Annotated in this window: 205 protein-coding genes, 2 tRNA genes and 3 pseudogenes; 97 read left to right on the top strand and 113 right to left on the bottom strand. The window is 73.1% G+C overall.

Features of this window, described 5'->3' with window-relative positions; all coding sequences use genetic code 11:
- The first annotated feature begins 99 nt into the window (after positions 1-99).
- Positions 100-3,186 carry a helix-turn-helix transcriptional regulator gene (locus OG715_RS12835; RefSeq protein ID WP_266268815.1) on the top strand — a complete coding sequence of 1,029 codons (3,087 nt, stop codon included), beginning with the start codon at positions 100-102 and terminating at the stop codon, positions 3,184-3,186.
- A gap of 110 nt (positions 3,187-3,296) precedes the next feature.
- On the opposite strand, the gene OG715_RS12830 is transcribed toward OG715_RS12835, so the two are convergent.
- From OG715_RS12830 to OG715_RS12820, 3 genes are all read right to left on the bottom strand, one after another.
- A complete protein-coding gene (locus tag OG715_RS12830) occupies positions 3,297-3,641 on the bottom strand; it encodes a hypothetical protein (RefSeq protein ID WP_266268814.1) in 345 nt (114 codons plus the stop codon).
- 340 nt (positions 3,642-3,981) lie between these two features.
- Complete coding sequence (locus OG715_RS12825; protein ID WP_266268813.1) at positions 3,982-5,625, bottom strand: VWA domain-containing protein; 1,644 nt, start codon at positions 5,623-5,625, stop codon at positions 3,982-3,984.
- Positions 5,626-5,654: 29 nt separating this feature from the next.
- A complete protein-coding gene (locus OG715_RS12820) occupies positions 5,655-6,782 on the bottom strand; it encodes a substrate-binding domain-containing protein (protein ID WP_266268812.1) in 1,128 nt (375 codons plus the stop codon).
- Between the two features lie 274 nt (positions 6,783-7,056).
- Here OG715_RS12820 and pyk point away from each other — a divergent pair, with 274 nt between their 5' ends.
- Together pyk and OG715_RS12810 are read left to right on the top strand one after the other, a co-directional pair.
- Positions 7,057-8,487: a pyruvate kinase gene (pyk, locus tag OG715_RS12815; protein WP_266268811.1), complete on the top strand. Its 1,431-nt coding sequence runs from the start codon at positions 7,057-7,059 to the stop codon at positions 8,485-8,487.
- 150 nt (positions 8,488-8,637) lie between these two features.
- Complete coding sequence (locus OG715_RS12810) at positions 8,638-8,937, top strand: helix-turn-helix domain-containing protein (RefSeq protein ID WP_266268810.1); 300 nt, start codon at positions 8,638-8,640, stop codon at positions 8,935-8,937.
- A 102-nt stretch (positions 8,938-9,039) separates the two neighbouring features.
- Here the strand turns inward: OG715_RS12810 and OG715_RS12805 are convergent.
- Positions 9,040-9,112 (bottom strand) — tRNA-Leu (locus OG715_RS12805).
- 100 nt (positions 9,113-9,212) lie between these two features.
- Between OG715_RS12805 and OG715_RS12800 the strand changes: the two genes are divergently transcribed.
- On the top strand, positions 9,213-9,890 hold the full coding sequence (locus OG715_RS12800; RefSeq protein WP_266268809.1) for an ANTAR domain-containing response regulator: 678 nt from the start codon (positions 9,213-9,215) through the stop codon (positions 9,888-9,890).
- 79 nt (positions 9,891-9,969) lie between these two features.
- On the opposite strand, the gene OG715_RS12795 is transcribed toward OG715_RS12800, so the two are convergent.
- The 6 genes from OG715_RS12795 to OG715_RS12770 all read right to left on the bottom strand — a co-directional run bounded on the left by OG715_RS12795 (position 9,970) and on the right by OG715_RS12770 (position 16,735).
- Entirely contained in the window at positions 9,970-10,686 is a 717-nt protein-coding gene (locus OG715_RS12795) for an ABC transporter ATP-binding protein (RefSeq protein ID WP_266268808.1), read from the bottom strand.
- Positions 10,683-11,528 (bottom strand): ABC transporter ATP-binding protein, encoded by an 846-nt coding sequence (locus OG715_RS12790; RefSeq protein WP_266271655.1) that lies wholly within the window; start codon positions 11,526-11,528, stop codon positions 10,683-10,685. Before OG715_RS12790 ends, OG715_RS12795 begins: the two co-directional genes overlap by 4 nt.
- Before the next feature lie 8 nt (positions 11,529-11,536).
- The gene (locus OG715_RS12785; RefSeq protein ID WP_266271654.1) at positions 11,537-13,474 is read right to left on the bottom strand and encodes a branched-chain amino acid ABC transporter permease; all 1,938 of its coding nucleotides are present in this window, start codon (positions 13,472-13,474) and stop codon (positions 11,537-11,539) included.
- A 5-nt stretch (positions 13,475-13,479) separates the two neighbouring features.
- Positions 13,480-14,409 (bottom strand): branched-chain amino acid ABC transporter permease, encoded by a 930-nt coding sequence (locus OG715_RS12780; RefSeq protein WP_266268807.1) that lies wholly within the window; start codon positions 14,407-14,409, stop codon positions 13,480-13,482.
- A 132-nt stretch (positions 14,410-14,541) separates the two neighbouring features.
- Positions 14,542-15,774, bottom strand: coding sequence for a branched-chain amino acid ABC transporter substrate-binding protein (locus OG715_RS12775; RefSeq protein ID WP_266268806.1), 1,233 nt, complete (start codon positions 15,772-15,774; stop codon positions 14,542-14,544).
- A 547-nt stretch (positions 15,775-16,321) separates the two neighbouring features.
- Positions 16,322-16,735 (bottom strand): PaaI family thioesterase, encoded by a 414-nt coding sequence (locus OG715_RS12770; RefSeq protein ID WP_045940274.1) that lies wholly within the window; start codon positions 16,733-16,735, stop codon positions 16,322-16,324.
- A gap of 389 nt (positions 16,736-17,124) precedes the next feature.
- Here OG715_RS12770 and polA point away from each other — a divergent pair, with 389 nt between their 5' ends.
- From polA to OG715_RS12750, 4 genes are all read left to right on the top strand, one after another.
- On the top strand, positions 17,125-19,806 hold the full coding sequence (polA, locus tag OG715_RS12765; RefSeq protein WP_266271653.1) for a DNA polymerase I: 2,682 nt from the start codon (positions 17,125-17,127) through the stop codon (positions 19,804-19,806).
- Positions 19,807-19,903: 97 nt separating this feature from the next.
- A complete protein-coding gene (locus tag OG715_RS12760; protein ID WP_266268805.1) occupies positions 19,904-20,593 on the top strand; it encodes a hypothetical protein in 690 nt (229 codons plus the stop codon).
- Positions 20,594-20,865: 272 nt separating this feature from the next.
- Positions 20,866-22,011 (top strand): DUF3103 family protein, encoded by a 1,146-nt coding sequence (locus OG715_RS12755; RefSeq protein WP_266268804.1) that lies wholly within the window; start codon positions 20,866-20,868, stop codon positions 22,009-22,011.
- A gap of 109 nt (positions 22,012-22,120) precedes the next feature.
- On the top strand, positions 22,121-22,882 hold the full coding sequence (locus OG715_RS12750) for a GNAT family N-acetyltransferase (protein WP_266268803.1): 762 nt from the start codon (positions 22,121-22,123) through the stop codon (positions 22,880-22,882).
- A 72-nt stretch (positions 22,883-22,954) separates the two neighbouring features.
- Here OG715_RS12750 and tgmC read toward each other — a convergent pair whose 3' ends face one another.
- The 6 genes from tgmC to OG715_RS12720 form a co-directional block, all read right to left on the bottom strand.
- Positions 22,955-24,097 carry an ATP-grasp peptide maturase system methyltransferase gene (gene tgmC, locus OG715_RS12745; protein WP_266268802.1) on the bottom strand — a complete coding sequence of 381 codons (1,143 nt, stop codon included), beginning with the start codon at positions 24,095-24,097 and terminating at the stop codon, positions 22,955-22,957.
- Positions 24,094-25,059, bottom strand: coding sequence for an ATP-grasp ribosomal peptide maturase (gene tgmB / locus OG715_RS12740; protein WP_266268800.1), 966 nt, complete (start codon positions 25,057-25,059; stop codon positions 24,094-24,096). Before tgmB ends, tgmC begins: the two co-directional genes overlap by 4 nt.
- Positions 25,059-25,331: a putative ATP-grasp-modified RiPP gene (gene tgmA / locus OG715_RS12735; RefSeq protein ID WP_043472305.1), complete on the bottom strand. Its 273-nt coding sequence runs from the start codon at positions 25,329-25,331 to the stop codon at positions 25,059-25,061. The genes tgmB and tgmA overlap by 1 nt, the downstream gene beginning before the upstream one ends.
- Positions 25,332-25,453: 122 nt before the next feature.
- Positions 25,454-26,302 (bottom strand): helix-turn-helix domain-containing protein, encoded by an 849-nt coding sequence (locus tag OG715_RS12730; protein ID WP_266268799.1) that lies wholly within the window; start codon positions 26,300-26,302, stop codon positions 25,454-25,456.
- A gap of 25 nt (positions 26,303-26,327) precedes the next feature.
- Entirely contained in the window at positions 26,328-26,852 is a 525-nt protein-coding gene (locus OG715_RS12725) for a DUF6879 family protein (RefSeq protein ID WP_266268798.1), read from the bottom strand.
- Positions 26,776-27,087: a hypothetical protein gene (locus OG715_RS12720; protein WP_266268797.1), complete on the bottom strand. Its 312-nt coding sequence runs from the start codon at positions 27,085-27,087 to the stop codon at positions 26,776-26,778. Before OG715_RS12720 ends, OG715_RS12725 begins: the two co-directional genes overlap by 77 nt.
- Positions 27,088-27,415: 328 nt before the next feature.
- Between OG715_RS12720 and OG715_RS12715 the strand changes: the two genes are divergently transcribed.
- Entirely contained in the window at positions 27,416-27,619 is a 204-nt protein-coding gene (locus OG715_RS12715) for a DUF397 domain-containing protein (protein WP_266268796.1), read from the top strand.
- Between the two features lie 28 nt (positions 27,620-27,647).
- A complete protein-coding gene (locus OG715_RS12710; protein WP_266268795.1) occupies positions 27,648-28,115 on the top strand; it encodes an NUDIX domain-containing protein in 468 nt (155 codons plus the stop codon).
- Positions 28,116-28,140: 25 nt separating this feature from the next.
- Here OG715_RS12710 and OG715_RS12705 read toward each other — a convergent pair whose 3' ends face one another.
- Genes OG715_RS12705 through OG715_RS12695 form a run of 3 tightly spaced genes read right to left on the bottom strand, consistent with a single transcriptional unit; the run spans position 28,141 to position 32,031 of the window.
- Complete coding sequence (locus OG715_RS12705) at positions 28,141-28,617, bottom strand: DUF7919 family protein (protein ID WP_266268794.1); 477 nt, start codon at positions 28,615-28,617, stop codon at positions 28,141-28,143.
- A 39-nt stretch (positions 28,618-28,656) separates the two neighbouring features.
- Complete coding sequence (gene hrpB, locus OG715_RS12700; RefSeq protein WP_266268792.1) at positions 28,657-31,170, bottom strand: ATP-dependent helicase HrpB; 2,514 nt, start codon at positions 31,168-31,170, stop codon at positions 28,657-28,659.
- Between the two features lie 6 nt (positions 31,171-31,176).
- Positions 31,177-32,031 (bottom strand): class I SAM-dependent methyltransferase, encoded by an 855-nt coding sequence (locus OG715_RS12695; protein WP_266268791.1) that lies wholly within the window; start codon positions 32,029-32,031, stop codon positions 31,177-31,179.
- A gap of 415 nt (positions 32,032-32,446) precedes the next feature.
- On the opposite strand from OG715_RS12695, the gene rpsA reads away from it, so the two are divergent.
- Together rpsA and OG715_RS12685 are read left to right on the top strand one after the other, a co-directional pair.
- Positions 32,447-33,937, top strand: coding sequence for a 30S ribosomal protein S1 (gene rpsA / locus OG715_RS12690; RefSeq protein WP_266268790.1), 1,491 nt, complete (start codon positions 32,447-32,449; stop codon positions 33,935-33,937).
- Between the two features lie 251 nt (positions 33,938-34,188).
- Positions 34,189-36,420 carry an MMPL family transporter gene (locus OG715_RS12685; protein WP_266268789.1) on the top strand — a complete coding sequence of 744 codons (2,232 nt, stop codon included), beginning with the start codon at positions 34,189-34,191 and terminating at the stop codon, positions 36,418-36,420.
- A gap of 36 nt (positions 36,421-36,456) precedes the next feature.
- On the opposite strand, the gene OG715_RS12680 is transcribed toward OG715_RS12685, so the two are convergent.
- The gene (locus OG715_RS12680; protein ID WP_266268788.1) at positions 36,457-36,882 is read right to left on the bottom strand and encodes a MarR family winged helix-turn-helix transcriptional regulator; all 426 of its coding nucleotides are present in this window, start codon (positions 36,880-36,882) and stop codon (positions 36,457-36,459) included.
- A 61-nt stretch (positions 36,883-36,943) separates the two neighbouring features.
- Here OG715_RS12680 and OG715_RS12675 point away from each other — a divergent pair, with 61 nt between their 5' ends.
- Both OG715_RS12675 and coaE read left to right on the top strand, forming a co-directional pair.
- Complete coding sequence (locus tag OG715_RS12675; RefSeq protein WP_266268787.1) at positions 36,944-37,582, top strand: MBL fold metallo-hydrolase; 639 nt, start codon at positions 36,944-36,946, stop codon at positions 37,580-37,582.
- 59 nt (positions 37,583-37,641) lie between these two features.
- Positions 37,642-38,235 (top strand): dephospho-CoA kinase, encoded by a 594-nt coding sequence (coaE, locus tag OG715_RS12670; RefSeq protein ID WP_266268786.1) that lies wholly within the window; start codon positions 37,642-37,644, stop codon positions 38,233-38,235.
- A gap of 68 nt (positions 38,236-38,303) precedes the next feature.
- Here coaE and OG715_RS12665 read toward each other — a convergent pair whose 3' ends face one another.
- Complete coding sequence (locus OG715_RS12665; protein ID WP_266268785.1) at positions 38,304-39,047, bottom strand: CTP synthase C-terminal region-related (seleno)protein; 744 nt, start codon at positions 39,045-39,047, stop codon at positions 38,304-38,306.
- Between the two features lie 77 nt (positions 39,048-39,124).
- Between OG715_RS12665 and OG715_RS12660 the strand changes: the two genes are divergently transcribed.
- Complete coding sequence (locus OG715_RS12660; protein WP_266268784.1) at positions 39,125-40,039, top strand: LysR family transcriptional regulator; 915 nt, start codon at positions 39,125-39,127, stop codon at positions 40,037-40,039.
- 13 nt (positions 40,040-40,052) lie between these two features.
- On the opposite strand, the gene OG715_RS12655 is transcribed toward OG715_RS12660, so the two are convergent.
- Together OG715_RS12655 and OG715_RS12650 are read right to left on the bottom strand one after the other, a co-directional pair.
- Positions 40,053-40,460 carry a hypothetical protein gene (locus OG715_RS12655; RefSeq protein WP_266268783.1) on the bottom strand — a complete coding sequence of 136 codons (408 nt, stop codon included), beginning with the start codon at positions 40,458-40,460 and terminating at the stop codon, positions 40,053-40,055.
- Positions 40,461-40,539: 79 nt separating this feature from the next.
- A complete protein-coding gene (locus OG715_RS12650; RefSeq protein ID WP_266268782.1) occupies positions 40,540-42,162 on the bottom strand; it encodes an alpha/beta hydrolase in 1,623 nt (540 codons plus the stop codon).
- 389 nt (positions 42,163-42,551) lie between these two features.
- Here OG715_RS12650 and OG715_RS12645 point away from each other — a divergent pair, with 389 nt between their 5' ends.
- Complete coding sequence (locus OG715_RS12645; protein WP_266268781.1) at positions 42,552-43,022, top strand: SsgA family sporulation/cell division regulator; 471 nt, start codon at positions 42,552-42,554, stop codon at positions 43,020-43,022.
- Between the two features lie 32 nt (positions 43,023-43,054).
- Here OG715_RS12645 and OG715_RS12640 read toward each other — a convergent pair whose 3' ends face one another.
- From OG715_RS12640 to OG715_RS12625, 4 genes are all read right to left on the bottom strand, one after another.
- The gene (locus OG715_RS12640) at positions 43,055-43,387 is read right to left on the bottom strand and encodes a hypothetical protein (RefSeq protein WP_266268780.1); all 333 of its coding nucleotides are present in this window, start codon (positions 43,385-43,387) and stop codon (positions 43,055-43,057) included.
- A gap of 58 nt (positions 43,388-43,445) precedes the next feature.
- Positions 43,446-44,462: a prenyltransferase/squalene oxidase repeat-containing protein gene (locus tag OG715_RS12635; RefSeq protein ID WP_266268778.1), complete on the bottom strand. Its 1,017-nt coding sequence runs from the start codon at positions 44,460-44,462 to the stop codon at positions 43,446-43,448.
- A gap of 14 nt (positions 44,463-44,476) precedes the next feature.
- Entirely contained in the window at positions 44,477-44,806 is a 330-nt protein-coding gene (locus OG715_RS12630) for a hypothetical protein (RefSeq protein ID WP_266268777.1), read from the bottom strand.
- A gap of 77 nt (positions 44,807-44,883) precedes the next feature.
- A complete protein-coding gene (locus OG715_RS12625; RefSeq protein ID WP_266268776.1) occupies positions 44,884-45,279 on the bottom strand; it encodes a MerR family transcriptional regulator in 396 nt (131 codons plus the stop codon).
- A 63-nt stretch (positions 45,280-45,342) separates the two neighbouring features.
- Between OG715_RS12625 and OG715_RS12620 the strand changes: the two genes are divergently transcribed.
- A complete protein-coding gene (locus tag OG715_RS12620) occupies positions 45,343-46,677 on the top strand; it encodes an MFS transporter (RefSeq protein ID WP_266268775.1) in 1,335 nt (444 codons plus the stop codon).
- A gap of 10 nt (positions 46,678-46,687) precedes the next feature.
- The gene (locus tag OG715_RS12615) at positions 46,688-47,290 is read left to right on the top strand and encodes an AAA family ATPase (RefSeq protein ID WP_266268774.1); all 603 of its coding nucleotides are present in this window, start codon (positions 46,688-46,690) and stop codon (positions 47,288-47,290) included.
- On the opposite strand, the gene OG715_RS12610 is transcribed toward OG715_RS12615, so the two are convergent.
- Positions 47,274-48,359 (bottom strand): DNA alkylation repair protein, encoded by a 1,086-nt coding sequence (locus OG715_RS12610; protein ID WP_266268773.1) that lies wholly within the window; start codon positions 48,357-48,359, stop codon positions 47,274-47,276. The two genes, OG715_RS12615 and OG715_RS12610, sit on opposite strands and share 17 nt — an antisense overlap.
- 396 nt (positions 48,360-48,755) lie before the next feature.
- Here OG715_RS12610 and OG715_RS12605 point away from each other — a divergent pair, with 396 nt between their 5' ends.
- Positions 48,756-49,214, top strand: a complete 459-nt coding sequence (locus OG715_RS12605) for an RICIN domain-containing protein (protein WP_266268772.1) — start codon at positions 48,756-48,758, stop codon at positions 49,212-49,214.
- 377 nt (positions 49,215-49,591) lie between these two features.
- Positions 49,592-50,491, top strand: a complete 900-nt coding sequence (locus OG715_RS12600; RefSeq protein ID WP_266268771.1) for a YwqG family protein — start codon at positions 49,592-49,594, stop codon at positions 50,489-50,491.
- Positions 50,492-50,639: 148 nt separating this feature from the next.
- Here the strand turns inward: OG715_RS12600 and OG715_RS12595 are convergent, their stop codons facing one another.
- Positions 50,640-50,843, bottom strand: a complete 204-nt coding sequence (locus tag OG715_RS12595; protein ID WP_266268770.1) for a DUF397 domain-containing protein — start codon at positions 50,841-50,843, stop codon at positions 50,640-50,642.
- Entirely contained in the window at positions 50,833-51,693 is an 861-nt protein-coding gene (locus OG715_RS12590; RefSeq protein WP_266268769.1) for a helix-turn-helix domain-containing protein, read from the bottom strand. The genes OG715_RS12595 and OG715_RS12590 overlap by 11 nt, the downstream gene beginning before the upstream one ends.
- 225 nt (positions 51,694-51,918) lie before the next feature.
- Between OG715_RS12590 and OG715_RS12585 the strand changes: the two genes are divergently transcribed.
- Both OG715_RS12585 and OG715_RS12580 read left to right on the top strand, forming a co-directional pair.
- Positions 51,919-52,335 (top strand): ATP-binding protein, encoded by a 417-nt coding sequence (locus OG715_RS12585; RefSeq protein WP_266268768.1) that lies wholly within the window; start codon positions 51,919-51,921, stop codon positions 52,333-52,335.
- A 263-nt stretch (positions 52,336-52,598) separates the two neighbouring features.
- Positions 52,599-52,937, top strand: a complete 339-nt coding sequence (locus OG715_RS12580; RefSeq protein ID WP_266268766.1) for a hypothetical protein — start codon at positions 52,599-52,601, stop codon at positions 52,935-52,937.
- A gap of 66 nt (positions 52,938-53,003) precedes the next feature.
- Here the strand turns inward: OG715_RS12580 and OG715_RS12575 are convergent, their stop codons facing one another.
- A complete protein-coding gene (locus OG715_RS12575; RefSeq protein WP_266268765.1) occupies positions 53,004-53,672 on the bottom strand; it encodes a helix-turn-helix domain-containing protein in 669 nt (222 codons plus the stop codon).
- Between the two features lie 67 nt (positions 53,673-53,739).
- Here OG715_RS12575 and OG715_RS12570 point away from each other — a divergent pair, with 67 nt between their 5' ends.
- The gene (locus tag OG715_RS12570; protein WP_266268764.1) at positions 53,740-54,591 is read left to right on the top strand and encodes an oxidoreductase; all 852 of its coding nucleotides are present in this window, start codon (positions 53,740-53,742) and stop codon (positions 54,589-54,591) included.
- 14 nt (positions 54,592-54,605) lie between these two features.
- Here the strand turns inward: OG715_RS12570 and OG715_RS12565 are convergent, their stop codons facing one another.
- From OG715_RS12565 to soxR, 3 genes are all read right to left on the bottom strand, one after another.
- Entirely contained in the window at positions 54,606-55,343 is a 738-nt protein-coding gene (locus OG715_RS12565) for an AAA family ATPase (RefSeq protein ID WP_266268763.1), read from the bottom strand.
- 61 nt (positions 55,344-55,404) lie between these two features.
- Positions 55,405-55,899: a cupredoxin domain-containing protein gene (locus OG715_RS12560; protein WP_266268762.1), complete on the bottom strand. Its 495-nt coding sequence runs from the start codon at positions 55,897-55,899 to the stop codon at positions 55,405-55,407.
- Between the two features lie 126 nt (positions 55,900-56,025).
- Positions 56,026-56,535 (bottom strand): redox-sensitive transcriptional activator SoxR, encoded by a 510-nt coding sequence (soxR, locus tag OG715_RS12555; RefSeq protein WP_266268761.1) that lies wholly within the window; start codon positions 56,533-56,535, stop codon positions 56,026-56,028.
- Positions 56,536-56,590: 55 nt separating this feature from the next.
- On the opposite strand from soxR, the gene OG715_RS12550 reads away from it, so the two are divergent.
- Entirely contained in the window at positions 56,591-57,295 is a 705-nt protein-coding gene (locus OG715_RS12550) for a thiamine pyrophosphate-dependent enzyme (RefSeq protein WP_266268760.1), read from the top strand.
- Between the two features lie 21 nt (positions 57,296-57,316).
- Positions 57,317-58,210: a transketolase family protein gene (locus OG715_RS12545; RefSeq protein WP_266268759.1), complete on the top strand. Its 894-nt coding sequence runs from the start codon at positions 57,317-57,319 to the stop codon at positions 58,208-58,210.
- Positions 58,211-58,278: 68 nt separating this feature from the next.
- On the opposite strand, the gene treZ is transcribed toward OG715_RS12545, so the two are convergent.
- The 4 genes from treZ to glgX all read right to left on the bottom strand — a co-directional run bounded on the left by treZ (position 58,279) and on the right by glgX (position 65,727).
- A complete protein-coding gene (gene treZ / locus OG715_RS12540; protein ID WP_266268758.1) occupies positions 58,279-59,997 on the bottom strand; it encodes a malto-oligosyltrehalose trehalohydrolase in 1,719 nt (572 codons plus the stop codon).
- Complete coding sequence (locus OG715_RS12535; protein WP_266268756.1) at positions 59,994-62,570, bottom strand: malto-oligosyltrehalose synthase; 2,577 nt, start codon at positions 62,568-62,570, stop codon at positions 59,994-59,996. Before OG715_RS12535 ends, treZ begins: the two co-directional genes overlap by 4 nt.
- Positions 62,571-62,675: 105 nt before the next feature.
- Positions 62,676-63,431, bottom strand: a complete 756-nt coding sequence (locus OG715_RS12530; protein ID WP_266268755.1) for a hypothetical protein — start codon at positions 63,429-63,431, stop codon at positions 62,676-62,678.
- Positions 63,432-63,579: 148 nt separating this feature from the next.
- Entirely contained in the window at positions 63,580-65,727 is a 2,148-nt protein-coding gene (gene glgX / locus OG715_RS12525) for a glycogen debranching protein GlgX (RefSeq protein WP_266268754.1), read from the bottom strand.
- A 598-nt stretch (positions 65,728-66,325) separates the two neighbouring features.
- Here glgX and OG715_RS12520 point away from each other — a divergent pair.
- The 3 genes from OG715_RS12520 to OG715_RS12510 all read left to right on the top strand — a co-directional run bounded on the left by OG715_RS12520 (position 66,326) and on the right by OG715_RS12510 (position 69,814).
- On the top strand, positions 66,326-67,606 hold the full coding sequence (locus tag OG715_RS12520) for an SAV2148 family HEPN domain-containing protein (RefSeq protein ID WP_266268753.1): 1,281 nt from the start codon (positions 66,326-66,328) through the stop codon (positions 67,604-67,606).
- Positions 67,607-67,746: 140 nt separating this feature from the next.
- A complete protein-coding gene (locus OG715_RS12515; RefSeq protein ID WP_266268752.1) occupies positions 67,747-69,000 on the top strand; it encodes a Dyp-type peroxidase in 1,254 nt (417 codons plus the stop codon).
- A 112-nt stretch (positions 69,001-69,112) separates the two neighbouring features.
- Complete coding sequence (locus OG715_RS12510) at positions 69,113-69,814, top strand: exonuclease domain-containing protein (protein ID WP_266268750.1); 702 nt, start codon at positions 69,113-69,115, stop codon at positions 69,812-69,814.
- On the opposite strand, the gene OG715_RS12505 is transcribed toward OG715_RS12510, so the two are convergent.
- From OG715_RS12505 to OG715_RS12495, 3 genes are all read right to left on the bottom strand, one after another.
- Positions 69,786-70,658 (bottom strand): DUF3592 domain-containing protein, encoded by an 873-nt coding sequence (locus tag OG715_RS12505; protein WP_266268749.1) that lies wholly within the window; start codon positions 70,656-70,658, stop codon positions 69,786-69,788. The genes OG715_RS12510 and OG715_RS12505 overlap by 29 nt on opposite strands.
- A gap of 121 nt (positions 70,659-70,779) precedes the next feature.
- A complete protein-coding gene (locus OG715_RS12500) occupies positions 70,780-71,673 on the bottom strand; it encodes a phosphotransferase enzyme family protein (RefSeq protein ID WP_266268748.1) in 894 nt (297 codons plus the stop codon).
- Positions 71,674-71,804: 131 nt separating this feature from the next.
- A complete protein-coding gene (locus OG715_RS12495; protein ID WP_266271652.1) occupies positions 71,805-74,078 on the bottom strand; it encodes an MMPL family transporter in 2,274 nt (757 codons plus the stop codon).
- Positions 74,079-74,679: 601 nt separating this feature from the next.
- On the opposite strand from OG715_RS12495, the gene OG715_RS12490 reads away from it, so the two are divergent.
- The 8 genes from OG715_RS12490 (at position 74,680) to OG715_RS12455 (ending at position 82,987) form a co-directional block, all read left to right on the top strand.
- The gene (locus OG715_RS12490; protein WP_323182117.1) at positions 74,680-76,821 is read left to right on the top strand and encodes an MMPL family transporter; all 2,142 of its coding nucleotides are present in this window, start codon (positions 74,680-74,682) and stop codon (positions 76,819-76,821) included.
- A 299-nt stretch (positions 76,822-77,120) separates the two neighbouring features.
- A complete protein-coding gene (locus OG715_RS12485; RefSeq protein ID WP_030391310.1) occupies positions 77,121-77,327 on the top strand; it encodes a cold-shock protein in 207 nt (68 codons plus the stop codon).
- Positions 77,328-77,484: 157 nt separating this feature from the next.
- Positions 77,485-79,161, top strand: a complete 1,677-nt coding sequence (locus OG715_RS12480) for a DEAD/DEAH box helicase (RefSeq protein WP_266268746.1) — start codon at positions 77,485-77,487, stop codon at positions 79,159-79,161.
- Between the two features lie 211 nt (positions 79,162-79,372).
- The gene (locus tag OG715_RS12475) at positions 79,373-79,897 is read left to right on the top strand and encodes an RICIN domain-containing protein (RefSeq protein ID WP_266268745.1); all 525 of its coding nucleotides are present in this window, start codon (positions 79,373-79,375) and stop codon (positions 79,895-79,897) included.
- Positions 79,898-80,227: 330 nt separating this feature from the next.
- Positions 80,228-80,953, top strand: coding sequence for a ricin-type beta-trefoil lectin domain protein (locus OG715_RS42395; protein WP_407660969.1), 726 nt, complete (start codon positions 80,228-80,230; stop codon positions 80,951-80,953).
- Positions 80,954-80,998: 45 nt separating this feature from the next.
- Positions 80,999-81,763: a ricin-type beta-trefoil lectin domain protein gene (locus OG715_RS12465; RefSeq protein ID WP_266268744.1), complete on the top strand. Its 765-nt coding sequence runs from the start codon at positions 80,999-81,001 to the stop codon at positions 81,761-81,763.
- 42 nt (positions 81,764-81,805) lie between these two features.
- On the top strand, positions 81,806-82,567 hold the full coding sequence (locus OG715_RS12460) for a ricin-type beta-trefoil lectin domain protein (protein ID WP_266268743.1): 762 nt from the start codon (positions 81,806-81,808) through the stop codon (positions 82,565-82,567).
- A gap of 42 nt (positions 82,568-82,609) precedes the next feature.
- Positions 82,610-82,987, top strand: coding sequence for a hypothetical protein (locus OG715_RS12455; RefSeq protein ID WP_266268741.1), 378 nt, complete (start codon positions 82,610-82,612; stop codon positions 82,985-82,987).
- Positions 82,988-83,070: 83 nt separating this feature from the next.
- Here the strand turns inward: OG715_RS12455 and OG715_RS12450 are convergent, their stop codons facing one another.
- The gene (locus OG715_RS12450; RefSeq protein ID WP_266268740.1) at positions 83,071-83,685 is read right to left on the bottom strand and encodes a TetR/AcrR family transcriptional regulator; all 615 of its coding nucleotides are present in this window, start codon (positions 83,683-83,685) and stop codon (positions 83,071-83,073) included.
- 144 nt (positions 83,686-83,829) lie between these two features.
- Here OG715_RS12450 and OG715_RS12445 point away from each other — a divergent pair, with 144 nt between their 5' ends.
- From OG715_RS12445 to OG715_RS12430, 4 genes are all read left to right on the top strand, one after another.
- Complete coding sequence (locus OG715_RS12445) at positions 83,830-84,498, top strand: FMN-dependent NADH-azoreductase (RefSeq protein WP_266268739.1); 669 nt, start codon at positions 83,830-83,832, stop codon at positions 84,496-84,498.
- A gap of 5 nt (positions 84,499-84,503) precedes the next feature.
- Complete coding sequence (locus OG715_RS12440; protein WP_266268738.1) at positions 84,504-84,824, top strand: DMT family transporter; 321 nt, start codon at positions 84,504-84,506, stop codon at positions 84,822-84,824.
- A 72-nt stretch (positions 84,825-84,896) separates the two neighbouring features.
- Positions 84,897-85,118, top strand: a complete 222-nt coding sequence (locus OG715_RS12435; RefSeq protein WP_266268737.1) for a type II toxin-antitoxin system VapB family antitoxin — start codon at positions 84,897-84,899, stop codon at positions 85,116-85,118.
- Positions 85,115-85,525, top strand: coding sequence for a PIN domain-containing protein (locus OG715_RS12430; protein ID WP_266268735.1), 411 nt, complete (start codon positions 85,115-85,117; stop codon positions 85,523-85,525). The genes OG715_RS12435 and OG715_RS12430 overlap by 4 nt, the downstream gene beginning before the upstream one ends.
- A gap of 7 nt (positions 85,526-85,532) precedes the next feature.
- Here the strand turns inward: OG715_RS12430 and OG715_RS12425 are convergent, their stop codons facing one another.
- From OG715_RS12425 to OG715_RS12370, 12 genes are all read right to left on the bottom strand, one after another.
- Complete coding sequence (locus tag OG715_RS12425; RefSeq protein WP_266268734.1) at positions 85,533-85,760, bottom strand: hypothetical protein; 228 nt, start codon at positions 85,758-85,760, stop codon at positions 85,533-85,535.
- 41 nt (positions 85,761-85,801) lie between these two features.
- On the bottom strand, positions 85,802-86,602 hold the full coding sequence (locus tag OG715_RS12420) for a sirohydrochlorin chelatase (RefSeq protein WP_266268733.1): 801 nt from the start codon (positions 86,600-86,602) through the stop codon (positions 85,802-85,804).
- A gap of 11 nt (positions 86,603-86,613) precedes the next feature.
- Complete coding sequence (locus tag OG715_RS12415; protein WP_266268732.1) at positions 86,614-87,525, bottom strand: ABC transporter permease; 912 nt, start codon at positions 87,523-87,525, stop codon at positions 86,614-86,616.
- A complete protein-coding gene (locus tag OG715_RS12410; RefSeq protein ID WP_266268731.1) occupies positions 87,512-88,315 on the bottom strand; it encodes an ABC transporter ATP-binding protein in 804 nt (267 codons plus the stop codon). The genes OG715_RS12415 and OG715_RS12410 overlap by 14 nt, the downstream gene beginning before the upstream one ends.
- A 162-nt stretch (positions 88,316-88,477) precedes the next feature.
- Positions 88,478-89,659 carry an aliphatic sulfonate ABC transporter substrate-binding protein gene (locus OG715_RS12405; RefSeq protein WP_266268730.1) on the bottom strand — a complete coding sequence of 394 codons (1,182 nt, stop codon included), beginning with the start codon at positions 89,657-89,659 and terminating at the stop codon, positions 88,478-88,480.
- Positions 89,660-89,914: 255 nt separating this feature from the next.
- On the bottom strand, positions 89,915-91,252 hold the full coding sequence (locus tag OG715_RS12400) for a sulfate adenylyltransferase subunit 1 (RefSeq protein WP_266268728.1): 1,338 nt from the start codon (positions 91,250-91,252) through the stop codon (positions 89,915-89,917).
- Complete coding sequence (cysD, locus tag OG715_RS12395; RefSeq protein ID WP_266268727.1) at positions 91,252-92,208, bottom strand: sulfate adenylyltransferase subunit CysD; 957 nt, start codon at positions 92,206-92,208, stop codon at positions 91,252-91,254. The genes OG715_RS12400 and cysD overlap by 1 nt, the downstream gene beginning before the upstream one ends.
- The gene (cysC, locus tag OG715_RS12390) at positions 92,205-92,804 is read right to left on the bottom strand and encodes an adenylyl-sulfate kinase (RefSeq protein WP_266268726.1); all 600 of its coding nucleotides are present in this window, start codon (positions 92,802-92,804) and stop codon (positions 92,205-92,207) included. The genes cysD and cysC overlap by 4 nt, the downstream gene beginning before the upstream one ends.
- Before the next feature lie 62 nt (positions 92,805-92,866).
- A complete protein-coding gene (locus OG715_RS12385; protein WP_266268724.1) occupies positions 92,867-93,568 on the bottom strand; it encodes a phosphoadenylyl-sulfate reductase in 702 nt (233 codons plus the stop codon).
- Entirely contained in the window at positions 93,549-93,728 is a 180-nt protein-coding gene (locus OG715_RS12380; RefSeq protein WP_030391290.1) for an eL43 family ribosomal protein, read from the bottom strand. The genes OG715_RS12385 and OG715_RS12380 overlap by 20 nt, the downstream gene beginning before the upstream one ends.
- A 73-nt stretch (positions 93,729-93,801) precedes the next feature.
- Positions 93,802-95,526: a nitrite/sulfite reductase gene (locus tag OG715_RS12375; protein ID WP_323182116.1), complete on the bottom strand. Its 1,725-nt coding sequence runs from the start codon at positions 95,524-95,526 to the stop codon at positions 93,802-93,804.
- Between the two features lie 198 nt (positions 95,527-95,724).
- Positions 95,725-95,808 (bottom strand): putative leader peptide, encoded by an 84-nt coding sequence (locus OG715_RS12370; RefSeq protein ID WP_310593185.1) that lies wholly within the window; start codon positions 95,806-95,808, stop codon positions 95,725-95,727.
- 232 nt (positions 95,809-96,040) lie between these two features.
- Here OG715_RS12370 and OG715_RS12365 point away from each other — a divergent pair, with 232 nt between their 5' ends.
- Both OG715_RS12365 and rsgA read left to right on the top strand, forming a co-directional pair.
- The gene (locus OG715_RS12365) at positions 96,041-97,336 is read left to right on the top strand and encodes a YihY/virulence factor BrkB family protein (protein ID WP_266268723.1); all 1,296 of its coding nucleotides are present in this window, start codon (positions 96,041-96,043) and stop codon (positions 97,334-97,336) included.
- A 305-nt stretch (positions 97,337-97,641) separates the two neighbouring features.
- On the top strand, positions 97,642-98,802 hold the full coding sequence (gene rsgA, locus OG715_RS12360; protein WP_407660968.1) for a ribosome small subunit-dependent GTPase A: 1,161 nt from the start codon (positions 97,642-97,644) through the stop codon (positions 98,800-98,802).
- 93 nt (positions 98,803-98,895) lie between these two features.
- On the opposite strand, the gene OG715_RS12355 is transcribed toward rsgA, so the two are convergent.
- Complete coding sequence (locus tag OG715_RS12355; RefSeq protein WP_266271649.1) at positions 98,896-99,303, bottom strand: ASCH domain-containing protein; 408 nt, start codon at positions 99,301-99,303, stop codon at positions 98,896-98,898.
- A 228-nt stretch (positions 99,304-99,531) separates the two neighbouring features.
- Between OG715_RS12355 and OG715_RS12350 the strand changes: the two genes are divergently transcribed.
- Both OG715_RS12350 and OG715_RS12345 read left to right on the top strand, forming a co-directional pair.
- Positions 99,532-101,103 carry a DNA-3-methyladenine glycosylase 2 family protein gene (locus OG715_RS12350; RefSeq protein WP_266268721.1) on the top strand — a complete coding sequence of 524 codons (1,572 nt, stop codon included), beginning with the start codon at positions 99,532-99,534 and terminating at the stop codon, positions 101,101-101,103.
- Positions 101,100-101,612 carry a methylated-DNA--[protein]-cysteine S-methyltransferase gene (locus tag OG715_RS12345; protein ID WP_266268719.1) on the top strand — a complete coding sequence of 171 codons (513 nt, stop codon included), beginning with the start codon at positions 101,100-101,102 and terminating at the stop codon, positions 101,610-101,612. The genes OG715_RS12350 and OG715_RS12345 overlap by 4 nt, the downstream gene beginning before the upstream one ends.
- Positions 101,613-101,645: 33 nt before the next feature.
- On the opposite strand, the gene OG715_RS12340 is transcribed toward OG715_RS12345, so the two are convergent.
- Both OG715_RS12340 and OG715_RS12335 read right to left on the bottom strand, forming a co-directional pair.
- The gene (locus OG715_RS12340) at positions 101,646-102,191 is read right to left on the bottom strand and encodes a GNAT family N-acetyltransferase (protein ID WP_266268717.1); all 546 of its coding nucleotides are present in this window, start codon (positions 102,189-102,191) and stop codon (positions 101,646-101,648) included.
- An 88-nt stretch (positions 102,192-102,279) separates the two neighbouring features.
- Entirely contained in the window at positions 102,280-102,795 is a 516-nt protein-coding gene (locus tag OG715_RS12335) for a MarR family winged helix-turn-helix transcriptional regulator (RefSeq protein WP_266268715.1), read from the bottom strand.
- A 142-nt stretch (positions 102,796-102,937) separates the two neighbouring features.
- On the opposite strand from OG715_RS12335, the gene OG715_RS12330 reads away from it, so the two are divergent.
- Positions 102,938-104,416: an MFS transporter gene (locus tag OG715_RS12330; protein WP_266268714.1), complete on the top strand. Its 1,479-nt coding sequence runs from the start codon at positions 102,938-102,940 to the stop codon at positions 104,414-104,416.
- A gap of 134 nt (positions 104,417-104,550) precedes the next feature.
- On the opposite strand, the gene OG715_RS12325 is transcribed toward OG715_RS12330, so the two are convergent.
- The 3 genes from OG715_RS12325 to OG715_RS12315 form a co-directional block, all read right to left on the bottom strand.
- Positions 104,551-105,198, bottom strand: a complete 648-nt coding sequence (locus tag OG715_RS12325; RefSeq protein ID WP_407661104.1) for a DUF305 domain-containing protein — start codon at positions 105,196-105,198, stop codon at positions 104,551-104,553.
- Positions 105,199-105,311: 113 nt separating this feature from the next.
- Entirely contained in the window at positions 105,312-105,992 is a 681-nt protein-coding gene (locus OG715_RS12320) for a DUF3105 domain-containing protein (protein ID WP_266268713.1), read from the bottom strand.
- A 134-nt stretch (positions 105,993-106,126) separates the two neighbouring features.
- Positions 106,127-106,675: a hypothetical protein gene (locus OG715_RS12315; protein ID WP_266268712.1), complete on the bottom strand. Its 549-nt coding sequence runs from the start codon at positions 106,673-106,675 to the stop codon at positions 106,127-106,129.
- 303 nt (positions 106,676-106,978) lie between these two features.
- Here OG715_RS12315 and OG715_RS12310 point away from each other — a divergent pair, with 303 nt between their 5' ends.
- Positions 106,979-108,619 carry a protein phosphatase 2C domain-containing protein gene (locus tag OG715_RS12310; RefSeq protein ID WP_266268710.1) on the top strand — a complete coding sequence of 547 codons (1,641 nt, stop codon included), beginning with the start codon at positions 106,979-106,981 and terminating at the stop codon, positions 108,617-108,619.
- 32 nt (positions 108,620-108,651) lie between these two features.
- On the opposite strand, the gene OG715_RS12305 is transcribed toward OG715_RS12310, so the two are convergent.
- Positions 108,652-109,260: a TetR/AcrR family transcriptional regulator gene (locus OG715_RS12305; protein ID WP_266268709.1), complete on the bottom strand. Its 609-nt coding sequence runs from the start codon at positions 109,258-109,260 to the stop codon at positions 108,652-108,654.
- A 144-nt stretch (positions 109,261-109,404) separates the two neighbouring features.
- Between OG715_RS12305 and OG715_RS12300 the strand changes: the two genes are divergently transcribed.
- Entirely contained in the window at positions 109,405-109,629 is a 225-nt protein-coding gene (locus OG715_RS12300; protein WP_266268708.1) for a hypothetical protein, read from the top strand.
- Between the two features lie 20 nt (positions 109,630-109,649).
- Here OG715_RS12300 and OG715_RS12295 read toward each other — a convergent pair whose 3' ends face one another.
- From OG715_RS12295 to ureA, 3 genes are all read right to left on the bottom strand, one after another.
- Positions 109,650-110,693: an agmatine deiminase family protein gene (locus OG715_RS12295; protein WP_266268707.1), complete on the bottom strand. Its 1,044-nt coding sequence runs from the start codon at positions 110,691-110,693 to the stop codon at positions 109,650-109,652.
- A 94-nt stretch (positions 110,694-110,787) separates the two neighbouring features.
- Positions 110,788-112,491, bottom strand: a complete 1,704-nt coding sequence (locus tag OG715_RS12290; RefSeq protein WP_266268706.1) for an urease subunit alpha — start codon at positions 112,489-112,491, stop codon at positions 110,788-110,790.
- Positions 112,488-113,198, bottom strand: coding sequence for an urease subunit gamma (gene ureA, locus OG715_RS12285; RefSeq protein WP_266268705.1), 711 nt, complete (start codon positions 113,196-113,198; stop codon positions 112,488-112,490). Before ureA ends, OG715_RS12290 begins: the two co-directional genes overlap by 4 nt.
- Before the next feature lie 523 nt (positions 113,199-113,721).
- On the opposite strand from ureA, the gene OG715_RS12280 reads away from it, so the two are divergent.
- A complete protein-coding gene (locus OG715_RS12280) occupies positions 113,722-114,165 on the top strand; it encodes an ATP-binding protein (RefSeq protein WP_266268704.1) in 444 nt (147 codons plus the stop codon).
- 295 nt (positions 114,166-114,460) lie between these two features.
- The gene (locus OG715_RS12275; RefSeq protein WP_266268703.1) at positions 114,461-116,710 is read left to right on the top strand and encodes an ATP-binding SpoIIE family protein phosphatase; all 2,250 of its coding nucleotides are present in this window, start codon (positions 114,461-114,463) and stop codon (positions 116,708-116,710) included.
- Between the two features lie 115 nt (positions 116,711-116,825).
- Here OG715_RS12275 and OG715_RS12270 read toward each other — a convergent pair whose 3' ends face one another.
- The 5 genes from OG715_RS12270 to OG715_RS12250 form a co-directional block, all read right to left on the bottom strand.
- Positions 116,826-117,893: a DUF2637 domain-containing protein gene (locus tag OG715_RS12270; RefSeq protein WP_266268702.1), complete on the bottom strand. Its 1,068-nt coding sequence runs from the start codon at positions 117,891-117,893 to the stop codon at positions 116,826-116,828.
- A gap of 213 nt (positions 117,894-118,106) precedes the next feature.
- On the bottom strand, positions 118,107-119,132 hold the full coding sequence (locus OG715_RS12265; protein WP_266268701.1) for a (2Fe-2S)-binding protein: 1,026 nt from the start codon (positions 119,130-119,132) through the stop codon (positions 118,107-118,109).
- A 214-nt stretch (positions 119,133-119,346) separates the two neighbouring features.
- Positions 119,347-120,189 (bottom strand): hypothetical protein, encoded by an 843-nt coding sequence (locus OG715_RS12260; protein ID WP_407660967.1) that lies wholly within the window; start codon positions 120,187-120,189, stop codon positions 119,347-119,349.
- 198 nt (positions 120,190-120,387) lie between these two features.
- On the bottom strand, positions 120,388-121,260 hold the full coding sequence (locus OG715_RS12255) for a hypothetical protein (protein WP_266268700.1): 873 nt from the start codon (positions 121,258-121,260) through the stop codon (positions 120,388-120,390).
- Positions 121,261-121,540: 280 nt separating this feature from the next.
- Positions 121,541-122,140: a nucleotidyltransferase family protein gene (locus OG715_RS12250; RefSeq protein WP_266268699.1), complete on the bottom strand. Its 600-nt coding sequence runs from the start codon at positions 122,138-122,140 to the stop codon at positions 121,541-121,543.
- A 145-nt stretch (positions 122,141-122,285) separates the two neighbouring features.
- Between OG715_RS12250 and moaA the strand changes: the two genes are divergently transcribed.
- Positions 122,286-123,386, top strand: coding sequence for a GTP 3',8-cyclase MoaA (moaA, locus tag OG715_RS12245; protein ID WP_266268698.1), 1,101 nt, complete (start codon positions 122,286-122,288; stop codon positions 123,384-123,386).
- 25 nt (positions 123,387-123,411) lie between these two features.
- Here moaA and OG715_RS12240 read toward each other — a convergent pair whose 3' ends face one another.
- Positions 123,412-124,464 carry a GlxA family transcriptional regulator gene (locus tag OG715_RS12240; RefSeq protein WP_266268697.1) on the bottom strand — a complete coding sequence of 351 codons (1,053 nt, stop codon included), beginning with the start codon at positions 124,462-124,464 and terminating at the stop codon, positions 123,412-123,414.
- Between the two features lie 122 nt (positions 124,465-124,586).
- On the opposite strand from OG715_RS12240, the gene OG715_RS12235 reads away from it, so the two are divergent.
- The 4 genes from OG715_RS12235 (at position 124,587) to OG715_RS12220 (ending at position 129,766) form a co-directional block, all read left to right on the top strand.
- A complete protein-coding gene (locus OG715_RS12235; protein WP_266268695.1) occupies positions 124,587-125,501 on the top strand; it encodes an NAD-dependent epimerase/dehydratase family protein in 915 nt (304 codons plus the stop codon).
- A 142-nt stretch (positions 125,502-125,643) separates the two neighbouring features.
- On the top strand, positions 125,644-126,405 hold the full coding sequence (locus OG715_RS12230; protein ID WP_407660966.1) for an HNH endonuclease family protein: 762 nt from the start codon (positions 125,644-125,646) through the stop codon (positions 126,403-126,405).
- Between the two features lie 70 nt (positions 126,406-126,475).
- Complete coding sequence (locus OG715_RS12225) at positions 126,476-128,119, top strand: alpha/beta hydrolase (protein WP_266268694.1); 1,644 nt, start codon at positions 126,476-126,478, stop codon at positions 128,117-128,119.
- A gap of 72 nt (positions 128,120-128,191) precedes the next feature.
- Complete coding sequence (locus OG715_RS12220) at positions 128,192-129,766, top strand: alpha/beta hydrolase (RefSeq protein ID WP_266268693.1); 1,575 nt, start codon at positions 128,192-128,194, stop codon at positions 129,764-129,766.
- 68 nt (positions 129,767-129,834) lie between these two features.
- Here the strand turns inward: OG715_RS12220 and OG715_RS12215 are convergent, their stop codons facing one another.
- Positions 129,835-132,348, bottom strand: a complete 2,514-nt coding sequence (locus OG715_RS12215) for an ArnT family glycosyltransferase (protein WP_266268692.1) — start codon at positions 132,346-132,348, stop codon at positions 129,835-129,837.
- 136 nt (positions 132,349-132,484) lie between these two features.
- Entirely contained in the window at positions 132,485-133,609 is a 1,125-nt protein-coding gene (locus OG715_RS12210) for an alpha/beta hydrolase (RefSeq protein WP_266268691.1), read from the bottom strand.
- 150 nt (positions 133,610-133,759) lie between these two features.
- On the opposite strand from OG715_RS12210, the gene OG715_RS12205 reads away from it, so the two are divergent.
- The 3 genes from OG715_RS12205 to OG715_RS12195 all read left to right on the top strand — a co-directional run bounded on the left by OG715_RS12205 (position 133,760) and on the right by OG715_RS12195 (position 137,208).
- Complete coding sequence (locus OG715_RS12205; RefSeq protein ID WP_266268690.1) at positions 133,760-134,764, top strand: hypothetical protein; 1,005 nt, start codon at positions 133,760-133,762, stop codon at positions 134,762-134,764.
- Between the two features lie 190 nt (positions 134,765-134,954).
- Entirely contained in the window at positions 134,955-136,226 is a 1,272-nt protein-coding gene (locus tag OG715_RS12200; RefSeq protein WP_266268689.1) for a serine hydrolase domain-containing protein, read from the top strand.
- Positions 136,227-136,398: 172 nt separating this feature from the next.
- Positions 136,399-137,208 carry a hypothetical protein gene (locus tag OG715_RS12195; RefSeq protein ID WP_266268688.1) on the top strand — a complete coding sequence of 270 codons (810 nt, stop codon included), beginning with the start codon at positions 136,399-136,401 and terminating at the stop codon, positions 137,206-137,208.
- Positions 137,209-137,259: 51 nt separating this feature from the next.
- Here OG715_RS12195 and OG715_RS12190 read toward each other — a convergent pair whose 3' ends face one another.
- A complete protein-coding gene (locus OG715_RS12190; protein ID WP_266268687.1) occupies positions 137,260-137,826 on the bottom strand; it encodes a Uma2 family endonuclease in 567 nt (188 codons plus the stop codon).
- A gap of 312 nt (positions 137,827-138,138) precedes the next feature.
- Between OG715_RS12190 and OG715_RS12185 the strand changes: the two genes are divergently transcribed.
- Entirely contained in the window at positions 138,139-139,689 is a 1,551-nt protein-coding gene (locus OG715_RS12185) for a putative Ig domain-containing protein (protein ID WP_323182114.1), read from the top strand.
- Between the two features lie 90 nt (positions 139,690-139,779).
- Here the strand turns inward: OG715_RS12185 and OG715_RS12180 are convergent, their stop codons facing one another.
- The 4 genes from OG715_RS12180 to OG715_RS12165 all read right to left on the bottom strand — a co-directional run bounded on the left by OG715_RS12180 (position 139,780) and on the right by OG715_RS12165 (position 142,551).
- Entirely contained in the window at positions 139,780-140,655 is an 876-nt protein-coding gene (locus OG715_RS12180; RefSeq protein WP_266268686.1) for a ribosome-inactivating family protein, read from the bottom strand.
- A gap of 42 nt (positions 140,656-140,697) precedes the next feature.
- Positions 140,698-141,615 carry an aegerolysin family protein gene (locus OG715_RS12175; protein WP_266268684.1) on the bottom strand — a complete coding sequence of 306 codons (918 nt, stop codon included), beginning with the start codon at positions 141,613-141,615 and terminating at the stop codon, positions 140,698-140,700.
- A gap of 113 nt (positions 141,616-141,728) precedes the next feature.
- Positions 141,729-141,971, bottom strand: coding sequence for a hypothetical protein (locus OG715_RS12170; RefSeq protein ID WP_266268683.1), 243 nt, complete (start codon positions 141,969-141,971; stop codon positions 141,729-141,731).
- A gap of 214 nt (positions 141,972-142,185) precedes the next feature.
- Complete coding sequence (locus tag OG715_RS12165; RefSeq protein ID WP_266268682.1) at positions 142,186-142,551, bottom strand: hypothetical protein; 366 nt, start codon at positions 142,549-142,551, stop codon at positions 142,186-142,188.
- Positions 142,552-142,714: 163 nt separating this feature from the next.
- Between OG715_RS12165 and OG715_RS12160 the strand changes: the two genes are divergently transcribed.
- From OG715_RS12160 to OG715_RS12150, 3 genes are all read left to right on the top strand, one after another.
- Positions 142,715-144,073, top strand: a complete 1,359-nt coding sequence (locus OG715_RS12160) for a helix-turn-helix transcriptional regulator (RefSeq protein WP_266268680.1) — start codon at positions 142,715-142,717, stop codon at positions 144,071-144,073.
- A 538-nt stretch (positions 144,074-144,611) separates the two neighbouring features.
- A complete protein-coding gene (locus OG715_RS12155; RefSeq protein ID WP_266268679.1) occupies positions 144,612-146,249 on the top strand; it encodes a serine/threonine-protein kinase in 1,638 nt (545 codons plus the stop codon).
- Between the two features lie 29 nt (positions 146,250-146,278).
- On the top strand, positions 146,279-147,925 hold the full coding sequence (locus OG715_RS12150) for a serine/threonine-protein kinase (RefSeq protein ID WP_266268678.1): 1,647 nt from the start codon (positions 146,279-146,281) through the stop codon (positions 147,923-147,925).
- A gap of 24 nt (positions 147,926-147,949) precedes the next feature.
- Here the strand turns inward: OG715_RS12150 and OG715_RS12145 are convergent, their stop codons facing one another.
- Complete coding sequence (locus tag OG715_RS12145; RefSeq protein WP_266268677.1) at positions 147,950-148,828, bottom strand: helix-turn-helix transcriptional regulator; 879 nt, start codon at positions 148,826-148,828, stop codon at positions 147,950-147,952.
- 160 nt (positions 148,829-148,988) lie between these two features.
- On the opposite strand from OG715_RS12145, the gene OG715_RS12140 reads away from it, so the two are divergent.
- Positions 148,989-149,738: a dienelactone hydrolase family protein gene (locus tag OG715_RS12140; protein WP_266268676.1), complete on the top strand. Its 750-nt coding sequence runs from the start codon at positions 148,989-148,991 to the stop codon at positions 149,736-149,738.
- Positions 149,739-150,362: 624 nt separating this feature from the next.
- On the opposite strand, the gene OG715_RS12135 is transcribed toward OG715_RS12140, so the two are convergent.
- Positions 150,363-150,480: transfer RNA gene (locus OG715_RS12135), tRNA-Arg, on the bottom strand.
- 497 nt (positions 150,481-150,977) lie between these two features.
- Between OG715_RS12135 and OG715_RS12130 the strand changes: the two genes are divergently transcribed.
- Complete coding sequence (locus OG715_RS12130) at positions 150,978-151,586, top strand: hypothetical protein (RefSeq protein WP_266268675.1); 609 nt, start codon at positions 150,978-150,980, stop codon at positions 151,584-151,586.
- 379 nt (positions 151,587-151,965) lie between these two features.
- On the opposite strand, the gene OG715_RS12125 is transcribed toward OG715_RS12130, so the two are convergent.
- A complete protein-coding gene (locus OG715_RS12125; RefSeq protein WP_266268674.1) occupies positions 151,966-152,994 on the bottom strand; it encodes a helix-turn-helix domain-containing protein in 1,029 nt (342 codons plus the stop codon).
- 587 nt (positions 152,995-153,581) lie between these two features.
- On the opposite strand from OG715_RS12125, the gene OG715_RS12120 reads away from it, so the two are divergent.
- Both OG715_RS12120 and OG715_RS12115 read left to right on the top strand, forming a co-directional pair.
- A complete protein-coding gene (locus OG715_RS12120) occupies positions 153,582-155,006 on the top strand; it encodes an NF041680 family putative transposase (protein ID WP_266268673.1) in 1,425 nt (474 codons plus the stop codon).
- 67 nt (positions 155,007-155,073) lie between these two features.
- Positions 155,074-156,504 carry a transposase gene (locus OG715_RS12115; protein WP_327063443.1) on the top strand — a complete coding sequence of 477 codons (1,431 nt, stop codon included), beginning with the start codon at positions 155,074-155,076 and terminating at the stop codon, positions 156,502-156,504.
- Positions 156,505-156,730: 226 nt separating this feature from the next.
- Here the strand turns inward: OG715_RS12115 and OG715_RS12110 are convergent, their stop codons facing one another.
- The 5 genes from OG715_RS12110 to OG715_RS12090 form a co-directional block, all read right to left on the bottom strand.
- On the bottom strand, positions 156,731-157,837 hold the full coding sequence (locus OG715_RS12110) for a hypothetical protein (protein WP_266268671.1): 1,107 nt from the start codon (positions 157,835-157,837) through the stop codon (positions 156,731-156,733).
- 230 nt (positions 157,838-158,067) lie between these two features.
- The gene (locus OG715_RS12105) at positions 158,068-158,895 is read right to left on the bottom strand and encodes a class I SAM-dependent methyltransferase (protein WP_266268670.1); all 828 of its coding nucleotides are present in this window, start codon (positions 158,893-158,895) and stop codon (positions 158,068-158,070) included.
- Positions 158,896-158,963: 68 nt separating this feature from the next.
- Positions 158,964-159,188, bottom strand: coding sequence for a DUF397 domain-containing protein (locus OG715_RS12100; protein WP_266268669.1), 225 nt, complete (start codon positions 159,186-159,188; stop codon positions 158,964-158,966).
- A 76-nt stretch (positions 159,189-159,264) separates the two neighbouring features.
- Positions 159,265-159,489: a DUF397 domain-containing protein gene (locus OG715_RS12095; RefSeq protein WP_266268667.1), complete on the bottom strand. Its 225-nt coding sequence runs from the start codon at positions 159,487-159,489 to the stop codon at positions 159,265-159,267.
- A complete protein-coding gene (locus tag OG715_RS12090) occupies positions 159,486-160,349 on the bottom strand; it encodes a helix-turn-helix domain-containing protein (protein ID WP_266268665.1) in 864 nt (287 codons plus the stop codon). Before OG715_RS12090 ends, OG715_RS12095 begins: the two co-directional genes overlap by 4 nt.
- A gap of 297 nt (positions 160,350-160,646) precedes the next feature.
- Between OG715_RS12090 and OG715_RS12085 the strand changes: the two genes are divergently transcribed.
- From OG715_RS12085 to OG715_RS12060, 6 genes and pseudogenes are all read left to right on the top strand, one after another.
- Complete coding sequence (locus tag OG715_RS12085) at positions 160,647-161,021, top strand: ATP-binding protein (RefSeq protein WP_266268664.1); 375 nt, start codon at positions 160,647-160,649, stop codon at positions 161,019-161,021.
- Positions 161,018-161,251, top strand: coding sequence for a hypothetical protein (locus tag OG715_RS12080; RefSeq protein ID WP_266268662.1), 234 nt, complete (start codon positions 161,018-161,020; stop codon positions 161,249-161,251). The genes OG715_RS12085 and OG715_RS12080 overlap by 4 nt, the downstream gene beginning before the upstream one ends.
- Positions 161,248-161,382: a hypothetical protein gene (locus tag OG715_RS12075; protein WP_266268661.1), complete on the top strand. Its 135-nt coding sequence runs from the start codon at positions 161,248-161,250 to the stop codon at positions 161,380-161,382. Before OG715_RS12080 ends, OG715_RS12075 begins: the two co-directional genes overlap by 4 nt.
- A gap of 650 nt (positions 161,383-162,032) precedes the next feature.
- Positions 162,033-162,557, top strand: coding sequence for a SigE family RNA polymerase sigma factor (locus tag OG715_RS12070; RefSeq protein WP_266268659.1), 525 nt, complete (start codon positions 162,033-162,035; stop codon positions 162,555-162,557).
- On the top strand, positions 162,547-163,812 hold the full coding sequence (locus OG715_RS12065) for a hypothetical protein (RefSeq protein WP_266268658.1): 1,266 nt from the start codon (positions 162,547-162,549) through the stop codon (positions 163,810-163,812). The genes OG715_RS12070 and OG715_RS12065 overlap by 11 nt, the downstream gene beginning before the upstream one ends.
- 95 nt (positions 163,813-163,907) lie before the next feature.
- Positions 163,908-164,354: pseudogene (locus OG715_RS12060) on the top strand (aminoglycoside phosphotransferase family protein); the annotation flags it as partial.
- Between the two features lie 15 nt (positions 164,355-164,369).
- Here OG715_RS12060 and OG715_RS12055 read toward each other — a convergent pair.
- Together OG715_RS12055 and OG715_RS12050 are read right to left on the bottom strand one after the other, a co-directional pair.
- Entirely contained in the window at positions 164,370-166,277 is a 1,908-nt protein-coding gene (locus OG715_RS12055; RefSeq protein ID WP_266268657.1) for a CocE/NonD family hydrolase, read from the bottom strand.
- Positions 166,278-166,432: 155 nt separating this feature from the next.
- On the bottom strand, positions 166,433-167,365 hold the full coding sequence (locus OG715_RS12050) for a motility-associated ABC transporter substrate-binding family protein (protein ID WP_323182113.1): 933 nt from the start codon (positions 167,363-167,365) through the stop codon (positions 166,433-166,435).
- Between the two features lie 286 nt (positions 167,366-167,651).
- Between OG715_RS12050 and nicT the strand changes: the two genes are divergently transcribed.
- A complete protein-coding gene (nicT, locus tag OG715_RS12045; protein WP_266268656.1) occupies positions 167,652-168,755 on the top strand; it encodes a Nickel transporter NicT in 1,104 nt (367 codons plus the stop codon).
- Positions 168,756-169,109: 354 nt separating this feature from the next.
- Here nicT and OG715_RS12040 read toward each other — a convergent pair whose 3' ends face one another.
- Positions 169,110-169,382 carry a hypothetical protein gene (locus OG715_RS12040; RefSeq protein WP_266268654.1) on the bottom strand — a complete coding sequence of 91 codons (273 nt, stop codon included), beginning with the start codon at positions 169,380-169,382 and terminating at the stop codon, positions 169,110-169,112.
- Positions 169,383-169,389: 7 nt separating this feature from the next.
- Positions 169,390-169,614 carry a hypothetical protein gene (locus OG715_RS12035; protein ID WP_266268653.1) on the bottom strand — a complete coding sequence of 75 codons (225 nt, stop codon included), beginning with the start codon at positions 169,612-169,614 and terminating at the stop codon, positions 169,390-169,392.
- 412 nt (positions 169,615-170,026) lie between these two features.
- Here OG715_RS12035 and OG715_RS12030 point away from each other — a divergent pair, with 412 nt between their 5' ends.
- Together OG715_RS12030 and OG715_RS12025 are read left to right on the top strand one after the other, a co-directional pair.
- Positions 170,027-171,016 carry a helix-turn-helix transcriptional regulator gene (locus tag OG715_RS12030; RefSeq protein WP_266268651.1) on the top strand — a complete coding sequence of 330 codons (990 nt, stop codon included), beginning with the start codon at positions 170,027-170,029 and terminating at the stop codon, positions 171,014-171,016.
- A 361-nt stretch (positions 171,017-171,377) separates the two neighbouring features.
- Positions 171,378-173,801 carry an endonuclease/exonuclease/phosphatase family protein gene (locus OG715_RS12025; protein WP_266271644.1) on the top strand — a complete coding sequence of 808 codons (2,424 nt, stop codon included), beginning with the start codon at positions 171,378-171,380 and terminating at the stop codon, positions 173,799-173,801.
- A gap of 81 nt (positions 173,802-173,882) precedes the next feature.
- Here the strand turns inward: OG715_RS12025 and OG715_RS12020 are convergent, their stop codons facing one another.
- Complete coding sequence (locus OG715_RS12020) at positions 173,883-174,800, bottom strand: SGNH/GDSL hydrolase family protein (protein ID WP_266268650.1); 918 nt, start codon at positions 174,798-174,800, stop codon at positions 173,883-173,885.
- Between the two features lie 278 nt (positions 174,801-175,078).
- Complete coding sequence (locus tag OG715_RS12015) at positions 175,079-175,495, bottom strand: DUF3592 domain-containing protein (protein ID WP_266268649.1); 417 nt, start codon at positions 175,493-175,495, stop codon at positions 175,079-175,081.
- 252 nt (positions 175,496-175,747) lie between these two features.
- Here OG715_RS12015 and OG715_RS12010 point away from each other — a divergent pair, with 252 nt between their 5' ends.
- The 4 genes from OG715_RS12010 to OG715_RS11995 all read left to right on the top strand — a co-directional run bounded on the left by OG715_RS12010 (position 175,748) and on the right by OG715_RS11995 (position 180,682).
- Positions 175,748-176,185 (top strand): (2Fe-2S) ferredoxin domain-containing protein, encoded by a 438-nt coding sequence (locus OG715_RS12010; RefSeq protein WP_266268647.1) that lies wholly within the window; start codon positions 175,748-175,750, stop codon positions 176,183-176,185.
- Positions 176,186-176,286: 101 nt separating this feature from the next.
- A complete protein-coding gene (locus tag OG715_RS12005; RefSeq protein ID WP_030391225.1) occupies positions 176,287-176,538 on the top strand; it encodes a hypothetical protein in 252 nt (83 codons plus the stop codon).
- A 123-nt stretch (positions 176,539-176,661) separates the two neighbouring features.
- On the top strand, positions 176,662-178,764 hold the full coding sequence (locus OG715_RS12000) for a choice-of-anchor A family protein (protein ID WP_266268646.1): 2,103 nt from the start codon (positions 176,662-176,664) through the stop codon (positions 178,762-178,764).
- Between the two features lie 253 nt (positions 178,765-179,017).
- The gene (locus OG715_RS11995) at positions 179,018-180,682 is read left to right on the top strand and encodes a purple acid phosphatase family protein (protein WP_266268645.1); all 1,665 of its coding nucleotides are present in this window, start codon (positions 179,018-179,020) and stop codon (positions 180,680-180,682) included.
- 48 nt (positions 180,683-180,730) lie between these two features.
- Here OG715_RS11995 and OG715_RS11990 read toward each other — a convergent pair whose 3' ends face one another.
- Positions 180,731-181,063 (bottom strand): YnfA family protein, encoded by a 333-nt coding sequence (locus OG715_RS11990; protein ID WP_030391222.1) that lies wholly within the window; start codon positions 181,061-181,063, stop codon positions 180,731-180,733.
- Between the two features lie 91 nt (positions 181,064-181,154).
- Positions 181,155-182,369, bottom strand: a complete 1,215-nt coding sequence (locus OG715_RS11985) for a pyridoxal phosphate-dependent aminotransferase (protein WP_266268644.1) — start codon at positions 182,367-182,369, stop codon at positions 181,155-181,157.
- Between the two features lie 97 nt (positions 182,370-182,466).
- Between OG715_RS11985 and OG715_RS11980 the strand changes: the two are divergent.
- Positions 182,467-182,817: pseudogene (locus OG715_RS11980) on the top strand (winged helix-turn-helix transcriptional regulator); the annotation flags it as partial.
- Positions 182,818-183,213: 396 nt separating this feature from the next.
- Complete coding sequence (locus OG715_RS11975) at positions 183,214-184,035, top strand: SGNH/GDSL hydrolase family protein (protein WP_266268643.1); 822 nt, start codon at positions 183,214-183,216, stop codon at positions 184,033-184,035.
- Between the two features lie 48 nt (positions 184,036-184,083).
- On the opposite strand, the gene OG715_RS11970 is transcribed toward OG715_RS11975, so the two are convergent.
- Positions 184,084-185,751: a DUF2079 domain-containing protein gene (locus tag OG715_RS11970; protein ID WP_266268641.1), complete on the bottom strand. Its 1,668-nt coding sequence runs from the start codon at positions 185,749-185,751 to the stop codon at positions 184,084-184,086.
- A gap of 154 nt (positions 185,752-185,905) precedes the next feature.
- On the opposite strand from OG715_RS11970, the pseudogene OG715_RS11965 reads away from it, so the two are divergent.
- Positions 185,906-186,709: pseudogene (locus tag OG715_RS11965) on the top strand (pentapeptide repeat-containing protein); the annotation flags it as partial.
- Between the two features lie 227 nt (positions 186,710-186,936).
- On the opposite strand, the gene OG715_RS11960 reads toward OG715_RS11965, so the two are convergent.
- From OG715_RS11960 to OG715_RS11940, 5 genes are all read right to left on the bottom strand, one after another.
- Positions 186,937-187,515 carry a hypothetical protein gene (locus OG715_RS11960; protein WP_266268639.1) on the bottom strand — a complete coding sequence of 193 codons (579 nt, stop codon included), beginning with the start codon at positions 187,513-187,515 and terminating at the stop codon, positions 186,937-186,939.
- A gap of 23 nt (positions 187,516-187,538) precedes the next feature.
- Positions 187,539-188,840: a DUF7224 domain-containing protein gene (locus OG715_RS11955; RefSeq protein ID WP_266268637.1), complete on the bottom strand. Its 1,302-nt coding sequence runs from the start codon at positions 188,838-188,840 to the stop codon at positions 187,539-187,541.
- A 1-nt stretch (position 188,841) separates the two neighbouring features.
- Positions 188,842-189,630 (bottom strand): ATP-binding cassette domain-containing protein, encoded by a 789-nt coding sequence (locus OG715_RS11950; protein ID WP_266268636.1) that lies wholly within the window; start codon positions 189,628-189,630, stop codon positions 188,842-188,844.
- 144 nt (positions 189,631-189,774) lie between these two features.
- Positions 189,775-190,182 carry a hypothetical protein gene (locus OG715_RS11945; RefSeq protein ID WP_266268634.1) on the bottom strand — a complete coding sequence of 136 codons (408 nt, stop codon included), beginning with the start codon at positions 190,180-190,182 and terminating at the stop codon, positions 189,775-189,777.
- Positions 190,183-190,532: 350 nt separating this feature from the next.
- Positions 190,533-191,285 (bottom strand): tyrosine-protein phosphatase, encoded by a 753-nt coding sequence (locus OG715_RS11940; protein WP_266268633.1) that lies wholly within the window; start codon positions 191,283-191,285, stop codon positions 190,533-190,535.
- Between the two features lie 260 nt (positions 191,286-191,545).
- On the opposite strand from OG715_RS11940, the gene OG715_RS11935 reads away from it, so the two are divergent.
- From OG715_RS11935 to OG715_RS11920, 4 genes are all read left to right on the top strand, one after another.
- The gene (locus OG715_RS11935) at positions 191,546-192,022 is read left to right on the top strand and encodes a hypothetical protein (RefSeq protein WP_266268632.1); all 477 of its coding nucleotides are present in this window, start codon (positions 191,546-191,548) and stop codon (positions 192,020-192,022) included.
- A gap of 10 nt (positions 192,023-192,032) precedes the next feature.
- Entirely contained in the window at positions 192,033-192,230 is a 198-nt protein-coding gene (locus OG715_RS11930; RefSeq protein ID WP_266268630.1) for a hypothetical protein, read from the top strand.
- 83 nt (positions 192,231-192,313) lie between these two features.
- A complete protein-coding gene (locus OG715_RS11925) occupies positions 192,314-192,796 on the top strand; it encodes a hypothetical protein (RefSeq protein WP_266268629.1) in 483 nt (160 codons plus the stop codon).
- Positions 192,797-192,914: 118 nt separating this feature from the next.
- Positions 192,915-194,078, top strand: a complete 1,164-nt coding sequence (locus OG715_RS11920) for an FHA domain-containing protein (protein ID WP_266268628.1) — start codon at positions 192,915-192,917, stop codon at positions 194,076-194,078.
- A 24-nt stretch (positions 194,079-194,102) separates the two neighbouring features.
- Here the strand turns inward: OG715_RS11920 and OG715_RS11915 are convergent, their stop codons facing one another.
- Positions 194,103-195,044: an aminoglycoside phosphotransferase family protein gene (locus OG715_RS11915; protein ID WP_266268626.1), complete on the bottom strand. Its 942-nt coding sequence runs from the start codon at positions 195,042-195,044 to the stop codon at positions 194,103-194,105.
- Between the two features lie 318 nt (positions 195,045-195,362).
- On the opposite strand from OG715_RS11915, the gene OG715_RS11910 reads away from it, so the two are divergent.
- Positions 195,363-197,861 (top strand): Tex family protein, encoded by a 2,499-nt coding sequence (locus OG715_RS11910; RefSeq protein ID WP_266274804.1) that lies wholly within the window; start codon positions 195,363-195,365, stop codon positions 197,859-197,861.
- 74 nt (positions 197,862-197,935) lie between these two features.
- Here OG715_RS11910 and OG715_RS11905 read toward each other — a convergent pair whose 3' ends face one another.
- From OG715_RS11905 to OG715_RS11890, 4 genes are all read right to left on the bottom strand, one after another.
- Positions 197,936-198,358, bottom strand: coding sequence for an SHOCT domain-containing protein (locus OG715_RS11905; RefSeq protein WP_030391202.1), 423 nt, complete (start codon positions 198,356-198,358; stop codon positions 197,936-197,938).
- Between the two features lie 137 nt (positions 198,359-198,495).
- Positions 198,496-199,191: an NUDIX hydrolase gene (locus tag OG715_RS11900; RefSeq protein WP_266274806.1), complete on the bottom strand. Its 696-nt coding sequence runs from the start codon at positions 199,189-199,191 to the stop codon at positions 198,496-198,498.
- Positions 199,188-200,348 carry a type III polyketide synthase gene (locus OG715_RS11895; RefSeq protein WP_266274808.1) on the bottom strand — a complete coding sequence of 387 codons (1,161 nt, stop codon included), beginning with the start codon at positions 200,346-200,348 and terminating at the stop codon, positions 199,188-199,190. The genes OG715_RS11900 and OG715_RS11895 overlap by 4 nt, the downstream gene beginning before the upstream one ends.
- An 87-nt stretch (positions 200,349-200,435) precedes the next feature.
- Positions 200,436-201,656: a cytochrome P450 gene (locus OG715_RS11890; RefSeq protein WP_407661103.1), complete on the bottom strand. Its 1,221-nt coding sequence runs from the start codon at positions 201,654-201,656 to the stop codon at positions 200,436-200,438.
- Between the two features lie 318 nt (positions 201,657-201,974).
- On the opposite strand from OG715_RS11890, the gene OG715_RS11885 reads away from it, so the two are divergent.
- Positions 201,975-202,562 (top strand): hypothetical protein, encoded by a 588-nt coding sequence (locus tag OG715_RS11885; RefSeq protein WP_266274812.1) that lies wholly within the window; start codon positions 201,975-201,977, stop codon positions 202,560-202,562.
- Positions 202,563-202,619: 57 nt separating this feature from the next.
- On the opposite strand, the gene OG715_RS11880 is transcribed toward OG715_RS11885, so the two are convergent.
- A complete protein-coding gene (locus OG715_RS11880; RefSeq protein ID WP_266274814.1) occupies positions 202,620-203,282 on the bottom strand; it encodes a TetR/AcrR family transcriptional regulator in 663 nt (220 codons plus the stop codon).
- A gap of 151 nt (positions 203,283-203,433) precedes the next feature.
- Here OG715_RS11880 and OG715_RS11875 point away from each other — a divergent pair, with 151 nt between their 5' ends.
- The 3 genes from OG715_RS11875 (at position 203,434) to OG715_RS11865 (ending at position 206,212) form a co-directional block, all read left to right on the top strand.
- The gene (locus OG715_RS11875; RefSeq protein WP_266274816.1) at positions 203,434-204,264 is read left to right on the top strand and encodes an SDR family NAD(P)-dependent oxidoreductase; all 831 of its coding nucleotides are present in this window, start codon (positions 203,434-203,436) and stop codon (positions 204,262-204,264) included.
- Positions 204,265-204,372: 108 nt separating this feature from the next.
- Positions 204,373-204,699, top strand: coding sequence for a hypothetical protein (locus tag OG715_RS11870; protein WP_266274818.1), 327 nt, complete (start codon positions 204,373-204,375; stop codon positions 204,697-204,699).
- Between the two features lie 283 nt (positions 204,700-204,982).
- The gene (locus tag OG715_RS11865; protein WP_266274820.1) at positions 204,983-206,212 is read left to right on the top strand and encodes a GNAT family N-acetyltransferase; all 1,230 of its coding nucleotides are present in this window, start codon (positions 204,983-204,985) and stop codon (positions 206,210-206,212) included.
- Positions 206,213-206,266: 54 nt separating this feature from the next.
- Here the strand turns inward: OG715_RS11865 and cutA are convergent, their stop codons facing one another.
- Positions 206,267-206,599, bottom strand: coding sequence for a divalent-cation tolerance protein CutA (gene cutA, locus OG715_RS11860; RefSeq protein WP_266274823.1), 333 nt, complete (start codon positions 206,597-206,599; stop codon positions 206,267-206,269).
- A 116-nt stretch (positions 206,600-206,715) separates the two neighbouring features.
- Here cutA and OG715_RS11855 point away from each other — a divergent pair, with 116 nt between their 5' ends.
- The 4 genes from OG715_RS11855 to OG715_RS11840 all read left to right on the top strand — a co-directional run bounded on the left by OG715_RS11855 (position 206,716) and on the right by OG715_RS11840 (position 209,931).
- Positions 206,716-207,162 (top strand): nitroreductase family deazaflavin-dependent oxidoreductase, encoded by a 447-nt coding sequence (locus OG715_RS11855; protein WP_266274825.1) that lies wholly within the window; start codon positions 206,716-206,718, stop codon positions 207,160-207,162.
- A gap of 643 nt (positions 207,163-207,805) precedes the next feature.
- On the top strand, positions 207,806-208,909 hold the full coding sequence (locus OG715_RS11850) for a restriction endonuclease (protein ID WP_266274827.1): 1,104 nt from the start codon (positions 207,806-207,808) through the stop codon (positions 208,907-208,909).
- A 105-nt stretch (positions 208,910-209,014) separates the two neighbouring features.
- A complete protein-coding gene (locus OG715_RS11845; protein ID WP_266274829.1) occupies positions 209,015-209,338 on the top strand; it encodes a DUF6191 domain-containing protein in 324 nt (107 codons plus the stop codon).
- Between the two features lie 179 nt (positions 209,339-209,517).
- Positions 209,518-209,931, top strand: coding sequence for a hypothetical protein (locus OG715_RS11840; protein ID WP_266274831.1), 414 nt, complete (start codon positions 209,518-209,520; stop codon positions 209,929-209,931).
- Between the two features lie 16 nt (positions 209,932-209,947).
- On the opposite strand, the gene OG715_RS11835 is transcribed toward OG715_RS11840, so the two are convergent.
- Both OG715_RS11835 and OG715_RS11830 read right to left on the bottom strand, forming a co-directional pair.
- On the bottom strand, positions 209,948-211,384 hold the full coding sequence (locus OG715_RS11835) for an SDR family NAD(P)-dependent oxidoreductase (protein ID WP_266274833.1): 1,437 nt from the start codon (positions 211,382-211,384) through the stop codon (positions 209,948-209,950).
- A gap of 168 nt (positions 211,385-211,552) precedes the next feature.
- The gene (locus tag OG715_RS11830) at positions 211,553-213,076 is read right to left on the bottom strand and encodes a carbohydrate binding domain-containing protein (RefSeq protein ID WP_266274835.1); all 1,524 of its coding nucleotides are present in this window, start codon (positions 213,074-213,076) and stop codon (positions 211,553-211,555) included.
- Positions 213,077-213,344: 268 nt separating this feature from the next.
- Here OG715_RS11830 and OG715_RS11825 point away from each other — a divergent pair, with 268 nt between their 5' ends.
- A complete protein-coding gene (locus tag OG715_RS11825) occupies positions 213,345-213,896 on the top strand; it encodes a uridine kinase family protein (RefSeq protein WP_266274837.1) in 552 nt (183 codons plus the stop codon).
- Between the two features lie 305 nt (positions 213,897-214,201).
- Positions 214,202-215,158: an aldo/keto reductase gene (locus tag OG715_RS11820; RefSeq protein ID WP_266274839.1), complete on the top strand. Its 957-nt coding sequence runs from the start codon at positions 214,202-214,204 to the stop codon at positions 215,156-215,158.
- A gap of 21 nt (positions 215,159-215,179) precedes the next feature.
- Here OG715_RS11820 and OG715_RS11815 read toward each other — a convergent pair whose 3' ends face one another.
- From OG715_RS11815 to OG715_RS11800, 4 genes are all read right to left on the bottom strand, one after another.
- Positions 215,180-215,875, bottom strand: coding sequence for a GNAT family N-acetyltransferase (locus OG715_RS11815; protein WP_266274841.1), 696 nt, complete (start codon positions 215,873-215,875; stop codon positions 215,180-215,182).
- Positions 215,876-215,949: 74 nt separating this feature from the next.
- The gene (locus OG715_RS11810; RefSeq protein WP_266274843.1) at positions 215,950-216,639 is read right to left on the bottom strand and encodes a nitroreductase family protein; all 690 of its coding nucleotides are present in this window, start codon (positions 216,637-216,639) and stop codon (positions 215,950-215,952) included.
- 82 nt (positions 216,640-216,721) lie between these two features.
- Entirely contained in the window at positions 216,722-218,359 is a 1,638-nt protein-coding gene (locus OG715_RS11805; RefSeq protein WP_266274844.1) for an ABC-F family ATP-binding cassette domain-containing protein, read from the bottom strand.
- A 170-nt stretch (positions 218,360-218,529) separates the two neighbouring features.
- A complete protein-coding gene (locus OG715_RS11800) occupies positions 218,530-219,813 on the bottom strand; it encodes a hypothetical protein (RefSeq protein WP_266274846.1) in 1,284 nt (427 codons plus the stop codon).
- A 526-nt stretch (positions 219,814-220,339) separates the two neighbouring features.
- Here OG715_RS11800 and OG715_RS11795 point away from each other — a divergent pair.
- Positions 220,340-221,947 (top strand): ABC-F family ATP-binding cassette domain-containing protein, encoded by a 1,608-nt coding sequence (locus OG715_RS11795; RefSeq protein ID WP_266274848.1) that lies wholly within the window; start codon positions 220,340-220,342, stop codon positions 221,945-221,947.
- 3 nt (positions 221,948-221,950) lie between these two features.
- Here the strand turns inward: OG715_RS11795 and OG715_RS11790 are convergent, their stop codons facing one another.
- On the bottom strand, positions 221,951-223,531 hold the full coding sequence (locus OG715_RS11790; RefSeq protein ID WP_266274850.1) for a S41 family peptidase: 1,581 nt from the start codon (positions 223,529-223,531) through the stop codon (positions 221,951-221,953).
- Positions 223,532-223,674: the final 143 nt, after the last annotated feature.

The raw sequence follows: 223,674 nt of genomic DNA, 5'->3' as shown, positions 1-223,674 counted from the left end.
CGCGTGGTTAGGACGTCAAGCCGTTTTCCCGGTAGAACGACAGGCAGTGCCCGTTCGGACACCGACGAAGATCCGGGAAGGGCAAAGAGGAGCACCTGAATGAGCACCGCCACGTCCACCCGGCTCGTGGACCGCGAACCGCACCTGCGGCTGATCGCCGACCGGGCCGCCGGAGCCCGCCGCGGCACCGGCCACGTCCTGCTGCTCACCGGCGCCGTCGGCACCGGCCGCACCGCGCTCCTCGCCGAGGCCGCCCGCCGCGCCGCCGCCGACGGCACCACCGTGCTGCGCGCCCGCTGCTCCGCCGAGGAGGCCGCCACCCCCTACGCGGCCGCCCGCCAGCTCTTCGACACCGGCCCGACCCCCGCCGGACCCTACGTCCACACCGCCTGGGCCCCCCGGACGGCCTCCGCCGGCCCCGCCGAGGCCGCCGCCGGCCTGGAGCCCGACACCGCCGAGTCCACCCTCTGGTCCCTGCTGCGGCTGCACGGCACCCACCACCCGCTGCTGCTCGCGATCGACGACATCCACCTCGCCGACGAGCCCTCCCGCCGCTGGCTGCGCCAGGTCGCCCGCCGCATCGACCGCCTTCCCGCCCTGCTGATAGCCACCGAACGCCGCCAGGCCACCCTCACCGGCGGGACCGACCGCTTCGCCCGCGACCTGCCGCCCGAACTCGCCACCACCCTGCGGCTCGCCCCGCTCGGCACCCCGGCGGCCGTCCTGCTCACCGGACAGCGGCTCGGACCCGGCACACCCCCCGGCCTGGCCGCCGACTGCGCCCGCGCCACCGGGGGCAACCCGCTGCTGCTCACCGCGCTGCTCGCCGACCTCGCGGCGGCGGACGGCGGGCACGGCGGGGACTGCGGGGACGGCACGAGCGGCGGGAGCGTCGCCGCCGCGCCCGACGGGACCCCGGCCGGAACGCTCCCGCCGACCCTCCCCGAGCAGTGCGGCGCCCTCCCCGGCGGCGCCTTCGCCGAAGCCGTCGAGACCTGGCTGCACGGCGCCGGCGAACGCGCCGTCACCGCCGCCCGGGTCCTCGCCCGGATGCGCGAGCACCCCGCCGCCGACACCGCCCCCGCCCCCGGCACCCCGCCGCTGGACCCCGTCCCCCTGCTCGCCCACCTCGCCGCCGCCGACCCCGGCCGCCTCACCGGCTGGCTCGCCGACCTCACCGCCCACCACCACCTCCACACCCCCGACGCCGGCCACTGGCCCCGCTTCGCCCACCCCCTGCTCGCCGACGCCGTCCTCACCGGCCACGCCCCCGGCCACCGCGCCGACGTCCACCTCGCCGCCGCCGAGCACCTCCACCACGCCGGCGCCCCCGACGAACTCGTCGCCGGCCACCTCCTGCTCACCCCCGCCCCCGCCCCCCACTGGGCCGCCGACACCCTGCGCCGCGCCGCCCGCGGGGCCGCCGACACCGACCGCCCCGCCGACGCCGTCGCCCTGCTGCGCCGCGTCCTCGCCGAACCCCTCAGCGACCGCCGACGCGGACTCCTGCTCTCCGAACTCGGCAGCCTCGAAGTCACCCTCGGCCCCGCCGAACGCACCATCGGCCTGCGCCACCTCGCCGAGGCCGTCCACCTCCAGCAGACCGACGAAGGCGTCTTCCGCGCCGCCGGAACCCTCGGCGCCGTCCTCGCCACCCGCGGCGACACCGCCGCCGCCATCGAACTCATGGACGAGCTGGCACACCGCTTCGCCGACCAGGAGGACGTCCTGCACGCCGTCCAGGCCGCCACCGCCCAGATCGCCGCCCACGACGGCCGCAGCTGGCTCCAGGTCGTCGAAGGACTCCAGCGCCTCGCCACCCGCACCCCGCACCGGCTCGCACCGCCCGCCTACGCGCTGCTCACCGAGTTCGACGCCACCAGCGGCCTGCTCGCCGCGACCGAGGTCGGCGAACGCGTCCGCGAACTCGAATCCGCCCCCGTCGACCCGCTCTGCCGCTCCTACCTGCTGATCTCCCTCGCCACCCTCTGCCAGTGGGCCGACCGGCTCGACGAGGCCGACGAACTGGCCGTCCGCGGCCTCACCTCCTTCCGCGGCGGCCCCCTCGACCCCGGCTACCAGTGCCTGCTCAGCGTCCGCGCCGAGGCCAGGATCATGCGCGGCGAGTACCAGGCCCTGCTGGAGGACTACGCCCTCACCGCCCCCGGCTCCCCCGCCGGCACCGCGCCGCCCGGCCGGACCCCCGCCCTCCCGCCCACCCCCTGGGGCCCGCCGGGACTTCCCCGACCCTCCAGCTGGAGCACCGCCGCCGCCCCCGGCACCGCCCCGGAAGCCCGCCCCGCCGCCGAGGACACCGGCCCCGGCCGCTACGCCGAACTCCTCGGCCAGCAGAACGCCCACCTCGTCGCCCAGGCCGTCATCGCCCTCGTCGAGACCGGCCGGCTCTGGCAGGCCCACGGCCTCGCCCGCGCCGTCGCCGCCGACCGCGCCCGCGACTCCTGGGAATGGAACGAGTACCTCTTCTCCCGGGGCCTGCTCCGGCTCGCCTCCGGCGAACCCGCCGAAGCCCTCGCCGACCTCCTGGAATGCGGCCGCCGCCAGAGCGAACGCCAGGTCCACAGCCCCATCGTCACCCCCTGGCGCTCCGCCGCCGCCGAATGCCACCTCCAACTCGGCGAACCCGGCCCCGCCGTCGCCCTCGCCGAGGAGGAACTCCGCCTCGCCCGGATCTGGGGCACCCCGCGCACCGTCGGCCGAGCCCTGCGCGCCCTCGCCGCCGCCACCGGCGGCCGGCACGGCCTCGACCTCGCCGCCGAGGCCGTCCAGCTGCTGCGCACCGCCGAGATCGACACCGAACTCGTCCCCGCCCTCATCACCTACGGCCGGCTGCTCGGCGACGGCGGACGGCGCGGCGCCGCCCGACGGGCCCTGCGCGAGGCCGCCGGGCGCGCCGAACGCCTCGGCGCCGTCCGCCAGCGGGCCGCCGCGCTGGAGGCACTGCGGGTCTCCGGCGCACGCATCGGCCGCGGCGACCACGCCGGGGCCGAGGCCCTCACCGACAGCGAGCTGCGGATCTGCCGGCTCGCCGCCGCCGGGCACTCCAACGCCGAGATCGCCGCCATGCTGCACCTCGCGGTCCGGACGGTCGAGACCCACCTCACCAACAGCTTCCGCAAACTGGGGGTGCGCCGCCGCCTCGAACTGCCCGGCGTGCTGGAGGCCTGACGGGACGAACCGGACGGGGCCGGGCTGTGGACGGGGCCGGCGCGCGCCGGGCAGGCGAACGGCCCCGGTCCGCAGGGGACCGGGGCCGTACAACTCCTACCCCGACGGCGTCAGGAAGCCGGCACCAGGGCCGCCATCTCGTCCACCGCCCGGGCCAGTTCGGCCGCCGGATCGGCCCCGTCCACCGCCCACGGCTGCCAGGTCAGCGCCCGCAGATAGCCGTCCACCGCCAGCGGCAGCCGCCGCCGGACGATCGGCTCCGTGGTCGGCCCCGGCCCGGCCGTACGCAGCCGCTCCAGCAACCCCGGCACATTCGCCGACGGCGGCAACGGCGCCGAGCCGACGAACGCCGCCAACTCCTCCAACTGCGGCCAGAGCACCGACGGAACCGGAGCGACCCGGGGCACCGACCGGGGCACGGACCCGGCCGCCGCCGCCGCCCGCTGCGCACGCAACGAGACACCCAGCGGCGACTTCCGCTCGGCCGGCTTCGGACCGGGCCCCGCCTCCGACTCCGACTCCGGTGCCGCGGGGCTCGGCGGCGCGGGCGGACCCTCCCCGCCCGACGGACCGTCCGGCCCCTCCGGAGGCGGAGGCGGGGGCGGGGGCGGCCACAGGGCCACCGTCGCGACGTACGGCCCCGCCACCAGCAACGCCGAGAGCACCACCGGACTCTGCAACCCGACCGCCGCCCCCGCCCCCGCCACCGCCGCCCCGGCCGCCACAAAATGCCGGACAGAGGTCAGATACACCCAGAACCGGCCACCCAGTCCGCCGGGACCGTTCCCGCCACCGTTACTGGTAGCCACGAATCTCCTCGAACGCCCCGTCCAGCGAACCCGTCCCGTCGAACAGCTTCCCGCCCGTCAGCTCGGCGATCCCCTGCAACTGGTCCTTCGCCGCATCACCGAACAGGATCGGGAACACCGGCGTCGCCTTCTGCACCGAGGACAACCCCCCGTAGAACGTCCGGAAGTCCTTGTCCGACGCCCCCTCGTTGCTCTCCCCGTCCGTCATCAGCACGATCGAGGTGAACCGGTCGTCCCCGGCCGCCGACTGCTGCCGCTGGATCACCCGGTACGCCTCCTGCAACGAGGAGTACACCGCCGTCCCACCGTCCGCCGACAACGCCTGCACATCCCCGTTGATCGACGCCAACTCCTGCTGCGCCCCCGCACCGGTCGGCACCGAATGCGTCTTCGTCGACTTCACCTTCGAGGCGAACGAGATCAACGTGACCTCCTCCCGGTCCCGGAACCGCCGCACCCCCCGAGTGTCGTCCGCACCCGTCAGCCGACCCATCGCCGACTTCAGCGAGGACAGCCGCTGCCCGGCCATCGAGCCCGAGGTGTCCAGCACGTACACCGTGCGCGACGGCCGCCGCAGCTCGTTCTGGTACGAGGACAGCAGCCCGTCCGCCACCGCCCGGGTACCGGGGAACGGCAGCTCGTGCCGCCGGTCCGTCGGCAGCCCCGCAGCCGGGGCCACCCCCGCCGTCACCGGACGGCGCAGCGTCAGCTCCGAGATCCGCTTCTGCACATCCTCCTTCAGCAGATAGGAGGTGAGCCGCTGGAACGACTCCCGCTCCCGCTGCGCCGAGGAACTCAGCAGCGTCAGCGGGTAGTTCGCCGATATGACGCCGTCGATCGGACGGACCACGGTGAGCTGCTGGTCGGCGGCCAGCGTCTTGTTCATCGACAGCAGCACCGACTCGTAGTTCACCAGCGCGCCGATCGAACCCTTCTCCGCCCGGCCGTACGCCTGCGCCAGCCACCCGGACGAGCCGGAGGTCAGCTTCTGGCCGGTGAAGAACTGCTTCAGCTGCGGCGTCGCCTTCTGCACATCCGCGTCGGTCAGCGCCGCGTTCGCGCCCGAGAAGGCCGAGGCCACCGACACCAGCGCCGAGAAGCCGGAGTTCGACCGCGACGGGTCCGCCATACCGTAGGACAACTTGCCGCCGGACGCGGCCTCCGCCAGATTGCCCCAGGTCACCTTGGAGCCGTCACCCCAGCCCAGGTCGCCCAGCACCGCCGAGCGGATGCCGAACGCCACCGGCGAGGCCATGATCGGCGTCTCCGAGAGCAGCTTCGACTTGCTCCCGTCGTCCAGGTGCAGGTACTGGTTCGACGGGAACCAGATCGCGTCGTACTTGCCGTCGGTCCGGCCCGCGGACACCGCGTCCGCGCCGTCCAGCGAACCGGTCCAGGCGAACTGCACCGTCACCCCGGTGGCCTTCTGGGCCTCCTCCAGCACCGGCGCCAGGTCCTGGAGTTCACTGCCGGCCAGCACCCGCAGCACCCCCGGCTGCGCGCTGGCCGCCGGCGGATCGCTGGGCCCGGTCTTCGGCGGCGGCGCGGGCGACGACGTGCACGCCGCCACCGACGTCGCCACCAGCAGCGCCAGACCGGCCATCAGGCCCCGAACACCACTCCTGCGCATCGTGCCCACTCCTGTCCTCATGTCCCCCATCACTTGGCCTTCGCGGCGTCGACCAGCTGCTTCATGACCGCCGGCGTCGGCACCGTGGCCTGCGAGACCTTCGCGACACCCAGGTCGGGTGCGAACGCGAACCGCGCTTCCGGGTTGCCGTTCTGCGCTTCCTGGACCTTGGCGGCGAACGCCGTCGCTCCCGCCGCGCCCGACGGCCGGAAGCCGTACTTGATCTCCAGTTCGCGCAGCGCCGGGTCGTCGGCCAGCGCGTCGGCCAGCCGCTGGCCCTTGTCGTTGAAGGCGACGATCGTGTGGTCGGAGACCACGGTGGTGTCCGGGTAGAGCATCACCATGTCCGTCGGGGCCTTCTTCTTCAGGACCAGTTCGAGCGCCTGGGACTCGTACGCCAGCACCAGCGGGCGGCCGTTGCCGGACACGAAGTCCATGAACGGTTCCTCGGTGGAGTTCTTCATGACCCCCTGCGGGGAGATGACCGCCTGCAGTTTGTCGCCGATCTGCGGCGTCACGCCCGCCGGTGCCGGGATCACCTGGTTGGCGTTCAGCAGGTAGGACACCATGGCCAGGTACAGGGCACCCGAGGAGGACGTCTCGGGGTTGGTGGTGGTCAGGAAGATGGATCCGACGAGGTCGCCCGGCTTCTCGTTCGCGGGCGGATTCGGGAGCTTCTGCCAGGTCGTCTTGTTCTCGACGCCGTCGAGGAAGCCCTTCATCGAGAACTTCCAGACGTGGCTCGTCTCGTCCTGGGACGCCAGGTTGTTCTGCCGCAGCACCTCGGCGGTCGACTTGTACGTGACGATCACCAGCGGTGAGTAGAACGGCCGGGTCGGGGTGCTCTTCAGATTGTGGTCCGCCTTGATCGCCTCGGCGGGCTGCTGGCTCGCCGGGAAGACGAAGTCCAGGTTGTCGTTCTTGAGATCGCCCATCTGCCAGGAGCCGGCGCTCTGGGTGTTCACCACCAGCCCTCGGGCCTTCAAGGCGTCCTTGACCTGCTGGTCGTCGAAGAACGCGCCCTTCTCCGAGCCGACCATGCCGGTGAGGGTGACGTCGTCCGAACCGGGCTTGGGGTCCGGCTTTCTGTTCACCACCGCGAACACCAGCCCCCCGAGCACCAGAAGTACCGTCAGTACTCCGATCACGCGCTTCATGCCGGAAGCTTCCCCCCTCGTCACAACGTTCTCTCCCCACCCGGGTGACGAGCGTCCCGCCAGGCCGGGAGCGGGGGCGGAAGTCCTGGTGAACCGGGGGTGAACAGCCCTTCACGGAATCGCATCGGGGATCGAGTGCGGACGGACTTCCGGGAACCTCTCGCACTCCGGTCCGACGTTGTGTCAGATTGTTCAACTCTCCTTACGGCAACGGCCATCCCGTTGTCCGGACCGGCATCGACGTTACGCGCCGGTAATGCCTACTCTCAGCACTATGCGCCGAGCAAAAATCGTCTGTACCCTCGGGCCCGCCACCGACACCTACGACCAGATCAAGTCCCTGGTCGACGCCGGGATGGACATCGCCCGATTCAACCTGAGCCACGGCTCCCACATCGAGCACGAGGAGCGGTACCGCCGGGTCCGCAAGGCCGCCGACGAGAGCGGCCGCAGTATCGGCGTGCTCGCCGACCTTCAAGGCCCGAAGATCCGCCTCGGAACCTTCGCCGAGGGCCCGGTACTTCTCGAACGCGGCGACGAGTTCACGATCTCCACCGACAAGGGCGTCGAAGGGGACCAGAACGGCTGCGGCACCACCTACCCCGGCCTGGCGGAGGACGTCACCGCCGGCGAGCGGATCCTCGTCGACGACGGGCGGGTCACCCTGGAGGTCGTCGAGGTCGACGGGCCCCGGGTCCGCTGCCTCGTCGTCGAGGGCGGCCTCGTCTCCGACCACAAGGGCCTCAACCTCCCCGGGATCGCCGTCTCGGTGCCCGCGCTCAGCGACAAGGACGTCGCCGACCTGCGCTGGGCCCTGCGGACCGGGGCCGACCTGATCGCGCTCTCCTTCGTCCGCAGCGGCCGCGACGTCGAGGACGTCCACCGGGTGATGGACGAGGAGGGCCGCCGGGTCCCGGTCATCGCCAAGATCGAGAAGCCGCAGGCGGTGCAGAACCTCGACTCCATCGTCGACCGCTTCGACGGCATCATGGTCGCCCGCGGCGACCTGGGCGTGGAGATGCCGCTGGAACTGGTGCCGATGGTGCAGAAGCGGGCGGTCAAGCTCGCCCGGCGGAACGCCAAGCCGGTCATCGTCGCGACCCAGATGCTCGACTCGATGATCAACTCCTCGCGGCCGACCCGCGCCGAGGCCTCCGACGTCGCCAACGCCGTCCTCGACGGCACGGACGCGGTGATGCTCTCCGGCGAGACCTCGGTCGGCAAGTACCCGTCCGAGACGGTCCGCACCATGGGCCGGATCATCGAGGCCGCCGAACAGGACGTCCTCGCCGACGGCCTGCCCGTCCTCACCCCGAGCAACAAGCCCCGCACCCAGGGCGGCGCGGTCGCCCGGGCGGCCGCCGAGATCGGCGACTTCCTGCACGCCAAGTACCTGATCGCCTTCACCCAGTCCGGCGACACCGCCCGCCGGCTGACCCGCTACCGCTCGCCGATCCCGGTCCTGGCCTTCACCTACGAACCCGCCGTCCGCAGCCAGTTGGCACTCACCTGGGGCGTGGAGACCTTCCTCGGCCCGTTCGCGCCCACCACCGACGAGATGGTCGAACAGGTCGACGCCGCGCTGCTCTCCCTGGGCCGCTGCGATAAGGGCGACATCGTCGTCATCACCGCCGGCTCCCCGCCCGGCCTCGCCGGCTCCACCAACCTCGTCCGCGTCCACCACGTGGGCGCCCTGGACAACTGACCGGCCCGGGAGCGTTCGTGCGAGGGCGGCATCCCCCTTTCGGGGAATGCCGCCCTCCTCGCGCCCCGGACGGCGCGGCGGACCGCTGGCGCCTTCAGTGCTGGCGCGCTGTGTGGCGGAGCAGCACTCCGTCGAGGAGGAGTGATCGGAATGAGTGACCGGACGTCCTGGCGTGCCGTGCGTGAGGAGATCCTGGGCCGACCGGGTGCGGGTGCGGCCCACGGAGCGGCTTGTATCCGGTTCGAGCTCGGCGAGGCCGTCCGGCTCCGTCGGGAGGCGCTCGGAATGACACAGGCCAAGCTCGCGGCGGCGTGCGGCATGCAGCAGTCGGCCGTTGCCCGATTCGAGACCGGTGGCACGATGCCCACCATTGTTGTTCTTGAGCGGCTCGTCTCGGCTCTCGGTATGCGTCTCACCGTGGAGCCGGAACCTTTGGACCGGGCGGGCTGACCGCTCGCGGTGGTGGTCCGGGATTGGGCGGGTCTTCATTCGGAATGCTGAAGACCGCCCGCCGCGGGCCCGCTTCGACCGGTTTTGGAATCGAAGGAAAAGTACCCCGGGTGGGATTCGAACCCACGCTGGATGGTGTTTGAGACCATTGCCTCTACCGCTGGGCTACCGGGGCGAGTGCGGATTCGAAGGCTGGCCCCCGACCCTGCTGAGTTCAAACATACCGTGTCTAGGTACCCTCGTGCATGCAGTACCCCGCCGGAACGAGGAGCCCCGTGAGCACCGCCGACGAGCAGGCAGAGCCGCTTGAGACCGATTCGCCCCAGATCACCAGGATTGTGATCGCCGAGGACGAGGCGCTGATCCGCCTCGATCTGAAGGAGATGCTGGAGGAGGAGGGGTACACCGTCGTCGGCGAGGCCGGGGACGGGGCCACGGCGGTCCGGTTGGTCCAGGAGCTGAAGCCGGACCTGGCGATCCTGGACGTGAAGATGCCGGTGCTGGACGGGCTGTCCGCGGCCGAGCAGATCCACGAGGCGCACCTGGCGCCGGTGCTGATGCTGACCGCGTTCTCGCAGCGCGAGCTGGTGGACCGGGCGCGGGACGCGGGGGCGATGGCGTACATCGTCAAGCCGTTCTCCAAGAGCGACCTGGTGCCGGCGATCGAGATGGCGGTGTCCCGGTACACGGAGATGCGGACGCTGGAGGAGGAGATCGCGGATCTCACCCAGCGGCTGGAGACCCGGAAGCTGGTGGACCGGGCGAAGAGCGTGCTGCAGACCAAGTTCGGTCTGAACGAGCCGGCCGCGTTCCGGTGGATCCAGAAGACCTCGATGGACCGCCGGATGACGATGGCGGCGGTGGCCGAGGCGGTCATCGAGGAGGGCGCCGCGCAGGACCGGAAGAAGGCCGAGGAGCCCCCGGTCGCCCCGGACGCGGGTGCCGCGGAGTAGCGGCGGCAGGACACGGACACGGAGGAGGGCCCGGCGCGTGACGCGCCGGGCCCTCCTCCGTGTCCGTGCTGCGGTGAGGTCAGTCCTCGCCGAGGTAGGCCTTGCGGACCGACTCGTCGTGCAGGAGGTCGGCGCCGGTGCCCTGGAGGACGATGCTGCCGGTCTCCATGACGTAGCCCCGGTCGGAGAGCGAGAGCGCCGCCTGGGCGTTCTGCTCGACCAGCAGGATGGTCGTGCCGTCGGCCTTGAGTTCGACGATGGTCGCCATGATCTTCTGCATCATCAGCGGCGAGAGGCCCATGGACGGCTCGTCGAGCATCAGCAGCTTGGGCCGGGACATCAGGGCGCGTCCCATGGCGAGCATCTGCTGCTCGCCGCCGGAGAGCGTGCCGGCGGCCTGCTTGCGGCGGTCGCCGAGGATGGGGAAGAGGCCGTAGGCCCGTTCGACGTCCTTGGTGATGCCGTCGGTGTCGTTGCGCAGGAAGGCGCCGAGGAGGAGGTTCTCCTCGATGGTCATGCGCGGGAAGATGTGCCGGCCCTCGGGGGAGTGGGCCAGGCCCAGGGCGACGATCTTGTGGGCGGGGACGGTGGTGAGGGGCTGGCCGTCGAAGGTGATGGTGCCGGCGGTGGGCTTGAGCAGGCCGGACAGGGTGCGCAGGGTGGTGGTCTTGCCGGCGCCGTTGGTGCCGATCAGGGTGGTGACCTCGCCCTGGTTGACGGTGAAGCTGATGCCCTTGACGGCTTCGATCTTCCCGTAGGAGACGCGGAGGTCCTGGACTTCGAGGAGTGCGGTCACTGGTCGGTCTCCGTAACGGGGGCGGTGCCTTCGAGCGGGGCGCCGAGGTAGGCGGTGATGACGCGTTCGTCGTTCTGGACCGTCTCGCGGTCGCCCTCGACGATCTTCTGGCCCTGGACCAGCACGGCGGTGCGGTCGCAGAGGTTGAAGATGAAGCGCATGTCGTGCTCGATGACGAGGACGGAGACGCCCCGGTCGCGGATGGCGAAGACGAGTTCCTCGGCGGCTCGGGTCTCCTGCGGGTTCATGCCGGCGGTGGGCTCGTCGAGGAGCAGCAGGCCGGGGTCGGAGGCGAGGGCGCGGGCGATCTCGAGCTTGCGCTGCTCGCCGTAGGGGAGGTTGCGGGCGAGGTGGTCGGCCTTGCCGGCGAGGCCGGTGAACTCGAGGAGTTCCATGGCCTTCTCGCGGCTCTCCTGTTCGGAGCGGCGGTAGCCGGGGCCGCGCAGGACGGCGGAGAGCAGTCCTTGGTGCATCCGGCTGTGCCGGCCGACCTGGACGTTCTCCAGGACGGTCATGTTGGCGAAGAGCCGGATGTTCTGGAAGGTGCGGGCGATGCCGGCCTGGGTGACGAGGTGGGGCTTGGGGGGCAGGACCGTGCCCTGGTAGGTGACGGTGCCCTCGGTGGGGACGTAGAGGCCGGTGAGGCAGTTGAAGAAGGTGGTCTTGCCGGCGCCGTTGGGGCCGATGAGACCGATGATCTCGCCGCGGCCGACGGTGAGCGAGACGTTGTTGACGGCGGTGAGGCCGCCGAACCGCATGGTCACGCCGGAGACGTCGAGCAGGGTCTCGGCGGGGGCCGGTGCCGGTGCCGGGGTGGGGGCGGGGGCGTCGGTGGTGGTCATCTGGAGGGTCACGCCCCTGCCTTGGAGAGGGCGACGGTGTCGCCGGTGGCCTGCGCCGGGATGTCGGCGTCGGCCTCGTGGAATTCGAGCTGGCGGCGCCGGTTGGGGATGAGGCCCTCGGGGCGCACCCGCATGAGGACGATGAGGGCGATGCCGAAGGCGAGCAGCTGGTAGTCGGCGAGGAATTCGAGCTTCTTCGGGATGAGGAAGAGCAGGGTGGCGCCGGCCAGCGGGCCGCTGATGGTGCCCATGCCGCCGAGGATGACGGCGGCGAGCAGGAAGGCGGAGTTGGGCGGGAGGGCTTCGGCGAAGGTGTACTGGTCGGGGGTGACGGTGTAGCTGACGTGGGCCTGGACGGTGCCGGCGAGGCCGGCGAGGCAGGCGCCGAGGGCGAAGGCGAGGAGCTTGAGGCGGAAGCCGTTGATGCCCATGGCCTCGGCGGCGGTCTCGTCCTCGCGGATGGCGACCCAGGCGCGGCCGATGCGGGAGTTGCCGACGCGGGCGAAGACCAGGACGACGAGGGCGGTGACGAGGAGCATCAGCAGGTAGTAGTTGGAGAACCGGCCGAGTTCGAAGCCGAAGATCGTGGTGGGCTTGCCGAGGTTCCAGCCGAGGATCTCCAGGTCGGGGATCCGGGGGATGCCGTTGGAGCCGTTGGTGATCTTCGGGCCGGTGGTGCCGTTGAGGTTGAGCATGGTGATGCGGAAGATCTCGCCGAAGCCGAGGGTGACGATGGCGAGGTAGTCGCCGCGCAGTCGCAGGGTCGGGGCGCCGATGACGACGCCGAAGACCATGGAGACCGCGGCGCCGGTGAGCATGGCGCCCCAGAACGGGAACTGGACGTGGATCGGCGAGGCGGGGGAGCCGGAGACCAGGGCGGCGCTGTAGGCGCCGACGCCGAGGAAGGCGACGTAGCCGAGGTCGAGCAGTCCGGCGAGGCCGACGACGATGTTCAGGCCGAGGGCGACGGTGGCGAAGATCAGGATGTTGGTGGCGACCGAGGTGTACTGGTCGCTGGTCTGGGTGAAGGGGAAGCTGGCGGCGGCGGCGAAGGCGGCGCCGGTGGTGACGGTCTGGTACTTGACGGTCAGGGAGCGCAGCCGGGGCAGCAGGCCGGAGCGGCCGAGCGAGGCGACCACGGAGGCGGCGAGCAGCAGGTAGCCGGTGAAGAGTTCGCCGTACTCGGTGTCGATGCCGAAGGTGATGGCGAACAGGCCGATGGCGAAGGCGACCGCGATCAGTGCGACCTCGACCCAGGAGGGCAGGGTGCGGGGTGCGGGGAGCGGCCGGTGGACGGTGCCGAGGCGCAGCCAGCTGTTGGCGGCGTGGCCGAGCTGGACGAGCAGGACGGCGCCGGTGGCGATCGCGAGGCCGCCGGCGAGGGCGGTGAGCACGGGGGCGACCGGCTTGTCCTCGGGGACGGCGTGGGTGGCGAACCAGACCGCGGGGGCGATCGGGACGAGCAGGAACAGCCGGCGGTCGAGGATCCGCAGCGGGACGGCGGTGCGCCGGTCGAGCGGGAGGCCGAGCGAGCCGGCGAGGGCGAGCAGGGAGCCGGCGGCGAGGACCCAGCCGCCGGGTTCGAGGTTGGCGAGGCCGCCGAGGTCGGTGGAGATGGAGACGACGGAGAACCAGCCGACGGCGACGGCGCCGGCGGCGGCGATCACGACGGCGTTGTTGCTGCGGCGGGGGGCGGCCCAGCGCAGGCCGGGGACGCCCTGGGTGGCGAGGAGGAGGAGGAGGGTGACCAGTCCGGCGGTGAGGGCGAGCCACTGGAGGCCGGCGGGGGAGCCGTAGAAGGTGAGGTCGCCGGGGTACTCGGAGGTCCAGGTCCAGGGCATCAGGGCGGAGCCGGCGGTGGCGGCGGCGCCGAGGCCGGCGAGGAGGGCGGCGGTGCGGCCGGGGAGGGTGATGACCGGGGTGGTCTCGGTGCTGCTGTTGGTCATGGTGGTCACGCCCTGTCCGCGACGCGCTGGCCCAGCAGCCCCTGGGGCCGCACGAGCAGGACGACGATGAGGAGTACGAAGGCCCAGACGTCCTTCCAGGCGCCGCCTCCGAAGAGGTGCATGCCGGGCAGGTGCTGGATGTAGCCGGTGGCGAGGGCTTCGGCGAGGCCGAGGGTGATGCCGCCGAGCATGGCGCCGTAGATGTTGCCGATGCCGCCGAGGACGGCGGCGGTGAAGGCCTTGAGGCCGAGCAGGAAGCCCATCCGGAAGTCGACCTGGCCGCTGCGCAGGCCGTAGGCGACGGCGGCGACGGCGGCGAAGGCGGCGCCGATGGCGAAGGCCATCACGATGATCCGGTCGGTGTCGATGCCCATCAGCTTGGCGGTGTCGGGGTCCTGGCTGGTGGCCTGCATGGCGCGGCCGGAGCGGGTGCGGGTGACGAACCAGCCGAGGGCGAGCATGCAGAGCGGGGCGGCGGCGATCAGGAAGATGTCGCTGCGCTGGATGGCGACGGAGCCGAGCTCGAAGGGGTCGCCGGGGATCTTCGGGAAGACCCGGGCCTTCTTGGCGTCCGGGTAGAAGGCGAAGACCAGCTGCTGCAGGGCGATGGACAGGCCGATCGCGGTGATGAGCGGGGCGAGCCGGGGGGCGGAGCGCAGCGGCCGGTAGGCGAAGCGCTCGGCGGCGACGGCGGTGAGGGTGGAGACCAGGATGCCGGCGATCAGCATCAGCGGTAGGGCCAGCCACAGGGTGGTGCCGCCGGGGAGGGCGAGGTAGGCGGTCAGGGCGCCGAAGCCGCCGACCATGACGATCTCGCCGTGGGCGAAGTTGATGAGCTGGACGATGCCGTAGACCATCGTGTAGCCGATCGCGACGAGGCCGTAGAGGGCGCCGAGGATCAGGCCGTTGGCCAGCTGCTGCGGTAGGTCGTGCACCGCTGGGCCTCCGTTGTGCGTGTGGGGTGTCCGCGTGGGTGGTGGATGTGGGTGCGCGCGGGGGCACTCGTGGCGCCCCCGCGCGGTAACTCCGACGTGCTGCGGTGCTCCTGACTCGGGGTCAGGTGCGGGTCAGCCGCTGAAGGTGCCGGACTTCTCCACGGCCCACTTGCCGTCCTTGACGGCGTAGACGGTGAGCTGCTTGTTGGTGGTGTCGCCGAACTCGTCGAAGGAGACCTTGCCGGTCACGCCTTCGAAGGAGACCTTCTGGACGGCCTCGACGACCTTGGCGCGGGGGCTGTCGGGCAGCTTGCCGTTGTTGGCGGCGACGACGGCCTTGACGCCCTGGATGATGGCCCAGGCGCTGTCGTAGGAGTAGCCGCCGTAGGTCTCGTAGGCGTCCTTGTAGCCGGCCGCCTTGTAGTCGGCGATGAACTTGGCGGCGGTCGGGAGCTGCTCCACGGGCAGGCCGACGGCGGTGGCGAGGTCGCCCTGGCCCTTGGGGTTGAGCTTGATGAAGTCGCCGCTCTGGATGCCGTCGCCGCCCATCAGCGGGATGTTGACGCCGGCGTCCTTGAGCTGGAGCGAGAGCGGGCCGGCGGCGGGGTACTCGCCGCCGTAGTAGACGGCCTCGGCGCCGGAGGACTTGACCTTGGTGACGACGGCGGCGAAGTCGCGGTCGTCGGGGTTGACGTGCTCCTCGCCCATGATCTGGCCGCCGTTCTTGACGAACTGGCCCTTGAAGGTGGCGGCGAGGCCGGCCCCGTAGGTCTTCTGGTCGTCGATGAGGAAGACCTTGGTCTTCTTGGCGTCCTTGACCAGGTAGTCCGCGGCGAACGGGCCCTGGACGGCGTCGGTGGTGGCGGTGCGGAAGTAGCTCTTGAAGGGGCGGGCCTTGACGCCGCTGGCCCACTTCTCGCCCTGGCTGAGGGCGACGCCGGTGTTGGCGGGGGAGATCTGGACGAGGTTGGCGTCGTTGAAGATCTGCTGCATCGACTGGGCGACGCTGGAGTTCAGCGGGCCGACGACGCCGATGACGTCCTTGTCGCCGACCAGCTGGGTGGCGTTCTGCTGGCCGGGGGCGGGCTTGCCGGTGTCGTCGAGGCCCTTGATCTGGAACTTGACGCCGGGGACCTCGTTCTTCTCGTTGGCCTGCTTGACCGCGAGCTCGACGGAGTTGCGGATGCCGAGGCCGAGGGCGGAGAGGTCGCCGGTGAGGGGCGCGTCGACGCCGATGGTGACGGTGGTGGAGCCGCCGCCCTGGCCGCTGTCCCCGGACTTCTTGTCGTCGCGGGAGCCGCACGCGGTGAGGCTCAGGGCGCCGATGACGGCAATGCTCACGACAACTGCTGAACGATGACGCACGGGGGGTCCCCTTCGGTTCAGGAGGGCGCCGCGCCTGAACGGCGGGAGCCTGGATGCGCGGTGGGCCTGGCCCATTCCGGTGGCGCGGTGACTGGCCGTGACTCTAGATGCCGGTCGGCGGCTCTGGCAGTGCTCCGGCGAGGCTGTGATTCTCTTGTTATGAGCACACGGAGAAGTTGTCTCGGCATGTGGTCGTTCCGGCTCGACCGGTCTGCTCCGGCCCCAGTATTTCCATGCCATTGCGCGCCATGTAAGGCGTAGAACGGCAGGTGACTCCTGAACTCACCGACTATCGGACAAGAGCGTCCGCGCTGTTGGAGTCGGGCGTATGCGTCCGAATATCGGACGTCAGGCGCCGCCGCGTGCTGTTTTCGAGCGGATTCGACCCCCCGGGGCCCGCGATTGCTCGGATTTCCTAGTTGTTACGCACGGTTACATTGCTGCGGACGGCCGGACATGCCACCGCCCCCTTGTCCAGACCAACGACTTCCCAGCATGGTCGAAGGTCAAACAAGGGGGCGGGCAAGGGATTTGACGGAGAATCGGCTCAGAGGTCGCGCAGCATGCAGGTGAGGCGGCAGCTGGTGACCCGCTTGCCGGTGTCGTCGGTGATCGCGATCTCGTAGGTGGCGGCGGTGCGGCCCTTGAACACCGCGGTCGCCACGCCGGTGACCAGGCCGGAGGTCGCCGAGCGGTGGTGGGTCGCGTTCAGGTCCACGCCCACCGCGTACCGGCCCGGACCGGCGTGCAGCATCGCCCCGACCGAGCCGAGGGTCTCCGCCAGCGCCGCCGAGGCGCCGCCGTGCAGCAGCCCGTAAGGCTGCTGGTTGCCGTCCACCGGCATGGTGCCGACCACCCGGTCGCCCGAGGCCTCCACGATCCTGATGCCCAGCTTGTCGCCCAGCCGGCCGCCGGAGAAGGTGGCCGGGTCCACACCGAGCTTGGCGAAGTGGTCCAGCATCTCCTGCGGGACGTCGATCAGGGGGGAGGCGGCGGTGGCGCCGGGGGCCTTGTCGGGGGCGGGGCCGGGGCCGGCGTCGGTGGCGGTGTCGGGGGCCGGATCGGTCATGGGGGAGCTCCTGCCGCTCGGGGGTCGCGTCGTCGTGCTGCCTGTGATCGTACGACCGTCCTACTCGGCGGTAGGGGCGGTGGCGGAAGAAAACCGGAGTGGTGCCCGGGGCGCGAGCGCACCCGAGGGGCGCCCGCCCCCGGCGTGCCCCTTTTGTCAGTGGCGGGCCCTAGGATCGGTGGCCGGTAGTGGAATCGGCAGGAACGGACGTTGACGTGGCTACGCAGAGTACGGACAAGGGCGCGGCGGGTGGTGGCGGAGCCGGATCCCGGCCCCGCCTGATGCTGCTCGACGGGCACTCCATGGCCTACCGGGCGTTCTACGCGCTGCCCGTGGAGAACTTCAACACCTCCACCGGCCAGCCGACCAACGCGGTGTACGGCTTCGCCTCGATGCTCGCCAACACCGTCCGGGACGAGGCGCCCACCCACCTCGCGGTCGCCTTCGACCTCTCCCGCCAGACCTTCCGCTCGGTCGAGTTCCCCGACTACAAGGCCAACCGGGCCAAGACCCCGGACGAGTTCCGCAGCCAGATCGGGCTGATCGGCGAGCTGCTCGACGCGATGCACGTGCCGCGGCTGACCGCCGAGGGCTTCGAGGCGGACGACATCATCGCCACCCTGGCCACCGCCGCCGAGGCGGCCGGCTTCGACGTCGACATCGTCACCGGCGACCGGGACTCGCTCCAGCTCGTCACCGAGCACATCACCGTGCTCTACCCGACCAAGGGCGTCTCCGAGCTGACCCGCTACACCCCGGAGAAGGTCGCCGAGAAGTACGGCGTCACCCCCCGCCAGTACCCCGACCTCGCCGCCCTGCGCGGCGACCCGTCCGACAACCTGCCCGGCATCCCCGGCGTCGGCGAGAAGACCGCCGCCAAGTGGGTCAACCAGTTCGGCTCCTTCGACGAGTTGGTCGCCCGGGCCGACGAGGTCAAGGGCAAGATCGGCGAGAAGCTGCGCGAGCACCTCGACTCGGTCAAGCGCAACCGCGTCCTGACCGAGCTGGTCCGGGACGTCGAACTCCCGCTGGGCGTGGCCGACCTGGCCCGCGCGCCGTTCGACAGCCCGGCCGTCACCGCGCTCATGGAGACGCTGGAGTTCCGCAACGCCAACTTCCGCGACCGCGTCCACGGCATCGACCCGGCCGCCGTCGAGCCCGAGGCCGCCGAACTCGCCCCCGGCGTCGAGGTCGACGGCGAGCTCCTCACCGACCCGGGCACCCTCGCCGGCTGGCTGCGCGAGCACGCCGCCGACAAGACCCCGGTCGCGCTGGCCGCCGTCTACCGCTGGGCGCTCGGCGCCGGCGAGGTCTCCGAGGTCGCGCTGGCCGCCGGAGAAACGGCCGCCTGGTTCGACCCGGCGCTGCTCGCCGAGGAGGACGAGCGCGCCTTCGCCGCCTGGCTGGCCGACCCGGCCGCCCCCAAGGCCCTGCACATCGCCAAGCAGGTCATGCGGGCCTTCGCCGAGCGCGGCTGGAGCATCGAGGGCGTCGTCGCCGACACCGCCCTCGCCGCCTACCTGGAGAAGCCCGGCCGCCGCACCTTCACCCTGGAGGTGCTCGCCGAGGAGTACCTGGCCCGCTCGCTCACCCCGGCCCCGGCCGCCGAGTCGGGCCAGCTCGCCTTCGACGCCCCGGAGGAGGACCCGACCGCCGGCGCCCAGGCGCTGATGCTCCAGGCCCGCGCCGTACTCGATCTCGCCGCGCTGTTCGACACCCGCCTCGCCGAGGTCGGCGCCACCGGGCTGCTGCGCGACATGGAGCTGCCGATCGCCGCCCTGCTCGCCCGGATGGAGCGCACCGGCATCGCCGCCGACCGCGACTGGCTCACCGGTCTGGAGGCGCAGTTCGCCGCCGAGATCCAGCGCGTGGTCGAGGAGGCGCACGCCGCCGCCGGCCACGAGTTCAACCTCGGCTCGCCCAAGCAGCTCCAGGAGATCCTCTTCGGCGAGCTGGCGCTGCCCAAGACCAAGAAGATCAAGACCGGGTACACCACCGACGCCGACGCGCTCACCTGGCTCGCCACCCAGACCGACAACGAGCTGCCGGTGATCCTGCTGCGCCACCGCGACCAGGCCAAGCTGCGCACCACCGTCGAGGGCCTGCTCAAGACGGTCTCCCCGGCCGGGCGGATCCACACCACCTTCAACCAGATGGTCGCCGCCACCGGCCGGCTCTCCTCGCAGGACCCGAACCTGCAGAACATCCCGGTCCGCACCGAGGAGGGCCGGATGATCCGCCGGGCCTTCGTCGTCGGCGAGGGCTACGAGTCGCTGCTCACCGCCGACTACTCGCAGATCGAGCTGCGGATCATGGCCCACCTCTCCGAGGACGAGGCGCTGATCGAGGCCTTCGCCACCGGCGAGGACCTCCACACCACCGTCGCCTCCCAGGTCTTCGAGGTCCCCGGCGGCTCCGTCGACGCCGAGATGCGCCGCAAGATCAAGGCGATGTCCTACGGCCTCGCCTACGGTCTGTCCGCCTACGGGCTCTCCCAGCAGCTCGGCATCAAGCCCGCCGAGGCGCAGGGCCTGATGGACACCTACTTCGAGCGCTTCGGCGGCGTGCGCGACTACCTGCACCGGGTGGTCGAGGAGGCCCGCGCCACCGGCTACACCGAGACCCTGCTCGGCCGCCGCCGCTACCTGCCGGACCTCAACAGCGACAACCGCCAGCGCCGGGAGATGGCCGAGCGGATGGCCCTCAACGCCCCGATCCAGGGCTCGGCCGCCGACATCGTCAAGATCGCCATGCTGCGGGTGGACGAGGCGCTGCGCACGGCGGGGCTGACCTCCCGGATGCTGCTCCAGGTGCACGACGAAATCGTGCTGGAGCTGGCCCCGGGCGAGCGCGAGCCCGTCGAGGCGGTCGTCCGCGAGCAGATGGCCGGCGCCTACCCGCTGCGGGCCCCGCTGGACGTCTCGGTCGGCGTCGGCGTCAACTGGGAGGTCGCGGCGCACTGACGCACCGTCAACAGGCCCCGGGTGCGGCTTCTTCGAGTTCTTGGAGGCGGCGTCCGGGGCCTTTCCGACGCCGGGGAGCGGTCCTACCCTGACGGGTATGCCTGCCGATGAGGTGCTTCGCCCCGGCCGTGACGGCGCCACCGTCGACCTCGTGTTCGAGTCGGGCGGGGGCTCCTGGCCCGCCGCCGCGCTCCTGGTGGTGCGCGCCCTCGCCGTCCTGCTCGCCGTGGGCGTCGCCTTCCTTCCCGCCGGGATCCTGGTGGTGGCGGTCGCGGTGATCGTCGGCGCCACGCTCGTCGGCGCGGTGACGGTCTGCGGCGCGCTGTGGGCGGCCGCCGCGCTGCTGCTGTGGCCGTTCCTCGCGGTCGCCGAACTGCGGTCGGTCCGCCGGGTGCAGTTCGCCCCGGCCCCGGCGCCGACCGAACTGCGTTTCGTCCGGGGCGCCCGCGCCGGCGCCTGGGCCCCGATCTCCGGACTGCGGCGCATCCAGCTGGACGAGAGCGTGGAGGAGCCCTACGAGGGCGACCCCGCGCCGGCCGTCCGCACCCTCACCGTCACGGTGGTGACCTCGACCGGTGGCGAGGGTCCGCGCGGTACGCCGAAGGGCACCGACGTCGACGCGCTCCAGCGTTCGCTGGAGGACCTGCTCGGTCCGGCCGGCGTCGCCGTCGTGCGCCGCACCGAGCGTCGGGCCCGCCGTAAGCCCAGCGCCCCCGCCGGCGGCGGCTGGGTCTACGGCGGGTCGGGCTCGGCCAACTCCGGCGGGGGCTTCTCCGGGGGCGGATGAGCCCGGGGCAGCCGTCCCGAGGGCTTCTGGGCTGTCACGCCGCCGGGCCCGGCTGCTCCGTGGCGATGGCGTTAGGGGTTGATACCGGGTCAGCGAACCTCTTCACTTGTCATGGCGCCGCCGTCCTTGATCGTGCCCCTCGGCCGTGGGCGCGGCACCACCGCTCCACCGCTTCACCGCTTCACCGCTCCACTGCTTCACCGCCCCACCGCCCCACCGCTCCGATGCTCCACCGCTCCGACGCCTCACCCGACGAGTCTGGAGATCCCCTCATGTCCCAGTCCCGCCTGCGGCGCGCCGTGGTCGCGCTGACGGCTCTGCCCCTGCTCGCGCTCGGCGCGGGCCAGGCCGTGGCCGCCCCGGCCCCGACCCCGGCTCCCGCCCCCGCCGCCTCCAAGGTCACCGCCATCGAGGACGAGGCCGCCCGCACCCTGGCCGCCGCCCTCACCGACCCCGCCCTGCGCGCGCGCCTGCGCACGGCGACCGCCGAGACCCCGGCCGGCGCCGAACTCGCCCCGCTGGCCGAGGGCCTGACCGGCACCGCCGCCCGCACGCTCGCCGCCACCGCCGCGCGCGCCGACCGCTCCGTCGCCGCCGCCAAGGGCCTCGGCGCCGACCTCGGCCCGCTGCTGCGGGTCCAGTTGGCCGACCCGTCGATGCGGGCCGCCCTCGACGCCGGCGCCGCACCGCTGGTGGCCACCGCCGGCACCGACGAACACGCCCGCACCGTCCGCGCCTACGACACCGCCGGCCGCGCCCACACCCTGGACGCCCGCACCCTGCCCACCCGGCCCGTCTACCTGGTCGACCTCGACACCGCCAAGGCCCTGACCGCCGGGATCGACCTGCTCCAGCGGGAGTTGGCCGCCCGCGGGGTCGGCTCCGCCGCTCCGTCCGCCCCCTCCGCTCCCACCGCGCAGGCTGCCGCCGGCTGGTGGGGCACCAAGATCACCTCGGTCGAGGTGAACGACGACGAGGAGCCCTGGTTCAAGGGCGCCGCCGAGATGTTCAGCCTGGTCTCCGGCTTCGGCCTGGACGGCAAGGTCCGGGTCGACTCCGTCGCCATGCCGTACCTCCAGTACGACGGCACGGTCTACTACCCGAACCAGATCCTGGTGAACTGGTCGAACTACAAGTACAACCTGGCCGACGTCGTCCTGATGGAGGACGACGGCGACACCAACTACCTGGCCCTCGCCCAGGCCGTCGCCGCCGTCCTGCTCACCATCGCCGACCAGGGCGCCTACATCCCGCTGGTCAACGCCGTGCTCGCGGCGCTGCCCTCCTCCTGGTGGACCGACGACCCGGACTACGTGGAGTCCTGGTACACCCTCGCCCGCACCAGCACCGGCCGCCTCAACGGCGCCCGGGGCAACGGCTGGATGACCGTCGAGCCGTACTGGGTCAGCCAGCTCTGACCGTGCCCTTCGTCGCCGGCCCGGCGTAGCGCCCTACCGCGCTGCGCCGGTCCGGCCCGCAGGTGATCAACCCGTGTCACGGAGTCAGTTTCGTACTACCGTGGGCACGATGACCATGGAATCCACTTCGACCGACCGGCCCGTCCCCTTGCCCGAGGCACCGACGCTCCAGGCCCGCAACTCCGCCGCCTTCTGGGCCGCGACCGGCCTGAGCCGGGGACACGAGGTGATCCGGCGCCGAGGCTTCGTCGCCGTCGACGGCGACGAGCGCGCGGGCCTGCGGATCCTGATCCAGGAGCCCGACCTCGACCCGGGCGAGGTGGCCGAGGTGAGCGAACTGACCCGCCGGGCGGCGGGCGCGGCGACCATTGAGGACCCGTTCAGCGCGACGGACCTGGGCCACCTGGGCATGCGCACCTGGCAGATGCCGATCATGCTGCGCCTGCCCGGACCCGTCGCCGCCCCGGCCCTGGACGTGACCCGGGTGCAGCGGGCCGAGGACCTCCGGGCAGCCGAGCAGGTCGTGATCGAGGGCTTCGACCTCGACGGCTTCCAGCCCTACAGCCCCGGCGAGCTCTTCCCGACGGCGCTGGTCGAACACCCGGGCGTGGACGTGTTCCTCGCCTCCATCGACGGCGCGGTCGCGGGAGCCGGCGTGAGCGTCGTGGCCGAAAGCGTCGCCAGCCACTACTGGATCGCCACCTCCTCCGCCTTCCGCTCACGCGGCGTCGGCCGGGCCGTCATGCTCGCCGCCCTCGCCGACGCCACGGACCTCCCCGCCACCCTCACCGCCTCGAAGCTGGGCCGGCCGCTGTACGAGTCCCTGGGGTACACGGTCGCGGCCCCCTCGACCTGGTGGGCCTCCTCCTGAGCCACGGCACGGTGCACAGGAAGTCGGACCCGCCGACCTCCTGTGTGCAGCCTGGCCGCCCGAGCGCCGGTGTCAGATTGGCAGGTTCCAGCCCGTCCCGTCCTCGGTGCCGAGCCAGATCCGTTGCCCGGCCGCCGAGACGGTGATGCCGAAGGCGACCTGGTGCGGCTCGCCCACGTCCTGCCAGGTCTCGACGGCGGCTTCCACCTCGTCCCACAGGCGGAGTGGTCCGCGCTGGACCACGGTCCAGCCGCCTGCGGGGTCGGGCACGGTTCGGGCCTGCGAGCCGGTGGCCACGTCCGAGAGGATCTGCTGCGCTCCGCCGCCCATCCGTTCGGCGGAGGGCGCGGCGAGCTGTGCGATCCAGCTGCCGGTCCAGGTGTCGAGCTTCGCGGGATCGATCCGGCTCGGGCGTTCCTCCCCGGGGAGCAGCGCCAGGGTCGGGCGGGGAGGCCGGTCGTGAGGGCGGGCGATCATGAAGCTGGTGAAGCCGGGCAGGAATCGGCCGGTGGCCTCGCCGGGGCCGGTCACGTCGAGCAGCGCCAGGGCGTTGGCGTAGCTCCACCCGGACAGGGTGACCAGGATGCGGCCGCCCGGCCTGACCTGGTGGAGCCAGGCCATTGGCAGGTACCGGACCGAGCACGTCGCGATCAGCCGGTCGAAGGCCCCAGCGTGCGGGTCACCGCCGAGGCCGTCGCCGGTGAGCAGACGCGGCGCATAGCCGGCGGCTCGGAGTGCGGCGGCGGCGCGCGCCGCCACGCGGGGGTCGTACTCGATGCTGGTGACGTTCCCGTCGCCGAGGCGGTGCGCGCCGAGGGCGGTCGAGTAGCCGGTTCCGGTACCGACTTCGAGGACCCGGTGACCGGCCTCCGCACCGAGCCGCTGCCACATGCCCAGCACGAGCGAAGGCAGGGTGGAGGACGACGAGGGCGCTCCGGTCACCGGCCGCTCCCCGGCGTCCTCCGGGTGGGTGCGGCCGTCGAGTTGGGTGACTAGGGTCCGGTCGGTGTAGACCCCCTCCAGCCACCCGGGATCACCGTGCCGCAGGGTCCGGTACGCGGTCGGCGAACTGCCGTCGATCGCGTCGAAGTAGGAGCCGGTGAACAGTTCGCGCGGCACGGCCGCGGCGGCCGCGGCCCACGCGGGATCGGCGAGCGTGCCGTTCTCGGTGAGCTGTTCGACCAGGGCGGCGCGCAGGATAGCGGAGGTGGTCACCGGTCGTGGCCTCTTTCCAGTCGGTCGGCGATCGCGTGCGCGATCCGATGGGTGGTTCCGGTCGGCTGCCATGCCCACTGCCCGTTCGGGTTGCACTCCAGGAAGTGCCACCTGCCGTCTGCGGTGACGGCGAAGTCGAAGGCACCGAAGGTCAGTCGAAAGGTGGCGAGGTACCGGGCGATGGCCACGGCGATCGGCGCGGGGACGTCGATCGGTCTGCAGCGCATCCGGTCCTGGTGGTGTCGCCAGTCGAGGTCCGGGCTGTCGATGCGGATGCCGAAGAGCAGGTCTCCGACTGCGGTCACCCGTGTGTCGAACACTTTGGGAAGCCTGGCTTGGAACATGTGCGGGCACACTGTCACGGCCTCGGTGATCTCCCCGGTGAGGACTTCGTGGACCCAGACGGCCTGAGCCTGCCCGCCGACCGAGTACGAGGTGTGCCACACGGGCTTGTAGACCGTGCCGGTCGCGTGCTCGGTGGTGAACTCCCGCGCCTCGTTCTCGTTGTCGGTGATCAGCGTGTGGGGCACCTGGAATCCGCAGCGTTGGGCTGCGGCGAGCTGGGACGGCTTGTACTCCGCCGCCCGGTTGTCCCAGGGGTGGTTCACGTAATGAGCTCCGGGGAGCGAGGCCAGGATGCCACCCGTCCCCCAGAAGGCCTGCGCGGCGGCGAACCGGCGGTCCTGGGCGTCGAGGCCGGGCGGACCCTGGTAGGGCGAGGGCCTGCGCACCCAGACGGACCGAACGGCCGTGAGGTCCAGTTCACGGCTGGACGTACGGAGTGTGCCTCGCTGACCGCCGCTGCTGTAGGTGGCGGTCAGCGAAGCACCTGCGTGCAGGTCGGTGCCGGGGTCGAGACGGACCACCGGTACCCGGCGGTCGGCGAGCACCCGCAGTACCGCATCCGCCGTCACATCGGAGGAGTTGGTCAGTACCAGCACCGACCCCCTTCGGTTGTCCATCAGCCGGAGCTCTGGTCCTGGTCGTAGGACTCGGTGACATCGCTGTCCGTGGCGCCGCCCGGCGTGGACCCGTCGCCGGGGCTCGTTTGGGTGGGCGTGACACCGCTGGTGCTGGTGCCGTGGCTCCCCAGCTCGACCGTCCGGCCGTTCTCGTCCACGATGACGGCGATCTGGGTATCGGGGTCGATCACGGGCGTGAACGCCGGGAGTGTGGCAGTGGCCGGGTAGGGCCTCATCCTGCCGGTGCCCCAGGGGGCGGGGGTCTGCGTCATGCGTCCTCCTTGATCGGGAGTGGGCGATTCCGATGCGGCGGCTACGGGGCGGGTGGGAGCAGCAACCACGGTACGGAGAGGCGTGGGACGACTCCCACGGAGTTGCGGATGGTTGCGGAGATTCACCCGAGGGCGTCGATCGCCGAGGCGATGAGGGCGCCGGCCTCCCGGCCGTAGGCCGCGAACTCCTGAAGTTCGCCGAAGGTTTCGAGGTATTCGCCGACTTCGTGCGGGCTGGTGACCCGGACGCGGGCGGTGACCAGTTCGACCTCGACCAGGCGGTCATCGACGACGTGGAAGGTCTCCACCGGCCAGATGGTCCGCTCGGCGGTGAAGGGGATGATGCCGAGGCTGACCCGGGGAAGCGCCTTGATCGAGAGCAATCGGGCCAACTGGTCAGCCATGACAGCCGGTTCGGCGATCCGGTAGCGGAGGACGGACTCCTCGACCAGGCAGACGATGCGGTGGTTGCCCTCGTGCATGGCCCCGGTGCTCAGCATCCGCTGGGCGACCGCCTGTTCGAGGTCGTCGGGCGAACTCGCCCGATCGGCGAACCGGGAGAGGATCGCCGCGGCGTAGCCGGGGGTCTGGAGCATGCCGGGAACGACGTCCGAGGAGTAGAAGCGCAGAAGGCGCGAGTCCCGGTAGGAATGGGTGTAGGTCTCCTGGAGCTGTTGGAGGCCGGCGCGTTGGAGGCGCTTCCACTCCACGTACATCGATGCGACCGAACGCGAGGCCGCGATCAGTGCGGGGATGCGGTCCTCCGCTCCGCAGGCCGCGCACCAGGCCCGGATGTCGCTGTCGGAGGGAGCCGATTCACCCTTCTGGATGCGGGTGGTCTTCGCCGGGTGCCAGCCGCACCGCGCGGACAGCTCACGGCCGGTGAGCCCTGCGTCCCTACGCAGGTCCTGGAGCCTGTCGGCCAGAGCCTGACGGGCGGTTTGGGCAGCTGAGGACGGAGAGGAGGCCATGAACTGTCCGCGATGGTCCGAGTGGTCAGACGATGTACCGGTCGTGCGGGACGCCGCGCCCCCAGACGGTCTCGAATGCGGCGGAGGCCATCTTCACCACGGCCGGATCCTCGGTGTACTCGTGCCCGGCCCAGTTGCCGTCGCCGGTGAACCAGTGGAAGAGAAGCAGGCGGTCGTCGATCAGCCACAGGTCATTGCCGGGCAGCGGGATGTCCGAGGCGAGGCGTCGGGGGAGCCACCGCACGTGCTCGCCCGCAGCGAGGTTCACCGGGGTCAGTGCGTGCTCCCACCGGATGTAGTCGGTCACTGGCTCCGACACGATCCGGGCCCGGCGCATCACCACGCCACGGCCGACGGTCTCTCGAACGAGTGGCACCCAGCCGGACCAGCCTTCGGAATCCGGGTCCAGATCGACCGAGCCGACCTGCTTGAACTCCTCGAACTCGGCTGCCTCGTCGGCGACGCCGTAGACGTCACGCATCTCCAGATGGACGGCCGTCCGCCGTGCTCCCTTCAACAGGGCGGAAAAGTCCGGCACGTTCTGCGTCATCGCACGCCTTTCGCAGGATCGGGATCATTCGCAGGGGGACGCGGACGACGGTTTCGTGCTCAGGGATGCCCCTCCCGTGGCCGGGCACCCACTCGGTCCTGTGGATACGGGCCTCAAGAGCGGCGCCCGCCTTCCAACCCTGGATCACGAGCTCGTTCGCCTCGTCCTCGATCCACACGGTCGGCGAGCCTCCGGACTTGCTCTCGGGGTCGATCCCTGCAAAATCCAGCGCCATGGTGGTCTCCTGGGTCCGGCTGTGTTGAGGGTAGCCGTCGCGGTACACACGGTGAAGTCGGGGATGGGGCACGTCAACGGCGCACGGTCGCGCGAGAGGCGCGAATCGAGTGATCAAGGACTGCCTTCGATCCTGCGGCGGTGAGGTGTCGTGAGCAGGAAGTCGGGTGGATCGACTTCCTGCGCGGGGCTCGGACGAGGCCCTCTGGAGCGGGAATCCGAGGTCCTGGCCGGGTGGGCCGGACAGTACGATCGCTTTCAGGTCGACGCCCTCGTGCGGCTGGACAGCGCGGCCATGGTCCGGGAGGCACGGAGGGACTGCGAACGGCATGCACTGTGACCAACCGGCCCGCGCCGCGTGGCGAAAGAGCTCCTGCAGCAACGGGCAGGGCGGGTGTGTCGAGGTCGACGACTCGCGCCCCGGTGCGGTGCGCGACTCCAAGGACCCTCATGGCCCCGCACTCGTCTTCCCGGCGGAGGCGTGGCAGTCGTTCGTGCGGGCCGTTCGCTCCGGCGAGTTCGGCGACATCTGACCGATCCGAGTGACGGAGGCGGTGCATCATGCCCAGGCGTGACTACGAGGACGACCCGAACGCCCCCGAGGCCAACTCCCTCGTCCCGGCAGCTTCCGTCGTCGTGGTCGACGACGCGGGCCGGGTTCTGCTCCAGCGGCGTACCGACAATGGGAAGTGGGCCCTGCCCGGCGGCCAAATGGACATCGGTGAGTCGATCGCCGGGTGCGGTGTCCGCGAGACGCGGGAGGAGACCGGCAGCGACATCGAGATCACCGGGATCGTCGGCACCTACACCGACCCCCGCCACGTCTTCGCGTACGACGACGGCGAGGTACGGCAGGAGTTCTCGATCTGCCTCCTCGGGCGCCCGCTGGGCGGGGAGTTGCGGGTGTCCGACGAGTCCCACGAGGTGGCGTGGTTCACCCCGGCCGAGACGGACGGGCTGCCGATGGTGTCGAACATCCGCAGGCGGCTGGCCGACTGGCGTTCCGGGGCGATCCCCGTGGTGCGGTAGCCGATCCGATCCGGGTGATCCCGCCTCACTCCAGCATGCGTTCCGCGTCCTCGGGAACCCACGGGAACGGGACGTCGGGCCACCGTGCGGCGGCCCAGGCATCGAGGTCGACGGCCAGAACGGCGTCGATGAAGACCTGCGGCGGCCGGTAGCCGTGAACGGTGATGTAGTGGGTGATCAGGAACGGAGCCGCGTAGGTGATGCCGGCCTCCCCCGGGATCCGCACTTCGCCGTTCCCTTCGGGCGCCACTTCCTCGGGGCACAGGTCGCAGTCGTGGACGCCGAGGCAGACGTTCATCCACTGGACCTGCTGGACGGCTTGCAGCTTCTCCAGGAAGTGGGTGGGAACCGGCCCGGTCGAGTACGGCTTGTCGGCTTGCAGCCAGCCGACGTTCAAGCGGGTGTATGTCGGCCGGTACCAGAGTGCGTAGAAGCCCGACTCGCTGTCCGTGAACGAGTCGGTGTCCCGGTAGTCGTACTTGCTGAGATCTTCGTAGAACACCCGGAGAGTATCGTCGCTTCCTCCCGCCGATCCCTGCTGTTATTTCCTGGCGTTGGTGCGCTTGGTCGGCTCGGCGGTGGTCGGGTCCTCGGGCCAGGGGTGGCGGGGGTAGCGGCCCCTGAGATCCGCTCGGACGGCGTGGTAGCCGTTCTTCCAGAAGCCCTCCAGGTCACCGGTGATGGCGGCGGGGCGGCCGGCGGGGGAGAGGAGCTGCACGGTGAGCGGGACCCTCCCGCCGGCCAATGAAGGGGCGGCCTTCCAGCCGAACAGCTCCTGCAACTTGACGGCCAACACGGGCCGTTCGGTGCTGTAGTCGACCCGTATCTTCGATCCGCTGGGCACGGTGATGCGTTCGGGGGCCAGCTCGTCCAAACGCCCGGCCTGGCCGCTCGCCCAGGGGAGCAGGCGTTGCAGGGCGTCCGTCGTGCTGATCCTTGCCAGGTCGGCGCGGCGGCGGGCGCGGGACAGTTCGGGTTCCAGCCACTCCTCGGCGCGTTCGAGCAGCGCCTCGTCGCTGACGTCCGGCCACGGGTCGCCGATCGCCGCGTGGAGGAAGGCGAGGCGTTCGCGGAGGTTGGACGGGAAGGTCAGCAGGGCGCTGACGCCCTCGCGGGTGAGGCCCTCGACGACGGCCGCGCGGACCAGGGCGCGATCGGGGCGGGCCAGCGGCTTCTCGGCGAGTTCGATGGCGCCGAGGGACTCCACCCGGCGGGCGGTGACCTCGTCGCGCCGGGTGTCCCAGTGGACCTCCTCGCGCACGGTCAGCAGCGACGCGCCCGCGAGCAGTGCGGTGTCCTCGTCGAGCGCGGCCGCGTGCAGCACCCGGGCCGAGTGCGACCCCGCCGGGCGGTCGGCCGCCGCGACGGCGAGCCAGGGAAGGGTGCCGAGCCGGGTGTCGCGGGAGAGTTCGGCGGCCGTGCCCGAGGCCATCAGGTACGGGCTGCGCTCGCCCGGCTCCGGCCGCTCGACCCTCGCCCGGGCGATGCGTTCCGGGAACGCCAGGGCGACGACGAGGCCGACGGCGGTGGCGTCGGGCAGTCGGGTGGCGGGTTCGTCCGAGGTGGCGCGCTGCAGGCGGCGGACTTCGTCGCGCCAGCGCCCGGCGTAGGGGTCGGTGCCCGAACGAACCCCGCGCCACACCGCCGCGAGGTCGTCCCCCAGCGTGCGCGGTGGTTCCTCGGAGAGCAGGGCGACCACCTCGGCCGCCCGGCGGGCGCCCACGGCGGGCGCGCCGTCGACCAGTGCCCGCCCCAGTCGCGGGTGCAGCCCGGTGCGGGCGAGCCGCACGCCGCGCTCGGTCGCCCGGCCGTCGGACGAAACCGCGCCGAGGGCGAGCAGGGTCTCCCGGGCGGCGGCCATCGCCCCGGCGGGCGGGGCGTCGGGCAGGGCGAGCCCGGTGGCGTCCGGGTCGCCCCAGCAGGCCACCTGGAGGGCGAACGGGGTGAGGTCGGCGAGCGCGATCTCGGGGGTGGGGAAGCGGGCGGCGCGGGCGTCCTCGGCCTCGTGCCAGCAGCGGTAGGCGGTGCCGGGCGCCTCGCGGCCCGCGCGGCCGGCGCGCTGGCGGGCGGCGGCGAGCGAGGCGCGCACGGTGACCAGGGCGGCGAGGCCCCGGGCGTGGTCGGTGCGCGGCTCCCGGGCGAGTCCGGCGTCGACCACGATCCGCACGCCGGGCACGGTGAGGGAGGATTCGGCGACGGCGGTGGCGAGGACGACGCGACGCCCCGACGAAGGGGTGAGCGCCGCGTCCTGGACGGCCTGCGGCGCGCGCCCGTGCAACTGGAGCACCTCGGCCGGGACCCCGGCCAACTGCCCGGCGACCCGGGCGATCTCGCCGACGCCGGGCAGGAAGCAGAGCACGTCCCCGTCCCGCTCGCCCAGGGCCCGCCGGACCACCGCCGCGACGTGGTCGAGCAGTGCGAAGTCCACCCGGGTGCCGTGCGCGGGCCGGACGGCGCGCGGCGGCGGCGCCCACACCACCTCGACCGGGTGCGAGACGCCGTGCGCCTCGACCACCGGCGCGTCGTCCAGGAGTTCGGCCCAGGCCGCGGTGTCGGAGGTGGCGGAGGCGCAGACGATCCGCAGTTCGGGCCGCAGGGCGGCGCGGACGTCGAGCAGGAAGGCGAGCGCGGTGTCGGCGTCCAGGTGCCGTTCGTGGCACTCGTCGAGCACGACGACGTCGACGCCGGGCAGTTCCTGGTCGCGCTGGAGGCGTTGCAGCAGGACGCCGGTGGTGACGACCTCGACCACGGTCTCCGGGCCGACGCGCCGCTCGCCGCGCACGGTGTACCCGACCTCGCGGCCCACGGAGGAGCCGAGCAGCCAGGCCATCCGCCGGGCGGCGGCCCGGACGGCGAGCCGGCGCGGTTCGGCGACCAGCACCCGGCGCGCGGGCCGGCCGTCGGCGAGCAGCCCGGCCAGGGCGAGCGGCACCAGGGTGGTCTTGCCGGTGCCGGGCGGCGCGGCGAGGACGGCGGTGCCCGGTCCGTCCAGCGCCGCGTGCAGCGCGGGCAGGGCGGTGCGGACGGGCAGGTCGCGCCAGGTGGGGTTCAGCAAGCGGGCTCAGCCCCGCTCGGCGACGAAGATCGCGGTGCCGGGGATGAGCCGCCCGCGCAGCGGTGACCAGCCGCCCCAGTCCTGCTCGTGTCCTTCCGGCCACTCCGGTTCGACGAGGTCGACCAGCCGGAACCCGGCGGTGACGAGTTCGCGGACCCGGTCCCCGATCGTGCGGTGGTGCTCGACGTAGGTGGCGCGGCCCTGCTCGTCCTCCTCGACGTAGGGGGTGCGGTCGAAGTAGGAGGAGACGGCGGTGAGCCCCTCGACGCCGGGTTCGTCGGGGAAGGCCCAGCGGATCGGGTGGGTGACCGAGAAGACCCAGCGCCCGCCCGGCCGCAGCACCCGGTGCACCTCGCGCATCAGGGCCGAGGTGTCGGCGCTGAACGGCACGGCGCCGTAGGCGGAGCAGGCGAGGTCGAAGGCGGCGTCGGCGAACGGCAGGACGGCGGCGTCGGCCTGGACGACGGGCACGGGGGCGACGCCGCGGGCGAGGTCGATCCGGCGGGAGTGCTGGAGCTGGCGGTAGGAGATGTCGAGGGCGACCGGGCGGGCGCCGCGGGCGGCCAGCCAGCGCGAGCACTGGGCGGCGCCGGCGCCGATCTCCAGCACGGTGCGGCCGGCGGTGTCGCCGAGCAGGCGGGCGTCGGCCTCGTCGAGGCCCTCGGGGCACCAGGTGAAGCGGTCGTCGCCGAGGAACTCGCCGTGCTCGTCCTGGTACTCGTCGGCGTTGCGGTCCCACCAGTGGCGGCTGGCGCGGCTGCTCTCGCCGACGCCGGCGGACCTCCTTACCGCGTCGTCGCCGTCCTCGTCAAGATCGTTGGGGTCGGGGAGGGGGGTGCCGGTCACGGTGAGAAGGCCCATCGCGTAGGGTGTCGTCTGCGGAAGCGCCGCTGTCGCGATCCGGTCCGAGAGGTCCGGGATCCCGGCGGTGGCATCCGGGGAAGGGGTCCCTCCAGCCGCCACCCTTGCGGTGCGCAATCGGAGGATATGGCCTGTTCCATGCCGGGCTCCACCGTCTTGCCGTTGTTGGCGTTGACCGTGCCTGGCCGTCCCCGTATGCTACAAGTTGCGCTGCGGGCCTGCGCGCCTCGGACGGAGCAGGTCGCGCTCGCATCTGTCGAAGACCCCACGGTCGCAAGACGGACGCCGATTCTCCCGTTCCACGGGATTCCCGGTGCTCCGTTTTCTTGGCTGTCCGGCTTTCGGTGGGAGCGATACGGGCCCTCCGCGTGGCATTACCTACGACTTTCATGTCCGCACCGGAGCCCTTTTCCTAATGACGAGCCCCACCGACTCCTCCCTCAGCACCACCCCGCAGGTCGCGCTCAACGACATCGGCGACGCCGAGGCGTTCCTGGCCGCGATTGACGAGACCATCAAGTACTTCAACGATGGCGACATCGTCGAGGGCGTCATCGTGAAGGTCGACCGTGACGAGGTCCTCCTCGACATCGGTTACAAGACCGAGGGCGTCATCCCGTCCCGCGAGCTGTCGATCAAGCACGACGTCGACCCGCACGAGGTCGTCGCCGTCGGCGACAACATCGAGGCCCTGGTTCTCCAGAAGGAGGACAAGGAGGGTCGTCTCATCCTGTCCAAGAAGCGCGCTCAGTACGAGCGTGCCTGGGGCACGATCGAGAAGATCAAGGAAGAGGACGGGATCGTCACCGGTACCGTCATCGAGGTCGTCAAGGGTGGTCTCATCCTCGACATCGGCCTCCGTGGCTTCCTGCCGGCCTCGCTCGTCGAGATGCGCCGCGTCCGCGACCTCCAGCCCTACGTGGGCAAGGAGCTCGAGGCCAAGATCATCGAGCTGGACAAGAACCGCAACAACGTGGTCCTGTCCCGCCGTGCCTGGCTGGAGCAGACCCAGAGCGAGGTCCGCCAGACCTTCCTCACCACCCTGCAGAAGGGCCAGGTGCGCTCCGGCGTCGTCTCCTCGATCGTCAACTTCGGTGCCTTCGTGGACCTGGGTGGCGTCGACGGCCTGGTGCACGTCTCCGAGCTGTCCTGGAAGCACATCGACCACCCGTCCGAGGTTGTCGAGGTCGGCCAGGAGGTCACCGTCGAGGTTCTCGACGTTGACATGGACCGCGAGCGCGTCTCCCTGTCGCTGAAGGCGACCCAGGAGGACCCGTGGCAGCAGTTCGCCCGTACCCACCAGATCGGCCAGGTCGTTCCGGGTAAGGTCACCAAGCTGGTTCCGTTCGGTGCGTTCGTCCGCGTGGACGAGGGCATCGAGGGTCTGGTCCACATCTCCGAGCTGGCCGAGCGCCACGTCGAGATCCCGGAGCAGGTCGTCCAGGTCGGCGACGAGATCTTCGTCAAGGTCATCGACATCGACCTCGAGCGTCGCCGCATCAGCCTCTCGCTGAAGCAGGCCAACGAGGCGCTGGGTGCCAACCCGGCCGAGGTCGAGTTCGACCCGACCCTCTACGGCATGGCCGCGTCGTACGACGACCAGGGCAACTACATCTACCCGGAGGGCTTCGACCCCGAGGCGAACGACTGGCTGTCCGGCTTCGAGAAGCAGCGCGAGGAGTGGGAGCGGCAGTACGCCGAGGCCCAGAGCCGCTTCGAGCAGCACCAGGCCCAGGTCATCAAGAGCCGCGAGGCCGACGCGGAGGCCGCTGCCGAGGGTGGCGACGCCGTCGCCGCCGCGGCCGGTGGCTCCTACTCGTCCAGCAGCGACGAGGGCTCGGGCGCCCTGGCCTCGGACGAGGCCCTGGCCGCCCTGCGCGAGAAGCTGGCCGGTGGCCAGAGCTGAAGCTCTGACCCCTGCTGAGGCTGATTAGCGCTTGGCGTCATCGATGGACCCCGCTCGGTTTCCGAGCGGGGTCCATTGTTTTTCGGCCTTCATTATTTATTCCTTATGAGCCGTATTTTTGTGATTAGGGGCTCATCGGATGCCTATGGGTGATTCGGGACCTAGGACCTACCTTGGGATGAGTTGCCCGATGGGTCGCTCACCCGGCCCCACACGCTAGGCACCCCACGCATATGCGCCGTCGCTCTGCCGTGACCCCCGCTTCCCCCCTCCTGTCCGACGCCCCTGCGTCCGCCGACCCCCGGGTCGCCGGACGTCTCGCCGCCCTCGGCCGGTTCTGCTACCGGCAGCGGCGCTGGGTACTCGGTTTCTGGGCGGTCGTCCTGGTCATAGGCGTGCTGATCGGCGGACGGGTCTTCGAGGGCACGGTGGCCGGCGCCTCCTCCGCCTCCGCCGAGTCGGACCGGGGCAGCGCCGTCGTCGCCGCCGCCGACCCGGCCCGGGGCACCGTCACCGCCGTGGTGGACGGCCGGCCCGTGGACGACGCGGCGGTCCGCGACGCCGTCACCCGGGCCACCGCCGAGATCGCGGCCCTGCCCGGCGTCTCCTCGGCCGTCGACGCCTACGGCCCCGGCCCGGGCGCCGAGGCGCTCCGCTCGGCCGACGGCACCGCGAGTGCGGTCTCGGTACGGATGGCGGACAGCAGCACCTCCGCGCAGTCCACCGCCGTGACCCAGCGGCTGGCCGCGATCCAGCCCGAGGTCCAGCCCGGTGGCGGAAAGGTGACCGTCGGCGGGGACCTCGTGCTCCAGGACGAGGTCAAGAAGCAGACCGAGAAGGACACCCGCTTCGGCGAGATCGTGACCCTGCCGCTCACCCTGATCGTGATGGTCCTGGTGTTCGGCGGCCTGGCCGCGGCGAGCCTGCCGGTGATCGGCGCCGTCGCCTCGGTGGGCGGGGCACTGCTGGCCATGTTCGGCTTCAGCAAGATCATGGACATCGACACCAGCGTGCTGCCGATCGCCACCGTGCTGGGGCTCGGACTGTCGATCGACTACGCGCTGCTCATGGTGAATCGTTTCCGCGAGGAACGCGGCCACGGAGCGTCGATCTCCGCCGCCGTGGAGCGGACCGCCGCCACCGCCGGGCGCACCGTCGCCTTCTCCGGACTCACCGTCGCCGTCGCCCTGTCCGGGCTGTTCGTCTTCACCAGCCCGGTGCTCGGGGCGGTCGCCGCGGCCGGGGTGAGCGTCGTGGTGATCGCGGTGGCCGCCGCGCTGACGCTGGTGCCCGCGCTGCTCGGCTTCGCCGGGCGCCGGATCAGGACGCCCACCGCGCCCGTCCCCGACGAGGGCTTCTTCAGCCGGACCGTGCGCCGGGTCCGCAAGCGGGCCGTGCTCGTCGCGCTGGTCTGCACCGGGGTGCTGATGGCCGCCGGGGCGCCGTTCCTGCACGCCGAGATGCGCAACTCCGGCGCCGCCGTACTGCCCGCCTCCTCGGCCGGCCGACAGGTCGCCGAGACGATCGACCAGCGCTTCCCGCAGGCCTCGGCCGCCCCGATCACGGTGGTGGTGCAGAGCGGCGCGACGGTCGCCCAGGCCTACGCGGACGACGTGGTGGCCGGGCTGCCCGGCGTCAGCGGGGTGCGGGCCGTCACCCCCGTGAGCGACACCGTCTCCACCATTGACGTCCTGGTGCACGGCGATCCGCAGGGCGGGGAGGCCAAGCAGGTCGTCAAGGAGCTGCGCGCGGACCGGGGCGGGCTGACCACCCAGGTGACCGGCGGGGCGGCCTCGGTGGTCGACTTCCAGGACGAACTGCTCACCCGGGGGCCGATCGCGCTCGGCCTGGTCGCCCTCGGCACGCTGATCCTGCTCTTCCTGATGACCGGCTCGGTGGTGATGCCGGTCAAGGCCCTGCTGATGAACCTGCTCTCGCTGGGCGCCTCGCTCGGCGCGCTGACCCTGGTCTTCCAGGACGGCTGGTTCAGCGGTCTGCTCGGCTTCAGTCCGACCGGCGGGCTGGAGACCTTCATCCCGGTCCTGGTGTTCGCCTTCGCCTTCGGGCTGTCGATGGACTACGAGGTCTTCCTGCTGGCCCGGATCAAGGAGCTGCGGGACAAGGGCCACAGCTGCACCCGGGCGGTGGAGCTGGGCGTCCAGCGCAGCGGTCGGATCATCACCTCGGCGGCGCTGCTGATGGTGATCGTCTTCGCCGGCTTCGCCCTCGGCGACATGCTGATGGTCAAGCAGATGGGCATCGCGCTGGCGGTCGCCGTGGCGGTCGACGCGACCCTGGTCCGCTGTCTGCTGGTGCCGGCCGCGATGAGCTTCTTCGGCGAGTTCAACTGGTGGGCGCCGCGCCCGCTGCGGCGGCTGCACGACCGGTTCGGGCTGAGCGAGCACGTCGAGCTGCCGGAGCTGGCCCCGGCCGTGCTGCCGACGCAGCGTCCGGCGGAGGAACTGGTCGGCACGGCCTCGTAGGGCCTGCCTCCTGGATTCTGTCGGGCCCGGGGCCGGTCAGGGCAGGCGGCGGAGCAGGGCGACGGCGGAACGCAGGGTCTCGCGCTCGTCGGAGCTGAGGCGGGCCTCGATCGCCGCGGCGATCCGGGCCTCGCGGCGGGCGCGCTGCTCGTGCAGGGCGGTGCGGCCGGCCTCGGTGGCGGTGACCAGCAGCTTGCGGCGGTCGGTGGTGTGCGGCTGCTGGGTGACCAGACCGGCCTCGGTGAGCAGCGCGACCGTACGGGCCATCGACTGGTGCCGGACGCGTTGCAGGGCGGCCAGCTCGGCGACGGTGCAGGCGCGGTCGTCGCGGACCAGCAGACCGAGTACGCCGGCCTGGTTCTGCGGCAGCGTGTCGTCGGGGCGCAGTGCGCGGACCAGTTCGCCGATGGCGCTGCGCAGGTCGGCGGCGAGTTCGAGGGTCTCGGGGTGCGGGCTGTTCACGGGAGAAGCCTACCTCGCGAATCTACAGCAGAACTGTGCAGTTCTGCTGTATGTTCTGCCTATGCGGATCACCAAGTTCGGACATGCCTGTGTACGCCTCGAACACGGGGGGACGACCGTGGTCGTCGACCCCGGATCGTTCACCGACCCCGCCGCCCTGTCCGGCGCGGACGCCGTCCTGATCACCCACGAGCACGTCGACCACTTCGAGGAGGCCCGGCTGCGGGCCGCCCTGGAGGCGGATCCGGAGCTGCGGGTGTGGACCAACGCGGACGTGGCCGGGAAGCTGGACGGGGTCGCCCGGCGGGTGACGGCGGTCGGCGAGGGCGATGCCTTCGACGTCGGCGGGATCCCGGTCTCGGTGCACGGCGAGTGGCACGCGGTGATCCATCCGGACATCCCACTGGTGCGGAACATCGGCTTCCTCTTCGGTGGGCGACTGTTCCACCCGGGTGACGCCCTGCTCGTCCCGCCGGGTCCGGTGGACACCCTGCTGCTGCCGATCGCCGCGCCGTGGACCAAGGTCGGCGAGCTGGTCGACTACGTCCGGGAGACCGGGGCGCGGCAGGCGGTGCCGGTGCACGACGCGGTGCTCAGCCCGGTCGGCCTGGCCGTGCACACCCGGCTGCTCGGCCCGGGCGGACCCGGCGGCGCGGAGCTGCGCACCCTGGGCGAGGGCGAGAGCCTCGACCTGGGGTGAGCGGGTGGGGGAGCGGCCCGGGGTGACGGGAGGGCGGTGCGCGCCGGTAGCCTGACGCCATGCTGAAGATCGGACTGACGGGCGGCATCGGCGCGGGCAAGAGCGAGGTGTCGCGGCTGCTCGCCGCCCGCGGCGCGGTGATCGTGGACTCCGATGTGATCGCCCGCGAGGTGGTCGCCCCCGGGACGCCCGGCCTCGCCGCCGTGGCCGCCGAGTTCGGCCCGGACGTGCTCGCGGCGGACGGTTCGCTGGACCGGCCCGCCCTCGGCGCGGTCGTCTTCGCCGACCCGGACCGGCTGAAGGCGCTGAACGCGATCGTCCACCCGCTGGTCCGGGCGCGGTCCGCCGAGCTGGAGTCGGCGGCCGCGCCGGACGCGGTGGTGGTGCACGACGTGCCGCTGCTGGCCGAGAACGGGCTCGGCCCGCTGTACGACCTGGTGGTCGTGGTCGACGCGGCGGACGAGGTGCGGATCGAGCGGCTGGTCCGACTGCGCGGTATGACCGAGGACGAGGCCCGGGCCCGGATGGCCGCCCAGGCGAGCCGGGCGGACCGGCTGGCGATCGCCGATCTGGTGATCGACAACAGCGGCCCGTTGACGGAGCTGGCCCCCCGGGTCGACGAGGCGTGGGAGCGGCTGACCGCGCGTCGCTGACCGGGCATCCCCGGCTGCCCGTCCCCGACCGCCCGTCGACCCGGGGCCGCGCCGCCGGGCGGTTCGGTTCAGGCCGCGGCGGCGTGGGCCACGGCCGCGGCCGCGAAGGCCCGGATCATCGGGTGCGCCCGGGTGCCGTCCCCGGCGAGCTCCGGCTGGAACAGCGAGGCCAGGAAGAACGGGTGGACCTGCTCCGGCAGCTCCAGGATCCGCAGCTCGCCCGCGTCGTCCGTGGCCGTGAACCGCAGACCGCCCGCGCGCAGCCGTTCCAGATAGTCGTCGTTCAGCCCGTACGCGCAGTGGTACCGCTCCAGGGTGCGCGGCGCGCCGAGCACCCGTTCGGCCAGCGAACCGGGAGTCGGGCGGACGGCTCCCTCGTGCCCCACCAGGGAGCAGCTGAGCGGCACGATCACCCGGTCCGCCTCCTCCGGATTGCTCTCGCCGTGCGCGGCGCCGTCGATGCCGCAGACGTTCCGGGCGTACTCCAGCACCGCGTGCTGGAAGCCGGCGCAGGTGCCGAGGAAGGGGATGCGCCGTTCGCGGGCGGTGCGGACGGCGGCGACCGCGCCGTCCTCGCTGCGGTACGGGCTGCCGGGCAGCAGCCAGACCGCGTCGAAGCCGTCGAGCGCGCCGGGGGCCGCGGCGTCCTCGGTGGGGATCCAGTAGGCGTCCAGGACGAGCTGCTCGCGGGTGGCGAGCGCGTCGAGCAGCCCCGGGATGCGGGCGTGCGAGCGGACGGCGGCCGAGCGGTCGCCGACCAGGGCCAGACGGGAGGTGGGGCGGGATGCGGGGCGGGAGGCGGGATGCGTCATGCGGTTATCCTGACCGCCGACGCGGCATCAGCGCCAACGATGATTCCTTACCCCTCGATCAGTGGATGTGATGGCAGATGGAGCCGCAGCAGCTGCGCACCTTCGTCACGGTGGCCCGGCTGGGCTCGTTCTCCGAGGCGGCCCGTGAACTCGGCTACACCCAGTCCGCCGTCTCCCAGCAGATCGCGGCGCTGGAGGCGGACCTCGGCACGGCCGTGCTCCACCGCCGCCCGGTCGGGCCGACGGGTGCCGGCGAACGGTTGCTGGAGCACGCCTCCGCGTTGCTGCTGAGGATCGATGCGGCGCGCGCCGACATCGCGCGCCTGGCGGGTGCCGCGAGCGCCCGTCTCACGGTCGGGGCCACCCCGCTGGCGGTCGGGGCGGAACTGGGGCGCACGCTCGCCGAGGTGCGCCGGGCGTATCCGGGGGTGGACCTGACGGTGCGGGTGGTCGCCCAGGACGTGCTGCCCGCCGAGGTCGCCACCGGCGCGGTCGACCTCGCGCTCGTCGACGGCCCGGCCGCGCCCAGTGACCCGCTCCCGCTGCCCGACGTCGGCCCGCTCGCGACCGTCGCCGTCGCCGAACAGCCGCTCGTCGTGGCGCTGCCGGCCGGCCACCCGCTAGCCGGGCGCTCCGGCCTGGCGCTCGCGGACCTGTCCGCCGCCCACTGGCTGGACGCCCCGGGCCTCGCCCCGACCGCCGCCCGGCTGAGCGCCGCCACCGGCGTCGAGGGCTACCGGCCCGCGGCCCGCTACCTGGGCACCGATGTGCGGGGGCTGCTCGCCCTGGTCGCGGCCGGGCACGGGCTGGCGCTGCTGCCCGCGGGCGCCCTGGCCGGAGTGCCGGAGGTGGCGGCGGTGCCGGTCCGGGCTCCCCGGCTGGTGCACCGGACGGAGCTGGTGCACGGCGCGCTGCCGGAGGGGCCCGCCGCGCTGCTGGCCCGGCTCCTGGCGGGGGAGCAGGTGCGCGGGGCATCCGGTCCGTCGGCGTGACGGCTCGGGTGCCTCAGCCGACGATGCGGGCGCCGGGACAGCAGGGCCCCTCGAAGCTGTAGCACACGTAGCGCAGGCAGCCGAGGCAGACCGAGATGTTCTCCAGTCGCCAACTCTGGCCGTGGCAGGCGCAGTCGGCCCGTTCGCGCAGCAGCAGGTCCCAGCCGTCGGCACCGCCGTTGGCGGCGAAGGCCGCGGCGATGTACGCCGCAGTCGCCCGGTCGTCCTCGGTGGTGCCGCGTCGTGCGGCGTCCAGGTGCCAGCAGTAGAGGGCGAGCAACGGCCGCCCGTCGACCAGGCGGTAGCGGGCCCGGCCGTCGTCCTCCCAGTCCCGGACCAGCCGGGCGACCCGTTCGGGGAACGGTCGCGCGGGGTCGAGGAGGCGGCGGTTTCCCTGCGGCGGTGGCGGCTCGGCGGTCATGTGGTCCCCTTTCCGGGGCCCACGGTAGGGTGTCACGTTGCTAAGTCACCGGCCGGGGTGGGGTGTTGAGGGGCGGCCCTCAGGTGCAGGTGGTGCCCTCGGCCGGCACCCGGTCGGCCAGCAGGTACTGGTCGACGGCCTGCTTGAGGCAGGCGTTGCCGGAGTCGTAGCCGCCGTGGCCCTGGCCCTGGAGGGTGACCTGGACCCCGACGCCCGCGCCGAGTTGCCGCGCCATCGCCCCGGCGCCCTCGTACGGGGTGGCCGGATCGCCGGTGTTGCCGATGACGACGATCGGCGCCGAGCCGGGGGCGGACACCTCGGGGAGGTCGGCGCTGCCCTGGACCGGCCAGCCGTTGCAGGAGGTCAGGCCCCAGGCGGTGAAGTCGCCGAACACCGGCGAGGCCTGGCGGAACGTGGGCAGCAGCGCCTGGACGTCGGTGGCGGTGTAGCGAGACCTGTCGTCGGCGCAGCTGATCGCCCGGTTGGCGGCGGACTGGTTGCTGTAGTGGCCCTGCTGGTCGCGGCCGCTGTAGGCGTCGGCGAGCGCGAGCAGGGTGGTGCCGGTTCGGTTCTGCATCGCCTCCTGCAGGCCGACGGAGAGGGCGTTCCAGGAGTTCTGGTTGTAGAGCGCGGCGGCGATGCCGGTGACCGCGAGGTCCTGGGTCAGTACGCGGGGGCCGTCGGTGGGCAGTGGGGCGGAGTCGAGCGAGGCCAGCAGGTCGGTGATCCGCCGGGTGCCGTCGTCACCGCCCTGGCCGGTCGGGCAGGACGGCCCGGCCTGGGCGGCGCACGCCTTCATGAAGTTCTCCAGGGCGAGTTGGAAGCCCTTCGCCTGGCCGAGCGCGCTCTGCTCCGGGTCCTTGGTCGGGTCGACGACGGCGTCCATCACCAGGTGGCCGACGTTGCCCGGGTACTGGTGGGCGTAGACGCCGCCGAGTTCGGTGCCGTAGGAGATGCCGAAGTAGTGCAGCTTCGCGTCGCCGAGCACCTGGCGCATCAGGTCGAGGTCGCGGGCGGCCGAGACGGTGTCGACGTGCGGCAGGACGGTGCCGGAGTTCTTCTCGCAGGCGGCGGTGTAACCGGTGTTGGCCGCGTCGAGGGCGGTGGTCTCGGCCTGGTCGTCGGGCGTGCCGTCGACGGCGGCGGAGGCGTCCGTGGCCGCGTCGTCCAGGCACCGCACGGTCGCGCTGTTGCCGACCCCGCGCGGGTCGAAGCTCACCAGGTCGTAGCGGGCGTTGAGGTCGGCGTAGTCCTTGGAGAGGGCGGGGAGGGTGACGACGCCGGAGCCGCCGGGGCCGCCGAAGTTGTAGATCAGCGAGCCGATCCGGGGCTGCCCGCCGGTACCGGTGGCCACGGCCCGGATCAGGGCCAGGTCGATGGTCTGCCCGTCCGGCTTGCCGTAGTCCAGCGGGGCCTTGAGCGTGGCGCACTCCCAGGGCGCGCCCGGGGCCGAGCCGTCGCCGCCCTGGGCGGTGGACGGCGCCGGGCAGGGCTGCCAGCCGAGCTGCTGGCCGGTGAGGGAGGCCGGCAGCGGCGGGACGGCCGGGGTGGTGGAGGCCGTAGGAGCAGTGGGTGCGGCGGTGGCGGTGGACGGCCCCGACGTCGCGGCGCCGGTGCCGGAGCCGCTCTCGCAGGCGGCCGTGGCGGTGGCCAGGACCGCGGCGAGGCCGAGGGCCCCGGCGCCGCGTACGACAGGGTGCATGGGGGTGGTCCGTTCCTGGGGTCGCGGCGAGGGCGGGTCGGGGCAGGTCAAAATCTGGGCAGGTCAGGGTCGGGTCGGGGCAGGGCGAGGTCGGGGTGCGGCGGCGGGGTGCGGCGGGGGTGCCGGGGGCTGCTGCGGCGTCAGCCTAGGGACGGGGCGTGCCCCGGTGCGCCGCGACGCGCCGTCGGCTGCGGCCGTGCGGGTGGTCCTCCGCGGAGGGAGCGGCGGCGAGAGGGGCGGGAGGAGCGGCGGCAGGAGGGGTTGCCGAAGCCCGGGTGGCTCGTTGTTCCTGCCGTGAGCCCTGACCTTTCCGCCCGTGGCGGTTGTGAAGAAACGATCCTGCATGCCCGCGTCGCTGTTCCGGCGGTGCGCACCACCCGGAGGCGGTCATGACGTACGACATCCCGCGCGTCCCCGCGCAGTACGCCCCCGGTGACGGCTGCGAGGTCGCCCTCGACCTCCGGGTCGCCGTCTGCCCCGGTCTGACCGTCTCCGTCGCGGCCCGGCTGCGGTACCTCACCGCCGACCCCTACGCCGTCTTCCTGGACAACCACACCGACCTCGCCACGCCCATCACCTGGGTGTTCGCCCGCGACCTGCTGGCCACCGGGGTGCACGGCTGGTCCGGGATCGGCAGCGTCTCGGTCCACCCCGGCGTGGACGAGCGGAGCGACTCCGTCTTCATCACCCTCACCGGCGAGGGGAGCAGCGTCGTCCTGCGGGCTCCCGCCGAGCCGGTCCGGGCCTTCCTCGCCCGCACCGAGAGCCTGGTCCCGATCGGCCAGGAGCGCACCCATCTCGACTTGGACGGCCTGCTGCGGCGGCTGTCCGAGGGCGGCGCCGCCTCGCCGGGGCCGTGAGGCGACGGGCGTGCTGCCGCTTGCCGGGCGCGCTACCGCCGCTCCGCGCCCCCGACGGTGTGCAGGCGCTCGAACACGTCCAGCGGGAGGCCGGGGTAGCGGACGCCGGTCAGGGCGTGGTGCGCGCTGCGGTTGCCGTCGACGAGTTCGCCCAGCAGGGCGGCCGGCTGCCGGTGGCGTCCGGCGGCCAGGGGCGCCACCAGCGCGTTGTGGCGGGCGACGGCGGGGGAGGCGTGCAGCTCGAACACCGAGCTGAGCACCGCCTCCCGGGCGTGCCAGGAGGCATCCCGGTTGCACCCGCAGCGGGTGAGCGCCTCCGCCGGCAGGGCAGCCGCCGGCGCCGGGGCGCCCGGGTCCGCCCGCACGTCCCGGTAGGGCGCGAGCAGGGCCGGGACCGGTGCGGTCCCCCGCGCCCGCCTGCGGTCACCGTCGCTCGGCGGTCTCCGGACGCAGCGCGCGGACCGCGAACAGCGTGGTGAGGTGTGCCGAGCCGAAGTACAGCGGCAGCCGCCCGGTGCGGAAGTAGCCGCCGGCCGGCCAGGAGCCGTCCGCGAGCTGGGTGTCGGCCAACCGGCGGCGCAGCTCGGTCAGTTCGGCCGTATCGCCCGCGTACTCGCCGGCGAGTACCAACAGTGCCACCGAGAGCGGCGTGTCAGCGATCTGGGTGGTCACGTGCCCGACCGCCCGCCGTACCGGCTCGGCGAGTTCCGGCACGACGCTGGAGGCCCGGGCGGCGGCGTGCAGGAAGGCTTCCGGGGCGGCGTAGTTGAGGGTGCCGGTGCGGGGGCCGTTGAGGTGCTCGACCACGTAGCGGAGCGTCGCCTCGGCCGCCGGGTGCGGCAGCCGGCCGACGGCGCCCGGGAGGTGCAGGGCGAACAGGACGTTGGCGGCGGCGACGGCGTCGTAGCGGCGCCCGCGGGCGGGGCTGCTGTCGCAGTCCTCCCAGTAGGCCGGTATCGGACCGTCGTCCGGGCCTATCTGGGTGTCGAGCAACTCGCGTGCCAGGTCGTCGAGTTCGGCCGGTGCGAGCAGCCCGTGCCGGGCCAGTCCGGCGGCCGCGACGGCGGTGCTGTCGGTGTCGGCGGGGATCGGTCGACCGGGCGGGAAGATGCGGTAGCGCCGCACCGCCGGCTCGCGGTACCTGGCGACCTGTGGTGCCAGTGCGGCGACCAGTTCGCGTTCCTCGGCGCGCCCGGAGCCGGGCCGCAGCAGGGCGAGCCCCCACATCGCGGAGAGGCCCTCGTCGTCCGGGTCGAGCCCGAGGTCCTCCCCGTGCGTGACGAGCAGGTGGCGGCGCGCCTCGGCGCCGCTGAGCGGCCTGCGTAGCTCCGGGTCGGCGCCGGGCCGGGCGGACGGCAGTCCGGCGGGCCCCAACGCCCGGTGGAGGAAGCCCAGTCCGCGCCCGACGGCGTCGTCCCACGGCGTTTCGTCGGCGGACATCGCGTCCCGTCCCCTCATCGCTGCCGGCCGGCGGATCGGCCGACCGGCCCCCGCCCCTGTCCACCCTCCTTCCTGCCCGGTCGTGGCGCCCGCATGCCTCGGTCGGCGAGCGGCCTGCGGAACAGGGCGGTGAGCAGCACGGGCAGGCCGAAGAGCGGGGACGCGGGCTCCTGCGGGACCATCGGGCGGATCTCCAGCTCACTGAACCCGGCGAAGATCCACCGGAGTTCGTCAGGGGTGAAGGCCAGTCCGCCGTCCAGCCAGCCGCTGCGGTACAGCGCGGCGTCCGGCAGCTGGCCGCCGTCGAGCCGCGCGGCGAGGTCCTCGTCCGGCTTGTCCGGCAAGGGAGGTTCGGGCGGGCCGCCGGATCACATGTCGATCACGTTCCGGAGGCCGCTTCCGCCCGCGTTCCGCGTCACGCTCAACCGCTGTCGGCCGCACCGGCGGAGAGGAGTTCGCAGTCGGCGAAGTTCATGCAGCCGCAGGCGAGGCAGGCCGCGACGGCGTCCCGGAGCTGCTGGGTCTGCCGGACGACGCGGTCGAGTTCGGGCAGCTTGCGTTCGGCCAGGGCGCGCCACTGGCGGGTGGTGCCGCGCGTGGTGGAGGTGTCCAGCAGCCCCCGGATCTCGGCCAGCGTGAAGCCCGCCCGCTGGGACATCCGGATCAGGGCGACCCGGCGCAGCGTGGCCGCCGGCCAGACCCGGCGGCCGCCCTCGCGGCGGGCGGCGGGCAGCAGACCGAGGCTCTCGTAGTACCGCAGCGCCGAGGGCCGCAGACCGGTCTGCCGGGCCAGCTCCCCGATACCGACATCCCGCACGTCCGCCCCCGTTCCCCGGTCCCGCTTGACTTCAAGCGCGCGTGAACCGCTTGCCTGGCCTGCATGATCTCATCCGCACCACTGGTCCGGCGGCTTCCCCCGGCCTACCGTCCGCTGTTCGTCCCGGGCCCGTTCCGCCGGCTGCTCCCCGCGCTCGCGGTGTCCGACCTCGGGGACGGCATGAGCGCCGTCGCCGTGCCGTGGCTCGCGCTGCAACTGGCCCCGCCCGGGCGGGCCGGACTGTTCGTGGGGGCCGCCGTCGCCGCCTACGTCCTGCCCGGCGCGCTCGGTGCGCTGCTGCTCGGCCGCTGGCTGCGCGGACTGCCCGCGCGGCGGCTGATCCGGGCGGACGCGTGGACGCGCGCGGTGCTGCTCGGCGCTGTACCCGTCGGGTGGGCGCTCGGCGTGCTGGGGCCCTTGCTGCTGCTGGCCCTGCTGGCCGGGTCCTCGCTGCTGCACGGGTGGGGCGCGAGCGCCCGGTACGCCTTGGTGGCCGAGGTGCTCCCGGCCGAGCGGCGGTTGGCGGCGAACGCGCTGCTCAGTACGAGCGGCTGGGTGGCGATGATCGCGGGACCGGCGCTGGCGGGGGCGCTGACGGCGGTGGTCGCACCGGCCTGGGTGCTCGGGCTGGACGCCCTGTCGTTCGCGGTGCTGGCCGTCGGTGCCGGGCGGCTGTCCGCCGTCCCCGGTGCCGTCCCCGCCTCCGACCGGGACCGCGCGGAGGGGGAGGCCGTGGCGCGCGGCGAGGGGCTGCGGGTGCTGCGGACCAGGCCGGAGCTGCTCGCCCTGCTCGTTCTGACCTGGCTGTTCAACCTGGCCTGGGGCCCCGTGGAGGTCGCGCTGCCGCTGTTCGTCGGGCAGGAGCTCGCGGCCGGGCCGGGGCTGCTCGGCGCCTACTGGGCGGCCTTCGGGGTCGGCGCGGTGCTGGGCGCGCTGGCCGTCGGCATGCTGCGCCGCGGCGCGGTCCGGCCGGTGCTGCTGGGGATCGTCGCCGCGCACGGCGTCGCCCTGCTGTCGTTCGCGCCGCCCGGGCCGGCCGTGGTCTCGGTGGCCGGGTTCGCCGTGGTCGGGGTGGTGTACGGCCCGTACGGAGCGTTGTCGCTCGGCCTGTTCCAGGACCTCACGCCGCCGCCCGCCCTCACCTCCGTCCTCGCCCTGAGGTCGTCCGTGCTGATGACGGCCTCCCCGGCGGGTGCGACCCTGGGCGGTCCGCTGACGGCTGTGCTGGGGCCGCGCGCCGTGCTGGTCGGGGCGGGACTCGCGATGATCGCCGTAGCCGGGTGCGCCGTCGGGGTGCCGGTCCTGACCGGACGCCTCGCGCGCATCGCACGCCTCGCGCGCGGGAAGTCGGCGGGTCCGACTTCCGGTGCGCGGACCCGGGCCGGGGCCGGTGGATAGGGTCGGCGGTATGACGGACGACGGTGTGCGGGTGGTGCTGATCGGCGGGACGTCGAACACCGGGAAGTCGACGCTCGGCCGGCTGCTGGCGGACCGGCTCGGCTTCGCGTACCGGTCGACGGACACGCTGGCGCGCCACCCCGGCCGACCGTGGCCGGTGCCGGGGTGGGAGGTCCCGCCGCACGTGGCCGAGCACTACCGGGCCCTCACCGTCGAGGAGCTGGTCGCCTCGGTGCGGGAGCACTACGCGCGGCTGGGGCCCAGGATCGAGCAGTTGGTCGCGGAGGGCGGGGACGCGGGCCTCGTCCTGGAGGGCTCGGCGCTGTGGCCGCCCGAGGTGGCGCGGTTCGGCGGCACCGGGGTCTCCGACCACTGGCTGCGCGCGGACGAGGCCGTCCTGCGCACCCGGATCCGGACGGCCGGCCGCTACCCGGAGGCGAGCCAGGACGGCCGGTACCTGATGGACAAGTTCCTGGCCAGGTCGGTGCGTTACCAGGAACTGCTGCTCGCCGAGCTGGCCGCGCTCGGTCCGGAGCCGCTGGAGGCGGGGGACGGCCGGTCCGTGGAGGAGCTCGCGGACGCGGTTCTCGCGACCGTCACAGGTGCAGGGTGAACGAACCCTCGCCGTGGCGGCGGCCGTTGACCTGGAGCTCCAGCAGGTGCACGCCGGGGTGGTAGCGCCGGGTGCTGATCGGCTTCACGGCGTGCCGCCTGGTCGCCCGCAGGGTCTCGCCGGGCGCCAGTGAGCGGGTGGTCAGCTTGAAGACCTTGGGCGTCCGGCCGCCGTTGGCCTTCACATGGTGCACGACGTAGTCGATCACCACGCTGGTGGGCTCGTCGTGGGTGTTGGTCACCGCGTACTCGAACACGAGGTCCTCGCCGAGCCGGACCTCCGGGGTCAGGACCCGCGGCCCCTCGACGGTCACCTGGACGTCCGGGCGGTGGCCGAACAGGGTGAGTGCCTCCGGGTGGCCCGCCTTGATCAGGGTCCGCAGGCCGTGCCGGACCAGCTGCGGCGTGGTCGGCGCCGGATCGGCGAGCCAGCGGCCGGCAGCCTCGACGGCGATGTCGGGGTGGTCGCGGCTGATGTCGTTGACATGGTTGGCGACCGAGCGGCGCACATAGTCGGACCCGTCCCGGTACAGCGCGTCGAGCAGCGGTAGCGCGGGCCTCGGGTCGGCGATCAGCGCGGGCAGTTGGGGAGCCCACGGCAGGCGCGGCCGGGTGCCCTCGCTGGCGAGGCGCCGGACGTGCGGGTCCGGGTGCCCGGTCCACCGCGCGACGACGGCGAGCGCGCGGGGCTGGTCGGCCCGGAGGAACGGGCGGACGGCGCTCTCGGAGGTGTGCCGGGGCGTGAGCGCGGCGAGCAGCGCGAGCGCGGGCTCGAAGGCGTCCAGGCCGCGCACGGCGACGGCCTCGCCGACCGGGAAGGTCATCCATCCGACGAACTCCTCGTCCCGCAGCGCGTCCTGCAGTACCCGCTCGAACTCCGGGTAGCCGGCCGGGAGGTCGGCGAGCACGGCATCGCGGATCGCGACGACGCGTTCGCGGAAGCCGAGCGGGTCCAGGGTCGCGCCGCAGCGGTCGAGAGCCTCGGTGGTGAGGCCGTGCCCGGTGCGGGCGAGGCAGCGGGCGAGCGCGGCGACGGTGTCCTGGGCGATCATCTCGGCGGCCGTGGGCACGGTTGCCTCCTGGTGACTTGCGGGTTTGCCGTGGTCGTTGAACGGTACGCGGCGGGTCGGACAACGCCCGGTTCTGCCGGATCCGGCCAAGTTCGTGGTCGAAGACTTCGAGTGCTGAATGGTCGGGTATGCGTGATTTCTCCGCTTTGTGTTGGCCTTGCCATGACATCCGTGTATCGGCGCGGTCTGTCCAGCGCGTTTCCGGGGAATGTCAGGCCATATCCACTGATGTACCGGCGGGAATTGTTCCGTTCCCGCCCGAGAAATCCGGATCGCCCAGTTCCAGGTGGCCGAAGCTGGACATGTCCGGAGATCCGGAGGTCCAACCAAGGGATTCTGCGGATAAGTTCGACGTCGACCGGTCAAACGGGCCGGTCGACATCGGGAGGAAATGCGATGAAGCTCGTCAAGCGCACCGCTGCCCTTGCTGCCTCGACGGCCGTTCTGGCCGGCGGCCTGACGTTCCTGTCCACCGGGTCGGCGAGCGCCGCCTCCGGCTACGTCACCCTGACCAACCTCGCCACCAGCCGCGTCCTGGACAGCAACGGCAACGGCAATGTCTACACCCTGGGCGCCAACGGTGGCTCCTACCAGGTCTGGTGGGCCAACGACGAGGGCAACGAGACCTACACCTTCAAGAACCTGGCCACCGGCCGCTGCCTCGACAGCAACGGCGAGGGCAAGGTCTACACGCTCGGCTGCAACGGCGGCAACTACCAGAAGTGGGTCAAGAGCTGGGGCGGCAACGGCGCCTTCTACCGGAACGTCGCCACCGGCCGCTACCTGGACAGCAACGTGAACGGCGACGTCTACGCCATCGGCGGCAACGGTGGCAACTACCAGAAGTGGAACTGATTCCCGATCGGGGCGATTTCCGCCTCCTGATCGGAAGGCCCGTCTAGTACCGGAATGAAAAACGCCCTCCCCGGCGCCTCAATCTCCGGGGAGGGCGTTTTCGCGCGCATTGCAGAAGGTCCCGCTGCGAGAACGCGCCGTAGGACGTGCGCAGGGCTGCGGGAATGGGCGGCCGGGCCGGGCCGGCCGGTGCCGGCTCCGTTCGGGTTGTCGGTGGGACGTGATGGGATCGGAGCCACGGATGCAGAGTCGATCTGTCGTTCGGTCGAATCGGTACGTGATCGGGCGGACCGGTTCCCGGAGATCGAGTTCTGCTCCCGCCGAACCACGCCCCCGCGGCGACTCCACCGCCCGCACACCGCACCCCGGAGACGACGATGGCCCGCACGACCCCGCAACGCCGCGTAGATGTGGAGCGGCTCTTCCCCGAGCTGGCGCCGCTGCGCCGCGACGCGATACGCCTCCACCCCCGCGCCGGAAGCCCGTCCCCGGCCGAGAGCTCGGTCGGTGGGCCGATGCTGTGGCCCGCCGACGAGCCGTGGCCGCTCTGCCCGAGCACGAGCCACCCCGGGCACTGGGGCCAACCGGGGACGGAGGGGACGGTGCCCCTGGTGCCCGTTGTCCAGATCCACCGCCGGGACGTCCCCCAACTCGACTTCCCTGCCGGGACCGACCTGCTCCAGGTGCTCTGGTGCCCGTTCATCGTCGACTCCTGCCCGGAGCCGACACCCCAGGTGCTCTGGCGGAGTTCCGACGCGGTGGGCCCGGTCCTCGACACCGCGCCGTCGACCGTCGCCACGGCGCCCGGGGACAGCATCCCGGCCCCGTGCGTCCTGCACCCCGAGCCGGTGACCGACTACCCGAGCTCGGACATGCCGGAGGAGGTGAGCGACGCACTGAGCATCCGAATGCAGGAGCTGAAGGCTCGCACCGGCCTGTGGTACAGCTACCACCTGGCCGAGGCCCCGGGGATCAAGCTCGGCGGATACCCGAGCTGGACCCAGGACCCCTGCTGGCCGGACTGCCCGACCTGCGGGCGGACGATGGACCATCTCCTGACGGTGAGCAGCTGGGAGTACGACGGCGTGTCGGGCCGCACCTGGCTCCCGCTGGAGGACCGCGACAGCGAGACCGGCGAGGAGCGACGCGACACCACCGGGGGCCGCGGCGCGCACAGTCCCGCCCAGGTGATGTTCGGCGATGCGGGCGGTGTCTACATCTTCGAGTGCGGGTCGTGCCCGGACCGTCCGGTCGACCACCACTGGGACTGTTCGTGAGGCAGCGCGACCGCGCCGGGCACGGAACCGGTGACGTCAACAGGGGCAGGCGGGAAATCGCCAGGTGACGTTGGCGCGCACGTCAGATTCCCTCCCGTGGATCGTGGTTTCGGCGGCTCCTGCGATGGTCGCAGGAGCCGCCGAGCGGTCACGGCTGGGTGGGGAGTTCGCCGCTGTGGACAGCGGTGATGAACGACTGCCAGGCATCGGTACTGAAGGTCAGGGTGGGTCCGTGAGGATCCTTGCTGTCACGGACGGGAACGGTGTCGGCGCAGGTGTCGGCAACCTCGATGCAGTTGCCGCCCTCGCTTCCGCTGTAGCTGCTCTTCCGCCACGCCTGGTCAGTTGTCACGTCCGTGCCTCTCTGCTGCTAGCTCCTGCATCCAGGAAAGCGATTCCTGCGGGCGCATCGCCGATTCCGAGAGTCGAGTGAACGCGAGCTCGTGGTGGGCGATGTCCGACTCCCGTTCCAGATACAGGCTGCTCGTCAGTGCTTCGACGTAGACCACCTCGCCCGGAACGTCGGCGAAGGAGAGGATGTGGAACGCGCAGCTCATTGATGCGTGTGTTCCGATGTCCAGTGGTAGTACCTGGATTTTGACATCGTACTTCTCGGCCAGATCGATGAGGTGGAGGATCTGGCCGTTCATGACGTCCGGGCCACCGACCGGGCGGCGTAGTACCGCCTCGTTGAGGATTGCCCAGACCGCTGGCGGGTCCGGCCTCTGGAAGATCTCCTGCCGTTGAATGCGCAGTTTGACGCGGCGTTCGATCTCGTCCTGGCTCTGCTCGGAGGGTGAGGTTCGGAAGATGGCGCGTGCGTAGTCGGCGGTTTGGAAGAGGCCCGGGATCAGCTCGATCTCGTAGGCGCGGACTCGGGAGGCATCGGACTCCATGCCGACGTAGGTCTGGAACCAATCGGGGAGCGCATCGCCGTAGTCGTGCCACCAACCACGTTGTGTGCTGCGGCGGGTGAGGGAGATGAACTGTCGCAGCTCTGCCTCGTCGGTGACGCCGTACAGTTCGAGCAGTGCTCGGACGTCCGATTCCTTGAGAGTCGTCTGGCCGGACTCGATACGCGAGATCTTGGTCGCACTGAACCGCAGCGTGTCGGCGGCCGCCTTGGCCTGGAGTCCCGTCCGTTCGCGCAATCGTCGCAGCTCGGAGCCGAGCCTACGCCGCAGCACCGTCGGACTGTCCACTCTTGTCGCTCCCTTTCGGTTGACGTCGAGTCACAGTCTGCCACCTCCTTCGATGATCACAAGCCCCTTGCGATGTGACGCAATTGCGCGAGCATGCGCTTGCGAAGTTGGGTCATTGCGGAGCATGCTACATGCAGTGACGCACCGGACCGTCTGAGTGATCAAGCGGTCGGTTGCCGGGCATTCCTATGCCTCAACTCCCTGCACGTGGAAGGTGAATCCACCATGTCCTCCTGCAACTCCTCCCCCTCTCCCTCCGCCTCCCTCTCGACCTGGCTGCCGCGCAGCCGACGCTCGCCGGGTGAGGCCCGCCGGCTGCTCGAAAAGCTGCTCACGGATGCGCCGGGGGGTGAACGGTTCATCGAAGCAGGCCAGTTGCTCGTCAGCGAGCTCGTGACCAACGCCGTCCTGCACGGCACGCCGATGGGGCGCCGGGTTCAGCTCGTGCTCGACGTCGACCGGCGACGCCTCCGGATCGAGGTGCACGACGCGCGCGGTGAGCGCGGCCCGGTGCTCAGAGCGGCGTCCGGGGAGGGCGAGTCCGGGCGCGGCCTGGTGCTGGTCAAGCTGCTGGCGCAGCGCTGGGGTTGCTGCCCGCGTGACGGCATGGGGAAGATCGTCTGGGTGGAGGTCGCGCCGTAGGCCGACAGTCGGGGAGCGGCGGATTCCGGCCGATGGGCCGGTGGTTGGTGCACGGCCTCCGCGAATCGGGTGACCCGTCAGGCTCGCGGTGCGCCAAACGTCGCAGTCCGCGTGGACGAATCGGCAGCGTACGGCGGGCCTGGCGACAATTCCGCTGTCATATGCGGAACTTCACACTCCCTCCCTATATTCGCCGAGGCACGTCCCGGCCGCGGGTTTCAGCGGCGCGTCTTGTCACCACCGACAACGAGGACGGAACCATCGTGCGCAGGAACACCAAGAGGATCAGCCTGGCCGGCTGTCTGCTGGTCGGAGCCGCCGCGGCCGCAGTCGTCACGGCACCGGCCGCCAGTGCGCAGACCGGCTCGCCGACCCGGGTCGACAGCATCAACTGCAGCACCGGGTCGTTCGGCCAGGACGGCAACCAGTGGTACTACAACGTCTCCTGCTCGGCCACGGGCACCACCAAGTGGTGGGTGAACATCAGCTGCTCCGACAACTCCAGCCGCATCTCGGGGCCGTACACCACCTTCCAGAACGTCCGCCTGTACTGCCCGCCGAACACCACCCCCAAGCAGGGCTGGGTCAGCTACACCCCGTGACGACGTGAACAGCGCGCCGCCGCCCCGGCTCAGGGGGCGGCGGCGCGACCGTTCCCACGCGGGCGGCTACGCCCCGCGCAGGCCCAACTCTCCCGCGCGCAGGCCGGCCTGGAAGCGGGAGTCGGCTTCGAGTCGTGCCATCAGCTCGGCCACCCGCCGCCGGTAGGTGCGCAGGGAGACGCCGAGACGCCGGGCCGCCACCTCGTCGGTGAGCCCGGAGGCGAGCGACCGGAGGATCGTGCGGCCGTCCGCGTCGAGGTGCGGGACGTCGCCGGACAGGTAGGCGTCGAGGTCGACGGCGCTGTCCCAGGCAGCCTGGAAGAGCGCGTGCACGCCGTCGACCAGGGACTGCGACGTGGTCACGGTGTACTCGCGGCCGGCGGGGTTCTCCCGGCCCGCCAGGATCATCACCCGCCGGTCGATGAGGATGGTCTCGTGCGGCAGCGGTGAGCCGCTGATCCGGACGAGGGTGCCCGCGCGCTGCACCAGCCGCAGGTGGGCGCGGGCCTCCTCGTCGGCGAGGGCGACCGGGCTGAGGAGCTTGCGGGTGGTGAAGCCGGGCGCGGCGGCGTCCAGCATCCGGGCCCGGACCGCGGCCCTCGCCTCCGGGCGGGACCAGGTGCGGAGGTCCCTGGCCGCGCACAGGAACTCGGTCTGCGCGGACTCGAAGAGATGGCCGGCGCGCGCGGCCAGTTCCGCGTCGCCGTGGACCGAGAACACCTGCTCATTGCTCATCCGTCCAGTCTGGCAGCAACTGGCCACGGTCTCGCCGGGGTTCGCGGTGGCGGACAGCATGGGACGCATGACGACCACAGCGACCACGACATTCCTCCTCGGCGGCGACCTCCCTGTCAACCGGCTCGGCTTCGGCGCGATGCGCCTCGCCGCCGGCACCTTCGACGGCCCGGCGCGGGATCCGGAGGCCGGCATCGCGGTGCTCCGGCGCGCTGTCGAGCTCGGGGTGAACCACATCGACACGGCCGGCTTCTACAACCGCGGAGCGGTGCGCGCGAACGAGCTGATCCGCAGGGCGCTGACCCCCTACCGGGACGACCTGGTGATCGCGACCAAGGTCGGTCCGCTGCCCGGTCCGGACGGTGTGCCGACCGGGAAGGCGGGGCCGGACCAGCTGCGCGGCCTGGTGGAGGCGGACCTGCGGGCCCTCGGGCTGGACCGGCTGGACCTGGTCTACCTGCGGGTGGGCGGGCTGACCGGGCCGGACACCGAGTCGATCGCGGACCGGTTCGCGGCGCTCGCCGAGCTCCGCGAGCAGGGGCTGATCCGGCACCTGGGCGTGAGCAACGTCGACGCCGCCCAGCTCGCCGAGGCGCGGGCGGTCGCGCCCGTCGCGGCGGTGCAGAACTCGTTCGAGAACGGCTCGGGGCTGTTGGCCGACTGCGAGGCGGCGGGTATCGCGTATGTGCCGTACTTCCCGCTCGGCGGGGGCCTGGTCCCGCTCGACCGCGAACGGCTGGGCCGGGTCGCCGCCCGGGTGGGCGCGACCACGTCGCAGGTGGCGCTCGGCGCGCTGCTGGCGGCCTCGCCGTCGGTGCTGGCGATTCCGGGCACCGGGTCGCTCGACCACCTGGAGGAGAACCTCGCGGCGGGCGGTCTCGTGCTCGGCGCGGAGGACCTGGCCGAGCTGCGCGCCTGACCGGCGCGCGTGGCTCAGAGCAGGTGCCGGAGGTAGGCCTCCGGCCGTTCCAGGTAGCGGCGCCAGTGGTCGACGATCGCGAGCTCCTGCCACCGGGTCTGCTGGATCCCGTGCTCGCCGACCTCCAGGACGGCCGCGCCCGGTACGGAGGCCAGGATCGGGGAGTGGGTCGCGCAGATCACCTGGGCGCCGCCGCGGCCCAGTTCGGCGAGCAGGGCGACCAGACGCAGGCTGGAGGTGAAGGACAGCGCGGCCTCCGGCTCGTCCAGCACATACAGCCCGGGGCCCTGGAACATCGACTCGAACACGGTGAGGAAGCCCTCGCCGTGGCTCATCAGGTCGGTCCGCTCGTCCCAGTAGCCGGGCCAGCCCTGCTTCTCCTCCATCATCCCCATCGCCGTCTCCGCCCGGAGGAAGAAGCCGCGCCGCTTGGCGCGCGGGCCCGACGCCATGGCGAGCCCGCGCGGCGTGTAGTCGAGGTGGAGGCGCTCGCCGAGGGTGCTCTTCGCGCGCGGCGAGGCGTAGCGGGCGCCGCCGCGCCCGCCGTAGGAGTCCAGCCCGAACGCCTCCGCCACCGCCTCGACCAGGGTCGACTTGCCGCTGCCGTTCTCGCCGACCAGGAAGGTCACCGGCGCGGGCAGCGACACCCCCGCCCCGAGCAGCGCCCCCACGCAGGGCACCGTCCACGGCCACTCGTCGCGCTCGTCCGCGGGGACGAGCTGCGGATGGACGCGTATGCGGTCGACGATCATGGGTGGGCCTTCCTGCGGGTGGTTCCGTCCCGAGGCTAGGCGGTGGGTCCGACACGAACGGTCACTGGACGACGAGGGTGCCCGTCATGGTCGGGTGGACGTCGCAGTGGAACGGGTACGAGCCGGGGGCGGTGGGGGCGGTGATCGTCGCCGACTTGCCCTGTTCCAGCAGGCCGGTGTCGAAGGCCCCGGGGTTGGGGGCGATGGCGGTGAGGGTGTGGCCGGCGGAGTCCTGGTTGGTGACGGTGATCGTGGTGCCCGGGGCCACGGTGAGGGTGGCGGGGCCGAACTTGAAGTCCTTGATCGTCACGGTCACCGCCCCGGCCGGCGCGGAGGAGGCGGCGGGGGAAGAGGCGGCCGGAGAGGAAGCAGCCGGGGAGGAAGCGGCCGGGGAGTGGGCAGCCGGGGAGTGGACAGCCGGGGAGGAGGAACCACCCCCGCCCCCGCTGCTCGAACAGCCGACGGCTCCGAGCAGCAGCCCGCCCACCGCCAGGCCCACGAGGGCGGTCCGGAACGAACGGAACGAACGGAACGGACGGGAAGAACGGCGGTTCATCAGCGGCTCCAGCCTCGCTACCTGCGGTGACCCGCCCACGCTAGAGCGCGCCGCCCCGGCGGCCCGCCGGACGCGCCGGACGCGCCGCGCGCGCGGGCGGCGCGCGCGGGCGGCGCATCCGCCAGGTCAGACGCCGTCCGGCCCGTCCGTCGGCGCGGGCTCGGGGCCGGTGGCCGGGTCGCGGGTGAGCAGGTAGCGGGCGCCGGGGCCGGTCGCGCCGGCGCGGTCGGCGGCGTTGTAGAGCGCGCAGCGGGTGAGTGAGAGGCAGCCGCAGCCGATGCAGCCGCCGAGCTTGGCCTTGAGCCGCTCCAGTTCGGCGATCTGCTCGTCGATCCGGCTCTGCCAGGACTCCGCGACCCCGTCCCACTCCCTGCCGCTGGGGGCGCGGTGCTCGGGGAGCCGGTCGAGGGCGACCTTGGCCTCGTCCAGGGACAGCCCGACCCGCTGGGCGGCGCGGACGAAGGCGATCCGGCGCAGGGTGCCGCGGGTGTATCGGCGCTGGTTGCCGGTGGTGCGGGTGGCGTGGATCAGGCCCAGGCGCTCGTAGTAGCGCAGCGCGGAGGTGGCGAGGCCGCTCCGCTCGGAGAGCTGGCCGATCGTGAGCAGGTCGTGGCGGCCCGGCCGGTTGGCGATCATGGGTGACACTGTAGCGCTTGACTTGAAGCCGACTTCAGGTTGCAGCATCGGAGGCATGACGAACCGCACCCGAACCCCTGCCTCCGGTTTCGGCGAACTGCCGGGCCTGATGGCGCTGATGACCGGCGACGAGAAGCACGGCCCGGCCGCGACCTCCACCCTGGACGCCCTGTGGGTGCTCTACGACAGGGTCCTGCGGGTCACCCCGGAGACGGCGCAGGCCCAGGACCGGGACCGCTTCCTGCTCTCCAAGGGCCACGGCCCGATGGCGTACTACGCGGTGCTGGCGGCCAAGGGCTTCCTCGACCCGCAGGTGCTGTCCAGCTTCGGCGCCTACGACTCGCCGCTCGGCCACCACCCGGACCGGCTGCTGGTCCCCGGGGTGGAGATCAGCTCGGGCTCGTTGGGGCACGGGCTGCCGATCGGGGTCGGCACCGCGCTCGGCCTGCGCGCCCAGGGCCTGCACGACCCGGCGGTCTGGGTGCTGCTCGGCGACGCGGAGTTCGACGAGGGCTCCAACCACGAGGCGGTGGCCTTCGCCGGCGCCTACGGCCTGGACCGGCTGCACGCCCTGGTGATCGACAACTCCTCCGCCACGCACGGCTGGCGCGGCGGCATCGCGGCCCGCTTCGCCGCCGAGGGCTGGTCGGCGGAGACCGTGGACGGCCGCGACCACGAGGCGCTGCACGCGGCGTACACCGCCGGGCACCCGGGCCGGCCCCGGGTCGTGGTGGCCCGCGTCGAACCGAAGAACTCCTGAGCCGGAAAGGGCCCGAACCCCATGGACACCATGCGCGACCGCTTCATCGAGGTCACTTCCGGCCTGCTGGACGAGGACCCCCGGCTCGCCCTCGTCCTCGCGGACATCAGTGCCGCGGGCTTCCAGAAGGCCGCCGAGCGGCACCCGGACCGGCTGGTCAACGTCGGCATCCGTGAACAGCTGCTGATCGGCGCCACCGCCGGACTGGCGCTCACCGGGATGCGGCCGATCGCCCACACCTTCGCCAGCTTCCTGGTCGAGCGGCCGTTCGAGCAGGTCAAGCTGGACCTCAACCACCAGGGCGTCGGCGCGGTGCTGGTCAGCGCGGCCGGTTCCTACGACTGGCCGGCCGGCGGCCGGACCCACATGTCGCCGGGCGACGTCGCGCTGCTGGACACCCTGGCCGACTGGACGGTGCACGTGCCCGGCCACCCGGACGAGGCGGAGCGGCTGCTGCGGCACGCGGTGGCCGACGGCGACCGCAAGGTGTACGTCCGGCTGTCCGCGCACCAGAACGAGCGGGCGCTGAAGGTCGAGCCGGGGCGGTTCACGGTGGTCCGCGAGGGCGGCCGGGGCGCCGTGGTCGCGGTCGGCCCGATGCTGGACGCCGTCCTCGCCGCCACCGCCAACCTGGACGTCACCGTGCTGTACGCGGCCACCGTCCGGCCCTTCGACGGCGCCGCGCTGCGCGCCGCCACCGAGCGGCGGGCGGACGTGGTGCTGGTCGAGCCGTACCTGGCCGGCACCTCCGCCAACGCCGCGCACGACGCGCTCGCCGACCGGCCGCACCGGGTGCTGGCCCTCGGGGTGCCGCAGGCGGAGCACCGGCAGTACGGGTCGATCACCGAGCACCTGGCGGCGTACGGGCTGGACGCGCACGGGCTGCGGGAGCGGATCGACGGCTTCCTGAAGTAGCGACGGCCGCCTGAAGCAGTGACGGCTGCCTGAAGTTGTGACGGCGACCACTGGCCGGCGCGGGACCGTCAGCGGCGGACCACCACGACCGAGTCCGGGTCGAGGGTGAGCCGGTCCCCGGAGCGGCGGTGCCCCCCGAACGCGGCCACCACCTCGCCGGCCGCCGGCACCGCGGCCGCCGCCGTTCCCAGGTTCACCGCCACCCGGAACGGCCCCCGGTGCACCACCAGCCAGCGGGCGTCCTCGTCGAACTCGACCCGGACGGCGGCCAGATCGGGATCGGTCAGCTCCGGGTGCTCCCGCCGCAGCCGGATCAGCGTCCGGCTCCAGTCCAGCAGCGCCCGGTGCGGTTCGCGCCGGGGCTCGGTCCAGTCGAGCACCGAGCGCAGCACGGTGGCCGGCTCCTGCGGGTCCGGCACCGAGTCCGCCGCCCAGCCGTGCTCGGCGAACTCCCGCCGCCGGCCCCGGCGGACGGCCTCGGCGAGGTTCGGGTCGGTGTGGTCGGTGAAGTACTGCCAGGGGGTGGCCGCGCCCCACTCCTCACCCATGAACAGCATCGGGGTGAACGGCGAGGTGAGTACCAGCGCGGCCCCGCAGGCGAGCCGCCCGGGGGAGAGGCCGGTGGAGATCCGGTCGCCGAGCGCCCGGTTGCCCACCTGGTCGTGGGTCTGGAGGTAGCCGAGCAGCCGGTGGCCGTGGGCGGGCGGGAAGGGGCGGCCGTGGTGGCGGCCGCGGAACGAGGACCAGCCGCCGTCGTGGAAGAACCCCCGGGTGAGGGCCCGGGCCACGGCGGCGAGCGGCGCGGCGGCGAAGTCCCCGTAGTAGCCCTGGGACTCGCCGGTCAGGGCGCAGTGCAGGGCGTGGTGGAAGTCGTCGCTCCACTGGGCGGCGAGCCCCTGCCCGCCGGCCTCGCGGGGCGCGGTGGTGCGGGGGTCGTTCAGGTCGGACTCGGCGACCAGGAACAGCGGGCGGTTGGTCGCCACCGCCAACCGGTCGACCTCGGTGGCGAGTTCCTCCAGGAAGTGCACCGCCCGGTCGTCGGCCAGGGCGTGCACGGCGTCCAGCCGCAGGCCGTCGATCCGGTAGTCGCGCAGCCAGCCGAGCGCGCTGCCGATCAGATAGGCCCGCACCTCGTCGGAGCCCGGCGCGTCCAGGTTGACGGCCGATCCCCACGGGGTGTGGTGCCGGTCGGTGAAGTAGGGGCCGAAGGCGGGCAGGTAGTTGCCGGCCGGTCCGAGGTGGTTGTGCACCACGTCGAGGACGACGCCGAGGCCCTTGCGGTGAGCGGCGTCGACGAAGCGCTTGAGGCCCTCGGGGCCGCCGTAGGGCTCGTGCACGGCCCACAGCGACACGCCGTCGTACCCCCAGCCGTGCTTGCCGGGGAACGGGCAGACCGGCATCAGCTCGACGAAGTCGACGCCCAACCCGACCAGGTGGTCGAGCCGTTCGGCGGCGGCCTCGAAGGTGCCGGCGGCCGTGAAGGTGCCGATGTGCAGCTCGTACAGCACCGCGCCGGGCAGCGGTCGGCCGCGCCAGCCGGTGTGCGACCAGTTGAACGCGGCATGGTCGACGGCCCGGCTGGGGCCGTCCGGGCCGTGCGGCTGCCGGGGCGAGCGCGGGTCCGGCATCGGGCGCCCGCCGTCCAGTACGAACGCGTAGTCCCCGGCGGGCGCCTCGCCCTGCCACCACCCGGCGCGGACGGCGTCCCGGGCCAGCGGGTGGTGCGCGCCGTCGACCGCGACCTCGACCCGCTCGGCGGCGTTCGGCGCCCAGACCTGGTACTTCATGACGTGCCCCTCCTGGTCAGCAGGACCACCGGCCGGTCGTCGGCCAGCAGTTCGCCCACCGGGACCGGTCCGGACGGAAAGTGACGGCTCGTCAGTTCGTCCGTCCAGCCCCGTCCGCCGGGCAGGTGCAGCACGGTGTCGTGCCAGCCGCCGGTGCGGGCGAGCCGGTACGGCAGCCGGGTGACGGCGGTGACGACGTCCGGGCCGCGCCCGAAGGCGAGCAGGTGGGCGGCGGCCGGGCCGACGGCGGTGAGCGGGCGGTGGGCGCCCAACTCCCGGGTGCGGCGCAGGTGCAGGGCGGTGGTGGTGAGGTGCAGCTTCTCCCGGGCCAGGTCGCCGGTGCGGGCGGTCGGCGAGTCGGTGAGCCGCACGGCGAGCGCGCCGAGGTCGACCGGGCGCCGGTTGTCCGGGTCGACCAGGGTGTAGAGCGGCTCCTCGCTGCCCTGGTAGAGGTCCGGCACCCCGGGCACGGTGAGGTGCAGCAGGGCGGCGGCGAGCGTGTTGGAGCGGGCGTACGGGGCGAGCCCGGCCACGTAGCCCTCGATCCGGGGCAGCAGCCCGGGGTTGCCGAAGACGCCCTGGACGCGGTCGGCGAGGGCGCGTTCGAAGCGGACGTCCTGGGTGGTCCAGGAGGTGCGGAGCTTCGCCTCGCGGGCCGCCTTGAGCACGGCGGCGACCAGCCGGTCCGGGGAGAGCGGCCAGCCGGCGACCAGGGTCTGCCAGAGCAGCCAGTCGCTGTCCGGGTCGTGGCCCGGGCCGGAAGCGGAGCCGCGACCCGGGCCACGACCGGAGGAGGGACCGAGAGCGCTGTCGGAAACGTGACCGGGGCCGCGCCCGGCCGCCGTCGACCAGGCCGCCGCCTCGGCGGCCCACTCCCGGGGCTGCTCGGCCAGCACGGCCAGCCGGGCCCGGGCGTCGGCGCTGCGCTTGGTGTCGTGGGTGGAGAGCACCGTCATGGTGTGCGGCCAGTGCCGTTCGACGTAGTGGCACCAGGCGTGGAAGTCCGCCGGCCGCACCCCGGGCCGGGCGGGCTCGCCGCCGACCTCGTTGAGGCTCAGCAGCGCGTTCCAGCGGTAGAAGGCGGTGTCCTCGACGCCCTTGGCGGCCACCGCGGCGGCGGTCTGCCCGAACCGGACGGCGAACTCGTCCTGCTCGGGCCCGCGCCCGAGCGCGCCCGCCGCGAGCTCGGCGACGAACCGGTCGGTGGCGTCGGTGGGTCCCTCGTCGGCCGCGCGGGCGGCGCTCAGCTGCTCGGCGGAGGTTTCCGGCAGCGGCTCCCCGGGGCGGACGTAGGGGCGGTACGCGGGGTAGCCGGTCAGCAGCCGGCCCAGTGCGGCGCGCAGCCGCTCCGGGGGGTGGTCGGCGTGCGCCGGGTGGGCGGCGCCGAGCCGGACGGCCAGTCGGACCAGCCGTTCCACCTCGGCGGACAGCTCGCCGCCGGGCCCGGTCATGTCGGCCCGCCCCCGCCGGGCGGCGGCCAGCGCCGGGTGCGGGTCGGCGCACGGCTGACCGGGGTCGGGGTCGCCGTGGTCCGGGTCGGGGCGGCCGTCGGGGGAGGCGGTCAGGAAGGCCTCGTACGCCCCGGCCAGCCGGCAGGCGCCCGCGTGGTCGGTGAGCACGCCGTCGATCCGGCGCAGCGCGTCGTACCCGGTGGTCCCGGCGCACGGCCAGTCGGCGGGCAGCCGCTCGTCGCCGGTGAGGATCTTCTCCACCACCGTGTAGGCGCCGCCGGTGGCCCCGGCCAGCCGCTCCAGGTAGCCGCGCGGGTCGGCGAGCCCGTCCGGGTGGTCGATCCGGAAGCCGTCCAGCACGCCTTCGCGGTGCAGCCGCAGCAGCACACCGTGGGTGGCCTCGAACACCTCGGGACGCTCGACCCGGACGGCGATCAGCTCGTTGACGGTGAAGAACCGCCGGTAGTTCAGCTCGGTGCGGGCCAGCCGCCACCAGGCCGGGCGGTACCACTGCCGGGCGAGCAGCTCGGGCAGCGGCAGCGCCTCGGTGCCGGGGCGCAGCGGCAGCACGTGGTCGTGGTAGCGGAGGGTCTCGCCGTCGACGGCCAGCTGGTCGAGGACGGCGCCGAGCCGGTCGCCGAGCAGGGGCAGCAGCACCCGGCCGCGTCCGGGGGCGTCCACCGGGCCCGGCTGGGCGGTCCAGTCGATGTCGAACCAGTCCGCGTACGGCGAGTCGGGGCCGTCCCGCAGCACCTCCCAGAGGGGCCGGTTGAGGTGCTCGGGGACGGGGACCGCCATGTGGTTGGGCACCACGTCGGCGATCAGCCGCAGGTGGTGCCGGTGCGCCTCGGCGGCCAGCGCCCGCAGCGCGTCCTCGCCGCCGAGCTGCTCGGATATCCGGCCGTGGTCGACGGTGTCGTAGCCGTGGGTGGAGCCGGGCGCGGCTGCCAGCAGCGGGGAGAGGTGCAGGTGGGAGACGCCGAGGGCGGCCAGGTAGGGGACGGCGGCGGTGGCGTCGTGCAGGGTGAAGCCGGGCTGGAGCTGGAGGCGGTAGCTGGCCGACGGCACGGCGGCGGGGGCGGCGGCCGGGCGGGACTGCGCGGGCTCGGCGGCGTGGGTCATGCCTCCATGCCTACCCGGCCGGGCGCGGGGGCAAGACCCGTTGCTGGACCGAACAGGTGAGCGGGACCGGCAGGGGTGCGGCAGCGGCGGGCTTCCCGCAGGCGCTCAGTGGCCGCGGCGGCGCCACCCCCGGGGCACCGTGCAGTAGCCGGGGCGCTGCGGCCCGCCCGCCCCGGAACGGCCGAGGCGCAGGATCCGGCCGTGCTCGGCCCGGGCGGCCCGCACCGCCTCGGCGGCGGCCGGGTCGTCCGCGTACTGGGCGAAGGAGCTGTTGAACATGGTCGGGCTCGGCTCCGCGACCGGCGTCCGGCCCGGCTCGTCCCAGGTCAGGCGCGCCCCCAGGGGTCCCGGTACGGACAGTGCGGGGTGCTCGCGCGGCGACCCGTCCGGGTGGCGGCCGCCGTCGCGGTAGTAGGCCAGCGCGGCGGCGACCGATTCGGGCGGGTGCGGCAGCCGGGGGTCGGCGTACGCCCCGGTGCGCCAGTCGGCGACGGCGGCCGCGTCGATCCGGCGCAGCAGCTCCGGCGGGTCCAGCGGGGTGGCGAAGTAGGCGGTCGCGGCGAGCTGGCAGACCAGCTCCAGCCGGCGGCCCGGGTCGAGCCCGAGCCCGGGGGCGACCCGGCGGTCGTCCACCTGGGCGACGACGAAGGTGATCCCGTCGACCGCGCCGAGCCGTGCGACCAGCCCGTCGAACAGGGCGCGTTCGGCGGCCCGGGCGGCCTCCGCCCCGGGGGTGCGGGTGCGTGCGAGCAGCCACCGGTACGGGGGCGGGCGCCGGAGCGTCGCGTCCGCGACCCGGCCCGGGACGGAGAGCAGCGTCCCGAGCAGGAACTCCGCCGCAGTCGTCCGATCGCCCGCCATCGCCCCGCCGCCCCTCGGTCCGGTCCCCGGGCAGGCTCCGGCCTCCCCGGGGACCACGGTGGCCCGTGCGGCGGCGGATGCGCAAGGGCCGTCGGCGCACCGACGTACGGGCGCACCGGCGCACCGGCGCACCCGCGGGTACCGGTACTCAGGCCGGACGCTGCAGCACCATCAGCGAGCGGTCGGTGAGCCAGAGCGCGTCCCCGGCCTTGACCACCGGACCCGTCCCCGGTGCGGGCAGCCGGGACTGCGCGGTGTCCACCACGAGCTGCCACTCCTGCCCGTGCCCGGCCGGCACGGTGAACTCCAGCGGCTCGAAGTGCGCGTTGAACATCAGCAGGAAGGAGTCGTCGACGATCCGCCCGCCGCGCCGGTCCGGCTCCGAGATGGCGTAGCCGTTGAGGAAGACGGTGAGCGACTTGGCGTAGCTGGCACCCCAGTTGCGCTTGGTCATCTCCTCCCCGGCGGGCGTGAACCAGGCGATGTCGGTGAGGTCCTCGTACGCGCCGGCCCCGCCGCCCTCCCCGGTGTGCCGCCCCGGGACCGGGCGGCCGTGGAAGAAGCGGCGGCGCCGGAACACCGGGTGGTCGCGGCGCAGCCAGACCATGCCCTGGGTGAACTCCAGCAGCTGGGCGTCCGGCCCGTCCCCGGTCGGCCAGTGCACCCAGGTGAGCGGGTTGTCCTGGCAGTAGGTGTTGTTGTTGCCGTGCTGGGTGCGGCCGAGCTCGTCGCCGTGGGAGAGCATCGGCACGCCCTGGGAGAGCATCAGGGTGGCGAGGAAGTTGCGCTGCTGGCGGGCCCGCAGCTCCTCGGTGCCGGGGTCCTCGCTGGGGCCCTCGACGCCGCAGTTCCAGGAGCGGTTGAAGGACTCGCCGTCCCGGTTGTTCTCGCCGTTGGCCTCGTTGTGCTTCTCGTTGTAGGAGACCAGGTCGCGCAGCGTGAAGCCGTCGTGGCAGGTGACGAAGTTGATGGAGGCGATCGGGCGGCGGCCGTCGTCCTGGTAGAGGTCGGAGGAGCCGGTGAGCCGGGAGCCGAACTCGGCGAGGGTGGCGTTCTCGCCGCGCCACAGGTCGCGGACGGTGTCCCGGTACATGCCGTTCCACTCCGTCCACAGCGGCGGGAAGTTGCCGACCTGGTAGCCGCCCTCGCCGAGGTCCCAGGGTTCGGCGATCAGCTTGGCCTGGGAGACCACCGGGTCCTGCTGGACCAGGTCGAAGAACGAGGAGAGCCGGTCCACCTCGTGGAACTGCCGGGCCAGGGTGGCGGCGAGGTCGAAGCGGAAGCCGTCGACGTGCATCTCGGTGACCCAGTAGCGCAGCGAGTCCATGATCAGCTGGAGGACGTGCGGGCTGCGCATCAGCAGGCTGTTGCCGGTGCCGGTGGTGTCCTCGTAGAACCGCTGGTCCCGGGCGAGGCGGTAGTAGGAGACGTTGTCGAGGCCGCGCATGGAGAGCGTCGGGCCCAGGTGGTTGCCCTCGGCGGTGTGGTTGTAGACCACGTCGAGGATGACCTCGATGCCGGCCGCGTGCAGCGCCTTCACCATCGACTTGAACTCCTGCACCTGCTGGCCCCGGTCGCCGGTGGAGGAGTAGGAGGAGTGCGGGGCGAAGAAGCCGACGGTGTTGTAGCCCCAGTAGTTGGCCAGCCCGAGGTCCCGCAGCCGGTGGTCGCGGACGAACTGGTGCACCGGCATCAGCTCGATCGCGGTGACGCCGAGTTTGGCGAGGTGCTCGATCACGGCCGGGTGGGCGACACCCGCGTAGGTGCCGCGGATCTCCTCGGGGATGCCCGGGTGCAGTTTGGTCAGGCCCTTCACATGGGCCTCGTAGAGCACCGTGCGGTGGTAGTCGGTGCGGGGCGGCCGGTCGGTGCCCCAGTCGAAGTACGGGTTGATCACCACCGAGTGCATGGTGTGCGGGGCCGAGTCGAGGTCGTTGCGGCGCTCGGGGGCGCCGAAGTGGTAGCCGTAGACCGACTCGTCCCAGTCGATGTTCCCGCTCATCGCCTTGGCGTACGGGTCCAGCAGCAGCTTGGCGCTGTTGTGCCGCTGGCCGAGGCCCGGGTTGTAGGGGCCGTGGACGCGGAATCCGTAGCGCTGGCCCGGCTGGACGCCCGGGAGGTAGGCGTGCCGGACGAAGGCGTCGGTCTCGCGCAGTTCGACGGAGGACTCCGAACCGTCCTCGTCGAGCAGGCAGAGCTCGATCCGGTCGGCGCTCTCCGAGAACACGGCGAAGTTGGTGCCGGCCCCGTCGTAGGTGGCACCGAGGGGGTAGGAGGTCCCTGGCCAGACCTGCATGGTTCCTCGACTTCCTTGCGTAGAAGGAGAACTGACGTGGAGTCCGATGGTCGGGCCCGGACCTCGGAGGCACTCTCTTCCCGGCCTCGTGGCCGGGCATGCGCCGCTCGGGCACCGTGACCCACGGCACACGGCGGCACAGTCCGCATACTCCCCGACGCTTCGCCCGACGGCGGGGCCATTTGTGCCGTATTCGCCCGAACGGGTGTCCGCGCGCGTCGTCGCGGGCCGTCCCGGGCGGTCGTGGAGCCGTCGCGGGGTCGGCACGAGGTCGTCACGGGGGCGGTCGCGGGGCTTTCGTGGTGGGCGGGGCGGATGAGACGGTTGGGGTGTCCCGTCGGCCCGGCCGCCGCCGTGACCCAACCGGCTGCGGGCGGTTCTCGGCGGGCAGTACCCTTGATCGTCCGGCTGTTCGGGACTCATGGCGATCCATCAGGCGAACCGTCGGCGAACCGGCGGTGCGTCGGCGGTGCGCCGGCCGGTCCTCGGGTCGTCCGGTGCGCGGCCGTCCGACCGGTCGGACGGCAGGCAGACAGACAGGCAGACAGCTCCGAGCGGCCCCGGCCGGCGCTCACGACAGGAACCAGGTGAGGTGCGCATGGTGTTCCCCGCCGGCGGTCGTGGCGGTGGGCCCGGCGGCCCCGACCGTGGCGGCGCCCGCAGCGAGGCGCCGACGGTGGTCATGCGCCCCGCCCTGACCGGCGGGCGCTCGCTCGTCCCCGCCCAGGGCGGGCCGGTCGAGGTCCCCGCGCTCGCCTGGTCCGGCGCCGAGTGGGAGGACGCCTACCAGCGGGTCAGGCTGTCCGGCCGCGCCTACGTCTGGCTCAACCTGGTCGAGCAGCGGCTCCGCTCCCTCGTCGACGAGGTGCTGCACCCGATCTACGCGCCCGCCCACGGCGAGGACTGGGTCACCGCCGCGGCCGGACCGGCCGGCGAGGAGTGGGCGCACCGGGCCGGCGCCGTCCGCGAGGTCAGCCGCCGCAAGGGCTACCTGCTCGACCCGGCCGACGACGACCCGCTGGTCTTCCTCACCCTGCCGCAGCTGCGCGAACTGATGGTCCAGCACTGGCCCTGCTTCGAGCCGTACCTGGCCGACCGCCGGGAGATCGAGCTGGCCCTCGACGAGCTGGAGGTCGCCCGGCACGTCGTCTCCCGCAACCGCGTCCTCACCCCGACCGTCCTCGCCCAGGCCGAACGGGCCGCCGCCCGGCTGCTCGCCCTGCTCGACGGCGGCACCGGGGCGGTGCCCGCGGACGTGGTCGAGTCCCTGGTCGCCGGCCGCTACGCGGACGTCGTCGCCGTCCACCCCGACCGGGTACGGCTCCAGCGGGACCTGCCGGTCGAGGACCTCCTCGACGGCGCCCGGCGGCTCGACGCGCTCGGCATCGGTCTCGGCATGCTCTGCCAGAACTACACCGGCAAGCGGCTGGTCCGGCTCGCCACCGAGGGCTGCCGGGTCCGGCTGCTCTTCCTCAACCCGGCCAGCAGCGCCGTCCGCCGCCGGGAGCGCGAACTCGGGCTCGGACGCGGCGAGCTGGGCCGCTCCATCCAGATGAACATCCTGCACGTCCGCCGGGTCCGCGCCGCGCTGCGCGACCAGGGCGGCTTCGAGATCCGGGTGTTCGACGAGACCCCGAGGTTCACCGCCTACCTGGTCGAGGGCACCCCGTCGGGCGCGACCGCCCCCGGCGGCCGGCGGCAGGTCCGCGACCTCGGCGTCGTCCAGCCGTACCTGCGCCGCGCCCGGGGCATGGAATCGCCCGCCCTGGTCCTGCGCGGCGGCGCCGGCCAGGAGCCCGGCGGCACCGACCCCGGACTGCTGGAGGTCTACCGCGAGGAGTTCGAGGGCATCTGGGCGGACTCCCGCCCGGTCTCCTGAGCCCTCCTCTCCCGCGTCCCTCTTCCGGGCGGCGAGCGGAGGCGGGGCGACGCGGGCGTTGCTAGCGTCGGGTCCATGATCAGCGGCCCGGCTCCGGGCCCGCCCGCCCCCGTGCTCAGCCGCCCCCGGAAGGCCCGCCGTTGACCAGTCAGTACACGAGCGAGCCGGGCGCCACCGCCTCCTCGCGCCGCAGCTTCGTCCGTACCGCGCTCGGCGCCGGAGCCGCCGGAGCCCTCGCCCTCGGCACCGCGGGCCCCGCCCCGGGCGCACCCGCCGCCACCGCCGGGCGGATCCCCTTCCACGGCATCCACCAGGCCGGCATCCTCAACCCGCCCCCCGGCTACGGCACCTTCCTCGCCCTCGACGTCCACGTCAACGACCGCGCCGCACTGGCCGCCCTGCTGCGCACCCTCACCGACCGGATCCGCTTCCTCACCGACGGCGGCACCCCGCCCGACCTCGGCCCCGGCGCGGCGCCCGCCGACAGCGGAACCCTCGGCCCCGCCGCCCTCCCCACCGACGACCTCACCGTCACCGTCGGCGTCGGCGCCTCCCTCTTCGACGCCCGCTACGGCCTCGCCGACGCCCGCCCCGCCGGGCTCACCGCGATGCGCACCTTCCCCAACGACGGCCTGCGCCCCGCCGAGTGCCACGGCGACCTCTCCCTCCAGGTCTGCGCCACCAGCCGGGACACCGTCCAGCACGCGATCCGCGACCTGCTGCGCGCCACCAGCAAGTCGCTCAGCCCGCGCTGGCAGCTCGACGGCTACCAGAACCGCGCCCGCCCCGCCGGAGCCGCCCGCAACCTGCTCGGCTTCAAGGACGGCATCCAGAACCCCGACACCGGCTCCGCCCCGCAGATGGACGCCCTGGTCTGGGTCGGCGCCGACGCCGGCGGACCGGCCTGGGCCGTCGGCGGCACCTACCAGGTGATCCGCGCCATCCGCACCCTGGTCGTCCCGTGGGACGAACTGCCCCTGCGCGAGCAGGAGCGGATCATCGGCCGCCGCAAGTCCGACGGCGCCCCGCTCGGCCGCACCAAGGAGGGCGACACCCCCGACTACACCCAGGACCCGAACGGCGCCGTGATCGCCCTCGACTCCCACATCCGCCTCGCCAACCCCCGCACCGACGCCACCCGCGCCGACCGCATCCTGCGCCGCGCCTTCAACTACGACCGGGGCCTCGACGCGGGCGGCGTCCCCGAACTCGGCCTCGCCTTCTGCTGCTACCAGCGCGACATCGCCCGCCAGTTCGAGACCGTCCAGACCCGCCTGATCGACGAACCCCTCGCCCGCTTCCTCCGCCCCACCGGCGGCGGCTACTTCTACGTCCTCCCCGGCGCCCAGGACCCCACCGACTGGCTCGGCCGCACCCTCCTCGCCCCGGCCTAGCCGGGGACCGGGGCGCGCACCGGGCGCCCGGGGACGGACCCAGGGGCCGGATTGTCGGAGGGGCGGGTGATGATAGGGGCTGTTCGAGTGGAGGACGGAAGGACGCATTCCTATGAGCTGGTGGCAGCAGCCACTGGTCGGCTTCGACCTGGAGACCACGGGTACCGACCCGGCCGTGGACCGGATTGTCACGGCCGCCCTCGTGGACACCGTCGGGGACCGCCGGCTGGATGCCACCGGGTGGCTGCTCGACCCGGGGGTGCCGATCCCCGCCGAGGCGGCGGCGATCCACGGGATCGGGGACGACCTGGCGCGGGCCAAGGGGCGGCCCGCCAAGGAGGCGGTGGACGAGATAGCCGCCGCGCTGTGCGCGCGGCTCGCCGAGGGGCGGGCGGTGGTGGCGTTCAACGCCCCGTTCGACCTCTCGATGCTCGACGCCGAGCTGCGCCGGCACGGGCTGCCGGCGTTGGCCGAGCGGCTCGGCGGGCCGGTCGTGCCGGTGCTCGACGCCCTGGTGATCGACCGCGCGGTGGACAAGTACCGCAAGGGCTCACGGACCCTGCAGCGGGTCTGCGAGGTGTACGGCGTCGAGCTGACCGACGCCCACGAGGCGGGCAGTGACGCCCTCGCCGCCGTCCGGGTCGCGGTCGCCCTCGCCGAGCGCTACCCCGAGCAGGTCGGCGCCGTCCCGGTGGCCGAGCTCCACGCCCGTCAGATCGACTGGCACCGGGCCTGGGCCGAGGACCTCCAGGCCTGGCTGCGCCGCGCCAAGGACCCGGAGGCGGTCATAGACCCCCGCTGGCCCCTGCGCTGAGCCCGGTCCGCAGCAGCAGGGCCTTGGCGGCGGCGAACTCGGCGGCGTCTAGGGAGCCCTCGCGGTGCAGGGCGGCGAGGCGTTCGAGGGCGCTGACCACGTCGCCGTCCCGAGGGGAGGCCGTGGGGGTGGCGAAGGTGACGCGGAGGTTCTCCGGATCGGCGGGGTGGTAGCGGACTTCGGCCCGGTCGCCGATCCTCGGGGGGAAGTGCAGCGGGAAGGTGTCGACGGTGGTGGCCGTGCGGTCGGCGCCGTCGGCGGTGCGGAATCCGACGGTGACGCGCAGCTCGGGGTCGTCGTTGTCGGTCGCCCCGGTGGTGGCGACATGGGTGATCAGGGCCGGGACGGTGATGCCCTCCCGTTCCAGCCGGTCCTGCTGTTCGGCCGCCAGCCGGTGGGCGCGCCAGCGGCGGGCGCCGTGCCGGTCCAGGGCGGCGGTGAGCAGGGCGAGCGGGAGGACGGGCGCGAGCAGCCAGGAGTGCGGGGCACCGTTGGCGAGGGACGCGCCCAGCAGGCCGACGGCCAGGCAGCCGAGCAGGACGCCCCGGTCGGAGGTGGCCGAGGGCTCGGTGGTGGGGGCGTCGCCGTGGGCGGTGCTGGCGGCGGCCACCAGGGTGGCCGGCCAGAGCAGAATGCCGGCGACGAGCAGGCCGACGGTGGGCAGTGCGGCGCAGTGCCGTTCGGCCCCGCAGGCGTCGGTGGCGAACACCCGGACGAGGCCGGTGGCGGTGAGCCATCCGGCGGCCGCGGTGAAGGGGGCGGTCACCAGGAGTCCGACGACCCGTGCGCGGCCGAGGCGGGGGCCGGGACCGGTGGCGGGGCGGCTGTCGGTGTCGGTGGCCATGGCGCGGAGTCTAGGGCCTACCGGTGAACGGGCGTACGGGAGTTCCGGCGTACGGGCGGCCGTCGGCGCGGCCGCCCGTACGCGGCAGGAGCGGGTAGCGGAGCGGGTCTTGGAGCGGGTGTCAGAACGGGTACCAGCGCACGTCGGTGGCGCCCGTCCGCAGCGAGTCGACCCGGCGCCGGAACTCGGCCAGGGCCGCCGGGTTGCCCGGGGCCTGCTGGGCGACCCAGGAGGCGCTGGCCGTCTCCCTGGCCCCGCGCAGCACCGCGAAGCCGGGCCACTCGCGCACGTCCCAGCCGTACGCCCCGGTGAACTCCCGGTAGTCCTCGTCCGGCACGCCGTACCGGTCGTGGCTGAGTGCGAGCACCACCAGGTCGTGCTCGCGCAGGTCGTGCGCGACGAACTCCAGGTCGAGCAGGACGGGCCCGTCCGGGCCGACGTGGACGTTGCGCGGCAGCGCGTCGCCGTGGATCACTCCGGTCGGCAGGTGCGGGACGAGCTCGGCCGCCGCGGTGGTGAAGGAGTCCCGGCGGTCGCGCAGGAAGTCGACGTCGGCCGGGTCGACGTGGCCCTCGGCGGAGGCGAGCCAGCGTTCGACGGGGGAGAGCAGGTCGCGGCGGCCGAGGGCGAACGGCGGGTCGGGCAGCCGGTGCACGGCGTGCAGGAGCGGGGCGAGGTCCACCGGGCGGGCGGGCCGCTCGGCGGGGGCGAGCCGGTGCCAGAAGGTGACCGGGTGACCGTCGGCGAGCCTCGGTCCGTCCGGCACCGCGTCGTAGGGGCGGACCACCGGGACGTCGTGGCCGGCCAGCCAGTCGGCGACGGCGAGTTCCCGGCGGGCCCGGTCGCGCAGTTCGGGCGCGCGGCCGACCTTGGCGACCACGGCCGGGTCGCCGAGGTCGAAGACGGCGTTCTCGCCGAGGGCGAGCAGCCGGGCGTCGGCCGGGTCGGGCAGGCCGGCGGACTCGCAGGCACGGGCGAGCAGCAGCCGCGCCCGCCCCTCGTCGAAGCGGAGCATGGGGGTCGGTTTCCTTCGTGACAGCCGGGTGAGGACGGGCGATCATTCTGGCAAACGGGTGCCGGGCCCCGCGCGACGCGGGGCCCGGCGGGTGTCCGGGGTCTGCGGGCCCGGGGCCCGGCGGGGAAGGGTCAGACCCCGATCCGGCGGTGCCGGGCCTGCGGGACGTGCGGTTCGGCGGCGGTGGTGGCACCGGCGCCGGTGGCGGCCGGGGCGAGCGGGGCGCCCGTCCCGAGCGGCGGGACGGTCTCGGTGTGGGAGAAGTCGGGCAGCCAGGCGAGCCAGCGCGGCAGGTACCAGTTGCGCTCGTCGAGCAGGGTCATCACCGAGGGCAGCAGCACCGCGCGGATGATCGTCGCGTCGATCAGCACCGCGACCGCGAGGCCGACGCCCATCTGCTTCATGGCCTGCATGGAGAGGGTGCCGAAGACCGCGAAGACCGCCACCATGATCACGGCCGCGCTGGTGACCACCCCGGCCGTGGAGCGGATGCCGTGGGCGATCGCGGCCCGGGTGGGCAGGCCCCGGTCGCGGCCCTCCTTGATCCGGGAGACCACGAAGACGTGGTAGTCCATCGAGAGGCCGAAGAGGATCACGAAGAGGAACAGCGGCACCCAGGACTCGACCGCGCCGACGCCCGCGGTGCCGAGCAGCGAGGCCCCGACGCCGTGCTGGAAGACCAGGGTCAGCACCCCGTACGCGGCGCCGACCGAGAGCAGGTTGAGCACCACGGCGGTGCCGGCGACGGCCAGCGAGCGGAAGGAGGTGAGCATGAGCAGGAAGGCGAAGGCCACCACGAAGCCGAAGACCACCGGCATCGAGCCGGTCATCTTGGCGTTGAAGTCGTAGGAGCCGGCGGTGCGGCCGGTGACCGGGGCCTCGGTGCCGGGCACCGTGAGCACGGTGGCGGGCACGAGGTCCTCGCGCAGGGTGCGCAGGGCGGCGTTGCTGACCGAGTCGTTGCCGCTGCCGTTGAGCGGGATGTCGACGGTGGCGACGTTCTGCTCGGGGTGGACGGTGACGTCGACCGGTCCGTGCATCCGGCCGGAGGCCAGGGCGCGGGCCTTGAGGTCGGCGATCGCGGCGGTCATCGCGGGGGAGTCGATGTCGGTGGCCTTGATCACCACGGAGGCGGGCGCGGGGCTGCCGGGGAAGGCCGCCTCGATCTTCTGCGAGACGGCGACCAGCTCGTTGCCCTTCGGCAACTGCTGCTGGAAGGTCAGGTTGGCGGTGTGCATGGTGAGGAGCGGCGCGGCCAGGCCGATCAGGACGGCGCCGGACAGGGCGGCGGCGGCCAGCGGGCGGCGCAGCACCGGGGTGAGCACGGCGTTCCAGAACCGGCCGCCGGTGGTGGCGGCGTCGGGGCGGCGGAGCCGGTGGAGGATGGGCACCCGGCCCTTGTCGACCCGGTCGCCGAGCATCGAGAGCAGTGCGGGCAGCACGGTGAGCGAGCCGAGCACGGCGGTGACGACGACCACGATGGTGGCGTACGCCATGGCCTTGAACTCGGCGATGCCGGTGAGGAACATGCCGGCCATGGCGATCACCACGGTGACGCCGGAGACCAGCACGGCCCGGCCGCTGGTGGCGGCGGCGATCCGCAGCGCGGTGTCGAGGTCGCGTCCGGCGGCCCGCTCCTCGCGTTCGCGGCGCAGGTAGAAGAGGCAGTAGTCGACGCCGACGGCGAGGCCGACCAGCAGCATCACCGAGCTGGCGCTGTTGCTGGTGTGCAGGATCCCGCTGCTGAGGGCGACGAGTCCGCCGGCCGCGACGAAGGCGGTGATCGCGAGCAGGACGGGCAGGACGGCGGCGACCAGCGCGCCGAAGGCGACCAGCAGGATGCCGAGGGCGAGGGGGACGGCCGTCCACTCGGCGCGGGCGAAGTCGTCGGCGAACTGCTCGTCCATCCACTTGCCTGAGCTGGCGTCGCCGAGTTCCACCACGGTGAGGTCGGGGTGCTGCTTCTGGACGGCGGCGACGGCGTCGACCACGGCGCCGACGTTCGCGGTGGCCTCCTCGTGGTCGCCCCGCACGGTGAGCTGGACGAGCGCGGAGCGGCCGTCGGCGGAGACGGCCTTGGTGTCGTAGGGGGAGCGGACGTCGGTGGCCCTGCCGGTGGCGTTGACCCCGGCGATCACCTGGTCGACGACGGCGCGGAAGGCGGGGGCGTCGGCGGTCCGGTCGGTGCTCTGGATCAGGACGGTCTCGGTGGAGGGGGACTTGAGTCCGGCCCGGTCGAGGATCTGGGCGGCCCGGGAGACCTGGCCGGGCATCGCCTCGGCCTCGTCGACCTGGGTGCTGCCGTGCAGGCCGCCGAGGAAGGTGGCGAGGACGACGAACAGCAGCCAGCCGAAGACGGCGGTCTTTCTGTGCCGGGCGCTCCAGGCGCCCATGGCGGCGGCCATGCCGGGCTTGGTCTTCACGGTTCCCCCTGGAAGAGCGGCCGGCGCCGGTGGCGGGCGCGGGCCGGGTGTACGGCGGTGGTCGGCCGCCGGAGTGGGGCGCCGGGTGCGGTCCGGCGTCGTGATCGACACTAGGGAAGCGGTTGCTGACGGGGTATCCGGCTGGCGGGGGAGTGCTCCCTGTGGTCTTCCTCGGGGGTGGGGTGGGGTTTTCCCTACCCCGCAACCCTGATGTCTCCTCCTGGGGGCAGGGGAGCAAGCTCCACCCTGAGGGGGAGCCGTCTCCACCCCGAGTACGAGGGCAAGCCGGTCCTCCGCACGCGAAAATGGCTCGGGGACACTTTGCGGCGTCCCTGAGGGGGTCGGACTGCGGCAACGGGGTCACGGGGAAAACTGCTTGCCGGTCGGCTAGCAAGTGACCGTAGGATGAGTCCCTCTGAGTACTTACCTGCCGACCGGCTAGACCTGTGCCCCGCACAAGTCGGGCCGATCCGATCCGTCGCCCGACGTCCCGTCCCCCGAGGGCTGCGGTGAACCATGCCCAGGAGGCATCACGAGCATGTTCCACCGACTAGGACATTTTGTCGTCCGCCGTGCCTGGTGGGTGATCGCGGCGTGGGTCGTCGCGATGATCGCCATCGCCGTCTCGGCCCCGAAGATCACGGCCCAGACCGACGAGGCCGCATTCCTCCCCAAGCACTACGAGTCCATCCAGGCCGCGCAGTTGCAGGAGCAGGCGTTCCCGGCGAGCTTCACGCCCTCCGCGCTCGCCCTGTTCGAGCGCAACGACGGCGCCCCGCTGACGGCCGCCGACAAGGCCGCCGTGGCGAAGATCGTCCAGGGCCTCACCGACAAGAAGATCGAGCACGTCGAGCAGGTCGTCCCGGTCAGCGACCAGACGACCTCCAAGGACGGCAAGTACGCGCTGGCGCCGATCGCCATCGACAAGACGACCCAGAACTCGGAGAAGTTCGGCGAGGTCGCCAAGTCGGTCCGTGACGAGGGCAAGAAGCTCGCCGAGGGCACCGACCTGAAGTACCAGCTCGGCGGCCAGGCCGCCCAGCAGCTGGACCAGAAGGAGTCCTCCGGCGCGGCCGACGCCGTCATCGCCATCAGCAGCGTCGTCCTGGTCGCGATCATCGTCGGCCTGATCTTCCGCAGCGTGCTGGCCGGCCTCCTGCCGGTGCTGCTCTCGCTGATGATCGCGATGCCGACCGCGAACGGCCTGATCGCCTACGCCACCAAGGCGTTCGACCTGAAGTCCACCCCGGTGCTGTCGGCGATCCTCATCGTCGTCGTGCTCGGTGTCGGCACCGACTACTTCCTGTTCCTCGCCTTCCGCTACCGAGAGCGGCTGCGGGCGGGCGACACCCGGCAGGAGGCCGTGGTCAACGCCGTCGCCCGGGTCGGCGAGGCCATCGCCTCCGCGGCCGGCGCGGTCACCGTCGCCTTCGCGGTGCTGATCCTCTCCAGCCTCGGCATGTTCAAGGCGCTCGGCCCGGCGCTGGCCATCGCGGTCGTCGTCACCGCCTTCTCCTCGCTCACCCTGGTCCCGGCCGTGCTCGCGGTCATCCCGGCCCGCGGGGTGTTCTGGCCCGGCAAGAAGTGGATGCGCGAGCCGAGCGACGCCCGGTTCGCCGCCCTCGGCCGCGTCGTCGAGAAGCGGCCGGCCCTGGTGGCCGTCGCCTCCGGCGGTGTGCTGCTGGCCCTGACCGCCGGCGCCCTCGGCTACAACGGCACCTTCGACCTCGCGGGCAGCTCCATGCCCAAGACCGCGGAGTCGATGGTCGTCCAGGACAAGCTGGTCAACGGCTTCTCGGCCGGTGCCGCGGACCCGACGCACGTCTACCTGACGGTCGACGGCGGGGGGAAGCTCGACCAGAGCTCGTTCGCCGGCTACGCCGCCAAGCTCGGTGCCGTCCCCGGCGTCTCCGAGGCCGCCGCGACGCCGCAGCTCAGCAAGGACGGTGCGACGGCGGACTTCACCGTGCTCCTCAAGCACGAGCCGTCCAGCAACGACGCGATCGACACGGTCACCGAGCTGCGCAAGGTCGCCCACGCCGAGGCGCCGTCCGGCACCGACGCGAAGGTCGGCGGCATCAGCGCGATCTACAAGGACATCAACCTGGCGATGTCCCACGACTACAAGCTGGTGTTCCCGATAGCGGGTCTGCTGATCCTGCTGATCCTGGCCCTCCAGCTGCGCAGCGTGGTCGCCCCCTGGTACCTGATGGCCTCGGTGGGCCTCGGCTTCACCGCGACCCTCGGCTCCTCGACCCTGCTGTTCCAGAACATCAAGGGCGAGCACGGCATGATGTTCATGCTGCCGATCCTGATCTACCTCTTCGTGGTGGCGATCGGGACCGACTACAACATCCTGATCATCGCCCGACTGCGCGAGGAGGCCCGCGCGGGCCGCTCCCCGCGCGAGGCGGCCCGTGAGGCCGTGCGCCACGGCGGCCCGACCGTCGCGGCGGCCGGCTTCATCCTGGCGGTGTCGTTCGCGACCTTCATGCTCGCGGGCAACATCTTCATGCTGGAGTTCGGCTTCGGCATGGCCTTCGGCATCGCGCTGGCGGCCTTCGTGATGGCGATGTTCTTCACTCCGGCGCTCACCGCGCTGGTCGGCAAGGCGGCCTGGTGGCCCGGTCACGGCGGCGACGCCACCGGTGGCCACGGCGAGGCCGTTCCGGCGGCGGGCGCGCCCAGCGCCCACGGTCTGCCGGAGTCGGCCGGGCGGCGCTGACCGCCTTTCCGACCAGCGCTGACACGGACGGCGCCCGCCTCACGGCGGGCGCCGTTTGCCCGTTCCGCCGATCCGGCAAACGTGATCTGTGCGGCAGAAACTCCCCGGTCAATCGGGGTGCGGACGTGCTAGAGTCGTATCAGTTGCAGTTTTGGTTCCCATGAACGTATGTGTGCGCCTGCTGGTACCAACCAACAGGCGCATTTGTTTTGTCCGGTGTTTCAGCCTCCGGATGGGGATCGCGGCTACTTGGGGTCCACGAGGTGTGGGCTCCGATGCCCCAGTTAGAGGAGACGGTTATGGCTACCGGCACCGTGAAGTGGTTCAACAGCGAAAAGGGCTTCGGCTTCATCGAGCAGGAGACTGGCGGCCCGGACGTGTTCGCCCACTACTCGAACATCACGGCTCAGGGTTTCCGTGAGCTGCTCGAGGGCCAGAAGGTCGAGTTCGACGTCACCCAGGGCCAGAAGGGCCCGCAGGCCGAGAACATCCGCGTCATCGGCTGACGTCAGCCTCCGCTGACGCGCGATTTCGCGTAGCGAGGGCCCGCACCGCACGGTGCGGGCCCTCGCTCATGCCGCCGAACGGCCGGGGCGGCGAACTCCTTTCCGACGGCCGGACCAGCCCCTCACCCGGGGCTGTCACGCTTTGGACGGAGATCCTGTGACCACCCCTGCCCAGCCGCACCGCGACGGCGGCCGTTCCCGCAAGCCCCGCACCGGCGCCCCCCGCACCGGCGGCGCCCCGCGTACCGGTGCCCCGCGCACCGGCGCCTCCTCCCGGCCCCCGCGCCGCAACGCCCCCCGGGTCGCCGAGCCGGCCGACTTCGCCGTGGTCGAGGGCACCCCGGCCCGCCCGCCGGCGGCGAGCTTCGCCGAGCTGGAGCTCCCCAAGGGCATCCTGAGCACGCTGACCCGCCAGGGCGTCACCGAGCCGTTCCCGATCCAGGCCGCCACTCTCCCCGACTCGATCGCCGGGCGCGACGTGCTCGGCCGCGGCCGCACCGGCTCCGGAAAGACCCTCGCCTTCGGCCTGTCGCTGCTCGCGCGCACCGCCGGCCGCCGGGCCGACGCCCGCCACCCGCTGGCGCTGGTGCTGACGCCCACCCGCGAGCTGGCCCAGCAGGTCACCGAGGCCCTCACCCCGTACGCCACCGCCGTCAACCTGCGGATCGCCACCGTCGTCGGCGGCATGTCGATCACCCGGCAGGCCAACGCGGTGCGACGCGGCGCCGAGGTCCTGGTCGCCACCCCCGGCCGACTGGACGACCTGATCGGGCGCGGCGACGTCAACCTCTCCGATGTCGCGATCACGGTGCTCGACGAGGCCGACCAGATGGCCGACATGGGCTTCCTGCCGCAGGTCACCAAGCTGCTGGAGCAGGTCGCCGAGGGCGGGCAGCGGATGCTGTTCTCCGCCACCCTGGACCGCAACGTCGACCGGCTGGTCAAGCGCTTCCTGACCGACCCGGTGACCCACTCCGTGGACCCCTCGGCCGGCGCGGTCACCACCATGGACCACCACCTGCTCCAGCTGGACCCGGCGGACAAGGCGTCCACCACCGCCCACATCGCCTCCCGCGAGGGGCGCGTGATCATGTTCGTGCACACCAAGCACGGCGCGGACCGGCTCGCCAAGCAGCTGCTGGCCAACGGCGTGAAGGCCGCCGCCCTGCACGGCGGCAAGTCCCAGCCGCAGCGCAACCGGGTGCTCGACCAGTTCCGCGACGGGCACGTCACCGCGCTGATCGCCACCAACGTCGCCGCCCGCGGCATCCACATCGACGGCCTCGACCTGGTCGTCAACGTCGACCCGCCGATCGACCACAAGGACTACCTGCACCGCGGCGGCCGCACCGCCCGGGCCGGCGAGTCCGGCACCGTCGTCACGCTCGTCCTGCCGGACCAGCGGCGCGAGGTCAGCCGGCTGCTGACGGTGGCCGGGATCCGTCCCACCACCACGAAGATCCGCCCGGGCGACGTCGAGCTCACCCGGATCACCGGTGCCCGCACCCCGAGCGGCGTGCCGGTCACCGTGGCCGTGCCCGCCCCGGCCGCTCCGGTCCAGGCCGCCGCGGAGGGTGGGAGCGCCGGGAAGAACGGCTCCCCGCGCCGACGCTCCGGCAAGCGCTCCGGGCTGCCGACCGACGTCGACATGAACGGCAACCCGCGTCGGCCCCGGCCCAAGCAGCGCACCGGCGCCGCGGGCGGCGGGCAGGGCGGCGCGTCGCGCCAGGCGGCCGGCTTCATCGGCCGCTCCTCCGGGCGGGCGAAGCCGGGCAGCGGCTCCCAGTCCGGCTCCAACTACGGCACCGGCCGCCAGCGCCGCCAGGGCGACTGACCGATCTGCCTTCCGACGGCCCGGCTCCCCTCCGAAGGGGGAGCCGGGCCGTTCGCATGTACCCCCGCAGAGGGAACCTCATGGACCCATATTGACAGTGGACTGTCGACCCCGGAGGCTGACCACCGGGCCGACAATCTGTCGGACCGTCAATGCGGCTGACCGGGGTGGTGGTTGACCCCAGCGGCGAGTCCTGGAAGGGGAGCCCCCGATGCGCCGAATCGCAGTGCCTTTCGTCACCCTGTTACTGGCGGGGGCCGTCACTCTGGTCGCCCCCGTCGCGGCCGCGGCGGCTCCGCCGCACTCGGGCGTGCCGTCCGGAGCGGCTGCCGGCGACCTGCCCGGGCCGTACATCCAGGGGCCGCTCGTGGGGTATCTCGACAAGTGCGTGACGGCGAGGATCCACTCGCTCGCGTACTGGTACAACGCGCTGTACTACCCGTGCAGCGGCGCCGCGGACCAGGTCGTCAAGCAAGCGGTCGGCGGGACGCTCGAGTACAAGGGGCTCTGCATGATGCCCGAACCCGAGCGCTGGCGACGCGAGACACCGGTGGTGTTCGACGACTGCCTCGGCGGCTCGAACGAGCAGTGGGAGTTCCGGGACGACGGCACGATCCGCAACGCCTGGACCAACCTCTGCCTCGACGTTCCGCGTGCCAGCAGTCAGGACGGCATCCGGCTGATCCTCTGGGACTGCGTCGGCGGCGTCAACCAGCGGTGGCGCATCGCCGTCTGACGACCGGCGACCACAGACCGGTCCGCACGTCCTCCGGCGTCCTCGCCCCGTTCTCCGAACGCCCAGCGCAACTCCGGCTCCGCACGCGCGGCCGCGGGCCGGTGGTTTCCGGACGGATCGTCCGGGGCCCCGGCCTGCTGCCGTTCCCGCGCATCCGTTCGTACCGCTGCCCGTCCGTGGACGGACCGTTGGCGTGATCACTTCCCCGCGATGTTGACCGTGGCCGTACATCGCCCCGAAGCTTCACGCGGCCCCCACAACCGGTACACCGTCATCACGGTTCCCGGTCGGAGGGCTGACCGGTTCATCGTCTTCGGAAGGACCTTCCCGATGCGTCGTACCGCCGCGCTCCTCGGCGCTGCCGCCCTGCTGGGCGGAGCCGCCGCCCTCGCCACGCCCGCCACCGCCGCCCCGGCCGCGGCCAACTGCTACTCCTACTCCGGAGGCTGGAACGCCTACGGCGTCTGCAACGGCAGCGACCCGCTCCAGGGCTGGTACGTCACCGTCACCTGCCAGTCCTGGAACGCCAACCACACCGTGCCGTTCTACCGCACCGCCATCGGCGGCCTGGTGTTCGGGGACGGCACCTCGGTCGCCTCCTGCGGGATCAACGACACCCTGAGCTTCCCGAACATCGTCTACGCCGGCCGCCTCCCCACCCAGCCCGCCGGTCCGGTCGGCCCGATCACCGGCTACGCGGACAAGTGCGTGGACGTGAAGGGTGCCAGCGGCGCCGACCGCACCCCCGTCCAGATCTACGACTGCAACGGCACCAACGCCCAGCAGTGGAAGATCGCGGTGGACGGCACCGTCCGGGCCTTCAACAAGTGCCTGGACGTCACCGGTGCGGGCACGGCCAACGGCACCAAGGTCCAGCTGTACACCTGCAACGGCACCGGCGCCCAGCAGTGGCAGGTCCGCGCGGACGGCTCGATCCTCAACCCGGTGTCCGGCCGCTGCCTGGACGACCTGGGCTTCTCCACGGAGAACGGCAACCAGCTCGGCATCTGGGACTGCAACGGCGCCGCCAACCAGGTCTGGCACGTCCCCGCCTGACGCGCCGTTCCCCCCGCCCCCTCGTCACCACCCAGGAGCTTCCCCGTGCGTCGTACCACCACCGTGCTCGCCACCGCCCTGCTCGCCGGAGCCGCCGCGCTCCTCACCGCGCCCGCCACCGCGAGTGCCGCCGGGAGTGCCCCGGCCGCCGCCGGTACCGCTGCGGCACCGGCCGCCCTGACCGCCGGCAGCTGTACCGTCACCCGGGCCGGCCTCGGCTTCCTCGGCACCTGTACGGACATCGACCCCATGCAGACCTGGCGGGTCGCCGGCACCTGCCAGACCATCGGCACCAACGGGATCCCCGTGTACTCGGCGGCCAACAGCAGCTGGGTCACCGGCAACACCCGCGCCACCGCCACCTGTTTCGGCACCGCGATGCCGCAGTCCGGCTGGATCGTCGCCGGTCCCGCCGTCCCGGCCGGCCCGGTGGGGCAGATCAGCGGCTACGCGAACAAGTGCGTGGACGTGCGCGGCGGCATCAACGGCAACAGCACCCCGGTCCAGATCTGGGACTGCCTGGGCAACGCCGCCCAGACCTGGAAGGTCGGTACCGACGGCACCGTCCGCGCTTTCGGCAAGTGCCTGGACGTGCAGGGCGGCAACACCGGCAACGCGACCCTGGTGCAGATCTACGACTGCAACGGCACCGGCGCCCAGCAGTGGCAGGCCCGGGCGGACGGCTCGCTGCTCAACCCGCAGTCCGGCCGCTGCCTGGACGACCTGGGCTACTCGACCACCAACGGCAACCAGCTCGGCATCTGGGACTGCAACGGCGCCGCCAACCAGGTGTGGCACCTGCCGGTCTGACGTGCCGTCGCCCTGTCTCCACTACCCCCTAGGAGTCTCCCCGTGCGTCGTATCGCCGCCATGTTCGCCACCGCCCTGCTCGCGGGAGCCGCCGCGCTGACCGCGCCCGCCGCCCAGGCGGCCGGGGGTACCACCCCGCAGGCCGCACCGCCCGCCCCGGTCGCGGCCGCCGCGGCCGCCGACAACTGCTCGCTGCGCTTCTTCACCGTTGGCGTCAACGGAACCTGCACCGGCCTCGACCCGGAGCAGAGCTGGGCCATCACGGGCTGGTGCCAGGAGGTGGTGAACGGCGTCCTGTACACGGAGCCGCTCGTCGGCACTGGCAGCACCACCGGTGACGGCACCGCGGGGGCGTCCTGCCTCCAGGGCGGGAATGTGGCCTTCGCCCAGATCATCTTCGGGCCCAAGCCCCAGCCCGGGCCGTTCGGCCGGATCACCGGGTACGGCGGCAAGTGCGTCGACGTCCGCTACGGCAGCAACGCCAACGGCACCCCGGTGCAGATCTACGACTGCCTGGGCAACGCCGCCCAGACCTGGAAGATCGCCGCGAACGGCACCATCCACGCGCTCGGCAAGTGCCTGGACGTCCAGGGCGGCAACACCGCCATCGGTACCCCGGTGCAGATCTACGACTGCAACGGCGGCGGCGCCCAGCAGTGGCAGGCCCGGGCCGACGGCTCGCTGTTCAACCCGATGTCCGGCCGCTGCCTGGACCTGTTCGCGTACTCCACCTCCAACGCGAGCCCGATCGTGATCTGGGACTGCAACGGCGCCGCCAACCAGGTCTGGCACCTGCCGGCCTGACGTGCCGCCGCCCTTTCCCCACTACCCCCTAGGAGTCTCCCCGTGCGTCGTACCGTCGCCATGCTCGCCACCGCCCTGCTCGCCGGGGCCGCCGCGCTGACCGCTCCCGCCGCCAATGCCGCCGGGAGCGGCCCGCAGGTCACGCCGCCCGCGCCGGTCGCGGACGCCGTGGCCGCCGAGAACTGCTCGCTCTCCGGCCGGATCACCGCCGTTGTCGGGACCTGTACGGGCCTCGATCCGCGGCAGACCTGGGGTATCTCGGGCTATTGCCAGGAATTCGTGAACGGCTTCCCTGTCATCGAGCCGCTCTGGACTGCTGGGCCGGGCACCGGTGACGGCACCATCTTCGCCTCCTGCATCTACGGCGGGTGGGTGGCCTCCGCTCGGATCGTCTTCGGACCCAAGCCCCTGGCCGGCTAGACCGGCCCGGTACCACCCCGCCCGGCTCCGGGACTGTGACGGCTGTGCCGACCAGGTCCGGCGCCTGCCGGTCCGACCTCCGCTCAGCCCTGGCCCAGGGCGCCGCGGGCCAGGGCGGCGAGGCCGGCCGTGATCCGTTCCGGAGTGATGCCCCGCTCCCGCTGGTGGCGGAACAGTTCGGGGGCGAGCGGGGCGAGCAGCTGGTCGGCCAGGACCTCCGGGTCCGGCCGGCCGGCCTCGCGCACCAGGTGGGCTACGTGCAGCCGCCAGAAGGCGTGGGCGCCGGTCCGGTAGCGGGCCTCGCCGGTCTCGGCGCCGAGCACCAGGTGGACGTGGGTCTCCAGCAGTTCGACCATCGCCGCGTAGAAGGCGGTCAGCCGCTCCGCCGGGGCGGGGCCCGTCCCGGCGGCCGGGTCGCCGGGGCCGAGCGGCGGGTCGCCGCGCAGCAGCCGTTCCTGCAGGGCGCGTTCGTGCTCGTCGAGCAGGGCGCGGGCGATCGAGGCGCGGTCGGGGTAGCGGCGGTAGAGCGTGCCGCGGCCGATGCCGGCGGCCCGGGCGATGTCGTCCATGGTGACGGCGGTCGGGTCGCCGTCCGCGAAGAGCCGCTCGGCGGCGGCCAGCACCTTGGCGCGGTTGCGGGCGGCGTCGGCCCGTTCGCGGGGCGGCGGGCCGTCGGCCATGGGGAGCTCGGTGGTCATGGGGAGCAACGGTAGAACGAAGGCACCTCCAAGGGAAGTGGACACTGTGTCCGCTTCCCTTTATCGTTGGGCGCGTCGACAAGTGGATGCTGTGTCCGCTTAAGTCGGCGGTACCGTCCCGCCCAGACCGCCCGGGAGTTCACCGTGTCCCACCTCCTGCACCTCGACAGCAGCGCGCGCACCGACTCCTTCACCCGCCGCCTCGGCGCCGCCTTCGCGGACGCCTGGAGCGCCGGTGGCGGCGAAGTCACCCACCGCGACCTCGCCGCCGACCCCGTCCCGCCCGTCCGCGAGGGCTGGACCCGGATCTGCGACACCCTCCAGCGCGAGGAGATCACCGACACCGCCCGCTACCCCGAGGCGGTCCGCACCGATCAGGAGCAGGAGGCCTGGGCGGTGGTCCGGCCGCTGCTCGACGAACTCCTCGCGGCCGACGCCGTCCTGGTCGGCGCGCCGATGTACAACTACGGCATCCCGTCCGCGCTCAAGGCCTGGATCGACCAGGTCACCTTCCCCCGGATGGTGCTCGCACCGCGCAAGTTCGTGGTGGTCGCCGCCCGCGGCGGCGCCTACGGCCCGGGCACCCCGCGCGAGCCCTACGACCACAACGGCCGCTACCTGACCGACTTCTTCCGGGGCCACTACGCGGTCGAGGACACCGAGGTGATCGCCGCCGAACTCGTCAACTCCCTGGTCGACCCGGCCCTGGCCGGGCGGCTCGGGCAGCACCGCGAGTCGCTGGCCGACGCGCTGTACCGGGCCGGCGAACTCGGCACCAAGCTGGTCGGCTACCGCATCCCGAGGGGGGACTGAGCGCCGTGCCGTGGCTCTGGCTGCTGCTCGCGGGAGTGGTGGAGGTCGCCTGGGCGCAGTCGATCGAACCGACCCGCGGATTCACCCGCCTCCCGCAGAGCGCCCTGTGCCTCGCCCTCATGCTGGGCGCGGTCTACCTGCTCTCCCGCGCCCTCCAGGACCTCCCGGTCGGCCCCGGCTACGCCGTCTTCACCGGCATCGGCACCGTCGGCACCGTCCTGACCGCCCTCACCGTCCACCACGAGGTCCCGTCCCCGACCACCTTCGCCGGCCTCGCCCTGATCACCGCGGGGCTGGTCACGGTCCACCTGGGCTCTGCGGGCTGAGGGCTGTCGGTGGAGATGTTGATGGAATACAATGGCTTGTACATCGCCAACATCGTTCGCCGGAGGTGCGGGATGTCCGTGACGCAGATCGACATCGACGAAGAGGCGCTGGAACGTGCCATGTCACTGGCCGGGGTCCGAACCAAGAAGGAAGCAGTGAACCTGGCGCTCCGGTACTACGCCGAGCAGCAGGAGCGCGCGGCGCGCATCGGCCGCCACTTCGAACGGGCCCGCCACTGGGGAGCCGTCGAGGATGCGGAGCGTCTGCACCGGACGGAGAAGGACGCCCGGTGATCTACCTGCTCGACACCTCCGCCCTGGTGCGGTTGCTGCGTGACCCGAAACTGCAGACCGCCTGGTACGAGGCGATCGACGCCCAGTCGATCGCCTCGTGCTACCCGCAACGCGCCGAGTTCCTCTACACCGCGCGCGACGGCAGGGAGTACGACGAGATCGCGGAGATGTTCGCGGACCTCTACCCCGACGTATCGGTCCCGAAAGGCGCGGGTCGATGGATCGACACCGTGCAACGCCGGATGGCCCTCGCCGGACAGCACCGGAGCGCCTCCGCGGTCGACCTCATGATCGCCGCGACAGCCGCGCACCACGGGCTCACCGTGCTCCACGACGATGCCGACTACCGGACGGTGGCTCGCCACGCCCCCGATCTCACCGAGCACAACATTCTGGCGCACGATTGACCGGGAACTACTCGTCGACTCCCCTGAGCTCGGACCGGATGGTCTGCTTGGCCTCGGAGCCGAGGTCAGGATCGGCACTCACTCCTATGCCGGTGAAGCTCAGCCGATGGCGTGGCGGAACCTCGCCCTCGTCCACCAGACGGAGGGCGTGGCGGCGGACTTCCTCGGCCTGCTCCGGGTCCAGCCGGTCGATGAGGTCATGGAGCTCGGGGTAGTGGTCGTGGGCGACGCTCATGGCCTCACGGTACTGCCGTTGGGGCTGGGCCCGGGGCCCGTTCAGGCCGTGAGGGCCCGGGGTGTGCCGGTCGCCGTGCGGGTCGCCGCGTGGGCCTCGTCGTAGCGGGTGAGGAGGAGGCGGGCCAGCTCGGGGGTGGGGGCGAGGACGTCGGCGAGGTGGTCGGCGGCGGCCCCGGCGGCTTCGGCGATGCGGTCGGGGAGCAGGCCGGGGGCGAGCAGGTAGGGGGAGACGGCGACCCGTTCGACGGCCGGGGCGCGGCGCAGGGCGGCGACGGCGTCGGGGACGCGGGGCCCGCCGGCGGAGGCGTAGGCGACCTCGACGGCGGCCCAGCCGCGGGTGCGGCGCCATTCGGCGGCGACCGCCCTGGTGGCGGCGTCGGCGGCCGGGTCGGAGGAGCCGGCGGCGGCGAGGACGACACCGGTGCGGTCGCGCGCGGCGGGGGAGGAGAGTTCCGGCGCGGCCTCGGCGAGTCGGCGGTCGAGTGCGGCGAGCAGCAGCGGGGACGGCCCGAGCACGTCCGCGAGCGGCAGGTCGGCGCCGGCGGCGCGGAGGGCGGCGGGGATGTCGTGCTTGGCGTGGAAGGCCCGGTTGAGCAGCAGCGGGACGGCGATCGCGGCGCGGTCGAGCCGGGCGGTGACCTGCGGGATCCGCGGTGCGCAGTGGTCCAGGTAGGCGGTGGCGACGTCCAGGCCGGGGCGCAGCCGGTGCAGCAGGCTGACGAGGGCGGCGACCGCGGCGGCGTGCCGGGGGTCGCGGCTGCCGTGGGCGATCAGCAGCAGGGCGGGGCTGCCCGCCGCCACCGGGGTGGCGGGGGCGGCGGACAGCCGTCGTTCGGTCATGCGGGAGGGCCTTACTTGACGGCGGCCAGCAGGCCGCGGTTGCGCAGGACCCGGCGCTCGACCGGGGTGAAGACCAGCAGTTCGATGGCGATGCCGACGAACAGGATCAGGATGATGCCGAGCAGGACGCCCGCCATGTCGGAGAACTCGCGCTGGTTCTCCAGGAACCGGCCGAGGCCGAGGCCCAGGTCGGGGGAGGAGGCGACGAGTTCGGCGGCCATCAGCGAGCGCCAGGAGAAGGCCCAGCCCTGCTTGAGTCCGGCGAGGTAGCCGGGCAGTGCGGCCGGCAGCAGGATGTGCCGGGCCCCGGCGAGGCCGGTGGCGCCGATGGTGCGGCCGGCCCGCAGGAACAGCGGCGGCACCTGGTCGATGCCGGAGACCAGGCCGTTGGCGATCGAGGGGACGGCGCCGAGCAGGATGACGGCGTACATCATCGAGTCGTTGATGCCGAGCCAGATGACCGCGGCGGGCACCCAGGCGACCGAGGGCAGCGACTGGAGGCCGGAGAGGACCGGGCCGACCGCGGCGCGCACCGGCCTGACCCGGGAGACCAGCAGGCCGATCGGGGTGCCGATGAGCAGTGCGACCACGAAGCCGGACAGTCCGCGCCAGACGCTGGTCCAGATGATCGAGAACAGCGTGCCCTGGTACCAGAGGTCCTCGGCGGCGTTCCAGACGTCGAGCGGGCTGGGGAGCTTGTACGCGGTGGTGACGTGCAGGCTGTAGGCGGCCTGCCAGAGGGCCAGCACCAGGAGGACGCCGAGCAGCGGCGGCAGGACCTTCTGCCGCAGCGTCTCGGCGGTGGAGTTGCGCTGGGTGACGACCGCGTCCAGCGCGTCCAGCCCGGCCTCGACGCCGGCGAAGTCGGCGACGGTACCGCCGTGGCCCGACCCGGCCTTGGTGGTGATGTCAGTGCTGGCCATGGCGGCGGATCTCCCCACGCAGTTCTTCGGTGATCTCGATGGACAGGTCCGCCACGCCGGCGGACTCGATCCGGCGGGGCTGCGGGAGGTCGATCGTCCACTCCTTGGCGACCCGGCCGGGTCGGGAGGAGAGCAGTACCACGCGCTGGGCGAGCCGGACGGCCTCCCGCACGTTGTGGGTGACGAAGAGGACCGACAGCTTCTGTTCGGCCCAGATCCGGGTGATCTCGTTGTGCAGGACGTCGCGGGTGATGGCGTCGAGGGCGGCGAACGGCTCGTCCATGAGCAGCACCTGGCTGCCCTGGGCGAGGGCGCGGGCCAGTGCGACGCGCTGGCGCATGCCGCCGGACAGCTCGTGCACCCGCTTGCCGTAGGAGTCCTGGAGCCGGACGAGTTCGAGCAGGCGCTCGGCCTCGGGGCGGCGTTCGGCGCGGGCCGTGCCGGCGAGCTTGAGGGCGAGTTCGATGTTCTTGCCGGCGGTGAGCCAGGGGAAGAGCGCGTGCTCCTGGAACATCAGCGCGGGGCGTCCGCCGGGGACCTCGATGCTGCCCGCGGTGGGCTTGTCGAGGCCGGCGACCAGGTTGAGCAGGGTGGACTTGCCGCAGCCCGAGGCGCCGAGCAGCGTGACGAACTCGCCCGGGGCGACGTCGAGGGTGATGTCGTCCAGGACGTGGGTCTGTGCGCCGGGGCGGCCGAAGGTCTTGTGCACGTGCGAGATCCGGACGGCGGGGGCACCGTCGAGGGTGCCGACGCCGCCGGCGTCGTTCGAGGTGGTCAGTGCCGGGCTCATTCCGGGCACCTCCTGCGTGATTGGTCTGGCATCTGGCGTCGAGGGAGCGGGGCCGAGGGCCGGGCCCCGCCCGGCCGTGCTCGGGGCATCGAGCGGGCATCGGACGGACGGGCGGGGGCCGGACCTCGGGGTTTCGGGCGCGGTACTGCGGTACGGCGGGCGCTACTTGGCGCCGAGGCCGGCGTCCGCGACGGGGCTCTGCCCCTTCTCCTTCAGCACCTTGTTGAGCAGGGTGAGGTCGTAGATGCCGTTCAGGTTCGGCTTCTTGAGCAGGCCCGCGGTGACCGCGTTGTCCGCCTCGGTCTGCAGGGTGGCGGCCAGCGGGTCGTCCAGGAAGTCGATGTCGGCCCAGGCCGGGTCGAGGATGGCGGGCTCCAGGGCGTTGCCGGCCTCCTTCTTGATCGCCTCGTTGGCGGTGGCCTTGGCCTTGTCCGGGTTGGCCTTGATGTAGGCGTTGGTGGTCACCGAGCCGCGCAGCACGGCCTCGACCACGTCGGGGTGCTCGGCGAGGAACTTCTGCGAGACGATGATGTTGGTGATCACGAACTTCTTGTCCGGCCAGATGTCCTTCTCGTTGAGGAGGACCTTCGCGCCGAGGGTGACCAGCTTGGAGGCGGTCGGCTCGGGCACCCAGGCGGCGTCGATGGAGCCCTGCTTGTAGGCGTCCGGGGTGACCTTGTTGTCGGAGCGGACCACGCTGACGTCGCCGGCGCCGGACTGGGCGTCGACCTTGAAGCCCTTGCCGGCAAGGTAGTTGAGCAGCGCCACGTCCTGGGTGTTGCCCAGCTGCGGGGTGGCGATCTTCTTGCCCTTGAGGTCGTCCAGCGAGGTGATCTTGTCCGGGTTGGCGACCAGCTTGACGCCGCCGGAGGCCGAACCGCCGATGATCTTCAGCGACTTGCCCTCGGACTTGGTGAAGCCGTTGATCGCCGGGGAGGGGCCGATCCAGCCGATGTCGATGGAGCCGGCGTTGAGCGCCTCGATCTCGGCCGGGCCCGCGTTGAAGACCTGGGTCTTGATCTGGGTGGCGCCCAGCTCCTTCTGGAATATGCCGTCCTGGAGGCCGACCAGCGGGGTGCCGTGGGTGAGGTTGGCGAAGTAGCCGATCCGCACGGTGTCGGCGGAGAGCTTGGCCGCGGCGCCGCTGGAGGCGGAATCACCGGCGGGGGCGGCGGTGTTGGTCTTCTTGTCGTCGTTCTTGGAACCGTAGCTGCAGGCGGAGAGCAGCGCGACGGCGGTGAGGCCGGCCACGGCGGCGACGGCGGAGCGTCTGATCCGGCCGGAGAGGGGGCGAGTGGCCGGATGCGGGTCGTGGCCGTGCGACAGTGCCTGGTTCGGTGCCATGGTGAGTCCTGTTCGCGGACGGACCGTCAGGAGGCGGTCTCGGGGCGGAAGTTCGGTCAAGGTTGTGCTTGCGGCACCCGTGCGGGTGCCGGGCAAGCCGGGCCGGCCTGCGGTCGGGGCAGTCGGCCCGGTGACAGGGCGCTTCTCAGCCCTGTCGGCCCGCACATCGCGTCAGCCCGCCCTGGCCGCTGCCGAGGACGCCGCTGCCGATGCGGCCGCCTTCCTTGTCCATGCCCGAGAACGCCTCGCTGGGCATCAGACCCAGTCCTCCTCGTCGGGTTCGCTGTCGGTGGTGCCGGTGGTTGCGAAGGCTTCGCCCGCCATGCCGGCGGTGAGGGTGGTGCCGTCGGCCGGGTCGATCAGCAGGAACGATCCGGTGCGGCGGTTGTCCGTGTAGTCGTCGAGTGCCAGCGGTTCGGCGGTGCGCAGCACCACGTGGCCGATGTCGTTGACGTTCAGGCCGTCGGCGCCGGAGCGCTGTTCGAGGGTGTCGATGTCGATCCGGTAGCTGATGTCCTTGACCAGTGCCCGGACGGTGCGGGTGGTGTGCTTGAGCAGCACCTTGTCGCCGGCCCGCAGTGGACGCTCGTTGAGGTGGCTGACGGTGGCCTCGATGTCCTTGGTGGGGACGGGGGCCGGGCCGGCCGCGATGAGGTCGCCGCGGGAGATGTCGATGTCGTCGGCCAGGCTCACGGTGACCGACTGGGGGGTCCAGGCGATGTCGGTGGCGCGGCCGAGCACGTCGATACCGGTGACGGTGGTGGTGTGGCCGGAGGGCAGCACGGTGACCGGGTCGCCGACCCGCAGCACGCCGGAGGCCAGCTGGCCCGCGTAGCCGCGGTAGTCCGGGTGCTCCTCGGTCTGCGGGCGGATCACGTACTGGACCGGGAAGCGGGTCGGCTCGGCGCTCGGGTCGCTGCCGACCGGGACCGTCTCCAGGTGCTCCAGCAGGGTCGGGCCGCCGTACCAGTCCATGTGCGCGGAGGGCTCGACGACGTTGTCCCCGGCGAGCGCGGAGATCGGGACGGCGAGCACGTCCCCGATGCCGAGCGAGGCCGCGTAGGCGGTGAACTCGGCGGCGGTGGCGGCGAAGACCGGCTCCGCGTAGTCGACCAGGTCCATCTTGTTGACGGCCAGCACGACGTGCGGGACCCGCAGCAGGGCGGCGACGGCGGCGTGCCGGCGGGTCTGCTCGACGACGCCGTTGCGGGCGTCGACCAGGACGACGGCCAGCTCGGCGGTGGAGGCTCCGGTGACCATGTTGCGGGTGTACTGCACGTGCCCGGGGGTGTCGGCGAGGATGAACCGCCGCCGGGGGGTGGCGAAGTAGCGGTAGGCGACGTCGATGGTGATGCCCTGCTCGCGCTCGGCGCGCAGGCCGTCGGTGAGCAGCGCCAGGTCGGGCGTCTCCTGGCCGCGGCTGAGGGAGACGCGCTCGACGGCCTCCAGCTGGTCGGCGAGCACCGACTTGGAGTCGTGCAGCAGCCGGCCGACCAGGGTGGACTTCCCGTCGTCGACGGAGCCGGCGGTGGCGAAGCGCAGCAGCGAGGTGGTGGTGCCGGTCGGGGTGGTGCCGGTCGGGGTGGTGCTCATTAGAAGTATCCCTCGCGCTTGCGGTCTTCCATCGCGGCCTCGGAGAGCTTGTCGTCGGCCCGGGTGGCGCCGCGCTCGGTGAGGCGGCTGGCGGCGATCTCGGCGATGACGGCCCGGATGGTGGCGGCGTCGGAGTCGACGGCGCCGGTGCAGGACATGTCGCCGACGGTGCGGTAGCGGATCAGCCGCCGCTCGACGGGCTCGTCGTCCCTGGGGCCGCCCCACTCGCCGGCGGTCAGCCACATGCCGCCGCGGGCGAAGACGTCGCGCTCGTGGGCGTAGTAGATCTCCGGGAGGTCGATGGACTCGCGCTCGATGTACTGCCAGACGTCCAGCTCGGTCCAGTTGGAGAGGGGGAAGACGCGCACGTGCTCGCCGACGGCGTGCCGGCCGTTGTAGAGCGACCACAGCTCGGGGCGCTGGCGGCGCGGGTCCCAGGCGCCGAACTCGTCGCGCAGGGAGAAGACGCGCTCCTTGGCGCGGGCCTTCTCCTCGTCGCGGCGGCCGCCGCCGAAGACGGCGTCGAAGCGGCCCTTCTCGATGGCGTCGAGCAGGGGGACGGTCTGCAGCGGGTTGCGGGTGCCGTCCGGGCGCTCGCGCAGCCGGCCGTCGTCGATGAAGTCCTGGACCGAGGCGACGTGCAGGCGCAGGTTGTGCTCGGCGGCCACGCGGTCCCGGTAGGCGATGACCTCGGGGAAGTTGTGGCCGGTGTCGACGTGCAGCAGCGAGAACGGGATCGCGGCCGGCCGGAAGGCCTTGAGCGCCAGGTGCAGCATGACGATGGAGTCCTTGCCGCCGGAGAACAGGATCACCGGGCGCTCGAACTCCCCCGCGACCTCGCGGAAGATGTGCACCGACTCGGCCTCCAGCGCGTCCAGGTGGGACAGCGCGAAAGGCCCCCCTGAATTCTGGTCGGGGTCGTCGGTACGGAGCGGGCTGTCCGTCGCGGTGGTCATGCCAGGCCCCTCTCGGTCAGGAAGACGTGCAGCTCGGCGGCGGAGTCGGCCACCTCGCGTCCCTGGGTCTGCAGCCGCAGCTCCGGGTTCTCCGGGGCCTCGTACGGGTCGTCGACGCCGGTCAGGCCGGAGATCTCGCCGGCCGCCTGCTTCGCGTACAGCCCCTTGACGTCGCGCTCGGCGCAGAGCTCGACCGGGGTGGCGACGTGGATCTCCAGGAACGCGGTGCCGTTGGCGGTGTGCCGCTCGCGGACCGCCGCGCGGGAGTCCGCGAACGGCGCGATCACCGGGGCGAGCACCTTGACGCCGTTGGCGGCGAGCTTCTCGGCGACGAAGCCGATCCGGGTGACGTTGGTGTGGCGGTCCTCGCGGCTGAAGCCGAGGCCCTTGGAGAGGAACTCGCGGATCTCGTCGCCGTCCAGGACCTCGACCTTGTGGCCCTCGGCGCGCAGCCGGTCGGCCAGGGCGAAGGCGAGCGTGGTCTTGCCCGCGCTCGGGAGCCCGGTCAGCCACACGGTGGCGCCGCGCTCGCAGGGGTCGGCCGCGGGGGCCGCCTCTGCGGCTCCGGCGGCGGCCGGGGTGTCGGCTGTGGTCACGGTGGAAGTCCTTAGAACGGGGGTTCGACGGTGGGTCTGTGGGGTTCTGCCGGGTGCAGGGTCTAGAGGTGGATGCCGCACTCGGTCTTGCCGGAGCCGGACCAGCGGCCGGCCCTGGCGTCCTCGCCCTCGCCCGGCTTGCGGGTGCAGGAGAGCGGCGAGCAGCCGATCGAGGTGTAGCCCTCCCACAGCAGCGGGTTGAGCAGCACGCCGTTGGCGTTGACGTAGGCGTCCACGTCCTCCTGCGTCCAGCGGGCGATCGGGGCGAGCTTGACCTTGCGGCGCCGGGGGTCCCAGGAGACCACCGGGGTGTTCGCGCGGGTCGGCGACTCGTCGCGGCGCAGTCCGGTGGCCCAGGCGTCGTAGCCGCCGAGGCCCCGGTTCAGCGGCTCGACCTTCCGCAGCGCGCAGCACTGGTCCGGGTCGCGGTCGTGCAGCTGCGGCCCGTACCGGGCGTCCTGCTCGGCCACGGTCAGCGCCGGGGTGAGCGTGATGACGTTGACCGGCATGGTCGCGGCCACCGCGTCCCGGGTGCCGATGGTCTCCGCGAAGTGGTAGCCGGTGTCCAGGAACACCACGTCCACCCCGGGGAACACCGAGGAGGCCAGGTGGGCGACGACCGCGTCCTCCATCGAGGAGGTGACGCAGAAGCGCTTCCCGAAGGTGTCGGCGGCCCAGCGCAGGATCTCCTGCGGCTCGGCCTCCTCCAGCTCGCGGCCGGCCGCGGTGGCCAGCTCCTCGAAGTCAGTCGTCGTGCCGGTCACTCCGGTTACCCCCATTGCTCGGTGACAGCAGGCCGAGGAACTTCAACTGGAAGGCCCGGCGGCACCCGTGGCATTCCCAGGCGCCGTGCCCGGCCTCGGACGGACGCAGGTCCTCGTCCCCGCAGTACGGGCAGAAGAAGGGGGCGGCACGCTCGCTCATGCGGCCACCTCGCTGCGCTCGGCGGTCGCTTCGCGAGACTCGCACCTGCTCATGGTGAGCTCGCTCCGCTCGCTCACGACAGCTGCTCCTCGCTGGCCCGGGCCGTCCACTGGGCGAAGCGCTCGCCCTCGGTGCGGTCCTCCTGGTACCGGGTCAGGACGCGCTCGACGTAGTCGGGCAGGCCGTCCTTGGTGACCTTGAGGCCGCGGACCTTGCGGCCGAAGCCGGCCTCCAGTCCGAGCGCGCCGCCCAGGTGCACCTGGTAGCCCTCGACCTGGTTGCCCTGCTCGTCCGTCACCAGCTGGCCCTTGAGACCGATGTCCGCGACCTGGATGCGGGCGCAGGCGTTCGGGCAGCCGTTGATGTTGATGGTCAGCGGCTCGGTGAACTCGGGTAGCCGCTGCTCCAGCTCGTCGATGAGCGTGCGGCCGCGCTCCTTGGTCTCGACGATGGCGAGCTTGCAGTACTCGATGCCGGTGCAGGCCATGGTGCCGCGGCGGAACGGCGAGGGGGTGACCCGGAGGTCCAGTGCCTCCAGGCCGGCCACCAGGGACTCGACCCGGTCCTCGGCGATGTCGAGCACGATCATCTTCTGCTCGGCGGTGGTGCGCAGCCGGTCGCTGCCGTGGGCCTCGGCGAGGTCGGCGATCTGCCCGAGCAGCTTGCCGTCGACCCGGCCGACCCGGGGCGCGAAGCCGACGTAGTAGCGGCCGTCCTTCTGCCGGTGCACGCCGACGTGGTCGCGCCAGCGGCCGCTCGGCTCCGCCGGGGCGGGGCCGTCGACCAGCTTGTACTTGAGGTACTCGTCCTCCAGCACCTGACGGAACTTCTCGGTGCCCCAGTCGGCGACCAGGAACTTCAGCCGGGCGCGGTTGCGCAGCCGGCGGTAGCCGTAGTCGCGGAAGATGCCGATGACGCCGCCGTAGACGTCGGCGACCTCGTCGAGCGGGACCCAGGCGCCGAGCCGGACGCCGAGCTTGGGGTTGGTGGACAGGCCGCCGCCGACCCAGAGGTCGAAGCCGGGGCCGTGCTCGGGGTGGACCACGCCGACGAAGGCGATGTCGTTGATCTCGTGGGCGACGTCCAGGAGCGGCGAGCCGGAGACGGCGGACTTGAACTTGCGCGGCAGGTTGGAGAAGTCCGTGTTGCCGATGAAGCGGCGCTGGATCTCGTCGATGGCGGGCGTGCCGTCGATGATCTCGTCCTCGGCGACACCGGCCACCGGGGAGCCGAGGATGACGCGCGGGGTGTCGCCGCAGGCCTCGGTGGTGGACAGGCCGACGGCCTCCAGCTTCTGCCAGATCGCCGGGACGTCCTCGATCCGGATCCAGTGGTACTGGACGTTCTGCCGGTCGGTCAGGTCGGCGGTGTTGCGGCCGTACTCCTCGGAGACCTCGGCGACGGCGCGCAGCTGGGCGACCGTCAGCCGGCCGCCGTCGATCCGGACCCGGAGCATGAAGTACTCGGCGTCGAGCTCGTGCGGGTCCAGGATCGCGGTCTTGCCGCCGTCGATCCCCTCCTTGCGCTGGGTGTAGAGCCCCCACCAGCGCATCCGGCCGCGCAGATCGGCCGGGTCGATCGAGTCGAAGCCCCGCTTGGCGTAGATCGTCTCAATACGTGTCCGCACATTGAGACCGTCGTCGTCCTTCTTGAACTGCTCGTTGGCGTTCAAGGGGGTGTAGTGGCCCATGCCCCACTGGCCCTCGCCGCGGTGACGGGTCACCTTGCGAACCGCGGCGGGGCGGCGCGCGGGGGCGCTCTCGTCCGTGGGCTCGGCGGTCTCGGGGGTGGTGGCCATGGTGAAGTCCTTCGGGGCAGGTGGCTCTGACGCCGGGTTGGTCGCGGGGCGTGCTCGACTCGGCGAAGCTGCTGTGACCTGCGGTTTTCTCAGGACCGGGGGAGCATTCGCGGCGGCCGGGCGGGCGCCTGCGCATCCGCTTCGGCGGGGATGGCGGTGAGGTGGCGCCGGGTGCGGTGGGAGGCGGCGGGGTCGGGCTCAGGTCACCGGACAGATGGCGCTGGACACGCGAAGGAGATCGACGTGCAGTCGACCTACTAGGGTGGTTCCGGCGCTCGGCATGGCAAGAGATTCGCACGGAGCACGGTTCGCGGTCCACTAACGTCCGTATTTTGGACCTCGGAGTTTCGGATCGCGAGATGCCGGAGCGTTCCCGCCGCTCCCGCCGACAGCGCCCCGCATCCTCATCTTTTCCGCGCCCGCGGGCATGCCTGCGGGCGTCCGCGCGCCGCCCGTGCCGCGCCCGTGCCCCGGGAGAGCGGCCGACCGGTCCGGGCCCGATAACGTTGGGCCTGTGCAAGCAGCAGGCGAAACGACCCGGTCGGCCCCCGAGCGCCCCTCCCGTCGTCGGGGCAAGGGGTCCCGGCGGGCGGCCAAGCAGGCCACCTGGCGGACCACCGTCTGGGCGCTGGTCAAGGACACCACCAACACCTGCGTCGAGTACCGGGTCACCGGGCTCGCCGCCGAGGCGGCGTTCTTCACCCTCCTCTCCATCCCACCGCTGCTGCTCTGCCTGGCCGGCACGCTCGGCTACCTCGACGACTTCCTCGGCGCGGGCACCATCGACAAGCTGAAGGCCGACATCGTCAAGGCGGCCGGCACGGTGCTCTCGGACTCCTCCATCACCCAGGTCGTCCAGCCGCTGCTCCGCCAGGTCTTCGACCAGACCAGGCCGGACCTCATCTCGATCGGCTTCCTGCTGTCGCTCTGGTCCGGATCCCGGGCGCTCTACATCTTCATCGACACCATCACGGTGATGTACGGGCTCGACGGCAAGCGCGGCATCGTCAAGACCCGGCTGATGTCGCTCGGCCTCTACCTCGGCGCGCTGGTGATCGGCTCACTGGTGCTGCCGCTGCTGATGGCCGGCCCCGAACTGGTGACCAACGCGGTGCCGGAGAGCGGCGGGCTGATCAACGCGGCCTACTGGCCGTTCGCCATCCTGCTGCTGATCGTCTCGCTGACGACGCTCTACCACCTGGCGGTACCGGTCTCCACACCCTGGCGCGAGGACATTCCCGGCGCGCTGGTCGCCCTGGTGGTGCTTGTCTTCTGCAGCGTCGCGCTGCGCCTCTACCTGGTCAGCTCGATCGAGGGCCACTCGGTGTACGGCTCGCTGGCCGCGCCGGTGGCCGTACTGCTGTGGATCTTCGTGGTCGCGCTCGCGGTGCTCATCGGTGCCGCCATGAACGCGGCCATAGACCGCCGCTGGCCGACCCTGGAGACCGCCGACGCCCGTGCCGAGAACGAGCGCGCGCACGAGGAGGCCGCCGCCGCCGTGGTCCGCGAGGTGGCCGCCCGGCGCGCCGTCGAACGGGCCCGCCGGGCCCGCGAGCTGGGCCTCGCCGAGGGCGGCGAGGAGGAGTACTGGGAGGACGACGGCGAGGACGCCGACGTGCCCTCCGAGTACCCCGAGCGGTGGGCCGACGTGCTCGCGGCCGACAACGTCCGGGGCCGGATCACCGCCCGCGGCGGCGGTCCGCACCACCGGCCGGCCCCGCCGCCGCCGGACAGCGACCGGCCCGCCGCGCCGCCGCCCGAGTACCCGCTGCCGAGCCGCCCGCCGAGTCCGCCGTGGGACCGGCGCTGAGCCGGGGCGTACCGAACCGCAGGTGACGCACGGAACCGCAGGTGGCGCGCGGAACAGCAGGTGAAAAACCGGTTGGCAGGGCCGGTGGGGCCCGCTAGCGTGTTGAGCGTCCGGTTCGGGCGGCGCGGTGCGCCGTCCGAGGAGAGAAAGCAGGAGGTGAGTCTCGTGGCCACGATTGCCATGACGGCTGCCCTGGGCAGCGACCGCGTTCACCTCTCCCTGCCGGCCGCCGGCTGACGTAGCCCTTCGCGCACGCAGCCGCAGCAGCCCGGCGGGACCACTTTCCTCCCGAAGGGCCCACTGCGTTGTTCAACGCTGCCTCCGTTCCGTTCTCCTCCTCCTTCCTCTCCACCACCTCCGCCGACGCCGACGGTGCCCAGCCTGCCGGGGCCGCCGGTTCGCTGGCCGGCTACGGCTGGACCACCGAGCTCGACGAGCTGTTCGCACCGCTGGCCGAGGCCGGGCTGGTCCCGGCCCGGATCGTCCGGATCGACCGGGGGCAGTGCGATGCCGTCCTGGTCGACCCCGGGACGGGCGGGCTCCGCACCGTCCGGGCCGACACCCGGCAGGTCGGCGACGCCGACATGATCAACTGCCCGTGCACCGGGGACTGGGTCGCCGTCGACCTCTCGCCCGGCCTGCCCATGCCCGCGGTCGCGGCCCTGCTGCCGCGCTCCACCGCGATCATCCGCAAGGTCGCGGGCAAGCGCTCCGACGGCCAGGTGCTCGCCGCCAACGTCGACACCGTGGTGATCGCCGCCTCGCTCGCCGCCGAGCCCGACCTCGGCCGGATCGAGCGCTTCCTCGCCCTCGCCTGGGAGTCCGGTGCCGAGCCGCTGGTCGTGCTCACCAAGGCCGACCTGGTCGACGACGCCGACTTCATCCGCTCCGACGTCGAGGCCGCCGCGCCCGGCGTCACCGTCCTGGTGGTCAGCGCCGAGACGGGCGAGGGCATCGACGTGCTGCGCGCCTGCACGCCCGGTACCACCGCCGTGCTCGGCCAGTCCGGCGTCGGCAAGTCCACCCTCACCAATGTGCTCGCCGGGGTCGACGTGATGACCGTCCAGGCCGCCCGCTCGGGCGACCAGAAGGGCCGGCACACCACGACCACCCGTGAGCTCGTCCTGCTGCCCGGCGGCGGGGTGCTGATCGACACCCCCGGCCTGCGCGAGGTCGGCCTCTACGGCGGCGAGGGCGTGGCACTCGCCTTCGCCGACATCGAGGAACTGGCCGAGGGGTGCCGCTTCCACGACTGCCACCACGCCGGCGAGCCCGGCTGCGCGGTGCGGGCCGCGCTGGAGGACGGCTCGCTGCCCGAGCGCCGGATGGACAGCTACCTCAAGCTCCAGCGGGAGAACGAGTGGATCGCCTCCCGCTCGGACGCCCGGCTCGCCTCCGAGCGCTTGAAGAAGTGGAAGACCATCACCAAGTCGATGCGCGCCGCGGGGGGCTCCGTGAAGCGGTGACGTCGGGCCGGGGCCGTCCCGCCTGCCCGTCCGGCCCGCCACCGACAGCGGTGGCGGGCCGGACGTGGGGTCGGGCGTGGGCGGCGGCGGCCGTCAGCGGAAGTCGGCGACCAGCCGGAACCGCTCCAGGATCACCCGGGTGTCGTCCTCCACGGTGAAGTCCGGGTCGCCGAGCACCGCGCACAGCTCGTCGCTGTGCCAGAAGCGCTCGTGCCCGGCCCGCCACTCGGCGACCGTCGTGTACCCCTCGCCCTCGTCGAGGGCGTGCCGCAGGTCGACCTCGTCGAGCCGGACGATCCGGACCTCGGTGGTCTCGGTCACCGCGACGATCCGTCCGGCCGAGTCCACCACGGCGCTCCGGGTCCCGGCCCGCGGCACCGGCTCGTCCTCGGCCTCGTACTCGGTGACCAGACCGGTGGTGCTGGTCTTGGCCCCGGACAGCACGGCGCCGACCAGCCGGTCCCGGAGCGGGCCGGGGAAGGCGAACTGCTCGACGCGCAGGGCGGTGACCCGGGGGTCGTCCGGACCGGAGTAGGGCTGCTCGGACACGGGATCTCCTGTCGGTCGGGACGCACGCCGGGACGCACGTCGGGACGCACGTCGGGACGCATGGCGGCACGTCGGGCGTCGGGCGTCTGGCGTCTGGCGTCGGGCAGGCTATCCGGCCGGAGCGGGCGCGGGCTCCTGGTTTTCCACCGGCCCCGGTGCCCGGCGGTGCGGCCGACGCCCATGTCCGATTCCCGCCGGTCGAGGCCCCTCCGGTGCCGCAGACTGGACAACGTGATCGACGACGACATCAGGTACCGCGCGGTGGACAGCCGGGACGCCCGCTTCGACGGCGTCTTCTTCACGGCCGTCACCTCGACCGGCATCTACTGCCGGCCGAGCTGCCCGGCCGTGACCCCGAAGCGCGTCAACTGCACCTTCTACCCCAGCGCCGCCGCCGCCCAGCACGCCGGCTTCCGCGCCTGCCGCCGCTGCCGCCCCGACTCCGTCCCCGGCTCGCCGGAGTGGAACCAGCGCGCCGACCTGGTCGGCCGGGCGATGCGGCTGATCGGCGACGGCGTGGTGGACCGCGAGGGCGTGGCCGGTCTGGCCGACCGCCTCGGTTACAGCTCCCGCCAGCTCCAGCGCCAGCTCACCGCCGAACTCGGCGCCGGCCCGATCGCGCTGGCCCGGGCCCGCCGCGCCCAGACCGCCCGGCTGCTGCTCCAGACCACCGGGCTGCCGGTCACCGAGATCGCGTTCGCGGCCGGCTTCGCCTCCGTCCGGCAGTTCAACGACACCGTGCGCGAGATCTACGACCGCACCCCGAGCGGGCTGCGCGCCGAGGTCGCGGCCGGCCGGCGGGGCGCCACCCCGGCCGGGGGCCTCGCCCTGCGGCTCGCCTACCGGGGCGCCCTGGACAGTGGCCACCTGATCGACTTCCTCGCCCTGCGGGCCGTGCCCGGCGTGGAGGAGGTCGTGCCGGGACCGGGCCCCGGGGTGCGGACCTACCGCCGCACCCTCGGGCTCCCGTACGGCACCGGCATCGCCGAGGTGGACGGCCTGGGCACCGACCGGCCGGCCACCCGGGGCTGGCTCGACTGCCGGCTGTTCCTCACCGACCTGCGCGACCTGCCGACCGCCGTCCAGCGCCTGCGGGTCCTGTTCGACCTGGACGCCGACCCGGTCGCGGTCGACGAGCAGCTCGGTGCCGACCCGCTGCTCGGTCCGCTGGTCCGGGCCCGCCCCGGGCTGCGTTCGCCGGGCCACGTCGACCCGCACGAACTCGCCGTGCGCGCCGTCCTCGGCCAGCAGGTCACCGTCGGCGCGGCCCGAACCCTGGCCGGCCGGCTGGCCGAGAAGTACGGCACCGCGCTGCCCGAACCCAGCGGCGGACTGCGCCTGCTCTTCCCGACCGCCGCCGCCCTGGCCACCGCCGACCCGGAGGACTTCGCGATGCCGGCCGCCCGCCGCCGCGCGCTCACCGGCCTGTGCGCGGCCCTCGCCGAGGGCGCCGTCCGGCTCGACGGCGGCGTCGACCGGGAGGAGGCCGCGGCGCAACTGCTCGCCCTGCCCGGCATCGGCCCGTGGACCGTCGGCTACCTGCGGATGCGCGCGCTCGCCGACCCCGACGTCTTCCTCCCGAGCGACATCGGCGTCAAGCACGGACTGCTCCGGCTCGGCGCCCCGGGCGACCCGAAGTCCGCCGCCCTCGTGTCCGGCGCCTGGGCCCCCTGGCGCTCCTACGCCGTGCACCGCCTCTGGGCGGCCCCGGCCGACGACCTCAGCACCCGAACGGAGAACACCCCCGCATGAGCACCACCGTCTTCACCTTCCTGGAGAGCCCCTTCGGCCGGCTGATGCTCAGCGGCGTCCTGCCGGAGGACGGCGGGCCGGCCGGGCTCGCCACCGTCACCGTCCCCGGCCAGAAGTACGCGCTCGCCGAACCGGCCGACGACTGGGTGCACGACCCGGACGCGCTCGCGGCGGCGGCCACCCAGCTCACCGAGTACTTCGCGGGCGAGCGCACCGCCTTCGACCTGCCGCTCGCCCCGGCCGGGACCGACTTCCGCAGGCGGATCTGGGAGGCGCTCGACCGGATCCCGTACGGGGAGACCGTCACCTACGGGCAACTGGCCGATCTGGCGGGCGAGTCCCCGCGCGCCGTCCGCGCGGTCGGTGGCGCGGTCGGCGCCAACCCGCTGCTGATCGTCCGCCCCTGCCACCGTGTGGTCGGTGCCAACGGCGCGCTCACCGGCTTCGCCGCCGGGGTCGACCGCAAGCGCTGGCTGCTCGACCTGGAGGGCGGCAGCAACCTCTTCTGAGCGCGGGGCCTGTTCTGCCGACATCGGCAGGGATCAGGCGTCCGTGAGCGCGCCGAGGTCCACCCGCCAGTCGTTGCTGCGCATCCAGCGGCCGGGCGGGAACTCGAAGTCGGTCTCGCCGACGAGGGTGAAGCCGGCCCTGCGGCAGACGGCGTTGGAGGCGGGGTGGTCCACCGAGGGGAAGGCGTGCAGGTGGCGGTCGCGCGCGGTGCGGGCGGCGGCCTCGACGGCGGCCCGCGCCGCCGCGGCGGCGATGCCCCGGCCCCGGTAGGGCGCGAGCACGTTCCAGCCCATCTCGTAGACGGTGCCGCCCTGCCACGCGCGCTCCGCGTAGCCGACACTGCCGACATCCACCGCCCGGGACGCCCCCTCGGGCCCGTCCTCGGTCTCCAGCACCACCCGGTACATGCAGCCGGTCCCGGCGGGGACGAAGTCGAGGTAGAGGCGGTGGCGGGCGAGCATCCGCTCCTCGCTCTCCGGACCGCCGACGTGCCGGCGCATCTCCGGGGTGTTGATGAGCCGCAGCAGGCCCAGGTCGGCGTCGGTCCAGGGTTCGAGTCGCAGCGCGGGGGCGTCCATGACCGGACGATAGTGACCCGACGGCCGGGGCGGTAGCGGGTTTCGAGGCTCAGCTCAGGCGCGGGCCGGGCTCGGGCCGGGGCCGGGCTCAGGCCGGGGGCTCGGCGAGGGCGCGGGCGAGGTTCTCCAGGGCGGGCAGCGCGTGCATCACGGCGTCGCGGTCGGCGGTGGAGAGGGTGTCGAGGGCGCCGGCGATCCGGCGCTCGTGGGCGCGCTGCCAGTCGTCGAGCTGGCGGCGGCCGGCCGGGGTGAGCGCGATCCGGGCGGTGCGGCGGTCCCCGGGGTCGGCCTGGCGGTCGACGAACCCGGCCTCCAGCAGCTTGCCGACGAGTCCGCTCACGGTGTTCGGGGCGAGCCGCTGCCGGGCGGCCAGTTCGCCGACCCGCAGCGGGGCGGCGGCGAGCGTCTGGAGGAGCTCGACCTGCGCCATCGGCAGGGACTCCCACGGGTAGTCGGTCCGAATGCTGCTGCGCAGGGCGCGGCGGAGCCGGGTGACCGCGTCGGTGAGCCGGCGGGCGCGTTCGATCGTCGTCGGCTCCGTGTCCTGCGGCTCGATGTCCTGCGGGCCTGTGGTGGATTCGGGAACGGACGGTGACGACGGCATGGCCGACAGCGTAGCGCCTGGTGCCGGTGCCCTTTGACGGCCGCGGACCGGTCGGGGGCGACCGGTCCCGCCCGGTAACAGACCGGTCGCATTCAGAACAAATCGTAGAACGAACATATCCGCATCCGATATATTTCGCAGTATGAACGCCGCGTCAACGCTCACCGCCCGGCTGCTCGCCGAGCGCCCCCGACCGCGCGGCATAGCCGGCCGCCGGTACGCCCACTGGCTCGCCGTCGGGACCGTCTGCCTGGGAGCGTTCCTCGGCCAGCTGACGGCCAGCGTCACCGCGCTCGTCTACCCGGCGCTCCAGCGCCGGTTCGACGCCGGGTTCGCGGCCGTCGAATGGGTCGCCCTCGCGTATCTGCTGGTCCTGGTCGCGCTGCTCGCGCCGATCGGCCGGCTGTCCGACCTGGTCGGCCGCAAGACCGTGTACCTGGGCGGGTTCGCCGTCTTCGGCCTGGCCTCACTGGCGGCGGGGTTCGCCGGGGGCCTCGGCACCCTGGTCGCCTGCCGGGCTGTCCAGGCCGTCGGCGGCGCGATGATGCAGGCCAACAGCGTCGCCCTGGTCGCGCGCGGCGTCCCCGGGCACGCGATGCGCCGCGCGCTCGGGGTGCAGGCGGCAGCGCAGGGGCTCGGTCTGGCGCTGGGTCCCAGCCTCGGCGGGCTGCTGGTGGCGCACGCCTCCTGGCGCTGGGTGTTCTGGATCAATGTGCCGGTCGCGCTGGTGGGCATCGTGGCCGGGTGGTTCCTGCTGCCCCGGACCAGGGCCGCGGACGCGCCGACGCCGCCGCGTCCGCGGGCCACCGCCGGACCCGTCGTCGAGCCCACCGTCGCGCCCGAGCCGGACGGCGGGCGCTTCGACCTGGCCGGTCTGCTGCTGCTCGGCGGCTCCACCACCGCGCTGCTGCTCGCCCTCTCCGCCGCCTCCGGCCTGCCGCTGCCCGCCTGGGCGGTCGCCGCCCTGCTGGCCGCCGCCGTCCTGTGCGCGCTCGCACTGGTCCGCCAGGAGCGCCGGGCGACCAGGCCGATCCTCGCACCCGGCCTGGTCAACACCCCCGGCGTCCGCCCCGGCCTCGCGGTCGCGCTGATCGGCTACCTGCTGCTGTTCTGCCCGCTGGTCCTCGGCCCGGTGCTGCTCGCCGAGGCGGGACTCCCGACCGCGCGCTCCGGCCTGGTGATCACCGTGCTCCCGGCCGCCTTCGCGGTGGCCGCGACGGTCGGCGGCGGGCTGCTGCCGCGCGGCTGGTCCGACGTCGCCCGCTGCCGCTGCGGCGCCGCCCTCGCCGGGGCCGGACTGCTCGGCTGCGCGCTGCTGCCCGCCCTGGGCGCGCCCGCGGTGCTGCTGGCGGGCCCGCTGCTGGTGGTCGGCGGCGGTCTCGGCCTGCTGCTGCCGGCCAACAACGCGCTGGTGATGCGGGCGATCCCGGCGGAGTGCTCGGCGGTCGGCGGCGGCATGGTCAACATGGCCCGCAGTCTCGGCACGGCGCTCGGCACCGCGCTGCCGGTGCTCGGCGTCCACCTGGCCGGCCCGGCGCTGGGCGGCCGGTCGGTCCTGCTGGCGCTCGGGGTCGTCGCGGGCCTCGCCGTCGTACTCGCCCGGCCGGTGCGGCGGCGCTGAGCGGCGGTCCGGGGCGCGGGTGGGGACGGAACAGGGGCGCGGACACGGCAACGGCCGGGGCGGTGGACGGAAGATCCGTCCACCGCCCCGGCCGTGCTGTGCCGCGGCGCCGCAGCGCTGCAGGGCTCGGCGACTCAGGAGGCGGGCACGCCCGGGGCGGCGCCGCGATCCTTGAGCATGTCGGTGATCAGGCCGATCTCCGAGGTCTGGCCGATCACCATCGACTGCGCGAGCCGCTTCTCCGACTCGTTGTGCGCCATGTCGACGTAGCCCTGGGCCATCTCCACCCCGCCCTTGTGGTGCTCCAGCATCAGCTGCAGGTAGAACACCTCGGCCTCCCGCCCGCTCAGCGAGCGGAGCTTGGCGAGCTGGGTGGTGGTGGCCATGCCGGGCATCAGCGAACCGTCGTGCGCCTGGTAGTCGGCGCCGTGCCCGTGCCCGCCCATCGCCATCCAGGCCATCGGCTTGGCCGGGGAGTGCTGCGTGAGCCCCCACTGGTCGAGCCAGCCCATCATCATGCCGCGCTGGTTGGCCTGGGTGTTGATGATGTCGAAGGCCAGCGTGCGGGTGGGCTCGTCCGCGGTCCGGTCCCGGACGATGAACGACAGGTCCACCGCCTGCTGGTGGTGGGTCGCCATGTCACGGGCGAACCCGGCCTCCGGGGAGTCGTCGGCCGGCACGCTGAGCGAGGAGGTGCCGGAGGCCGCCGTCCCGCCCGCCACCAGGGCGGGCACCCCGAGTGCCAGGGCGAGCGCGGCGGCCAGCGCGGCCGGCCACCAGATCCGCCGGCGCGAGGCCGACGGAGCGGCGTCCGGGCCGTCCGCCCCGTGGTCGTCCGCCCCGTGGTCGTCCGCCCCGTGGTCGTCCGCCCGGTGGTCGTCCGTCCCGGCGGCGGTCACATCTGCCCCATCGAGCAGGAGGCGCCCGGCTCCTGGGTCTGCTTGCCCTGGACGTACTTGGTGAAGAACTGGCTCACCCGGGGGTCGCTGGCGCTGTCCACGACGAGCTGGGTCGACCAGGCGTTCAGGGTGATGGTGCCCTGCTCGTCCGGGTACGGGCTCATCAGCGAGTACGGGGTGGCCTTCACCTTGTCCGAGAGGGTCTTGACGTCCTCCGGGGTGGCCTTGCCGTTGTAGGTCACCCAGACCGCGCCGTGCTCCAGCGAGTGGACGGCGCGCTCGTTCTCGACCGGCTGGTCGTAGACGGTGCCCATGCAGTCCAGCCAGACCGCGTTGTGGTCACCGCCGACCGGCGGGGTCTGCGGGTAGGTGACCTTCTCCTTGACGTGGTTGCGGCTCAGGTCGCCGAAGGTCTGGACGCCGTCGATCGGGGCGGCGGCAGCGGCGGCCTTGTCCTTCTTGTCCTTGTTGGCGTCGACCACGATCCAGGTGCCGGTGGCTATCGCGGCGATCACCAGGACACCGGCGACCGAGCCCGCGATGATCTTGTTGCGGCGGTCGCGGCGCTGCTCGGCGGCGCGCAGCTCGGCGATCCGGGCGCGGCGGTCGTTGCTCGCCTGCTTGGCGCCCGGCTTGTTGCTCTGGGCCTTGTTCGACTGCTTGGAGGCGGAACCCATGAGTTGTCCTTGTCCCCACCGCGCATCGGGCACGGCGGTCTGAAGAGGTGGTGGGAGGGGGCGGATCCGTCGGTCCCGCCCGCCCGGCGCCTAGGGGGCGGCGGGGGAGGGCCGGGGCCGGCGGCGGGTTCCGCTCAGGACCGCTGTACTTGGAGTTCGTGCAGGTCGGGCTCGGGGTGCGACCCGACCAGCAGTCCGGCGCGCATCACCCGGGGCAGCACCTCGGCGGTCTCCGGCCGGGGTGCCGCGGCGGGTTGCTGGTGCGGCGGCGGGTTGGGGAGCTGGGCGTCCTGGGCGCAGTACGGGTGGCCGGAGCAGCCGCTGTTGCGGTGCGGCGGGTCGCCGTCGACCGAGCACCAGGTCCAGTGCCGGTGGCTCTCCGCGCGGAGGCGGTCGCCGAGGGTCTGCGGCGTGGTGGCCGGACCGGTGGCGGAGGTGCCGAGCAGGTGCGGGGGTGCGTCGGCCCGGGGATCGGCGACGAGTCCGGTCGGCGGGCCCACCGGGGGGTCGGCCGGGACGGTCACCGGGAAGTCGGACCGTTCGGCCGTGGCCGCCTTGGCGTGTGCCGCGCACGGGAGCGCCGTCAGCAGCCCGACCAGCAGCAGGATCCACAGCATGCCCACCGGGCGGACCGCGAGAGCGGCCCTCCCCGGCCGGGGTGTGCTGGGGGCCGACGCGGTCATGCGCACATTTAATCAGCCGAACGAGTGAAGCGAGCCCCCTCCCCGGTTCTCATTTTCGGGCGCGGAGCCGCCGGAATGCGCCGGAAACGCCCTGGTCCGGGCGGTTCGGTCGACTGCGGGAGGAACAGAAGCGAAACGGGCGCCGAACGCGGTGATCGGTATCGGCCGATGTGTGCGTGGTTGTCGCCGAAACCCGGACAGCGTCGTTGCACTTGGGGACAATGACGTCGAGCCGGGCCCGCCCGGGGCGGCGTTGAAGCAGCGAGCAACCAGCACCGAGCAGCAGCGACCAGGAGCCGCCAGATGACCGAACAGGGTGCACCCGCGCAGCAGCAGCTCCGGCCGGACGACGGCTGGTGGGACACGGTCTACGCGGGCCCGGCCGGCACCCTCCCCGACACCCCGGACGCCGGACCGGGGGAGGGCAGCGTCGACGACTGGTTCGAGACGGCGGCGGGACTCATCGGGCAGCAGCGGGGCACGGACGCGGCGCCCGGGGAGGTCGAGGAGCCCGGGGAGGTGGAGGCGGTGCGGGCCGAGCAGGAGGTGCTGGAACGGGACAGCATCGACGACTGGTTCGACACCGCCGTCGGCGTGATCGCTCCGCAGCGCCCGGCGGACGAGGCCCCGGGCGCGGACGACACCCGCCGCTTCCCCGCCCCCGTCTGGGCGGACGCGGGGCCCGCCGCCCTGGTCGAGCTGCCGGAGGCCGAGGACGCGGTCGAGGCCGTCGAACCGGCTCCCCGGGTGCCCGAGCCCCGGGCCAAGCCCGAGACCTTGACCGTCGCGGAGCCGCAGCCGGCTCCGGTGGTGCTGTCGGAGCCGCAGCCGGAGCCGCAGCCGGTGGAACCGTCGGCCGAGGTGGCCGCCGAGCCCGCGCCCGAACCTGCTCCCGCGCCCGAACCTGCTTCCGCGCCCGAGCCCGAGGCGTCCGAACCCGCGCCCGAAGCCTCCGAGCCCGTGCCCGCACCGCCCGCCCCCCGGCCGGACCCCCGCCCCGGCCGGGCCGGGTCCGGGCCCGCCGTGCCGCACGTCGGCGAACGCCCGCCCACCTACGGTCCCGAGCCGACCGCCGTCCCCGAGGCCGACCCCGGCGCGCTGGGCGGCATCGTCGCCGACACCGTGCTGGAGGGGGCCCAGTACGGCGCCACCACCCTGCGGGCGGTCTCCGTGCGCGGCGACTCCGCCCGCTACCGGGGCGAGCCCCGGCGGGACTCGCTGCTGGTCACCCGGTTCGGCGAGGGCGCGGACGGGCTGCTGCTCGCGGTGCTCGGCGGGTTCGACCGCTCCGGCCCGGCCGCCGGACCGGTCGCCACCGCGAGCGCCGAAGCCTGTCGCCAGCTCGCGGCCGCGGTCGGCCGCAGCCGCGAGGGCCTCGCCGCGGACCTGCGCGACGGCGCCCGCGACCGCCTCCGCTACGGCCTCCAGCGGCTCGCGCTCAGCGCCGTCGCCCCGCTCCGCGCACTGGCCCCGATCGGCGCGGCGGGCGGTGCGGAGGACGGCGCGCCGGACGCGGGGGACGAGCCGTCCCCCGCCTCGCTGCACTGCCTGCTGGCCTCGCTGGACCCGGAGGCCGGGTACCGGGCGGCGTTCGGGGTCGGCCCGGGCGGGCTGTACCTGCTGCGCTCCGGCCACTGGATCGACGCGTACGCGGCCCGGCTGCTGCACCACCCCGACGGCCAGCCGCCGCTGCCGGAGTCCCCGGTGCCGGGCCCGCGCCCGTTCCGCTTCCGGATGGTCCCGGCGACCCCGGGGGACATCCTGCTGCTCTGCACCCCGGGGCTGGCCCGCCCGGTCGCGGACGAGCCCGCCGTCGCGCACTTCCTGGCCTCGCACTGGGCGCACCCGCACCCGCCGGGCACGGTGGACTTCCTCCGCCAGGTCCAGGTCCGCGCCAAGGGCTACACCGACGACCGGACCGCCGCCGCGATCTGGACGGAGTAGCCCGGCCATGTCGTGAGGCGCCCCGGGTCCGCTCAGGCGGGTGCGGCGGCCAGCAGGATGCCGCAGGCGGACCCGGCGAGGTGGAGCGCGCGGGTCCGGCGGGCGCCGGCGAGGCCCAGGGCGATCGGGACGGCGAGGCCGTCCAGCAGGGCGCGGATCTGGACGGCGCGTTCGGTGGCGTCGCCGGGGCCGAAACGTCCGGCGGCGGTGCCCTCCTCGATCAGGGCGACCAGGTCCGCCTGCCAGGGGCCCTCGATCTCCAGCTGCCCCTGCCGCAGCTCCTCGCTGGCGGGGGAGCGGCCCCACACCTCGACCCAGAGGATCCAGCGCGGGTCCCCAGGGCCCTCCGGCAGGTACAGGGCGGTGTACTCGTCCAGCCGCCCCCGGACGTCGCGGGCGCCGTCGGCGAGCATCTCCCGGCGGCGGGCGCCGAGCTGCTCCTCGCTCCAGCGGAGGGTCTCCAGCAGCAGCTGGTCCTTGCTGCCGAAGTAGTAGAGCAGGTGGCCCGCACTCATCTGGAGCTTCTTGCCGAGGGCGGCCATGGTGAGCCCGGCCAGCCCGTGTTCGGCGATCGCGGCGCGGGCGGTGGCGAAGACCTCCTCGCGCGGGCGGGCCGGTCGGCGCGGGCGGGCGTCGGCCATCGGTGCTGCTCCTCCGGGGTTCGGTAGGGGTTCACGATACTGACCGTGCCCGGCGGGCCACGGAGTGGGAGGTCGGACGGTTCGACCTCCCACTCCTCCAGGTACGTACCGGTCGGGGTGTTCCTGACCCGAGGAGGTGGCCCGATGCTCGCGCTGATCCTTCTGTTCGCCGGCTTCGCCGTCGTGGTGGCCGGTCTGGCGCTGTTCCTGCACCGGCGCCGCAGCGGCCGGACCGAGAACGTCGACGGGCTGCTGGCCGAGCAGGAGCGGCTGGCCCAGCTACGGGCCCTCCGCTCCTCCTACAGCTCGATCGCGATGCACAGCACCCACGGACTCACCACCGACGACCTGGGCCGGTACCACCGGTAGTACCCGGGCGGCCGGGCGGATCAGGCCTTCGGCTGCTGCTGAGTAATACAGTGGATCCCGCCGCCGTTGGCGAAGATCTCGCGGGCGTCGACCAGTTCGACCGTGCGGCCGGGGTAGGCCTCGGCGAGGATCGCGGCGGCCTCCTGGTCGCGCGGGTCGTCGAAGGCGCACAGCACCACGGCGCCGTTGGCGACGTAGTGGTTGATGTAGGAGTAGTCGACCGGCTCGCCGTCCTCGTCGAGCAGGACGGTGGGGGCGGGGAGTTCGACGACCTCCAGCGCGCGGCCCCGGGCGTCGGTGGAGGCCCGCAGGATCGCCACCAGTTCCTGGCACACCGCGTGGTCGGGGTGCGCCGGGTCCGGCTGGACGTGGGCGACGACGACGCCCGGGCGGACGAAGGAGGCGACGATGTCGATGTGGCCGCGGGTGCCGAACTCGTCGTAGTCGCGGGTGAGCCCGCGCGGCAGCCAGATCGCCTTGGTGGTGCCGAGGAAGGCGTGCAGCTCGGCCTCGACCTCCTCGCGGGTCCAGTCGGAGTTCCGGCCCTCGCCGAGCTGGACGGTGTCGGTGACGAGCACGGTGCCCTCGCCGTCGACGTGGATGCCGCCGCCCTCGTTGATCAGCCGGGAGGCGAAGCGGCGGACGCCGGTCAGCTCCGTGATGTGCTCCGCGATGTGCTGGTCCTTGTCCCAGCGGGCCCAGCCCTGGGCGCCCCAGCCGTTGAAGATCCAGTCGGTGGCGGCCAGGCCGCCCTCGCCGTCGATCAGGAAGGACGGGCCGATGTCGCGCATCCAGGCGTCGTCCAGCGGGCGCTCGACGATGTCGACCTGCTCGGAGACGTACTTGCGGGCCTCCTCGGTCTCGCCGGTGTTGACCACCAGGGTGACCGGCTCGTACCGGACGATCGTGTTGGCGACGGCGGCCCAGGCCTCGCGGCCGGTGTGCAGGTTCTCCGGGGTGTCGAAGGTCGGGTTGGTGGTGGGGAAGGCCATCCAGGTCCGGTCGTGCGGGTGCCACTCGGCGGGCATCCGGTAGCCGAGCGAGGCGGGGGCGGGGGTGGTCATCGCGAGGTCCTTCGGGTGGAACGGGTGGGTGATGGCGTGGGCGGTGCGGTCGGAGGGGGTGCGGTCGGAGGGGTGCGGTCGGGGGAGGTGCGGGTCAGAGGAAGTAGAGGCGGCTGAGCGAGACGCTGTCGGCCGGTTCGGAGCGCAGCGGGTCGCCGTCGAGCGAGACCAGGCCGGTCTCCGTGACCTCGACCTGCCCGGTGCGGGCGTTGCGCACCAGGTCGCGCGGGCCGATGCCGCGGGTGCGGCGGACGCCGACGCGGCGCCGCCGGGTGGGCAGGCCGTCGGCGGCGCGGTCGAGGTAGGCGCCGTCGGCGGCCGCCCCGGCCACGAAGGCGACCGAGAGGTCGGCGGCGGTGGCGCCGTGGGCGCCGAACTGCGGCCCGAGGACGAGGGGTTCGCAGCGGTCGGTGGAGGCGTTGGGGTCGCCGGTGACGCCGTAGGCGGGGAAGCCGGCCTTGAGGACCAGCTGCGGCTTGGCGCCGAAGTGGTCGGGGCGCCAGAGCACGATGTCGGCGAGCTTGCCGGTCTCGATGGAGCCGACCTCGTGGGAGAGGCCGTGGGCGATGGCCGGGTTGATGGTCAGCTTGGCGATGTAGCGCAGCACCCGCTGGTTGTCGTCCTCGGGGCCGTCGCCCTCCATCGGGCCGAGTTCGGCCTTCATCTTGCCGGCCAGGGCGAAGGTGCGGCGCACGGTCTCGCCGGCCCGGCCCATGCCCTGGGCGTCGGAGGAGGTGATGCCGATGACGCCCAGGTCGTGCAGCACGTCCTCGGCGCCCATGGTGCCGGCCCGGATCCGGTCGCGGGCCATCGCGGCGTCACCGGGCAGGTCGGTCTTGAGGTCGTGGGCGGAGACGATCATGCCGAAGTGCTCGCCCAGGGCGTCCCGGCCGAACGGCAGGGTGGGGTTGGTGGACGAGCCGATGACGTTCGGCACGCCCGCCATCTTCAGCACATTGGGCACGTGGCCGCCGCCGCAGCCCTCGATGTGGAAGGCGTGGATCGTCCGCCCCTCCAGCACCCGCAGGGTGTCCTCCACCGACAGGCACTCGTTGAGGCCGTCGGTGTGCAGGGCGACCTGGACGTCGTACTCCTCGGCCACCCGCAGCGCGGTGTCCAGCGCGCGGGTGTGCGCGCCCATGTCCTCGTGCACCTTGAAGCCGCAGGCGCCGCCCTCGGCGAGGGCCTCCACCAGCGGGGCCTCGTCGGAGGAGGAGCCCCGGCCGAGGAAGCCGATGTTGACCGGCCAGGCGTCGAAGGCGTTGAAGGCGTGCCGCAGCGCCCAGGGCGAGTTGACGCCGACGCCCCAGACCGGGCCGAACTCCTGGCCGATGATCGTGGTGACGCCGGAGGCGAGCGAGGCCTCCATGATCCGCGGCGAGAGCAGGTGGACGTGGGTGTCGACGGCGCCGGCGGTGGCGATCAGGCCCTCGCCGGAGACGATGGTGGTGCCGGTGCCGACCACGACGTCCACGCCGTCCAGGGTGTCGGGGTTGCCGGCCCGGCCGATCGCGGCGATCCGGCCGCCGACCAGGCCGATCGAGGTCTTGCGCACGCCCTGGATCGCGTCGATCACCAGGACGTTGCTGATCACCACGTCACAGGTGTCGCGGACGGCGGCGGGCTTGAGGTGCAGGCCGTCGCGGGCGGTCTTGCCGAATCCGGCCAGGAACTCGTCGCCCGGCCGCTGGGAGTCGGACTCGACCCGGACGACCAGACCGGAGTCGCCGAGCCGGACCCGGTCCCCGGCGCGCGGGCCGTGCACCGAGATGTAGTCGTGCGGGGTGATGGACGTCATGACTCCACCTCCGCGTCGTCGAAGCCGGTCAGGTAGCCGGTGGCGCGGGCCTTGGCGAGGGCGGACTCCTTGGCGCCGGGGGCGTCGAGCGGGCCGTCGACCAGCCCGGCGAAGCCGATCGCGACCCGGGCGCCGCCGATCGGCACCAGGCCGACCTCGACGGTGCTGCCCGGGTCGAAGCGCACCGAGGAGCCGGCCGGGACCGCGAGGTGGGTGCCGTAGGCGGCGGCGCGGTCGAAGGCCAGCCGCGGGTTGGCCTCGAAGAAGTGGAAGTGCGAGGTGACCGAGATCGGGACGCCGGAGGTGTTGTGGACGGGGAGGACGACGGTCTCCTCGACCGGGTCGTAGCCGGCGCCGTCGCCGGGCAGGGCGCCGCCGGGGGCGTCCTCGCCCAGCGAGCCGGCACCGCGGAACGGGTCGTCGACCACGGCGAGCCGGGTGCCGTCGTCGAAGACCGCCTCGACCTGGACCACGGTGACCACGTCCGGCACGCCGGGCAGCACGTCGGCGGCGGTGAGCACGGAGCGGCCGGCCTCGACGGCCTCGGCGAGCCGCAGGCCGTCGCGGGCGGCCTCGCAGACGGCGTCGGCGATGAGCGCGGTCGCCTCGGGGATGTTGAGCCGCACGCCTCGGGCGCGGCGGGCGCGGGCCAGCTCGGCTGCTGTGAAGATCAGCAGCCGGTCCCGCTCGGTGGGGGTCAGTCGCACGGTTCCTCGCTCGCGGTCGCAGGAGAGGGTGAGGGCTTTTAGAACGGCGTTCAAACGCCTCCGGTCATTGAACCCGGAGCCGTCCGCCCTGTCCAGCCTTGCCGCTCGCGCGCCGTTCGGCACACGGGACGCGTCCGGTCGCCCCGGCGGCGGGGGCCCGCCCCGTGCCAGGTCGGGGCCCCGCGCCGGGCCCCGGGAGCCGCCCGGGGCCCGGAAGCCGCCCGTACGCTTCGCAAACCTGTCCGGCGGGGGCGGCTGGATCACGCGAACCGCCTCGTGCCCCTTTCACCCCAGGTGATCGCCCGCGCACTGTTCCAAATGCCGAAAGGTGGGCATGACGATGATTGGTCAGTACCAAAGGGGTCGACCGACCGGCGGGGGCCCGGATCGGCGGCCCGGAGCGAGGGTGGGGGCAGGGGTGATGGACGGTCAGTCGCGATTCCCGCGGCAGCGGACGAGTTCGGGGGGCGCCTTCCGGATCACCGGAACCGGCCAGGGCGCTCCGGCGGGCACAGCGGGCACCATGGGCGCGGCGGGCGTCGCCCGGCCGGGCGTACCGGCACCGGGGTGCGCGCTGAACCGCCGGCTCCACCTGGCACTGGAGGCCGCCGACCTGGTCGCCGTCGGCGCGGTCCGCCACCGGCTGCGCGCCGCGCTCGGCCACTGGGGTGTGCCCGAGCTGGCCGACACGGCCGAGCTGCTCACCTCCGAGCTGGTGACCAACGCGCTGCAGCACACCGACCGGGGGGCGGTCTTCGACGCGGTGCTCACCGGTGACCAGCGGCTGCGGATCGAGGTCCAGGACGGCGAGGCCGGGCTCCCCGGCCGCCGCCGCGATCCGGACGCGGAGTACGCCACCTCCGGCCGGGGGCTGATGCTGGTCGAGGCGCTCGCCGACTCCTGGGGCGTGCAACTGCGCGGCGACGGCAAGGTCACCTGGTTCGAACTCGCCATCGCCGAACTCTGACTTCCCGGCCCACCTTCCCGGCCCACCGTTTGCCGCACGAGCACTGTTCGCGACCGAACGATGCCCGTAAGTGAAGGTGATCGGCAAGATTTCCGGCCCGTTGCCATTGCCGCTCGGCCGAACATTGGCCAGGATGGTGGGAATGTGTGCCCACGAGCGAGAAGCGGCGGGAAACTCCTACCGTCTCGACCGATGACCGCCCGTCGGCGCGCGACCGTCGAGCACCACCCATCACACCGCCACGCGGCCCGTCCGGACGGTCGGCGCGGTCCGCCACGGCAGCGGCAGGAGCAGCATGCCCACAGAGCCCGAGTCACCGGGGCCGGCCCTCCCGTCCGGTCCGCCCGCGACCGGCTCCGGTCGGGCCAGGCCCCCCGCACAGGCGGCCCGGCGGCACGCGCTGCGCACGGCCCCCGGCCTCGCCGCCGGCCGGCTCGCGCCGATGCTCTCCGGCGGCCTGCCGCTCTCCCCGGGCGACTCCACGCCGGACTGGCTGGAGCCGGCGATGGCGGCCAACGGCATCGGCTCCTTCGACTGGGACATCCGCCGCGACATCCTGGAGGGTGACCAGCGGGCCTGCACCATCGTCGGCCTGGACTCCGCCGAGAAGGGCCGCTTCGACCGCACCTCCGCCTCCTTCCTGGCCCTGCTCCACCCCGAGGACGCCCCCGTGGTGCGCCGCCGGGTCGAGCGCGCCGTCGCCGAGCTCGGCCAGTGCGGCGCCTACTACCGGACGGTCGGACCGCGTGGCACCACGCGCGCCGTCCGCTTCCGCGGCCGGGTCCTCGCGGACGCCTTCGGCCGGGCCTCCCGGATGGTCGGCTTCGTCTGGGACGCCACCGTCGAGCTGCACAAACGCGACCGCGCCGACCGGATGGCCCTGCTGCGCGAGGAGCGCTCCCGCTTCATCAAGGAGGCCGCCCGGGCGCTCTCGGAGGCGGTCACCGTGCGCGACGTGGCCCGGGTCTTCACCGAGCTGCCGCTGCCCGGCCTGCCGCCGGACGGCCTTGTGCTGGCCTCCTTCGAGGCCGGCCGGGTGCAGATCCTCGGCGCCTCCGGCTACCGGCCCGAGGAGCTCGCCGGCTACGACCGCTCGGTGCTGCCGCCGAGCCACCCCGCTGCCGAGGCGCTGCGGGGCCGCGCCCCGGTGTTCTGCGCCAGCCGCGAGGAGTACCGCGAGCGCTACCCGGACGTCTGGGAGCAGGCCCGTCGCACCAGCCGCAGCTCGTGGGCGTTCCTGCCGCTGGTCGCCAGCGGCCGGGCGATCGGCGTCTGCGTGGTCAGCTTCGACGACGACCGCCAGCTGGACGCCGACGAGCGCACCCTGCTCTCGACCCTCGGCGGCCTGGTCGCCCAGTCCCTGGCCAGGGCCCGGCTGCACGACGCCGAGCACGAGCTCGCGGCCGGCCTGCAGCGGGTCATGCTGCCGCGCACCGTGCCCTCCGTGCCCGGGGTCACCACCGCCGTCCGCTACCTCGCGGCCGGCTCCGGACTCCAGATCGGCGGCGACTGGTACGACGTGGTGCCGCTGCCCGGCGGGCACGTCGGACTGGTGATCGGCGACGTCCAGGGCCACGACGTGCACGCCGCCGGGATCATGGGCCAGCTGCGGATCGCCCTGCGCGCCTACGCCGCCGAGGGCCACCCGCCCGCCGCCGTGATGGCCCGGGCCTCCCGCTTCCTCGCCGACCTGGACACCGACCACTTCGCCACCTGCACCTACGCCGAGGTGAACGTCGACTACGGCGTCGTGTACGCGGTGCGGGCCGGCCACCTCGACCCGGTGGTGCGGCGCGCCGACGGCACCGCGAGCAGCGTCCCGGTGGCCGGCGGGCTCCCGCTCGGCATCGCCCCCGACGAGGAGTACCGGGTCACCCGGTTCAGCCTGGATCCGGGCGAGACGGTGCTGCTCTGTACCGACGGCCTGGTCGAGGCGCGCGGCATGGACCTCGACGAGGGCATCGCGCGACTCACCTCGGTGCTCGCCGAACCCCTCGCGGACCCCGGCCGGACCGGCCGCGACCCGCTGGAGGAGCTGGCCGACCGGATCGCGTCGCAGGCCGCCGACGACAGCGAGCGCGAGGACGACATAGCGTTGCTGCTGCTGCGCTGGGACGGTCCCGAGGGCGGCCTGGCCGCCCAGCAGCTGCGCCGCCGGATCGGGCAGGCCGACCTGGCCCGGATCGCCGAGGTCCGGGCGGAGCTGCGGGACGCGCTGCGCCGCTGGGGTGTGGCCGAGCTGATCGACACCGCCGAGCTGCTCTCCTCCGAGCTGGTCACCAACGCGATCCGGCACACCGACCGGGACGCGATGTTCACCGCCCGGCTCTACCGGGAGGCGGCCGCGGACGGCGGCCGGGCCCGGCTGCGGGTCGAGGTGGAGGACGAGTCGGACCTCTGGCCGACCCGCCGGACGCCGGGGGAGCAGGCCTCCTCCGGGCGCGGGCTGATGCTGGTCGAGGCGCTGGCCGACGGCTGGGGCGTGGAGCCCCGGGGGTCGGGCAAGCGGATGTGGTTCGAGCTCACGGTGGCGACGGGGGAGTGACGCCCGGGGTGCGACGCGCCGGGTGCGACGCCCGAGGTGTGACGCCCGGGAGAGCGGCCCCCGGGGAGTGCCCGGGGGCCCGGCCGCAGCCTCGGCGTCAGCCGCAGCCTCGGCCTCAGCCGAACTGCTGCTCCAGGTCCTTCAACTTGCGCTCCAGCGAGTCCAGCCGGGGCAGTGCCACGGTGTCGTCGTCGGGCGTGAGGTCGATGGTGCGCCGTTCGGGACGGGCCGGCAGGCCCGCCTGTGCGACCGCTCCCTCCACGGCCTCGGCCCGTCCCGGCGGCTCGACCGCGGGCCGGTCGGGGCCGCCGGGACCGCCGGGGCCGCCCGCTATGGCGGACTCCGGGCCGGGTTCCAGCTGCCGGGACGCCGCCCCGGACCCGCCGCCGCGCGGGCGCCAGGCGCTGTGGGTGCGGTTGATGGCCCTGATCTCGGCCCGCTCGCGGCGACCCGCGAGCTTGCGGCGCTCCTTCTCCCTGGCGTTCTCGCGCTTGTCCTCGCGGACCTCGTCGACCGCCTCCTCCAGGCTCCGCACGCCCTCCAGCAGCATCAGCGACCAGGCCGCGTAGGTCTCGCGCGGGGCGCGCAGCCAGCGGACGATCCGGATCTGCGGCAGCGGACGGGGGACCAGGCCCTGTTCGCGCAGCGCGGCCCGGCGGGTCTGCTTGAGGGCCCGGTCGAACAGCACGGCGGCCGAGAGGGACATCCCCGCGAAGAACTGCGGCGCGCCGGCGTGGCCGAAACCGCGCGGGGCGTGCACCCAGTTGAACCAGGCCGAGGCGCCGGCGAACAGCCAGACCAGCAGCCGGGAGCCGAGCGCGGCGTCGCCGTGGCTGGCCTCGCGCACGGCGAGCACGGAGCAGAACATCGCCGCCCCGTCCAGGCCGAACGGCACCAGGTACTCCCAGCCGCCGGACAGGTTGAGGTTCTGCACCCCGAACCCGACCAGGCCGTGGAAGGAGAGCGCGGCGGCGACGGCCGCGCAGCAGAACAGCAGGGTGTACGAGGCCCCGCCGTACAGGGACTCCTTGCGGCGGCGCCGTTCCTCGGATCGCTCCCAGGAATCGGCGGCGGTGCCGCTGCCGGATCCCCGGCTCCGGGCCAGGGCCACCAGGAGTGCGCTGACCAGCAGCGCGACAACGCCGGTGACGGCCCAACCGAGCGGTATGTCGGACAATTTCATCGCCTGGACCAGCCTCGCTTTCCTGCGTCGCAATTCCTGCGTCGTGATGGCGGGGACCATCATGACGGATGCTCGGCCGGAGAATGGCTGATTCGCTGTCAATGCGCTGACGAGAGGGATTTCTGGCGAGGTATAAGTCGCATTGTCATATTGATACCGACGAGGAATTCCCGTGTTTTCGGGGGTCTGGGCTCGCACCGCCGACGACCTCCGTCAACCCCGTGCGACGCGGGGACAGCCGGTGCACATCGCCTCGGCCCGGGCGGTGTAGACGAGGCAGCAGCTCGCCCGGCACCGGTCGGAGCGTTCGGTGCCGCCGGACGCGGGGGCGGTGAAGCCGGCGCCCGGCGTGAAGGGCGCGCACTCCGGCGCCGGGCGGGCGGCCCGCGGCTCCGGCTGCCCGGACACCCCGGGCGCGCCGGGCGCGAACAGTGCGGCGAGCTCCGTCCGGGCGCGCTCCTCCTCGCCGAGCAGGCCCCCGGCGTACCAGAGGCCCTCGACCACCGCGTCGGTGGCCATCGCCCACAGGGTGCGCGGACCGCGCCGCACCTCGGGGCGGAAGGCGTCCAGCACCGGGGTGAGGAAGTCCGCCAGGGCCGAGCGGAGCCCGGTGGCCAGGGCCCCCTCGTCGGGCACCGTGCGGGCGCCGGACGGGGGCGGGGCGGGGGCGACGGCCGGGAGGGCGGTCGGGAGGGCGGCCGGGCCCAGGGCCGCCGGATCGTCCGGCAGGCAGAGGAAGGCGCCCGGGCGGACCGTCAGTTCACCGGTGCGGCGGCGGACCGCGATGTCGCCGGGGGCGAGCAGCGGCACCCGGCGTTCCAGGAACCACGGCAGGGTGAACAGCAGTGCGGCCGGCCAGACGAACCGGTGCAGCCCGATGCCCGCCGCCACGTCGGGGCGCAGCGGCCGCCCGTAGCGGGCCAGGCCCTGCCGGGCATCGTGCGAGATCAGCTCGCGCAGCGCCGCCGGCCGGGCCACGAGGTCGGCCCCGGCGAGCCAGCCCCGGCCGCTGCGGGGCGGGGCGCAGCGCACCCGGAGGGCGGGAAGCACCTCGCCGAGCCGCCGGTACGCGGCGGGTCCTGCGGTGGTGAACGGGGTGGTGGCGGTGCCGTGGGTGGCGGCAGCGGTGAGCGGGGTGGTGAGGGACGTGGCGGTGGCCGGGCCGACGGGTCCGGTGCCGGGACCGGTCCGTCCGACGACCGTCGCCCCGGGGGTGGGCCGGTTGCTGTGCGCGCTCATGGTGGGCCCCATCGGGTCGACCGGACCGCGCCGGACCGCCCGGTCCGTGCCGGGCCGGGGCCCGCCCGCCGCCGGCGCACCCGATCCGGCGGGGCGCGCCGTGGCGCCGTCGCGCCGTACGTCCGGACCCGGCCGGCCGGGGCTTGGCGGAGCCCGGGAACGGCAAGGCGAACCTGGCCGGGGCACTGCTCGACCCGGCCAGGTTAGGGTCACCTTAGCTGATCGGGCCCCCGGCCTGCCTCCCGATGCGTCCGTCCGGGGGAGCGCCCGGCGCGCGCCCCGCGCCCAGCTGGCGTGCGAGCCAGACCGGCACGCCCCCGAGCGCCTGCACCAGTCGGGTCGCCTCCGCCCGCAGGCGGGTGGCCTCCTCCGGTTCGGAGACCTCGGCCAGTGCCGCCAGCGCCGGGGCCACCCCGACCGTGAAGCCCAGCTGCTCGCGCAGCCGCAACGAGGCGTCGAAACCCTCCCGCGCCCGCTCGTGGTCCCCGGCGGCCAGCGCCAGCGCGGCCAGGTGCCGCCAGGTCGAGGAGCGCAGCAGTTCGTCGCCGCGCTCGCCCGCGCCGTCGTGGGCCCGGCGGTAGGCGATCCAGGCCGCCGTCGGGTCGCGGAGCAGGTTCTCCGCCACCAGTCCCCGGCGGAAGTCCAGCAGCGGCCGGCCCGGTGCGTCCGGCGGCAGCAGCGCCGAGGTGCGGCCGAGTGCGGCCTGTGCCTCGTCGAGGCGGTCGCGGGCGCCCAGCACACTGGAGACGTACGCCAGGAAGCCCCGGGCGCAGGCCGCCGCGGCGCGCTGCTCGGTACTGGTCACGGTGGCCTCGGCCAGTCGCAGGGCCTGCTCCGCCTGGTTCCAGTGGGTGGCGGTGAACAGGCACTGCTCGATCAGGAGTTCGGCCCTGATCAGAGCTGCCGCCGGGTCGCGTTCCGCGGCCGGCCGCAGCAGGTCGGCGGCCTCCCGCCAGCACGCCCGGGACCGCAGCCGCCATACGGTGTCCCCCGGCTCCGGTGGCGCTGTGCGCCCCGGTGCGTCCTGACCGTTCGGGCCCCATCCGTGCTCCGACAACGCCACCTCCTTGTGTGCGCCATCCAGCAGGACGCGGGCCCTCCCCGTCCGTGGCACGACACACCACAGGCCCGCGTTGTGGCGGCAATTCAACACGGGGGCGAGCTTGTGCACCAGATCACGAGCGGAGGTTGTTGCGCGCGGGCGGCTTTTCGTCTAAATGATCAGCGGCCGGTCGGTCGGGGCCCGAACGAGGCCTCAGGACGTCCAGCCGGTCTCCATCAGGGCCTCGGCGGCGCCGTTCGCGGGCTGCGGCACACCCGCCAGATCCAGGCTGAACAGGGCCACCAGCAGCTGTTCGCCGCGCACCGTGGCCTGGTGCGAATAGCCCGCAAGAGTGAACATCGCGGCGGCCATCTCCTCCGCGTGCAGGGTCTGCAGCCACAGGCACTCGACCGACTTCACGTCCGCCGGCTCGGTCCAGGTGTCCACCTGGGCGACCATCCGGCTGCCCAACAGGGTCACCCCGTCGCGTTCCTGGGCCTCCGTCAGCTCCAGGTCGTCGAAGCCCAGCCACTCCAGGTAGCGGGCGGCGGTGAACACCGCGTCCTGCGAGGTCCGCACCGGGTGGGGGCGGAACGGCGCTCGGCGCCGCCACTGCGCGGCCTGCCCGCCGGACCCGGTGGTCGGCGGCGCGGCGGCGGGCGGAGCGTCCAGGGAGTGCGCGGGGCGGGCCGGGTGCGGGTGCGAGGCCCTCGGCCCGGCGGCAGCACCCAGCGGGCCGGCCGCCGCCCCGCCGCCCAGCCGGGTCGTCCGGTCGACCGGGAGCCGCACCGTGGCCCCGCAGTTGCAGGTGAACTCGGGCTGCGGCCACTGGTCGGAGCGGCCGCAGTGCGGACAGCGCATGCTCAGCCAGGAGTCCTCCCACGAGCGGAACCGCACCTGCACCGGCACCCCGCCGCGCAGCAGCGGCACCTTGAGCGAGGCGCCGCACGGGCACGGCAGCGAGGGCGGCTCGTAGAGGTGCTCCCGCCGGCAGGCGGGGCAGCGGATCGCCCGGGCGCCACCCGCCGCCCCCGGGCCGCGCCCGGCCGGGTCGTGTCCGGTGAAGTCGTCGGGCAGTCCGGCCATCGCGGGGTACCGTCCGTTCGAATCGGGGGCGGAGTGACGTGTCCCATGCTCCCCGAAACCCGGGAGGTGCGGCGCGGAATGCGGTAATCCTCAGGGACGAATCAGGGGTGCGCGCCCGAATCCTCGCCGGTGAGGAGGAGGGGGGTCCCCCTCGGGCGGGAGTCCGGTCCCGACCGGCGGGGACGGCGGCGGCCCTGGCCGGGGACGGCGGCGGTCCGGTGGCCGGGGACGGTGGAGGTCCGGCGGCCGGGGACGGTGGAGGTCCGGCGCCGGGCGGGTGTCACCCCGCGCCCCAGCGGGCGAGGTCGGCGGGCGTGTCCAGGTCGTCCGGGGAGGCGACGTCGCCGCACTCGACCGGGACCAGCTCCTCGGCGTGCGCCGCCAGCAGGGCCCGGGCCCCGGCGTCCCCCCGCGCGCCCGCCGCCGCCTCGGCGAGGTACCCGGCCCCGATCAGCACCGGGTGCCCGCGCCGTCCCCCGTACGTCGCCGCGGCCAGACCGGCCCCGGCCCGGTGCGCGGCCAGCAGCCGGGCCACCGCGGCCGCTCCCACCCCCGGGGTGTCCACCAGCATCACCAGCACCGCCGAGCAGCCCGCGGGCAGCGCGGCCAGACCGGCCCGCAGCGAGGAGCCCATGCCGCCCTCCCAGTCCGGGTTGGCCACCAGCCGGCAGCCCGGCAGATGGGCGGTGGAGCGCACCCGCTCCCGGTCCGCGCCCAGCACCACCGTCACCTCCCGGCAGCCGCCCGCCCTGGCCGCCGCCGCGGCGTGCTCCACCAGCGGCCGCCCCCGGTACGACAGCAGCGCCTTCGGTCGTCCGCCCAACCGCCGCCCGCCCCCGGCCGCCAGCACCAGCGCGGTGACCGCGTCCCTCTGTTCCATGGGCCCAGCCTGCCCGGCCCGGCGGCCGGGGCACAGTCCCGCCGCCGGGTGTTGGACGATCGCACGAGCGGGGGCGGCGGCGAGTGGCCGCGCCCCGGCGGTTCGGCCGCTGGTGCTCCCGCCGCAGGCCCCCTGTACTGGGCGGATGAGCAGCACGTCGAGGAACAGCGCGTCGAGGAACAGGGCGTCGGGCACCACCGCGTCGGGCGCCACCGCGCCGGAGGCGGCCCAGGGAGCGGCCGCCGCCGCAGCGGACGGCGCGGCGCGCCCCCTGGTGGACCGGTACGGGCGGGTGCACACCGATCTGCGGGTGTCGCTGACCGACCGGTGCAATCTGCGCTGCACCTACTGCATGCCCGCCGAGGGGCTGGACTGGCTGCCCCGGGCGGAGGTGCTGAGCGACGACGAGGTGGTCCGCCTGGTGCGGATCGCCGTCCGTCGGCTCGGTATCACCTCGGTGCGTCTCACCGGCGGCGAGCCGCTGCTGCGGCGCGGACTGCCCGCCCTGGTCGGGCGGTTCGCCGCGCTCGGGGCGGAGGTGTCGCTGACCACCAACGGCATCGGCCTGGCCAGGACCGCCGAGGCGTTGCGCGCGGCCGGTCTGCACCGGGTCAACGTCAGCCTGGACACCCTGCGCCCCGAGCGGTACGCCGCGCTCACCCGCCGCGACCGGCTCCCCGACGTGCTGGCCGGGCTGGCCGCCGCCCACGCGGCCGGGCTCGCGCCGGTGAAGGTGAACGCGGTGCCGGTGCGCGGGGTCAACGACGACGAACTGGCCGAGCTGCTCGGGTTCGCCGTCCGGCACGGCTACCGGATGCGCTTCATCGAGTCGATGCCGCTGGACGCGCAGGGCGCCTGGGACCGCGAGCGGATGGTCACGGCGGAGGAGATCCTGGCCCGTCTGGGCGAGCACTTCGACCTGCACCCGGTCGGCCGGTCCGGCAACGCCCCGGCCGAGGAGTGGCGGGTCGCCGGGACGGAGGCGGTGGTGGGCGTGATCGCCTCCGTCACCCGCCCGTTCTGCGGCGGGTGCGACCGGGTGCGGCTCACCGCCGACGGGCAGTTGCGCAACTGCCTGTTCGCCACTGAGGAGTCCGACCTGCGCGCGCTGCTGCGCGACGGCGCCGACGACGACCGGGTGGAGGCCGCCTGGCGGGCCACCATCGCGCGCAAGGGCCCCGGCCACGCCATCGGCGGCGCGGACTTCGTCCGGCCCGCCCGCCCGATGTCGGCCATCGGCGGCTGATCGGGCGTCGGGCACGGTTTTCCGGCTACTGGTCGGCGATCCGCCGGTCCGGTCGGGCGAAGTGCGCGCGGTAGGCGCGCGGGGTCATGCCGACCCGCCGCAGGAGGTGGCGGCGCAGCGAGTCGGCGGTGACGAAGCCGGTCCTGGCGGCGACCCGGTCCACCGCCATCTCGGTGGACTCAAGCAACTCGCGTGCCTGTTCCAGGCGTTGGGTGAGCAGCCAGTGGAGTGGCGTGGTGCCCGTCTCGGCCCGGAAGCGGCGGTTGAGGGTGCGTACGCTCACCCCCGCGTGCGCGGCCAGGCCGGCCAGGGTGAGCGGCTCGGCCAGCCGGGCCAGCGCCCAGGCCCGGGTGGCGGCGAGCGAACTGCCGTCCGCGGCGGCGACCGGTGTCGGCAGGACCTGTGCCTGCCCGCCCTCGCGGACCTCCGAGAGCACCGCCAGCCGGGCCACCGCGTTGGCCACCGCCGCGCCGTGGTCGGTCCGCACCATGTGCAGGCACAGGTCGATGCCGGCGGTCAGCCCGGCGGAGGTGAGCACCGGGCCGTCGTCGACGAACAGCGCCTGCGGGAGCACCCGCACCTCGGGGAAGCGGTGCGCCAGGGCGCCGGCCTGCACCCAGTAGGTGGTGGCGCTGTGCCCGTTCAGCAGCCCGGCCTGGGCCAGGACGAAGGCACCGGTGCAGATCGAGGCCATCCGCGCGCCCCGGTCCGCCGCCGCGCGCAGGGCGGTGAGGATCCGTTCGTCGGCGTCGGCGCGGGAGGCGGACCCGGTGACGAGGACGGTGTCGGCCTCGGCGATCGCCTCCAGGCCGTGCGGGACGACCACCTGGAGGCTGCCGGTGGTGGCCACCGGGCCCGGCTCGGCGGTGCAGATCCGCACCCGGTAGGCCGGGTCGCCGTCCAGTTCGGCGGAGCCGAAGACGAGGTCGGGAATGGTGAGGTCGAAGCCGGTGACCGGGGGCACCGCGACCACCGCGATCCGGTGGACGGCGGTGGGTCGGGAGGCGGCCGGCGGGGAGGCGGCCGGTGGGGAGGCGGCCGCCGGCCCGGTCGGGGCGGGGCGGGTGGTGCGGGGCATGGCCAGAACCTCCGGAACCTTGGCAGCCCGGGCCCTGCCGTGCGGCCGGGGCCCGAAGGAGAGTTGATCACGGCGCCGACATCCCGGCGCCACCCACCCCGACGCCGGCCCAGGAGCCCCCCATGTCCTTCCACGTCGTCACCGGTGCCGGTCCGACCGGCACCGCGACCGCCCTGCTCCTCGCCGGCTCCGGCGAACGCGTCCGGCTGGTCACCCGACGCGGCACCGGCCCCGAGCACCCGGGCATCGAGCGGATCGCCGCCGACGCCACCGACGCCGACGCCCTCACCGCGCTGGCCGAGGGCGCGCTGTCGCTGGTCAACTGCGCCGCCCCGCCCTACCACCGCTGGCTCACCGAGTTCCCGCCGCTCGCCGCCGGGCTGCTGACCGCCGCCGAACGGACCGGCGCGGGCTACGTCATGCTCGGCAACGTCTACGGCTACGGGCCGGTCGACGGCCCGCTCACCGAGGACCTGCCCGCCGCCCCGACCAGCCGCAAGGGCGCGCTGCGGGCGGCCCTGTGGACGGAGGCGCTCGCCGCGCACCGGGCGGGCCGGGCACGCGTCACCGAGGTCAGGGCCAGCGACTTCCTCGGCCGGGGCGCGACCTCGCTGTTCGGCTTCACGGTGGTACCCGCCGTGCTGGCCGGCGAACCGGTCGGCTACCCCGCCGACCTGGACGCGCCGCACAGCTGGAGCCACCTCGGCGATGTGGCCGCCACCCTGGTCGCCGCCGCCCGGAGCGGGGCTTCCTGGGGCCGGGCCTGGCACGTGCCCAGCACCAGCGAGGCCTCCGCCCGCGAGGTGGCCCGGCGGCTGGCGGCGGCGGCCGGGGCGCCGGAGCCCGCGCTCACCGCCGTCGCGCCGGCCGAACTGGCCCAGCTGGGGGACGAGATCCTCGCCGAGGTCGAGGAGATGGCCTACCTGTACGACCGGCCGCTGCGGCTGGACTCGACGCGTACGGAGGAGGTGCTCGGGGTGACGGCGACGCCGTTCGAGGCGGTGCTCGACGAGATCGTCCGCGGCGCGCGGCCGTAGTGCGGTCGTAGCGGGGACGGGGCGGTGCGCGGTGTGAGCTTCGCCATGATCGAAATGCTCCGGGTTGTGGTGGCTTGACCGGGTGCGGGCGGGCTGGTCTGCTGGTGCGCCGTCAGCCGCCCACCCATCCGGGGAGTCCACCGTGCCCGCCCGTCGTCCCGTCCTGTCGGCCGCCGCCGTCTTCCTGATATCCACCCTGGCGCTGAGCGGTTGCTCCGGCGCCACGACGCGCAGCGAGGACGCCGCGCCCGCCGGGGCCGGCGCCGTCGGCCCCGGCACCAGTCCGCTGGACAACCCGGACGGCACCAAGCCCGGTCTGGCGCCGCTGACTTCGCCCGAGGAGCAGAAGGCGGGCCGGGAGCTGATCGCCAAGGTCGCCACCGCAGCGACCGGCCCCAAGGACGGCTACGACCGCAACGAGTTCGGCCCCGCCTGGACCGACAGCGTGGACGGCGTGCCCGGCGGCCGCAACAACTGCGACACCCGCAACGACCTGCTGGCCCGCGACGGTTCGGCGGTCGAGCACAAGGACGGCTCGAAGTGCGTGGTCACCGCGATGACCATCCTCGACCCGTACACCGGGAAGACCGTGCGCTGGAGCAAGCAGCAGGCGTCGAAGATCCAGATCGACCATGTGATGCCGCTGTCCTACGACTGGCAGATGGGCGCGAGCGGGTGGGACAAGGCCAAGCGCGTCCGGATCGCCAACGACCCGCTGAACCTCGTCCCCGCCGACGGCTCGCAGAACGCCTCCAAGGGCGACTCCGGCCCGTCCGCCTGGCTGCCCGCCGACCCGCGGATACGGTGCGCTTACTCGGTCCGCTTCGCCCAGGTGTCGCTGAAGTACCAACTGCCGGTCACGGAGGCCGACAAACGGGCGATGCTGCAGCAGTGCGGCGGCTGACACTCCGTCGAGGGGGTGGGGCGCCGTCGGCGGTGTGATCGTCGGGTGACATTCGTGTGCGGTGCATTCGATGATCACCCGACTCTCGCGACGCGCCCTGCCCGCCGTCGCCGCGGCCGCCCTGCTGGCCGCCTGCACCAGCAGCGGCGGCTCCACCGACGCCGCCTCCACCGCCCCGACGGCCGCCCCGGGCACCGCTTCGGCCGCGGCCTCCTCGGACCCGGCCGCTCCGACCGCCACCCCTGCTCCGACTCCGACTCCGACCGTGAAGCCGACCGGCCAGGCGGACCCGGCGCTCCAGGCCTTCTACGGCCAGAAGCTCGCCTGGGCGGCCTGCAAGGACGACCCGGCGACCACGAAGACCGACGAGTCGGCCGTCCAGTGCGCGACCCTCAAGGTCCCGCTGGACTACGCCGACCCGGCCTCCGGGGAGACCCTGGACGTCGCGGTCGCCCGGATCCAGGCCGCCAGGCCCGAGCAGCGGACCGGCTCGCTGCTGATCAACCCCGGCGGCCCCGGCGGGACGGGCGTCGGCATGGTCCAGCGCGGCCAGAAGGACTACGACGGCCCGCTGCACGACCACTTCGACGTCGTCGGCTTCGACCCGCGCGGGGTCGGCGGCACCAGTCCGGTCAAGTGCCTGGACGACAAGGCCCGTGACGCCTGGACCACCACCGACACCCCCGGCGCGGACCACGGCAAGCTCCTCGCCGACGCCTGCCAGGCCAAGTACGCCAAGCTGCTGCCCTTCGTCGGCACCCGGAACACCGCCCGCGACATGGACGTGCTGCGGGGCGCGCTCGGCGACCTCAAGCTCAATTACCTGGGCCTGTCCTACGGGACCTACCTCGGCAGTGTCTACGCCGAGGAGTTCCCGGACCGCACCGGCCGCCTCGTCCTGGACGGGGCCAGCGACAGGTCGACCAGCCTGGTCCAGCACAACATCGAGCAGTACGCCGGTTTCGAGCGGTCGTTCAAGCTGTTCGCCGGCGAGTGCGTCACCAAGTCGCCCTGCCCGCTCGGCAAGGACCCGGAGGCGGCGCCCAAGAAGCTCGCCGACTTCCTCGACGGCCTCAAGGACAAGCCGCTCACCACCACCGACGGCCGCAAGGTGACCGCCACCGCCGCCTGGAACGGCGTGATCGACAGCCTCAACGACGCCCAGGGCTACGCCGACCTGCGGACCGTCCTCACGATGGCCATGAACCAGGGCAAGGGCGACTATCTGATGGCCCTCGCCGACGGCGCGACCGGCCGTGACGCGAAGGGCGGGTACAAGGTCTCCGCCGACGCCTACACCGCCGTGCACTGCGCGGACACCGTGATGGCCCCGACCGAGGCCGAGCTCCAGGCGCAGCTCACCGAACTCGCCGCCAAGGCGCCGCTGGTGACCGCCCACAACCCGGCGGCGGCGCTGTTCGACCCGGACTGCCGGAGCTGGCCCTTCCGTTCGGCCGAGAAGGCACACCCGATCAAGGCCGAGGGCAGTGCGCCGATCGTGGTCGTCGGCTCCACCGGTGACGCGGCCACCCCGTACGCCTGGTCCGAGAAGCTGGCCGGCTCGCTCGCCCAGGGCGTGCTGCTCACCCGCGAGGGCGAGGGCCACACCGCGTACGGCCGCAGCGCGTGCATCCGGGACGCCGTGCACTCCTACCTCGTCGACGGCACCGTGCCGGCCGCCGGGACGCGCTGCGCGACCGACCCGGCACGGTGAGCTGACGGTTCCTGGGGGCGGGGCACCGTCGGACGGGGGATCCGCGGGTGATATTCGTGTGCGGTGGACTCGATGACGACCCGGCTCTCGCGACGTGCCCTGCCCGCCGTCGCCGCGGCGGTGCTGCTGACGGCCTGTACCGGCGGGGGCGGCTCCACCGGTGCGGATGCTTCCGGTGCGGCGGGCTTCGCGGCGGCCGAGGCCGCGCAGTCGGCCCCGGATCCGGCGCTCCGGTCGTTCTACGGCCAGAAGCTCGCCTGGGCGCCCTGCAAGGACGCCCCGAGGACCGAGGGAGTCGCCCCGGCGTCGGTGCGGTGCGCGACCCTCAAGGTCCCGCTGGACTACACGGATCCGTCCGGGGCCACCCTCGACGTGGGGGTGGCCCGGGTCGGTGCCGCCAGGCCCGCGCAGCGGGCCGGTTCGCTCGTGATCAACCCGGGCGGGCCGGGCAACAGCGGTGTCGACGCCGTCCTCGGCGGCCAGCGCGACTACGACGGTCCGCTGCGCGACCACTACGACATCGTCGGCTTCGACCCCCGGGCCACCGGCCGCACCGCCCCCCTCAACTGCCTGGACGACAAGGCCCGGGACAGCTGGCTCACCACCGACACCCCCGGGCCGGAGCACGGCAAGCTGCTCGCGGACGCCTGCCGGGCCAAGTACGGCCCGCTGCTGGAGCACGTCGGCACCCGCGACACCGCGCGCGACATGGACGTGCTGCGCGCGGCGCTCGGCGACCGCAGACTCACCTACCTCGGCCTGTCCTACGGCACCTACCTCGGCAGCGTCTACGCCGAGGAGTTCCCCGACCGGGTCGGCCGGCTCGTCCTGGACGGCGCGATCGACCCGGCCAAACCGATCGCCGAGACCAACATCGAGCAGTACGCGGGCTTCGACCGCTCGCTGCGGGCCTTCGCCGCCCACTGCGCCCGGCAGCCGCAGTGCCCGTTCGGCAAGGACCAGGACAAGGCGGCCGGCCGGGCCGCCGACTTCCTCGACGGGCTGAAGCGGAAGCCGCTCACCACCACCGACGGCCGGGTCCTCACCTCCGCCGCCGCCTGGGCGGGCGTGATGGACGCCCTCTACGGCGACGAGGGCGGCTGGGACGGTCTGGCCGCCGCCATCGGTCGGGCCATGGACCGGGGCGACGGCGACTACCTGCTCGCCTACGCCGACTCCTACAACAGGCGTGCCGAGGACGGCCGTTACGGCGCCGCCGCCGACGCCTACACGGCGATCTACTGCGCCGACGGGGCGACCGACGTCCCGACCGGGGACGCGCTGCGGGACGCCTACACCCGGATGGCCGCCAGGGCCCCGCTGATCAGCCGGCACGAGCCGGCGGCGACGCTGTTCGACCCGGACTGCCGCAGCTGGCCGTTCCGTTCGCCGGAGAAGGCGCACCCGATCGCCTCGAAGGCCACGACGCCGATCGTGGTGGTCGGCTCCACCGGCGACGCGGCGACCTCGTACGCCAACGCCCAGCAGCTGGTGGCCCAGTTGGGCAACGCGGTGCTGCTCACCCGCGAGGGCGAGGGGCACACCGGCTACGGGCACAGCGCCTGTGTCCGGGACGCGGTGGGCGCCTTCCTGGTCGACGGCACCGTGCCGGCCGCCGGGACGCGCTGCGCGAGCGACCGGGGGTAGGGGCGAACGGCGGCGGGGCGCCTCACGGATGTTCACCGTGGGGCGCCCCGCCGCCGTTCGCTGCCGGGTCAGGCGGTCGGCTGCTGGGTCAGGTCGTAGAAGGTCGACCCGCCGACCGTGCGGGCGGTGTAGTGGCTCGCCACCCATTCCTCGATCTGGGCGGTCTGGGACTGCGAGGACTCACCGCCGGGACCGTTCGCGCCGTTCGCGCCGTTCACCGCGTTCGCCCCGGCCGTCTCCCCGCCGCCGAAGCCGCGCGAGCCGCCGCCGACGAACCAGTGCACCTTGCCCTCCTGCACGTACTGCCGGAAGGCGTCCAGGCTGAGCGACGGGTCGCTGCTGTTGAAGCCGCCGAGGGCCATCACCGGGACGCCGGAGGCGAGTTGGTAGCTGGCGGCGTTCTGCGAACCGGAGGTCGCGGCGGCCCAGCGGTACCGGTCGGCGTCCTGCGCCAGCAGGGCGGCCGCCTCGTCGCTCACCTTGGCGCCGTTCAGCAGCCCGTTCATCCCGCCGGGGCCGCCGGGGCCGCCGAAGACGGTGTAGGGGCCCGGGCCCTGGGCGCCGCCGTTGCCGCTCCCGTTCGGGACCCGGCCGGTGCCCCGGCCGCCGTCCTGCTGCGGGGAGCCGGGGACGCCCTGGCCGCCGTCCTGAGCACCACCCGGGCCGCCGTCCTGCTGGGGCGTCACCATCCGGCCGTTGAGCCACAGCGCGGGCCCGCCGCCGCCCGCACCGCGCCCCCGCATGCCGCCGGGGCCGAAGCCGCCCGCCACCGAGGGTCCGGCCAGCACGATCGAGCCCTTGTGCGGGGTGCCGACCGTCTCCAGCGCGTACGCCGCCGGACCGCCCAGCGCCGCCGCCGCGCCCACCAGGCCCGCCACGGCGGTCACCCGTCCGGCGATCCGCCGAGCCCCGGCACGCCCGCCGGCGGGAGCGCCGGCGGCAGCCTCGGCCTCGACACCGGCCACCGGGGCGCCGGCCGCGAGCCGGGCCGCCAGCGGTCCGGCCACCAGCAGTGCCACCGCCGCCAGCAGCCCGCCGGCCAGCACCGCCGGACGCAGCCACGGCTGGAAGTCGGAGCTCCGCCCGAGCAGCACGTACGCCCACACCGCCGTCACGGCGAGCGTCCCCGCCAGCACCGCCGCGTACGGCAGCCGGTGCCGGGCCCGCCACAGCCCGTCCACGCCCATGCCGACCAGTGCGGCGACCGCCGGGGCCAGCGCCACCGTGTAGTACTGGTGGAAGATCCCGGACATGAAGCTGAAGGTCAGCGCGGTGCAGAGGAGCCAGCCGCCCCAGACCAGGAAGGCCGCGCGCGCGGTGTCCGTCCGGGCGTACCGCCGGGTCGCCCACAGGCCGAGCAGCAGCAGGATCAGCGCGGCGGGCAGCAGCCAGGCGATCTGACCGCCGATGTCGCCGTCGAACAGCCGGGTGAGGCCGGTCTCGCCCCAGCCGCCACCGCCGCGGCCGCCGCCCGGCCCTCCGGCGGGAGCGAAGACGGGACCGTTGCCGGCGACCGCCTCGGCACCGGCCGGGAGCCGGTTCCGGCCGCCGCCGCCGACGCTGCCGGTCTCGTTGCCGTTGAGCCGCCCCAGGCCGTTGTAGCCGAAGGTGAGGGAGAGGAAGCTGTTGTCCTGCGAGCCGCCGATGTACGGGCGCGCCGACGCCGGCACCAGTTCGACGACCGCGACCCACCAGCCGCCCGCGACCACCATCGCCATTCCGCCGGCCAGCAGCTGCCGCACCCGCCGCCACAGCCCGGTCGGCGCCACCACCAGGTAGACCAGCACGAAGGCGGGCAGCACCAGGAACGCCTGGAGGGTCTTGGTGAGGAAGGCCAGACCGAGCATCACCCCGGTGAACACCAGCCACCGGGTGCCCGCCGCCTCGATCGCCCGCACCAGCCCGTAGGCGGCCAGGGTGAGCAGCAGGACCAGCAGCGCGTCCGGGTTGTTGAAGCGGAACATCAGCGCCGCGACCGGGGTCAGCGCGAAGGCGAGGCCGGCCAGCAGTCCGGCGAGCGGCGAGAAGCGTCGTCGCACCGTCGCGTACAGGGCGGCGACCGTGCCGACGGCCATCAGCGCCTGCGGGGCCAGGACCGACCAGGAGGAGAGCCCGAAGACCCGGGCCGAGAGCGCCATCGGCCACAGGGCCAGCGGGGGCTTGTCGACGGTGATGAAGTTCCCGGCGTCCGAGGAGCCGTAGAAGAAGGCCTTCCAGCTCCGGCTGCCGGCCTGGGCGGCGGCGGAGTAGAAGGAGTTGGCCCAGCCGGAGGCGGACAGGCCCCAGAGGTAGAGGACGGCGGTGGCGGCCAGCAGGGCGAGCAGCGAGGGCCGGACCCAGCGCGGGTCCTCCGGGCGTCCCCGCCAGGACCGGGCCGGCAGGGTGCGCAGCCGTCCGGTCCAGGAGGCCGGGCCCTTGGGGCCGGTGGGCGGCAGGGGGAACTCCGGGAACAGCGGCGGGTGGGCGGTCCGCCCGGGTGCCGCCCCCTCCGGCGCGGGGCCGGGCGGCAGCAGCGGGGGCGGGAAGTCCCCGGCCTCCGGCCAGGGCTCGCCGGCCGGCGGGGTGAGGCTGGTCGTGGTCATGGGCGCTACGTTCGGGCGCCCGGCTGAGAGAACGGTGAGACGCGGGTATGAGCCGTCTGTGATCCTCGTGGTCCCTGGTCGGCGGGCCGGTGCCGTTGCGCCGACCGGGGCGCCGCTGCGCCGCCCGTGGTTACCCCTACGCCGACTGGGGCATCGTCAGGTGCTTGCCGAGCCACTCCAGCGCGGGCGGGATCTCCCTGGTCCAGGTGTGGAAGTTGTGGCCGCCGGTGTCGAGGGTGATGGTGGACAGCTTGGTCGGCGCCTTGAACGCGCCCACCATGGCCTGGGTGCCCTCGTAGTTGTTCTCGTCGTAGCTGGTGGCGAGCAGCAGCGCGACCGGCTCGGCGGGCTTGTTCCGCAGCAGCCAGACCAGGTCGTTCTCCTGCTTCAGCCGGTCGTTGCCCGCGAACAGGTCGCCGGTGGTCTCGTCGATCGGCGCGGTGTAGTAGCCGGAGAGCGAGATCGCGGACCGGTACGCGTCCGGCTTGCGCAGCGCGAACTTGAGGGCGCAGTAGCCGCCGGTGGAGTTGCCGATCACGGCGCGGTTGGCCGGGTCGGTGCCGATCCGGTAGCCGGCGGACAGCGCCTTGGGCAGGTCGCTGGTGAAGAAGGTCTCGACCTGCGGCCCGCCGGGGACGTCCATGCACTCGGTGTCGCGGTTGCCGACGAGCGTCGGGCGCATCAGCACCAGGACGGTCGGCGGCAGCTTCTTCTCCTCGATGGCGGTGAGGGCGGAGGCCGGGTACTGCATCAGCGTGATGAGCTTCTCGGCCGAGCCCGGGTAGCCGGCCAGGACCAGGGCCATCGGGAACTTGCTCTGCGCGTACTCGGGCTGGAAGTACTGCGGCGGGAGGTAGACGAAGGCATCGCTGCTCAGACCGCTCTGCGGGCCGCGGACCGAGACCTCCTGGATCACCCCGGAGCGGTCGCGGGCCGAGCCCTGCGCCGAGTACATGTTCTTCTCCCCGGTGACGGAGAGGGTGGCGGCGGCGTTCGGCTGGTGGTCGACCACGGTGCCGGGCTTGCCGTTGGTGCCGAGCAGGTCGCTCCAGGAGCTGTAGAAGCCGAAGTAGCCGTTGGCGATCAGCCCCATCGCGACGAGCACCGCGAGCTGGGTGGCGAGGAAGGCGCTGATCCGCCCCGTCCAGGCCTTCCACCCGTGTCCGCCGAACTTCGGCCAGAGCCACATCGTGGCGGCGAAGACGCCGACCGCGAGCACGGCGGCGACGATCTGGAGCGGGAGTCCTGTGAGGCTGAGCACCCGTCGATCGTAGTTGACCCGTGCGGCCCCACCGCGCGCCCCTTTATGCGCCCCATATACGCTTCGACGCGCTGTAAGTGCGCCCTGTTGACCGCCTCTTGTCGGGTCGGGATCATGTCGGCGGGGACGAGCAGACTGCACGGAGCGTGCATGAGAGAGCACCGAGAGAACATCCGGGGGAACGCCATGAGGTCCTTCATCAAGGTCGGCGCGGCGGTCGGCACCGCCATGCTGCTGGCTGCCTGCTCCGGGGGCAGCGACGGCGGATCGGGCAGCGGCAGCAGTTCGGCGGCGTCCAGCCCGTCGGACGGCTTCAGCGCGCTTCCCGCGCCGACCTACACACCGACACCCACGCCCACGCCGACGCCCACGCCGTACGGGCCGGTCCTGGCCGGCTACGTCGACCCGGTCAGCACCGCGCTCGGCAAGATCAACCCCGCCTCCGACCTGACCGCCTTCATGGCCGGCCTCCAGGAGGCGGCCGGCGCCGCCAACTCCGCGAGCAGCGGTCTCGGGCTGAGTTCCACCCCGGTCGCCGTCGGTACCACCAAGCGCCAACTGGTGACGGCGCTCTCGCAGCTCGCCACCGACCTGACCAAGATCCGGACGGACATCAAGGCGAAGACCTACTGCACCACCGGCTCCGCCTTCGCCCAGGTCGGCCTCTCGGAGGGCCTCAAGGCCATCCCCGGCGCCCTCGCCGAGATGACCGCCGCCGGCTACACCACCAACTTCGCCGTCCCGCAGACCCCGCAGCAGCAGACCCGGAGCCTGGACAACGGCGCCTACGTCACCAAGGGCAAGCTGCGCGGCGAGGGCGAGCTGAACATCGACAACGCGGAGGGCAGCACCGACTCCGTCGTCACGCTCTCCAAGACCGGCAAGGCCGTCCACTCGCTGTACGTCGGCAAGGGGAAGAAGGCCTCGATCAAGGGCATCGAGGACGGCACGTACGACGTGTTCTTCTCCGACGGCATCGACTGGGACCCGTCGCTGAAGATGTTCACCCAGGACTGCAGCTACACCAAGTTCGACGAGACGCTGGCCTTCGAGACCGGCAAGACCTACTCGATCTGGTCGATCACGCTGACCGCCAAGGTCGGCGGCAACGCGAAGACCAGTGACGTGGACGAGCAGAACTTCCCGCAGCCGTAGCGTCCGCGTCCGCCCGGGACCCGCACGCCGGGTCCCGGGCGGGCGGGTACCAGGCGGACGGGTCCCGGCGCCGAGTACCGGGCGGGCGGGTCCCGGGCGGGCGGGTTCCGGGCGGCCCCACGGGTGACGTTCACGCGGGTCGAGAGCCGCAGGGCCGGGCGCGCGGGAGCGCCCTGCCGATACTGCGGGCATGAGACCCTCCCGCAGGAGCGCCCTGCTGCGCCTCGCCACCGTCACCGCCGTCTCCGCGCTCGTCGCCCTGGGCGTCCCGGCCACCAGCGCCGGCGGCGCGACCGGGGCCGGGGCCGGTGCCACCGCGACCACCGGGGGCGGCGCGGGCTCCGAGCACGGTCGGCCCTGCGTCGGCACCCCGACGCCCACCGGCGGCCCGGCGCTCGACGTGCTGGAGGTCGCCGAGCGGGCCAAGGACGAACTGGGCCTCAAGTCGGTGATCGTGAAGGTCACCGCCGACGGCCGCGAACTCCTCACCACCGCGCTCGGCGAGTCGATGACCGGCGTCCCGGCCCGGCCCGACATGCACTTCCGCAACGGCAACATCGCGATCAGCTACCTGGGCACGGCCCTGCTGCGCCTGGTCGACGAGGGCGTCGTCGGCCTCGACGAGCCCGTCGCGCGCTGGCTGCCCGACCTCCCGCGCGGCGACCGGACCACCCTGCGGATGCTCGGCGCCTCGACCAGCGGCCTGGTCGACTACGTCACCACCCCCGGCTTCGGCGAGACCGTCTACGCGGACCCGTTCCGGCAGTGGACGCCCGAGGAACTCGTCGACATCTCGGCCCGTCAGGACCCCTGGTACCGACCGGGCGAGAGCTGGAGCTACTCGCACGCCAACTTCGTGCTGCTCGGGGCCGCGCTGGAGCGGATCACCGGGACCCGGCTGGACCACCTGCTCCAGCAGAAGGTGCTGGGCCCGCTCGGCCTGCACGGGACGGCGAACAGCTTCACGCCCGACATCCCGACACCGGTCCTGCACGCCTTCACCGCCGACCGGGGACGGTACGAGGAGTCCACCTTCTGGAACCCCTCCTGGACCACCGCTCCCGGTGCGGTGCAGACCACCGACATCTGCGACCTGGCGAGCTCGGCCGTCGGCGTCGGCTCGGGCGAACTGCTCTCCCCGGCCGCCTACCGCGAACTGCTGAACCCGGGGACGGTGGGCCTCGGCGGGGCGACCGGGAAGTGCCCGGACACGGTCTGCATCCCGCAGACCGAGGCCACCCACTACGGGATGGGCGTGCTGGTGCTGGACGACTGGATCTCCCAGCACCCGCTGTTCTTCGGCTACTCGGCCTCGCAGGACTACCTTCCGTGCGAGCACCTGGCGATCGCGGTCTCCACCACCGACGGCCCGGACGCGGCCGGCGGGCACAGCGCCCACACCATCGCCCAGCGCATCGCCGCGGTGCTGGCCCCGGAGCACCCGATCCCCGACTTCGGCTGAGCCGCGGCCCGCTCCCTCCCGGCTCCCCGGTGCCCGTCAGGCCCGCCCTCCGCTGCCCGCCCGCCGGGCCCCCGCTGCCCGAACGTATCGGGGCCGCGGGGTCGGTGCGGGCGAGGCACCGGCCGCCGTCCACTCCCGGTCAATTGTCAGTGGCCCATGCCACACTCCCGTCATGGCACCAGAACCGCTCGCCGCCCTCACCTTCGCCGCCTGGCGCAGGCTCGACCTCGCCGCCGCCACCCGGATCGCCGCCCAGGCCGCCGGCGGCGCGGGCGGGCGGCTGGAGCGGGTCGAGACGGTCGAGCACCTGGGGGCGCCACTGCACCGGGTGCTGGTCGAGCGCGGCGGGCGGATGTTCGCGCTGATACCGGGCGGCCGGGTCACCGTCGGCTTCGACGTGGCGTCCTGGCGGCCGTCCGCCGAACTCCTCGCCGGCTACCGGGAGGAGAGCGTCGAGCAGGGCTTCGGCGACGAGGACGCGCACGCCCACCTCGCCCGGGTGCTCAGCCCGCTCCGGACGGTCACCGTGCCGACCCTGCTCATGGCCGTCGAGGACGAGCCGATCGAGGAGGCACCCGCCGACATGCCGGCCCTCCTCGCCCGCGAGGGCCTCCGGCTGCCGACGCCCGACGAGTGGGAGCACGCCTGCGGCGCCGGCGCCCGCACCCTGTTCCGCTGGGGCGACGAGTGCCCGCTCGACCGCATCCCGTACGGCGACGACACCGGCCCGCACGCCGGCCCGAACGCCTTCGGCCTGCTCATCGCGCACGACACCTACCGCTCCGAGATCACCGCCGAGCCCGGCCTGATCCACGGCGGCGACGGCGGCGAGTCCGTCTGCGGCGGCTACGGCACCTTCCTGTCCTGGCTCCCGCTCGCCACGGCCAACCGCCACCCCGACCTCGCGGCCTACGTCTACGGCGAGGAGGGCGAGGACCTCGTCGACTGCCTCTCCACCCGCCCGGTCCTCGACCTGCGCTGACCCCCCGCCCCGGCAGGTGGTGATCCGGTCGTGCGGGGGGCCTCGGTGCCGTCAGAACTCGGTCGTGTCCAGTGCGACGTCCAGCGGCTCCGGAAGCCGTACCTCCGCTCCGAACGGGTGCGGTCCCTCGACGAGCGTGTAGCCGAGCTGTCCCGGCTGGGAGAACAGCGTGCACGTCCGTTCCTGGCGGTCCACCAGGAGGTAGACCGGAGCCCCGTACTGCGAGTAGCGGCGCCGCTTGGCCGTCCTGTCCGTCTCCGCGTTGGACGGGGATGTCACCTCGACCACCAGGAGGGTCTGGTCCGGCACCAGGGCCCCTTCGGTCTTGGCCAGCCCGGCGGGCACCACGGCGAGGTCCGGGACGTAGAAGTTCTCCGTGCCGGGGAGGTCCAGGTTTCCCGACCCGGCCCGGAGCCCCAGCTCCCGCAGGCGGGGGCCGATCTGCTCCCGGATGAGGTCGACGGCGCTCTCGTGGGCCCAGGACGGCGACACCGGTGTGATGACTCCTTCGACGATCTCGACCCGCTCACCCGCGATGTGTCGGATGGCGTACTTCAGGGCGTGCTCGGGGTTGGGCACCTGGCTGTAGTCGCCGGGCCTCGCCTGCGCGGCACTCACGTTGTGCTCCACTCCTCCGCCTTGCCGGCACGGCTGTTCAACGGGCCGTTCGACAGGCTGTCCGGCGGGCTACCCGTCGGCGGCCCGCGATCGTGGCCAGCCTAGGGCGAGAATCCGCCTCCGGTCGGATCATCACGCCGACCGGCGAACATTCACCCGATGGTGGCAGGTGGCCGGTTGATGGTGGCTCGGGTGGATTCGCGGGTGTGACTTCTGCCCGATCGGTTGACCGATTGAGGTGACCATGGCACTTTCGTGCGGCGCGGGCGTCCGCAACCGGTCGTACGCCCCGCATCCCCCACAAGGAGAGCCATGCTCAAGAGACTTGCCGCCGCGTCCGCCGCGAGCGCTGTCATCGCCGGGGTCCTCACCTCCGTGGCAGTCGCCCCCGCGCAGGCGGTACAGGCCGGTGACCTGGCGTCCACCATCGCGCTGAGCAACTGCTCGGCCTCGCTGGTGCGTTACCCCTCGTCGGTCGACACCGACCGGGCCCTGATGCTCACCAACGGCCACTGCCTGCCGACCATGCCCCCCGCCGGCCAGGTCATCCAGAACCAGACCGCCAGCCGCAGCGGCACCCTGCTCAACGCCTCCGGCGGCTCGCTCGGCACCGTGCAGGCCGACAAGGTGCTGTACGCGACGATGACCGGCACGGACGTCGCGCTGTACCAGCTCACCGACACCTTCGGGTCGATCACCTCGAAGTTCGGTGCCACCGCGCTGACCATCAACGACACCCACCCGGTCGACGGTTCGGCGATGTACATACCGTCGTCCTACTGGAAGCAGACCTGGAACTGCTCCGTCAACGGCTTCACCGACCTGCGCGAGGACGCCTGGAGCTGGCGCGACTCGATCCGCTACAGCGCCGGCTGCAACACCACGCACGGCACCTCCGGCTCGCCGATCGTCGACGCCGCTACCCGCAAGGTCGTCGGCATCAACAACACCGGCAACGACGACGGCCAGATGTGCACCCTCAACAACCCGTGCGAGGTCGCCGCCGACGGCACCACCACGGTGCACCAGGGCCAGAGCTACGGCCAGGAGACCTACTGGTTCACCACCTGCCTGGGCAACGGCCGGGTCATCGACCTCAACGTCAGCGGCTGCCTGCTGACGAAGCCCGCGGGCAGCGGTTCCGTCTCGGTCGCCAACCCGGGCAACCAGTCGACGGCGGTGGGCGGTTCGGCCAACCTCAAGATCACGGCGAGCGGCGGCTCGACCCCCTACACCTACTCGGCGACGGGCCTGCCGGCCGGTCTGTCGATCAACGCCTCCACCGGTGTCATCAGCGGCACCGCGAGCACCGCGGGCACCTACAACGTCACCGTGACGGCGAAGGACGCGGCGAACAAGACCGGTAGCACCAGCTTCACCTGGGTGGTCTCCGGCGGCGGTGGCGGCACCTGCACCCCGGCGCAGCTGCTCGGCAACGCGGGCTTCGAGACCGGCACGGCCGCGCCGTGGACCACCTCCAGCGGCGTCGTCGACAACTCCTCCTCGCAGGCCCCGCACGGTGGCACCTGGAAGTCGTGGCTGAACGGCTACGGCTCCACCCACACCGACAGCCTCTCGCAGACGGTCACCGTCCCGGCCGGCTGCAAGGCGACCCTGAGCTTCTACCTGCACATCGACACCGGCGAGTCCGGCACCACGGCGTACGACAAGCTGACGGTCCAGGCCAACGGCACCACGCTGAAGACCTACTCCAATGCCGACGCGGCCGCGGGCTACCAGCTGCGCACCTTCGACCTGTCCGCCTACGCGGGCCAGTCGGTGACGATCAAGTTCAACGGCACCGAGGACTCCTCGCTGCAGACGAGCTTCGTGATCGACGACACCTCGATCGCCACCAGCTGACGCCGGGTTCGCGAACCGACGGCGCGGCCCCTCGGAGCGCACTCCGAGGGGCCGCGTCACGGGCGGTGGCCGGTCGCCGCGCGGTGCCGGTCAGTGCGTGTTGCTGTTGAGCATCGACATGTAGCCGGCGCCGTGGGCGAAGCCGTGCAGATCGACGCCGCCCAGTCGGACCGAGGGCGTGGTGTTGTTGTTGCGGGCCCGGTACATGTAGCCGGAGCCACGGCTCCAGTCGTTCTCCTCGGCGGCTTCCTGGGCGTTCAGCTGGGCTTCGCCGCCGAGGCCCTGGTTGACCCGCGCCTCGATGTTGCGGAAGCGGCTCGCCTCGGCGAGGACGGCGATCGCGGTGACGAGGGAGCCGCGGATGTCGAGGTCGGTGCGGACGTTGGCCGCGTAGTTCCACAGTTCACTCATCGCGTTGTTCAGGCTCGCCCGGCTGACCGACACCTGGCGCCGGGTGTCCGAGTGCTCCAGGCTGTGGTTGCCGCCGTAGCGGCCGTTGAAGTTGAGCCGGGTGGCGTTGCGACCCAGGGCCTGGCCCAGGTCGTAGGGCGCGTCGGGCTCGTTGGCGAACTGGACGACCACCCCGGCGTTTCCGGTGGAGAAGCCGCGCAGGTAGAGGTTGTCGGCGGTGAGGTAGAAGGTGAGCGTCCGGGCGGAGTTGCCGCTCGTGAACTGGACGTTGACGGCGATGACCTCGTTGGTGCGCGGGGTCTCCCAGACGGTGCCCTCGCCGCCGTTCCCGCTGATGATCGGACCGATGTTGTGGATCGACCGGATCATCTGGGTGTACGAGTTGCGGAGGTCGTTCGTGTTGCCGCTCCGCAGGTCCCAGTTGATGGTGTGGACGGGGACCTGGAGGATCGAGACCTGGCCGGCGCCGGGCTGCGGCGCGACGGCTTGGGCGGCCGGTGCCACGCCGGCGAGCAGGGGGAGGCAGAGGAGGGCGGCGGTGAGTGTCCTGCGCATGGGGATTCCTTCGGGTTGTGAGGGCGACGGGGAGGCCGGGGCTCAGTTGACGGTGAAGCTCACTTCGGCGTTCTTGCCGCCGCCGCCGGCGGTGGCGCAGCTGTGGCCGGGCGGGACCTCGCAGCTGTAGCTGTTGGAGCCGGCGAAGGGGTTGTTCCAGCGGAAGGTGACCTTGCCGCCGCCGGAGAGCAGGTACTCGGCGCTGCCCTGGGTGCCGGTGGCGAACCCTTCGGACTCGCTCTGCCAGCGGGCCCGGTCGCCGTTGTTGATGGCCGACGGGGGCAAGCTGTTGCCGGTCCAGATGCCGCCGTCCAGGCCGGCGCCGATCCGGCCGAGCAGGGCGCCGGAGTAGTTGTAGACGTTGACCTTGACGCTGCGGACGGGGGTGACGGCAGCGGTCAGGTCGGTGTCGGCGGCGGTCTTCGCCGCGAAGGCGGAGGGGCCGCCGGTCAGGGTGAAGGCCACGTTGGCGTTGTTGCCGCTGCCGCCCGACCAGTCGCACCGGTAGCCCGAGGGGGCGTCGCAGCTGTAGGAGTTGCGGCCGGAGTAGGGGTTGTTCCAGCGGATGGTGACCGTCTTGTTCGAGTCGCCCGCGAAGCGGTAGACGGTGTAGCCCTCGGTGCCGGTGGCGAAGCCGCAGGACTCGCTCTTCCAGGTGGCGGTGACGGTCTTGGCGATCGCGTCCTGCGGCAGGCCGTCGCGGGACCAGCAGCCGTGGGCGAGGCCGGAGTCGGTGCGCTGCAACTGCTGGAGGGTGCTGTTGTGGAAGGAGACGCCGGTGCTGCGGGCGGCCTCCTGGATGGTGACGGCGCCGGTGGCGGGAGCCGCCGCGACGGTGGTGGACGACGGCGCGGCGGGGGCGGCCTGGGCGGCCGGGGCGAGAGCGGCCGCACCGCCGAGGAGGGCGGTGAGGAGGGCGGCCGAGGCGGTCCAGCGGGCCCGGTTAGCTATCGTGGGCATGACAAGTAATCCCTTCGGGGATGGGGAGGAGGGCCTGGAGGGTGAGGAGGGCCTGGAGGGGGAGGGGGTGGCCGGCGGGCGGCCGCGGAGTCAGCGGCGGTTCGGCGCGGCGGTCACTCGACGTACCAGAGGTCGAAGCTGGTGCCGAGGTTGTTCGGGTTGCACTCGAAGCGGCTGTACAGGCCCAGCGCGATGCTGAGCGAACCGGCCTGGTTGCACTGGGCGTACGTCCCGTAGTGGCCGCCGTAGACGCGGTAGTCGTTCGTCTGGGCGCTCGCGGCGCCGGTGGCGACCGCCACCAGGGCGACGGCGGCCCCCAGGGTGGCGGCCAGTCTGCGGACCGGGATTCCGCGCATGCCGAAGGTCATGGTGTTCCTCTCGTCGAAGGGTGCCCGGGGCGTTGTCTCCGTGCGCCCCGGGGTGTGATGTGTGCGCTGCGCGCGATGTGCGTGATGTGCGTGGTGCGCGTGCTGTGCGCCTGGTCGGCGCCGAGACCGGGGTCGGGCCCGCATCCACCCAACCGGCGACGGATGGCACCCGTCGCCCCCTCACCCGGTCTCCCGGGTGGCTCTAGTCGAGCGGCTTGCGTGGGCACCACGAGTCGCCCCAGGCGGTCGTCACGGTGCACTGCCGGTCGGAGTGACCGCCGCCGTTTCCGCCGCGGCCGTCGAGGTCCAGGAGGTCGCCGAGGTCGCCGAGCTTGCCGGGCTTGCCGGGCTTGCCGGGCTTGTCGGGCTTGCCGGGCTTGTCGGCGTTTCCGGGCTTGCCGTCATCGGCGGGCTTGCCGTCGCGGGTGCCGTGGTGGGCGCTGCCGGGGGCGGCGGTGACCGCCGGTCCGGGGCCGGAGTCGGCCGCGAGGGCGGCGGCCGCGCCGCCCCACCACGCGCCGGTCCCCAGCACGACCGCGACCAGTGTCCGCACCACGATTCCGCGCATGACGTCAACTCCCGTGAAATAGCCCTCGGTCCAATGCCGGCCGGTCCCCACCACCCTCTGGAGCGCCGCCCCGGCCGTGGTCATCACCCTGCCAGTCGGCGGATGGTCCGGGCACCGTTCGCCAGGGATCATGAGCCTGCCAGGCACTTTTAGGAGGCATGCGATGGAAGCCGAGACCGAACAGGCGGCCGACGCCGCGGCCACGATTCCCGGCGTCGACAGCGTGGCCGTCACGCTCTACCGCTGGACGGTCGTCCACGGGCGGCTGACCCCGGCCACCCTGGCGCAGGCCGCCGCCGAGACCGGGATCGGCGAGCCGGACTGCCGGCGGGCGCTAGCGGCCCTCACCGAGGCCTGTCTCCTCCAGGCCGTTCCCGCCGCCGTTCCCGCCGTCGTCCCCGATGACGGCCGATCGGCCGGTCCGGGGCCCGCCGGTTCGGAGCCCGTCGGCTGGCAGCCGGTGAGCCCCCAGGCCGCCACCGCGCAACTGCTGTCCGACCGCGACACCGCCCTCCGCGCCCAGGAGGAGGCCCTGCGCGCCCAGCGCCGACGCATCCAGCAGGAGCGCGACGGCCTGGCGGCGCTGGTGCCCGTCTACCTCCAGGCGCGTCAGCACGCCTTCCCGCAGGGCACCATCGACCACCTGCCGGACAAGTTCGCCGTCCGCGCGCTGCTCTGCGACGTCATCGACTCCTGCCGCAGCGAGGTCCTGGTCTCCAAGCACGGCGGCTCCTTCCCACCGGCCGCGCTGCGCGAGGCACTGCCCCGGGACCTGGCCCTGCTCGGCCGGGGCATCCGGATGCGCAGCCTCTACCAGCACGCCACCCGCTTCGACCAGCCGACCCGGATGCACGCGGAACAGCTCATCGGCGCGGGCGCCGAGGTCCGCACCCTGCCCGAGGTGCTGCCCCAGATGATCATCGTGGACGGGGCGCTGGCGCTGCTCCCGGCCCGCTCCGGCGGCGCGCTCGTCATCCGGGAGCCCGACCTGCTGGCCTACCTGCTGGACGTCTTCGCACGGGACTGGGAGAACGCCACCCCTTTCGCGACCGGACCGCAGGCCGCGCACGACATCGCCGTGACCGTGAAGCAGAGCATCCTCGTCCTGCTCGCCAAGGGGCTCAAGGACGAGTCGATCGCGCGGCGGCTCGGGATCTCGCTGCGCACCTGCCGGCGGCACGTCTCGGAGATCCTGGAGGGACTCGGGGCGCACAGCCGGTTCCAGGCCGGTGTTTTCGCCGAACGCCGGGGGCTGACCGCCCACCCGGCACCGGCACCGAAGCCCTCCCCGGACGCGCCCGCGCCCACATGCGCGTCAGAGCCCGCATGCGCGTCCGAATCCGCGGATCCCGCCGTCGAAGCCCGCTGCCCCGCCTGCGGTGCGTCGCTCGCCCAGCAGCAGCGCCCGAACGGCAGGCCGCCCACCTACTGCTCATCCCGCTGCCGCTCCCGCGCCTACCGCGCCCGGGGCAGGGACCGGGCGCCCGAGTCCGTCACGAAACCCGCCGACGCCGTCACGTAACCCGACCGGCCCGACTCCGGAGGGTCAGGATCGACCGGGGAGGGGCCGCGGTGGCGCAGGAAGTCGATCCCGCCGACTTCCTGCGCCACCCTTCCTTGCCTCCGCGCCGCCTTGCCTCCTTGCGCCCTTGCGTCCGGGGCGGGCAGGGGGCCGTGTCCAGCGCGGCGAGCACGGCGTGTTTCTCATACGGCCCAAGCTACGTGTGTGTACGCCCGTTCGGCGGTCGGGCTGGCTCCCGTGTTGCGGCGGGGGACAACCCCCTTGTGGCAAGAGGTAGTTGGATAGTGGCTCAGATGGGTGGAGGCGATTGCTCTCGGTAATTTGCTGAGGTAACGCGTTTGCACCTTGCTGCTCCCCGCACACGCGGGGACGGTTCCTCCTCTGGCACCGCAAGTCGCTGGTGAGTCGGCTGTTCCCCGTGCGGGTGGGGTCGGGTGGGCCTGCGGTGCCGGTGGTGGGGCATCGGTATGATCCGTCGCATGCTGGCGGTGGGGGGCATGTCAACGTGGAAGGTCTAGGGCCGTACGGTCCCGCGCAGGTGGGGCCGTTCAGGGTGCTGGCGGTGCTCGGGCAGGGTGGGATGGGCCGGGTGCTGCTGGGGGTCGCGCCGGACGGGCGGCCGGCGGCGGTGAAGCAGGTGCACGCCGAGTTCGCCGGGGACGACGGGTTCCGGGTGCGCTTCCGGCGTGAGGTGGAGGCTTCGCGGCGGGTCTCGGGTGCGTACACGGCGGCTGTGATCGCTGCCGATCCGGAGGCCGAGACGCCCTGGCTGGCCTCGCAGTTCGTGCTGGGACCGGCGTTGAACGAGGCGTTGCGGGCGGTCGGGGCGTTGCCGGAGGAGTCGGCGCGCCGGTTGGCGGCCGGACTGGCGCAGGCGCTGATCGATGTGCACGGGGCCGGGTTGATCCATCGTGACCTCAAGCCCTCCAACGTGCTGCTCGCCGAGGACGGCGTACGGGTGATCGACTTCGGGATCGCCAGGGCGGCCGAGGGCCAGGACACCAAGCTGACCCGCACCGGTGCGATGATCGGTTCGCCCGGCTTCATGTCGCCCGAGCAGGTGGAGGGCCGTGAACTGACGCCCGCCAGTGACGTGTTCTCGCTCGGTGCGACGCTCGCGGTGGCCTGTGCCGGTCGCCCCGCCTTCGCCGGGGAGTCGTTGCCGCGGGTCCTGTTCGCCGTCCTGCACGCCGAGCCGGAGCTGAGTGGGGTTCCGGTGGGCCTGCGGCCGTTGGTCGCGGCGTGCCTGGCGAAGGATCCGGCGGCCCGGCCGACCCCGCACGCGGTGCTCGCGGCGCTGGGGAGGATCACGCCCGCGGCCCGGCCGTGGCCCGAGGCGGTGCACGGTCTGCTCGCGGTGCAGCGGGCGGAGGTCGCCCGGCTGATGGGGGGCGGTGCGCCGTCCGTCGTCGCGTCGGTGCCCACGCGGACGGCGCCGCAGCCCGCGCCCGTGCTGCCGCCTCCGACCGTGCCGCAGCCCGCGCCCGTTCGTCGGCGCCGACGCGGCAGGAGGATCGCGCTGGCGGTGGGCGCGACGGTGCTGGCGCTCGCCGGAGTCGCGGGCGGGCTGGTCGCCACCGGGGTGGTGGACCTGGAATCCCTGCGCCCGGAGGCGGTGCCCACACCCGGGAACGTCCCGCTCGCGCAGGTCAAGGACAAGTACGCGCCGGCGGTGCCGACCTGCGTGGACGCCCGCAGGGTGACGGCACCACCGGAGTTCTCGCTGCCGTGGGGCAATCCCGGGACCTGGGAGTACACGGACACGTACGGGAAGGCCCCGGAGAAGTCCTGCGAGTGGAACACCCGCAGCGGTGACCAGATCAGCATCGTCTGGGACGTCTTCCCGAATGTCCCCGGCGGCGTGAGCGGTGCCGTGCGGGCGAAGGAGCACTACGAGGGCCTCTACATCGGTGGTCACACACGCGTGGCGGACCCCGGCTATGCGGAGGAGGCGTTCTGGCTTCCGGCGAAGTCTCTCCACGAGGACAACTGCGTGCTCTACGTCCGGGACGTCAACCTGTACGTGTTCCTCGCGGTGAGGGGCGCCGCCTACCCGAAGGGCCAGTGCGAGGAGACGACCAGGACGCTCGCCGTGTCGGCGGTGGAGCTGGCGAAGTACGTGACGGCGAACGGCGCGTCCCCGGACATGTCCGCCACCACACCGGCGTTCAAGTGACGGGGCCCGCGAGCCCCTCGGGGAGCTCGATGCGGCCGCGCCGGGAGTCCGATCCGGCCGAGGTCGGCCCGTACCGGGTCTTGGCCGAGCTCGGCCGCGGCGGGATGGGCCGGGTGCTGCTGGGTGCGGGCCCGGACGGGCGGCTGGTGGCCGTCAAGCAGGTGCATGAACGGTTCGCCGCCGATGACGCGTTCCGGGCCAGGTTCCGGCGCGAGGTCGCGGCCTCCCGCCGCGTGTCCGGCGCCTACACGGCGGCCGTGATGGACGCCGACGTGGAGGCGGTGACGCCCTGGCTGGCCTCGGTGTTCGTGGTCGGCCCGTCGCTGGCGGACGCGGTGGAGTCCGGCGGGCCGCTGCCCTCGGACGCCGTGCACGGGCTCGCGGTCGGCCTGGCGACGGCCCTGGTGGAGATCCACCGGGCGGGGCTCATCCACCGCGACCTCAAGCCGGGGAACGTCCTGCTCGCCGAGGACGGCGTGCGGGTGATCGACTTCGGGATCGCCCGCGCGGTCGAGGAGGACGCCGAACTCACCCACACCGGCGGGGTGATCGGTTCGCCCGCGTTCATGTCCCCCGAGCAGGCGGAGGGGCGGGCCCTGACCCCGGCGAGCGACGTGTTCTCGCTCGCCTCCCTGCTGGCGCTGGCCCTGAGCGGACGCAGCCCGTTCGAGGGGGCGTCCGCCCTGCGCACCCTCTACAACATCGTGCACAGCGAGCCGGACCTCGGCGGCGTCGCGCCGGAAACGCGCCCGTTCCTGGAAGCCTGCCTGGTCAAGGACCCGGCCGCGCGGCCGACTCCGGCCCGGCTGCTCGAACTCCTCGGCCCGGTCGCCCCGGCCGCCCGGCGCTGGCCCGCCGCGGTGCACACGATGATCGCCGCGCAGCAGGCGGAGGTCGACCGGCTGCTGGCCGATCCCGGCCGCACCCTGGTGCTGCGCGCGGTCGCGCCGGAGGTCGTCGTTGTTCAGCCCGAACCGACTGCGCTGCGCACCGTCCTGGACGCTTCGGCCACCGGTTCCGGTGACGCTCGCGCTGCGGTCGACCCTACGTCGGCACCCGCACCGGACCCGCCCCGTCGGCGCCGTCGGCCCACCGCCCTGGTGACCACCGTCGTGCTCGCGCTGGCCGGTTTCGGCGGCGGCGGATACCTGCTGCTGCACGATCCGAACGGCGGGGGAGCGGGTACCGGCCCGGCCGCCGCGGACAAGTACCTGAAGGCGCCGATCTGTTCGGAGGCGGCCCCCCAACTGCCGCTGCCCGCCGAGCAGCGCCGGACGGAGTACGACCGCTACTTCGAGCAGACCACCAACGCCGAGACCCAGTGCGCCTGGTACGGCTCGTACCTCGCGGTCGACGGCGCCCGTTACTGGGAGCAGACCGCGGCCGCCACCGTGACCTGGAAGATCCGGCGCACCTCCGGCAGCGACAACGGCACCCGGGTGCAGCGGAAGGACTTCGGCGACTTCGCCAAGGGCAAGCGGAACGCCCCCGGCATCGGCGTGGGGGACGACGCGTTCTGGGACGAGCCCGGCCGGGGCGAGAGCTGCTCGCTCGCCGTCCGGGACGGCAACGTCTGGCTTTGGGTGGGCCTGGGCGGGCCGGACCACCCGGCTGAGAGCTGCGAGGCGCAGGCGGCCGAGGTCGCGCGCACGGCGCTGGCGGCGATGCCGCACTGAGCGCGCGCAGTCGTGTCTTGCTGTTCAGGCGTCCTGGGGTTGGCGGGCGGCCGGGACCGTCGAGTCCGTGGCCCAGGTGGTGAGGAGGTGCAGGGCGGCCTCGGTCGGGTCGTTCGGGACCGGGGTGAGGGTCACCAGGCGCTGGCGTTCCGGGCCGGAGAGGTCGAGGGTCTCGTAGGTGAAGGTGAGCGTCCCCACGGCCGGGTGGCGGAAGCTCTTGGTGCCATGGGTGCGGACCTCGACGTCCGCGCGGGACCAGAGCCGTTGGAAGGTGTCGCTCTCCGCCCGCAAGCGGTCGATCAGCCGGGCGAGTCGACGGTCCTCGGGGTGGCGGCCGGCGGTGGCGCGGAGCTGGCCCACCGTGTCGGCGGCGAGCCGGTCCCACTCGACGTAGAACTCCCGGGCCTCCGGGGCGAGGAAGAGGAACACGGCCAGGTTCCAGCTGCCCGGCGCGGCGGACGCCCCGTGGACGAACAGCCGCTTGGCGACCGGGTTCAGCGCGAGGACGTCCAGGCGGTCGCTCAGCACCATCGCCGGGACCCGCACGTGCTCCAGCAGCCGCACCAGTTCCGGGCGGGCCGCCACCACCTGGTCCGACTCGGGCCCACTGCTGGGGTGGACCTTTCGTCCCGGACGGGCGAGGCGGTGCAGGTGCTCGCGCTCCACCCGGTCCAGGCGGAGCACCTCGGCGAGGGCGTCGAGGACTTCGTCGGACGGGTGCTTCGCCCGGCCCTGTTCCAACCGCTGGTAGTACTCGACGCTGATCCCCGCCAACTGCGCCAACTCCTCGCGCCGCAGACCCGGCACCCGCCGCCGTCCGCCGCCGCGCAGCCCGGCGCTCTGCGGGGTGATCAGCGCCCGGCGGGCCTGGAGGAAGTCCCCGAAATCATGGTGATCGTCCATGCGGGCCAGTATGACCGGTGCCGGACAGCCAGTGCCGAGGGTGGCCCTGGCAGTACCCGTATCAGCGGGGCCTGGGCGGTCGGGCGCGGCCCCGACAGGCTGGGACGTGTTCGAGGGGGCCCCGGGCTCCCGCACCGCCCCACCTACTCAGGGACAACCCATGTGCCACCCCACCGACAGCCGCCCGCCCGCCGCCCCCGTCGTCACCGGGGCGGTCGCCGAGGAGGGCCGGCTGGAGATCACCGCGGCCGACGGCAACCGGCTCAACGCCTTCCGCGCCGCCCCGAGCGTCCCCAACGGCCGCAGCATCCTGCTGCTCCCGGACCGGCGCGGCCTGCACCCCTTCTACGAGGACCTCGCCCGCCGCTTCGCCGAGGCCGGGTTCCACGTCATGGCCTTCGACTTCTACGGCCGCTCGGCCGGCCTGACCCCCAGGGACGCCGACTTCGACTGGGCGGTCCACATGCCCCTGCTGGAGCCCGCCCACGTCGAGGCCGACGCGGCGGCGGCGCTGAGCAAGCTGCGCGAGTGGAGCGACGCCCCGGTGTTCGGCGTCGGCTTCTGCCTCGGCGGCTCCTACTCCTGGCGCCTGGCCACCACCGACCTCGGCCTGTCCGGCGCGGCGGGCTTCTACGGAGTGCCGCGCTTCTTCGGCGACCGGACGGAGCAGCTGACGGCACCGCTGCTGATGCTCCTGGCGGGCGAGGACGTGGTGACGACGCGGGAGGAGTTCGCGGAGTTCACGGCCGGTCTTGAGCGCGCGGGCAAGGAGTACGAGATGAAGGTGTACGAGGGCGCCCCGCACTCGTTCTTCGACGACAGCGAGGAGGACTGGGGCGATGTGTGCGCGGACGCGTGGCACCGCCTGCTGGCTTTCACGGGGGTGCGGCTCGGCGAACCGGCTGCGTGAGGTGAGCTGGTTGGTGAGGCCCGGCCCGCCGAGGCCAACTCGACCGGCCGGGCGGGGTAGTTCGGGGGCGTAGGCTTCCGAGGTAGTGATGGCGATGAAGGGGATGCGCCAGATGTCCGAATTTCAAGAAGTTGCGACATCCGGCTCCCTTGTTGTCTGAACGCGCAGGTCACGAAGTCTGCTCCCCGCATGCGGGGTTGGCCCTGAAGAGCACCAGGGAGAGCCCGAACTGGGCTGCTGCTCCCCGCATGCGGGGTTGGCCCCGGCGGCATCGACGCGGGGCGCAGCCGGTACGAGCTGCTCCCCGCACACGCGGGGTTGGCCCCGGCGCGATGTCGATGACCGGCGTGCCGTCGACCTGCTCCCCGCACACGCGGGGTTGGCCCCGCCCCACCGGTGTTGCGGTGGGCGGGGACGGATTGTGGCTTTGGGCGCCTGCGTGGGAAGTCGGATACGCCGACTTCCCACGCAGGATGGTGGGACGAAGGGCCCGCGTTCCCGTGGGCCGGGTTCCGGGTTTTGGTTCGAGTTGCCCGGCGAAGGAGACGCGCGGGCCCCAATCGCTCGCTGTGGACCTGCACCGGCGCTGCAATAGAGGCGTTGGACAAGTTCCAGGGTCGGCTGCGGTGCCGACGGGATTCGAACCCGCGGACAGATAGGGACAGGCCCGTCCGTCTCCGTCAGTCGACGTGAGCGGGACCTCGCCCACGTCGATCGCAATGGGCCGCTCTGCCACGGCACCGCAGCCTGAGGGAATGCGCGCTTTCCCGTTCCGGGACACGGTAGCGGGACGGCCTTGGCGTAGCGATTCCTTATCCAGCAGCGACACCTGCTGCCACAGAACCACAGGAGTTGAGCCAGGACCCGGTCGGGCGGCAGTTGGCCACTGACCTCGGCGTTTCAAGGTGCTGGTGTTCGCTGGGCGTCGGTCTGTCGCGCCGCAGTGAGTTCTGTGGCGTCTTCGAGGGCCTGCGGGTGTCGTGCAGGCCGCAGGGACCGATGTGGTGGAGCACGGTGGGCCGCATGGTCCAGCCGAGCCGTCCGCCGATCTTCTGACGATCGGCTGGGCGCGCGGCCAGCTGCTGTGCTGGCACCGAAGAGCGACCCGCTCCCTGTCCTCAGCCTGGCAATAAGAAGACTTTCTGTGTTCCGCCAATGCGCAGCCTCCCGCTGCGGGATCGTTGTCCACGAGGCGCGGCGAACGGTCGTGCCGACCAGGCCGACGATGGAGGGCCGTCGATGGCTGAACGGGCAACATGGACCACGGACGAGTTCGGGTCCTCGCACGAAGGCTCTATCGGCTTACTCCTGCCCGACGGCACTGTTCCCGAGCCTGCCTTCTTTCCGCTGTCGTCCGGAGCGGGTGGGCAGACCACCTCGGAGTGGAGCGTCTACGACGGCCGCTTCAGCCTCACTCCCAAGGCGCACGCCCTGCGCGCCGTGTGCTCGTGCGGCTGGACCGGAACCGAGTACCCGCTCGACTGGGCGAAGATCGGCGAGCAGAACCTTCGGGTAGCTGCCCGGGACCTCGCGGAAGAGTGCGAGTCGGAATGGTGGGACGGACACACCACCACGGTGGAGAAGTCGGCCGTTGCCGTCCCGGAGGACATCACCGACCTGTTGCGCCTCGTCTCGGAGAAGATCGAGAAGTTGGCCCAGCAATCGCCTCTGGCGGCGGTGAGAGCCGCCCGCCTGCTGGAGGTGACCGCGGTCCGGTCCTCGTACTGGCCGGCCCACGATGTGCGGGCGAAGACGAGCCCCGAAGAGGCCGGCGCCGCACTCGGCCTCAACGAGGACGACACCCTGCACCTGCTCGCCCGATTCGGCAACTGGAGTCCGTACCAGTGAAGCTCCGGCCCTGCCGGGATCGATTCTCCGGCAGGCGTTGACTGGTGCCCGGGTGCATCGGGCCTTTGAATTCCTGCGCAGGAAGTCGGATGCGCCGACTTCCTGCGCAGGGTTGGTGAGGTGGGTGACTCTCGCGCCGGAGGTTCCGGTTCGAGTGCTGCCGGGCCGCTTCGCGCGTGGCGCGTAGAGACCTCCGGTGGGACCGGCTGTTCCCCGCACGCGCGGGGGTCGTCTCTTGAATCCCGGGCCGTGACGGGGGCCTTGACGCCATTCCTTAGGGATACGAAGCCCGACTGCGGAGAACGGCCTCGGTCTGATGGGCGAACTCCGCAGGACCGGCCTCTCCTGGTGGAGCTACCGGACACGCCGCACCGGGGTGTCAGACTCGGTATTCCCGCACTGCGATGTCCTTCGACCGCCACGGCTCGGGTGTCTCCTCGGCGTCTGCGAGCCGTTGGACCCATGCGAGCTGGCTGTCGAAGTACTGCCAGTACGAGGTGCCCTCTGCTGCGCCACCCTTGTCGAACGTCATGATCGGGCCGTCCGTGCCGCGCTTCCCGTGGCCGTACAACATGACCCGGATGCTGTCGTCACACCGCTCCATCGCGAAGCTGCAGGGGAAGTTGTAGAGGTAGATCCTCAGGTCACCGCCTGCCCGCTTGGCTGCCTCGGCGAGTGGCCGGAGCACTTCCCGCTCGTACCGTGCGGGGTCCTCCATCGCGGCTTCGGCCGGCTCCAGCCGGTACCGGTCGCGTCGGCTGTCGCAGTGCGGATCCATGATGAAGATCCGGACCGGCACTTCGCGCGACTTCGATGTAATGATCGGCATTATCTCGTCGGAGCCGTAGAAGTTCCTGGTGAGGCCGAACATCACGATGCGCTCGCGGGCCCCGCGAATCCGCGTGATGAGGTCCGCTTTCGACTCGACGTTCGTGAGCGGGAAAAGATCCGTCAGGCCGGCCTGTTCGAGGTGTCCCAGCATTGCCCCAGAGTAGTCACGGCCGTACCCCAGGCGGTCGGGTCGGGTGCCGTACACACGGCACAGGTAGTCGATACGCTCATCGGACGGGCGCCTCGACCCGTGTTCCCATCGGCACAACTCGGCGTCCGCGATGCCCGGTCCGAGCAGGCCGTCCGCCTCGTACGCCAGGTCGAGCCGGGTACTCAGCTCGCTGCGGCTCCAACCGTGTGCCCACCGGTGTGCCTCCAGCGGATGCACGTCGGGCAGGTCGGCGAGAATTCGGGCGGCGATCTCGTGCGGGGTGAGCCCGTCACGGATGCCGCGGAGCCGGATGGCGCGCGCGTCCCGGTCGGCCTGACGCCGAGTTGCTCGGTCCACTCTGGGAGTTGACGTCGTCACAGATTCATAGTGGCGCATGGCGCCTATGGCTGTGGCGTGCTTGCGCATATTGCGATTGCCCACACCTCCCGATGCTAGGTACATGCCCAGCTCAGAGGAGAAGCCGTGACCGCCATCCCCCCGTCCGATCCCGGGCACCGACCGCTCGTGCGCATGGTCGCCCGGCAGGCCGGGGCCCGGCTCACACAGGACCAGCGAGACGGTCGGGCCTGTGTGAACTGCCGTTCCCTTAACGGTCTGAGAGAGGCCGGGCACGTGGTGGACGGCGGCCTGAGGTACGCCGTGCGGGTCTGCCGGTCCTGTCGCCCGTACGCGGCGATCCTCGCGGCCGCTCCAGCTCGGGATTGAGCGCCCCCGCCGGTGAGCCTGGCATCTTCCGCAGACCCACCCAGTGGGGTGCCGACGGTCGCGCGGGCGCAGCTCTGGCTGTGTTCACGAGAACGGACGGCAGATGTTCACCACTTCGGGAGGCATCACTGTCCGCCCTGTTCGATTGCGGCAGTTCCTCAGCTTGGCGTTTAACCTCGCAGGTCACCCGACCTGCTGATCTGCGGTTCTTCCCGGGACAGCGGAGGCGGCCGTTCTCCACGCTTCGAGATGTCGAGTCACGAAGCACGAGAGAACGGCCGCTGCCTATGAGTCTCCCGGTCGATGCGCCCGAAAGTGCGGCATTGGACGTCTTGTCCCGCTTTCGGGTCGAGTTCTACGACTGTCTTTACGCCCGCCAGGACGCGCTCTTCGAGCTCACCGACGCGGTGCTGTGTACGGACGGGCCGGTGAAGACGCTGGTCGAGCTGTCGCTGGCCATCGAGCATCGGCGCGGGCACGGAGCCCTGTACGCCGCGCTGGACCGGGGTTGGTGCGAGCCCGCCCGCCTGCGCCGCACCCTGGCCGGCCTGCCGCTGCCCCGCGCGGCCGACGGGCGGATCGTGCTGGCCGTTGACGTGAGCAACTGGCTCCGGCCCGACGCCCCCACCAGCGACGACCGGCTGTTCTGCCACGTCTACGGGCGCGGGGGCCGCAGCAAGGACCAGTTCGTGCCCGGCTGGCCGTACTCCTTCGTCGCGGCCCTGGAGACCGGCCGGACTTCCTGGACCGCGCTGCTGGACGCCGTGCGCCTCGGGCGGGCGGATGACGCGACCGCAGTCACCGCCGACCAACTTCGCGACGTGGTAACCAGGTTGAGACAGGCCGGGCAGTGGCACGACGGCGACCCCGAGATCTGGGTCGTCATGGACTCCGGCTACGACGTCGCCTACCTGTCCCACGCCCTTGCGGACCTGCCGGTCGTGCTGGTCGGGAGACTGCGCTCGGACCGCGTGATGCTCCGCGACGCCGGGCCCGCCCGCTCCGGCCCGAAGGGCGGCCGGCCTCGCAAGCATGGCGGCGTCCTGTCCTTCGCTCGGCCCGACAGCTGGCACGAACCCGAGATCACCACGGCCACCGACACCACCCGCTACGGCAAGGCCGAGGCGATGGCCTGGGACCGGATGCACCCCCGGCTCACTCACCGCGGCCCCTGGCTGGACCTGGCCGAGGAGGAACTGCCCATCCTTCACGGTACGTTGATGCGCCTCAAGGTGGAGCGCCTGCCGGGCGACCGCGACCCGAAGCCGGTCTGGCTCTGGGTCTCGTCAACCGCCGCCACGCCGGCGGACGTGGACCGCTGGTGGCAGGCGTTCCTTCGCAGATTCGATCTCGAACACACCTTCAGGCTGATGGAGCAGACCCTCGGCTGGACCGCTCCGAAGATCCGCCACGCCGACAGCGCCGACCTGTGGACCTGGCTGGTCATCGCCGCCCACACCCAGCTCCGTCTCGCCCGCCCGCTCGCCGAAGACCTACGCCGCCCCTGGGAACGGTCGCCTGGGCCCCGCCGTCTGACCCCCGCCCGGGTCCGGCGCGGGTTTCGAAACATCCGCGCGACCGCGGCGAGGCTGTCGCACGGCTTCCCCCGTCCGCGAGTCAAGAGCGATTCGATGTTCGGTTCAAGTCGTCGTGGGGACGTTGGAGTCTGGATCGGTGGGGCGGAACTTCCTGCTGTGCGACCGCGAACGTGATCTTGAGATGCCGAAGAGTGCCCGGGAGTGGCTGCCGCCAGGGCACTTGTGTTGGAGAGTGCTTGAGGTGGTCGAAGGGCTCGACCTCTCGGCCTTCGAGGGCGGCTATCGTGCCGACGGGCAGGGCGGCGTCGCCTACCCGCCAGCCGCCTTGGTGGCGCTGATCTTCTACTGCTACAGCAAGGGCATACGCTCCTCGCGCGGCATCGAACGGGCCTGCTGGGACGATCTGGGCTGCCGGATCATCACCGCGAACCGCGCCGTGGACCATTCCACCGTCGCACGGTTCGTCCAGCGTCACCGCGACGCGCTGACCCGGCTGTTCGTGCAGGTGCTGGCCCTGTGTGGCAGTCGTGGGCTGGTCGATCTGTCGGCGGTCGCGGTGGATGGCTCGCCGATGGACGCGAACGCGTCCCGTGACTCCAACAAGCAGTTGCCGCGTCTCGAGACCGTCATCGCCCGGTGCGAGGACGAGATCAGCGCGCTCATGGACGACGCGCGCGACCATGCCCGGCGCGTCGAGACCCGCGACGCTACGGACGCCGACGACGAGCCCCAGCGTGACGACTGGCCGAGGATGTCACGCCTGTGTGACCTGCTCGCCAGGGCTCGCACGGCCCGGGACCGGCTCCACCAACGCGCCCTGCCGTCCGCCAACGAGATAAGGATCAAGGTTCAGGCAGCCGAACGCATCGTGGCCCGCGCGGAGGAGCGGTTGACCGCGGAGACTGCGGCCCATCAGGAGAAACTGAGGAAGTACCAAGCACGGACCGAGGCCGACCGGGAGGCAGGGCGCCGGGCCGCCAACGGTCGACCGCCCGTGCCCATGGAGAACAAGACGGTCCTGGTCCGGCAGCGGGCCCGACTGGCGAAGGCCCTCGCTCACCTGGAGCGGGCAAGCAGCCCCGAGCCGATGCCCTCCCCGACCGCCGTCGCCAGCCTGAGCGATCCGGACTCACGGCTACAACTGGGCAAGCACGGCGGCTACCTGCAGGGATACAACCTGCAGATCGTCTGCGCGCGCCGCCAGATCCTGCTGGCCATCGACCTCCACGACAACCCCTCGGACCGCACCGCACTGATCCCGATGGTCAGGAAGACCCAGGAGAACCAGCGCGCGGCAGGTCTGGCGGGCGACATCCTGCTCTGGCTCGCGGACAGCGGATACGCCAGCGCCGCCTCCTTCGAGGAGCTCGCCGACCTGCCGCTGCTGGTCTCGGTCACCAGCGAGGCTGACCAGGCAGGCTTCCCCGCGAAGCGCCAGACCGCCCCCGCCGGCCAACAACCCATGGCCGACCGCCTGGCGACCCCGGCCGGCCGGGCCCGGTACCGCCAGCGCAGCGCTCTCGTCGAGCCTGGCTTCGCCCAGCTCTTCCAGCGGTTCGGCCGACACCTCAACTACCGCGGACGCCGAGCTGTCGACACCGAGATCAAGCTCCTCGGCACCGTCCACAACCTCAGCAAACTCCTTGTCGGCACCACGAAATCGCGCTCTTGACTCGCGGACGGGGGAAGCCGTGCGACAGCCTCCGGCCCGTCCGGCGGCCGCACCGAAACCGTCCCGGCCAGGGCCGGGACGGCCCGCAGGCTCGAAGAACAAGAACCGCGCCAAGCACCACGACGTCGGCAAGACCGTGAAACGCGCCGAATCGATCAAGGATCACCAAGCGCAGCGAGGTTAAACGCCAAGCTAAGAGTGAGTACCGGCGTTCCCTGCCAGTCGGCTAGAAGAGGCCGGCGTGCATGTGGTGCATGAGGTTCTCCAGGACCTTGCGCAGCCACGAGCTGCGGACGGCCGGCAACCGGACCAGCGTGTGCTGGAAGGTTCCCGAGTCGACTCGGAACAGGCGGTGGGGACGTGGCGCGGGCGGGTCGTCGCGGAGAACGCCGTCGGGCATGGTTCCTGACGCGGGGAGGTGGAGGTGTGGCTCGGGGAAGGCCATCCACATCCACACCCCGAACGGGAGCGGCACCGGGTATGCCGATGCGGCCGGGTCGGCCGGGCTCCAGAGTTCCCCCGTCTGCGGGTGGGTCGGCACGATGACTATGTCGGCGTCCGTATCGGGGGCGGGCAGTCCGGGGCCGGCCAGGACGGCGCGCCGCACCGGCTGGACTGCGGGCAGCAGGGCGTCGAGGGCACGCTGGAACACTTCCGCGACCAGGCCGTGCGGGACAGTCACCTGCCGGCCGTCCGAGGCGGCCAGCAGATGGGCCAGCGCCCGGCCGGCCGCCGCCTCCCACTGAGGGTTCCACGACCACCAGTGGTCCAGCCCGAGCAGCGAGCCCCATCTGGTGATCGGCACGCTCGGAGGCGTGGCTTTCCCCTCCACCAACAGTTCCGCCCAGGAGAGGATTGCGGTGTCGGCGTCGTCGACGGGCAGGCGGTGCACGGCGTCCGGCGCGAGCCAGACCGCCTGCCAGAGTGAGCAGTCGTCGATGCGGTTCGCCACGGGCAGGCCGCACGCCTCGCAAGCCATGTTGGGGCCGTCGCCCCAGTCGAGGCCGCAGCAGTAGCCGCCGGCCTGCTCCGGAACGAGCACAGTGCCGCGGGTATCCCCAGGTGCGATGACGATGGAGCCGGGTGGGCCCTCGGACAAGGCGTGGACCGGAGCGTGGATGCCGCGGGCTGCCGCCTCGTCCGGATCGACCTCCTCCCACCTTCGCCACGGGTGCCCCCAGGGCTCCGGTTCCACGGCGAACGTGCCCGACTCCATGAGAACCGGGAGCTGAATCCCGTTCCCGTACTTCTGATGGGCATGGGCCGGCAGCTCTACCTGGGACAGCGGGTTGGTCAGCCTGGCGCCACAACCAGCACACACGAAAACGAACAAATGTCCTCCGCTAGAGAAACGGGGGCATCATCGCAGCTCCGCGGCGGACCGGCCAACGTGTTTTGATCCGCCGCGCGGAACCGTGCACCGCCACGATGCGAAGCGTCACTGCTCGAATCCTTGATGCGACGGATGCCTCCCGAAGCGGTGAACATCTGCTGCCCGTCCTCGCGGACAAAGCCACTGCTCACTGTGCACGCGGAGTTGGGGCCCGTGGTGCGGGGCCGGAGTCAGTGGCGGCGGGTGAGGAAGAGGTCGTGGATGCGTTCGACGGGGGCGCCGGTGCCGTGGGTGTTGAGGACGGTGGCGGTGTCGGTGAGGGCCTGGGTGCGGTGGTCGGTGGGGAGGGCGGCGTACATCGAGAGGGAGGAGAGGTAGGCGAGGTAGTCCGCCGTCTCGTAGTGGGCCTCCTCGCGGAAGCGCAGGGAGCGGAGGTCGGTGAAGCGGGCGTCCTCTGCGCAGTCGACGGCCGGCCAGTGGCCGAGCATGTCGGGCCAGTGGCCCGGGGTGTCGCCGAAGGCGGAGGCGAGGACGGCGTGGGGCGTGTGGGTGAGCCCGTGGCGCTGATCGACCTCGGAGAGGGCGGCGTGGAGGTCCGGGTCGCGGATGCCCAGGGGGTTCCAGAAGAGGGCGACCGTTCCGCCAGGGGCGAGGACGTCGTGGGCGAGGTCCCAGCGGCGGCCCGGGTCGATCCAGTGCCAGGAGGTCGCGGCGAAGAGCAGCCCGAAGCGGGTGTCGCCGGGCTGCCAGTCCTCGAAGGAGCTCACCTCGATCCGGACGTTGGGGTGGGCGGCGGTCTTGCGGCGCAGGATCTCGGCCATGCGGGCGTCGGGTTCGATACAGGTGAGCGGGCCGTTGAGGGCGGCGGCGAACGGGACGGTGGCCTTGCCCGTACCCGCTCCGGCTTCGAGGGCGGGGCGGTCGCCGAGGGCGGCGTAGTCCAGGACGGCGGAGACGAGGACGTCGGGGTAGCCGGGGCGGGCGGCGTCGTATATCTCGGCGACGCTGCCGAAGACCTGGCGGCGGGTCATGTCGAGGGGGTTGGGGGAGGAGGACATGAGGTTCCTTCGGAGCAGGGCGGCCCGCGCACCGACTGTGGTGCGCGGGCCGGAGGGGATCGGGACGATCAGAGGAGGCCGAAGTCGAATTCGCCTGCGGTCGCGGCGGTGATGAACGCGGTGTGTGCGGCGGGGGTGAAGAGGAGCGCCGGGCCCGACGGGTCCTTCGAGTCCCGGACGGCAACGCAGTGCGGCAGATCGGTGGCCAGTTCGACGCAGTTGTCATCGCCGCCACTGTGCGATGACTTGTGGAAGGCAGCTCCGAAGGAAGCGGTGTTGGCGATGTGTGACATGTGGCGCTGCCTCTCAGCGGCTCGGAAGCCCGGCGCGCCCTCCGGGAGCGCCGGGCCGTGGGGTTCCGTAGTGCTGTCAGATGAGGTCGAAGTCGAACTCACCGTTCGCGACCGCGGTGATGAACGCGGTGTGGGCGGCGGCGGTGAGTGTCAGGGCCGGGCCGGAAGGGTCCTTCGAGTCACGGACGTAGGAGACCGCAGCGTTCGGCATGGCGAACTCGACGCAGTTGCCCGAGTCATTGCTCCAGGAGGACTTCCTCCATGTCAGGTCCAGCGCGGAGGCGTCGGGGTGGAACGTCATGTGATCTTGTCTCTCTGGTCGGTGATGATGGCGAGCGAATCGTCGAGGCCGAGCGCATCGGCCCGGATGGCGTCGAACTTCGCTGCGAATACGTCGACATCGACTGCTTCCTCGACCCAGAGATTGCTCAAAGTGCCGTCGACCATGACAACGTCGAGATCCTGCCGTTGTGGGAAGCCGAGGATCGTGAACGCGCCGCCCATTCCGTGGTGCGCGGGAGCACCGACCGGCATCACCTGAACGTTGATGTTCGGCTGCGCCGCCCGGTCGATCAGGCGGGAGAGCTGTTCGGCCATGACGGTGGGGCCGCCGACGCCGGACCGGATTGCCGCCTCGTGAATCACGGCCCACAGGGTGAGCGGTTCGCTCCTGGTCAGGGCGCTCTGGCGGGCCATGCGGACATCGACCAATGCCTCGACGTTGACGTCCGGGCGCATGTTGAGCTTCTTGATGATCTCGCGTGCGTAGGCAGGTGTTTGAAGCAGACCCGGGACGAACGCACCCTCGTAGTTCCGCACGGACGAGGCCGTGGCTTCCAGGGTGATCAGGTCGCCGAGGGTGGAGTTGATGTGGGCGCTGTAGCTCTGCCACCACATCCCGCGTTGGGATCCGTTCTTGGCCATGCCGACCAGGGTCGAGATGAGGTCGCTGTCCTCGCACTTGTAGAGCGACAGAAGCTTCTTGACGTCGTCGACCTTGGTGGCGCCGCGCCCGTTCTCGATCCGGGAGAGCTTCGGTTGGCTCATGCCGGTCAGGGCGTCGGCGACCTCGTCGTGCGAGAGGCCGGCCTCTTCACGTCGGCGACGCAGTTCGGCACCGAGCTGCCTCCGTCGCACCGTTGGACCTGCTGCTGCGGCCATCCCCGCCCTCTCTGAGCCTCGCTGGACCAGTGTGCCCCGGTGGCGGTCACCTTCGCCACCGGGTAACTGCCACTGTAGGAGCGCCGATTGGCGTTCGATTTGGATATATCCAAAATTCTTGGATGAGTTGCGCAGATGGCCGCCGAGGCTCCATGCTGATTGTGACGAGCCGCACACTGTCGGCAATCGCCGAGCCTCGTTGTGCGTGCTTGGGTCATGGCCGTGCGGTGATCAGGTCGAGTTGATTGATCATCCGGCGCTCGATGGAATCCACCCCACCCCTACGGAGGTCTCCGTATGTCCACGCTCCCTCTGCCCCCCGACTGGTCCGTCGCCCGCGAGGAGTTGCGCGAGGTGCTCGTGCGCGCCGGGTGGCCCGGTGGCACGGCCGACGACGCCGAGTTGGCGCTCTGTGAACTGTTCGTCAATGCCTGGAAGCACGGGGGGTCGCCGGCTCCGCTGGTCGTCGTCGTGCTCCTGGAGGGGGTGCTTCGGGTGTCGGTCGCGGACGGTTGTCCGAAGCTGCCCGAGCAGAGACCGGCGGAGCCGGCCGGGTCGTACGCGCTCTCCGGGCGCGGCCTGCACCTCGTCCGCTCGCTCACCGACCGCTTCGGCGCCGACCCGCGAACGTCCGGGAAGTCCGTCTGGTTCGAGCTGGACGCCGCCGCGTGAGCGCCGCCGACGGGCCGATCGAGCCCCACGACCCGCGCGTCCGTACGTACTCCGAGGCCGAGGTGGAAGCTCTGCTGCTCGAACTCCAGGAGCGTGGAAAGGCTTTGGGCATCGTCTGGCCCTCGGCCACCACCGAAGGCGTGGTCGACGGCCGGGTTCTGGTCCGGTTCGGCAACGCCCCGACCGCCACCCTCCTCAACCTCCTCGCCCTGCTGAAGGAGCGGCCGTGACCGCGACTCGGCTGCTCGTCGGGATCGCGCTCTCCTTCCTCGCCCTCCTTGCCCTGGCGACCGTCGTGCTCAGCGTCCGACTGGTCCTGCGGATGCCCGGTCGGCCGGAGGACGACGAGTTGTCGGACTGACGCCGCCACGCCGACCAAGGCCGTTCGGGGGTAGGTGCCGGACGGTCTCGGCACCTTATGACCGGCAGGTGGGGGGTGGCGGAAGGCGGTTGCCGCGAGGCCACTGCGCGACCACGTTGGCCGGAGGACCGTTAGGTGGAGGGGTCGAATCGGGCAGGGGTGCTCGGCCTGGTTTCACATCGTCGGCCTGAGGTCGGGGTTGGGCGAGGAGTAGGCTCCGGTTGATCCTCAGGGCTTCTGGGGTAGTGATGGTGGAGATGCATCAGATGTCCGAGTTTCAAGAAGTTGCAAGCACTGGCTTCTCCGCTGCCTGAAGGGGCAGGTCACGCACTCTGCTCCCCGCACGCGCGGGGTTGGTCCCAGCGCCAGCGCGCCGCCGCCGCCGAGAAGTTCCTGCTCCCCGCACGCGCGGGGTCGGTCGCAAAACCACCGGCACGACCTGTCTCAGCTCTCCCGGCGCACGCGGTATCGACATGAGGTTCAGCGCTCCCGCCCCTTCGCCGAAGGGGCGGGAGCGCTGGGTCGAACGTGAGCCCCCGTGGTCGAGGCGTTCGTTCCCCGAGCCCTCGGGCTGACCCGGCGGCCTCGACTCGTCGCGGCCGCCGGAAATCCGGTGCCACAAGACCGCCCCGTGATCGCGTTAATAAGGCATGGAGCAAATACAGGGGGCGCCGCCCGACTTTCCGGCCTTCGTGGCGTCGCGGGGGCGCCATCTGCTGCGGACGGCGTTCCTCCTCACCGGTGGTGACGCCCACCTCGCCGAGGACCTCGTGCAGGAGGCGCTCGGTCGCGTCTTCGTGAAGTGGCGTCGGATCTCGCGCATGGACAATCCCAGCGGCTACGCGCAGGCCGTCCTGGTCAACACCTTCCTCTCGCACCGCCGTCGGCGCAGCAGCACCGAGCGGGTCACCGACGTCCTGCCGGACGTCGCGGTCGCCGACCCCGACCCGGCCCTGCGGCTCACCCTCCTCCGGGCGCTCGGCGAACTGCCGCCCCAGGACCGGGCGGTGCTGGTCCTGCGGTACTGGGAGGACCGCAGTGTGGAGGAGACGGCGGCGGCGATGCGGCTGAGCAGCGTCGCCGTCCGTTCGCGCAGCAGCCGGGCGCTGGCCCGGATGCGGGACAAGCTGGGGACGGCGTTCATGGACAAGGAGGCGCTGCGTCATGCCGGTTGAGAGCGAGTTCGAGAGCAACATCGGAACCGGGTTCGAGGAGCGGTTCGCCCGGGAGCTGCGGGGGGCGGCCGCCCTGGCGCCGGACGAGCGGCTGTTCGCCCTGGCCGCCGGGGCCGAGCGGCTCGGACGGCGTCGGCGCAACCGGCGGCGGGCCGCGGTGGCGGGCGGTGCGGCGCTCGCCGTGCTGACGGTCGGCAGTGTGGGGGTGTTCGCCGGGGGACCGGGTCCCGGTCCGATCGGGCCGGCCGCGGAGCCGCCGATGACCGGTGACGAGGTGGTGCGGCTGGTGGCCGGTCTGCTGCCGCCGGGTGCCGTGACGGACGCCCGCGGGACGACACCGGGCGACACGGTGGGGTCGAACGACCCGCAGCTGGCCATGGGGTTGTTCAACCACGACGACGGCAAGGGGGTGAGCCTGATCCACTACTTCGTCGAACGCGGAGCGCAGCCGCCCGAGCGGGCCGCCGTCTGCAACCCGCCGGTGGCGCCCGAGGATTCCTGTGACCGCTCCGTTCGGCCGGACGGTTCGGTACTGCTGATCGAGAAGGCCGGCGACCCCAAGTTCGCGGGCCAGCGGACGTTGCGGGGTGTCTACGCGACGCCCGACGGCACGGTGATCAGCCTGGTCGAGTTCAACGGGAGCCAGGCGAACCCGACCAGGGAGCTGCCGCCGCTGGACGCGGCACAGCTCGCCGCCGTGGTGACCGCGCCGGAGTGGGGGAAGGTGGTCGCGGCGATACCGGCGAACCCGAACGCGCCCAAGCCGTCCGCACCCACCGCCCCGCCGTCCCCCGGCACCGCCTCCCCGGCACCCGGGGAGTCGCTGCCGGAGCTGGCCTCGGTGCTGGCCGGTCTGCTGCCCACCGGAGCGAAGGAGGTCGGACGGGACGCCGAGAACGGCGCCTTGACGGTCGAGTACGAGGGCCGGACGAGCAGGCTGACCATCCATGTGGAGCCGGCCGGGCCGCGCGGAATCGAGTTCAAGAAGGGGGCCGAGGAGAGCACGCCGACGCCGCTGGAGGTCAGGCAGTCGCTGCCCGACGGCTCGTTGGTCGTCATGAACCAGTTCGGCAACGGCAAGGGCTCCGTCGACCCGCTCCTGCACTGGGTCGCGTGGGTGTACTACCCGGACGGGCGGAACATCCTGATCAGTGAGGGCAACGGCGAGGACGACCACACCTACCGGACGGGTCAACCCGCGCTCTCGGTCGAGCAGTTGAGGGCCATGGTGACGGCCCCCGACTGGCGCAGGTGACCCGTTCTCCTACCCCTCCTCTGTGCTGTCCTGCCGCTCCGCACGGGGGGAGCGGCAGGACAAGGGGGAACGGCGATGGACCTGACCGGAGTGGCGCGCGAGGCCTTCGGTGGCGGGAGGCGGCCGGCCGGGACGGCCGGATCGCGGCCGCCCGGGGGCGCCTGGCGGACGGCCTGCACGCCCGCGCGGCGGCGGTCGCTCCCCGGGGCGGCGGCTACGGACTGGTGCACGGCGAACTCGGCCCGGACCACGTCCTGGTGGACGCCGCCGACGAACCGGTGCTGATCGACATCGAGGGGCTGATGCACTTCGACGTCGAGTGGGAGCACGTCTTCCTGCGGATCCGCTTCGGCGACCAGTACCCGAACCTGGGCGGCACCGAAGGGCTGGACCGGCACCGCCTCGACCTCTACGGGCTGGCGATCCGCCTGTCCCTGGTCGCCGGACCGCTGCGCCTCCTCGACGGCGACTTCCCCCACCGCGCCGTGATGCGGGAGATCGCCGAGTACAACCTGACGGCGGCGCTGGCCCTGGTGGAGTGAGCCAGGTCGGCGGGGTCAGGGCAACGCGCGCGGGATGCGCTGGTGCCACTCCTTCGCGAACACCACGTTGCCGGCCTCCTCCGCCCGGAGCTGGGTGTGGGCCAGCAGATGAGTGGCGTCGCAGCGGAGTTCGGTGCGGGTGTGCACCGTGATGTCCCAGCCGAGGGCGGGGCGTTCGAGGCGGAGGGCGCGGTCGGTGCGGGCCTGGGCGCTGAGGGGGGTGGCGGTGAGGACGCGGTAGGCGGTGACGGTGTGTTCGGCGCGGACCAGGCCGTCGGGGTGGGTGCGGGTGCCGTCGGTGGCGGGGGAGAGTTCGGTGCGCCACTCGCGGCGGCCGATGTCGTGGACGGTGACCCGTTCGGGGCGGGCGGTGAGCGGTTCGGTGAGGTGCAGCGGGGGCGGCAGGGGGAGGGTGGGGGAGCGGAAGGGGGCCGCGTCGGTGCTGGTGGCCGGGTCGTGGACCGGGAGGGTGAGGGCGGAGCGGGAGGGGTCGACGGCGAAGCCGTCGGGGTCGGCGCCGGGCCACAGCCAGGGCCAGTAGGTGGAGGAGAGGGTGAGCCGCAGCCGGTGGCCGGGCGGGACGGTGGCGCCGACCGGGGCGAGCGCGAGCACCGGATCGGGACCGGCGGGACCGGCGGGGGCCGCGGGTTCGGCCGGGAGGGTGAGGACACCCCGGGTGAGCAGGGTCGAGGTCCCGTCCGGGGCGACGTCGCAGAGCCGGGCCGCGACCAGGGCGCCGCCGCTCCCCGGGGCCGCGTGCAGGGTCAGGGTCGGGGAGCCGTGCAGCTCCAGCGGTTCGGGCAGCGGCCGGGAGTCGAAGCAGACCGAGCGGCCGTCCTCCTCGCGCTGGTCCGGCGGTCGGTCGGCGGGGCGGCCGTGCGGGACGTACGCACCGGCGTTGAGGCCGGTGTGCTGGGGGGAGCGGACGCGCACCCAGCGGTCCTCGGAGGCGGTGCCGGCGGCGCGCAGCGGACCGTCGAGGCCGTAGCGGACCTCGCGGACGCCGGGGGACGGCCAGGGGTCGGCGGACCAGCGGGTGCCGAGCCAGCTGCGCAGGGCGGGGGTGGCGGGGGCGCCGGTGTCGACGTCGCGCAGCCAGTGGTCGTACCAGCGCAGGGCCTCGGGGAGGAGTTCGTCGGGGAGTCCGTGCGGCCAGGGGCCGAGCACGGCGCGGACGGGTACGGCGGCGGTGGAGCGCGCGGCGAGCGCGAGCACCGCCGCGGCGGAGGGGTCGGACCAGCCGGCGACGGCGAGGGTGGGGACGGCCGCGGCCGGGGCGGTGGCGGCCGGGGCGGCGAGCCAGTCGGCGAGCGGGGGTTCGAGGGCGTCGAGCCGGGCCAGCCACTGGGCCCGCCAGTCGTCGCCGACGTAGAGCGGGTCCGGTGGGCGGGCGGCGTCGGCGAGGTGGGCGGTGGCGCGGGTGTGGACGTCGGCGGCGAGGACGGCGCCGCCGAGGCGGTGCGGGCCGTCGGGGCAGGCGGTGACGACGGCGCGCACGGTGTCCGGGACGCGGGCGGCGATCCGCAGGGCGAGGGCCCCGGCCGCGCCGGTGCCGAGCAGGCCGATCCGTCCGTTGCACCAGGGCCGGTCGGCGAGCCAGCGGACCAGGTCCGCCCCGTCCTCGACGAGCCGGTCGGCCGTGGCGGCCGTGGCAGCCGTGACGGCGGTGGGCGGCAGTCCGCCGGAGTTGCCGTGGCCGCGGGCGTCGACCCGGACGGCGGCGTGGCCGTGGCCGGCGAACCAGGGGTGGCGGCGGGCGTCCTCGGTGGCGGTCCAGTCGGTGAGCCGGCCGGTGGAGTACTCCAGGACGACGGGGACGGGCGCGTCGGTCGCGGGGCGCCAGAGGCGGGCGTACAGCTCGGTGCCGTCGGGGAGGGGGACGCGCAGGTCCTCGCGGGTGGTGCGGTGCGGGTACGAGGGCATGGCCGCTCCCATCGGGTCCCGTCGGTGCGGATCATTCCGACACTAGGGGAGGAAGCAGCCGTGCGCCCGGCGGAGGGACCGCGCGCCCGGCGGACGGGCCGGGCGCGCGGTGAACGGAATGCTCCAGGGAGTGGCGGGCTCCGGTCCCGCCGGCCTCAGGCCTTGCTCAGCCAGGCGGTGGCGTTGAGGGCGAGGGCGGCGTTGGTCCCGGCCGGGTCGTCCCAGCCGTTGAACAGGTTGTTGCCGGACTGCCCGGTGCCGTCGTCGGCGGGGGAGCTGTCGCCCCAGGCGGCGACCCGGCCGCTGCCGTAGCCGCTGGTGACGAAGAAGGCGCCGGTGTTCCCGGACGAGCCGGTGCGGTAGACGATGCCCTTGACCTTGGGGTTGTCGGCCGGCTTGAGGGTGAAGGTGGTGCCGGAGCGCAGGATCGAGCCGGTGACGGTGCCGAAGGGGCCGTGCAGGACCGGGTCGGCGGCGTCGTTGACGGCGCGCGGGTTGTCGGTGGAGATGTTCTTGACGTCCACCGAGAAGCCGAACGGGTCGTTGTTGTTCACACCGTTGTTGGTGAACAGGTCGTTGATGATCGCCGGGGAGTCCCAGCCGTCGTTGTTGCGGTCGCTCTGGTTGTGGTCGGAGACGAGGAACAGTCCGCCGCCGTTCTGCACGAAGCGGACGATCGCGGACTTCTCCGCCGCCGAGAAGCGGATGTTCGGCTCGGGGATCACGAAGGTGTCGAAGTTGGCCAGGTCGAGCGCGGCGCCGGTGCCGTAGCTGATGGTGGAGCCGGCCGGGAGGGTCTTCAGGCTGTACTGGCCGGTCTTCTGGAGGGCGACGCCCCAGGCGGAGAGGGCGCCGGTCCAGCTCTTCTCGGTGGTGGGGTTGGCGTTCTGGGCGCGCGGGTCGGGCTGGGCGGTGGAGATGATCCAGTCCGCGTTGCCGGCGGTCTCGCCCTTGCTGTTGTCGAACAGGACGCGGTGGGGGAGCGCCGAGGTCGCGGCGGCGGCCGGGGCGGGGGCGGTGAGCGCGAGCGGACCGGTGGCGAGCAGGGCGGACGCGGCCAGCGCGAGCGTGCTTCGACGGAGCATCATGTGCCGTCCCTCCGGAGGGGGTTGGGTTTCGGGGCGACCGAGTATCCGCGCGTAGAACGGCGTCCTCCGGGCAGGCCGGGTTACAGCTGCTTGTACGGTTCATGACCATCTCTGCCCGGGGGTGGATCGGGATCCCCTCTGGCGACATGTCCGGGGACGTCCCGTTCGTCCGCCACCTGGTAACCAGGTCGTAATTGCGCATGACTTGCAACTAATTACGACCAGAAGGAAAGATGGCCCAGCTCCGGCGTCCCGGAGCCGCTACGGCCCCATGAAAGGACCCCCGATGACCGGCCCCCGCTGGCGCGACCGGCTCACCCGTGAGGAGTGGATCCGCCTGGCAGGTATGGGTGGTTTCATCCTCGCGCTGCACGTGATCGGCTGGTTCACCCTGCTCGCGGTCATCGCGCCCGAGCACTACGAGGTCGGCGGCCAGGTCTTCGGCGCCGGCATGGGGCTCACCGCGTACACGCTCGGCATGCGGCACGCCTTCGACGCCGACCACATCGCCGCCATCGACAACACCACCCGCAAGCTGATGGGCCAGGGCAAGCGTCCGCTGTCGGTCGGCTTCTGGTTCTCGCTGGGCCACTCGTCCATCGTCTTCGGCCTCTGCGCCCTGCTCGCCCTCGGCATCCGCTCGCTGGCCGGCCAGGTCGAGGAGGACGGCTCCACCCTGCACGAGACCACCGGCCTGATCGGCGTCACCGTCTCCGGCACCTTCCTGCTGGCGCTCGGCCTGATCAACCTGGGTGCGTTCAACGGCATCCTCAAGGTCTTCCGGCGGATGCGCGAGGGCGAGTTCGACGAGGCCGAGCTGGAGGCCCAGCTGGAGAAGCGCGGCTTCATGAACCGCATCCTCGGCCGGGTGACCAGGGCCGTCACCAAGCCCTGGCACATGTACCCGGTCGGGCTGCTGTTCGGCCTGGGCTTCGACACCGCCACCGAGGTGTCGCTGCTGGTGCTGGCCGGCGGCGCGGCGGCGTTCCAGCTGCCCTGGTACGCGCTGCTGGTGCTGCCGGTCCTGTTCGCCGCCGGGATGAGCCTGCTGGACACCATCGACGGCTCGTTCATGAACTTCGCCTACGAGTGGGCGTTCTCCAAGCCGGTCCGGAAGATCTACTACAACCTCACCGTGACCGGGCTCTCGGTGCTGGTCGCCCTGGTCATCGGCTCGATCGAGCTGATCGGGCTGCTCGGCGAGAAGTTGGACATCGGCAGCGGCCCGGTCGCCTGGATCGGCGAACTGGACCTCAACTTCGTCGGCTACGCCATCGTCGGCCTGTTCGTGCTGACCTGGGTGGCGGCGATCGCCTACTGGAAGCTCGGCAACGTCGAGGAGAAGTGGTCCGCCGGGCTCACCGCCGCGGCCGCCGACAAGGGCGAGTAGCCGACGGGAGTGCCCAGGAGCTTCCAGGAGTTCCGAGGAGCTCCGAGGAGCGCGGGAACGGAAAGCGGCCGGGCCCCGGGGGGAGAACCTCCGGGGCCCGGCCTTACCTGTCTTTCAGTGGGACAACGGTGGAGCGCCGGTCGGACGTTCCGCGCGGAGCGATCGGGATCGATCCGGAACGGGGGCGACCGGACCGGACCGGAGCAGACCGGGCCGGGCTCAGGGAATGACATATGCATGCCATGAAAGCCCCGGTCAAAGCCGTAGGCATGAATCGGCCAAACCTGTGGCAGTGCGCAACCGTCCGAAATCAGGACGGAAGGCGGGAGCGAGCCCGGCGGAGGGCCCCGCGGCCTACGGTGGAGCCGCCACCGTGAAGCGGCGCGCGGGGCCCTCCGCCAGTGCGCGGCGGAGCAGGGCGTACGCCCTCAGCTCGGCCGCCTCCCGGTCGGGGGCGCGGACGTACAGCACGACGCCGACGCCCCCCGGGAGAGCGCGGGCGCGCACGTGCTCCAGGCCGTCGCCCGGAACCGCGCGCGCCCACAGGGCGCCCTGGACGTCGGTGGGTCCGGCCTCGACGGCGGGCGCGGCGGAGACGTCCAGGAGAGTCAGTGGGACGGCGAACACCGAACGGTCAGTCCCAGCCGATGCCCGGGCCGTCGACACGGGAGGAGTCCCAGCCGATGCCTCCGGTCTCCTGGACGACCGGGTTGTCCCAGCCGATGCCCGTCCCGTCGGCGTGGGCGGCCGAGCGGGCGGCGGCGGCCGGGGCGGCGTGCGCGGAGGCGGCGGGGGCGACGGCGGCGGCGAGGGTCAGTGCGAGGGTGGCGGCGGCGAGCAGCCGGACGGGCTTCGGCACGGCGGGTCCTGTTCTGTGCACGGTGGTTCAGGGCGTGGTGTCGGTGCTTCGGTGCCGGTGCTTGCGGCGGCTCGTGGCTCCGGGTCGTGGCGCCGGGTTGTGGTGCCGGTGCGCGCGGTCGGGTGGTTGCCCGCGGACTGCATCCTCCCGCCACACGGTCCGCGCCGGGAGGGGCTTCGCGGGGCAGCATCCGGCCAGGCAGCTTGCTGCAACCCCGGGAGGGCGGTCCGGGGGTGGTGCCGGTCGGCCCGGCCCCTCCGCGGAACAGACCGGACGGTTCGGTTCGGGTGACCGGAACACGTCTTGTGGCGGCGGGAGCGCCGGGGGAAGGATCGGGGCTCGCCGGGGCGGACCGGAATTCCATCGCGAGCCGCGACAAGACGCGATGTCGTGACGATCAGGGGTCGTTGACGTGCTGGAACTGCTGGGCGTGGACACCACCGCGGAAGCCGTGTACCGGGAGATGCTCGCGGACCCGGAGGGCGGGGTGGCCGAACTCTGCGAACGGCTCCACCTCCCCGAGGACGCCGTCCGGGCCGCCCTCGACCGCCTCGCCGACCTGACCCTGCTGCGCGCCTCCCGGGAACGCCCCGGCGCGCTCTGGCCGGTCAGCCCGGAGCGCGGGCTGGAGCTGCTGCTGCGCCGCCAGGAGGAGGACCTCGCCCGCCGGCAGCAGGAGCTGGCCGTCTCCAAGGCCGCCGTGGCGCGCGCCGTCGCGGAGTACGCCACGCTCCGCTCGGCCACCCTGGTGGACGGCGGCGAGCGGCTGGTCGGCCTCGACGCGATCCAGGCCAAGCTGGAGACGCTGACCGCCCGGCTGGGCACCGAGTGCCTGGGGGTGATGCCCGGCGGCGCGCAGTCCGCCGCCAGCCTGGCCGCCTCCCGCCCGCTGGACGAGGACGCCCTGAGACGCGGCGTCAGCCTGCGCACCATCTACCAGGACAGCGTCCGCAACGACCCGGGGACCTTCGCCTACACCCAGTGGATGACCGGCCTGGGCGGCCGGGTGCGCACCGCCCCGGTGCTGCCGCCGCGGATGCTGGTCTTCGACGGAACCACCGCCGTGGTGCCGATCGACCCGGAGAACACCAGGGCCGGCGCCCTGTGCACCGAGGAGCCCGGGATCGTCGCCTCCCTGGTCGCGCTGTTCGAGCAGACCTGGGAGACCGCCGTCCCGCTCGGCGGGGACCCGCGCCCCGAGGACGCGGGCACCGGCCTCAGCCCCGGTGAGCGCGAACTGCTGCGGCTGCTCTCTACCGGGCTGACCGACGACGCGGCGGCCAAGCGGCTGGGCGTCTCGGTGCGGACCGTCCGGAGGCAGATGGCGGCGCTGATGGAGCGTCTGGCGGCGGCCAGCCGCTTCGAGGCGGGTCTGAAGGCGGCTCAGCGCGGCTGGCTGTAGCCGTCGGCGCGGCTGGTTGTAGCCGGGGTCACAGCTTCGGGGTAACGGTCCGTCGCCGTGCCGGAGATCCTGGAGAAGTTCACCTCCAGGCTCTTGTCCGGTCATTTTCTACGCGCGTATCTTTGGGGCGCTGCGGGGGGCGGTTCCCGACTTCCGCGCGGATTTCTACGCGGGTAGCGGGGCAGCGGGCCGGACACCGGCCGATGCGCCCGGCCCACCCGTCCGGCCGACCCGTCGACCCGTTGACCCATCGACCCGGCCGACCCGTTCCGTCGAACCGTCCCGTCGACCCGTCCGGCCGACCCGCCCCGCCGACCGACCCCCATGCACCACCCGAGCTAGGAGCCCCGTTCCGGTGACCATGCCCATCGCTCCCCGTCCGCGCTCGCGCCGCGCCCTGCTGCGCGCGGCCATCGTCCCGACCGGTCTGGCCGCCTCCCTGGTGCTGGCCCCGCTGCCCGCCGCCGTGGCCGCGCCGTCCGCGGACGCGCTGATCGCCGAGGTCTACGGCGGCGGCGGCAACTCGGGCGCCACGCTGAAGAACGACTTCGTCGAGCTGGCCAACAAGGGCGGCGCCGCCTTCGGTCTGGACGGCTGGAGCGTCCAGTACATATCGGCCGCGCCCGGCCCCAACTCCCAGTGGGGCGTCACCCCGCTGACCGGCTCGATCGCCCCCGGCGGGCGCTACCTGGTCGGCGAGGGCGCCGGCGCGGCGGGCACCGTCGAGCTGCCCACCCCGGACGCGGTGGGCGCGCTGGCGCTGTCCGGCACCAGCGGCACCGTCGCGCTGGTCCGCGGCACCGACCCGCTGACCTGCAAGACCGCGGCCGACTGCGCCGCCGACCCGCGGGTGCGCGACATCGTCGGCTTCGGCACCGCCGTGGTCCACGAGGGCTCCGCCTCGGTGGCCGGCGCCTCCAACACCGCCTCGGTCGCCCGCAAGGCCGGTCTGCCGGACACCGACGACAACGCCGCCGACCTCGCGGCCGGCGCCCCGTCGCCGACCAACAGCAAGGGCGAGGTCGCCGAGGGCTCGACCCCGACCGGCCCGACCGAGCCGGGCGCCGTCCGGATCCACGACATCCAGGGCCGCACCCGGCTGTCCGACCGCACCGGCAAGACCGTCGCCGGTGTGCCCGGCATCGTCACCGGTGTGCGCGCGTACGGCTCCAAGGGCTTCTGGATCCAGGACCCGAACCCGGACGCCGACCCGGCCACCAGCGAGGGCGTCTTCGTCTACACCGGCTCCGCCAACCCGACCGTCAAGGTCGGCGACTCGGTGCTGGTCACCGGCAAGGTGACGGAGTACTACCCGAACTTCACCGGCGGCTCGCAGTCGCTCACCCAGCTGACCAACCCGGCCGTCACCGTGGTCTCCTCCGGCAACGCGCTGCCGGCCCCGGTGGTCGTCGACACCCGCAACATCCCCGGCACCTACACCCCGGCGGCGGGCGCGGACGGGACGATCAACGGCGTCACCCTGGACCCGGAGAAGTACACCCTCGACTTCTACGAGTCGCTGGAGGGCATGCTGGTCGAGGTCCGCGACGTCCGGGTGGTCCAGGCCACCGACAAGTACAACGAGCTGTGGGTCGCCGCCGACAAGCAGGACCAGAAGAGCCAGCGCGGCGGCGTGCTCTACGAGTCCTACGCGGAGCCGAACGTCGGCCGGCTGATGGTGCAGCAGCAGGCGCCCGTCTCCCAGCAGGCCTTCCCGGTCGCCAACGTGGGCGACGTGCTGACCGGCGTCACCAACGGCCCGCTGGACTACAACCAGTTCGGCGGCTACACCCTGGTCGCCGGCAACCTCGGCGCGCTCCAGGACAACCACCTCCAGCGCGAGGTGACCGTCCCGACCGCCGACCGCGAGCTCTCCGTCGCCACCTACAACGTGGAGAACCTCGCCGCCACCAACCCCGACAGCAAGTTCGCCGAGCTGGCCGCCGGTGTCGTCACCCACCTGCGCTCGCCCGACATCGTCGCCCTGGAGGAGATCCAGGACAACAACGGCGCCAAGAGCGACGGCACGGTGGACGCGAGCCAGACCGTCGCCAAGTTCGTCGCCGCGATCAAGGCGGCCGGCGGCCCGGCGTACGACTGGCGCTCGGTGGACCCGGAGGACGGCAAGGACGGCGGCGAGCCCGGCGGCAACATCCGCCAGGTCTTCCTGTTCAACCCGCAGCGGGTCTCCTTCACCGACATCCCCGGCGGCACCGCCACCGGCGCGGTCGACGTGGCCGGCACCGGCTCCGCCGCCTCGCTGACCGCCTCGCCCGGCCGGATCGCCCCCGCCGACGCGGCGTGGACCAACAGCCGCAAGCCGCTGATCGGCCAGTTCTCCTTCCGCGGCAAGAAGGTCTTCGTCATCGCCAACCACTTCAACAGCAAGGGCGGCGACCAGGGCATCGACAGCCGCTTCCAGGCCCCGACCCGCTCCTCCGAGGTCCAGCGGGTGGCCCAGGCCACGGTGGAGCAGGCCTTCGTCGCCAAGCTGCTGGCCGCGGACAAGTACGCCAAGGTGGTCTCGGTCGGCGACTTCAACGACTACCAGTTCTCGCCCGCGCTGACCACGCTCACCAAGGACGGCGTGCTGCGCGACCTGGTGAACGAGCTGCCGGAGAAGGAGCAGTACTCGTACGTCTACCAGGGCAACTCGCAGGTGCTGGACCACATCCTGGTCAGCCCGGAGGTCGGGTACGCCAAGTACGACGTGGTGCACATCAACGCCGAGTTCGCCTCGCAGGCGAGCGACCACGACCCGCAGGTGGTCCGCATCAAGCCGTGAGGCCGGCGGAGCACGACCGAGGGGCGGTGACCGGGGACCGGTCACCGCCCCTCGGGGCTTTCGGGGTGGCACCTCCGGGTGTTACCCGAGGGCCTTGAGCACGGCGTCGGCCATCACCCGCTCGCCGGTCGCGTTGGGGTGGAAGGGGACGGCCGGGGAGCCGGGCAGCGCGCCCTCCACCCAGCGGTCGGCCGAGCAGACGTCGTGCCCGCGGGTGGGCGTGGCCGTGTCCACATAGGTGGCGCCGGTGGCCCGGGCGGTGGACTGCAGCATCGTGTTCAGCCGGCCGAGCACGTCGTGCAGGTACGGGATGTCGCGCGGGGCGATCGGCTGGCGCAGGACGCAGGAGGCGCCGTCGGCGGGCAGCACCGAGGGGTAGCCGACCAGCAGGATCCTGGCGTTCGGGGCCTTGGCGCGCAGCCGCTTCACGGTGTCGGTGAGCCGCGGCCCGGTCCGGTCGATCCGGTCGGCGAGGTCGTCGTTGCCGTACTGCCAGGACCAGCTGGACCAGTCCCAGTAGCCGTGGTGGTAGACGTCGGTGCACGGGGTGCCGAGCGGGTTGACCACGGCGCCCGCGATACAGGTCGCGATCACGTCGGCGATCCCGAGATCGCTGTCGCCGAGGTCGTTGCCGCCGATCCCCAGGGTGATCAGGTCGGTGTCGGCGGTCACCGCGTCGATCTGCGGATCGTTGACCCGGATGAAGGCGTCGTACTGCGCCTCGGTGATGGACTTGACCTTGGCGGCGGCGCAGGTGACGTCGCGGTAGGCGGCGGCGTTCAGGGCGGCGGCGACCAGGTGGCCGTAGTTGCGGTCGGAGCGCAGGCAGAGGCCGGCCGACTGGTTCGGAACCCCCGCGCCGGCCGCGTAGGAGTCGCCGAGTGCCACGTAGCGGTGGGGGGCGGGAGTGGCGGCCTGCGCGCTGGTGGCGGTCATCGCGAGGGCGGCGCCCACTGCGGCGGAAGCGAGCAGCAGGGAATTCCGGGCACGGCGGAGCACGGTTCCTCCTGGGGGAGAGAAACGGGTGGGTGGGGGTCCTGCGAGCCGGGCCACAGCTACTACTGACAGGTAAGTTACTGGCAGGTTTCGCGATCGTCCATGCTGTGCGCATACATTTCCGAAAACTCGTCAGAGGTTTCGGCAGGCGCTCCGGCGGGAATTTCGAATTTCGCTCCGGGGGGTTTCGAAATGCATTCCGAAACGGGGTGGAGCGGAATTCGGCCGGCCCGCCGGGGGAGTGGGCGCGGCCGCGGTGGGGGCTTCGGGGTTCCGCGTCGTCAGGCGATGCGGGCGGCCACCCAGAAGAAGAACACCGTCATCACGGCGAAGAGCACGCAGGAGTACCCCAGCAGCCCGACGCCGTCGGCGCTGGGGAAGCCGAGCAGGACGACCTTCTCCGGGAAGCGCGGGAGGTGGGCGACCTCGACCGGGTCGCCGGGGCCGAGCCCGGTCGGCCCGCGCAGGGCGATCGAGGTGTTCGCCTCCACCGCCGGGCCGTCCGCGACCTCGAACCGCACCCGGACGGTGTCCTCGTAGCCGCCCTCGTCGCCCACGGGCGTGCTCGTCACGGAGACCACCCGGGCCCGGTGTCGGGTGCCGTAGCGGTTGATCCGGAACGTCCGCGAGGCCCGGGACCCGGTCCAGTACGCGCTGCCGGCGAACACCGTCCCGATCAGGAGGGCGAGAAGGTTCACAGCCGTGCAGCCTACGCCCGGGCCCCGGTCCGCGCCCAGGGGTTAGCCGCCAACTCCCCTTTTTTGGAGCGTAGTTCATGTGTAGCGTGACGCCCGGGGCGGTCGTCCGGCGGTGGCCGGGTAGGCTGCGGCTGCCGTCCTGGTGCCACCCGGGCCGGCGGGCTCCACCGTGATCGTCGGCCGCCGTGGCCTGCGGCCGCCGCGCGCACCGGCGCGGCGGCGGGCCCTGGGGAACGAGGAGGCCGAGGAACCATGAGCCGTCGCGAGCGCGACCGGGTCGGCAAGCAGGGCGGGGCCGGCAAGCAGGGCGGACGCGGCCCGGCGGCCCCGGTGACCGTCACCGTCTGCCGGGGCTGCTGCTGCGGCACCCAGGAGAAGCACCCCGGCGTCGACCACGCCGGCCAGTACGAGCGGCTGCGCGCGGCGGTCGGCGACGCCGGCCGGGTCCGCGCCGTGAAGTGCCTGGACACCTGCGCGCACTCCAACGTCGTCGTGGTCGGCCCCTCCAGCGAGGGCCGCGCGGCCGGCGGCCGACCGGTCTGGCTGGGCTGGGTGCTGGCGGACGACATGATCGAGGAGATCGCCACCTGGGTGCACTCCGGCGGCCCCGGTGTCGCCGAACCGCCGGGACTGCTCGACCTCCAGCAGATCTCGGTCTCCCGCCGCGTCGGCGAGGGCCTGCCGGGCTGACCCCGCGGACCCGGACCCGCGCGTGGGGCGGCTGGCCTAGCATGACCTAGGGCGTGACCCGGAAGGCACGCCCCGGGCTCCGCGCCGACAGGAGGAGGACGATGACCACGGTCTGCCGCATCTGTGCGGGCACCGGCCGCACCGCCGGCCTCAGCTGCCGGACCTGCCAGGGCACCGGCACCACCGAGGTCGGCGGCGGCGGCGGCAACTGCTTCCTCTGCGACGGCACCGGGGTGTACGTCCGCTACCGCGTCGACGCGGGCGGCGCCAAGCACGCCTACCGCGACGAGATCTGCCGGACCTGCGACGGCACCGGCAACCGGGCGGCCTCCCCCTGGGACGAGGCGTCCTGACGCCGCGGGGATGCCCCTGCGGTGGTGACGGTTGGTCCGGGCGGGTGCGCCCGCTCACCGCATCAGCGTAGGAGGACGCCCCAGCGGTGACCGCGTTCGTACAAACTGCCGGACGCTACGAGCATGGCTTCCCTCAACCGACTGCTCGCCCGCGTCCGCCGAAGGGCCGGTGCCCTGGCGGTGCCCTGCACCCTCGTCACGGCCCTCGTCCCCGTCCTCGCGCTCGGCCCTGGCGCGGTCAGCGCCGCGGCCGCCCCGCTGCCCGGCGGACTCGGGCCCTGTGTGCCCGGCAGCTGCCCCGCCACTTACCCCACCTCTATCAACAACGGCCCGTTCACCGGTCGGGACAACGGCATCAACGTCTTCGTCGGCGGTGACTTCCTGGTCCGGGGCCGCGCCGCCGAGGCCGAGGGCCGCGTCGTCGTCCTGAACGCCTTCGACCAGGCGAAGGAGGCCGGTGTCAGCTCGATCTACAACGTCGGCATCGCCGGCGTCGGCTCCCGGGTCCCGCCCCCGGACGGCGCCGACTTCCTCACCACCGGCGCCGGGGTCACCGTCGCGAGCGGCCAGAACCTGGTGGCCGAGGGCGGGGTCGTCCGGCACGCCGGTCCCGTCAGCGGCACGGTGACCGGAACCTCCGTCACCGACGCCAACGCCGTCCAGCCCTACACCGCCCTGCGCACCCAGCTCTCGACCGCCTCCGACTGCTACGCCCGGGTCGGCGGTGTGCCGCGCACCCCGACCGGCACCGCCGTCAACCAGGGCGGCCAGACCCTGTTCACCGGTGACGGCAGCTCGGCGCTCCAGGTCTTCAACGCCGACTTCGACCTCACCGGGCCGACCGGCGGTCAGCAGGGCATCGTCTTCGCCAACATCCCGGCCGGGGCCACCATCCTGGTCAACGTCACCGGCGCCACCCGCGTCCTGAACACCTACAGCGGCGGCATCAACGACTCCGACGACCCGCTGAACGGCTACCGCGACCACCTGCTGTGGAACTTCCCCGACGCCACCTCGGTCACCCTGGGCGGCACCGGCCAGTTCCAGGGCAGCTTCCTGATCGGCGAACCGGCCTCGCAGACCACGGTCACCCTGGCCGGCGTCAACGGCCGCTTCTTCACCACCGGCTCCCTCACCCACACCAGCCTGGCCGTCGGCGGCGGCGGCCAGGAGTTCCACTCCTACCCCTTCAACGGCGACCTGCCGACCTGCGGCACCACCCCGGTGACGGGTGAGGTGCGGGTGCTGAAGACCGACTCGGTGTCGGGTGCGGCGCTCGCGGGCGGTGTGTTCGAGCTGTGGGAGGAGACCAACGGCGTTCCGGGTCTGCAGACCTCGGGCGTGAATCCGGACACCCAGGTGGGTGCGCCGTGCACCACCGGTGCGGACGGTCTGTGCCGTCGGACGGTGGAGGTCGGCACCTACTACTGGCGGGAGACGGCCGCACCGGCCGGTTACCAGCTCCCGGCGAACCCGGTGTTCGGGCCGCTGGTGCTGACGGAGGCCAATGCGTCGACGGGTGTGCAGACGACCGCCGCCGACGCGCCGGTGCCCCCGGTGACGGGTGAGGTGCGGGTGCTGAAGACGAACGCCGAGACGGGTGCGCCGCTCGCTGGTGGTGTGTTCGAGCTGTGGCAGGAGACCAACGGCATCCCCGGTCTGCAGACCTCCGGCATCAACCCGGACATCCAGGTGGGTGCGCCGTGCAGCACCGGTGCGGACGGTCTGTGCCGTCGGACGGTGGCGGTGGGGACCTACTACTGGCGGGAGACCTCCGCGCCGGACGGCTACGACCTGCCGACCGAGCCGGTGTTCGGGCCGCTGGTGCTGACCGCGCAGAACGCCGCGGCTGGTGTCCAGCTGACCGTCAAGGACTGCCCGTCGCCGAAGCCCCCGGCCACCGGCGCGATCCACCTGACCAAGAAGGACGCCTGGTCGGGCAAGCCGCTCGACGGCGCGGTGTTCGAGCTGTGGCGGGAGGCCAACGGCATCCCCGGCCTGCAGACCCTGGGCATCAACCCGGACATCCGGGCGGGTGACTGCACCACCGCGGCCGGCGGCGGCTGCGACTTCAAGCACCTGCCGACCGGTCAGTACTACCTGCGGGAGACCGCCGCGCCCGCCGGCTACCAGCTCCCGCCGGACCCGGTCAGCGGGCCCTACCGGGTGAACGCCGACGACTGCGTCACCGTCGCCCTCACCAACAAGCAGGACGACGACTGCTGATGACGCCCGTTCCCCCGACCGGGTGAACCGGCGGCCCGGGCCGTCCGGGGCGGCACCCCCGCTCCGGACGGCCCCGGCCCAGCGGCCGGCTGCGACTCCCGACCACGGCCCGCCGACCCCTCGCGGAGCTCTTCGTCCGCGGACGGCTTTGCCGAGCCATGGTCGAACATTGGCGTTCGACTGACCGGTACGCCCGGGTGCGTTCACCGCCCGTCCGTGTCCGGTCAACACGTGACTGGGAGAGTCCCTGTCCATGGAAACTCCGAACATGGGCGTGCCGGCGAAGCTCGCCGAACGCATGAGCATGGCCGAGCAGCACGAGTACCTGCGGGCCCGTTTCTCCCGCCGCCGGATGCTGCGTGCCGGTGCCGTCTCGGTGGGCGCGCTGGCCGTGGGCGGCGCCCTCGGCGGCACCGCCTCGGCCGCCCCCGTCGCGCCGCAGCTGCTGGCCGGCGGCGCCACCGCGGGCATCGACGGCTCGCTGGTCGCCCCGATCGGGCGTCACCTCGCCTTCGGCCCCGAGCCGGACACCCAGTTCCGGGTCTCCTGGCAGGTGCCGGCCCCGGTGAAGCGGCCGTTCCTGCGCTACGGCAAGAACCCGTGGGACCTCAGCCACAAGATCGAGGCGGAGGTGCGCACCCTGCACACCCCGGCCCTCACCCCCACCGGCAAGGCCGTGGACCAGTACTACCTGCACGTGGCGCTGGAGGACCTGCGCCCCGACACCACCTACTACTACGGTGTCGGCCACCAGGGCTTCGACCCGGCCTCGCAGCAGGCGATATCCACCCTCGGCACCTTCCGCACCGCGCCCTCGCGCGACCACCGCTGGGGCAAGGTGTACGAGCCGTTCACCTTCACCGCCTTCGGCGACCAGGGTGTCAGCGACCACGCCAAGGGCAACGACCACATCATCCTGGCCCAGAACCCGGCCTTCCACCTGCACGCCGGCGACATCTGCTACGCCGACCCGGCGGGCTCCGGCCAGGACTCCGACAAGTCGGTGTTCGACGCCACCACCTGGGACGCCTTCCTGGTGCAGACCGAGACGGTCGCCTCGAAGGTGCCGTGGATGGTCTCCTACGGCAACCACGACATGGAGGCCTGGTACTCGCCGAACGGCTACGGCGGCGAGAACGCCCGCTTCTACCTGCCGGACAACGGGCCGGACAAGCGCAGCGTCCCCGGCGTCTACTCCTTCCGCTACAAGAACGTCGGCGTCATCTCCCTGGACGCCAACGACATCTCCTACGAGATCCCGGCCAACCTGGGCGTCTCGGCGGGCAAGCAGACCCGCTGGCTGGAGCGCACCCTCAAGGACCTGCGCAACGACGAGACCGTCGACTTCGTCGTGGTCTTCTTCCACCACTGCGCCTTCTCGACCACCCACCAGCACGCCTCCGAGGGCGGCGTGCGCGAGGCCTGGGTGCCGCTGTTCGAGAAGTACCGGGTGGACCTGGTGATCAACGGTCACAACCACGTCTACGAGCGCACCGACGCGATCCTCGGCAACAAGGTCGCCAAGGCCGTGCCGAGCGGCGCCACCGTCGAGCCGGCCACGGACGGCGTGGTCTACGTGACGGCGGGCGCGGCCGGCCGCAGCCTGTACCGCTTCGACGCCCCGGACACGTACGAGGGCCACGAGAAGCGCGTCGACTCGGTGGACACCTACTACTTCGCCAAGGGCGGCGGCAAGGTCACCGAGACGGTGGAGTGGTCGCGGGTGCGCTACACCGGCTACTCGTTCATCAAGGTGGACGTGAAGCCCGCCCACCTGGGCCAGAAGTCGGAGATGACGGTCACCGCCCTGGCGGAGGACGGCACCCGGGTCGACCACTACACCGTCCTGCGCAAGGTCGGCGAGGGCTGGGACAGCGACCGCGACGACGACGGCGAGGGCGGCGGCTGGGGCCGGTAGGCCCTGACACCTCCTGCTCCTGACGCACCCACGGACCCCGGCGCTCGCTCAGCGCCGGGGTCCGTACATGATCACGGCGACTCCCGCCAGGCAGACCAGGGCGCCCAGCACGTCGTAGCGGGTCGGCCGGAAGCCGTCCACGACCACGCCCCACAGCAGCGACCCGGCCACGAACACCCCGCCGTACGCGGCGAGCACCCGGCCGAAGGCGGCGTCCGGCTGCAGCGCGGCCACGAACCCGTACCCGCCGAGCACGACCACCCCCACCCCGGCGAGCCACCACGGCCGCGCCTCGCGCACGCTCTGCCAGATCAGCCAGCAGCCGCCGATCTCGGCGAGCGCGGCGAGCACGAACAGGGCGACGGAACGCAGAACGGTCATAGCGGCCCAGCCTAGGGGCCTCGCCCGCCCGGCCCCGCCGCAGGTGCGAAGCCCCCGCGCGGGGACGCGGGGGCTTCCGGGTGGGAAGGCGTCAGACCTGGCGGTAGGTGGCGAGGAAGCGGCCGATGCGGTTGATGGCCGTCTCCAGGTCGTCGGCCCGGGGGAGGGTGACGAAGCGGAAGTGGTCGGGGCGGGGCCAGTTGAAGCCGGTGCCCTGGACAACGTGGATCTTCTCGCGGAGCAGCAGGTCCAGGACGAAGCGCTCGTCGTCGACGATCCGGTGCACGGCGGGGTCCAGCCTGGCGAAGGCGTACAGCGCGCCCTTGGGCTTGACGCAGCTGACGCCCGGGATCTCGTTCAGCGCCCGGTACGCGACGTCGCGCTGTTCGGCGAGGCGGCCGCCCGGCAGGACCAGGTCGTTGATGGACTGGTGGCCGCCGAGCGCGGCCTGGACCGCGTACTGGGCGGGCACGTTCGGGCACAGCCGCATGCCGGAGAGCATGGTGAGGCCCTCCAGGTAGTCGCGCGCGTGCTGCTTGGGGCCGGAGACGACCAGCCAGCCGCTGCGGAAGCCGGCCACCCGGTAGGACTTGGACAGTCCGTTGAAGGTGAGGGTGAGGACGTCGTCGGCGAGCGCGGCCAGGCAGTGGTGCTCGACGTCGTCGTAGAGGATCTTGTCGTAGATCTCGTCGGCCAGCACCATCAGCTGGTGCCGGCGGGCGAGGTCGAGGATGCCCGCCAGCAGTTCCTTCGGATAGACGGCGCCGGTGGGGTTGTTGGGGTTGATGACCACGATCGCCTTGGTGCGGGCGGTGATCTTCGAGGCGATGTCGTCGAGGTCCGGGAACCAGTCGGCCTGCTCGTCGCAGGCGTAGTGCACCGCCTTGCCGCCGGCCAGCCGGACCACCGCCGTCCACAGCGGGTAGTCCGGCATCGGGACGAGCACCTCGTCGCCGTCGTCCACCAGCGCGGTGACGGCCATCTGGATCAGTTCCGAGACGCCGTTGCCGAGGTAGACGTCGTTCACGGTCACGCCGTCGACGCCGCGCTGCTGGTAGTACTGCACGACCGCGCGCCTGGCCGGCAGGATGCCGCGCGAGTCGCTGTAGCCGTGGGCGCGCGGGAGGTTGCGGATGATGTCCTGGAGGATCTCCTCCGGCGCCTCGAAGCCGAACGTGGCCGGGTTGCCGGTGTTCAGCCGGAGCACACTGTGCCCCGCCTCCTCCAGCGCGTTGGCCTGGTCGACCACCGGGCCGCGGATCTCGTAGCACACGTCATTCAGCTTGCTCGACTGCCGAAACTCCATCTGCGGCCTCCCGACCGTCACCCCGCACCGACCCTGGTTGCTTTGTTCTACCAAGTAGGCACTTGGAAAGTCCAACCTTTTGGCTATGCTGATCCACATGTCACGCCGAAGCTACGACCAGTACTGCGCCGTCGCCCGCGCCCTGGACGCGGTGGGGGAGCGCTGGAGCCTCCTGATCGTCCGTGAACTCCTGGCCGGCCCGCGCCGCTACACCGACCTGCACGCCGACCTGCCCGGCGTCTCCACCGACATCCTCGCCGCGCGGCTCAAGCAGCTGGAGAGCGAAGGCGTCGTCGAGCGCCGCCGCCTGGAACGGCCGGCCAACGCCACCGTCTACGAGCTGACCGGGCGCGGGGCCGCGCTGCGGCCGGTCGTCGAGGCGCTCGGCGGCTGGGGACTCGACGCGTTGGGGGAGCAGCGGCCGACCGACGCGGTGCGGACGCACTGGATCACCGGCGGGGCGGTGACGGCGGATCCTGTGGGCGCCGCGGATCTCTCGGGTGCGGTGGCGGCCGGCTGAGCTCCGCCGAGCCGCGGGCCGCGGTGGGGTGGCCGGTCGCGGGGGCACCCGTGTGGGAGGCGCCGCGCCCGCGACCGGCGGTGGGGAGAGTGGCCCCGGTGTCCGACACCCCCGAGGCCGGACGCCGCGGAGCGCACGGCCCGCGGTTCCTCCCCCCGGCCGTTCCTCCCGACGTTCCCCACTCTGCCCGCCGCCGATCAACGCGCGATCGGCATCCGCTTGCCGAAGGCGTTGAGTCGTCACCGATCCGCGCGAGTGGGTGGGGAGCCGGGCGGGCGGGGCAGCGGGGTGGGCCCGGGACGGCGCGCGTACGATTCTCGGGCCATGGAGAACACGGAGAACACGCCCACCGCCTTTCGCAGTTACGTCGCCGTCGGGGACTCCTTCACCGAGGGCATGTGCGACGACCTGCTGCCCGACGGCCACTACCGGGGCTGGGCCGACCGCCTCGCCGCCCGGCTGGCGGCCGAACATCCGGCCGAACACCCGGCCGAAAACCCGGGCGACGGCTTCCGGTACGCCAACCTCGCCGTCCGGGGCAAGCTCATCGGCCAGATCCACGACGAGCAGGTCGAGCGGGCCGCCGGCCTGGGCGCCGAACTGGTCACCCTGGCCGGCGGGCTCAACGACGTGCTGCGCCCGCGCTGCGACATCGCCCGGGTCGAGGAGCTCCTCGGCTCCGCCGCCACCCGGCTGCGCGCCACCGGCGCCACCGTGGTCATGTTCAGCAGCACCGACCCCACCCGCCGGATGGCCGGCTCGGCCCGGCTGCTCCCCGCGATCCTGCGGATGAAGGACTTCGTCCACGAGCTCGCCCAGGACCCGGGCATCGTGGTGGCCGACCTGTACTCCGCGCCCTGCTTCGACGACCGCCGGCTCTGGGCCGAGGACCGGCTCCACCTCTCGCCCGAGGGCCACCGCCGGGTCGCCGAGGCCGTGCTGGAGTCGCTCGGCCGGCCCGCCGGCTTCGACTGGCGCGCCCCGCTCCCGGCCACCGCCCCGCCGACCCGCTCCGAGAAGCTGGCCGCCGACGCCCGCTGGGTCCGCACCCACCTCGGCCCCTGGATCGGCCGCCGGCTCACCGGCCGCTCCTCCGGCGACGGCCGCGCGCCCAAGCGCGCGGAGCTGGCGCCGTACGAGGGCTGAGCCGGCTTCGTGGCACCGTCGGGACCGGCGGTGCCGGGCGCGGGCGGGTCAGCCGCGGAACAGGTTGTGGCCGACGTCCGACGGCACCGCGTCCTGGTACGGGACAGCGTCCGGTCCCGGCACCTGCTCGCCCGGGACCGGCTCGGTGCCCTCCCGGTGCAGCAGGTACACGCCGTCCTCCGACCAGACCGTCCGGTACCCGTGCGCGAGCAGCAGCTCGATCCGCTCCGCCTGCTCGCGGTCGGTCCGGAACGGGAAGGACCGCTTGTCCGCGCGGATCAGCACGTACTCGCGTCCGCGCGGCTTCTCGTCCACCAGCACCACGTCCGCCCGCGCGGTCAGCCGGGGCGCCGCCTGGTTGTCGGCCTCCACGGACGCGCCGTCCGGGACGAGCGCCGCGCCGCGCAGCAGCGCCGCCTCGCTCGCCTTCGGCTGCCAGTAGGCCGGGACGAACAGGTTCGCCAGTCCCAGCGGCACCGCGGCCGCGACGGTCAGGGCCGCCGCCGCCACCCCGAGCCGCCGGGTGAGCACCCGGCCGTGGCAGCGGCCCAGCACCTCCAGCGCGGCGACCAGCAGGATCGGCCACAGGAACGCGTCGTAGTGCCGAGCGATCGACCAGTGGTTCGGATTGCTGGACAGCACCCGCTCGGCCAGCAGCGGGACGGCCAGGAGCACGGTCGCCGAGCGGAGCGGCAGGGCGCACAGGGTGCCGAAGATCCAGAGCAGCAGCAGCGGCTTCAGCGGGGCGTCGAAGGAGGCCGCGAGCAGCCGGGTCGGGTCCGCCAGGACGTTGGCGACCGCCGAGCCGCCGTCCTCGCCGAGCGCCTGGTAGTTCCAGTAGTAGCCGGGCACGCCGCCCATCGCGGGTACCAGCTTCGCGATGGCGACCGCCGAGGCGAGCGGACCGCCGATCAGCAGCCCCGCGCCCCAGCGCAGGGCCGGACGGCGCCGGGCCGGATCGGGGTCCCGCCGGGCCCGCAGCAGCAGCACCAGGCCGTAGGCGCCCACGGCCAGGCCCATGTCCTCCTTGGTGCAGCACAGCAGCAGGCCGGCCAGCGCCGAGGCCCAGTACTGCCGGGCCATCCCGCGCTCCAGCATCAGCAGCGTGAGCGGCACCGCGAACGCCACCTCGTGGAACCCGCCGCGCGAGGCCACCAGCAGCGGCCACCCCAGTCCGTACGCGAGCGCGGCCAGGTCGGCGGCGCGGCGGGCGGTGCGCGGGTCGGCGTCGGCGAAGCAGCGCCCGGCGATCCGGCGGATCAGCGGCACCCCGGCGGCGAAGCAGAGCGCCTGGCCGAGGAGCAGCGAGCGCGGATCGTCCCAGATCCAGTACAGCGGCGCCATCAGCGCGATCACGGGGGAGAAGTGGTCGCCGAGGAGCGAGAAGCCGGGCGGGAACTCGTGGTGGAAGCTCTTCAGCGTCGAGACCGGCAGACCGAGGTGCGCGTAGCCGCGCACGCCCTGGTCGAAGATCCCGAGATCGAAGCCGCCGAGCTGGGCGGTGGTCCACTGCTGGAGGCCGATCGCGAGGCAGACCGCGAAGCAGAGCAGGGTGAGGCCCAGGGTGCGGGCGCGCGGCGGGATCCGGAGGGCCGGTTCGGCGGCGGGACCGGCCAGTGGGGCGGTGGCTGGGTCGGCCGCTGGGTCGGCGGCGGTGCTCGTGGCGTCCTCGGCGCCCTCGGTGTCCGGGTACGGCGTCACGTCGTGCCGGGACATGCCTTGGGTCCTCCGTTGGTGCCGTGGTGCTGTGCTGTGGTGCCGGTGCTGTGGTGCCGGAGCCGGTGCTCGGCCGACCACACTAACCGACGGCCGTTCGAAGCGGTCGGTACGCTCTACAGCGCACCGCCCGTCGTCCTGGAGGAACAACAGCATCGTGAGCGTCCCGAGCCTCGACCTCGTCTCCGACTGCGGCAGCTGCTTCGGGCTGTGCTGTGTGGCGTTGCCGTTCGCCGCCGGCACGGACTTCGCCGTTGACAAGGCGGCCGGCACCCCCTGCCGCAACCTCCGGACCGACTTCGCCTGCGGGATCCACGAGCGGCTGCGCGAGACCGGCTTCCCCGGCTGCACGGTCTACGACTGCTTCGGGGCCGGCCAGCAGGTCTCCCAGGTCGTCTTCGGCGGGCGCAGCTGGCGCGAGGCGCCGGAGACCGCCCGGACGATGTACGAGGTGTTCCCGGTGGTGCGACAGCTGCACGAGCTGCTCCAGTACCTCACCGAGGCGCTCACCTTCGCCCCGGCCCGCCCCGTCCACGGGGAGCTGCGCCGGGCCCTGGAGGAGACGGAGCGGCTGGCCGGCGGCACACCGCAGGAGATCCTGGCGGTCGACGTCCCCGCCCACCGGCAGACGGTGGCCGAGCTGCTGCTCCGGGCGAGCGAGCTGGTCCGGGCCGCCGCCCCGGGTCGGCGCGAGCACCGGGGTGCGGACCTCTTCGGAGCCCGGCTGCGGGGAGCGGACCTGCGCGGCGCCAACCTCCGGGGCGCGATGCTGGTCGCCGCCGACCTGTCCGGGGCGGACCTGCGGCTCGCCGACCTCATCGGCGCGGACCTGAGGGACGCGAACCTGGCCGGCGCCGACCTGACCGAGGTGCTCTTCCTCACCCAGGCCCAGCTGAACGCGGCCCGCGGCGATGCCGCCACCCGCCTTCCGGCCGCCCTGAAGCGGCCCGCGCACTGGCCGGAGACGGCCGACGCCCCGGCCTCGCCCGGACGCGCGCCCCGCAGGTCGCAGGGCGGCTCGGGCTCGGGCACCGGCACCCGTTCCGGTTCGGGTTCCGGTTCCGGCGGACGGCCGAAGGGCGGCGGCCGTCAGGGCAGGCCGCGCCGCGGCTGAGCGGGTCGCGGGCGGCAGGGTCGGGGGCGACGGGGTCTGGGACGGCGGGGTCGGCCGCTCCGACGCGCGGGTCAGCCGGTGAGCAGGTGCGCAGCGGTCGCGGGATGCCGGCGGAACAGCGCGCACCCCGTCCCGGCGAGGAGCAGCAGGGCGACGGCGGCGAGGGCGTAGGGGGAGCCGGCCGGGTGGAGCGGCCAGGCCCAGGGGCGGGGGCTGCCGTCCGGGTGCCAGCCCGCCGCCGAGCAGACCAGCGGGACGGCGGCGAGTGCGGCGGCGGCCGGGCGGTGGCCGATGAAGGGGTGGAACAGCAGGGCCAGGCCCAGGTAGCCGGCGATGTTGCGGGCGACGACCAGGGCGAGCGCCCCCTGCCCGGCGGCGTACGCGAGGCTGCCGCAGGTGGCTCCGGCGGCGGCCAGGGCGAGCGCGAGGCCGACGTCCAGTCCGCGCAGGAACCGCCCGGCGACGGTCTCGGTCCGCAGGTCGCCCCGGCCCAGCCCGTACAGCAGGAACACCGCCGGGACCAGCGTGATCACGTGCGCGAGCAGGAAGTGCCCGGCCTGGCCGCGCAGGGCCGGCACCGGCAGTTCGCCGTCGCCGAGGAGCAGACCGGTGGTGACGGTCCCGGCGAGGACGGCCACGAGCAGCGGCACCGCGCGTGCCTTGCACCACCAGATCACCGCTCACCCCCGAGCGCCGCGCCGGTGTGCGGGACCGGAGGGGGCAGGGTGCCGCAGTCGGCGAGGGCGTCCAGGGTGGCCCGGTACCAGGCGAGCTGGACGGCCTCGGGCAGCTGGAGCAGTTGGGCCGCGCGGGCGCTGTCGGCCGGGGTGGAGCGCCCGTCGGCCGTGACCCCGGGGGTTCCGGTGACTCCGGAAGTGGCGGTGGCGGTGAGCCAGGCGGTGGCCGTGCCGGTGGCGGCCGCGGCGGGGTACGGCTCGCCGCGGCGGGCGCAGTCCGGGGCACGGGGGAGCAGTCCGCCGACCACGGCGGCGGTGACGTCCTGCGCCCGCGCGTCGGTCGGGACCCCGAGCCCGGCCTCGCCGGGCCCGGGCCGGGCGGCCATGGTGAACACCGCCGGGACGGGCACGCCGCGACCGGCCAGGGCCCCGGCCGTCCGCCGGACCTCCTCGCGGACCAGCACCGAGCGGGCGGCACCGAGTTCGGGCCAGAGGCAGACGCGTGGTTGTCCGGAGTCGCAGCGCAGTGCGGCGGAGGACCGGGGGCGCACCGGTTCGGGGCCGAGGTCGCGGGCGGTCCAGGCGCCCAGCGCGACCCCGCCCGCCGTGACCGCGAGCGCGGCGGCGAGCGCGAGCGGGCTGCCGCGCCGTCGGACGAGCAGGACGGCGGCCGCGCAGACCGCACCGGAGAAGGCCAGCGAGGCCGCCACCGCCCGCCCGTCCAGCACCTGGTCCACCGCGCAGCAGTCGGACAGCCCGCCGCCGACCAGGTGCCGGGGCCAGTAGGTGTCGAAGGCGACCGGGTAGGCGTTCAGGACGAAGCTGCCGACCAGTGCGAGCGGCACGGCGACCACCGGCGCGAGCACCCGGCCGACGACCGAGCCGACCAGGGTGTTGGCGAGCAGCAGGCCGGCCCAGACGGCGAGGACGCCCGGCTGGGGCACGCCGTCCGCCGTGCCGCCGGCCAGTGCCGCGGTGGTGAGCGCGGCGAGCATGCCGAGCCCGCCCATCAGCGCGACCGGCAGCAGGACCGGGGCGGTGATGGCCAGCGCGGAGCGCACCGGCGAGCGGCTGAACACACCGCCCCGGTGCAGCCGGCCGCCCTCCCAGGCGCCGGCGGCGGCGCAGGCCGCGCAGGCGAACGGCAGCGCGAGGCTGGCGTGCCCGGCGGCGGCGAGCCCGTAGGCCGGGGTGACCCAGGCGGTCAGCTCGTCGCCGAGCGCGACCAGGACGAAGCCGAGCAGGAACGGCAGCACCCTGGTGCCCGCCGAGACCCTGAGGACGGTGCGCAGCAGCATGTCAGGTCTCCCGCTCGATCAGGCGGGCGTACGCGGCCTCGGCGCCCGGCGCACCCGCGACGGTTCCGGTTCCGGGGCCCGGAACGGCCCCGACCCCCGCCGCCCCGCCCTCGGCCGCCAGCGCGTGGAACTCCTCGGTGGCGCCCTGGAATCTGACCTTCCCCCGGTCCAGCACCACCACCTGCCGGTACGTCCCGAGGTCCTCGGTCTGATGGGTGGAGACGATCACGTTCACCTCGCTCGTCAACTCCTCCACCAGGGCGCGGAACACCGCCCGCTGGGTGGGGTCGAGGCCGGCGGTCGGCTCGTCCATCAGGATCAGCTCGCTGTGGTGGGCGAGGCAGCCGGCGATGCCCATCCGGCGCAACTGGCCGCCGGACAGCCGGTGTCCGGCCCGGTCGGCCAGCTCGCCGAGGCCGACCCGGGCGAGCGCGACCGCCGAGGCCCGCCAGGCGGCGGCCCTGGACATGCCCTTCAACCAGCCGCAGTAGGCGACCTGTTCGCGGACGCTGAGGCCCGGGACCGGGGTGATCTGCTGCGGCAGCCAGGCCACGGCGCGCCGGTAGGCGGCCCGGTCGCCCGCGCCGGACGCCGGATTGACGCCGTGCCAGCTGACGGATCCCCGGTGCGGGCTCAGCTGGGAGGCGGCGAGGGCCATCAGGGTGGACTTGCCCGCGCCGTTGGGGCCGAGCAGGACGGTGGCCGGATTGTCGATCCGCAGATCGAGGCCGGTGAAGAGAAAGGCCTTCCGGCCGTACTGGAATTCGATGCGCTGGAATTCAAGGGCCATGGCAGGGTCGACGCATTTCGCTCGGAAAGGGGCGCGCGGTGCCGGCGGGCGGGGGCGGCCGCCGGCACCGCGCGTCGGTGAGGGTGGATCGGTGAGGGTGGGTCGAGGAAGTGGGAGACGGTCGACGCCCGGGGGCGACGGTGCTCAGTACCGGGTGGTCACGGTGTCCACCCAGAGCCGGGAGCCGCTGCGCACGCCCTCCAGCACGAAGTAGTAGTCGCCGGCGCTCTGGTCGCCCCAGCTGGAGGTGTCGCAGTGGTTGGAGCGGTGTCCGTAGACCTTGTCGGGCCCGAAGACGTCCTTGTAGAGCTGGAGGTCGGCGTCCTTGAAGTCGTTGTTCCCGGTCTGGCAGCCCTGGAAGGTGACGGAGGTGGTGACGTCGTCGCGGTCGCTGTCCGCCCATCGGCGGGACTCCGAGCCCGGGCCCCAACTGCTGATGTAGGACGCCCAGGAGCCCTCGGCGAGGGCAGGGGTGGCGCCGGCGAAGCCGAGCAGCGCGGCGGTCACCAGCAGGCCGCGGAGTACGCGGCCGGATCGGTTCTCTGCGTCCATGGTCCGTCCGATCGGTCCGGTGGCGCCGCCGGTCGGGCGGTGCCATGCAGGCAGAAGGAAACGAGCGGAGGTTCGACCGGAACGGTCGCGGTCACCCGGACGGCCGAGCCCCCGCGGAAATGACCTTAGCGTGCACGAACAGGTGGCCAGCACTATTTTTTCCGGCCATTCGGGCGGGAAAGGCCGGAGATCAGAACTCTGGCAAGCGGATGATCGAGGGCAGCCGTAATTTCTCGAATCGAACGTCTTTCCGGCGAAAATTGATCCGCAATGTTCGCTTTTCTTCTACTGCTCGACCGATTCCTTTTTCATGTGATTGTCACCCCGGCATTGGCCTGGCTGGTTCCGGCTTACCGGTGGGCGCTCTCGGACCGGTCCGGAAGCAGCTGCGCGCGCAGCCGGCCGATTAGCGCCTCGTCCAGGCCGACCGTGCCGGTGGCATAGGCGTGGACCGAGCCGTGGGCGGCGGTCAGGTCCGCGAGCACGAGCCGGATCACGTCCTCCGGCGCACGCCCGAAGCCCGGCCAGCGCAGCGTGCGCCCCGGGTTGGCGGCGTGCCAGTCGGCCACCAGTCGCGCGGTGGCGAGTTCGGTGAGCGCGAAGTCGGCGGCCACGTCGTCCTCGCCGACGCCGAGCAGGCTCAGCACCAGGGCGGCGATCAGCCCGGTGCGGTCCTTGCCCGAGGCACAGTGGAACACGACCGGCCGGTCGGCGTCGGCTATCAGTTCTAGGACGGTGCGGATCTCCGAGGCGCCGTCCTCGGCCACCTCGGCGAAACGATCCGCCAGGTACCGCCAGGGGTCGAGGTCCGGATCGATCTCGGCCTGGTCGTAGGGCCGGTGCTCGATCGAGAGGTTGTGGTAGGCGACGCCGTCCAGCTCCGGCAGCCGGCCCTTGCGGGCGATCTCCCACGGGTAGCGCAGGTCGATCACGGTGCCGATGTCCAGCGCCCGGAACCGTTCCCGGTCGGCGGGCGAGGTGAGCACCGCCAGCGAGGCCGAGCGGTAGAGCCGCCCCCACCGGACCGTCCGCCCGTCGGCGGTCGGGTAGCCGCCCAGGTCGCGGAAGTTGTGCGGTCCCTCGAAGGCGATGTGGCGGCTCATGTCCGCACCCTATCGGGCGGGTTCGCGGCAGGGAGGGGAGGGCCGCAGTGGGGAGGGGCGCGGTGGGGAGGGGTGCGGTGGGGAGGGCCGGCGCCGCACCCCTTCGAGGAGATCGCCGATGCCCACCGGTTCCTGGAGGGCGGCAGGCAGCAGGATCGGCAAGAAAGTGGTGAAGACCGACCACTGGTGTACTTCCGGGAACCGGGCCGCTGTCGCACAGTTGGTCGATGAGAAGCGCGGACGCGGGGAACGGGGCGGACATGCGGAAGAGGCGCACTCCGTGGGCGATCGTCCACCTCCTGGTCGGACTCCTCTGCTTGCTGACGTCCGTGTCCGTGGCCGCGTCGAGCACCAAGGTGGACGAGCTGATCCCCATCGTCCTGTTCGGAGTTCCGGGCCTGGTGCTGACCTTCCGAGCCCCGATGTTCGGCGTGTCCTTCGGAGCCTCCGGAGTGAAGTACTCCGGTCTGCTCAAGTCGCGTTCCTACGCGTGGTCCGAGGTCCAGGAGGTGAAGTGCGCCGTTGTGACCGGGACGCTGTTCTCCTCCGACCTTCCGGAGCTGGTGCTGGTCTCCGGCAAGGTCGACCAGTTGTCGATCCTGGCGGGCTACGGGGCGGGGGGAAGCACGCCGAACAAGCGGGTCGAGCGGCTGGTGACCGAACTGGAAGCGACCCGTACCTCCGCCCTTCCGCGTGACACCGACGTTCCCGGGGCAGCGCAGCCGGCCGATTCTTGAGGAGTACGGAATGGCGTCGAGGTACGGACCGCTGCGGTACGGCGCTGACAGTGCCCGGTTGGGGCGCGGGGAAGCCCGAGCCGGGGAGCCGGTGTTCGACCGGGAGGGGCTGCGGCGGGAGGGCGGTGGCGAGGAGATCCGCTGGGGCGCGATCGACCGGATCGTCGATGCGCTGCCGGGTACCGATCGGGTGCGGGACCGGCCGTGACGGAACCGATGTGACACAAAGGCATTGAAAGGGTGGTTATGGAACTGAGGCCCCTCGGGGGTACCAGGGCGTGGCGCAATCCGGTGACTTCGCGGCGGCCGGCCGCGGAGCTGGACTCGCCGCTGGGGCGGATCACCGTCCTCAGAGGGCCGATCGGCGCCTATGTCCCGCTCGGCGGCAGCACCGAACGCTGGGAGTTCGTGCTGGACGGCAGCGAGATCCTCTCCGTCGACGGCATGGGTACGCCGGGCTACGGGGCTCGGCGCCAGGTGAAGCGCGGGGTGGACGTCTCGCTGCTCGGGGTGGAGGGCCGTGTCACCGGCAGGCGTTCCGTGGGGCCGCGCGGGCGCTTCGTCAGGCTGGAGGCAGGTGGGACCGTGTTCGCGGCCGGGGCACGCTTTCCGCGCAACTACGTCGTCGACTCCTCGGACGTCGAGCTCGCGGACTTCAACGGACCCGACTGGCACTTCGAGGCGGCCGAGCCCGGCATCGTCGCGTTCGCGGCCCTTGTCGTCGCGGCCGGCCTGGAGGTGGCGCTGACGTCGCCCCTGCTGGAGATCTTCTGAGGCGGCTCCGCCGTCCGCTCCCGCTCCGCAGTGGGATCGGCGATGATGGATCCGGTGTGACGGGTCGTGGGGACGGTCGTCCGGGGTGGCCCGTGCCGGACGAGCACGCGGAGGCCCGATGGAGCACGGTATCGACCGCAACCTCGCCACGTCCGCGGACCGGGCGGACTATCTGGTCGAGCTCTCCAACATCGTCCGCCGCACGGACTTCGGCGGGTCCGCGCCCCGGTCGCTGCACCGGCTGGGCCTGGTGGTGGACGCGCTGGTGCGGCTCACCGGGGACCGGCGGGTGGCCGTCTACTGCGTCGCCGACCGCAGCCTGCTGGGCGGGCGGCGGGAGTTCACCGAGCCCGGGGACGCGCCGACGCTGGCCCGCTGGGTCGCCGAGGGGCTGGTCGAGGAGGTGCCGGACGCCGACGAGCGGGTGCTGGAGATCGCCGGCATGACCGGGATCCAGGTCGTCACCGGCGACTACTACGACGACCACCGGATCGAGCACCCGTGGATCCAGGGCAACACCTGGCAGTTCCTGCGGCCGGAGCCGGTCGGGCGGGGCGTGGTCCGGCTGGCGCCGCTGGACATGGGGCACCGGACCGGCGCGGAGATCTCCAAGAAGATGGAGCTGTCCGCGCTCAAGAAGCAGGGGCTGCTGAACGCCGCCCGCAAACCGCTGGTCGAGGTGGTCGGGCGGGCCTGGCGCTGCCCGGACGCGCGGTGCAGCCTCTACAGCGTGCACCGCGGCGGGCGGGTGATGCTGCCGCGGATGCGCGGCGGCGTGCCCACCTGTGAACTGCACGGCACCCCGCTGCTGGACGACGGGGCCCGGCCGGGTGCCGCCCAGGTGAAGCTGGTCCTGGACGGGGAGTGCGTGGGCCGGTACACCCTCGACGAGGGCGCGCGCACCGAGGTCGGCCGCGCCCCCGGGACTGCGGACGGCATCGGGCTGGCCGGGCTGCTGCCCGCCGAGCGCGCCGCCCGGGTCAGCCGCCGGCACCTGCTGCTCGCGGTGCGCGGCGGCGCCGTGGTGGTGCGGGACACCAGCACGTACGGCAGCCGGATCCGGGTGGCCGGGCGGCGCGGGCACCTCGGCCCCTGGGAGCCGTTCGCCGCGGCGGGCGCCGACCGGCCGTTCCGACCGGGCGACGAGGTCGAACTCACCCCCGGCCTGGTGCTGACCCGCAGCGGGCGCCGGTTCCCGGCCGAACTGGCCGGCGCCTGGCGGGCGGAGGGGGCCCGCACCCCGCTGCCGCCGGGCGCGGCGGAGCCCACCCGCTCCCTCTGAGACGGCACCCCCGGCCCCCCGTCGTCAGACGCTGCGGTCCGTCAGGACCTCCCGGACGACGTGGCGGGCATTGGCGGCCAGCGGGGGGTTGGTGGTCCGGTAGTAGGGCAACTGGACGAGGGCGATGGACAGCGCCCAGGCGCGGCCGCGTTCCCAGGTGGCGTCGTCGACCGCCAGGGCGGCGCGGAAGGCCGGGCGGGCGGCCGCCGGGAGCACGTTCCAGGCGGCGATCAGGTCGACCGTCGGGTCGCCCGCCCCGAGCAGACCGAAGTCCAGGACGGCGCCGAGGCGTTGCCCGGCGACCAGGAGGTTCCCGGCGGTGAGGTCGCCGTGCACCCAGGCGGCCGGTCCGGTGGGCTCGGGCAGCCGCAGCGCCTTGTCCCAGAGGGCGGTGGCCGCCCCGGTGTCGATCACGCCGCGCAGCCGTCCGACCGCCGCGCGGGTGGCGGCGTCCCGGCCGGCCAGCGGTCCGCCGCGGGAGGCCGACGGGGCGTCCGGCTCCGGTCGGACGGCGCGCAGGGCACCGAGGAACCCGGCCAGGTCACGGGCGAGTTGCCCGGGGTCGGCGAGCACCCCGGGGGCCGGGTTGACGCCGTCCAGCCAGCGTTGCACCGACCACTCCCACGGGTAGGCGGCGGTCGGCCGGCCGTGGGCGACCGGCACCGGTACCGGCACCGGCAGGTGCGGCGCGAGGCGGGGCAGCCAGTACTGCTCGCGCGCGATGTTCCCGGCGGCCCACGCGGCCCGGGGCAGCCGCACGGCGAGGTCCGCGCCGAGCCGGAACATCGCGTTGTCCGTGGCGGTGATGCCGACCGGGGTCAGCGGCAGGCCCGTCCACTGCGGGAACTGGGCCGCGATCAGCCGTCTCACCAAGCCGGTGTCGATGACGGGTTCTTCGTCGTGCAGACGGTCGTGCAGGAAGTCGTCGTCGTGCATGCGGTCGGGCGTCCGGGCGGCTGCGCACATGCCCGGCACTGTACGCCGGGACGGGCCCCGCGATCAGGCGGATTTCGAACACCAGGGTGAGAACATGAGGATTTCACAGGGGCGTTGGGTTTCGCGGGGGGCGCTCGGGGACGCGGCGGCGCTGCCGGGAGCCGCCGGTCCGGGCCGGTCGGAGCGGTCGTGGGGCGTGGGCCGGGGGCGCGCCCGCGCGGGCGCGCGCCGTCCGGCCGGGGCCGTCGGCGCGCCACGCCCGGGGTGGTGGGGGCGGGGCGGGGCGTCGGTGGCGGCTGTCAGAATGCGGGGGTACGGACAGCAACTCTGAAGAAGGTGACCGGCTTCGTGACCACGCCAGTCGAACAGGCGGCCCAGCAGGCCCAGCAGGCGATCGGGCGGAAGATCGCCGAGGAACTGGGCGTCCGCGAGGGGCAGGTGAAGGCGGCGGTCGAGCTGCTGGACGGCGGTGCGACGGTGCCGTTCGTGGCCCGTTACCGCAAGGAGGCCACCGACTCGCTGGACGACGCGCAGCTGCGCACCCTGGAGGAGCGGCTGCGCTACCTGCGGGAGCTGGAGGAGCGCCGCGCCGCCGTCCTGGAGTCGGTCGAGGCGCAGGGCAAGCTGGACGACGAGCTGCGGGCGCGGATCCTCGCCGCCGACTCCAAGGCCCGGCTGGAGGACATCTACCTCCCGTTCAAGCCGAAGCGGCGCACCAAGGCCCAGATCGCCCGCGAGGCCGGTCTGGAGCCGCTGGCGGACACCCTGCTCGCCGACCCGGCGCAGGACCCGGCGGCGCTCGCCGGGCAGTACCTGAACGAGTCGGTCGCGGACGGCGCCGCCGCGCTGGAGGGCGCCCGGGCGATCCTGGTCGAGCGGTTCGGCGAGGACGCCGACCTGGTCGGCTCGCTGCGCGAGCGGATGTGGACCAGGGGCCGGCTGGTCGCCACCGTCCGGGAGGGCAAGGAGCAGGAGGGCGCGAAGTTCGCCGACTACTTCGACTTCGCCGAGCCGTACACCAAGCTCCCCTCGCACCGGATCCTGGCGATGCTGCGCGGCGAGAAGGAGGAGGTGCTGGACCTCGACCTGTCCCCGTACGACGGCGACGAGGGCGGCGACCTGCCCGGCGCGAGCGACTACGAGCAGCGGATCGCCGCCCGCTTCGGCATCGCCGACCACGGCCGCCCGGCCGACAAGTGGCTCGGTGACACCGTCCGCTGGGCCTGGCGCACCCGGGTGCTGGTCCGGCTCGGCATCGACCTGCGCGGCCGGCTGCGAGCCGAGGCCGAGGACGAGGCGGTCCGGGTCTTCGCCGCGAACCTGCGGGACCTGCTGCTGGCCGCCCCGGCCGGCACCCGCGCCACCATGGGCCTGGATCCGGGCTTCCGGACCGGCGTGAAGGTCGCCGTGGTGGACGCCACTGGCAAGGTGCTCGGCCACGACACGATCTACCCGCACCAGCCGGCCAACAAGTGGGATGCCGCGCTGGCGACGCTGGCCGCGCTGGCGAAGAAGCACGGTGTGGACCTGGTCGCGATCGGCAACGGCACCGCCTCCCGGGAGACGGACAAGCTCGCCGAGGACCTCCTCAAGCGGCACCCGGAGCTGGGCGTGACCAAGGCGATGGTCAGCGAGGCCGGTGCCTCCGTGTACTCGGCCTCCGCGTTCGCCTCGCAGGAGCTGCCGGACCTCGACGTGTCGATCCGCGGCGCGGTGTCGATCGCCCGCCGGCTCCAGGACCCGCTGGCCGAGCTGGTCAAGATCGACCCCAAGTCGATCGGCGTCGGCCAGTACCAGCACGACCTGAGCGAGGTGAAGCTCTCGCGCTCGCTGGACGCCGTGGTCGAGGACTGCGTCAACGCGGTCGGCGTGGACGTCAACACCGCCTCCGCGCCGCTGCTGACCAGGGTCTCCGGCATCACCGGCACGCTCGCGGACAACATCGTCGCGCACCGGGACGCCAACGGCCCGTTCCGCACCCGCAAGGAGCTCAAGAACGTCGCCCGGCTCGGCCCGAAGGCCTTCGAGCAGTGCGCGGGCTTCCTGCGGATCCCGGACGGCGACGACCCGCTGGACGCCTCCGGTGTGCACCCGGAGGCGTACCCGGTGGTGCGCCGGATCCTGGCGGCGACCGGCGGGGAGCTGCGCGAGCTGATCGGCAACGGCAGCCGGCTGCGCGCGCTGCGGCCGGGCGACTTCGCCGACGGCACCTTCGGTGTGCCGACCGTGACCGACATCCTGGGCGAGCTGGACAAGCCGGGCCGCGACCCGCGTCCGGCGTTCCGCACCGCCACCTTCAAGGAGGGCGTCGACAAGATCGGCGACCTGGAGGTCGGCATGGTGCTGGAGGGCGTGGTGACCAATGTGGCCGCGTTCGGCGCCTTCGTCGACGTGGGTGTGCACCAGGACGGCCTGGTGCACGTGTCCGCGCTGTCGAAGAACTTCGTCAAGGACCCGCGCGAGGTGGTCAAGCCCGGCGACATCGTGACCGTCCGGGTCACCACGGTGGACGTGCCGCGCAAGCGGATCGGGCTCACCCTGCGGCTGGACGACGAGGTCGGTCGCGGCGGCGAGGGCGGGCGCGGCGAGGGCGGGCGCGGTGGCGACCGGCAGGCGCGCCCGCCGCGCCAGGAGCGGCGAGGCGGGCAGGGCGGCGGTCAGAGCGGCCAGGGTGGTCAGGGCGGTCGCGGCCAGGGCGGCGGCGGTCAGGACCGCCGGGACCGGGGCGGTTCCGGCGGCTCCGGCGGCCCGGGGTCGCTGGGCAACAGCGCCATGGCGGACGCGCTGCGCCGGGCCGGTCTTGCCGGCGGGGGCGGTTCGGACGACCGCCGCTCCGGGCGGCGCTGACACCCGGGGCACCGGCACCCGGCCGTGGTGGCCGGTGGACGCGCGTCCACCGGCCACCACGGCCGTACCGGGGGTCAGACCAGCAGCTTGTCCTTGGCCCGCTGGTACTCCTCCTCGGTGATGGACCCGTCGGCCTTGAGCGCGGCGAGTTTCGCCAGGTCGTCGACGTGGCTGCGGCCCGTGCCCGCCTCCCCGGTGCCGCCCTCGCCGGGGGTGCCGGCCGCGTCCCGGATGTACGCCTTGAACGCGGCGTCGGCCTTCTGGGCCTGGGCGACGTCGCGTTCCCCCATGCTCTTGCCGCGCACGATCACGTACACCAGCACGCCGATCAGTGGCAGCAGGATCACCAGGATCATCCAGCCGGCCTTGGCCCAGCCGCCCATGTCGTGGCTGCGGAAGATGTCCGTGATGATCTTGAACAGCAGGAAGAACCAGAGGATCCAGAGGAACAGCTCCAGCATCGTCCAGAAGATGTTGAGCAGCGGGTAGTTGTCCATGACGGCTCCCGTCGGTGCGGGCCCGAGGGGGACCCGAGTCCCTTCGAGTCATATCACCGCGAATCGGGTGCCATGCTGCCGTACTGGGCCATTCCGGTGACCTTTCGGACCCGGTCCGGCGGCCTTCCGGCCGGGGCTCAGCGCGGTCGCGACCGCAGCTCCACGGCCAGTGCGATCAGCTCGCCCCACCAGTCCTCGTGGCCGTCCAGCAGCAGCCGCCGGGCCTCGTCCGGCTCCACCGCCCGCACCTCGACGACCTGCTCGCCGTCGTCCGGATTGGTCGGCACCGAGTCCACCGCCACGTCGGCCCAGCCCCAGAGCCACGCCTTCTCCGGGTGCGGCTGCCACGGGCGGTAGGGCACCGGGTCGTCGGTCACGCAGCGGTGCGCGCCCAGCCAGACCGGGTCGCCGAGCAGACGGGCGCCGGCTTCCTCGCGCAGCTCGCGGACCAGGCAGGAGTCCACGGACTCGTTGTGCTCGCGGGTGCCGCCGGGGAGGAACCAGTGGTTCCGGTCGTCGCGGCAGAGCACCACCCGGTCGCCGTCGGTGAAACCCACCAGGTGGATGTTGGTGACCAGCTCGTCCGGCGGCAGGACGGTCGAGAACTGCGCGTCGTAGCGGCCCCAGGTCCAGTACTGCGGCGCGTGCAGGGCGGGGAAGAGCGCGGCCAGCTCGTCGGCCCGGGACGCGTCACCGGGCCGGGGCGGTCTGGGGATCAACGGCGCCCCGGCCGCCCCGGCCGTATCGGTGGCAGCGGCCACATCGCCGGCAGCGGTGGCAGCGGCCGTCCCGGCCGCATCGGTGGCATGGCTGGCATCGGTGGTATCGGTCATTCGGTGATCGTAGTCCCGGCCGGACGCAGCAGGGGGGCGGTCTGGTGAGCCAGGGTCAGCTCCGCGGCGTCGATCGCCCGGGGCCGGCGCGGGACCTTCGCCTCCAGTGGCTGCCGCACCCAACTGCCGAGCGAGATCTCGGCGGTGATGCCCGGACCGAAGCCTGCGATCAACCCCTGGGTGCCGTCCTCGACCCCGCCCTCCTCGAACATCCGGGCCAGCGCGTCGAAGACCACGGCGCTGGCGATGTTGCCGCGCTCGGTGAGCGTGGCACGGGAGAACCGGAACGCGGCCGGCTCCAGGTTGAGGAAGGTGCAGAGGTCGTCGAGGATCCGCGGACCGCCCGCGTGCACGATGTAGAAGCCGAGGCCGGAGACGTCCCAGGCGTGGTCGTTGGCCAGGGCGCGCAGGGCGGGGGCGAGCATCTCCATGGTGCCGGGCACCCGCTTGTCGAGCTGGAAGTGGAAGCCGGTGTCCTTGACCCCGTAGGAGATCCAGTGCTCGGTGTCCGGGACGAGGTGGGAGCCGTTCCGCTCCAGGTGGACGCCGGTGCCGCCGTGGCCGCGCAGGACGACGGCGGCGATCGCGTCGCCGAACAGCCCGTTGGAGAGCAGCGAGCCGACGCCGAGGTCGGTGGGCTGGTAGCAGAGCGAGCAGAACTCGCAGGCGACGATGAGCACATTGGCGCCCGGGTAGGCACGGCAGAAGTCGTGCGCCCGGTTGACGGCGGCGCCGCCGGCCGCGCAGCCCAACTGGGCGATCGGCAGCTGGCGGGTGTCGGAGCGGAACCCCATGCTGTTGATCAGCCAGGCGGTCAGCGAGGGCATCATGAAGCCGGTGCAGGACACGTAGAGGATGAGGTCGATGTCCTGGGCGGTGAGGTCGGCGTGGTCGAGGGCGCGCTCGACCACCTCCGGGACGCGGCGTTTGGCCTCCCGCTCGTAGACGGCGTTGCGCGCGGTGAAACCGGGGTGCCGGAGGGTCTCCTCGATCGGCTGGACCAGGTGCCTGGTCCGCACCCCGGTGTTCTCGATCAGCCGCAGGGCGAGCCCGAGTTGCGGGTGGTCGGCGTGCAGGGTGCGCGCCAGGTCGAGGGTCTGGTCGAGCGTGATGACGTGCTCGGGGACGGCGACGGCGGGGCGGCAGAGTGTTGGCATGGCGGGATCTCCGATGGGCAGGTGGCCTGTGGACAGGGCCTGTTGGCAGGCTCCTGCGGACAGGTGGCCTGCGGCTGGGGGCGGTCGTCACCAGGCGACGGGCAGGGTCCGCGGGTAGCGCCAGATCGAGCCGGTCCGCCAGTCCAGTGCCTCCGGCGGAACGGCGAGCCGGAGCCCCGGGAACCGGTTCAGCAGGGTGCCGACGGCCACCTGGAGCTCCATCCGGGCCAGATGGGAGCCGAGGCAGTGGTGGGTGCCGTAGCCGAAGGTCATGTGGGTGGGGGCGCCCCGGTCGAGGTCGAGCTCGTCGGGCCGCTCGTACACCGCCGGGTCGCGGTTGGCGGCCAGGTAGGAGACGTGCACCGGCTCGCCGGCCCGGATCAGCACACCGCTGAGCTCGACGTCCTCGGTGGCGACCCGGGCGATGCCCACGCCCTGGCGGAACGGGATGAAGCGGAGCAGCTCCTCCAGGGCGCGCGGCAGCATCTCGGGCTGGGCGCGCAGCTTGGCGAGCTGCTCGGGGTGGGTGAGCAGGGTGTAGGTGATGTTGGACAGCTCGTAGGTGCTGGTGTCGTGGCCGGTGACCAGCAGGACCATGGCCATCACGGCGAGTTCGTCGTCGTCCAGCAGCTCGGCGCCGTCGCGGGCGGTGGCGAGGGCGCTGATGAGGTCCTCGCCGGGATCGCGGCGGCGGGCGGCCGTGAGCTCGGCGAAGTAGGCGCGCAGCGCGGTCTTGGCGTTGACCTGGCCGGCGCCGCTGTTCGGCCCCATCGCCATCATCGCGACGGCGTGGCCGCGGAGTTCGGTGCGGTCCTCGGCGGGGATGTCGAGCAGCTCGCAGATGGTGGTGAGCGGGAGCCGGGCGGACAGGTGGGAGACGAGGTCCGCGGGCGCGCCGTGCTCGGTCATCTCGTCGAGGTAGCCGTCGACGACGCGCTGGGTGTGGGCGCGCATCCGCTCGACCTGGCGGTTGGTGAACCCCTGGGCGACGAGGCGGCGCAGCCGGTTGTGGGCCGGCGGGTCCATGAGGTTGATCGACTCGACCTGGGCGATCGGGGCGGGCGTCATCCGGGGCAGGTCCCGGCCGATGCCGGCGGCGCGGCTGAACCGGCGGTCGGTGGTGACCACGCGGACGTCCTCGTAACGGGTGGCCAGCCAGGCCTCGCCCTCGCCGTGCGGCAGGCGGATTCTGGCGATCGGCTCCTCGGTGAGCAGTCGCTTGAGGAGGGGGTCGAACTCCAGGCCGTCGGTGTGGTTGAAGGGGCAGTCCCACACGGATGCGGAGGAGGGAGTCACGGGCTGATCCAGGGGCCGGTTTCTGCCGCCCGACCGGGATCGTTCGGGCGCGGACGTGCTGATGTTCCCCCATCCAGCGGCGAAAATGGCGTCATGGGCGATCTTTCCCTCGATCGAGGGAGATAGACGATTGTCATGCGATATGGGCGAGTTGGGGGTGCTGGACCGGTCTGCTGGTCGTCCGGTGTCGTGGTCGAGGGTCCGGCGGGGCGACATCCGAGTATCGCCGGGGTGAACAGAACTGACGCTTTGTACGGGATGCGCGGAATGGCCTCTGTCCGGTGGGGGAGAAGGCTTGAGATCGCCGTCGAACTCATTAGCATCACCGGTATGACCAACAGCCTCATCATTCTCGCCAGGTCCAATTACCCCGTGGGGCAACTCGCGTCCGCGGCGGAGGTCTCCGGCGAGGACTACGAATTCGGCCTCGGCTGGCGCATGTTCGTGACGCAGAGCGATATCCCGGGATCTCTCCCCGAGATCGCGAAGGCGGTGTTCAAGGAGACCGGGTACCCGGCGGTCGTGGGCTTCGCCAACGACGACCCGGGCTACCTGGGCATCGTGTTCTGCGAGAAGGGCAGGACGGACCTGACCTACGTCACGGGGGTGGCGGAGGCCAAGGCCGACGGTTTCGTGGGGCCCAAGTTCAAGCACCACCCGATGTCCGCGATCGGCGCGGCCGTCGGCTGGTCCAAGAAGGCCGGGCTGAACAGCAGTTACGACGCGCTGAAGGCCGCGGCCAACCGGGCCGGCGGCCCCGGCGCACCGGGTATGGACCTGCTGCTCACCTGGCTGGTGGGTCTGGGCATACCGCAGTGCGACGACGTCGACCCGTACTGGAACGAGATCGGCGAAGCGGCGATCGCGCAGCGCCAGGCGTTCTGGCGGCCGGACGTGGAGGTCCGGATCAATCTCTGATCCGGAGTCGGAGTCGGAGTCGGGGGCGCGGGGTCCGGGCCGCGCGCGGCGGTGTTGTCAGCCCGCCGGGCGCGGCCCGACGCCGTGGAGCACGGTGTCCACGATCCGGGCCGCCAGGGCGTCCGGGTCGAGGGCGGCGGCCGTTCCGGCGGTGGGGGTTTCCGCGGTGGCCGTTCCTGCAGCGGTCGTTCCTGCGGCGGCCGGACTGCAGGCGCGCGCCGGCTCCCCGTGCAGGACCTCGCCGATGAGCGCGTAGTAGACCCGCCGCACCCACTCCAGGTCGGCGTCCGCGGCGATCACCCCCTGCTCCTGGATCCGGCCGAGCAGTTCGACGCAGCGGCGGGCGATCTCCTCGTGGATCCGGGCGGCCGGCTCGCTCCCGGCGGCCGCCGGTCCGAGGGCGAAGCCCCAGGCGGCCTTCACCCGCAGCACATTGGCCGTCGCCCGGTGCAGTGCGACCAGTGGCGGCGCGGTCTCCGGGTGCCCGTCCTCGATCGCCTCGGCGAGCTTGGCCGCGGCCTCCACCGCCAGCGCGTCGATCAGGGCCTGCCGGTTGGCGAAGCGGCGGTGGACGGTGGTGCGGGTGACGCCGGCGGCCTCCGCGATCTGCTCCACGGTCGCGCCCGGGTGCTCGGCCAGGACGCGTTCGGCCGCGGCGAGGATCGCGCGGACGCTGCGTTCGGCGTCGGCGCGCAGTGGGCGCCCGGGCGTGCGGTTCATGTGTGTGCCTCCAGCTCTGCCGTACCCGGGAACGGTACAGCGGGGGATCGGCTCGCCCACTAACTGAAACAAGTATGTCGCAGATCGACGATTATCCGATACTCTCGTGTTGCAGATCGTGTCACAGATCGAGAGACAAGGGAGCACCACCGTGCCCACCGCCACCACTGCTCTGATCACCGGCGCGTCCTCGGGCCTCGGTGCCGAGTTCGCCGCCCAGCTCGCCGCGCGCGGCCACGACCTCGTCCTGGTCGCCCGCTCCGCCGACCGCCTGCACGACCTCGCCAAGCGCCTCGGCGAGGCCCACGGCATCACCGCCCACGTCCTGGTCCAGGACCTCTCGGCCCCCGACGCCGCCCGCCGCGTCGGCGCCGAACTCGCCGACCGGGGCCTCGCCGTCGACCTCCTGGTCAACAACGCCGGCTTCGGCACCTGCGGCCCGTTCGAGACCATCGACGGGCAGCGCGACCACGACCAGCTGATGGTCAACGTGGTGGCGCTCGTCGACCTCACCCACGAACTGCTGCCCGGCATGCTCGCGCGCGGCCAGGGGTCGGTGATCAACGTGTCCTCGACGGCAAGCTTCCAGCCCACCCCGTACCTCGCCGTCTACGGCGCCTCGAAGACCTTCGTGCTCAACTTCAGCCTCGCGCTGCGCCAGGAGTACCGTCGGCGCGGCATCCGCGTCCTGGCGTTCTGCCCCGGGCCGGTGGAGACCGAGTTCTTCAACGTCATCGGGACCAGGAAGGCCGCCGTCACCGGCAGCTTCGCGACGGTCGGGCCGGTCGTCCGGGCGGCGCTGCGGGCCCTCGACGCCGACCGCGCCTACGTCGTGCCGGGCTTCGCCAACCAGCTCAGCGCCCACCTCACCCCGCGCCGCCCGCGCACCCTGGTCGCCGCGATAGCCGAACGCCTCTCGCGCGGCGTCCGCGACGCCATGGCTGGCGGCAGCCGCAACCCGAGCGGCGAGCGGGTGGCCTGAACGGGTGATCTTCCACCCTCGATCGGGTGTACGGCCGTTGCGGGGATGGGCGGAGGGGAATCGACGCGGCGTCGGATCCTCCGACACCGTTGAACGCGAGGAACCACCATGCGCCTTCGCAACTCCCTGGTCGCCGCCGCCGGGGCCCTGCTGATCACCCTTGCCGTACCGACCTCCGCCCACGCCGCCACCGGCGACTTCCTCTACAAGGTCGGCCCCGGCATCCCGTCCGGGATCGCCGACCCCCGGAGCGGCGAGTGCATCAACCTGTTCGGAGCCACCGAGGACCACCCGGCCTTCGCACCGGAGAACTTCACCACCTCCACGGCCACGGTCTTCCTCGACTTCAACTGCGACGGCGACACCTACTACGTCATGAACCCGGGCAAGAAGCTCGGCAACCGCCTGAAGCTCCGCTCGGTGATCTTCAGCTGACCGCCCCGCCCCGCCCCGCCCCTCGGCCCGCCGACCCCGTCAGGCCGAGGGCCGGGCACACGCGCCCCTACGCCCACCCCACCCGACCCGTACAGCCCCCGGCGGTACGGGTCGGCGCGTGGCGGCACTCCTCTTTCCCGGGGTGGAGCTGTTCGGTGTCGGCCGGACCGGGGAGGTGGGGATGCCGAGGGGTAATTCGCTTGACCTCGGCAGTGGGGGCGGATGCACTGTGGCTGGGCGCCACGGGAGGTGGTGCGGACGAGCCGGGGAGGCCGCAGTACCGATGGAGATCCGTGCCACGACCGAGCAGGACCGCGAGAAGTTCATCGCCACCATGCACTCGGCCTTCGGGCTGTTCCCCGGAACCACCACCGAGGACGGCGGAGGGGCCTGGTGGTCGGCGTTCGAGATGGACCGGGGACTGTTCGCCGTGGCGGACGACGGGCGGCCCGTCGGCACCGCCGCCGCGTACACCTTCGAGCTGACCCTGCCCGGCGGCGCCGTCGTCCCGGTCTCCGGAGTCACCGCCGTCGGCGTGGCACCCACGCACCGGCGACGGGGTGCGCTCACCGCGATGATGCGGCGTCAGCTCGCGGACGTCCGGGAGCGCGGCGAGTTCCTCTCGGTGCTGCTGGCCTCGGAGGCCGTGATCTACCGCCGGTTCGGCTACGGCCCGGCGACGTGGACCAACCGGCTGACGGTGCCGCGCAAGCGGGCCGAGCTCATCGCTCCGAGGGCGGGCGGCGAGGACACCGGCTCGGTCGAGCTGCTGCGGAGCGACGACTGCCAGGAGATCCTGGAGGCCGTCTACGACCGCTACCGCCTCGCCCAGCCCGGTGCTCTCTCCCGCCCGCACCGCTGGTGGGCCCTGCGGGGCGGGCAGGCCCCCATCTCCCCGGCGCCGCGCTACATCGTGCTGCACCGCGACGCCGACGGCGTCCCGGACGGCTACGCCAGCTACGCGCTCGGCGAGTTCGACCGCGTGAACAAGACGAGCACGCTGACCGTGGACGAGGTCGTCGCCCTCGACGACGTGGTGTTCACAACCCTCGCCCGGACGGTGCTCGGCCACGATCTGATCGGCCAGATCGTCTTCAAGCACGTCCCCTCCTGGCACCCGCTGCGGTGGCAGCTGGAGGACATCCGCAGCGGCGAGACCAGCGCCGAGGAGGACTGGCTCTGGGTGCGGCTGCTGGACGTGCCGCGCGCCCTGGCCGCACGCGGCTGGTACGCGGACGGGGAGCTGGTGATCGACGTCGACGACGTCTTCCTGGGCGAGCGCAACCGCTACCTGCTGACCGTCCGGGACGGCAAGGCGGAGTGCGTGGAGACCGAGCGGGAGCCGGATCTGAGCCTGGACGTCAGCGACCTCGGCTCGATCTACCTCGGCGGCAATATCCCCAGCACCCTGGTCCGCGCCGGCCGCATCGAGGCCCACCACCCGGGCGCGGCGGCCGTGGCGGACGCCCTCTTCCGCACCGAGCAGCCCCCGCACTGCCTGCACTGGTTCTGACCGGGGGAGCGGCGGGCCGCAGGAAGTCGGGTCCGCCGACTTCCTGCGCTCCGTTCACCCCTGGGCCGTCTCCGCCCGCACCCACTCCAGGTACGCGGCGCTGCCCGCCACCACCGGCACGGCGACCACCTCCGGGGTGTCGTACTCGTGCCGCTCGCCGATGAACTCCGCCAAGGTGTCCGCCAGTTCGGTGCGGGTCTTGAAGTCGATCCGCCACTCCGCCGCGTCCTGGACCTCGCCGTCCCACCAGTACACGGACTGGATCCGGTACACCTGCGCACAGGCGGCCAGCCGCGCCCGTACGACGTCCGCCGCCAGGGTGCGGGCCTTGGCCTCGTCGTCGTGGGTCGTGGTCACCACGAGAAGCTCACCGTTGTTCGTTGCCATGGGGGGAGAGCCTAACCACGGCGCGGTGCGCCGAGGGGGCGTTGGAGCCTCGCACTCGCATAGGCTTCTCGCCCGGGACATCCCCCTTCTTCACGACGCGACGACGGGTGAACGCGATGCCGCTTGAGGGCGAGTACGAGCCGAGTCCGGCGCAGTGGATCCGCGACCAGGTCGAGCTGTACGAGAGTTCGGGCGGCACACAGGGGACGACGCTCTGGGACACCGGCCTGCCGGTCGTCATCGTCACGATGCGCGGCGCGAAGAGCGGCAAGATCCGCAAGATCCCGGTGATGCGGGTGGAGCACGAGGGGCGGTACGCGGCCGTGGCCTCGAAGGGCGGCTTCCCGGAGCACCCGGTCTGGTACTTCAACCTCAAGTCCGACCCGCACGTGGAGCTCCAGGACGGGCCCGCGCGCCAGGAGATGACGGCCCGCGAGGTCACCGGGGACGAGCGGGCGGAGTGGTGGGAGCGCGCGGTCGCCGCGTATCCGGCGTACGCCGAGTACCAGGAGAAGACCGACCGGGTGATTCCCGTCTTCGTGCTGGAGCCCGGGCGCGGGTAGGCCCCGGCGCCGGACTCACCCCAAGCGGCGCGCCTGGAGGAGGCAGGTGAAGGGGGTGTGCTGCTTGGGCGGCGTGGTGAATCCTGAGGCTGCTTGGGACAGGCCGATGAGGGCCCCACGAGATCGGGTTGGTGGGCCCCGCCCTGCTCGGAGGCTCGTGGACCGTGCTCTGCCGGGCAGCCTGAGCGGCTTCCTGGACGAGCAGCGCACTGCCCGCGTCGAGCCAGGTGTCGGGCTCCAGGTTTGTGCAGCAGCCCGGCACTGCGCAGCGGGCCGGCGAGCCGCTCCTCGCGGGCGACCGTCGTCCCGAAGTGGCGCTCGGGCAGCAGCAGGGCGAAGCCGTCGAAGTAGAGCAGCAGACTCTTCATCCGGCCGACGGAGGCGTCGTCCCGGATTCAGCCCGGGTAGTAGTGCGCCAGCTCCAGCGGTGCGCCCTCGGTGCTCATGCGGCAATTCTGGCAGTGGGCCGTGATCGCGCGCGGGCTGTCGGGGAATCTGCCCGTGCCGATCCGAACGACAGAGTCCGCGTACGGCGGTAACCTACTCACTTACCCAGCGGGGGATGTGCCCAAGCCGTCCTGAAGTCGCCATTTCTGACACGCACCTGACGAGACGTCAGCCATGTGCGTTCGAGGGAGTACCTATGTCCCGGAGCCGCAAGCTCCACCGTCTCAGCAATCCCGACGCCAACGAGCGCCGCGCCCAGCGGATGCTGTTCCGGCACCTCCGCGACGACACCAACGCGAACCGCGGCCGGATGGCGCGGCGGGTGCGCGAGCTCCAACTCCTGCTGGAGATGGACCCGATCGATTTCGAGCGGCTGATAGCCCGGCTGATGGAGTCGATGGGCATGAAGGTCGAGCTGACCGCCCGGTCGAAGGACGGCGGGGTGGACGTGCGCGGCATCGACAGCGACCCGTTCCGGGGCGGGAACGTGATCGTGCAGGTCAAGCGCTACCGGGACACGGTGACCCCGTCGGTCGTGCGGGACCTCTTCGGCACGCTCCAGCACGACCGGGCGGCCACCAAGGCCGTGCTCGTCACCACCAGCAAGTTCGGACCCAGCTCGCACCAGTTCGTCTCCGGCAAGCCGATCACGCTGATCAACGGCTCCGAGCTGGTCGGCCTGCTCAAGCACCACGGCTTCCACGAGATGTTCGCGCCCGCCTACGCGAGTGCCGTGGACGATCCGGCCGGCGGGTCGTCCGGCGGCGCGCCCGCGATCGACGTGGCCGCCGAGCCCGCCCGGCTCCTGCTGCACTGGACGGGGGAGGAGGAGTACGACATCGCCGCCCTGGTCTGCCAGGGCAACCGCGCGCTCTCCGACGACCATCTCGTCTTCTACAACAACGCCTCCACGCCGGACGGTTCGGTCCGCCTCGTCACCGGCTACGACGACGCCAACGCCTGCCTGATGGTCGACTTCGAGGCGCTGCCCGCCGAGGCGGACCGGCTCGTCGTGATCGCCGCCGCCGACACCGAGAACCACCCCTCGGCCACCATGGCCGGGTTCGCCGGACCGGCGCTGATCCTCGAAGCGGGTGCCGACCAGGACGCGGCCGTCGTCCACCTCGCGGACGGGGCGGAGACCAACATCGCCATGCGGCTCGGCCGCTTCGACCGCGACGCCGCCGGGGACTGGGACTTCACCCCGGCGCTGGCGGGCTACCCGGGCGGCCTGCGGCAGGCGGTCGTGGCGTACGGCCTGGAGGTCACGGACGAGGAAGCGGTGGCTGCGGGGCAGTGACCGCGGCCGTCCGCCGCGCAGGAAGTCGACCTCGCCGACTTCCTGCGCGGCAGGCATCGGAACGATCGTGCGTGACCCGGTCGTTCGAACGGCATGACGGTGGTGGTGGCAGTGGTCATGGCGGCGGCCGTCCTGGTGACCGGTCTGGTCGCCCTGGCGGTGGTGGTGAGCAACCGCCGCAACGGTGGGCCGGAGGTCGGATCGGGATCCTCCGACGGGCTCGGGATGTCGGTGTTCGAGGAACTGCACGCCCTGTTCCATGCGGGCAAGCGCGTCCACATCGAGCAGCGCCAGGCGCGGCTCGTCCTGCGCGACGACGACCACGCGACGGCCCCGCCCGGTCACGGTATCGACCTGGACGCGGGCACCGCGGTGGTGATCCGCAGGCGGGCGGAGAGGGGGTCGGCCGAGGGGCCGCCCGGCGGATGAGTGGGCACCCGGACCACTTGTCGTCAGTTCGACGTTAAGTGGGCATGCTCGGCCATGTGCGCCGCAGGGAAGCGGCGTTCCGTGCGTGAGGGAGTGCCGAGGATGGACGAGGACCAACGGGCCGAGTTGCGGTACGAGCTGGGGGACCGGATCGACCGGTTGTGGGACCTGCTGGGGGCGTGAAAATCACCGAGTGGATCACCGACGACGTGTCCGAGCTGCTGTACCGGCTCGTCTGCGACGCGCTCCGCGGGCCCGAATGGACAGTGGAGCGGCGGGCGGCCGCGCTGTACGCCCTCGATCCGGCGTGGGCCGAGCGCTGGTGCGCGGAACTGGCCGAGGGGCCGCACGAGGTGCCGAAGCTTCCCCCGGAGGAGCCCTTCGTGCTCAGACCGCCCAAGCTTCGGGCGCGCAGGTCGAGGATCGCGGCCCGGGCCAAGGCCGCCGAGCGGGCCGTCCGCGCCGAGCGTCCGCCGGTCCGGCTGCCGGCCGCGTTCGTGAGCCCGACCCGCTCCGTCGACTCGTGCAACGCGTGCCGCGTGCGGCGGCGCACGCCGAGCGAATTTCCGCGTTTCAGGCTGCTCGACCGGTAGTGCCGGGGCGGCGCGGTCACCACGCCGCCTCGCGGTAGTCCTTGAGGAAGACCCCCGAGACCGGGGAGCCCGCCTCGCCGCGTACGACGGGGTCGTAGACTCGGGCGGCGCCGTCGACGATGTCGAGCGGGGTGCGGAAGCCGGTGGCGGCGATCCGGGCCTTCCTGGGGGCCGGGTTCTCGTCGGTGATCCAGCCGGTGTCCACGGCGCACATGTGCACGCCCCGGGTGGCGAGTTCCTCCGCGCTGGTGCGGGTGAGCATGTTCAGTGCGGCCTTGGCCATGTTGGTGTGCGGGTGCCCGGCGGTCTTGTTGCGGACGGCGAAACGGCCCTCCACCGCCGTCACGTTGACGATGTAGCGGCGCGGGTGCGGGGAGGCGAGCAGCAGTGGTAGCAGCCGGTCGCAGAGCAGGGCCGGGGCGAGCGCGTTGACCAGCTGGACCTCCAGCAGCTCGGCCGGGTCGAGCGAACCGAGCCGCGCGGACCAGGAGTTGGTGGCCGCGAGGTCCGGCAGCAGACCGGCCTCGTCGGCTCCGGGCGGTGCCGGGAGCGGGGTCGGGGCAGGGGTGGGGGAGGCGAGCTCGGTGGTCGGCCAGGCCGGGGCGAGGGCGGGCATCGGCCGGAAGCCGGGAGCGTGGGTGACCGTCGCGGCGTCGGCGGAGGGCAGGGCGGACCGCTCGCCGGCGGCCAGCAGGGCGTAGGACTCGGGCGGGCGGCGCAGGGTCTGTGCGGCGTTGTTGACCAGGATGTCCAACGGCCTTCCTTCGGTGCGCAGTTGCTCGGTGAGGCCGAGGACCTGGCGCGGGTCGCGCAGGTCGATGCCGACGACGGTGAGCCGGTCCCACCAGGCGGCGCTGCCCTCGGCGGCCCGGAAACGGCGCACGGTGTCGTGCGGGAAGCGGCTGGTGACGAGCAGCTCGGCGCCGTCGCGCAGCATCATCAGGGCCAGCTGGAAGCCGATCTTCACCCGGCCGCCGGTGAGCAGGGCGCGGCGGCCCCGGAGGTCGGTGGAGAGCCCGCGGCGGGCGGTGTTGTCGGCCGCGCAGGGGCGGCAGAGCATGTGGTAGAACGCGTCCACCTCGCGGTACCGCTGCTTGCAGACGTAGCAGCGTCGGCCGCCGCGGAGCTCGCCGAGCGGTGCGGAGCCGACGGGCGCGGGGCTGGCGGGGGTGACGGGCGCAGGGGCGAGCGGGGCGTCCTCGCGGCGGTCGGGGGCGCCGGTGGCGGTGGCGGCGAGCAGCTCGGCGTCGGCGGCCAGGATCCCGGCACGCTCCTCCTGGCGGCGCTGCTTGCGGCTCTCGCGGTGGAAGGAGCTGAGCTGCCGCTCGGCGTGCAGTCGGGTGCGGTCGCCGATGGGCAGTGCGCGCAGGCGGCCGAGGGTGCGGCTGAACGCGGCCAGTTCCTCGGGGGTGATCTCCCCGGTCGTGGTGCCCGTGTCGTCCCGGACTGTCATGTCCGCCCCCTCGTATGCCTGTTCACCTGCGTCGGAGCCGCTCGTGGGCGGCCTCGGTGATGGGGGGACTTTAGTGGACCGCCCGCGAACGCGCGCTCGAATAACGCCGCACCGGCGGCCCCTGGAGGTGGGGCCGCCGGCGCGGCGGGGCTGTTCGGCAGGGGCTGCTCAGCCGGTGTACTGGGCGAAGATCTTGGCGAACTCGTAGGGCTGCTGCGGGATGTTGGTGCACTTGAAGAGGCCGCCGGTGCAGGCGTTGGCGTCCCGGGTGGCGTCCCAGAAGGCCAGCTCGCCGAGGTGGTGCTGACGGGCGAAGGCGACCAGCTGCTGGGCGTCGGCCTGGTTGTAGATCTGGTGGTCGTCGTTCTCGCCGATCATCGGCGTGACGCCGACCGCCGACCACAGCTGGGCGTCGCTCTTGGCCGGGTACAGGGCCTTGAGCTGGCCGTACAGGGACTGCGCGGCCTGGACGGCGGCGTCGCCGTAGTCCGCGCCGGAGCGGTAGTAGTCCATCGCCATGATGTTGACGATGTCGACGTCCACGCCCGCGTCGCGGGCCGAGCGGACGATGGCGACGCCCTCGGTGGTGAGGCCCTCCGGGAGGACGGGCAGGGTGAAGGAGACCTTCAGGCCCGGGTTGGCCTTCTGCAGCTTGGCGAGTGCTGCCGAGCGGCGGTCGTTGGCGGCGGTGTCCGCGATCGCGGCGCCCTCGATGTCGAAGTCCACGTAGCGCAGGTTGTAGGCCTTCACGACGGCGTCGTACTCGGCGAACAGCGAGTCGACGGTGGTGCAGGCGGCGGCGAGTTCGGTGCCGCTGGCGCCGCCGAAGGAGAGCTTGACGTCGCCGCCGGCCGCGCGCAGCGCGTCGATCTGGTCCTTGGCCCAGCCGGTGCGCGGGTCGTAGGCGTTGAACCAGCTGGCCTTGCAGCCGACGGCGGTGACGAAGCCCATGGTGAAGGCCTTGAGGTTGCCGGACTTGGCCATCGCGGGCAGCGAGGGGGTGGGCCAGGCGCCCATGTCGATGTAAGGGGCCACCGGGAGCGCCACGTTGGGCGCGGGGGTGGTGGGCGGCGTGGTCGTGGGCGGGGTGGTGGTCGGGGGCGTCGTGGTCGGCGGAGCGGTGGTGGGCGGCGGGGTGCTCGGGTTGCCGCCGGGGCCGGACAGGGTGACGTCGTCGGCGAGGTAGGCACCCTGGCCGTACCAGCCGTGCAGGTAGACGTTGACGCTGGTGGTGGCCGCGCCGGTGGTGAAGGTGGCGGTGAGCTGCTGCCAGCTGCTGCCGCCGGGTGTCCAGACGGCCGGGTCGGTGACCCCGCTGCCGGTCGCGCCGAGGTACACGTACTGGCCCTTGACCCAGGCGCTCAGGGTGTAGGTGGTGTTGGGCTTCACGGCGACGCTCTGGCCGCACTGCGCGGTGTCGGAGCTGCCGACGGCGCCGCTCAGCGCGTACGAGCCGCCGTGGGCGCCGGAGTTGACCACGCTGCCGGTGCTGCCGGAACAGCTCCACGGGCCGAGCGAGCCGGTCTCGAACCCGGGGTTGGCGAGCAGGTTGCCGTCGGCGGCGCCGGCGTTCCCGGCGATCGTGGCCAGGCCGCCGCCGGCGAGGACGACGGCGGCGGTGAGGCCGAGCAGCTTGGTGCGGACCGCCGGGCGGCGGTGCCGGGCGGGGGTGTCGTGGGGCGCGCGTGGCATGGGGGTGCCTCTCGGGAACGAGGCCTGCCACCGGCCTCGCGCGGTGGGGAGGGGGCGCGGGAGCGGGTGACGGCGGAGGTGGTCCGGGTGGGGGAGGTGCGCGGTGCTGAGGACCAAGCTGGACTAGACCACCTGGGCACGTCAAGAACCTTCGGGGTATCGGAGCAGGCTCCCAGGGGGCCTTACGCGGACGTTAAGGTTCCGGCGGGAGGATGCGAGCGAGTGCGGAGCCGGGTGTGCTCCGTCGGCCGAAGACGGGGAGGGCACGGTGCTGCTGACACTGACCGGCGGTGCGGGGGCGGGCAAGACGACACTGGCCGGGGCGCTCGTGGCGGAGGGCCCGGTCCGGGTCCTGCACGGGGACGACTACTGGTACGCCGAACCGGGGCGGGGCGTGTGGGTGCCCGACGAGGCCGGGACGCTCCGGTTGGACGTCGGCGATCCGCGGTCGATCGACGGCGAGCGGTTGGACACCGACCTCGGGGCCGCGCTCGCCGCCGCCCCGGTCGTGATCGTCGAGGGCCTGTTCGCCCGTCGGGTGGCCTCGCCGCGTTCCCGCCCCCGGCTGGACGTCTTCGTGGACGTGGCGGCGGACCTCCGGCTGGCCCGCAAGATCGAACGCAAGTGCGTCGTGGGCGACTTCCCGCTCGCGGTGCTGCTGCGGAACTACGTCGAGCACCGGCGGGACGCCCACGAGCGCCACGTCGAGCCGCTGCGGGCCGACTGCGGCCTGACCGTCGACGGCACCCTGGCGCCGGAGGTGCTGGCCCGGCGCATCTGGACGGCCGCCGCCGCCGAGGCGCTCGTGCGGCGGGGCTGAGGTGAGGCGGGACCGAGTTGAGGTTCTCGCTGGCCCGGCCGAAGGTCCTCGGGCCGACGACGCCGTCCGCCCAGTCGTCCCAGGAGGAGCCCCGGTTGCTGTCCACGTAGCCGACCGAGGTGCCCGCGTGGGCGCCCGTCGTGCCGGTCGCGAGCGCGGCCACCGCGAGCCCCGCGGCGGCGAAGGCCCGGGCGCCGGTGCGGACCGTCCGCTTGACCTTGAGTGCACTCCAAGGGGCAGGCTGGTGCCCGTTGATCCGACCGTACGTCGGCGCCGCGGGGGCCGGCACCAGTGAGGAGTACGTCATGCGCAATGCCACGCTCGGCAGCGAGGGTCCCGAGGTCGGGGTCGTCGGCCTCGGCTGCATGGGGATGACCTGGGCCTACGACGTCCACAACCGGGACGACGAGACCTCGGTCCGGGTGATCCGGCAGGCGCTCGACCTCGGGGTCACGCTGATCGACACCTCCGACATCTACGGCCCGTACAGCAACGAGGAGGTGGTCGGCGCCGCCCTGGCCGGTCCGTACCGGGAGCGGGCGGTGCTCGCCACCAAGGTCGGCCTGGTGCCGGGCACCGGCGAGGAGCGGGTGCTGCGCGACGGCCGGCCCGAGCACATCCGGCGGGCGATCGACGACAGCCTGCGCCGGCTCGGCACCGACCACGTCGACCTGTACCAGCTGCACCGGGTCGACCCGGAGGTGCCGATCGAGGAGTCCTGGGGCGCGCTCGCCGAGGCGGTGGCGGCCGGGAAGGCGCGCCGGATCGGGCTGTCGGAGGTGGGCGTCGAGGAGATCGAGCGGGCGCGGGCCGTCCACCCGGTGGCCTCGGTACAGAACGAGCTCTCGCTGTGGACCAGGGACTCGCTGGCCGGGGTGCTGCCGTACACCGAGGAGCACGGGATCGCGTTCCTGCCGTTCTCGCCGCTCGGCCGGGGCTTCCTGACCGGCGGCATCGCCTCCTTCGACGAGCTGCCGGCCGACGACTTCCGCCGCGGGCTGCCGCGCTTCCAGCAGGACGCGCTGAAGGCGAACCTGGCGCTGGTGGAGCGGGTGCGGGAGGTCGCCGCGCGGGTCGGCGCGACGCCCGCGCAGGTGGCGCTCGCCTGGGTGGTCGCGCAGGGGCGGTACGTGCTGCCGATCCCGGGCACCAAGACGCCCAGGTACCTGGTGGAGAACGCGGCGGCGGCCGAGCTGGTGCTGTCGCCGGCGGATCTCGCCGAGCTGGACGCGCTGCCCGCGCCGTCGGGCGGGCGGTACTGAGGGAGCGCTCCCGGGCGGGGGCTACGGTGTCGGTCGGCGCTCCTGGACCCAGATCTGCTTGCGCCCGGTCTCGCCCGGCGCCCGCACCGGCGCGTCCACCGTCCGGTCGAGCCGGAAGCCGAGCCGGCGGGCGACCGCGGCGCTGGCGGTGTTCGCCGGGTCGCAGTGGATCTCGACCCGGTCGATCCCGGGCAGGGCGAACGCCGCCCCGGTGAGGGCCCGGGCGGCAGCGGTGGCGATGCCCCGGCCGACGTGGTCGGTGCCGACCCAGTAGCCGATCTCCAGCGCGCCCGGGCCGATCCGGCGGTGCAGGCCGAACGAGCCGATCACCCGGCCGGGTTCGGCGTCCAGGCCGACCAGGTAGATGAAGTCGGTGCCGGCGTCCCAGGCGGCCATGCCGGCCTCGGTCAGCTCGGCGGTGCGGGCGGCGGTGGGCGCCTCGGCGGCCCACTCCAGCCAGGGGCGCAGGTGGTCCAGGTTGGCCCGGACGGCGGCGTTGAGGGCGAGGCTCCGGTCGGGGGAGCGGCGGCTGAGCGTGATCCCCCCGGCCGGCCGCAGCAGTTCGGGCGGCCGGCCGGGGGTGGGTCCGCCGGGAGCGGGAGCGGGAGTGGGTACGTCGGAGGCGGGCGCGGGTGCGCCCGGAGCGGGCGCGCCGGGCGTGGACGGCGGAAGGGATCCGGACGCGGCCCCGCACGGCGGTGGCATGACGTGGTTCATGACAGCGATTATGTCGACGTCCTGTACCTGTCACCACCGCCCGGCGCCGCTTACCAGGGCTGTCCGGGGGCGCGTCAGAGGCGGATCAGTACCTCGTCGAGCTCCTTGCGCCGCAGGTCCGGCACGCGCGCCCCCTCCGCGGGGTACCCCACCGGGATGACGTACGCGGCCCGTTCCTCCTGCGGCCGTTCGCACACCTCGTTGAGGAACTTCATCGGGCTCGGCGTGTGGGTGAGCGTGGCCAGCCCCGCCTGGTGCAGCGTGGCCAGCAGCAGGCCGACCGCGATGCCCACCGACTCCTTGGTGTAGTACGGGCGCGGCGAGTGCGGGCCCTTGTGCACCTCGAAGACCACGATCACGGCCGGGGCGTCCTCCAGGAACGGCTTCTCCCAGTCGGTGCCGATCGGCGCCAGTGCGGCCAGCCACTCCTCGGAGGCCCGGTGCGCGTAGAACTCGCGCTCCTCGGCCTCGGCGGCCTCCCGCAGCCGGCGCTTGCGGTCCGGATCGGTGATCACCACGAACCGCCAGGGCTGGACGTGCGCGCCGCTCGGCGCGGTGTTGGCGGTACGGATCGCCCACTCCAGCGCACCTTCGGGGAGCGGTCGGGTCGAGTAGTCGCGGACGGTCCGGCGCTGCGCCATCACGTCGTGGAAGGACCTGCTGCGTGCCTCCGCCTCGTGGGCGGGCACGGTCATGGGGGTGAGCGGGACACTCGGGTAGGGCGTCCCCGCCACCGCGCTGTCGAGCGCTGTGCTGTCAACCATGGGCGACAGCACAGCACATGACGGCGGGCCGGGGAAGAGGTCTGGACCTCCTCCCCGGCCCGCAGTGGCTACGGAATCCGGGCTACAGCTCGCGGACCCGCCCGCCGCCGACCTCGATCCGCCGGTTCACCGCCACCGTGTCCAGCATCCGCCGGTCGTGCGTGACCAGCAGCAGCGTGCCGGTGTACGAGGCGAGCGCCGACTCCAACTGCTCGATGGCGACCAGGTCCAGGTGGTTGGTGGGCTCGTCCAGCACCAGCAGGTTCACCCCGCGCGCCTGGAGCAGCGCGAGCGCCGCCCTGGTCCGCTCGCCGGGGGAGAGGGTGTCGGCGGGGCGCAGCACGTGCACGGCCTTCAGCCCGAACTTCGCCAGCAGGGTGCGGACCTCGTCCGGCGCGAGCTCCGGGACGGCGGCGGCGAACGCCTCCAGCAGCGGCTCCCCGCCGAGGAACAGTCCGCGAGCCTGGTCCACCTCGCCGACGACCACGCCGGAGCCCAGCACGGAGCTGCCGGAGTCGAGTTCGAGCCGGCCCAGCAGGGCGGCCAGCAGCGTGGACTTGCCCGCGCCGTTGGCGCCGGTGATGGCGACCCGGTCCGCCCAGTCGATCTGCAGGTCCACCGGGCCGAGCGCGAAGCCGCCGCGCCGGACGGTGGCCCCGCGCAGGGTGGCGACCACCGAGCCGGAGCGGGGGGCGGCGGCGATCTCCATCCGCAGCTCCCACTCCTTGCGGGGCTCGTCGACCACGTCCAGGCGCTCGATCATCCGCTGGGTCTGCCGGGCCTTGGCGGCCTGCTTCTCGGTGGACTCGGTGCGCATCGCGCGCCCGATCTTGTCGTTGTCGCTGGACTTGCGGCGGGCGTTGCGGACGCCGTTCTCCATCCAGCCCCGCTGCATCCGGGCCCGGGCCTCCAGGCCCGCCTTGGTGTCGGCGTACTCCTCGTAGTCCTCGCGGGCGTGCCGGCGGGCGGTGGCGCGCTCCTCCAGGTACGCCTCGTAGCCGCCGCCGAACAGGTTGACCTGGTTCTGGTGCAGGTCGAGCTCCAGCACCTTGGTCACCGTGCGGGCCAGGAACTCGCGGTCGTGGCTGATCACCACGGTGCCGGCGCGCAGGCCCTTGACGAAGGACTCCAGCCGCTCCAGGCCGTCCAGGTCGAGGTCGTTGGTGGGCTCGTCGAGCAGGAAGACGTCGTAGCGGGAGAGCAGCAGCGAGGCGAGGCCGGCCCGGGCCGCCTGTCCGCCGGAGAGCGCGGTCATCGGCAGGTCCAGGGAGATCTTCAGGCCGAGCGAGTCGGCGACCTCCTCGGCGCGGTCCTCCAGGTCGGCGCCGCCCAGTTCCAGCCAGCGGTCGAGGTTCTCCGCGTAGGCGTCGTCGGCGCCGGGGGCGCCGTCCACCAGGCCCTGGGTGGCCTCGTCCAGGGCGGCCTGTGCGGCGGACACACCGGTGCGGCGGGCCAGGAAGTCGCGGACCGACTCGTCGGCGCGGCGCTCCGGCTCCTGCGGGAGGTGGCCGACGTTGGCGGAGGCGGGGCTGAGCCGCCGCGTACCGCCCTCGGGGGTGTCCAGGCCGGCCAGCAGGCGCAGCAGGGTCGACTTGCCGGCCCCGTTCACGCCGACCAGGCCGATCACGTCGCCGGGGGCGACGACCAGGTCCAGGCCGGAGAAGAGGGTGCGCTCGCCGTGGCCGGCGGCGAGGTCCTTGACGACGAGTGTGGCGCTCATGATGTCGTCGATTCTAGGCGGGCCGGGGAGCGCGCGGGGCGCGGGCGGGGGCGCGGGCCGGGCGGGTGCCGTCGGAGGTGCCGTCGCCGGTGCCGCCGGGAACGCCGCCGGGGGCGGCGGCACACGGGGTGCCACCGCCCCCGGCGGGGGAGTTCAGCGGGTGACCGGGGTCACTTGCTCTTCTTGGAGAAGTACTCCAGCGCGTGCTGGGCGACGTCGTCCAGGTACGGGCCGGCCTCCCAGGTGTTGTCGGAGCCGCCGATGGAGGTGTCCGACACCAGCACCTGCTTGCCGTCCTTGGTGGTGAACCAGCCGCCGCCGCTGTCGCCGCCGCTGCCGTTGCAGCCGGTCATCAGCATGGTCGGGCGGGACGCGTCCATCGAGCGGCGGGCCGGCTTCCCGGCCTCGCAGTGCTCCAGCTCCATGCCGTCGAAGGGCTTGGCGGCCGGGTAGCCGTAGGTGCTGACCGAGGCGATCTGCTCGCGCGGGGCGTTGAACCAGACCGGCACCGAACCGCCGACGACCTCCTCCAGGGACTTGGCGCTGCCGTCCGGGTTGGCGACCTTGAGGATGCCGAAGTCGTACTGGCTCCACGGGCCGCCGTTCTCCGGGTCGGCCTCGGCCGTCCACTGCGGGGCGACCATGCCCGCGACGGCGCCCCACTCGCCGTACGGCTCGGCGTCGGCGAGGGTGCCCTGCTTGCCGGCGCTCACCGCGCCGCTGCTGTTGAAGGCCGGGGCGAAGGTGATGTTGGTGTGGTACTTGCCGCCCTTGCCGCCGTGCAGGCAGTGGCTGGCGGTCCAGACGAGGTTGCTCTTCCCCGGGTTGGCGGGGTCGGAGACGACCGTGCCGGAGCAGACGTAGTCCTGCTTGCCGTCCTGGAAGAACAGCTTGCCGTTGACGTGGGCCGGCTTGGCGAACGGGTGCGGGAGGGGCTTCATCTCGACCAGCTTCGGCTGCGGGTCGTTCTGGCTGCCGCCGCCGTTGCCGCCACCGCCGGTGCCGCCCGGCTGGGTGGGGGCGCCACCGGTGGGCTGGGCCGCCGTCGGCTGCGCGGTGGGCTGCGCCGGCGGCTGGGTGGTCGGCTGGCCCGGCGCGGCACCGGTCGGCTGCGCGGTCGGCTGGCTGCCCGGGCCCGGCTTGTAGGGCTTGGCCTTGAGGATCTTCTGCAGGTCCCAGAAGCCCTTCACGGCCGGGGAGACGACGTTCTGCTGGGCCCACTTGTCCCAGTCGTCGAAGCTCCACTTCTTCAGCTCGTCGGCCGTCGGCAGCTTGATCGGCGGCAGACCGCCCGGCTTGTCGGTGGCGCCCGCGGTGGCCGCGGCGGTCGTCCCGACGGGAGCCCCGGCGGTCGGGTCGCTGTTGTCCGGGCCGCACGCGGTCGCGACGACCATCGTCAGTGCGACGACGGAGGCGCCCAGCGCGGCACGCGTCGCCCGGGATATCGATGACATGATGTTCGGTTCCCCCTGTGAATGCACGCCACGGATGTGAGTGCCCGCCACCGACCGTGCGGCGGACGGGCCGCGGGTGTGACGGGAGTGGCAGGGGAGGAGTCTGCCATGCGCGGCGGACGGGTTCCGGCCGTCGGCCGTTCCGGGCCGGGGCTGTCACCGGATCGGCACGTGATCGGCACCGAAAAAACCGGTTGCACACGGTCGGGACGCCTCCGTAGCGTGATCCCTGCCACCCGCCAGAACAGGAGAAGGCCGTTGCTCTACTGAGGTCCCGAGACACCGCCCCCGCCGCGCCGCAGCGCCTTCGCTGCCCTGCCGCAGCCCCAGTGCTGCCCGCGCGGTCCGTGAGTGTGCGAGTGCCCGACCTCAGTGGTGAGCCGGCCCGGCGTCCCCCGTCGCTCTGACGACCCGAGCCCCGTCCCGGCCCCTTCCCGGTCCCGCCCGCACCCGCGGTGTCTCGCCGTGCCGTCCCACGACCACGTCCGGTGACCGGCCGCGTCCGGCAGACCCTCGGGAGGCCTCCATGGCACAACCCACCACCTCGCTCCTCTGCACCGACCTCTCCTTCGACTGGCCGGACGGCAGGCCCGTCCTCGACGGTTTCCACCTCGCCGTCGGCCCCGGCCGCACCGGGCTGATCGGGCTCAACGGCGCGGGCAAGTCCACCCTGCTCCGCCTGCTCGCGGGCGAACTCACACCCACCTCCGGCACCGTGAAGGTGGCCGGCGAGATCGGCTACCTCCCGCAGGGGCTCACCCTGGACACCGGCCTGCGGGTCGACGAGGCGCTCGGCGTCCGGGCCGCGCGCGAGGCCCTGCACGCCGTCGAGGCCGGATCCACCGACCAGCGCCACTTCGACGCGATCGGCGACGACTGGGACGTCGAGGAGCGCGCCCGCGCCCTGCTCGACCGGCTCGGCCTGCGCCGGCTCGGCCTCGACCGCACCACCGGCGAACTCTCCGGCGGCGAGGCCGTCCTGCTGCGGCTGGCCGCCCTGCTGCTGCGCCGCCCCGACGTCCTGCTGCTCGACGAGCCGACCAACAACCTCGACCGGGCCGCCCGCGAGCGGCTCTACGAGACGGTGGCCGGCTGGGGCGGGGTGATGGTGATCGTCAGCCACGACCGCGAACTGCTCCAGCACGTCGACCAGATCGCCGAGCTGAGGGACGGCCAGGTCAGCTGGTACGGCGGCAACTTCGCCGACTACGAGCGCACCGTCGCCGCCCAGCAGGAGACCGCCGAGCGGCTGCTGCGCCACGCCGAGGCCGATGTCCAGCGCCAGAAACGGGACTTGGTCGACGCCAGGACGCGGCTGGAGCGCAGCGCCAGCTACGGGAAGAAGCGCTCGGTCACCCGCAACGATCCGCACATCGTCGCCGGCAAGCTGAAACGCCAGGGCCAGGAGACCGCCGGCCGCGTCCAGGGCATGCACGCCGAACGACTGGAGGAGGCCAGGCGCAAGCTCACCTCGGCCGAGGAGGCCGTCCGGGACGACGCCGAGATCCGGATCGACCTGCCCCGCACCGCCGTCCCGGCCGGGCGCACCGTGCTCACCCTGGAGCGGGTGCGGCTGCCGCACGGCATCACCGCGGAGCTCGACCTGCGCGGGCCCGAGCGGATCGCCCTGGTCGGCCGCAACGGCGCGGGCAAGACCACCCTGCTGCGCACCGTCGCCGGCGAGCTGGTCCCGCTCTCCGGGGTGATCACCGCCCCCGTGTCGCTGCGGCACCTGCCGCAGCGGCTGGACCTGCTCGACGACAAGCTGACCGTCGCGGGCAACGTCAAGCTGTTCGCACCGAACGCGGGGGACAACGCGATCCGGGCCCGGCTGGCCCGGTTCCTGTTCCGCGGCGGGCGGGCGGACCAGCCGGCCGGCACGCTCTCCGGCGGCGAGCGGTTCCGGGCCACCCTGGCCGCGCTGCTGCTGGCCGACCCGCCGCCGCAGCTGCTGCTGCTCGACGAGCCGACCAACAACCTCGACCTGGCCAGCGTGCGCCAGCTCACCCAGGCGCTCGCCGCCTACCGGGGCGCGCTGATCGTCGCCAGCCACGACCTGCCGTTCCTGCGCGGCCTCGGCATCACCCGGTGGCTGGAGCTGGACGGCGAGTTGAGGACGGTGGATCCGATGTGACGGTCAGCGGGGGCCGGCCCCGGCTGCCTCGGTCGCGTCGGCGGCGTCCGCAGCTCCGGCGCCCCCCGCGGAGAGGATCTTTCGCGCCTCGGTCAGGGCCGAGTCACGGCCCTGACCGAGTTCCTCCGGCGTGAACACCGGGGTGCGGACGTTCGGCGGGATGCCCGGTCCGTCGAAGGTGCTGCCGGAGCGGGTGAGGAACTTCTCGTTCGGCAGGACGGCCACGAAGTCGGCCGAGACCGGCTTGAACATGATGTCGGAGAAGACACCCTGGGTGTTCTCGCCGATCCGGACGGGTGCGGGCCGCCGCTCCGCCATCGCCTGGGTGAAGGTCTCGCCCGCGCTGACGGTGGAGCCGGCGGTCAGCAGGGCGACCGGTCCGGTGTACCGGGTCGTGCCGGCGGTGGGGCGGACCACGCTCGGCTGCGGCCGGGTGAACCGGGTCGGGTCGGCCGGGTCGTTGCGGGCCACCTTGCGGTAGGCCAGGAAGGGCCGGTCGGTGAGCCGGGAGGCGATCCGCAGCCCCAGCTCGTCCGAACCGCCGCCGTTCAGCCGCAGGTCGACCACCACGCCGTTCAGTCGCTCGGGGTGCGCCAGCAGCAGGTCCAGCGCCCTGTCCAGCTCGGCGGCGTCGTCCTGGTAGGGGCCGTCCTCGACATAGCCGCTGAAGCCGCTGACCCGCAGGTAGCCGATGCCGCCCGGGAGTGCGCCGACCCCGAGTCGGCCCCGGCCGAAGGTCCGCTCGGGGGCGAGGAGCTGGGCGGCCACCGCCCGGGCCGACAACTCCCGGACTTCGTCGGTGGGCTCCGCGGTGCCCGGGCGCAGCCCGCCGAAGACGCCGTCGTACCCGCCGCCGGGGCGCTTTCGGCCCAGCGCGGTGTGCGCGTCGCCGAGCGGTTCCAGCAGGCCCACGAGGATCTTCTGCAGCTCGTCCGTCGTGGTCCGCGGGGTGATGCCGGCCCGCGCCTGCGCGCCCTTCGCGCGCCAGTCGATGCCCTTGGCGGCGAAGAAGGGGTAGTTCTCCTCGAAGGTCGCCCAGAACCGGTCGAAGGAGGCGAGCGCGTCCTGCGGGGCGGGCTGCCGGCACTCGGCCGGGAGGCCGCCGGGCAGCCGGGTGAGATCCCTGGCGGAGGCGGCGCCGTCCTCCTGGTACACCGCCCGGTCGCGCCCCCGGGGCGTGACCGAGGACGAGGCGTACGCCTTGCCGGTCTGGCCGTACCGGACGGCGCCGTCGCGTCCCGGCGCACCGGCCTGGGCGCCGGAGTAGAAGCCCGGGGTGCAGCTGATCCGGGTCACGTCGTAGGTGGTGAAGGCCGTTCCGTGGATCTCTACGAGGATGCCGTACCCGTCCGTCCGCCAGACGCCCTCCAGCCGGTTGACGCCCGGCCGCCGCGCGTCGCCGTCCCCGTCCGGTGCGGCGCCGACGGCGCCCGCCGTGCCGATGGTCCCCGCCGTGACCGCGAGCGCGACCGCCGCGACCCCCGCCGCCCTGGCCGCCGCGCTCGCCCCGGCCGCCCCCGCCGCCCTCCGGGCCCCCGCCGCCCTCGTCGCTCCGGTCGCTGGCCTCCGCCGTGCGATACCCATGTCGTCCCCTGCCGTCCCGGGTCCGGGCGTCCCCCCGCGGAGCCTCTCCGCTGCCCAGGACCGACGGTACGGGCCCGATCGGTCACGGCACGTCAGCCTGCGGACCCGTCCCCACCGCGACCCCGGAGGTACGCTCCGGGCCG

Source organism: Kitasatospora purpeofusca (genome assembly GCF_036010405.1).
Classification (GTDB): domain Bacteria; phylum Actinomycetota; class Actinomycetes; order Streptomycetales; family Streptomycetaceae; genus Kitasatospora; species Kitasatospora purpeofusca.
Note: the sequence above shows the minus strand (reverse complement) of the source record. Positions and strands in the feature narration are given on the sequence as shown.

Coding starts and splice junctions, on each gene's coding strand:
- OG715_RS12835 (WP_266268815.1), top strand. CDS start 100: ATGAGCACCGCCACGTCCACCCGGCTCGTGGACCGCGAACCGCACCTG.
- OG715_RS12825 (WP_266268813.1), bottom strand. CDS start 5,625: ATGCGCAGGAGTGGTGTTCGGGGCCTGATGGCCGGTCTGGCGCTGCTG.
- OG715_RS12820 (WP_266268812.1), bottom strand. CDS start 6,782: ATGAAGCGCGTGATCGGAGTACTGACGGTACTTCTGGTGCTCGGGGGG.
- pyk (WP_266268811.1), top strand. CDS start 7,057: ATGCGCCGAGCAAAAATCGTCTGTACCCTCGGGCCCGCCACCGACACC.
- OG715_RS12810 (WP_266268810.1), top strand. CDS start 8,638: ATGAGTGACCGGACGTCCTGGCGTGCCGTGCGTGAGGAGATCCTGGGC.
- OG715_RS12790 (WP_266271655.1), bottom strand. CDS start 11,528: ATGACCACCACCGACGCCCCCGCCCCCACCCCGGCACCGGCACCGGCC.
- OG715_RS12785 (WP_266271654.1), bottom strand. CDS start 13,474: ATGACCAACAGCAGCACCGAGACCACCCCGGTCATCACCCTCCCCGGC.
- OG715_RS12770 (WP_045940274.1), bottom strand. CDS start 16,735: ATGCTGGACCACTTCGCCAAGCTCGGTGTGGACCCGGCCACCTTCTCC.
- polA (WP_266271653.1), top strand. CDS start 17,125: ATGCTGCTCGACGGGCACTCCATGGCCTACCGGGCGTTCTACGCGCTG.
- OG715_RS12760 (WP_266268805.1), top strand. CDS start 19,904: ATGCCTGCCGATGAGGTGCTTCGCCCCGGCCGTGACGGCGCCACCGTC.
- OG715_RS12755 (WP_266268804.1), top strand. CDS start 20,866: ATGTCCCAGTCCCGCCTGCGGCGCGCCGTGGTCGCGCTGACGGCTCTG.
- OG715_RS12750 (WP_266268803.1), top strand. CDS start 22,121: ATGACCATGGAATCCACTTCGACCGACCGGCCCGTCCCCTTGCCCGAG.
- tgmB (WP_266268800.1), bottom strand. CDS start 25,059: ATGGACAACCGAAGGGGGTCGGTGCTGGTACTGACCAACTCCTCCGAT.
- tgmA (WP_043472305.1), bottom strand. CDS start 25,331: ATGACGCAGACCCCCGCCCCCTGGGGCACCGGCAGGATGAGGCCCTAC.
- OG715_RS12730 (WP_266268799.1), bottom strand. CDS start 26,302: ATGGCCTCCTCTCCGTCCTCAGCTGCCCAAACCGCCCGTCAGGCTCTG.
- OG715_RS12725 (WP_266268798.1), bottom strand. CDS start 26,852: ATGACGCAGAACGTGCCGGACTTTTCCGCCCTGTTGAAGGGAGCACGG.
- OG715_RS12720 (WP_266268797.1), bottom strand. CDS start 27,087: ATGGCGCTGGATTTTGCAGGGATCGACCCCGAGAGCAAGTCCGGAGGC.
- OG715_RS12715 (WP_266268796.1), top strand. CDS start 27,416: ATGCACTGTGACCAACCGGCCCGCGCCGCGTGGCGAAAGAGCTCCTGC.
- OG715_RS12710 (WP_266268795.1), top strand. CDS start 27,648: ATGCCCAGGCGTGACTACGAGGACGACCCGAACGCCCCCGAGGCCAAC.
- OG715_RS12695 (WP_266268791.1), bottom strand. CDS start 32,031: ATGGGCCTTCTCACCGTGACCGGCACCCCCCTCCCCGACCCCAACGAT.
- rpsA (WP_266268790.1), top strand. CDS start 32,447: ATGACGAGCCCCACCGACTCCTCCCTCAGCACCACCCCGCAGGTCGCG.
- OG715_RS12675 (WP_266268787.1), top strand. CDS start 36,944: ATGCGGATCACCAAGTTCGGACATGCCTGTGTACGCCTCGAACACGGG.
- coaE (WP_266268786.1), top strand. CDS start 37,642: ATGCTGAAGATCGGACTGACGGGCGGCATCGGCGCGGGCAAGAGCGAG.
- OG715_RS12665 (WP_266268785.1), bottom strand. CDS start 39,047: ATGACGCATCCCGCCTCCCGCCCCGCATCCCGCCCCACCTCCCGTCTG.
- OG715_RS12660 (WP_266268784.1), top strand. CDS start 39,125: ATGGAGCCGCAGCAGCTGCGCACCTTCGTCACGGTGGCCCGGCTGGGC.
- OG715_RS12655 (WP_266268783.1), bottom strand. CDS start 40,460: ATGACCGCCGAGCCGCCACCGCCGCAGGGAAACCGCCGCCTCCTCGAC.
- OG715_RS12650 (WP_266268782.1), bottom strand. CDS start 42,162: ATGCACCCTGTCGTACGCGGCGCCGGGGCCCTCGGCCTCGCCGCGGTC.
- OG715_RS12645 (WP_266268781.1), top strand. CDS start 42,552: ATGACGTACGACATCCCGCGCGTCCCCGCGCAGTACGCCCCCGGTGAC.
- OG715_RS12635 (WP_266268778.1), bottom strand. CDS start 44,462: ATGTCCGCCGACGAAACGCCGTGGGACGACGCCGTCGGGCGCGGACTG.
- OG715_RS12620 (WP_266268775.1), top strand. CDS start 45,343: ATGATCTCATCCGCACCACTGGTCCGGCGGCTTCCCCCGGCCTACCGT.
- OG715_RS12615 (WP_266268774.1), top strand. CDS start 46,688: ATGACGGACGACGGTGTGCGGGTGGTGCTGATCGGCGGGACGTCGAAC.
- OG715_RS12605 (WP_266268772.1), top strand. CDS start 48,756: ATGAAGCTCGTCAAGCGCACCGCTGCCCTTGCTGCCTCGACGGCCGTT.
- OG715_RS12600 (WP_266268771.1), top strand. CDS start 49,592: ATGGCCCGCACGACCCCGCAACGCCGCGTAGATGTGGAGCGGCTCTTC.
- OG715_RS12585 (WP_266268768.1), top strand. CDS start 51,919: ATGTCCTCCTGCAACTCCTCCCCCTCTCCCTCCGCCTCCCTCTCGACC.
- OG715_RS12575 (WP_266268765.1), bottom strand. CDS start 53,672: ATGAGCAATGAGCAGGTGTTCTCGGTCCACGGCGACGCGGAACTGGCC.
- OG715_RS12570 (WP_266268764.1), top strand. CDS start 53,740: ATGACGACCACAGCGACCACGACATTCCTCCTCGGCGGCGACCTCCCT.
- OG715_RS12565 (WP_266268763.1), bottom strand. CDS start 55,343: ATGATCGTCGACCGCATACGCGTCCATCCGCAGCTCGTCCCCGCGGAC.
- OG715_RS12560 (WP_266268762.1), bottom strand. CDS start 55,899: ATGAACCGCCGTTCTTCCCGTCCGTTCCGTTCGTTCCGTTCGTTCCGG.
- soxR (WP_266268761.1), bottom strand. CDS start 56,535: ATGATCGCCAACCGGCCGGGCCGCCACGACCTGCTCACGATCGGCCAG.
- OG715_RS12550 (WP_266268760.1), top strand. CDS start 56,591: ATGACGAACCGCACCCGAACCCCTGCCTCCGGTTTCGGCGAACTGCCG.
- OG715_RS12545 (WP_266268759.1), top strand. CDS start 57,317: ATGGACACCATGCGCGACCGCTTCATCGAGGTCACTTCCGGCCTGCTG.
- treZ (WP_266268758.1), bottom strand. CDS start 59,997: ATGAAGTACCAGGTCTGGGCGCCGAACGCCGCCGAGCGGGTCGAGGTC.
- OG715_RS12535 (WP_266268756.1), bottom strand. CDS start 62,570: ATGACCCACGCCGCCGAGCCCGCGCAGTCCCGCCCGGCCGCCGCCCCC.
- OG715_RS12530 (WP_266268755.1), bottom strand. CDS start 63,431: ATGGCGGGCGATCGGACGACTGCGGCGGAGTTCCTGCTCGGGACGCTG.
- glgX (WP_266268754.1), bottom strand. CDS start 65,727: ATGCAGGTCTGGCCAGGGACCTCCTACCCCCTCGGTGCCACCTACGAC.
- OG715_RS12520 (WP_266268753.1), top strand. CDS start 66,326: ATGGTGTTCCCCGCCGGCGGTCGTGGCGGTGGGCCCGGCGGCCCCGAC.
- OG715_RS12510 (WP_266268750.1), top strand. CDS start 69,113: ATGAGCTGGTGGCAGCAGCCACTGGTCGGCTTCGACCTGGAGACCACG.
- OG715_RS12505 (WP_266268749.1), bottom strand. CDS start 70,658: ATGGCCACCGACACCGACAGCCGCCCCGCCACCGGTCCCGGCCCCCGC.
- OG715_RS12500 (WP_266268748.1), bottom strand. CDS start 71,673: ATGCTCCGCTTCGACGAGGGGCGGGCGCGGCTGCTGCTCGCCCGTGCC.
- OG715_RS12495 (WP_266271652.1), bottom strand. CDS start 74,078: ATGGCCGCCGCCATGGGCGCCTGGAGCGCCCGGCACAGAAAGACCGCC.
- OG715_RS12485 (WP_030391310.1), top strand. CDS start 77,121: ATGGCTACCGGCACCGTGAAGTGGTTCAACAGCGAAAAGGGCTTCGGC.
- OG715_RS12475 (WP_266268745.1), top strand. CDS start 79,373: ATGCGCCGAATCGCAGTGCCTTTCGTCACCCTGTTACTGGCGGGGGCC.
- OG715_RS42395 (WP_407660969.1), top strand. CDS start 80,228: ATGCGTCGTACCGCCGCGCTCCTCGGCGCTGCCGCCCTGCTGGGCGGA.
- OG715_RS12450 (WP_266268740.1), bottom strand. CDS start 83,685: ATGACCACCGAGCTCCCCATGGCCGACGGCCCGCCGCCCCGCGAACGG.
- OG715_RS12435 (WP_266268737.1), top strand. CDS start 84,897: ATGTCCGTGACGCAGATCGACATCGACGAAGAGGCGCTGGAACGTGCC.
- OG715_RS12425 (WP_266268734.1), bottom strand. CDS start 85,760: ATGAGCGTCGCCCACGACCACTACCCCGAGCTCCATGACCTCATCGAC.
- OG715_RS12420 (WP_266268733.1), bottom strand. CDS start 86,602: ATGACCGAACGACGGCTGTCCGCCGCCCCCGCCACCCCGGTGGCGGCG.
- OG715_RS12415 (WP_266268732.1), bottom strand. CDS start 87,525: ATGGCCAGCACTGACATCACCACCAAGGCCGGGTCGGGCCACGGCGGT.
- OG715_RS12410 (WP_266268731.1), bottom strand. CDS start 88,315: ATGAGCCCGGCACTGACCACCTCGAACGACGCCGGCGGCGTCGGCACC.
- OG715_RS12405 (WP_266268730.1), bottom strand. CDS start 89,659: ATGGCACCGAACCAGGCACTGTCGCACGGCCACGACCCGCATCCGGCC.
- OG715_RS12400 (WP_266268728.1), bottom strand. CDS start 91,252: ATGAGCACCACCCCGACCGGCACCACCCCGACCGGCACCACCACCTCG.
- cysD (WP_266268727.1), bottom strand. CDS start 92,208: ATGACCACCGCGACGGACAGCCCGCTCCGTACCGACGACCCCGACCAG.
- OG715_RS12380 (WP_030391290.1), bottom strand. CDS start 93,728: ATGAGCGAGCGTGCCGCCCCCTTCTTCTGCCCGTACTGCGGGGACGAG.
- OG715_RS12375 (WP_323182116.1), bottom strand. CDS start 95,526: ATGGCCACCACCCCCGAGACCGCCGAGCCCACGGACGAGAGCGCCCCC.
- OG715_RS12370 (WP_310593185.1), bottom strand. CDS start 95,808: ATGCCGAGCGCCGGAACCACCCTAGTAGGTCGACTGCACGTCGATCTC.
- OG715_RS12350 (WP_266268721.1), top strand. CDS start 99,532: ATGTCCGATTCCCGCCGGTCGAGGCCCCTCCGGTGCCGCAGACTGGAC.
- OG715_RS12345 (WP_266268719.1), top strand. CDS start 101,100: ATGAGCACCACCGTCTTCACCTTCCTGGAGAGCCCCTTCGGCCGGCTG.
- OG715_RS12340 (WP_266268717.1), bottom strand. CDS start 102,191: ATGGACGCCCCCGCGCTGCGACTCGAACCCTGGACCGACGCCGACCTG.
- OG715_RS12335 (WP_266268715.1), bottom strand. CDS start 102,795: ATGCCGTCGTCACCGTCCGTTCCCGAATCCACCACAGGCCCGCAGGAC.
- OG715_RS12330 (WP_266268714.1), top strand. CDS start 102,938: ATGAACGCCGCGTCAACGCTCACCGCCCGGCTGCTCGCCGAGCGCCCC.
- OG715_RS12320 (WP_266268713.1), bottom strand. CDS start 105,992: ATGGGTTCCGCCTCCAAGCAGTCGAACAAGGCCCAGAGCAACAAGCCG.
- OG715_RS12315 (WP_266268712.1), bottom strand. CDS start 106,675: ATGACCGCGTCGGCCCCCAGCACACCCCGGCCGGGGAGGGCCGCTCTC.
- OG715_RS12310 (WP_266268710.1), top strand. CDS start 106,979: ATGACCGAACAGGGTGCACCCGCGCAGCAGCAGCTCCGGCCGGACGAC.
- OG715_RS12305 (WP_266268709.1), bottom strand. CDS start 109,260: ATGGCCGACGCCCGCCCGCGCCGACCGGCCCGCCCGCGCGAGGAGGTC.
- OG715_RS12300 (WP_266268708.1), top strand. CDS start 109,405: ATGCTCGCGCTGATCCTTCTGTTCGCCGGCTTCGCCGTCGTGGTGGCC.
- OG715_RS12295 (WP_266268707.1), bottom strand. CDS start 110,693: ATGACCACCCCCGCCCCCGCCTCGCTCGGCTACCGGATGCCCGCCGAG.
- OG715_RS12290 (WP_266268706.1), bottom strand. CDS start 112,491: ATGACGTCCATCACCCCGCACGACTACATCTCGGTGCACGGCCCGCGC.
- OG715_RS12280 (WP_266268704.1), top strand. CDS start 113,722: ATGGGCGCGGCGGGCGTCGCCCGGCCGGGCGTACCGGCACCGGGGTGC.
- OG715_RS12275 (WP_266268703.1), top strand. CDS start 114,461: ATGCCCACAGAGCCCGAGTCACCGGGGCCGGCCCTCCCGTCCGGTCCG.
- OG715_RS12270 (WP_266268702.1), bottom strand. CDS start 117,893: ATGAAATTGTCCGACATACCGCTCGGTTGGGCCGTCACCGGCGTTGTC.
- OG715_RS12265 (WP_266268701.1), bottom strand. CDS start 119,132: ATGAGCGCGCACAGCAACCGGCCCACCCCCGGGGCGACGGTCGTCGGA.
- OG715_RS12255 (WP_266268700.1), bottom strand. CDS start 121,260: ATGGCCGGACTGCCCGACGACTTCACCGGACACGACCCGGCCGGGCGC.
- OG715_RS12250 (WP_266268699.1), bottom strand. CDS start 122,140: ATGGAACAGAGGGACGCGGTCACCGCGCTGGTGCTGGCGGCCGGGGGC.
- moaA (WP_266268698.1), top strand. CDS start 122,286: ATGAGCAGCACGTCGAGGAACAGCGCGTCGAGGAACAGGGCGTCGGGC.
- OG715_RS12240 (WP_266268697.1), bottom strand. CDS start 124,464: ATGCCCCGCACCACCCGCCCCGCCCCGACCGGGCCGGCGGCCGCCTCC.
- OG715_RS12235 (WP_266268695.1), top strand. CDS start 124,587: ATGTCCTTCCACGTCGTCACCGGTGCCGGTCCGACCGGCACCGCGACC.
- OG715_RS12225 (WP_266268694.1), top strand. CDS start 126,476: ATGATCACCCGACTCTCGCGACGCGCCCTGCCCGCCGTCGCCGCGGCC.
- OG715_RS12220 (WP_266268693.1), top strand. CDS start 128,192: ATGACGACCCGGCTCTCGCGACGTGCCCTGCCCGCCGTCGCCGCGGCG.
- OG715_RS12215 (WP_266268692.1), bottom strand. CDS start 132,348: ATGACCACGACCAGCCTCACCCCGCCGGCCGGCGAGCCCTGGCCGGAG.
- OG715_RS12205 (WP_266268690.1), top strand. CDS start 133,760: ATGAGAGAGCACCGAGAGAACATCCGGGGGAACGCCATGAGGTCCTTC.
- OG715_RS12200 (WP_266268689.1), top strand. CDS start 134,955: ATGAGACCCTCCCGCAGGAGCGCCCTGCTGCGCCTCGCCACCGTCACC.
- OG715_RS12195 (WP_266268688.1), top strand. CDS start 136,399: ATGGCACCAGAACCGCTCGCCGCCCTCACCTTCGCCGCCTGGCGCAGG.
- OG715_RS12185 (WP_323182114.1), top strand. CDS start 138,139: ATGCTCAAGAGACTTGCCGCCGCGTCCGCCGCGAGCGCTGTCATCGCC.
- OG715_RS12180 (WP_266268686.1), bottom strand. CDS start 140,655: ATGCGCAGGACACTCACCGCCGCCCTCCTCTGCCTCCCCCTGCTCGCC.
- OG715_RS12175 (WP_266268684.1), bottom strand. CDS start 141,615: ATGCCCACGATAGCTAACCGGGCCCGCTGGACCGCCTCGGCCGCCCTC.
- OG715_RS12170 (WP_266268683.1), bottom strand. CDS start 141,971: ATGCGCGGAATCCCGGTCCGCAGACTGGCCGCCACCCTGGGGGCCGCC.
- OG715_RS12165 (WP_266268682.1), bottom strand. CDS start 142,551: ATGCGCGGAATCGTGGTGCGGACACTGGTCGCGGTCGTGCTGGGGACC.
- OG715_RS12160 (WP_266268680.1), top strand. CDS start 142,715: ATGGAAGCCGAGACCGAACAGGCGGCCGACGCCGCGGCCACGATTCCC.
- OG715_RS12150 (WP_266268678.1), top strand. CDS start 146,279: ATGCGGCCGCGCCGGGAGTCCGATCCGGCCGAGGTCGGCCCGTACCGG.
- OG715_RS12145 (WP_266268677.1), bottom strand. CDS start 148,828: ATGGACGATCACCATGATTTCGGGGACTTCCTCCAGGCCCGCCGGGCG.
- OG715_RS12140 (WP_266268676.1), top strand. CDS start 148,989: ATGTGCCACCCCACCGACAGCCGCCCGCCCGCCGCCCCCGTCGTCACC.
- OG715_RS12130 (WP_266268675.1), top strand. CDS start 150,978: ATGGCTGAACGGGCAACATGGACCACGGACGAGTTCGGGTCCTCGCAC.
- OG715_RS12125 (WP_266268674.1), bottom strand. CDS start 152,994: ATGCGCAAGCACGCCACAGCCATAGGCGCCATGCGCCACTATGAATCT.
- OG715_RS12120 (WP_266268673.1), top strand. CDS start 153,582: ATGAGTCTCCCGGTCGATGCGCCCGAAAGTGCGGCATTGGACGTCTTG.
- OG715_RS12105 (WP_266268670.1), bottom strand. CDS start 158,895: ATGTCCTCCTCCCCCAACCCCCTCGACATGACCCGCCGCCAGGTCTTC.
- OG715_RS12100 (WP_266268669.1), bottom strand. CDS start 159,188: ATGTCACACATCGCCAACACCGCTTCCTTCGGAGCTGCCTTCCACAAG.
- OG715_RS12095 (WP_266268667.1), bottom strand. CDS start 159,489: ATGACGTTCCACCCCGACGCCTCCGCGCTGGACCTGACATGGAGGAAG.
- OG715_RS12090 (WP_266268665.1), bottom strand. CDS start 160,349: ATGGCCGCAGCAGCAGGTCCAACGGTGCGACGGAGGCAGCTCGGTGCC.
- OG715_RS12085 (WP_266268664.1), top strand. CDS start 160,647: ATGTCCACGCTCCCTCTGCCCCCCGACTGGTCCGTCGCCCGCGAGGAG.
- OG715_RS12070 (WP_266268659.1), top strand. CDS start 162,033: ATGGAGCAAATACAGGGGGCGCCGCCCGACTTTCCGGCCTTCGTGGCG.
- OG715_RS12065 (WP_266268658.1), top strand. CDS start 162,547: ATGCCGGTTGAGAGCGAGTTCGAGAGCAACATCGGAACCGGGTTCGAG.
- OG715_RS12055 (WP_266268657.1), bottom strand. CDS start 166,277: ATGCCCTCGTACCCGCACCGCACCACCCGCGAGGACCTGCGCGTCCCC.
- OG715_RS12050 (WP_323182113.1), bottom strand. CDS start 167,365: ATGATGCTCCGTCGAAGCACGCTCGCGCTGGCCGCGTCCGCCCTGCTC.
- nicT (WP_266268656.1), top strand. CDS start 167,652: ATGACCGGCCCCCGCTGGCGCGACCGGCTCACCCGTGAGGAGTGGATC.
- OG715_RS12025 (WP_266271644.1), top strand. CDS start 171,378: ATGCCCATCGCTCCCCGTCCGCGCTCGCGCCGCGCCCTGCTGCGCGCG.
- OG715_RS12010 (WP_266268647.1), top strand. CDS start 175,748: ATGAGCCGTCGCGAGCGCGACCGGGTCGGCAAGCAGGGCGGGGCCGGC.
- OG715_RS12005 (WP_030391225.1), top strand. CDS start 176,287: ATGACCACGGTCTGCCGCATCTGTGCGGGCACCGGCCGCACCGCCGGC.
- OG715_RS12000 (WP_266268646.1), top strand. CDS start 176,662: ATGGCTTCCCTCAACCGACTGCTCGCCCGCGTCCGCCGAAGGGCCGGT.
- OG715_RS11995 (WP_266268645.1), top strand. CDS start 179,018: ATGGAAACTCCGAACATGGGCGTGCCGGCGAAGCTCGCCGAACGCATG.
- OG715_RS11990 (WP_030391222.1), bottom strand. CDS start 181,063: ATGACCGTTCTGCGTTCCGTCGCCCTGTTCGTGCTCGCCGCGCTCGCC.
- OG715_RS11985 (WP_266268644.1), bottom strand. CDS start 182,369: ATGGAGTTTCGGCAGTCGAGCAAGCTGAATGACGTGTGCTACGAGATC.
- OG715_RS11975 (WP_266268643.1), top strand. CDS start 183,214: ATGGAGAACACGGAGAACACGCCCACCGCCTTTCGCAGTTACGTCGCC.
- OG715_RS11970 (WP_266268641.1), bottom strand. CDS start 185,751: ATGTCCCGGCACGACGTGACGCCGTACCCGGACACCGAGGGCGCCGAG.
- OG715_RS11955 (WP_266268637.1), bottom strand. CDS start 188,840: ATGCTGCTGCGCACCGTCCTCAGGGTCTCGGCGGGCACCAGGGTGCTG.
- OG715_RS11950 (WP_266268636.1), bottom strand. CDS start 189,630: ATGGCCCTTGAATTCCAGCGCATCGAATTCCAGTACGGCCGGAAGGCC.
- OG715_RS11945 (WP_266268634.1), bottom strand. CDS start 190,182: ATGGACGCAGAGAACCGATCCGGCCGCGTACTCCGCGGCCTGCTGGTG.
- OG715_RS11940 (WP_266268633.1), bottom strand. CDS start 191,285: ATGAGCCGCCACATCGCCTTCGAGGGACCGCACAACTTCCGCGACCTG.
- OG715_RS11935 (WP_266268632.1), top strand. CDS start 191,546: ATGCGGAAGAGGCGCACTCCGTGGGCGATCGTCCACCTCCTGGTCGGA.
- OG715_RS11930 (WP_266268630.1), top strand. CDS start 192,033: ATGGCGTCGAGGTACGGACCGCTGCGGTACGGCGCTGACAGTGCCCGG.
- OG715_RS11920 (WP_266268628.1), top strand. CDS start 192,915: ATGGAGCACGGTATCGACCGCAACCTCGCCACGTCCGCGGACCGGGCG.
- OG715_RS11915 (WP_266268626.1), bottom strand. CDS start 195,044: ATGTGCGCAGCCGCCCGGACGCCCGACCGCATGCACGACGACGACTTC.
- OG715_RS11905 (WP_030391202.1), bottom strand. CDS start 198,358: ATGGACAACTACCCGCTGCTCAACATCTTCTGGACGATGCTGGAGCTG.
- OG715_RS11900 (WP_266274806.1), bottom strand. CDS start 199,191: ATGACCGATACCACCGATGCCAGCCATGCCACCGATGCGGCCGGGACG.
- OG715_RS11895 (WP_266274808.1), bottom strand. CDS start 200,348: ATGCCAACACTCTGCCGCCCCGCCGTCGCCGTCCCCGAGCACGTCATC.
- OG715_RS11885 (WP_266274812.1), top strand. CDS start 201,975: ATGACCAACAGCCTCATCATTCTCGCCAGGTCCAATTACCCCGTGGGG.
- OG715_RS11880 (WP_266274814.1), bottom strand. CDS start 203,282: ATGAACCGCACGCCCGGGCGCCCACTGCGCGCCGACGCCGAACGCAGC.
- OG715_RS11870 (WP_266274818.1), top strand. CDS start 204,373: ATGCGCCTTCGCAACTCCCTGGTCGCCGCCGCCGGGGCCCTGCTGATC.
- OG715_RS11865 (WP_266274820.1), top strand. CDS start 204,983: ATGGAGATCCGTGCCACGACCGAGCAGGACCGCGAGAAGTTCATCGCC.
- cutA (WP_266274823.1), bottom strand. CDS start 206,599: ATGGCAACGAACAACGGTGAGCTTCTCGTGGTGACCACGACCCACGAC.
- OG715_RS11855 (WP_266274825.1), top strand. CDS start 206,716: ATGCCGCTTGAGGGCGAGTACGAGCCGAGTCCGGCGCAGTGGATCCGC.
- OG715_RS11850 (WP_266274827.1), top strand. CDS start 207,806: ATGTCCCGGAGCCGCAAGCTCCACCGTCTCAGCAATCCCGACGCCAAC.
- OG715_RS11835 (WP_266274833.1), bottom strand. CDS start 211,384: ATGACAGTCCGGGACGACACGGGCACCACGACCGGGGAGATCACCCCC.
- OG715_RS11830 (WP_266274835.1), bottom strand. CDS start 213,076: ATGCCACGCGCGCCCCACGACACCCCCGCCCGGCACCGCCGCCCGGCG.
- OG715_RS11820 (WP_266274839.1), top strand. CDS start 214,202: ATGCGCAATGCCACGCTCGGCAGCGAGGGTCCCGAGGTCGGGGTCGTC.
- OG715_RS11815 (WP_266274841.1), bottom strand. CDS start 215,875: ATGAACCACGTCATGCCACCGCCGTGCGGGGCCGCGTCCGGATCCCTT.
- OG715_RS11810 (WP_266274843.1), bottom strand. CDS start 216,639: ATGGTTGACAGCACAGCGCTCGACAGCGCGGTGGCGGGGACGCCCTAC.
- OG715_RS11805 (WP_266274844.1), bottom strand. CDS start 218,359: ATGAGCGCCACACTCGTCGTCAAGGACCTCGCCGCCGGCCACGGCGAG.
- OG715_RS11800 (WP_266274846.1), bottom strand. CDS start 219,813: ATGTCATCGATATCCCGGGCGACGCGTGCCGCGCTGGGCGCCTCCGTC.
- OG715_RS11795 (WP_266274848.1), top strand. CDS start 220,340: ATGGCACAACCCACCACCTCGCTCCTCTGCACCGACCTCTCCTTCGAC.
- OG715_RS11790 (WP_266274850.1), bottom strand. CDS start 223,531: ATGGGTATCGCACGGCGGAGGCCAGCGACCGGAGCGACGAGGGCGGCG.